Here is a 228130-nt window from a genome sequence, read left to right on the forward strand (position 1 = left end):
CCCCGAGGCCTTGTCGTCAAATTCCCGCCGTCGCCCGGAGGGCGGCCCCGCGGCGTCAGGTGCGTGCTCTCGGCGTGCCGGGCCCTGACCCGTGTACTGGACGTACTCGGGTCAGGGCCCGGTGCGTCGAGAGCGCGTGCCTGGCGTCGCGGGGTAGGCGGGAATTTGACGACAGGGCCTAGGCCAGGGCCCGCTCGCCCGCCTGGCGCATCGCGCCCACCGGGGCCGCCTTGCAGCCGGTCATCTGCTCGACCTGGAGGACAGCCTGGTGGACCAGCAGGTCGAGCCCGCTGACCACGGCGCCGCCGTACGCGGACCAGCGCGCCGCCAGCTCCGTGGGCCAGGGGTGGTACAGCACGTCGAACAGCGTCGTCGGCCGCTCCGGTACAGCCCCGGACAGCGCGTCCGTGGCCCCGGCCGGCGTCGTGGCGATCACCAGCGGAGCGCTCAGAGCCTGCTCGGCGTCCGCCCAGTCCGCCGTACGCACCTCGACATCCAGTCGCTCGCCCCACTGCCGCATCTCGGCGGCCCGGGCGTCGCTGCGCACGTACGCCACGACCTCACCGGTGCAGATGCGCGCGAGCGCGGCCAGCGCTGATGACGCGGTGGCCCCGGCGCCGAGGATCGCGGCGGACTCGACCTGCTCGATACCGCGCTCCCGCAGGGCCGCGACCATGCCGGGGATGTCGGTGTTGTCACCGACCCGCCGCCCGTCCTCGCCGAACACCAGCGTGTTGACCGCCTCAACCGACATCGCCGTCTCGCTGATCTCGTCCAGCAGCGGCATCACGGCCCGCTTGAGCGGCATCGTCAGCGACAGTCCCGCCCACTCCGACCCGAGCTTCTCCACGAACGCGGGCAGGGCCTCCTCGTCGACCTCGAAACGGTCGTAGGTCCAGTCGGTGAGCCCGAGTTCGGCGTAGGCGGCCCGGTGCAGCACGGGAGAGAGCGAGTGAGCGATCGGCGAACCGAGCACGGCGGCACGGTGCTTGCTGGTGGTGCGGCTCATTGCTCGTTCAGTTCCTTCAGGTACTTCTGGCGATTGCGGTTCTGCTCTTCGTTCGTCTCTGCGAACAGCGTCTTCTTCCCCACGGAGACGAAGTAGTACCAGCCACCCTTGGCGGGGTCGAGGGCTCCCTCGATCGCCTGGTCACCGGGGTTTCCGATGGGTCCGGGCGGCAGACCCTTGATCTTGTACGTGTTGTACGGGTCGTCGATCTGCCGCAGGGAGTCGACCGAGCCCGTCGCCAGCTTGGATTCGCCGCGCAGGTAGTTCACCGTCGAGTCGAAGTCGAGCAGACCGTAGGTCTCCTGGTTGGTCGGCTCCAGCCGGTTGTAGACGACGCGCGCGATCTTCCGGAAGTCCTTCTTGTTGTTGCCCTCGGCCTGGACCAGGCTCGCCACCGTGACCACCTGGAGCGGATTCTCCAGCTTGAGGCCCTTCGCCTTGCCCTCGAGGTCGAACTGCTCGTACTTCGCCTTCGCGAGGTCGACCATTTCCTTCAGGACGTCCTTGGGCTTCATCCCCTTGGCCACCGGATAGGTGGAGGGGTAGAGGAATCCTTCCAGCGGATCCTTGATGTCCTCGTTGTCGTTCGCCCACTCGGGAAGGCCGAGCTTCGACCACTCCTTCTCGGCGACGTCAGCGGTGGTGCCCTTCTTTATCCCGAGTTCCTTGTCGATCAGGACGTAGACCTGGGCGTTCCGGAGACCTTCCTGGACGGTGAAGTTGTTCTGGCTCTTGGGGTCGAGCATCAGGGCGAGCGCGCTCTTGGCGGACATCTCCTTCTTGAGGATGTAAACGCCCACCTGGATCTGCGGTTTCGAGGGATCCTCCGCCAGCGCGCTGGTGAACGCCTCCACGCTCGCGACGACCCCGGCGTCCTTCAACCGCTGCCCGATCACCGAGCCGAACTCGCCCTTGCCGACCGTGATCGTGACCGTCTCGTTCGTGCCGGATCCCTCGTAATCGGGAGCTTCGGCGAATCGGCTTTGGTAGAACTGGTACCCGAAATAGCTGACGCCCGCGAAGCCACCGCCGAGGACCACGACGACCACCAGGCAGGCGAGGCCGCTGCGGCGCTTCTTGCCACCCTTGCTCGACTTGCCCGACTTGCTTCCGCGCCCCTTGCGTTCGCTCCGGCCGCCGCGCCCCTCGGCTTCGTCGTCGTCATCGTCGCCACCCGCGAAGAACGCGAGCTCGCCCTGGTCGGGTCCGGGGTCCCAGTCGGTGCGCTCGGCGGTCTGCTGCTCCTCGCGCTCGGGCTCGGGTGCAGCCGGTGCCGTCGGCGCGGGTGCCGGTTCCGCGGCGCGACGGGACGGCGGCTCCGGCGGCGGATACGCGTCGGGCGTGCCGTAGAAGTCCTGCTGACCGCCGCCGTAGGCCGCCGCCTGCTGCTGCCCGTACGGGTCGGAGGGGTCGGGGGTGTACGCACCCTGCGCGTGCTGGGGCGAGCCGTTCGCCCAGCCGCCGTCGCCCTGGCCGTACTGCTGCTGGTCGTTGCCGTGGTACTGCTGCTGATGTCCGCCGGGATACTGCTGCTGCCCCGGGTCGCCGTACTCCTGCTGGTACTGCTGCTGGGCGTAGGCGTCCTGCTGGCCGTTGCCCCAACCGCCGTTGCCGTTACCGTCGGCGTACTGCTGGTACTGCTGCTGTTCGGGGTAGTGCTGCTGTGGCTGGCCGCCGTAGGGGGACTGCTGGCCCACCTGGGCCTGCTGCCCGCCCCATCCGCCGTCCCCGTACAACGGGTCGTCCGGATGCCACGGTTCGGAGCCTGGGCCCCGGCCATACTCAGTCATCGATCCCCTAGAGCCGCGAGGCGGCGGTCACGCGGGGCCTGTGGCTCGGTGTCGTCCCCGCCTCTTTTTGTGCGGTGGCTGTTCGAAGGCCACCGCATCGCGCGGAACGTTACCGTATCGCGATCAGATGACCACTTCGACGCCCTCGCCCGGAGCTTTGCCTGACATCCGTTCGGAATCCAACGCCTGTTGCAGGATGATCACCGCCGCTGCCTGGTCGATGACCGACCTGCCCTTCTTGGATTTCACACCCGAGGCACGCAGTCCTTGACCGGCCGTCACCGTGGTCATCCTCTCGTCGATGAGTCTGACCGGAACGGGCGCGATCATGCGGGCCAACTCCTGGGCGAAACCCCGTACCTTGACGGCCGCCGGACCCTCTCCGCCTTTCAGAGAGCGTGGCAGCCCGACGATTACCTCGATAGGTACGTATTCGTCGACCAGTTGTCTCAATCGCCGCTGGGCCGCCGGGACATCGCGTCCGGGAACCGTCTCGACCGGGGTGGCGAGGATCCCGTCGGGGTCGCAGGAGGCGACCCCGATACGGGCGTCCCCGACGTCGATCGCGAGGCGACGGCCGCGGCGCAGGGCCGGGCCGTCACCTTCGCTCGTGTGATCCGTGGTGCTCACTTGGCCGTCTCGGCGACCAGGCGCTCGACCGCGTCCACGGCCTCGCCGATGGCGGCCGGGTTCTGGCCGCCGCCCTGGGCGACGTCCGGCTTGCCGCCGCCACCGCCGCCGAGCGTCTTGGCGGCCGTCCGGACCAGGTCGCCGGCCTTCAGGCCCCGCTCGCGGGCGGCCTCGTTCGTGGCGATGACCGTGAGCGGCTTGCCGTTCGCCGTCGTGAACAGGGCGACCACGGCGGCCCGACCGCCCTGGATGCGTCCGCGCACGTCGAGCACCAGCTTGCGGAGGTCGTCGGCGGTCGTGCCGTCGGGGACCTGACCGGTCACCAGAGCAACTCCGCGAACGTCCTTGGCGGACTCGGCGAGACCGGCGGCGGCCTGGAGCACCTTCTCGGCGCGGAACTTCTCGATCTCCTTCTCGGCGTCCTTCAGCTTGCCGAGCATGGCGGAGACCTTCTCCGGGAGCTCCTCCGGACGGCCCTTGATCAGCTCCTGGAGCTGGGCGACGACCGTGTGCTCACGGGCGAGGAAGTTGTAGGCGTCGACGCCGACGAGGGCCTCGATACGGCGCACACCGGAGCCGATGGAGGACTCGCCGAGGAGTTTCACCAGGCCCAGCTGGGCGGTGTTGTGGACGTGCGTGCCGCCGCACAGCTCCTTGGAGAAGTCACCGATGGTCACGACGCGGACGCGGTCGCCGTACTTCTCGCCGAACTCGGCGATGGCGCCCTGCTTCTTGGCCTCGTCGATGCCCATGACCTCGGCGTGGACGTCGAGGTCGCGGGCGAGCACCTCGTTGATCTGCTGCTCGACATCGGTCATCACGGCCGTCGGGACGGCGGACGGGGAACCGAAGTCGAAGCGGAAGCGGCCGGGCTGGTTCTCGGAACCGGCCTGGGCGGCCGTCGGGCCGAGTGCGTCCCGCAGCGCCTGGTGGGTGAGGTGCGTGGCCGAGTGGGCGCGGGCGATGGCCTTGCGGCGCAGTACGTCGATGATGGCCTGGGCCTTGGCGCCGACGGTCACCTCGCCGACCTGGACGACGCCCTTGTGGACGTACACGCCCGGCACCGGCTTCTGGCAGTCGCGGATCTCGATGACGGCGCCGGAGTCGACCTTGATGCGGCCGGTGTCGCCGATCTGGCCGCCGCCCTCGGCGTAGAACGGGGTGCGGTCGAGGACGATCTCGACCTCGTCGCCCTCGGTGGCGGCGGGCGAGGAGACACCGTCGACGAGGATGCCGACGACGGTCGACTCGCCCTCGGTGCTGTCGTAGCCGATGAAGTCGGTCTCGCCGGAGTTGTCGGCGATCTCGCGGTAGGCGCCGAGGTCGGCGTGGCCGGTCTTCTTGGCCTTGGCGTCGGCCTTGGCGCGCTCCCGCTGCTCCTTCATCAGGCGGCGGAAGCCGTCCTCGTCCACGGAAAGGCCCTGCTCGGCGGCCATCTCCAGGGTGAGGTCGATGGGGAAGCCCCAGGTGTCGTGGAGCAGGAACGCCTTGTCACCGGCGAGGACCTTGCCGCCGGCGGCCTTGGTCTCGGTGACGGCGGTGTCGAGGATGTTGGTGCCGGCCTTCAGCGTCTTGAGGAAGGCGGCCTCCTCGGCGAGGGCGACCTTCTCGATGCGCTCGCGGTCGGTGATCAGCTCGGGGTACTGCTGGCCCATCATGCCGATGACGACGTCGATGAGGTCCTGGACGACCGGGCCGGTGGCGCCGAGGAGACGCATGTTGCGGATGGCGCGGCGCATGATGCGGCGCAGGACGTAGCCGCGGCCCTCGTTGCCGGGGGTGACGCCGTCACCGATGAGCATCACGGCGGTGCGGATGTGGTCGGTGACCACGCGCAGGGAGACGTCGGAGTCCTTGGCGTCGCCGTAGCGGACACCGGTCAGTTCGGTGGCCTTGTTGATGACGGCCATGGAGGTGTCGATCTCGTACATGTTCTGCACGCCCTGCAGAATCATGGCGAGACGCTCCAGGCCGAGGCCCGTGTCGATGTTCTTGCTGGGCAGCTCGCCGAGGATCTCGAAGTCCTCCTTGGAGGTGCCCTCGCCGCGCTCGTACTGCATGAAGACCAGGTTCCAGATCTCCACGTACCGCTCGTCGTTGACGGCGGGGCCGCCCTCGACACCGAACTCGGGGCCGCGGTCGTAGTTGATCTCGGAGCACGGGCCGCACGGGCCGGGGACGCCCATGGACCAGTAGTTGTCCTTCATGCCGAGGCGCTGGATGCGCTCCTTGGGCACGCCGATCTGCTCGTGCCAGATGCGCTCGGCCTCGTCGTCGTCCTTGTAGACGGTGATCCAGAGCTTCTCCGGCTCCAGGCCGTAACCGCCCTTGTCCTGGGGGCTGGTGAGCAGCTCCCAGGCGTGCTTGATGGCGCCTTCCTTGAAGTAGTCGCCGAAGGAGAAGTTGCCGCACATCTGGAAGAACGTGCCGTGCCGGGTGGTCTTGCCGACCTCTTCGATGTCCGGCGTGCGGACGCACTTCTGCACGCTGGTGGCGCGGGCGAAGGAGGGCTTGACCTCACCGAGGAAGTACGGCTTGAAGGGGACCATGCCCGCGTTGACCAGGAGCAGAGTCGGGTCGTCCGCGATGAGCGACGCCGAAGGGACAACGGTGTGACCGCGCTCCTCGAAGAAGCTCAACCAGCGGCGACGAATCTCGGCCGACTCCATCAGTGGTCCTCATTCCGGTTGTACGGGTACGACGGGTTCTCGCCGTACCTCGAATTCCTGCTGTACTTCGGGGTGTTGCTGTTCTCGATGGCGACGACGCGCCGGGGGGCCGGCAGCTCCGGGCGGTGATCGGGGTTGGCCTCGATGCCGAGTGCCTCACCGAGTTCGGCCTCCCGCTGGGCCATGTTGTCGCGGACGTCGAGCGCGAAGCCGACCGCCCGGTCCTTGAGCTTGTGGCCCGCCTCGATCGCCTTGTTCGCCGCCTGGGTGGCGAGGTGGTCGGGCGTGAGCTGCTTCAGCTTGCGGTTGACCTTGGTGGTCGCCCACACTCCGGCGGCGACACCGGTGGTGAACCAGAACGTACGGCGGAACATCGCTCGGTCAGTCCTTCTTTCCACGGGTGCTGCGCTTGCTCCGACGGGCCCCCGGGACCGTGCGGCCCACGATCACGGTACGCCGCCGGTCACCACCGGGTGCCTCGCCCTCGCGGCGGCCGCCGATGGCCCGGCGCACGCCGTAGCCGAAGGCGGCGACCTTGACGAGGGGGCCGCCGAAGGTGGAGGCGACGGTGGTGGAGAGCGCCGAGGCGTTCGACGTGACCTCCTGGACGTCGGACGCGATGGCGTCGACCCGGTCGATCTGGGTCTGCGCGGAGCGGACGGCGGTGGAGGCGTCGGCGAGCAGGGGGACGGCCTGGTCGGTCACGTCCGCGACGAGTTTGGTGGTCGCCTTGAGCGTCTGGGCCAGCCTCGCCAGCGCGACGGCGAGGAAGGAGACCAGGATCGCCCAGAAGACGGCCACCAGGATCCCGGCCACCTCTCCACCGGACACTGTGTGCCACCCGCTCCCTGAGACATGCCTGAACATCGAGAAGTCGTGTCCCGAGCCTATCGCGCCGGGGCGGTCACTCCGAACCGCATTAACGCCCACCGCAGAAGGCGAGAGCCCGCCGTCCCGCCCGCCGGAAGAGGCGGGAGGACGACGGGCTGACGCGTAATCCGTACTACGTCCGTCGATGGATCAACGGGCGTAGTACTCGACGACGAGCTGCTCGTCGCAGATGACCGGGACTTCCTTGCGGTTGGGCTCGCGGTCCAGGCGGAACGCCAGGGCCTTGAGGTTCACCTGGAGGTAGCGCGGGGTCTCACCGTCCGCGGCGAAGCCACCCTCGCGGGCGATCTCGAACAGCGGCTTCTGACGGCTGCGCTCACGGACCATGACGACGTCGTCCGGCTTGACGCGGAAGGACGGCTTGTCGACCTTCTGGCCGTTGACCTCGATGTGGCCGTGGACGACCATCTGGCGGGCCTGGTAGATCGTGCGGGCGATGCCCGAACGCAGGACCAGCGCGTCGAGACGGCGCTCGAGCTCGATGATCAGGGCCTCACCGGTCTTGCCCTGGACCTTGGAGGCACGCTCGTAGGCGCGGACGAGCTGGCGCTCGGACACGTCGTACTGCGCGCGCAGACGCTGCTTCTCCAGCAGACGGACCTTGTAGTCCGAGTTCTGCTTGCGGCCGCGGCCGTGCTCGCCCGGCGGGTAGGGACGGGCCTCGAAGTACTTGACGGCCTTCGGGGTCAGCGCGATGCCGAGGGCACGCGACTTCTTGACCTTGGGGCGGGACTGGTTCGCCACTGTTTTTCCTTTTCCTGTATTCGGCTGCCTCAGGGTTACGGGAGGTCGCATCCGCAGCCTGGGATTCCCGTCAGGTCCACGAGGGACTTCCGGGCAGCCGCTCCCTGGTCTGGGCACATACGTGCAGCACACGAACGGCCCACCGACCGGTCCCGGGAAGCCGGGTGGTGGTGGGCGGCCCGCGACACCTACGACGGTGCGCGACGCTCCTGGATCCGAGGATCCGGCTGGATGTCCCGCCTGAGGCGCCGACCGGAGCCGGACACGGGACGCAGCACTGAAGGGCAGTCTACAGGGGGTTCAGGACTGCTTCCGACCGAGGCGCTTCCTGGTCCACTCCACGGCGTCCGCGTACCGGGCCTCGGCGCCGTGCCGGGTCGGGGTGTAGTAGGCGCGGTCCTTCAGGTCGTCCGGCGCGTACTGCTGGGCGGCGATCCCCTCGGGCAGGTCGTGCGGGTACACGTACCCCTGGGCGTGGCCGAGCTTGGCCGCGCCCTTGTAGTGGCCGTCCCGCAGGTGGGGTGGCACCGGCCCGGCCAGCCCCTTGCGGACGTCCTCCAGGGCGGCGCCGATGGCGGTGGTCGCGGCGTTCGACTTGGGGGCGAGGGCCAGGGCGATGGTGGCGTGGCTGAGGGTGAGCGCCGCCTCCGGGAAGCCGATCATGGCGACGGCCTGGGCGGCGGCGACGGCTATCGGCAGGGCGTTCGGGTCGGCGAGGCCGATGTCCTCGCTGGCGGAGATCATCAGGCGGCGGGCGATGAAGCGGGGGTCCTCACCGGCCTCGATCATGCGGGCCAGGTAGTGCAGCGCGGCGTCGACGTCGGAGCCGCGGATGGACTTGATGAGGGCGCTGGCCACGTCGTAGTGCTGGTCGCCGTCGCGGTCGTACTTCACGGCGGCCCGGTCGACGGTCTCCTCCAGGGTCGTCAGGCCGATCTCCCGCTCCCCCTTGTCGAGGGCGGCGCCGGCCGCGGCCTCCAGGGCGGTCAGCGCGCGCCGGGCGTCGCCGCCGGCGATGCGCAGGAGGTGGGCCTCGGTGTCCTCGGGGAGGGTGACGGCGCCCTTGAGGCCGCGGTCGTCGGTGAGGGCCCGCTGGAGGAGGCCGCGCACGTCGTCGTCGGTGAGCGGTTCGAGGGTGAGGAGCAGGGAGCGGGACAGCAGGGGGGAGATCACCGAGAAGTACGGGTTCTCCGTGGTCGCGGCGATCAGGGTGACCCAGCGGTTCTCGACGGCCGGGAGCAGGGAGTCCTGCTGGGCCTTGCTGAAGCGGTGGATCTCGTCGAGGAAGAGGACGGTCTCCTTGCCGAAGCCGCCGGTGGCGCGGCGGGCGCCGTCGATGACCGCGCGGACCTCCTTGACGCCGGCGGTGATCGCGGACAGCTCCACGAAACGCTTGTTGGTGGCCTTGGAGACGACGTACGCGAGGGTCGTCTTGCCCGTGCCGGGCGGGCCCCAGAGGATCACCGAGGAGGGGCCGGCGGGTCCGCCGCCGGACTCGCCGACCAGTCTGCGCAGGGGCGAGCCGGGCTTCAGCAGGTGCTGCTGGCCCACGACCTCGTCGAGGGTGCGCGGACGCATCCGCACGGCCAGGGGGCTGGCGGCCGGGTCCTTCTCCTGGCGTTCTTCGGCGGCGGCGGTGAACAGATCGGGCTCCACACTTCCGGAGCCTACGTCAGAGGTCCGACACTCCCGGCCGCGACCGGGTCACGCCCAGAGGTTGGCGCCCCAGCGGGTCAGGATCAGCATGCCGATGACGCCGACGTGGGTGACCGGCAGGACCCAGGTGAACTCGCCGAGGAACCGCTTCAGCCAGCCGGGGGCGGGCAGGAAGTCGTGGCGGACGTTGAACGAGGTCACGTACCAGAACATGGTGATCGTCGCGACCCAGGCCAGCGAGCACCACAGGCACAGCGCGTTGATCCGGTACAGGGACTGGAACTGCAGCCAGGTGCAGAAGACGACGCCGAAGAGGGTGCCGCCGTTGAAGGTCAGCCAGTACCAGCGCGGGAAGCGGGCGCGGGCGAGCAGGCTCATGCCGACGCAGATGACGATGCCGTAGGCGACGAGGCCGAGCATCGGGTTGGGGAAGCCGAAGACGGACGCCTGCTTGCTCTCCATGACGCTGCCGCAGGAGACGATCGGGTTCAGACTGCACCCGGGGGTGAACGTCTCGCCCGCGACCTTGGCTTCGAGGATCTTGAACTTGTCGATCGTGATGACCCAGGCCGCGAGCAGTCCGGCCGCGCCGGTGAGCACCAGCAGGAACGCGAGGGCACGGCCGGCGCCCACCGTGCGCGGGGCGTCGTGGTGTTCGGGTTCTGTGGAGACGTCCCTGACTGTCGTCTTGCTCATCACGTCGTATCCGTAGCGTCGAAGGGGCCTCTGGGGCAGGGTCATTGTGCCCTACACCCTCGCGCGTCCACCGTTCGCTGGACGTAAATGTCGCCCCCGTCGCCCTGATCGGGCGACGGGGGCGGCACCGGCTTGACTCAGCCCAGGCGGGCTTCCAGCTCGGCCACGATCTCGTTCACGCCGATCGCGACCTGCTCGCCGGACTCCATGTCCTTGAGCTGCACGACACCTTCGGCGAGGTCCCGCTCCCCCGCGACGATCGCGTAGCGGGCGCCGCTGCGGTTGGCGTTCTTCATCGCGCCCTTGAGGCCCTTCCCGCCGTACGAGAAGTCGGCCGCGATGCCCACCTTGCGCAACTCGGTGACCTTGGCGAACAGGACCCGGCGGGCCTCCTCGCCGAGCGGGACGGCGAACACGCTGGTGGACGCGGGGAGTTCCAGCTCGACGCCCTCCGCCTCCAGGGCGAGGACCGTGCGGTCGACACCGAGGGCCCAGCCGACGGACGGCAGCGCGGGGCCGCCGATCATCTCGGACAGGCCGTCGTAGCGGCCGCCGCCGCCCACCGCCGACTGGGAGCCCAGTCCGTCGTGGACGAACTCGAAGGTCGTGCGGGTGTAGTAGTCCAGGCCGCGGACCAGCTTCGGGTCGTCCTCGAAGGAGACGCCCGCCGCCGTGATCAGCTCGCGCACCTCCTCGTGGTACGCCTTGCAGGCGTCGCAGAGGTAGTCGCGCAGCAGCGGGGCGTCACCGAGCTGCTTCTGGACCGACTCGCGCTTGTCGTCGAGGACGCGCAGCGGGTTGATCTCCGCCCGCCTCAGGGTGTCCTCGTCCAGGTCCAGGCCGCGCAGGAACTCCTGAAGCGCGGCCCGGTAGACGGGACGGCACTCCTTGTCACCCAGGCTGTTCAGCAGGATGCGGAAGTTCCTGAGGCCGAGCGAGCGGTACGCCTGGTCGGCCAGGATGATCAACTCGGCGTCCAGCGCGGGATCCTCGGCGCCGATGGCCTCGGCGCCGACCTGGGAGAAGTGGCGGTAGCGGCCCTTCTGGGGGCGTTCGTAGCGGTAGTACGAGCCCGAGTACCAGAGCTTGACCGGGAGGTTCCCCGCCTTGTGCAGGTTGGCCTCCAGGGCGGCCCGCAGCACGGAGGCGGTTCCCTCGGGGCGCAGGGCGAGCTTGGTGCCGCCCTTGGTCTCGAAGGCGTACATCTCCTTGGTCACGATGTCGGTGGACTCGCCGACACCGCGCGCGAACAGCTCCACGCTCTCGAAGCCGGGCGTCTCGATGTAGCCGTAGCCGGAGTTGCGCAGCGGCGCGGCGATGGCCTCGCGGACGGCCAGGTACTTGGCGCTGTCCGGGGGCAGCAGGTCGTACGTGCCCTTGGGGGCCTGGAAGGTACTCACGGAAGGTCTCTCGTCACATTCCTCGTCGGGGAGGGGTCGTCGGACCCATTCCCTGGCCGCCGGCCGCCACCTGCCGCAGATACGGGTTGGTGGCGCGCTCCTGGCCGATGGTCGTCTGGGGGCCGTGGCCGGACAGCACCACGGTCGAGTCGTCGAGCGGCAGGCACACGCGGGCCAGCGAGTCGAGCATCTCGGCCATGTCACCGCCGGGCAGGTCGGTGCGTCCGATGGAGCCGGCGAAGAGCAGATCCCCGGAGAAGAACACGGAGGGGATCTCCGTGGTCTCGGGCATCCGGAAGGTCACCGACCCCTTGGTATGGCCGGGCGCGTGCGCGACGGACAGCTCCAGACCGGCCAGCTCCAGCTTCGAGCCGTCGGTCAGCTCCTTGACGTCGCCGGGCTCGCCGATGGTCAGCTCGCCCATGAGCGGCATGCCGATGGAGCGGCCGAGCGCCTTCTCGGGGTCGCTCATCATGTACCGGTCCTCGGGGTGGATCCAGGCCGGTACGTCGTGCGCGCCGCACACCGGGACGACCGAGGCCACGTGGTCGAGGTGGCCGTGGGTGAGGACGACGGCGACGGGCTTGAGCCGATGCTTCTTCAGCGTCTCCTCGACTCCCTCGGTGGCCTGGTGGCCCGGGTCGATGATCACGCACTCCTCACCGGCGGCGGGGGCGACCAGGTAACAGTTGGTCCCCCAGGCCCCGGCGGGGAACCCGGCAATGAGCACGATCGTCCTTCTTGTGTCGTACGAGGGGTGTGTTGCTGTGGATCAGAGCCTACCGGCGCTGCCGTTTCCTCAGCGAACCCATATACGGTACGGGTCACACACAATCAGTCGGCTCAAGAGACGCACGACGCACCCGTCGACGTACGAGACGCATAGGGAGAGAACCCGGTGGTCAGCCAGGAGCAGCGGCGGCGTCAGCTCGCCCGGGAGAAGTTCTTGCGGCAGCAGCAGCGGCGTACCCAGGCGCGGCGCAAGGCGCATGTCCGCAACGCCGTGATCGCGTCGGTTCTGGGCGTGACCGTGGTGGGCAGCCTCGCGCTGTACACGACCGGGGTCCTGAAGGACGACGGCAAGAAGGAGAACGCGAGCTCGGAGGTGTCGCCCAGCCCCAAGCCGAGCAAGGCGCCGGATCCGTGCGAGAAGCCGGCAGCGGGCAAGGTGAAGCCGCTCACCTTCAAGAAGGAACCCGCGCTCACCATCGACAAGACCGCGACGTACACGATGGACCTGCAGACCACCTGCGGTGCCATCGGGATAACGATGGACGCGGCGAAGGCCCCGCACACCGTCAACTCGTTCGACTTCCTGGTGAACAAGGGCTACCTGGACCACACCAAGTGCCACCGTCTCACCACGCAGGGCATCTACGTGCTCCAGTGCGGTGACCCGAAGGGCACGGGCATGGGCGGCCCCGGCTACACGATCCCGGACGAGAACCTGAAGGACCCGCGCCTGAAGGGCAATACGTACCCGGCGGGCACGGTCGCCATGGCGAACCAGTTCAACGCTCAGACCGGTGAGGGCAAGAACAGCGGCGGCAGCCAGTTCTTCCTGGTGTTCCAGGACAGCCAGCTGCCGGCGAACTACACCCCGTTCGGCACGGTCTCCAAGGACGGCATGAAGGTCCTGAAGAAGATCGCCGACGCGGGTGAGAACACGGGCATGGGTGACGGGACGCCCAACGCGACCGTGGTGATCAACAAGGCGACTGTCAAGAAGTCCTGACCGCCAACAGCGAAATTTCGGTCGCGCGGGATGCGGACAGGCAACCCGCCGGTCGCCTATGTTGGCCGTGACGAAACTGTGGACGATGCCCGGGGGAGCCAAGGCCCCCCGCAGGCATCATGTGGAGGAGGCGCTGTGAGCAGCGACCCGTGGGGCCGCGTCGACGAGACGGGGACCGTGTACGTGCGTACGGCCGACGGCGAGCAGGTCGTCGGTTCCTGGCAGGCCGGCTCCCCTGAGGAGGCGCTGGCCTACTTCGAGCGCAAGTACGAGGGCCTGGTCGTCGAAATCGGCCTCCTCGAGAAGCGGGTGAAGACCACCGACCTGTCGGCGAAGGACGCCCAGGCCGCGATCGACCACATTCGCGAGCAGGTGGACGCGCATCACGCGGTCGGTGACCTGGACGCGCTCAAGGTGCGGCTGGACAAGCTCGTCGAGACCGTCGAGGCGCGCCGTGAGGAGCGCAAGCAGCAGCGGGCCAAGCAGTCCGACGAGGCCCGGCACGCCAAGGAGGCACTGGTCGCCGAGGCGGAGGAGCTGGCGCAGTCGGACCAGTGGCGGGCGGCCGGTGAGCGGCTGCGTGCCCTGGTGGACACCTGGAAGGGCCTGCCGAGGCTCGACCGGAAGTCCGACGACGAGCTCTGGCACCGCTTCTCGCACGCCCGCTCGGCGTTCTCCAAGCGCCGCAAGGCCCACTTCGCGCAGCTCGACGCGCAGCGCGAGGAGGCCCGCAAGACGAAGGAGAAGCTGGTCGCCGAGGCCGAGGCGCTGTCGAACTCGACGGACTGGGGTCCCACGGCCGCGCGCTACCGCGAGCTGATGGCCGACTGGAAGGCGGCGGGCCGCGCCCAGCGCGAGCACGAGGACGACCTGTGGAACCGCTTCCGCGGTGCTCAGGACGTCTTCTTCGCCGCCCGTAGCTCGGTGTTCGCCGAGCGTGACGCCGAGCAGGCCGAGAACCTCAAGCTCAAGGAGGAGCTGGCCGGCGAGGCGGAGAAGATCCTGCCCGTGACGGATCTGAAGGCGGCCCGCGCGGCCTTCCGCTCCCTCAACGAGCGGTGGGAGGCCATCGGTCATGTGCCGCGCGACGCTCGTCCGAAGGTGGAGGGCCGGATGCACGCGGTCGAGCGGGCCATCCAGGAGGCCGAGGAGGCGGAGTGGCGCCGGACGAACCCGGAGGCGCGCGCCCGCGCCGCCGGTCTGACGGGCCAGCTCCAGGCCGCCGTGGACAAGCTGAAGGGCCAGATCGAGCAGGCTCGCGCCCAGGGCAACAACGCCAAGGCCGACAAGCTGCAGCGTGAGCTGGAGGGCCGCCAGGCGCTGCTGGACCAGGCGCTGAAGGGTCTGCAGGAGTTCGGCGGCTGACGCCGCGTCCTCGAAGACGGCTGAGGGGCTCCCGTACGTTTCGTACGGGAGCCCCTCACTCGTTGGCGGTCCGAGCCGGGTCAGCCGGGCCTGCGTGCCGAGGTCACCCGGTAGACGTCGTAGACGCCCTCCACTCCCCTGACGGCCTTCAGGACGTGGCCCAGGTGCTTCGGGTCGCCCATCTCGAAGGTGAAGCGGGAGGTGGCGACGCGGTCCCGGGAGGTCTGCACGGCCGCCGACAGGATGTTGACGTGCTGGTCGGACAGGACGCGGGTGACGTCCGACAGCAGCCGGGAGCGGTCCAGGGCCTCGACCTGTATGGCGACGAGGAAGACCGAGGACTGCGTGGGAGCCCACTCCACGTCGAGGATGCGCTCGGGTTCACGGGACAGCGACTCGACATTGACGCAGTCGCTGCGGTGGACCGAGACGCCGCTGCCCCGGGTGACGAAGCCGATGATGGGGTCGCCGGGGACGGGTGTGCAGCAGCGGGCCAGTTTGACCCAGACGTCCTCGACGCCCTTGACGACGACACCGGGGTCGTTGCTGCCGCGCCGCTTGCGGCGGCTGCGGGTGGGCGGGACCGACTCGTCGATCTCCTCGGTGGCCGCCTCCTCGCCGCCGAGGGCCTGGACGAGCTTCTGCACCACGCTCTGCGCGGAGACATGACCCTCGCCGATGGCGGCGTACAGCGCGGAGATGTCCGGGTAGCGCATCTCGTGCGCGAGGGTGACCAGGGAGTCGCCGGTGAGGATGCGCTGGATCGGCAGGTTCTGCTTGCGCATGGCGCGGACGATGGCGTCCTTGCCCTGCTCGATGGCCTCGTCGCGCCGCTCCTTGGAGAACCAGGCGCGGATCTTGTTGCGGGCGCGGGGCGACTTCACGAAGCCGAGCCAGTCGCGGGAGGGGCCCGCGCCGGCCGCCTTGGAGGTGAAGACCTCCACCAGGTCGCCGTTGTCGAGGGTGGACTCCAGGGGGACCAGGCGTCCGTTTACCCGGGCGCCTATGGTGCGGTGGCCGACCTCGGTGTGGACGGCGTACGCGAAGTCGACGGGGGTGGCGCTGGCCGGCAGCGCTATGACGTCGCCCTTCGGCGTGAAGACGAAGACCTCGTTGCGGGACAGGTCGAAGCGCAGGGACTCCAGGAACTCGCCGGGGTCCTCGGTCTCCTTCTGCCAGTCCAGCAGCTGGCGCAGCCACGCCATGTCGTTGAGGTGGTCGTCCTTGCCGGAGGTCCGGGGGGCGTCCGTGCGCACCTTGGAGGCGCCGGCGACGGCCTCCTGCTTGTACTTCCAGTGCGCCGCGATGCCGTACTCGGCGCGGCGGTGCATGTCGAACGTACGGATCTGGAGTTCGACGGGCTTGCCGTTGGGTCCGATGACCGTCGTGTGCAGCGACTGGTACATGTTGAACTTGGGCATCGCGATGTAGTCCTTGAACCGCCCCGGAACCGGGTTCCAGCGGGCGTGGACGGTGCCCAGGGCCGCGTAGCAGTCGCGGACGGTGTCCACCAGGACGCGGATGCCGACCAGGTCGTAGATCTCCGCGAAGTCACGGCCGCGGACGATCATCTTCTGGTAGACGCTGTAGTAGTGCTTCGGGCGGCCGGTGACGGTCGCCTTGATGCGGGCCGCGCGCAGATCCTGCTGCACCTCGTCGGTCACTATGGCGAGGTACTCGTCGCGCTTGGGGGCCCGCTCGGCGACGAGGCGGACGATCTCGTCGTACATCTTGGGGTAGAGGATCGCGAAGGCGAGGTCCTCCAGCTCCCACTTGATGGTGTTCATGCCCAGGCGGTGGGCGAGCGGCGCGTAGATCTCCAGGGTCTCGCGCGCCTTCTTCTCCTGCTTCTCGCGCTTGAGGTAGCGCATGGTGCGCATGTTGTGCAGGCGGTCGGCGAGCTTGATGACCAGGACACGGGGGTCCTTGGCCATGGCGACGACCATCTTGCGGACGGTCTCGGCCTGGGCGGCCTCGCCGAACTTGACCTTGTCCAGCTTGGTGACGCCGTCGACGAGGAGGGCGACGGAGTCGCCGAAGTCGCGGCGGAGCTGGTCGAGGCCGTACTCGGTGTCCTCGACCGTGTCGTGCAGCAGGCCCGCCATCAAGGTGGCGGGATCCATGCCCAGCTCGGCGAGGATCGTGGTCACCGCGAGGGGGTGGGTGATGTAGGGGTCGCCGCTCTTGCGCTTCTGGCCGCGGTGCCAGCGCTCGGCGACCTGGTACGCCTTCTCGATCTGGCGGAGCGTGGACGTCTCGATCTTGGGGTCGTTGCTGCGCACGATCCGCAGCAGTGGTTCCAGGACCGGGTTGTACGGGTTGGAGCGCTGCACGCCGAGGCGGGCGAGCCGGGCGCGGACGCGGTTGGAGGAGCCGGAGCGGGCGGGCTGGCCGGGGGCGGCGGAGCGGGCCGGGGGCGCCGGGGTGGGCGCGGGGCGCTCGGGCGCCGGGGCGGGCCCGGTCCGGCCGGAGTCGGCGGCGGGCTTGGGGCGCGACGGCTCGGCGGCCTTGTCGGCGGGCGCGGACTGGGCGTGCTCGACGGAGCCCTGCGCGGGGTTCTTCGCCTGCGTCGCGTTCTGCGCGGGCTTGGCCGCGGGGCCCGAGGCGGACTCGGGCTTGGCGGCGGTCAGGTGCTGGGCCTCGTCTGGCAAGAGGGCTCCTCGTGCGCGATCCGGGTCCCCCGGTCAGGCTCCGGAGCACCCATGGTAGCCAAGCTGCGCCCCGGGATCGCCTGCAGGCCATGGTGAGGGCCGTCCACCTGTGGAACACGATGCGGAACGGGCGCCCCGGGGACGAATCCCGGGGCGCCCGTTCCGTGTGGTCGCGTGAACCGTGTCAGACGGTGATCAGCGCCTCCAGGGGCGCTCCGCCGAGCGCCGGCTCCAGTCGCTGCCGTCCGGCGAGGAACGCCAGTTCCATCAGCACCGCGACGCCCGCCACATCGGCGCCCGCGCGGCGGATGAGCTGGAGGGACGCCTCGGCGGTGCCGCCGGTGGCGAGGACGTCGTCGATGACCATGACACGGTCACCCGCGGCCAGGTCCTCGGCGTGCACCTCGATCTCGGCGGAGCCGTACTCCAGGTCGTACGCCTGGCTGAGCGTCGCTCCGGGGAGCTTGCCCGCCTTGCGGACGGGGATGAAGCCGACGCCGGCCCGGACGGCGGCGGGGGCGCCCAGGATGAAGCCGCGGGCCTCCAGGCCGACGATCTTCGTGGCGCCGTGCCGCACGGTGACCTCCGCCAGCGCGTCCGTCAGCGCGGTGAACGCCGCCGGGTCGGCCAGCAGCGGGGTGATGTCCTTGAACATCACGCCCGGCTCCGGGTAGTCCGCGACGTCACGGATCCGGCTGAGCAGCAGCTCCTTGATGTCGGTCACCGCCGCTTACCGCCCCGGCCCCGGCTGCGGGCCCCGGACTGGGTGCGCGGCCCGACCACGGCGGGGGTCGCGTCCTCGTGCTGGTCGCCGTGGGGACCGTCGGCGGCGAACTCCGCCGTCTGCTCGGCCTGGGCGCGCTTGGCGAGGACCCGCTTCTTCAGCGCCTTCATCTGCGGCTCGCGCTCCTTGAGGTCGGCGACGAGCGGCGTGGCGATGAAGATCGAGGAGTACGCGCCGGCCGCGAGGCCGACGAACAGCGACAGCGAGATGTCGTTGAGCATGCCCGCGCCGAGGACACCGCCGCCGATGAAGAGCAGACCGGCGACCGGGAGCAGCGCGACCACCGTGGTGTTGATGGACCGCACCAGGGTGCTGTTGATCGAGCGGTTGGCGATGTCGCTGTACGTCCAGCGGGTCTGCTTGGTGATGTCCTTCGTCTGCTCCTTGAGGCTGTCGAAGACGACGACCGTGTCGTAGAGCGAGTAACCGAGGATGGTCAGCAGACCGATCACCGTGCCCGGCGTCACCTCGAAGCCCACGAGGGCGTAGATGCCGACGGTGATGGTGATGTCATGGATCAGGGCGACGAACGCGGCGACGGCCATGCGCCACTCGAACGCGATCGCCAGGTAGATCACCACGAGGACCAGGAAGATGCCGAGGCCCTGCCAGGCCTTGTTGGCGATCTGGTCGCCCCAGCTGGGGCCGACCAGGTCGGCGCTGATCTTCTCCGGGTTGATCTTCAGGTCCTCGGCGATGTCCTTCTTGATCTGGTCGGCCTGGCCGGTCTCCACACCGGAGACCTGGATCCGCAGCGCGCCGGTGCCGAGTCCCTGCACGATCGCGTCGTGGCCGGACGCCTTCTCCGCGGCCTCCTCCGCCTGGGTGGAGGAGACGCTGGTCTTCGGGGTGGTGAAGACGGCGCCGCCCTGGAACTCGATGCCCATGTTCATGCCGCGCACCGCCAGGCCGACGATGGCCGTGATGGTGATCAGGATGGAGACCGCGTACCAGATCTTGCGGTTGCCGACGAAGTCGTAGCCGACCTCGCCGCGGTGGAGTCGTGCTCCGAGGTCACCGAGCTTCGACATCTCAGGCCTCCTTCGGGTCGGCGGGGGCGGGACGACGCGTACGGCGCAGCGGGGGCTGCACACCCAGGCTCTTCGGGTCGAGGCCGGACCAGCGGTGGCCGCCGGCGAAGAACTTCCTGCGGGCCAGCAGCGTCAGCAGCGGCTTGGTGAAGAAGAACACCACGACGACGTCGAGCAGGGTGGTCAGGCCGAGCGTGAACGCGAAGCCCTGGACCTTGCCGACGGTGACCACGAAGAGCACGGCGGCGGCGAGGAACGACACGAAGTCGGAGACCAGGATGGTGCGTCGGGCACGCGGCCAGGCGCGCTCGACGGCCGGGCGGAGCGAACGGCCCTCGCGGATCTCGTCCCGGACGCGTTCGAAGTACACGATGAACGAGTCCGCGGTGATGCCGATGGCGACGATCGCGCCGCACACGGCGGGCAGGTTCAGCGCGAAGCCGATGGCCGGGCCGAGCAGCGACATGATCACGTAGGTGAGCGCCGCGGAGACCAGCAGCGAGGCGATCGCGATGAGCGACAGACCGCGGTAGTACACGAGCAGGTAGATCACGACCAGGGCGAGACCGATGGCGCCGGCGATCAGGCCGGCCTGCAGCTGCTCACCGCCGAGCGCGGCGTCCACGGTCGTGACGCTGGACTCCTTGAAGGTCAGCGGGAGCGCGCCGTACGACAGCATGTTGGCGAGGTTCTGGGCCTCTTCCTGGGTGAAGCTGCCGGAGATCTCGGCCTTGCCGCCGGTGATCGGACCGTTCACCTCGGGGTGCGAGACCACCTCGTCGTCCAGGACGATCGCGAACTGGTTCTGCGGGGAGGGCTGGCCGGCGAGCTTGGTGGTGACGTCGAGGAACTTCTTGCCGCCCTTGGAGTCGAAGTCCATGACGACCTTCCACCCGCTGGCGTTCTGGGTGTCGAGGATCGCCTCGGCCTTGGTGATCTCCGTACCGTCGACGCCCACCGGTCCGAGCATGAGCTTGCTCCAGACCTTCGGGGCTTCCTCACCACAGGCGATGATGGGCTCGTTGTTCTTGCCCTTGCCGGCGGCGGCACGCTGCTTGGGGTCGCTGCAGTCCAGCTTCGCGAACGCCGCCTCCAGCGCCTGGGTGCCCTGGTCGGCGCTCGGGGTGGGGGTCGGCGATGCCTTGTCGGACGCCTTCGGGGAGCCAGAGCCGCTCGGGGACGGAGTCGGGTCGGCCTTCAGCGCGTCGGTGACGGCGCGGCCCTGCGAGGTCGCGGAGCCCGTGGGGCTGGGCGACTCGGGAGACGTCGCCTTGTCCGTGCCCTTGTCCGTGTTCTTGTCGCCGGACTTCGACGGGCTCGGTGAGGCGCTGCCGCTGGGGTCACCGCTCGGCGGGGTGCTCGGGACGGCGGCGGCGCCGCTGCCCTCGACCCGCAGGACGGGGCGGAAGTAGAGCTTCGCGGTGGTGCCGACCTGGTCCCGGGCTTCCTCGGAGTCCGTGCCCTTGGGAATGTTGACAATGATGTTCTCATTGCCCTGGGTCTGCACTTCCGCCTCGGAGACGCCCAGACCGTTGACACGGCGGTTCATGATCTCGACCGCGGTGTCCATGTTGGTCTTGTTGATCGCGTTGGGCTGGCCGGGCTCGTTGATCGCCGTCAGCGTGATGCTCGTACCACCGGCGAGGTCGATGCCGAGACGCGGCTTGGTGTGTCCGGAGGCGAACATTCCCCCAGTGAGCGCCACGATGGCGATCAGGATGAGGGCCAGCGCGCGCCCAGGCTTGCTCTGGGTGCTGGCGCTCCGGCCCTTCTTCGGTGCTGCCACCTTCTCGTACTCCCTCTCGGGCCGCCGTGCGCGGGGTCAGCGCGTGGGCGGCCATGACTGGTGTCGGGAATCCGGGCGAAAACGGCACGTGCCCGGGGCGCGGGCGATGATCGCCCGTGCTCCCGGGACGTGACTACTTCGCGCCGGACTCGCCGTCTGTCTTCTTCGGCTCTGCTTCGTCGGCCTTCGCATCGACGGCCTCGTCGGTCGCGTCGTCGGACACGTCCTTCTTGCCGAGGTCGATGGGCTTGTCGTCGGAAGCGGCGGAAGCGTCGTCGGAGGGCTCGTCGGTCTCGGTGAGGGAGGAGGCGTCGTCCGGGACGACGTCGGACTTCAGGTCGTGCTCGATGCCGTGGACGATGCGGTTGTACTCGTCGTCCGACAGAACGGCACCGATGGCGTTCTTCGCGAACAGCAGCTCGACGCCCGGCCCGGCGTCGAGGAGGACCGTGTCCTCGTTGACCTCCTTGACCGTCGCGTACATGCCCCCGATCGTGCGGACGCCGGAACCGGGCTGCATCTGGTTCCGCATGTCGACGGCCTGCTGCTGCTTCTTCTTGGCCGATCGGGTCATCAGGATCATGGCCCCGATGAGCACGATGAACGGGAGGAGGGTCACGAGACTCACGGGTCGGAACTTCCTTCACACGACCGCGATGGCGAGCGGCCTGATGGTTGGGGGTATGTGTGCTGCCGACAGGGGCGGCATCGGCGGAGTCTAAGCGAGTCCACCGTGATGGAACAACGCACAGCATGTCACCGTGGTTCCTCGCCGGGCGAGTACCGCGCCGTCACGAGAAGGTCACGCCCCGAACAGGTCCTGTTGTCCGTTTCCGCCGGTCGTGCCGCGTGGCGGGGTAAGGCCGAGGTGGGTCCACGCGGCGGGGGTGGCGACGCGTCCGCGGGGGGTTCGGGCGAGGAGTCCCTCGCGGACGAGGAAGGGTTCGGCGACCTCTTCGACGGTCTCGCGCTCCTCCCCGACGGCGACGGCGAGGGTGGACAGGCCGACCGGTCCGCCGCCGAAGAGCTTGAGCAGGGCTTCGAGGACGCCGCGGTCGAGGCGGTCGAGGCCACGGGCGTCCACCTCGTAGACGGCGAGGGCCGCGGCGGCGATGTCGCGGGTGATGATCCCGTCGGCCTTGACCTGTGCGTAGTCCCGGACGCGGCGCAGCAGGCGGTTGGCGATGCGGGGCGTTCCGCGGGAGCGGCCGGCGATCTCGGCGGCGCCGTCAGGGTTGATCTCCACGTCGAGCAGGTTCGCCGAGCGGTGGATGACGCGCTCCAGCTCGGCGGGCTCGTAGAACTCCATGTGCGCGGTGAAGCCGAAGCGGTCGCGCAGCGGCGGCGGCAGCAGTCCCGCTCGGGTGGTGGCGCCGACCAGGGTGAACGGGGGGAGTTCCAGCGGGATGGCGGTGGCGCCGGGGCCCTTGCCGACGATGACGTCGACGCGGAAGTCCTCCATCGCCATGTACAGCATCTCCTCGGCGGGCCGGGACATGCGGTGGATCTCGTCGAGGAAGAGGACCTCGCCCTCCTGGAGGGAGGAGAGGATCGCGGCCAGGTCGCCGGCGTGCTGGATGGCGGGGCCGGAGGTGATGCGGATGGGGGCGCCCATCTCGGCCGCGATGATCATGGAGAGGGTGGTCTTGCCGAGGCCGGGGGCGCCGGAGAGCAGGACGTGGTCGGCCGTCGCCCCGCGCGCGCGTGCGGCCCGCAGGACGAGGTCGAGTTGTTCGCGGACCTTCTCCTGGCCGATGAACTCGTCCAGGTCCTTGGGGCGCAGGGCCGCCTCGACGGCCTGGTCCTCACGGTCGGCGACAGAACCCACCAGCCGCTCGGGGGCGGTGTCGTCGGTCGTGTCGTCCCAGTTCATTGCGTGTGCCTCGCGGGTCGCGGTCGGATGGAGGGGAGGGGTGAGATGGGAGGTGGGGCCGTACTGATGGAGGGCGTCGACCACCTCGACAGGGTGATCAGCGGGCTCTGTTGAGGGTCTGGAGGGCGGCCTTCAACAACTGGCCCACCTGGGGCGTGCCTTCGGTGGCCTCGGCCTGGGGGCTCACGGCCGACACGGCCTCGTCGGCCTCGCGGGTGGCGTACCCGAGGCCGATCAGGGCGGCGTGCAACTGGTCGCGCCAGCCTTGAGTGACGGGGGCGCCGATCGCGGGGGCGCCGACGGGCTCGCCCAGGCGGTCCTTCAGCTCCAACAGCAGCTTCTGGGCGCCCTTCTTGCCGATGCCGGGGACGGCGATGAGCGCCTTCTCGTCGCCGGTCGCCACGGCTCGGCGCAGGGCGTCGGGGGTGTGCACGGCCAGCATCGCCTGGGCGAGGCGGGGTCCGACGCCGCTCGCGGTCTGGAGCAGTTCGAAGACCTGGCGCTCGTCGTCGTCGACGAAGCCGTAGAGCGTGAGGGAGTCCTCGCGGACGACGAGGGAGGTGGCGAGCTTGGTCGGCTGCCCCATGCGGAGCCCGGAGAGCGTGTTGGGCGTGCACTGGACCGCGATGCCGATCCCGCCGACCTCGACGACCGCGGAGTCCGGGGCGAGGGCGGCGACCGGGCCGCTGACGAAGGCGATCATGACGTACGGCCTTTCGATGCGTGTAGGGCCACGGCCTGCTGGAGGCGGTTCTGGGCGGGGGCCCGCCAGATGTGGCAGATGGCGAGGGCGAGGGCGTCGGCGGCGTCCGCCGGTTTCGGTGGTGCGTCGAGCCGGAGGAGACGGGTGACCATGGCTCCGACCTGGGCCTTGTCGGCACGGCCGCTGCCGGTGACGGCGGCCTTGACCTCGCTGGGGGTGTGCAGGGCGACCGGGATGCCGCGGCGGGCCGCGCACAGCATGGCGACGGCACTGGCCTGGGCGGTGCCCATGACCGTTCGGACGTTGTGCTGGCTGAACACCCGCTCCACGGCGACGCATTCGGGGCGGTGCTCGTCGAGCCACTGCTCGATGCCCTGCTCGATCGCGACGAGGCGGTGCCCCAACTCCGCGTCCGCGGGCGTCCGGACGACTCCGACGCCGAGCATGGTGAGCGGCCGACCCGCGACTCCCTCGACCACGCCCACGCCACACCGCGTGAGTCCGGGGTCCACCCCGAGTACGCGCACCGCGCCCCCTCCCACTCGATCGCCTGTTTGTGCAGGCTATCTGCTGCCACCGACAACGGCGGCGGGCCGGTGGGTGTGTCCCACCGGCCCGCCGGATCCGCTCGGTTCGCGGTAGCGCTACGCGTCGACCTTGGCCATCACGTCGTCGCTGACGTCGAAGTTGGCGAAGACGTTCTGGACGTCGTCGCTGTCCTCCAGGGCGTCGATCAGCTTGAAGATCTTCTTGGCGCCCTCCTCGTCCAGCTCGACCTGCATGGTCGGGACGAAGTTGGCCTCGGCGGAGTCGTAGTCGATCCCGGCCTCCTGGAGGGCGGTGCGGACGGCGACCAGGTCGGTGGCCTCGCTGAGCACCTCGAAGGACTCACCCAGGTCGTTGACCTCCTCGGCGCCCGCGTCGAGGACGGCACCGAGGACGTCGTCCTCGGTGAGCTCGCCCTTGGGGACGATGACGACGCCCTTGCGGTTGAAGAGGTACGACACGGAACCCGGGTCGGCCATGGAGCCGCCGTTGCGGGTCATGGCGACACGGACGTCGGAGGCGGCGCGGTTGCGGTTGTCGGTGAGGCACTCGATGAGCACCGCGACACCGTTCGGGCCGTAACCCTCGTACATGATCGTCTCGTAGTCGGCGCCACCGGCCTCGAGGCCACCGCCGCGCTTGATCGCGGAGTCGATGTTCTTGTTCGGGACCGACTGCTTCTTGGCCTTCTGGACGGCGTCGTAGAGCGTCGGGTTGCCCTCGAGGTCCACGCCGCCCATCCGGGCCGCGACTTCGATGTTCTTGATCAGCTTCGCGAAGAGCTTGCCGCGCTTGGCGTCGATCACGGCCTTCTTGTGCTTCGTCGTAGCCCATTTAGAGTGGCCGGACATCTGCCTGTCTCCTTCGCGTTACCCAACTCCGTACGAACCCCAGAGATCCTACAAGGATCCCGCCGCCCGGTTCGCGCGCACCATGTCGACAAAGAGGGCGTGCAGGCGGTGGTCGCCGGTCAGCTCGGGGTGGAAGGACGTGGCCAGCGCGTTGCCCTGGCGTACGGCGACGATGTGACCGTCGTGCTCGGCCAGCACTTCCGTCTGCGCGCCCACGGACTCCACCCAGGGGGCGCGGATGAAGACGCCCTCCACGGGATCGCCCTCGACGCCCGTCACGTCGACCGCCGCCTCGAAGGACTCGTTCTGACGTCCGAAGGCGTTGCGGCGCACGATCATGTCGATGCCGCCGATGGTCTCCTGGCCCGAGCGCGGGTCGAGGATCTTGTCGGCGAGCATGATCAGGCCGGCGCAGGTGCCGTACACGGGCAGTCCGGCGCGGACCCGCGCGCGCAGCGGCTCCATGAGGCCGAAGAGGACGGCCAGTTTGGAGATGGTGGTGGACTCGCCGCCGGGGATGACGAGGCCGTCCACCTCGGCGAGTTCCTCGGGGCGCCGCACCGGCCTGGCCACGGCGTCCGCCGCGGCCAGGGCGATGAGGTGCTCCCGTACGTCACCCTGGAGGGCCAGGACGCCTATGACGGGGGTGTTGCCCATGGGTGCTTACCAGCCCCGGTTCGCGTAGCGCTCGGCCTCGGGGAGGGTGTCGCAGTTGATGCCGACCATGGCCTCGCCCAGGTTGCGGGAGGCGTCCGCGATGATCTTCGGGTCGTCGTAGAAGGTGGTGGCCTTCACGATGGCGGCGGCGCGCTTGGCCGGGTCGCCCGACTTGAAGATGCCGGAGCCGACGAAGACGCCCTCGGCGCCCAGCTGGCGCATCAGCGCGGCGTCGGCGGGGGTCGCGACACCACCGGCGGAGAAGAGGACCACCGGGAGCTTGCCCAGCTCGGCGACCTCCTTGACCAGCTCGTAGGGGGCGCGCAGTTCCTTGGCGGCGGCGTACAGCTCGTTGTTGTCGAAGCCGCGCAGCTTGGCGATCTCGTTCTTGATCTGGCGCAGGTGGCGGACGGCCTCGACGACGTTGCCGGTGCCGGCCTCGCCCTTGGAGCGGATCATGGCCGCGCCCTCGGCGATACGGCGCAGGGCCTCACCGAGGTTGGTGGCGCCGCAGACGAAGGGGGTGGTGAAGGCCCACTTGTCGGAGTGGTTGACCTCGTCGGCCGGGGTGAGGACCTCGGACTCGTCGATGTAGTCGACGCCGAGGGACTGCAGGACCTGGGCCTCGACGAAGTGGCCGATGCGGGACTTGGCCATGACCGGGATGGAGACGGCGTCGATGATGCCCTCGATCATGTCCGGGTCGGACATACGGGCGACGCCGCCGTCCTTGCGGATGTCGGCCGGGACCCGCTCCAGGGCCATGACCGCGACCGCGCCCGCGTCCTCGGCGATCTTCGCCTGCTCCGGGGTGACGACGTCCATGATCACGCCGCCCTTGAGCTGCTCGGCCATGCCGCGCTTCACTCGGGCGGTGCCGGTCTCGGGGGTCTGGGCGGCGGAGTTGGGCAAGCTGGACACGGGTTCGACCTCGCTCGGTTGAAGAGGGTTTCTGCAATCACCGAGGAAACGGGAGGGGCGCAGGCCACGGCAAGGGCCAATGGGGAGGCGGTGGATCGTTTTTCCGCCGCGGGGCTCCGCCCGAGCGGCGTGAACACGTCGCGGTTTGGGCGAAGTGGAGGTGCGGCGGGGGTAACTGAGTGGCTGGAGTGGTCTGGAGTGGCTGGTTCGGTCACCGAACCGGCGCCATGTCGTCAGGTCGTCGGTCTGTCGGCCAGGGCGGCCGGGGGCTCGTCGTCCATCTCGAAGGCCAGGGGGAAGGGCGCGTGGCCGGCGAGGCGGAACCAGCGGACCTTGCGGTGGCGGCGCAGGGCTCGGGCCGCGCGTACGGCGTCGTTGTGGAAGCGCCGCGCCATGGGGACCCGGCGGACGGCCTGGGCCAGCTCGTTCGCGGCATCCTCACCGCCCGGGGCCTCCCGCACCGCCTCCACCTGCTGCGCCTCGCCGAACACGGCGCGCAGCGCCTGGCTCAGCTCGCTCTCGGCGACCTCGCGGTGCTCCTCCTCGGCCTGACGTGCCGCGTGCGCCGCCTCGTACAGCACGATGGAGGCGGCCGGGTCCAGGACCCCGGAGGTGGCCAGTTCCTGGGCGACCGAGGCGCGGCGCAGCAGCTGCGCGTCGAGCGCGGCACGGGCGGCGTCGATCCGCGCGTGCAGGCGGTCGAGGCGCCCCGCCGTCCAGCTCAGGTAGAGGCCGATCGCGAAGAGGACGACCGCGATCCAGATGAGTGTCGAAGTCACGGGCCGCAAGGCTACCGGTGCGCACCCGACCCACCGGACGCGCCCGCCCTGGGGCCCTCAGCGCACGCGCCGGACGCCCACCCCGGGGACTTCAACGCACGCGCCGGACGCGCCCAACCCCGGGCCCTCGACCCACCCACCCGGCCGGCCCGAGCCCGAACCGTCGACCCACCCACCCGGCCCGCCCGACCCCGAACCGTCGACGGGCCCATCGGACGCGCCCGGACCCGCGGGCCTCTGGCAGCGCCGGACGCGCCCTGACCCAGCCCTCCGGCGCACCCGGCCGGCGCGGCCGAGCCTGCCACGCGCCGCCGGGGGCCTCGTGGGACCGAGGCGGCACGGCGTTCACGGCACCGGGAGGCCCCCACGCAGCAGACGCGGCACGGTGGCCCGGCCCGCCTGTGGCCCGGCGTTCCGAGCATCGGCCCACCACACCCAGCGGGAGTGCCCGCCAGCCGCCGGGTCAGCATGGCGGCTCACCCAGCTCGCGCCACACCTCCTCGCGGTCGGCCCACTGCGTGCCACACCCCCTGGCGGCCGACCCACTTCGCGCCACAGCCCTCGGCCGTCCGGCTCCCTCGCGCCACAGACCCCGCTGCCCGACCCACCGAGCGCCAGAGCCCCCGCCGCCCGACCCACCGCGCGCAGCAACCCTGCCGCCCGCCCCGCCTCGCGGTCCCGGGCCACGGCCCCGCCTCGCGGCCCCGGGCCCGCCTCGCGGCCCCAGGCCCCGGGCCCCGGCCCCGGCTCAGCGCGCTCCGCGCTCCGGTGGATTCGCTCAGTCCCTGGCCAGCCCCAGGCGCGCGCGCAAGCCGATCCGCTCGTCCGCCGCCACCGAGGCCGCGCCCTCGGTGACCGTTTCGTAGACGCCGAGGATGTCCGCGCCGACCGTCGACCAGTCGAAGCGGCGCACGTGGGCGCTGCCGCGTTCGCGGAGCTCGGCGCGGCGGGCCGGGTCGGCGAGGAGGCGTACGGCCGCCGTGGCGAGCGCGTCGGCGTCCTCGTTGGCGAAGAGCTCGCCGGCGGCACCCTGGTCGAGGACCTGGGCGAAGGCGTCGAGGTCGGAGGCGAGGACCGGGGCGCCCGCCGACATGGCCTCGACGAGGATGATGCCGAAGCTCTCGCCGCCGGTGTTGGGAGCGACGTACACGTCGACGCTGCGCAGGAACCGCGCCTTGTCCTCGTCGCTGACCATGCCGAGGAACTCCACGCGCGAGCGCAGCTCCTCCGGCAGCGACGCCACGGCCTCCTCCTCGTCACCGCGCCCGGCGACCAGCAGCCGGGTCTGCGGGCGCTCGGCGAGGATCTTCGGCAGCGCTCTCATCAGGACGGGCAGGCCCTTGCGGGGCTCGTCGATCCGGCCGATGAAGCCCAGCGTGTCGCCCTGCCAGTCGGGCTCCGGCTTGGCCCGGGCGAAGAAGTCGACGTCGACGCCGTTCGGGATGACGACCGCGTCGCCGCCGAGGTGCTCCACGAGCGTACGGCGGGCGTACTCGCTGACCGCGATGCGTGCGCTGATCTTCTCCAGCGCGGGCTGGAGGATCGGGTACGCGGCGATCATCGCCCGCGACCGCGGGTTGGAGGTGTGGAACGTGGCGACGATCGGACCCTGGGCCGCCCAGCAGGCGAGCAGGCCGAGCGAGGGCGAGGCCGGCTCGTGGATGTGGATCACGTCGAACGTGCCCTCGTGCAGCCAGCGGCGCACCCGGGCCGCCGACAGGAACCCGAAGTTCAGCCGGGCCACCGAGCCGTTGTACGGCACCGGGACCGCGCGGCCCGCGGAGACCACGTAGGGCGGTAGGGGCGTGTCGTCGTCGGCGGGGGCCAGGACGGACACCTGGTGGCCGAGGCGGATGAGGTGGTCGGCCAGGTCGCGGATGTGGAACTGGACTCCCCCGGGCACGTCCCAGGAGTAGGGACAGACGATGCCGATCCTCACGGGCGTCCCTTCCCGGGGTCCTCGGAGGACTCCTTGGAGGTTCTCTCAGGATCCTTCGCGGGATCGAGGTCCGCGAGCCACAAGCGCTGGAGCATGTGCCAGTCCTCCGGGTGGTCGGCGATGCCGGTGGCGAAGGCATCGGCCAGCGCCTGTGTCATGACAGACGTCTTCTCGGCGCGGGTACCTGACTGGGGTACCTCGATCGGGGGGTGGACGCGTCCCCGCATGACGGGCGAGTCGTCGTACCAGAGCGTGACCGGCAGCAGCAGCGCGCCGGTCTGCTGGGCGAGCAGGGCCGGTCCCGCGGGCATCCGGGTCGGCTCGCCGAAGAAGTCGACCTCGACGCCGGAGGCGGACAGATCGCGGTCGGCGACCAGGCAGACCAGGCCGCCGTCGCGCAGCCGCCGGGCCAGCGTGCCGAAGGCGGAGCCGCCGTTGTGCGGCAGCACCTCCATGCCGAGGCCCTCGCGGTACGCGACGAAGCGGTCGTAGAGGGTCTCGGGCTTGAGACGTTCGGCGACCGTCGTGAACGGGGTCTTCAGCTCGGTGGTGACCCAGGCGCCGGCGAGGTCCCAGTTGGCGAGGTGGGGCAGGGCGAGGATGACGCCCTGCCCGGCGGCGAGGCCGTCGGTCAGGTGGTGCAGGTCCTTGGGGACGAAGCCGGTCCTTATCCGCTCCTCGCTCCAGGCGGGGAGCCGGAAGGACTCCATCCAGTAGCGCAGGTACGAGCGCATGCCCGCGCGGGACAGCTCCGCGAGCCGCTGGGGGCTCGCGCCCGGCACCACGCGCGCGTAGTTGGCCTCCAGACGGCGTACGAGCGGGCCGCGCCGCTTCCAGGTGGCGTCGGCGATCGTCGTGCCGAGGCGGACGGCGACGGGTTCGGGCAGCTTCTTCACGGTGCTCCAGCCGAGACCGTACAGACCGTCGGTGAGGCGCTCCCGCAGACCGCTCACGACGTCGCCTCGCTGTTGCGGGAGGTGTCCTCGGGGGCGGAGTCCGCCGCGGCGGCGGCCTCCGCCTCGGCGGACTCGCGGCGCACGGTGACCACGCGCTGGATCAGCGTGACGAGGCTGCCCACGGCGACGATCCACAGGGCGATCGGCAGCAGGACGTCGATGCCGGGCACGCCGAATGCGTGGAGCCCCGAGAGACCTGCGGCGACCAGCGAGATCACCAGGCGCTCGGCACGCTCCACGAGGCCGTTGACCGCCACCGGCAGACCGATCGACTCGCCGCGCGCCTTGGTGTACGACACCACCTGGCCGCTCGCCAGGCAGAAGATCGACACCGCGCACAGCACGTTGTCGTCGCCGCCGCCCGCGTACCACAGGGCGAAGCCGCCGAAGATCGCGCCGTCGGCGACGCGGTCGAGCGTGGAGTCGAGGAAGGCGCCCCAGCGGCTGGAACGCCCCATCTGGCGGGCCATGTTGCCGTCGACGAGGTCCGAGAACACGAACAACGTGATGACGACGGTGCCCCAGAAGAACTCGCCCCGGGGGTAGAAGACCAGCGCACCCGCGACCACTCCGGCGGTGCCGAGGAGCGTGACCGTGTCGGGGCTGACGCCCCTGCGGATCAGAAACGCGGCGAACGGTGTGAGGACACGCGTGAAGAATGCACGCGCGTACTTGTTCAGCATGGCCTTCCCGAGGGTCGGTGTCGCCGGGCGGCCCCTGCTGGCCGTCGGCTGGCCCATCGTAGCCAGGGGTGTCCGCGGGCGGCCGTCGGGCATCGGCCTGCCGTGTCCTGTCCTGAACGCACCGGTGGCGCGGCGGGGGCGCGGCCGACCGCGCCCCACCTGCGTGGGAGGAGGGATCACGTCCGTCGTATGGACGCACCGTGACGGGAGTGGAAAGCTCGAAGGACCGCGGGCGTCGCCGGAGCCGCCACCGCACGCGGCCCTCGCGTGTCCGCGCCCACAGTGACCTCACCGTGCACGGGAGGCAGGACCATGGGCGACAAGGCGAACGCACACCCTGGGGCCGCCGGCAGGGCTACGGCGGCCGACCACCCCGCGTCCGTACGGAATGTGGTGCTGGTCGGCCACTCCGGATCGGGCAAGACGACTCTGGTGGAGGCTCTCGCGCTGACCGCGGGAGCCGTGAACCGGGCGGGCCGTGTGGAGGACGGCGGCACCGTCTCCGACTACGACGAGATCGAGCACCGGCAGCAACGCTCGGTGCAGCTCTCCCTCGTCCCCGTGGAATGGGGCGGGTACAAGATCAACCTGCTGGACACCCCCGGATACGCCGACTTCGTCGGGGAACTCAGGGCCGGTCTGCGAGCGGCGGACGCGGCCCTCTTCGTCGTCTCGGCCTCCGACGGCGTCGACGGCTCGACCCGCATGGTGTGGGAGGAGTGCGCGGCGGTCGGCATGCCGCGGGCGATCGTGATCACGCATCTGGAGGCCGCGCGGGCGGACTTCGAGGAGATGACGCGGATCTGCGCGGAGACGTTCGGCGGGGACGACCCCGACGCCGTACTGCCGCTGTACCTGCCCCTGCACGGCCCGCAGGGCCCGGACGGGCACGCGCCCGTGACCGGGCTGATCGGCCTGCTGTCGCAGAAGCTGTTCGACTACGCGTCCGGGGAGCGCAAGGAGTCCGAGCCGGGCCCCGAGCAGCTGCCGGACATCGAGGAGGCACGCAACCGGCTGATCGAGGGGATCATCTCGGAGAGCGAGGACGAGACCCTCATGGACCGCTACCTGGGCGGCGAGGAGATCGACCTCAAGACGCTCATCGACGACCTGGAACGGGCCGTCGCCCGCGGTGTCTTCCACCCCGTGCTGGCCGCGGCACCCGCCGCCGAGGGCGCCCGGCAGGGCATCGGCACCGTCGAGCTGCTGGAACTGATCACCGGCGGCTTCCCCACCCCGCTGGAGCGGGAGGCCCCGTCGGTCACGACGCCGGACGGCGCGCCCCGGGACATCAAGGCGGCCTGCGATCCGGACGGCCCCCTGGTCGCCGAGGTCGTGAAGACGGCCAGCGACCCCTATGTGGGCCGTATCTCGCTGGTGCGGGTCTTCTCCGGGACGCTGCACCCCGACGAGACGGTGCACGTGTCGGGTCACGGGCTCGCCGACCGCGGACACGAGGACCACGACGTCGACGAGCGGATCGGCGCCCTCTCCGCGCCCTTCGGCAAACAGCAGCGGACCCTCACGCACTGCATCGCGGGCGACCTGGCGTGCGTGGCGAAGCTGAACCGCGCCGAGACCGGCGACACCCTGTCGTCGAAGGACGACCCGCTGCTCATGGAGCCGTGGGAGATGCCCGACCCGCTGCTGCCGCTCGCGATCCAGGCGCACAGCAAGGCCGACGAGGACAAGCTCTCCCAGGGCCTTTCCCGGCTTGTCGCCGAGGATCCGACGATGCGGCTCGAACAGAACCAGGACACCCATCAGGTGGTGCTCTGGTGCCTGGGCGAGGCGCACGCCGACGTGGCGCTGGAGCGGCTGCGCAGCCGGTACGGCGTCCAGGTCGACGTCGTCCCGCACAAGGTCTCGCTGCGGGAGACGTTCGCGGGCAGGTCGGCCGGGAGGGGCCGGCACGTCAAGCAGTCCGGCGGGCACGGGCAGTACGCGATCTGCGAGATCGACGTGGAGCCGCTGCCCGGCGGTTCGGGTATCGAGTTCGTGGACAAGGTCGTCGGCGGGGCGGTGCCCCGGCAGTTCATCCCGTCCGTCGAGAAGGGCGTACGGGCGCAGGCCGCCAAGGGGGTCGCGGCCGGCTATCCGCTGATCGACGTGCGGGTCACGCTGCGGGACGGCAAGGCGCACTCGGTGGACTCCTCCGACGCCGCCTTCCAGACAGCGGGCGCGCTGGCGCTGCGTGAGGCGGCCGCCGACGCGAAGATCCATCTGCTGGAGCCGGTGGCCGAGGTGTCGGTGCTGGTCGGCGACGAGTACGTGGGCCCCGTCATGAGCGACCTGTCGGGGCGGCGTGGGCGGGTCGTCGGCACGGAGCAGGCGGGCGGCGGACGCACCCTGGTGCGCGCCGAGGTCCCCGAGATCGAGATCGACCGGTACGCCGTCGATCTGCGCTCGCTCTCCCACGGCACCGCGCGTTTCGGCCGCCGCTACACCCGGCACGAGCCGATGCCGCCCCAGGTGGCCGAGCGGCTTCGCGCACGGGCCGAGGAGAACTGAGGGAGAACTGAGCGGAATCCGAGGGGGCGGGTTCGGCGGAAGGGACCACCGGGATGTCGGCGGGCGGCTGCGGCCGTCCGCCGGCACGTGCCGGGGGCCGCGGCCACCGGCGCGGGAGGGGACGGCCGGTGGGTTCCGTGAATGTCCGTTCTTCGCGCGGCGCGATGTCACCGGCTGCGGATACGCTGATCACCTGATCGACAAGTGTGGCTTGATCAGCTCCGGATCGGGTGATGACCTGATCAACAGGTGTGCGGAGCACGGAAGTCGGGAAGAGCCGCAGGAGCGAGTGTGCGGCGATGGGGGCGGCGGTGGCGGACGAATTCGATTTCACTCCCGGGGCGCAGGTGCCGCTGACGGGCACCGCGGGACAGACGGCGGCGACGTACGCCCTGGCGTCCGCGGCCTACCGGGACAACGAGGTCGGCGAGATCCTGAAGGCCAACAACGAGTGGCACAAGTCCTCGGTGAAACCGGGCCGCAAGTGGGCGACGATCTTCCGGCCGAACCTCGGGGAGGCGTTCTCCCTGGCGGTGCGGGACCGCATGGTCGGCGCGGGGCGCAAGCCGCTCATCCAGTCCTTCGGCATGGAGCCGCAGGTCGTCGTGGAGCACTGCCTCGCGGCGACCAACATCCGCCGGGAGCGCGACAACTGGCTCTCCGCGGTGATGGTCCTGTGCGGCCTGCTCTTCCTGCCCGGCCTGCTCCTGTGGCTGCTGGTCTTCCAGATCCGCACGACGATCTCCAAGCGCGACGACAAGCGGGCCGGTGCCCTCGGGACCACCCTGCTGTTCGCCGTGGGGGCCCTCGCCGTGCTCTTCCTGCTCCGGATGCCGTTCGACGGCTTCTGGGCCTGGTACGCGCGCGCGTGCGTCGTGCTGCCGGTGGTCGGCTGGTTCTGGGCCAAGCAGATCTGCGAGCGCACCGCTCAGGACCTGCGGGACCGCTGGGCCGGCCTGCTGTCCGGCGGCGGTATCGGCGCCAAGATCCCCGAGGCCGTGCCGGGCAGCCCCGGCGAGACCAAGGCGGAGCAGCTGCGCAAGGAGCTGGCCCGGCTCAGCGCCGAGCAGCGCTCCAACCTCGTCTTCTACGCCGGCCCCAAGGGCATCCTCGGCATGGGCACCCGGTGGGGCAGCTGGCAGCTCGCCGAGGACCTCGTGCCCGCCGAGGCCGGCAAGGAGATCCACCCGTTCCGCAGCTGGGACGTCATACGGGCCATCCACGACCAGCTGCGCATGCTGGAGCGCACGCCCCTCAACACCGGTGGTTTCACGCCCCCTTCCATCAAGCACTGGATCGTCAGCCCCATCGGTGAGGGCGCCGGCGCCGTGGCCCGGCCCGACAGCACCGACGTGGAGGCGTACCAGTACAAGACCCACGCCATACAGGAGATCTGCAACAAGCAGCACTTCGGCAGCGGCAACCGGCACTACCTGGGCGTCCAGTGGACGCTCTGGGACGGCCAGTTGATCATCACCATGCTGGTCACGGTCACCGTGCTGCACCAGACGCTCCGCATCGAGGTGACCGGGCACGCGCTCGGTCCGGTGCACGGCCTGTTCACCACCGGGCCGGCGGCCAAGGAGAAGGAAGTCCAGAAGTCGGTCAGGTTCTGGGAGACCCGCAAGGTGAAGCTCCCACTGGTCGACGCCGACGAGGTCGTACGGCTCACCGCGCGCGCCCCGCTGACCTGGTACCCGCCGCTGCTCAACTGGCTCGGCGGCTCCATCGGGCTGCCGGAGCCGTTCGGCCTGCGGCACGCCTGGGCGGACCAGCCGTGGCGGCACCGCTTCATGGCCGACGACGCGCTGCGCGCGGCGACGCCCGTGCTGCGGGTGGTGCACAACGCCGCGATCAAGGTACTGGCGGAGAACGGCGTGGACACCGAGAAGTTCGGCTCCCGCTCGGCGTTCCTCAGCGGGGCGGTGCAGGACCCTACGCCGCGGAAGGCGGACGTCTACGACGCGTGAGCGCTGCGCTGGCTTGGGCGGGCCTTACAGCTCGGGGGTGCGCGGTTCGTTGGCGGGTGCGGGTTCGTTGTGGTTTCTCGCGCAGTTCCCCGCGCCCCTGAAAAGCGGCCGGGGCTGCGCCCCGTGCTTTTCAGGGGAGGGCGGGCCGCAGGCCCGTCCCTCCAGGGGCGCGGGGAACTGCGCGAACAAGCCCCACGCACCCGCACCCGCCGACGAATCCGCGCCCCGACCCCCTAGGCGCCCCGGCTCACACGCTGGGCCACGCCTCCGCCAGCATCTTCCTCGTGTCGGCCAGCAGCTGTGGCAGCACCTTCGTGTGGCCGACCACCGGCATGAAGTTCGTGTCGCCGCCCCAGCGGGGCACGATGTGCTGGTGGAGGTGGGCCGCGATGCCCGCGCCGGCGACCGAGCCCTGGTTCATGCCGATGTTGAAGCCGTGCGCGCCGGAGGCGGTGCGCAGGGCGGTCATGGCCTGCTTGGTCAGCTCGGCCAGCTCGGCGGTCTCCGGGCCCGTGAGGTCCGTGTAGTCGGCGACGTGGCGGTAGGGCACGACCATGAGGTGGCCGCCGTTGTACGGGTAGAGGTTGAGCACCGCGTACACCTGCTCTCCGCGCCTGATGATCAGGCCGTCCTCATCCGATTTGGCCGGGATGGAGCAGAACGGGCAGCCGTCGTCGGCCCCCGGGCCGGTCGGCTTGTTCTCGCCCTGGATGTAGGCCATCCGGTGGGGCGTCCACAGGCGCTGGAACGCGTCCTGCGTTCCCACTCCGATCTGCTGTTCCGGCTCACTCGTCATGCAGTGCAGCATATGGCTTCGTCCGTACAGGACGTGCCGCCGGGGGCCGGGGCGGGACGGACGAAGGCCCCCGGGGAGCTGAACCCCGGGGGCCTCCTCTCACGCGCTCACACGGGAGGGCGGCTCACACCTGGACGCGGCGCTCCACCACGTCCACGAGCTTCGCCAGCGCCTCCTCGCGCGGGATGCCGTTCTCCTGCGAGCCGTCCCGGTAGCGGAACGACACGGTGCCCGCGTTCATGTCCTCGTCGCCCACGATGACCATGAACGGCACCTTCTGCTTCTGCGCGTTCCTGATCTTCTTCTGCATGCGGTCGGAGGACGCGTCGACCTCGACGCGCAGCCCCTTCTTCTTCGCCTCGGCGGCGAAGCCCTGCAGGTACTCGACGTGCGCGTCGCCGATCGGGATGCCGACCGCCTGGACGGGCGCCAGCCACGCCGGGAACGCGCCCGCGTAGTGCTCCAGGAGCACCGCGAAGAAGCGCTCGATGGAACCGAACAGCGCGCGGTGGATCATGACCGGGCGCTGCTTGGAGCCGTCCGGGCCGGTGTACTCCAGGTCGAAGCGCTCGGGCAGGTTGAAGTCGAGCTGGACCGTCGACATCTGCCAGGTGCGGCCGATGGCGTCACGGGCCTGCACGGAGATCTTCGGGCCGTAGAAGGCGGCGCCGCCCGGGTCCGGGACCAGCGGGAGGCCCTGCTTCTCGGCGACCTGGCGGAGCGTCTCGGTGGCCTCCTCCCACGCCTCGTCGGAGCCGACGAACTTCTCCGGGTCCTTGGTGGACAGCTCCAGGTAGAAGTCGGTGAGGCCGTAGTCCCGCAGCAGGTTCAGGACGAAGGTGAGCGTCTTGTCGAGCTCCTCCGCCATCTGCTCGCGGGTGCAGTAGATGTGCGCGTCGTCCTGGGTGAAGCCGCGGGCCCGGGTCAGCCCGTGCACGACACCGGACTTCTCGTACCGGTACACGGTCCCGAACTCGAAGAGGCGCAGCGGCAGTTCACGGTACGAGCGGCCGCGCGCGTCGAAGATCAGGTTGTGCATCGGGCAGTTCATGGGCTTGAGGTAGTAGTCCACGCCCTCGTCGAGCTGCATGGGCGGGTACATGCCGTCGGCGTACCAGTCCAGGTGGCCCGAGACCTCGAAGAGCTTCCCCTTCGTGGCGTGCGGGGTGTAGACGAACTCGTAGCCCTCCTCCTCGTGGCGGCGGCGCGAGTAGTCCTCCATGACCCGGCGGATGATGCCGCCCTTGGGGTGGAAGACGGCGAGGCCGGAGCCGATCTCGTCGGGGATGGAGAACAGGTCGAGTTCGTTGCCCAGCTTGCGGTGGTCGCGCTTCTCGGCCTCGGCGAGGAAGTCGAGGTGCGCCTTCAGCTCCTCCTTGGAGGGCCAGGCGGTGCCGTAGATGCGCTGGAGCATGGGGTTCTTCTCGCTGCCGCGCCAGTACGCGGCGGCGTTGCGCATCAGCTTGAACGCCGGGATGTTCCGGGTGGTGGGCAGGTGCGGACCGCGGCAGAGGTCCTTCCAGCACAGGTCACCGGTCTTGGCGTCGAGGTTGTCGTAGATCGTCAGCTCGCCGGAGCCGACCTCGACGTCGGCGCCGTCGTCCGAGGACGCCGAGCCCTTGAGGCCGATCAGTTCCAGCTTGTACGGCTCGTCGGCGAGCTCCTCACGGGCGGCCTCGTCGGTCACCACGCGGCGGGAGAAGCGCTGGCCGCGCTTCTGGATCTCCTGCATCTTCTTCTCGATGGCCTTGAGATCGTCGGGCGTGAACGGCTTCTCCACGTCGAAGTCGTAGTAGAACCCGTCCCGGACCGGCGGGCCGATACCGAGCTTGGCCTCCGGGAACAGCTCCTGGACGGCCTGGGCCATGACGTGCGCGGTGGAGTGGCGCAGGATGTTGAGACCGTCCTCGGAGGCGATGTCGACGCCCTCGACGGTCTCGCCGTCCTTCACCTCGTACGCGAGGTCCTTGAGCTCGCCGGCCACGCGGGCCGCGACGATGGCGCGCTCGCCGGCGAAGAGGTCGGCGGCCGTAGTGCCCGTCGTCACCACGCGCTCTTCCCGCTCGGAATCGCGTTGGATGATCACACGGACGTCTGACACCGGACTCTCCTGCCTGATGGGTGAGCGCGCACGCGTCCGCGTACGCAGACAGGAATCGTACCGAGCCGGGGGTGCCCTCTGCGAAACGGTTACGCCCCCGCCGGTCCCCGCAGGCCGACGGGGGACGCCGAAGGCCCGTGCAGGGCCGCCGCTCGCCTGGAGCGGGCCTCGTCCCGGTCACCGGCCCGTGAGGGCTCTCACTCGCCTCCGCACGCCTCCTCGAAGAAGGCCGTGATCTCCGCCGTCTCCTGGAGGGACTTCATCAGGCGGTCGCGCTCCGCCTCGTCGACCTCCACGGGGGCGACGCCGCCCGCGCCGGTGAGCCGCCGGAAGCCGCCCCGGCTCTCCAGCCGTCCGTGGACCCGTACGGGCAGGCCGACGAGATGGGCGTGCCCCGCGATCCGGTACGCCTCCTCGTCGAGGGTCATGCGGACGTGCGGGACCTCGGCCCCGGCGAGGACCCGCAGCCGTACGGTGCCCTCGCCGCGCGCGGCCGACCGGCGCATCCGCACCACGGCCCCGGTGAGGCGGACCGGGACGGAGGGTTCCTCGCGGAGGTAGCGGGCCCCGGCCTCCCGCAGCACGGGCAGGTCCCCGGGCGAGAACTCGACGGGTTCGGGAGGAGTCGCCCCGCCCTCGGGGACCCCGGCGGCGGGTGCCCACTCGACCGCGATCCGGGCGCCCTCCGTGCCGCGGACGAGGGCGACGAGCGCCTCGGTGAGCTCATGGCTCACTCCGGCCTCCACGGCACCGTCGAAGGCGTCCATGCCGCCGGTGGCCCGCTGGTAGTCGATGGCCTCGCGGGCGGCGTACAGGGCCTGCTGGAGGCGTACGGCGAGGGGGCGCCCGGTGGCGACGGGGACGAAGGCGGTGAGGCTGCGGCCGCCGGGCGCGGCGCCCACGAGGACCCCGTCGAGCAGGGCGGCGGCGGGCAGGCGGTGACGGGCGCCGTGGTAGCCGGCCCGCGCGCGGGTGGCGAGCGCCGCCGCGAGGAGCATCTGGCGGGCGGCGGCGCGGAGTTGGTCCTCGACGGCCCAGGAGGCGGTGCCCACGGGGCCGGTGGGCACATCCCGCCACCAGCGGATCTCGTCGCTGGGCACGGCGAGGCCGACCAGGACGTCACGCGCGGCCGGTGATCCGCTGCGGAAGAGGGCGGTCAGCGCCTCGCCGAGCAGGTCGTCGCTGTCGGGGAAGGCCCGGTTCTCCGGAACGAGCAGGCTCATCCCCCTGCCGCCGGGGCCGGGTGGGGTCCAGCGGCCGTAGCGTCCGGCGGCTCCGCCGCGCCGCTGCCAGCCGTGCCGGAGCAGCAGGGCGCCGAGTACGGCGGGGTCGACGCGGGCGGGGTCGGGCGGCTGGGCCCAGACGGGTTCCACGGGGTGGGGCCGTACCGGGCGTAGGGGCTGGTCGATGGGCCCGTGGGTCACGGTCTGCCTCCCGTTCCGACGCGCGTCATGATCTCGCAGAGCGCTCGGTCGTCGAAGATGCGCGAGGTCGGTATGCGCACGGTCGTGCGGCGCCGGCCGGTGATCGGGTGTCCGGCGAGGTTGATCCAGTAGCAGCAGTGCCGCAGGTCGAGGCGGTCGTGGCCGGCCCGCAGCCACCGCTCCTGCGACCTCGGGACGATCATCACGACGAGGATCTTGTGCACCGAGACGGGGGTGCGGGCGAGCTTCGCCAGGTGGTCGTTGTCGAGCGTGAAGGAGAAGGTGCGGCCCGGGGGGTTGGGGGCGACCTGGTAGGTGGCCTTGAGCTGCACCTTGATGGTGACCTCGTCGTCGACCGTGTGGCCGGGTGAGCCGTGGCTGACGTGCCAGTCGATGCCGTTGTCCGGAAAGGGCTGGGACAGCGAGCAGCCGGCCGCGGCGGCCACCGCGTGCAGATAACCCACCTGCAGTGTCTCCATGCAGGCGGTGGTGGCGAGGGAGCCGCGGTGTGACGCCGCGTGCTCGGGCAGCAGCCCGCCCCGCTCGGGCTGCGCTATGGCCATGACCAACAGCCTTCCCCTACAGGTCCTTCCTTCGTGCGAGCCCCTGAACTGCGCAGACCCGTACTTCTGTTGTCTCCTTCCGGCGTACGGCGCAAACAGCCCGGGTATCACCAAACGGGCAGAAGACGGGGCGTCAGCTGCTCTGGTGGAACGAGGAGTTGAGTACGCATGACGTGTTGGTACGAGGGGCCCTTGGCGGCGTTCGACACGGAGACCACGGGCGTGGACGTCGAGACCGACCGGATCGTGTCGGCCGCTGTCGTCGTCCAGGACGCGCCCGGCACCCGCCCCCGGGTGACGCGCTGGCTGGTGAATCCGGGGGTGCCGGTGCCGGCCGGGGCGACGGCGGTGCACGGGCTGACGGACGAGCGGTTGCAGCGCGAGGGGCGCTGGCCGTCACCGGTGATGGAGGAGATAGCCAGGTCACTGGCCGAGCAGGCGTCGCGCGGCCGCCCTCTGGTGGTGATGAACGCGCCGTTCGATCTGACGCTGCTGGACCGGGAGTTGAGGCGGCACCGCGCCTCAACGCTCGATCAGTGGTTCGAGACGACGCCGCTGCGGGTGCTCGACCCCAGGGTCCTGGACAAGCATCTGGACCGTTACCGCAAGGGCCGCCGCACCCTGACCGATCTGTGCGCGCACTACGAGGTCGTGCTGGACGGCGCGCATGACGCGGCGGCCGACGCGCAGGCGGCGATGGACGTCGTACGGGCCGTGGGGCACCGCTTCGCCACCAGGCTGGCCCGCCTCTCCCCCGCCGAGCTGCACACCTTGCAAGCGGTGTGGCACGCGGCGCAGGCGCGCGGTCTGCAGGCGTGGTTCGCGCGCAGCGGCTCGGAGGAGGCGGTGGACCCGGCGTGGCCCCTGCGTCCGGGGCTGGCCGCGGCGGCGTGAGCGGGAGGACGAGCGGCCGGCGGGGAACCCTCGCGAGCGGGGAAACGAAGAACCGGCCCGACTTCTGTCGGACCGGTTCTCTTCCGGGTGGGCGATACTGGGTTCGAACCAGTGACCTCTTCGGTGTGAACGAAGCGCTCTCCCACTGAGCTAATCGCCCGGGAACGCACTGAACAATACAGGTCCCGACGGCTCTGGTTCAAACCGCTTGTCCGCCGGCCGCGAGGTACGCGGCGAGCCCTCGGCGTCCCGCCCGCATCATCAGCGCGTGGTTGGCGCGGAACACGGGCCGGCCCGGCACGGCGAGCCGTCGCATCAGGGGCTTGGTGACGTCGACCTCCTGGTCGTAGCGGGCGAGGGTGCCGGTCTTGTCGGCGGTGACCGTCCAGCGGGCCCAGCCGTCGATGTCCCCGCTCATCTCGATCTCCAGGATCCCGGCGGCCGGATCCCGCCGTACCTCGCGCGCGGTGAGGACGAGGTCGTACGGCAGGACCGAGCGGATGCGGAGGGTGCCGCTGGTGTCGTCGACCGGGGTCACCTCGCGCACCTGGGCCCACCAGCGCGGATAGTCCTCGGCCCGCTGGAGCACGGCGTACACGGTGGCGGGCGGCGCGGGCAGGGTCCAGCGGCTGCGGAAGCGGTAGTGGCACCAGTCCATTCTCGGAGTGTGCCCGTCCGCGGGGCCTCGTACCGGTGCCGCGGTGGCCGGATCTGAGTACTGCCCTGAGTACGCGCACTCATGCCCGCGAGGCGTGACCCGGACCACACTCCGGAGCATGACGCATTTTCCGTCCCCTGCCGAGGAGTTGCGCCTCCTCGACACCGAGTTGCGGCAGCTCGACGCCCGCCGCGCCTTCCTGCTGACCCGCCGCGCATGGCTGGTCAACGCGCTGTCCGCCCAGGCTCTGGGGCCGTCCCACCCGTCCGCGCGTCCGCCGGCCCGGGGTCCCGAGGCGACGACGCCCGGTGTCCAGAATGTGCTGCTGCTCCTCGGCGGGGTCCTGCTGACCGTCGCGGCGATCGCGTTCACGTTGGTCAGCTGGGGACACATGGGGATCACCGGTCGGTCGCTGGTCCTCGGCGGGGTGACCCTCGCCGCCCTGGCCACGCCCGTGGCCCTCCTGCGGCGGGGGCTGCGCTCGACGGCGGAGGCGGTGGCCGGACTCGGCCTGGCTCTGACGGTGCTCGACGCGTACGCCCTGCACGAGGTCGTCTTCACGGCGACCGACGGCACGGGGTTCGCGGCGGCCGCGGCGGCGGTGCTGGCGGCGACCTGGACGGCGTACGGCCTGGCGGTGGGGGCGATGGCTCCGCCGGCCGCGCCGGCCGCCGACGGCTCGGGGGACCGCGCCTCGGCGGGGCCGGGGTCGGGGCGGGTGCGCATCGTCCTCCGTCTGCCGTTCCCCCTCGCCCTGGCCGCCGCGCAACTCCCGCTGCTGCTGTGGGTGCTGGCGCTGGGCGCGGGGGTGGAGACGGTCACGGCGGCGGTGCTGGTGACCGCCGGGGCCGACAGCGCGGTCGCGCTCAGGGCGCGGGTGACGCCGCTCCGGATCGTCGCGCTGGTGGGCGCGTTCGGCTGGGGTGCCTGGGGTGCACTGGCGGCCGGGTGGCTCTCGTGGGCCGCCGCGGGCCCGGGCGCCGCCGCCCGTGCGGCGGCGCTCCTCGGCCTCGCCGCCGCGGTCGCCCTGACCACCGCCCGGTTCGCCCCGAAGCCGGGCCCGGCCCTCGGTACCGCCCTGACCGGCGGCCTTCTCGTGGTCGCGGCGCTCGGCGGGGTCCTGCGGGCGGTACTGCCGGACGTGTGGACGGTCCCCGGCTACCTGCTGTGCGGTGTCGCCCTGTCGGCGGTGGTCCGGACCCGTGTCGCCGATCCGGTACGGCGCGGTCTCGTCCTGTCCTCGGCGGTGGTCCAGGCCCTCGCGGCGGTCACCGCCCTCCCGGCGGTCGCCGTCGCCCTGCTGGGCCCGGTCGGCTGGGTCGAGCGGATCTGGTCCGGAGCGCCGGCCGACGCCCGGACGGCGGTGACGGTGGGTGCGCCCTGGCCTCCGCTCACCGCGACGGTCCCCCTCGTCCTGGCCGTGGTCGCCGCGGCGGCGGCCCTGGCCGGACGTACGGCCGCCTCCTGGCGCACCCCCGCGCTGGTCGGTTCGCTCGTCCTGGGCTGGGCGGCGGCCCTGGTGTGCCCGGCGGTGCTGCAACTCCCCTACGCGGTGGGGCTGGTGGTCCAGGGAGCCGTGGCGGTGGCCGGGCTGGTGGCGGCGGCTGCCCGCGTACGGCCGCCGGCCGGCCATGGTCTCCGGGCTCCGCTGCCGCTCACGGCCGCGCTGCTGGCCCTCCTCACCTCGGTGAACCTGGCGCTGACGGCGCTCGCGACCGAGGCCGCGACGCTGACCGTGCTCGCCGGCTGCGCCCTCCTGTTCGGCCTCGCCGCCTGGCGCACGGACCTCGGTCCGCTCACCGCGCCCGCCGCGCTCGTCCATGGCACCGCGCTGACCTGCGCGATCGGGGCGTCGGCCGGATGGGAGCCGCAGCACACCGCCTTGCTGGTCCTGGCGGTGCCGACCGTCGCGGCCCTGCTCGCGGCGCGCCTCGGCGCCTCCTCCCCGGTGACCGTCCCGGTCGAGGCGACCGGCGCCGCGGCGGGCCTCCTGGCCGTCGCCCTCTCCGCCACCGACGCGCCCATGCTCGCCCTGACCCTGGCGCTCTGCGGCGTCATCGCGGCGGGCACCGCCGTACGACCGGAGCGGCGCGACGTCGGATACGCGGCCGCCGCGCTTCTGGTGCTGGCCGGTTGGGTGCGGCTGGCGGCCTGGGAGGTCGGGTCCCCGGAGGCGTACACACTCCCGGTGACCGTCCCCGCGCTCGCCGTCGGCCTGCTGCGACGCCGTCGTGACCCGGCGGCCTCGTCCTGGACGGCGTACGGTCCGGGCCTCGCCGCCACGCTCCTGCCGAGCCTCGCGGCGGCCTGGGGCGACGCGCACTGGCTGCGCCCCCTGCTGCTCGGCACCGCGGCGCTGGCCCTCACCCTCGTCGGCGCCCGCCACCGCCTCCAGGCCCCTCTCCTGCTCGGCGGTGCCACCCTCACCCTGGTGACCCTGCACGAACTGGCCCCCTACATATCCCAGGTGGTCGACGCCCTCCCCCGCTGGGCGCCCCCGGCCCTGGCCGGCCTGGTGCTGCTGGCGGCGGGCGCCACGTACGAGCAGCGCCTGCGCGACGCACGACGCGTCCGGGACGTCCTCGGGAAGATGACCTGACGTCCCCGTGGTTGCCCGCGCCCCTGCCTCCAGGGGCGCGGGGAACCGCGCGCCCAGCCACAGCGGGCCCGCAGTTCCCCGTCTTCGAGGCGCCCCCGTAACCCCCCGGCCCCTCAGCGGCGCGTCACGGCATCTTGTCGCCGACGAGCGCGAGGTTCTGAATGGCCGCCAGGCCGTACAGCGCGGTCGCGTTGGTGGACACCCACGCGGCCTCGCTGCCTGGGACGAGGCCGGTCGGCCCTTCGACCTTCTTCGTGGACCAGTCGGTGGACTCCTTGTAGTCCCAGGTGTCGGCGCTGTTGTAGAACTGCCGCCACGCGCGGGCGGCGAGCTTGTCGTCGCCCAACTGCACGGCCGCGTAGGCGTCCTGCCGCGAGTGCCCCTGGAAGAGGAGCAGTGTCCCGAAGTTCGAGCCGTAACGGGCGGCCTGCTCGGCCTTCGTGGCGTTGAAGTAGCGGCAGTAGTCCAGCCACGCCTCCTTGAACTTCGGCATGTCGACCTGGTCGATGAGTTCGGCGCACATCTCGACCAGGCCGAACATCGCCGACAGGTGCGAGACGTTGACGGCGGGCTTGTCGGCGACGGCGAACTTCCCGGTGTCGAGGTCGTACAGGCCGTTGCCCTGGACGAAGCCGTTGGGCTGGGCGGCGATGGTCTCCATCGTCGACAGGACGCGTGCCTTGGCCTTCTCCCACTTCGGCCCGCGCCGCTCCCACTCGGTCAGCCACGCGGAGACCAGACCCGACCAGTCCGTGCCGAAGCCGATCGACAGGGCGTTGCGGTCGGGGGTGTACGGCTCGGTGCGGATCTTGCGGATGGGGTCGAGGACGAGGAACGTCTCGTCGGAGTCGACGTTGGCGTGCATGAGGTCGCCGACGCGTTCGTCGGCGGTGAGGAAGTAGTAGTAACGGCGGTAGGTGGTGTTGGCGATGCGCTGCTGCTTGGCGCTGTCGGCGTAGTGCTGGACGCCGTGGCGGGTGCCGAGACCGGCCCATTTGCCGAGGTGGTAGACGTCGACCTCGCCGGTGTGGCGGGTCATGGCCTCGGCGAAGCGGAAGATGTCGGCGCGGCCGGAGCGCATGTACGCGAACCAGAGCCACAGATCGGGCGAGAGCTCGGAGTTGTCCCAGGCGTAGCCGCCGACGTCGTAGCACCACTGGTGGCGGCTCGGGTCGTAGCTGTGCATGATGTCGCCGTAGTCCCAGAAGCCGTACCAACGGCGCATCTCCACCTGGTCCTTGTAGTAGGTGAAGAGGAAGTCGAGGTGGTCCTCGATCCTCGCCTTGGCGGCGGTGGAGCGGTCCGGCTGCGAGAACAGCTTGCCGAAGACACCGGCCTTGACGAGCTGCTTGGGCGGTGCGGCGAGCTGCGCGGGCGTGCGGACGGCCTCGACCTGCCTGGCCATGTCGTCGGCGGCGGGGGTCGACTCATGGGCCCAGAAGAGGAGTTCGCTGGTGCGGGCGATGCCGTAGGGGGTGCCGAAGCCGGGCTCGTAGTCCTCGTAGGTGATGTTGAGGCCCTCGAGCTGTTCGGGGTAGGTGTCCTGGCCCATGCCGTCGTGGTAGAAGCGCAGGTCCATGGGCTGTGCCTCGGGCGACCAGAGCCACATGGTGACCTCGGCCTCGTCGGTGTGGGCGTCCCGGATGTCGAGCTGCGCCGGGAACTTCTCCCAGAAGTCCCTGAGGCCGACGGCGAGCCCGCCGCTCGCCCCGCCGACGTACCCGAAGCCGCTGGCCCGCCGGCCGCCGCCCGCCGGGATCCAGCCGTGGCCCTTCTTCGTCCGCTTGCGGACCGAGAAGCCGTCGGCGGAGAGCTGGGAGAGGGTGTAGTCGCCCCATTCGGGGATGTACTGCAGGCGGGTGGTGACCCGCTGGTCCCAGGTGGAGGGGTCCGGCAGTTTCTTGCCCTCGAACTGGGCGGTGCGCACAGCCGCCCCGGGGTCGCGGCGCAGTCCGGTGACGCCCTTGACGGCCTCGCGGAGCAGACCGGTGCCCTCGCCGCCGATGCGGATGTGCCGGTCGTACACGGCGTCGCGCATCGGGACCTTGAAGCGGACGCCGATGCCGCGGACGAAGTCGCCGCTCGCCTTCCCGGGCTCCTGGGTGCCGTCGAAGGTGATGGTGTGGATCATGCGGAACGATTCGGCGCCCGCGTAGAAGTAGAGCCGGATCGAGAAGGGGAGCCAGCTGCGGCTGCCCTTGCGGTGCTTGCCGTCGATGCGGACCACGGCGCGGACGGGGCCCTCCTGCTCGACCCGGACCTCGTCGATGACGCTCTCGAAGCGCTCGTACTTGACCGTGCCCTGGTCGCCGTCCTCGATCTCGGGCTGGCGCAGCAGGACGAGACGGCCGGTGCGGGCGACCTCGGTGGAGCCGCGCAGCACCGACTTGACGAGGGTGGAGCCGCTCTTGCCGATCCTGACGGTGATGACACCGGTCGACACGTCGACGGTGCCGCCGCGCTGGTCGACGGTGACCTTCTTCGCCGGCGCGGCGGGGGTGCCCACGGTCAGGGTGAGCTTGCCGGGGCCGGGGCCCGCGCCGACCGCGTGGGCGGTCCACTTCAGGGAGCCGTCGGGCCAGTAGCCGATGGGCCAGGACTGGACCGGGATCTCCTTGCCGTCCTCGTCCTTCAAGGAGAACGACTGTTCCTTGTCGTACGCGCCCTTCGGCCAGGGCACACCCACCGTGGAGCCGGGCGCGGCGCCGAGGCCGCCGTCCTCCAGCCAGTCCAGGGTGACCGGGTCCGCCTCCGCGGCCTGGGCTCCCGGTGCCGCCTGGGCGGCGGTACTCCCTAGCGCCCAGCTGAACTGTGCGGCGGCTCCGGCGACGGCGGCCGCCTTGAGCAGGGACCTGCGGTCGATGGGGGACATGGCCTTTCCTTTCCGTACGGGACGTCGTGCGTGCGGGATGGTCAGGGGCATGACAGAGAGAGGTACGACGCTCGGGGCGCCGACCTTGTGCGGGGCACCGCCTCCGGTCAGCGACGGCGCCGGTACCGCTCCTCCACGGCGACGGCCGCGGCGGCGACGGCCCCGAGGACCGGGAGCGCCAGCGGCGCGGCGAACCAGGCGGAGCAGGCCACCACGGCCAGTCCGCCGACGACGAGGAAGGACCCGGCGGGGTCGAGCACCGTCCGGCGCCCGGCCGCGCCGAGCAGGGCCCGCCAGTCGGCGCCGGGCTCCCAGAGCGCCGCCGCGCGCAGCATCGCGACGACGGCGCCGATCAGCGCGAGGACGCCGACGGCGCCGACCAGCGGCCCGCCCGGGATACCGGCGCGGACGGCCTGGACGTCCACCCACACCGCCGCGAGTGCCGCCCAGCCGGCGAGCCCGACGAGCCATCCGCCGTGCAGCGCCGCCCGGAAGTCGGCCACGAACTCGCGCAGCCCGCCGCCCACATGGGCGCTGCGGCGACGGAGATGCCGGGAACCGGCCGCGAACGCGGCGGGGTACGTCACCAGCGGCAGCGAGGCCACCGCGATCCACACACCGGTGAGCAGACACTCGGCGAACAGCGCGAACCGTTCGGCGAGCGGGGACTCCCCACGGGGGGCGGCGGCGGTCTTCGCCCGGGCCTGGGCCATGATCAGCTCACCTCAGCCCTTCAGGCCGGATGTGGCCATGCCGTCGATGAGGTAGCGCTGGAAGGCGAGGAAGAAGGCGAGCACGGGCAGCAGGGCCACGAGCGACATCGCGATCATGCCGCCGTAGTTGGCCACGGCGTCCTGGTCCACGAACATCTTCAGGCCCAGCGAGACGGTGTACTTCTCGGGCTCGTTCAGATAGATCAGCGGGCCCATGAAGTCGTTCCAGGCGTTGATGAAGGTGAAGATCGCACTCGTGATGAGCGCGGGCCGGGACAGCGGCAGCACGATCGACCAGTAGATCCGGAAGTGCCCGCAGCCGTCGAGACGGGCCGCCTCGTCGAGCTCCCTGGGCAGGTTCCGCATGAACTGCACCATCAGGAAGACGAAGAACGCCTCCGTGGCCAGGTACTTCGGCAGCAGCAGCGGGGTGTAGGTGTTGATCATCTCCATGTTGCGGAACAGCACGTACTGCGGGATCAGCAGCACGTGGTACGGCAGCAGAAGGGTGCCGATCATCAGCGTGAACAGCAGGTTCCGGCCCGCGAACCTGATCTTCGCGAAGGCGTACGCCGTGAGCGAGCAGGACACCAGGATCCCGATCACCGAGCCCACGGCGAGCGTCAGGGAGTTGAGGAAGAACGTGGAGATGGGGATGTCGGCGATGCCGTCGGAGAGCCGGGTGTAGTTGGAGATGATCGGGTCGCTCGGGAACAGGTCGAGGCTGCCGACGATGTCGTCACTGTTCTTGAACGAGCCCCCCACGACCCAGATGACGGGGTAGAGGATCACAGCGAGGATCAGCAGGGAGCCGATGTGCCAGGCGAGGGAGCCGGGCAGCCTGCGCCTCAGGGCGCTCCCCCTCGCGGTCGGGGCCGGGGTGATCTCGGTGGCCTGTGCGCTCATCAGGCACCCTCCTCGTAGTGCACCCAGCGCTTCTGGGACCAGAACAGCACGGCCGTCACCAGGGCTACCGCGACGAGCAGCACCCAGGCCATGGCGGAGGCCAGGCCCATCCGGCTGTTCTCGAAGCCCTGGACGTACAGATAACAGGTGTAGACCATCGAACCGTCGGCCGGACCGCAGGCACTGCCGCCGGCGCCGCCGCCGACGATGTACGCCGAGCTGAAGATCTGGAAGGAGTGGATCGTCTCCAGCAGGACGTTGAAGAACAGGACCGGGGAGATCATCGGCAGGGTGATGTTCCAGAACCGCCGGAACGTCCCCGCCCCGTCGACCTCGGCCGCCTCGTACAGCTCGCGCGGGACCTGCTTGAGACCGGCGAGGAAGATCACCATGGGGGCGCCGAACTGCCAGACGGTGAGCGCCACGAGGCTGTAGATGATCAGGTCCGGGTCACCGGTCCAGCCGCCGACGTCGATCCCGAACAGCCTCTGCGTACGGTCGACGACCGCGTCGTCGGAGAAGATCGCCTTCCACACGATCGCGATGGAGACGCTCGCGCCGATCAGCGACGGCGCGTAGAAGGCGGCCCGGTAGAAGGCCTGTCCGCGCCGCTTCTGGGCGAGCAGCAGCGCCACGCCGAGGGCGGCGGCCAGCTTGATGGGCGTACCGACGGCGACGTACCAGAGCGTCACCTTCACCGAGTTCTGCCAGCGCGGATCGGCGAACATCTCGGAGAAGTTGTCGAGGCCGATCCACCGGGGCGCGTCGAAGAGGTTGTAGTCGGTGAAGGCGAAGTAGAGCGAGGCGGCCATGGGGCCCGCTGTCAGCAGCAGGAACCCGGCAATCCACGGGGACATGAAGAGATAGCCGGCCAGGGTCTCCCGGCGGCCCCGCCGCTTGAGTGCGGCGGGGCGCGGAGACTTGGCCGGACGGTGCCGCGGCTCGGAGTCCTCGGTCAGGTCCTCCATCGCAGGGGCGTGTGTCACGGCGGTTCCCATCAGCTGCCGAGAGCCGTCTTCGACTCGGTGAAGAACTGCTTGACGGCGTCGTCGACCGACCGCTTGCCCAGGGCGAGTTCCTCGGCGATGCGCATGAACCCGGCCTCGCAGATGTCCGCGCCGTTGGGATGCGGGGTGATGGGCTCCAGCACGCCGGCTTCGACGAGGGACTCCTCGTACTCCGCGATGGCCTTGTTCACCGGGTCGGTCGGCTTGAACGCGTCGTACTGGGCCTGCGTGGCCGGGACACCGCGGTCGTAGCCCATGATCTCGGCGACCTCGGGCTCGTGCACCATGAAGTTGATGAACTGCGCGACTTCCTTGGGGTGCCGGGTGCGCTTGGAGGCGCTGAGCATGAGCGAGCCGAGGTACTGACCGGTCTTCTTGCCGTCGGTGGTCGGGATGGGGGCCAGACCGTACTCGCTCTTGCCCTCGGAGGTGTAGCGGACGGTGAAGTTGTCCCAGGTGAACTCACCTGCGGCGAGTTCCGCGGCGACCGCCGACTTGGGCTTGGTCTGGGCGACCTTCTTGGGGTCCGCGTAGATGCCCTCCTTGATGCCCTTCTCCGCCTTCGTCCACCACTCCTTCAGGTCCGCCTCGGTGAAGCCGAGTCCGTCCTCGGTGAAGAACGCCTTGCCGTTCTGGCGCAGGTAGAGGTCGTAGAGGTACATCACGCCGTACATGCCGCTGTCGCCGGCCCGTCCCGCCTTGTCGCGGATCTTCTTCATCGCCGCGTCGAAGTCGTCCCAGGTCCAGCCCTGTTCCGGCTTCACGCCGGACTTGGTGTAGACGGGCTTGTCGATCACCAGCGCCATCGAGTTGGACCCGACCGGGATCCCGAGCAGCTTTCCGTCGATCTCGCCGAACTTCTCCAGGCCCGCCCTGAAGCCGTCGAGCGAGAGGTTGCCCGCCTCGACCTGTGCGTTGAGATCGAGCAGCACATTTTTCGCATCGTATTTCCGCAGAAATCCGATGGCATTCTGGAAGACGTCCGGCGGATTTCCACCCGACGCCTGGGTGTTGAACTTCTTCCAGAAGTCGGGATACACCTGGAAGTCCGTCTTCACCTTGATCTTGGGGTACTTCTTCTCGAAAAGCGCGATGGTCTTCTTGATGCGCTCCGCCCGGTCCTCGGCACCCCACCAGGCGTAACGGATCGTCACCGTCCCGTCCCCGGAACCGCTGCCGCCGCCGCAGGCCGTGGCCGTGGCCCCGAGCCCCGCGACGGCCAGTGAGGCTCCTGCCGCCTTGAGGATAGTCCGCCTCTCAACGTTCTTGTCCTGGTGCATGGTTGAGCCTCCCCGCGACGATGCCATCGCCTCATGAATCGTTTCAAGTAAGCGCTTGCTGGCACAAGGTACGGAGACCCTCAGGAGACGTCAATGATTCGGACAGGAATTGATGGAAAGCGGAGGGGGCGCCGGGGCGGGTCGCGGTGCGCTCCCGGTGACCGATCGTCAAGTGAACTCGCAGGTGGGCGACTTGCGGTCGCCCCCTCGAACGCCGGACAGGCCGTCGGCCGCGTTCACGGGAAGACCGAAAGGAGTCAGAGGCCGCCGTGTTGAGAGGCGCGGACCCGGGACGGGTCGGCTGAGCGATCTGACGGAGGGTGAGGGGGGGTGGCGAGCGGCTGCCGCGGGGGATGAGAGATGCCGGGGGCTGGAACTGGCCAGACACCGACGGCGTCGGTCGGCGCTGGGGCCGGAGAGGGGCCACTTGCCGTCGTGCGCTCGGCACCGGGCAGCCACCGGCTGTCGTGCGCTCGGCACCTGGAGGCCACCCGCCGACGTGCGCTTGAAACCCGGGAGGCCGCCTGCCGCGCGGCCGCCTGCGGAGGCGGTCGGGAGGCATATGACGGGCTGACGAACGCCCCCTCTGGCGGGCGCCTACCCCCACCCAGTCGCTCGGCAGCCGTGTCCCGTCTTCGAGTCGCTCGGCAGCCGTGTCCCGTCTTCGAGTCGCTCGGCAGCCGTGTCCCGTCTTCGAGTCGCTCGGCAGCCGTGCCCCGTCTTCGAGTCGCTCGGCAGCCGTGTCCGGCCTTCGCCCCCGTTCCGCCGGCGCCGTGACGCTCGGCTCTCGGGGAGGGGTGCCGGGCCCCGAGCCCGGCACGTTCCCCCCCTCCCCCCAGAGGGCGCCGCCGAGCCCCCGCGTCCTGCCCGCACATGCGAAACGGCCTGGTCCACGGATTCCGTGGACCAGGCCGTTTCGGCTGGTGGGCGATACTGGGTTCGAACCAGTGACCTCTTCGGTGTGAACGAAGCGCTCTCCCACTGAGCTAATCGCCCGGGCGCAGGAAGAACATTACCCCATGTCAGGGGGTGCCTCGGACACAGTGCGGATGTCGGGCGGCCGGCCGTCCCGCGCTACTGGTTCTTGATGTTCCAGGGCATCTCGAAGCCGAACTTCCAGAGGTAGATCCCCGCCAGGACGCCCACGATCACCAGGCCGATCGTCGTCAGGATCAGGTTCCGGCGCCGGACCCGGGGGTCGAGGGCACGCTGGGTCGCCTCGGTGACCTTCCGCTTGGTCCAGCGGAGCACCAGCTGCGCCCACACGAACTCGGTCGCCCAGATCGCCATGCCACCGAAGATCACGACCCAGCCCGGGCCTGGCAGGGGGAGCATGATCACGCCGGCCACGACCACCGCGAGGCCGATGATGAAGACGGCGACCTGCCAGCTCAGGTGCAGCATCCGGCGCGCCTTGACGAATTCCGGCGCGCGAGACCCCAGCGGCGTTTCCTTGTTCGCCACATCGGCCTCGCTGTTCGCTACGTCCGTCTCACTGTTCGTTCCGTCGGCCGCCACCGCGACCTCCCCCGTTCCGTTACTCCCCGTGTCCATACGGCCAAACCCTACCGGAGAGAAACCGGTCACCGGAATGGTCGAACCGACTGAAGTCGGCCTCGGCCGGATGAGCTACCAAAAGCGACGCAAAACTCCCAGAGGGGTTTACAACGGCACCGTAGGTGGCATGTCGATTTCGCCGACGTGCGAATCCCCGAGCGCACACTGAGCGAAAGGCCTTGGCGCTTATGAACACCACGGTCAGCTGCGAGCTGCACCTGCGCCTCGTTGTGTCGAGCGAGTCCTCACTGCCTGTTCCCGCGGGACTGCGGTATGACACGGCCGATCCCTACGCCGTGCACGCCACCTTCCACACCGGAGCCGAGGAAACGGTCGAATGGGTGTTCGCCCGCGACCTCCTCGCCGAGGGCCTTCACCGGCCCACCGGCACCGGCGACGTCCGTGTCTGGCCGTCGCGCAGTCATGGTCAGGGCGTCGTCTGCATCGCCCTGAGCTCGCCGGAGGGCGAGGCACTGCTGGAAGCCCCGGCGCGGGCTCTGGAGTCCTTCCTGAAGCGCACAGACGCCGCCGTGCCACCCGGCACGGAACATCGGCACTTCGACCTCGATCAGGAGCTGTCGCACATCCTGGCGGAGAGCTAGACCGAGACCCCACAGAGCCGCCCGGCGCCGTCCACTCGGGGAGACGGCTCGGGCCATGACAACCGCATACGGCTCAGGCCGACCGATCGACGCCGTCGCAGCGGGGTTCCGCGCGGCGGCGTCCGTGTGCGCTCAGTGACGGAGGGCCGCCGGCCCGGCCGCCGAACGGATCACGGCCGGCCACTCGGGCACCGACCACTCGGGCATCGGCCTACTTGGGCACCGGCACCCCCTCTGACCACGTCCCCTGTGGTTTTCCGGCCTCTGGGCCGGTCCGTCCGGTCTGCGGAGCCGTTACCATCGGCCAGCATCGGCGGGCGGCTGCCCGCCCCTCGCAGGCCAGGGAGCGAAACGTGTTGATCACCCACGACACCCGGTGTGCCCTCGACACGGTGGTGGATCTGGTGAACACCGCACCGGAGAACGACACGGCGACGGACGGGCTCACGGATGTCGCGTCGCTCGGCGACTTCGTGCGGAACCACAAGGTCAGCGATGTCGGCGCGCTGTCGGAGTTCGATCTCGCCGCCGTGCGGAAGGTGCGCGGCAGGTTCGCCGAGGTCTTCTCGGCGCCGGACCCCGGCTCCGCCGCCACGGTCATCAACGACCTCGTCGCCGCGGCCGGCACCACGCCCCGGCTCACCAACCACGACGGCTACGACTGGCATGTGCACTACTTCGCACCCGGTGCTTCCGTGGCCGACCATCTGGCCGCCGACTGCGGCATGGCCCTCGCCTTCTTCGTCGTCGCCGGGGAGCAGGAGCGGCTGCGTCGCTGCGAGGCGCCGGACTGCCGGCGAGCCTTCGTCGATCTCTCCCGCAACCGTTCGCGCCGCTACTGCGACAGCCGCACCTGCGGGAACCGCCTGCATGTGGCCGCCTACCGGGCACGCCGCAAGGAAGCGGCCGGCTGAGAGGAACCGGCGGGCCGAGAGGAAGCGGCGGGCCGAGAGGGAGGCCGCGCCGTCCGGACCCGGCCCGTGAGCGCCGGGCCGGTGGGAGGCACCGGGGGCTGACGGAGCCCTCGACGGGTGACGTCAGGGGCTCCGTTTACGGCTCAGAGCATCAGCAGGTCGTGCAGTGACGCCATGAGCAGCAGGCAGCCGATCACCGCAAGGAAGATCATCAGCGGTGGCTGGGAGAGCGCGAAGAGACAACCTCGCCGCTCCTCGGGCGGGGCGGTGGTGTCGCTCTGTTCTGTATCCAGCATCTCGCCGCGATGATGACGCAGCGAGGTCCCTCCGCGCGATCAACCGACCTCGAATGACGGAGAGTTCGCCAATATCCACAATGTCCCGAGCGATCGTGATCACTTCGGCGCCGCCGGTCGACCTACTGTGTCGTTTCAGTCCGTTCGGCCCATTCGGCTCATTCGATCCACGCGGGACATGGAGTCATATGCCGTGCTTCTTCAGGATCGCCTCGATGTCGCTGAAGTCGTCCGCGGCGGACGCGCCGGGGCTCTTCGGCCGGGACCCTGTCGTGGGGCGGCCCGCCGGGCGGGCCGTGCCGCCCAGTGAGGGCGCGGAGGCGGCCGGGGCTATCGCCTCCGTACGGGACGCCTCGGCCGCCTTGCGGTCCTTGCCGGTGCCGGCCCGGCGCCGCTCCACGGCGCGTGTGGTCATGAAGAGGAACCAGGCGACGCCCAGCACTCCGAAGCCCGCCCAGGCGGTCGGGCTGAACGCGGTGTCCGCCAGCCACTCCACGACTCCGGTCATCACCAGACCGAGGGGCACGAGCGCGTAGGCGGCGATGCGTGTCGCCCTGAGGAACCGCTTCCGGTACGCCGTGATCGCGGCGAGGCCCAGGCCGGCCGCTGAGACGGCGGCGCAAACTGTCTCGGCAATCATCCGGTCCTCCAAGGCGCAGCGCGGCCGGGCGGTCCGTCCGTCCTTTCCATCCTGCACCGCCCCACGCCCGATATGCCATGGTCCGGGGAGACCTCAGGGACATCTCCGGGTCGTCTCGGGGTCGGCGGCCGGTGCGGAACCGGCCGATTGGGCCGGGGCGGTCCCCGGCTGGAAGACTGAGCCCATGAGCGACTCCTCCCCCGTACCGCCCGCCGTCGTCCTGGACGTCTGGTGCGAACTCCAGTGTCCGGACTGTCACAAGGCTCTCGACGACATCCGGGCGCTGCGGGCCCGCTACGGCGACCGGCTCGACATCCGGCTGCGGCACTTCCCGCTGGAGAAGCACAAGCACGCGTTCGCTGCCGCGCAGGCCGCCGAGGAGGCCGCGGAGCAGGGGCAGGCGTGGCCGTACGTCGAGGCCGTGCTGGGCCGGGTGGAGCGGCTGGACCGCGACGGGGAGCCGTTCCTGGTGGAGGCGGCCCGTGAACTGGGCCTGGACGCCGAGGAGTTCGACACCGCGCTGATCGACGGCCGGCACATCCTGATCGTGGACGCCGACCAGGCCGAGGGCAAGGCGATCGGCGTGACCGGCACCCCGACGTACGTCATCGGCGGTGAGCGCCTCGACGGCGGCAAGAGCCAGGAAGGGCTCCGCGAACGCGTCGAGGAGATCGCCGACCGACTCCTGGCCGAGGGCGCCTGACAACACGGCACGGCCCCACCGGCGGCACGGCCCCACCGGCGACGCGCCCCCCGCCCCGTGGAGGCCGAGGCCATGCCGCCCCGCACGCGCCTTCGGCAGAGGCGGACGTCCCTGCCGTCGCCGCGCGCCTGGCTCGGTCCCATCGACGACCCGGCCCCGGCCGACGCCCATGCCCCCTGCCTGGCTCACGCACGAGCGATGGGGTCGGCCTTCATGCCACCGCCCGTGTGCCCGCAGCCTGCGTCGCGCTCCCCCAAGCGGGCCCGCCGTGCCGCCGCTCCTGCCCGCCGGCCGGAGCCCCACCCCCTCGGGCGGTGTTCAGAGCAGCGGCTTGGAGAGGTGGTAGGCGGTCGTCTCGTAGCCCAGTGACTCGTAGAGGCGTTCGGCAGGGGTGTTGCCCGCGAAGACGTTGAGCACGAGAGTCGTCCTGCCGGCGGCCAGGGCCTGGGCCTCGGCGAGCAGCATGAGGGTGCGGCCGTGTCCCCTGCCCCGGTGCGCTGGGGCCGCCTCGACGTCGTACACCCAGGCCGCGTCCTCGGGCAGCCACAGCCAGAGGGTGCCGACCCTCGTGCCCTCGTGCTCCAGCACGCTGCACACGTTGTTCGGGGAGGCCGGTCCGTGCGGCAGGCACCGCTCGTAGTCCTCGCCGGCCCGCGCGTACGCCTCCTCCTCGGGGACCCCGCGGGCGACCAGGTCCTGGGCGTAGCCGTCGAGCCCGGCCTCCTTCCAGGGGCCGAACTCGGCCTCGGTCATGGGGCGGGCCCGGCTGCCCTCGGGCAGTTGCGGCGGGGTGCCGAGCGGCTTGCGCATGTTGCGGTTGCGCAGGACGTAGCCGAGCGTCTCCGCCAGCCGCAGCGCGGGCTCCGCGCCGGCCGGGACGGATGCCTCGATCCGTCGGCAGCCCCAACCGCGGGCCACCTCCTCGGCGGCCAGCGCGGCCACCGTGGCCCGGCCACGCCGACGGTCCGGTTCCTCGATCCGCAGGTCCAGGATCTGGGCGGCCGAGGACGCGGGACCGGGGCGGGTGCCCAGGTGTATCTCTCCGACAGGGCGGCTGTTCACGCACACCTGGTAGCGGCGCGAACGGGACCCGTCGGCTGCGTACTGGAGCGGCTCGATGGGCCGCAGGGTGGTGGTCATCACGGGTGTTCTACCCGTCTCACCGCCCCCCTGTCCGCCGAATATCGCCGCCGTTCACGGATCGAGGTCGTTCCCGGACCGCTCGTCGAAGATCCGCATGGCCTTGGCCGCGACCGGGCCGGACGCGCCGGGCAGTTCGCGGCCGTCCACGCGGTGCACGGCCTGTACGTCCCGCAGGCTCGACGTCAGGAAGACCTCGTCGGCGCTCTCCAGGACGTCCATCGGCAGGTCGGTCTCGCGGGCGCCGGTCCATTCCACGACGAGGGCGCGGGTGATGCCCGCGAGACAGCCGGAGGCGACCGGCGGAGTGTGGATCTCGCCGTCGAGGACGACGAAGACGTTGGAGCCGGTGCCCTCGCAGAGCCGCCCGACGGTGTTGGCGAACAGGGCCTCACTCGCGCCCTGTTCGTGGGCGCGGGCCAGCGCGACGACGTTCTCCGCGTACGAGGTGGTCTTCAGGCCGGTGAGGGCGCCGCGCTCGTTGCGGGTCCAGGGGACGGTGATCACGGCGGTGGAGTCGGCGCGCCGGGAGGTCTCGCCGAGGGCGACGACGAGGGTGGGGCCGAGGTCGCCGCGGTCGGAGCCGAGCGGGGACACACCTCCGGTGTAGGTGATGCGCAGCCGGCCCAGCGGCATCGGGTTGGCGTCGAGGACGGCGGAGCAGGCGCGGCGCACCTCGTCGTGGTCGGGCTCGGGCAGCCCGAGGCCGCGCGCCGAGCGGGTGAGCCGGTCGAGATGGCGGGTGAGGGCGAACGGCCGCCCGTCGACCGTCTTGACGGTCTCGAAGATGCCGTCGCCCACGGTGAGCCCGTGGTCGAGGACGGAGACACGGGCGGAGTCGATGTCCTGCAGCCCGCCGTCGAGCCAGATCTTCACGTAAGGGTCCTCCCACTCGCCTCGTACGTTCCCGACGCTACCGCGAGCAGTCGGGCGGCCTTCAGCTCGGTCTCCCGCCACTCCGCCTCGGGGTCCGACCCCCAGGTGATGCCCGCACCGGTGCCGAACCGCAGCCGGCCCGCCGGCCGGTCGATCCAGAAGGTGCGGATGCCTACCGCCAGCTCTCCGGTGCCCCGGTCGGCGTCGACCCAGCCGATGCCCCCGCAGTACGGGCCGCGGGGCGCCGTCTCCAGGGCGTCGATGATCCGCAGGGCGCTGGACTTCGGGGCCCCCGTGACGGAGCCCGGCGGGAACGCCGCGGCGAGCAGCTCCGGCCAGCCGGCGTCCGCACCCAGTTCACCCCGCACGGTCGAGACGAGGTGGACGAGCCCGGGGTGCTTCTCCACGACGCACAGGTCCGGCACGGTCACGGAGCCGGTGGCGCAGACGCGGCCGATGTCGTTGCGGACCAGGTCGACGATCATCACGTTCTCGGCGTAGTCCTTCTCCAGGAGGTCGGCCTCCGTCCGCCCGGTCCCCTTGATCGGGCCGGACTCTACGGTCCGGCCGTCGACCCGCAGGAACAGCTCGGGGGACGCGGTGGCTATCTCCACGCCGTGACCAGCCAGGCGAATCGTTCCGGCAAACGGTGCCGGGTTGCCGCGGGCCAGCAGCGCGGTCAGCGCGTCGACGTCGGCGTCCGGCGCGACGGGCGCGGACAGCACCCGGCAGAGGTTCGCCTGGTACACCTCGCCGGCCGCGATGTGCTCCCGGATGCGGCGTACGCCCGCCGTGTACGCCTCGCGGTCGAGCGACGACGTCCAGTCGTCGACGGCCGGACCGCGCCACTGCCCCGGCACCGGCGACGGGACCGGCTCGTGCCGTACGTCACTGAAGCGGGCGCACACCACACCGCCCTCGAAATCGGCGTTCACCGCCCAGAAACCGGACGAGTCCAGGGCGGCGGGATCGCTGGTCACATCGGCGAGACCGGTGGCGACAAGGTTGCCGAAGCGGGCGAGAGGAGGCAGGTCGGACACGCAGTCGAGTCTAGGACGGGCGCCCCGCGGGCGGCCCCGGCCGGGTGGCGGAGTGGACGCACCGCAGCACGCTGCACAAACGCGTTTTTGTACTGGCCCGGGAATCCGCTAGAGTTCAACTCGTCGCCGGGACGCGAGAGCGGACCGAAACGACAAGCGGACGTAGCTCAGTTGGTAGAGCGCAACCTTGCCAAGGTTGAGGTCGCGAGTTCGAGCCTCGTCGTCCGCTCGAAGGAACAAGGGGATCTTCCCGACCCCCTCACTCCTGGTGGAGTGGCCGAGAGGCGAGGCAACGGCCTGCAAAGCCGTCTACACGGGTTCAAATCCCGTCTCCACCTCCAAGGACGATTAGCTCAGCGGGAGAGCGCTTCCCTGACACGGAAGAGGTCACTGGTTCAATCCCAGTATCGTCCACTGGATCTTCGACAGATCGTCGAAGGTCTGACCCGCGCGATTAGCTCAGCGGGAGAGCGCTTCCCTGACACGGAAGAGGTCACTGGTTCAATCCCAGTATCGCGCACGCGGTAACTCCGTGATCTTCGGATCACATCCCGAGGACGATTAGCTCAGCGGGAGAGCGCTTCCCTGACACGGAAGAGGTCACTGGTTCAATCCCAGTATCGTCCACACCTCGAAGCCCCCGGCCGTCTCTGCGGCCGGGGGCTTCGGCGTGGGTGGGTTCAGCTGGAGAACAGCATGTGACCGAAGCCCCGGTTGTGGTGGCCATGGTGTCCCCCGTGGTGGCCGCCGTGAGGGGCGCCCCAGGCGGGAGCGGAGTGGTGACCACCGGCCGGGTACTGCGGGGCGGCCGGGGGCGGCGGGACGGCGGGGCCGCCCCACTGGGACTCCAGGCGGGTCAGCGCCTCCAGCTCGCCGTAGTCGAGAAAGATCCCGCGGCAGCCACTGCACTGCTCGATCTGGACACCGTTGCGGTTGTACGTGTGCATCGGCGCATGGCACTTCGGACACTGCATGTGCATGGTTCGGCTCAACTCCTCGCCGTTGGTGCTGCTTCGCGTTACGCCAGGACAGACACTGCCCGGCGGTGGTCGGTTGCACCCTACTTCGGGAAATCGTTCGCCAACTCAGGCGGGACGGCACTCATTCGGTCACATGCGTCGATAACGGCCCCTTGCACGTCGTCCAGCGGGCGGCCCGCCGCCGTGGACTTGGCGACGGCCAGCGCGGCCGTCTGCACGGTGAGTGCGCGGGCCGGTACGTCGAGTACGGGCCACGGGTCGGCGTCGACGTCGGCGGGGACAGCGGGGCCGCCGGCCCGCTGGTAGGCGGTCAGGAAACGTGTCCAGACGTCGGGTGCGAGGAGACCGCAGGCGTACCAGGTCGCCGGGCGGGCGAGGTCCCAGGCGGGGACGCCGACGCCGACGTCGTCGACGTCTATCAGGCGCCAAGGGCCGTTGCCCGCCGGGTGGCGGACCAGCTGCCCGAGGTGCAGGTCGCCGTGGCACAGCGTGGTCGAGTCCGGCATGGGGGCCTCGGCCCTGGCCCAGGCGGGGAGGGTTCGCCACGCGCGGAGGACGGAGGGGGTGGCGGGGTGGTCCGGCGCGGTGCCCGTGAGACGGGCAACGGCCCGGGCCGCCTTCGCGGGTCCGTGCATGGGCGGAAGGCCCGGGGGTGCCGGGCGTCCGTGGAGGTGGGCGAGGAGGGTGGCGGCCTCCTCCCACGGGGCGTCCTCGGGGGCCTCGGGATCGACCGGGGTGCCGTACGGCCAGAACGTGACCAGGCGGCCGTGGAGGGAGGACGGGCCGGGGTGGAGGGGGGCCAGGAGGAGGTCGGGGTGGGCGCCGGCGACGGCCAGGCGGAGGGCGAGGTGGGCGGGGTCGGTGTCGGGGGCGTGCGCCTTGGCGACCGTGTCCGCGTGGCGGACGACCGTGCCGTCCTCCCGTTCCGCGAGGACCGTGTCGGGGTGGGAGCAGGGGGCGGCCTGCGGGTGGGCCCTACTGCGCACCTTCGCCCTGAGGGCGGGCAGGACATCGGCGGTGGTCATGGGCTCCCCCTGCGGAAGGTACGGCACGCTGGCGGTGAGCCTACGCAGTCGGACGAGGACGGGACGACTGTCGGCCGCAGGGCGGCCCACGGGAGGGGCGGTCGTCCGCAGCCGGCATGGACGCGGGGACGGACGAGACGACGGGCGGGTGTCGGCGGTGCGAGGGGAGCGCCGCCGGGGCGGACGGACGTCGGGCACAGACGGCTGCTGGGGCGGACGGCGGGCGCGGGTGCCGTGGGGTTCGCGGGCAAAGGACAACGCCCGCGCAGCTCCCCAGCTGCGCGGGCGTTTATTTGCCGTCCGCCGCACCCCCGTCCCCACGGGGTTTCATGGATGGATGTCCCCACCCGGACCGCTCTTCCGGGCCTGGAGTCGCCGGTCAGCGCCCCAGCATCACACCCACGGACGACGCCTGTGTGACCACTGCCTCCCAGCCGCCGAAGGCGTACACGAGCAGGGCCGCCAGGGGGAGGACCATCGCGGTCGCCACCAAGGGGTGGCGGCGGCCCGCCCCGCGCTCGGCGGTGAACACCCTGCGCTCTCGCGTGCGGAGCGCCGTCCGCGGTGCCGTGTGGGCCATGGTCCCTCCTCCTGACCGATCTTGTCTGTGGTACTTGTCGTTGGCAGCGGCGGGTGCCTGACCTCGGGGGACGAGTGCTGCACCCGCCGCTTGACCTCAAATCTAGGCGCGCGGCGCGGACGGGTCGTCATGCCCTCGTACCGATTGGCGGGCCTCCCGGAGGATGAGCGATGGGCTGAGGAGTACTCCCCAGGGTGGAGACGAGGGCCTAGGTCTCGGGGTCTTCCCGGAGGGGACGACCGGAAGATGCGTGGAGTGTCCCTTCTGTCGGGGCTCGGCGCGCTGCCGGCGGGACCATCGGCGGAAGAGGGTGACTTCGCTCACTTCGGCGCCGTCGCGGCGTACCGTCAACGCCGTCCGCTGGCCGGTCCCGCCGACGATCACTCCGCGGTCGCGTGTCATGTCCGCGACTTCCCCATCGCTCTTCACACGGCCTTCCTCGGGTTCATCAATCCCCGTGGTCCTCGCGGCGGTTGAGATCACCACGAGCCCAACACGCGCCCGAACTCGTGTTCCCTGACCGTCTTTCATCTCACGGGAGCGCGGCCGACAATCGATCGGGGCGCGAGGGCGCGGCCTCTGCGCACGCCCGGCCGTGGAAACGTAAGCTGTGGCTCGTCAGACGGAACGGGCAGCGGGGATGAACATGGCGATGATGCGCCTGAGGCGCGAGGACCCGCGCGTCGTCGGCTCGTTCAGGATCCACAGACGGCTGGGCGCGGGCGGGATGGGCGTTGTCTACCTCGGCTCGGACCGGCGTGGACAGCGAGTCGCGTTGAAGGTGATCCGACCGGACCTGGCGGAGGATCAGGAGTTCCGGTCGCGGTTCGCGCGTGAGGTGTCGGCCGCGCGGCGGATCCGGGGCGGGTGCACGGCCCGGCTGGTCGCCGCCGATCTGGAGGCGGAGCGGCCCTGGTTCGCCACCCAGTACGTACCGGGCCCCTCGCTGCACGACAAGGTCAACGAGGAGGGCCCGCTCTCGGCCGCCGAGGTGGCCGCGGTCGGCGCCGCACTCTCCGAGGGGCTGGTGGCCGTGCACGAGGCCGGTGTCGTCCACCGTGACCTCAAGCCGTCCAACATCCTGCTGTCCCCGAAGGGGCCGCGGATCATCGACTTCGGCATCGCGTGGGCGACCGGCGCCTCCACACTGACCCACGTCGGTACGGCCGTGGGGTCGCCCGGGTTCCTCGCACCCGAGCAGGTGCGCGGTGCCGCGGTCACCCCGGCCACCGACGTCTTCTCCCTCGGCGCCACGCTCGCCTACGCGGCGACCTCCGACTCCCCCTTCGGGCACGGCAGTTCGGAGGTCATGCTCTACCGGGTCGTGCACGAGGAGCCGCAGCTGCGCGGGGTGCCCGACGCGCTGGCCCCGCTCGTCCGGGCGTGCCTGGCGAAGGATCCGGAGGAGCGGCCCAGCACCCTGCAACTGTCGTTGCGGCTCAAGGAGATCGCGGCTCGTGAGGCGCAGGGACTGGTGGACGTCCGGCCGCCCGCGCCGCGCACCGACCCGGACCGGCCCTCGGGCCGGCTCGCCGAGCAGTACGTCGAGCAGCGCACGCTGCGGCAGCCGCCGGAGACCCGGGCGGCGCAGCAAGGGAAGTCGGGTGCGCCGGGGACGCCGCCGCCCCGCACGGGGGGCGGCTCCCGTACCGGCGGTGGTCCACGTACCGGCGGTGGCTCCCGGCCCGGCGGGCGGTCGGTGCCGGGCCGCGGCACCACCGGCTCCGGCAAGCGGCCCGCGCCCCGCAGTGGCGCCGGGCGCCCGGGCCCCCGTACGAACGGAACGGGACGGAGGCCCGCCAATCCGCGGCTGCTGCGTCAGCGGCTCGTCGTGTTCGTGGTGGTGACCCTGCTGGCGGCGCTCGGCATCGCCGCGGCCCAGGGATGTCAGGGTCCGGCGCGCGGACTCGGCGTGGACGGGGTGCGGCACGAGCGGACGGTGCTGGAGCCGGACGGCGACTGACGGCCGGGGAGAGTCAGGGGGCGGACGAACAGAGTTCGGACGGACCGCCGGGTTCGGACGGGACACGGTTCGGACCGCCGCCGCTTCACTCGCTGCGCGTGCTGCCGCACCACGGCTCGCCCGTGCGCTACGCCTGCGGTCGTCCTGTCGCCACCGCGTAGAAGGCCACTGCCGCCGCCGCGCCCACGTTCAGGGAGTCGACGCCGTGGGCCATCGGGATGCGGACCCATTCGTCGGCGGCCATCAACGCCTTGGTGGAGAGGCCGTCCCCCTCGGCGCCGAGCATCAGGGCGACGCGGTCCATCCTGTGCGGGGCGGCCTCGTCGAGGGACTTCGCCTTCTCGTCCGGGGTGAGGGCGAGGAGGGTGAAACCGGCGTCGCGTACCGCGTCGAGTCCCTTGGGCCAGACCTCCAGGCGGGCGTACGGCACGGAGAAGACGGCGCCCATGGAGACCTTGACGCTGCGGCGGTACAGCGGGTCGGCACAGTCAGGGGAGAGCAGGACCGCGTCCATGCCGAGGGCGGCGGCCGACCGGAAGATCGCGCCGATGTTGGTGTGGTCGTTGACCGACTCCATGATCACCACCCGGCGGGCGGTGCCCAGCAGGTCGACCGCCGTCGGCAGTGGCTTGCGCTGCATGGAGGCGAGGGCGCCGCGGTGCACGTGGTACCCGGTGACCTGTTCGGCGAGCTCCGGGCTGACCGCGTAGACGGGGGCCGGGAGCTCGTCGATGACATCGCGCATGACGTCGACCCACTTGGCGGAGAGCAGCATCGAGCGCATCTCGTAGCCGGCGTCCTTGGCCCGGCGGATGACCTTCTCCCCCTCGGCGATGAACAGGCCCTCGGCGGGTTCGCGTCTGCGGCGCAGTTCGACGTCGGTCAGGCCCGTGTAGTCACGCAGGCGCGGGTCGGCGGGGTCCTCGACGGTGATGAGTTCGGCCACAGGGTGATACTGCCTTGTCCTGGGTGCGGTGCCAACGGCTTGGTACGGGTGGGTTACCCGCGGTTACTTGACGGGGTTCGGGCCCACGGTCACGACCTCGCCGATGACGATGACCGCCGGCGGCTTGATCTCCTCGGCGACGACCGTCTCGGCGACCGTCGCGAGGGTGGCGTCGACCCGGCGCTGGGCGGCCGTGGTGCCTTCCTGGACCAGGGCGACGGGGGTCTCGGGAGACTTGCCGTGCGCGATGAGCGTCTCGGCGACCTTGCCGATCGTGCCGACGCCCATGAGGATCACCAGCGTGCCGGTGAGCCTGGCCAGGGCGGGCCAGTCGACCAGGGAGCGCTCGTCGTCGGGGGCGATGTGCCCGCTGACCACGGTGAACTCATGGGCCACACCCCGGTGGGTGACGGGGATTCCGGCGGCGCCCGGGACCGAGATCGAGCTGGAGATGCCGGGCACGACCGTGCAGGGGATGCCCGCCTCGGCCAGCGCCTGGACCTCCTCCATGCCGCGGCCGTAGACGAAGGGGTCGCCGCCCTTGAGGCGCACGACCGACTTCCCCTGCCGGGCGTGCTCGATCAGGGCGTCGTTGATGGCCTCCTGGGCCATGAACCGGCCGTACGGCAGCTTCGCCGCGTCGATCACCTCGACGCTCTGCGGCAGTTCCGCGAGCAGGTCGCGCGGGCCGAGGTGGTCGGTGATGACCACGTCGGCCTCGGCGAGGAGACGACGGCCCCGCACGGTGATCAGGTCCGGGTCGCCGGGCCCGCCGCCGACGAGGGCGACTCCGGGGGTACGGGTGCGATGGTGCGGGGCGACCAGGGTTCCGTCGCGCAGGCCCTCGACCACGGCGTCGCGGATCGCGGCGGTGTGGCGGGGGTCGCGGCCCCTGGCATCGCTGGTGAGGACGGCGATCGTGACGCCCTCGCTGGTCCCGGTGGCCGGGGTCCAGGCGGTGGCCGCGTCGGCGTCGTCGGAGCGGACGCACCACACACGGTGCCGGTCCGCCTCGGCCGAGGCCCGGACGTTCGCCTCGGTGTCGCTGGTGGCGATGAGGGCGTACCAGGCGTCGGCGAGGTCGCCCTCGGTGTAGGACCGCTTCTCCCAGGTCAGTTCGCCGGCGTCGGCCATGGCCTCCACCGAGGGGGTGGCCGTCGGGGAGACGAGGAGGATGTCGGCGCCTGCCGCGATCAGGGCGGGCAGTCGGCGCTGGGCCACCTGGCCGCCGCCGAGGACGACGACCTTGCGGCCGGTGAGGCGGAGGCCCACGGGGTAGGCGGGGTGTTCGGCCATGAGGGTGCGGCTCCTCTGGTGGCTGCGGTGCGAGACGGAGCCCCTGCGGCTTTGGAGCGGCCCCTGACGTGCGGATTTTAAGGCGCGGGCGAGGGTGCGGCGGGGGCGGGGTGGGATTTGTCTCCCTACCCCCGCCCCTTTTCCGTACGGCCTCGGCGGGGGCGTGCGGGCGCCCGGCGCCCGCTCCCCCTCTACTTCTCGGTGGCCCACCTCTCGGTGGCCCGGCGGCTACTTCTCGGTGACGCCCGCCGAGTCGAAGGTCGCCACCTCGTGCATCGCTCTCGCCGCGCTCTGCACGACCGGCAGGGCCAGGAGGGCGCCGGTGCCCTCGCCGAGGCGGAGGTCGAGGTCGACCAGGGGTCGGAGGCCGAGCTTCTTCAGCGCCGCCACATGGCCGGGCTCGGCGCTGCGGTGGCCCGCGATGCACGCGGCGAGGACCTCGGGGGCGATGGCGCGGGCGACCAGGGCGGCGGCGCCGGCGCTGACGCCGTCGAGGATCACCGGCGTACGGAGGGAGGCGCCGCCGAGGAGGAGGCCGACGATCGCGGCGTGTTCGAAGCCGCCGATCGCGGCCAGCACGCCGATGGGGTCGGCCGGGTCCGGCTGGTGGAGCTCGATGGCGCGGCGGACGACCTCGGTCTTGCGGGCGAGGGTCTCGTCGTTGATGCCCGTGCCTCGGCCGGTGACCTCGGCCGGGTCGGCGCCCGTGAACACCGAGATCAGAGCGGCGGACGCCGTGGTGTTGGCGATGCCCATCTCCCCCGTCAGCAGGGCCTTGTTCCCGGCGGCGACCAGATCGCGGGCCGTCTCGATGCCGACCTCGATGGCCTTCTTGGCCTCCTCGCGGGTCATCGCCGCACCGGTGGTCATGTCGGACGTACCGGCGCGCACCTTGCGCGGCAGCAGACCGGGGGTCGCGGGCAGGTCGCTCGCCACACCCACGTCCACGACGCAGACCTCGGCGCCCACCTGGTTGGCGAAGGCGTTGCAGACCGCTCCCCCGCCGAGGAAGTTGGCGACCATCTGGCCGGTGACCTCCTGCGGCCAGGGGGTGACGCCTTGGGCGTGGACACCGTGGTCCCCGGCGAAGATCGCGACCGCCGCGGGCTCCGGGATCGGCGGCGGGCACTGGCGGGACAGACCCGACAGCTGGGCCGAGATGATCTCCAGCATGCCGAGCGCGCCGGCCGGCTTGGTCATGCGCTTCTGCCGCTCCCACGCCTCGCCGAGCGCCTTGGCGTCCAGCGGGCGGATCCCGGCGACGGTCTCGGCGAGCAGGTCGTGCGGCTCGGCGCCGGGCAGGGCACGGCGGCCGTACGTCTCCTCGTGGACGACCCAGGACAGGGGGCGGCGCTTGGCCCAGCCCGCCTGCATCAGCTCGGGCTCCTCCGGGAACTCGTCGACGTACCCGACGCACAGGTACGCCACGACCTCCAGGTGCTCGGGCAGGCCGAGGGCGCGGACCATCTCGCGCTCGTCGAAGAAGCTGACCCAGCCGACGCCGAGGCCCTCGGCGCGGGCCGCGAGCCACAGGTTCTCGACGGCGAGGGCCGAGGAGTACGGGGCCATCTGCGGCTGGGTGTGACGGCCCAGGGTGTGCCGGCCGCCGCGCGTCGGGTCGGCGGTGACCACGATGTTCACCGGGGTGTCGAGGATGGCCTCGATCTTCAGTTCCTTGAACTGCTTGGCCCGGCCCTTGGGCAGCGACTTGGCGTACGCCTCGCGCTGGCGCTGAGCCAGTTCGTGCATGGTCCGGCGGGTCTCGGCGGAGCGGATGACGACGAAGTCCCACGGCTGGGAGTGGCCGACGGAGGGTGCCGTGTGGGCGGCCTCCAGGACGCGCAGCAGCACGTCGTGCGGGATGGGGTCGCCTCGGAAGCCGTTGCGGATGTCGCGGCGCTCGCGCATGACCTTGAGGACAGCCTCGCGCTCGGCGTCGTCGTAGGGCGGCGCGGCCGGGCCGGCGGGCTGCGCCGCCTCTGCCTCTTCGGACGCCTCGTCCACCGCGGCCACGCTCTCGTCGGCTGCTTCCACTGCCTCGGCCTCCTCGCCGTCCTCCTGGTCGGCGGCCCTGGTGTCCAGGTCCTCCGCGTTCTGGACGACGTCGGTCCGCTCCTCGGTCGCGGCGGCGACCGGCTGCGGTACGACGATCGTCTCGGCCTCGGAGTCGCGTGGGGCGGGGACCATGGCGACGGGTTCCGCCACCGGCTCCTGCTCCGGTGCCTCGTCGGCGGTCTCCCCGGGCGCCGCCGCGGTGGCGGGCGCCGACCGGTCGTCGGCGGGCAGCGGCGGTACGACCATGCCCTGGGGCGGGGTCGGGGCCAGGTGGGGGGTGGTCGGCACCGAGCCCTCCACCGGCACGAACTCGCCCACCGGCTGCTCGGTCCCCGGCGCCTGGACCCCGTCCGCGAACGGGACGTCGGCGGGGGACCCTGCCGGGGGCTGGAGGACGGCGCCCTGGGGCGCGTGGATCTGGGAGCCGACGACGGCCACGGGGGTTTCGGCGCCTACGGGCTCGACGGCGACCGGATCGGCCGACGGGGCCGGCTCGGCCGGCTGTGCGGGGGCCTGGGTGCCGGCCGGGTCGGGCGCCTGCGCGGCGGCCTCGTCGGCGGGCGCCTCCGCTGCGGCGACGGCCTCGATCGGGGCGGCCTCGGCGGGGGCGGCCTCGTGGGGCTGGTCCGCTTCCTGCGCTTCCCCTGCGTCCACGGTCGCGTCCGCGGCGGCCTGGGCCTCGGTCTCCGACGGCTGGGCGGCGGGCTCCGGGACCTGGTCCGCCTGCTCGGCGGCGTCCTCCGCGACGGGGGCGCCGGGCTCGGCGGCCTGGGGGCCCTGTACGGGGGGCTGCGGCTGTGCGGGCTCCGATGCCGGTGCCTCTGCGGTGGCCTGCTCAGGGGCGGTCTGCTCATCGGTGGCCGCCTGCGGCCCGGGCTGCGCCGGCTCAGCAGCCGAGGGCTCGGCGGCGGGCTGGGCCTCGGCCGCGGGGGCATCGGCCGACTGTGCCGCCTGGGGCTCCTGGGACGCCTGGGGTTCCCCTGCCGTGGCGTCCGCCGACTGCGGCTCCGCCGACTGCTGGGGGTCCTGGGCGTTCGCCGCGTCCGACGGCTGGGGCGCGTCCTCGGCCGGCGGGGTATCGCCCTCGGCCTGATCGGCCGGTGCGTCAGCCACGGGCGGCTCGCCCTCGGCCGCGGGGGCGACCGTCTCGTCCACCGGAACGGCGGGCGTCGGCTGCTCCTCGGCGGTGCCCGACTCCGTCTGCTGGTCGGAGGTGGCGGCGGCCTGCTCGGGGGTGGCGCCGGCCGCGGCCTCCGCCGCCGTGGTCCCGGCCTCGGCCGGCGGCTGGGCGGGAGCGTCGGCGGGTCGGGCCGCGTCCTCGGGCTGCTGCGGGACCGGGGAGACGTCCTGGGCGTCGGCGGGTACCTGGGCCTCGATCGGCTCCGGACCCTGCGCGGCCGGCGGGAACGGAGTGGCGTCCGGGACCTGGGTCTCCCGGGCGACGAGGGCGTCGAGGGCCGACGCGGTGGGAGCGCCGGCGGCGGACGGCTCGGCCGCGCCCGGGGCGACGGTCGCGGCCTCCTCCGGTGCCTGCGCCTGGGGCGCCGACCCCGCGGGCTCGGGGTTCTGAGGGGTCTCGCCGCTGGGGGCGGACTCCACGATCGGCTGGGCGTCGGCGGGAGCGGGGGCGGCGTCCGCGACCCTGCCCGGCTCGGCGTCTGCGTCGGCGGGGGCGGCCGTCTCCGCCTCGGCGGCGGGGGCCTCCTCCGCGACGGGCTGAGCCTCGGCGACGGGCTGGGGTGCGGACACATCGGCGCCCGGCTCGATCTCAGCGACCATCTGGTCCCCGGCGACAGGCTGAGCCTCACCCACCGGCTGAGCCTCACCGACCGGCTGAGCCTCACCGACCATCTGGTCCTCGGCGACCATCTGGTCCTCGGCGACCGCCTGGCCCTCAGCGACCGGCTGAGCCTCGCCGGGCTCGGCGACCGGCTCGGCCGTCTCGTGGGCGCCCGCCTCGGCCGTCTCAGGGGCGGCGGGCGCCTCCACCGGCTGCGCGGCGGGGGCCGGGGCGACGGCCTCCGTGACCAGCACCTGACCGGTGGCGAACTGGGCGACCGCGGCTTCCTGGGCCTGGGCGTAGGCGGCGTCCTGGGCGTCATGGAGGGCTTCGGCGTCCTGCTCCGCCTCCGTGACCTGCGCGGACTCCATCACCGGTGCTGTCTCGGCGACGACGGCCACGGCCTGCGCCTCCTGCGGAACGACCGTTTCTGCAGCCTGGCCCTGGGCGGCGGCCGCGGGCTGTGCCGTCATGGCCGGGGACACGGGGGTGCCCCACGGTGTCACCCCCTGCGGGGGCACATCGAGGTACTCGGGTCCGGTGGTGGGCGGACCGGAGGGGCGCACGGCGCCGGGCGGGGCGGGGGCTCCGGCGGGACCGCGGTCGGCGAGGGAGCGGACCGGGCTGGCGGAGGCGTCCGGGGTGGGCGGACCGAGGTGCAGCGGCCGGCGGGCCACCGGCGGCTGCGGGACCGGGGTGGCGACGGGGTGTCGTACGGCTCCGAGGTCGATCGAGCCGCTGTCCCGGCCGGACGTCTCGTGCGGGCCGGGCTCGTGGACGACCTGGACGACGGGTTCGGGGGCGGGCGGGGGCACTTCGTTGCCCCATGCGCCCTGGGCACCCGGCAGCAGCAGCTCGTCGTCCTCGACGGGGGTCTCGGAGAGGTAGGTGTACGCACCCGGCGCGGCGACGCCCGGCTGTTCCACCATGCCTGCGCTCTCCGGCTGCCCCTCGGCCGGGACCTGGCCGGTGTCGGTCATGCGTACCCCTCGCCCATCGGTTAGTGCCTCCATGCCAGCTGGCCCGGAACGGCGCACCGACCGTTCCACATGTGGAGAACGAGCGTGCGTGCCCAGCGGCACGTGACGACCCGCCTGCATGTCGACAAAGCCATTCGGTGTAACCGTTCAACGGCCATTGTCGCGGTCGTCCCGCCGTCGCGACAGCTTGATCGGCGACGGTCCGCTGTGGACTGCGCCACGTTGCGCGCCCTCCGGTTCCGCCGTACCACACACGCCCTCAAAACGGGCGCGCTTTCCGGACATTGACCGACGAAGTATCGGGTGCCGGAGTGCGGTACGACAGTCGGCCAGCCTACCGCGCCGGTACGACAACCGGATCACTGGGAACGATCGGGCAAAGTCCCGCTGAGCAGGAACGCGACGCTCCGCTCGCGCTCCGTCCAGGCCCTCGTGTCGAGTTCGACGGACTGGACGAACTCGCACCGGACGTCGTACCCGTGCTCGGTCAGGTCGCGTCCGACACGCTCGGCGGCGGGGCGGGTGAGGGCGTGCGTGACGATGCACCGAGGGCGCCGGTCGGCGACGGCGGAGACCACCGCCGCTCCCCCGCCGCCGACGCGTACGACGTCGGGTTCGGGGAGGTTCTCCAGGATGTGCGGGGCGTTGCCGTGGACCACCTGGAGCTGCACGCCGAAGCGGCGGGCGGCGAGGGTCGTCCGGCCGCACGCCTCGGGGTCGCGGTCGACGGCGATGACGGCGGCGCCGCAGCGGGCCGCCTCGGTGGCGAAGGCTCCGCTGCCGCAGCCGATGTCCCAGACGAGGTCGCCCACGCGCGGCCCGAGGCGGGCGAGTTGGGCCGAGCGCAGCAGTTCGCCCTCCCCCTCGCCCAGGGCGCCGCCGTAGACATGGGCGGGCAGGGACCAGCCGCGGGGGCCCGCGCCGGGGTCGCGGCCGGCGATCCAGCCGCCGTCCTCGGTGGCACCCGTGGGGCCGATGACGATGACGAGGTTGGGGTCGCGCCAGGTGTGGTCGGCGGCCTTGTCGGAGGTGACGACGGTGACGCGTTCGCGTTCGGTGCCGAGTTCCTCGCAGATCACGAAGGTGCGGTGCACCCCTTCGAGGAGCAGGCCGAGTTCGGCGGGTCCGGCGCCGGGAGAGGTGAGGACGGCGACCTTGGTGTGGGCGCGGCACACGTTCACGGCGCGGCGGAGCGTACGGCGGTGCGCGACGACCACCTGTGCGTCGTCCCAGGGCATTCCGGCGCGGGCGAAGGCGGCGGCCACGGAGGAGACACCGGGGACGACCTCGACCTCCAGGCCGTATTCGGGGGCCCTGAGCGTGCGGACCACTCCGAAGAAGCCGGGGTCGCCGTCGGCGAGGACCACGGCGGTGCCGCGGTGGGCTGCGATGCGGCGGGCGGCGAGGGCGACGCTGCCGAGCCGGATGCGTTCGGCGGCCGGCGGCACTTCGGGCAGGGCCAGATGGTGGGCGGCGCCGGCGACGAGTGTGGCGGCGGCGAGGGCGGAGCGCGCCGCGGCGGTCAGGGGGGAGCCGTCCCAGCCGATCACCGTGACCCGGTCGGCCATCGTCGTCAGTCTCCAGAGGGTTTTCGCAGCTCGTCAGGGAAGCCCGCACGGGGTCCCGTGAGCGTACCCGGTGACGGGGCGGGGTCCGGCGGCCGGGCTGCGGCCGTAAGCGCCCGCGGGTTGTTCAGTTCCAGTCCGAGTACGCGCCGAAACCGCCGCTGTCGGCCAGTTCCTCGCTGACGCCCTCGATGTCCTCCGGGAGGAGGCTCCAGACGATGTAGTCGGTGCGGACCTCGGTCCAGCCGTCCTCGGGGGTGCGGGCGCGCGCTATGCAGGCGTTGCGCAGGACGCCCTCGCTGATACAGCCGATCTTCTGCGCGACCTGCTGGGAGGCGGTGTTGTCGGCGGCGGTGCGCAGCTCGATCCGTTCGAACTTCTGCTCGCGGAACAGCCATTGGGCGGTGGCGAGGGCCGCTTCGGAGGCGTAGCCCTCGCCGCGTGCCCAGGGGGCGACGACGTACGACAGTTCGGTGGACCGGACGTGCCAGTCGGTCCTGGTCAGCTGGATGACGCCGACGAGGCGCTGGGTGAGGAACTCGGTGACGGCGAGATCGAGGCCGCGGCCGGAGGTGCGTTCGGCGGGCGCGTACTCGGTGATCCAGGTGCGGGCGCCGGCCTCGGTGAAGGGCTGCTGGACGTCGGTCCAGGCCATCACCTGCTCGTCGTTCATCATCTCGGTGAGCGCCTGGACGTCGTCCTCGTCGAACGGGCGCAGGACCAACCGCTCCGTGCTGATGGAGATGTCGGGAAAGGTGCTCGTCATGCGCCGCTCCGTAACCTTCGAAAACCTTGGGGGCTGCTGAACTGCCCAGCATGCAGCATGAAAGCACTCAATCGCACCACGGGGCCCACTCCCTGTGAGGGAGCGGACCCCATGCGTGGCGATACGCCGTATACGTGCCGCCGATTCGTCGGGACGGCTCAGAAGGACGGGAGGGCCGACCCGTTGCTCCACTTGTCCTCGATGAACTTCTTCACCTCGGGGGAAGTGAGGAGCTTGGCGAGCTTCTTGACCCGCGGGTCGTCCTCGTTGCCCTCCTTCACGGCGAGGAAGTTGCCGTTCGGGTTGTCCTTGGCGGGCTCCACGGCGAGGGCGTCGTCGGCGGGCGACAGGTCGGCCTCCAGGGCGTAGTTGCCGTTGATGACGGCCGCGTCGACGTCCTCCAGGGAGCGCGGGGTCTGGGCCGCCTCCAGCTCCTTGAACTTCAGCTTCTTCGGGTTGTCGGCGATGTCGGCGGGGGTCGCCGCGTTGTCCGCGCCGTCCTTGAGCGTGATGATCCCGGCGGCGTCGAGGAGCTTGAGGGCGCGTGCCTCGTTGACCGTGTCGTTGGGGACGGCGATGGTGGCGCCCGTCTTCAGGTCGTCCTTGCTCCTGACCTTGTCGGAGTAGAGGCCGAGCGGCTCCAGGTGCACGGTGACGACGGGCACGATGTGGGTGCCCTGCTTCTTGTTGAAGTCGTCGAGGTAGGGCTGGTTCTGGAAGTAGTTGGCGTCCACGGAGCCGTCCTCGGTGGCCGTGTTCGGCAGGACGTAGTCGGTGAACTCCTTGACCTCCAGCTCCAGGCCGGCCTTCTTCGCCAGGTTCTCCTTGACGAAGGTGAGGATCTGGGCGTGCGGGGTGGGGCTGGCGGCGACGACCAGCGGGCCGCTGGTGTCGGAGGCGGTGTCGGCCTCGCCGGAGCCGCAGGCGGTGAGCCCGAAGGTGAGGGCTCCGGCGGCGAGGACGGCGGTGGTGAACTTGGCGGTGTTACGCACGAAAAGTGCCTTTCCTTTTGGGTGGAGCTGTCCCGTCGTGGGTGGGACGGGACGTCTGCGGGTGCCGGGCGAGCTGCGCGGAGGTCAGACCTTGGTGACCTCGGGGGCGGGGGTTCCGGCCTTCAGCAGCCGGAGCCTCGGGGCGGCTCCCGAGCGGCCGCCGCGGCGGTGCAGGGCGCGGGCCGCGTAGTCGCCGGCGAACTGGATGACGGAGATGACGACCGCGAGGACGGCCACGGTGATCCACATCAGTTCGGTCTCGAAGCGCTGGTAGCCGTACCGGATGGCGATGTCGCCGAGGCCGCCGGCGCCGACGGTGCCGGCCATCGCGGAGTAGCCGATGAGGGCGACGACCGTGGTGGTCGCGGAGGAGATCAGCGAGGGCAGAGCCTCCGGCACGAGGACCTTGCGGACCACGGTCCAGGTGTTGCCGCCCATCGCCTGCACGGCTTCGACGAGCCCGTGGTCCACTTCGCGGACGGCCGTCTCGACCAGGCGCGCGAAGAACGGGATGGCGCCGATGGCGAGCGGCACGATCGCGGCCTCCCGGCCGATGGTCGAGCCGGTGATCCAGCGGGTGAAGCCCATCAGCGCGACCATCAGGATGATGAAGGGCATCGAGCGGGCGATGTTCACGATCTGCCCGATGACCTTGTTGGCGAGCACGTTCTGCAGGAGGCCGCCGCGCTCGGTGAGGACGAGCAGCAGGCCGAGCGGTAGTCCGCCGACGACCGCGATCAGCGTGGACCAGCCGACCATGTAGAGGGTGTCCCCACACGCCTGCTCCAGCAGGGGCCGCATCTCGGTCCAGTTCACTTGGCGCCTTCCTTCACGAGAACGGACTCCTGGCCCGCGCGGCCGAGCACGTCGATCTGGAGGCCCTGCTCGCGCAGGAACCCGATGGGGACGACGTTGTCCTCGTAGCGGCCGGGCAGTTCGATGCGCATCCGGCCGATCTGGAGGCCGCCGACGGTGTCGATGGCGGCGCCGAGGATCGAGATGTCGATGTTGTAGGTGCGGGACAGCTGGGAGATGACCGGCTGGGTGGCCGCCTCGCCCTGGAAGGTGACGTCGAGGACGGTGCGGTCGTCGCCGGACGCCTCGCCGGTGACCGGGAAGAGCGCGGAGGCCAGCTCGGAGCCGGGGGTCGCGAGGAGTTCGCTGACGGTGCCGGACTCGACGACGCGGCCCTTCTCCATGAGGGCGGCCGAGTCGCAGATCGACTTCACGACGTCCATCTCGTGCGTGATCAGCAGGACGGTCAGGCCGAGCTGCCGGTTGAGGTCGCGCAGCAGCGTCAGGATCGAGCGGGTCGTCTCCGGGTCGAGGGCGCTGGTGGCCTCGTCGGAGAGGAGCACCTTCGGGTCGCCGGCCAGGGCGCGGGCGATGCCGACGCGTTGCTTCTGGCCGCCGGAGAGCTGGGCCGGGTAGGACCTGGCCTTGTCGGCGAGGCCGACGAGGTCGAGCAGTTCCAGGGCCTTGCGGGAGCGCTCCTTGCCGGAGGTGCCGAGGATCTCCAGCGGCAGTTCGACGTTGTCCTGGACGGTGCGGGTGGACAGCAGGTTGAAGTGCTGGAAGACCATGCCGATACGGCTGCGCGCCCGGCGCAGCTCCCGGCCGGCGCGGGGGCCCCGGCCCGCGAGGGCGGTGAGGTCCTGGCCCGCGACCGTGACGGTGCCGGAGGTGGGTCGTTCGAGGAGGTTGAGGCAGCGGATCAGCGAGGACTTGCCGGCGCCGGACTGGCCGATCACGCCGTACACCTCGCCCTCGCGTACGTGCAGATCGACGCCGTCGAGGGCGGTGACCTCGCGGCCACGGCCGCGATAGACCTTGGTGAGGCCCGATGTGGTGATCACTGGGTTTCCATCACTGTCGAGTACGCGGGCGTGGATGTGCCCGGGTACGGGAGACAAGGGTGTGCGCGGGGCATGAAGGTCACGTACGGCGTGCGGCGTACGGACGTGCCACAGGTGCTCGCTTCGGGGCGCGAGCTCAAGGGGTTGTGCGGGGGCCCTCTAGAAGGCGCACATTCGACACGTACAACGAGCACCGGGCGTCATGGTCGCCTCGGTCGCACAGCTGCGGCAGCTCGTCGTGGTCATGAGATCAGTAAATCAGACGTATAGCGGGGGTGAGAGACGGCTGTCCGTATTACGGACAGCTAGGGTCTGCGGAGCAGCAGGTCAAGCGCGTGCTGTCCATCCTTTGGGCACCGTTGACTGTGGTGAAGGCCACGGCGTCCGGCAGGGGCGCTCGTTGGTCCGGGGCCGGGCGCGGCGGGTGTTTTTCGCCGTAATAGGGTCGCGGCATGCTTGTTGCCCTGACGGTGGCGACCGCCGTCGCCGCGCTTCTGCTCGCCGCGTGGTGCGGCTGGGCCGCGTACCGGGACCAGCCGACCAAGGACTGGCACTTCATCGGGATGGCCGTGGTGACGGTGCTGACCCTGGTGCAGCTGGTGGTCGGGATCGTGCTGCTGGCGCGCGGTGAGAAGCCCGAGCAGGGCACGACGATCTTCGTCTCCTATCTGCTCGGGTCCTTCGCCTGCATTCCGGTGGCGGGGTTCATGTCCCTGGCGGAGCGCACCCGGTGGGGCAGCGTGACCGTCGCGGCCGGCGGTGTGGTGCTCGCGGTGCTGCAGGTACGGCTCTACGACATCTGGGGAGGCTGAGGTGACGGCCACGGACGACAAGCCGCGGGAGAAGAAGCGGACCCGTCTCATCGGCGGGCCCGGGATGCTGCTCGTCTGGCTCTACGGCGTGATGGTCGTCGGAGCCGTGTCACGGTCCGCCGTCCAGATCTCCACCGAGTTCGAGCACGCGCCGCTCGCCTACTCGCTCTCCGCGGTCGCGGGTGTCGTGTACGGGTTCATCACGTACTCGCTGGTGCGGGGCGGGGAGTTCGCCCGGAAGGCGGCACGGGTGTGCTGCGCGGTCGAGCTGGCGGGCGTACTGATCGTGGGGACCTGGACGCTGGTCGAGCCGTCGGCGTTCCCGGACAAGACGGTGTGGTCGGACTACGGGATCGGCTACCTGTTCATTCCGGTGATCCTGCCGGTCACCGCGATGTACTGGCTGCGCAAGAGCGCGCGGCGGGGAACAGCCGCCTGACATGCGTCAGGCGGCTCCACCGGGGGCCCGTCAGGCCGTGGTCGCGTACGCCTGGGCCGGCTTCTCCAGGATCACCATCGGTACGCCGTCGCGTCCCTGGCTGGTGCCGACCGCCTCGTAGCCCACGCGGCGGTAGAGCCGGAGGTTGCCCTCGCTGCGATGGCCCGCGCTGAGGCGGAACTTGGTGGCGCCGCGCTCCTCGGCGAGGGCCGACTCGGCGGCACGGAGCAGTCGGGCGCCGATGCCGTGGCCCTGGAGGCGGGGGTGGACGCAGAGTTTGCCGATGGCGGCGGCGCCGTCCTCGTCGAGGGCGCCGCGCACGGAGCCGACCACCTCTTCACCCAGGCGGGCCACGAACACACAGTCCGAGGCGACCTCCTCGCGGACCGAGTCGAGGGTCTGGACGAGCGGATCGATGCGGTAGTTGCCGTACAGCGCCGCCTCGCTCTGGAAGCACAGGTACTGCAGCCTGAAGATCTGCTCGGCGTCCTGCTCGGTCGCCACCGAGATGGTCACGCTCATGCCCATGTGTGCACGCCTCCCGCTCACCTGCTCACCTGTTGTCCCTCACTCCTATCCCCGCGGTTCGCGTGCCGCAACCTCCGCCGACAGCAATCGCCGAAGACATCCCAGGCATCTGGAACGTTCCGGACCGAGGCTGCCCTGTGAGATACCCAACTCGCCCGCGATCTCGCGGTAGGTGAGGTCCCGGGGCGACAGCAGGGCCGCGAGCAGCCGGGGGCAGCGGCCGGGGAGCCGGCGGACGGCGGCGTACAGGGCCCGGCGGCGGGCCGCGGTGAGCGCCTGCTGTTCCGGGCCGGGGGCGTGGACGTCCACGGGCTCCGCCGCATAGGGCTGTTCGGCTCGGGCCGTCCGGCGGCTGAGGCGGGCCTCGAAGCGGACGGCGCTGCGCAGCCAGCTCTCGGGGTCGGTGGGCGGGCCGTCGGCGTCGAGCCGTTCCAGCAGACGCAACCAGACCGCCTGCTCCAGGTCCCCCGCTTCGGCGCCGGCCGCGTACGCCTCGGCCGACACCTCCGCGACGAGCAGGGGGCGGAGGGTGGTGAGCATGTCGGGTGTCATATGCGCCGGGACGCCGCCGCCCCGCCGCGGGGTTGCCGGGGCGGCGGGGCTGTCACCCCATTCGGGGGCTGCGCCGCCTCCCTTGACGCGGCCGGGTCGGGAGGGGGCGTGGGGGCGCGGGTCAGTCGCCCACGAAGTCCGCGTGCGCCAGCAGGCCCGTGTCCGTGTTGTCGGTGAAGATGCCGTCGATGCCGGTGTCGAAGTACACCTTGAACGCGCCGAAGGCGTCGCCGTAGGCGTTGGGGTCGGTGCCCTTGCGGAAGTCGGCGGGCAGGAAGCTGTTCTCGTTGCGCATCGTGTAGGGGTGCAGGATCAGGCCCTCGGCGTGCGCGTCCGCGACGAGGGTGGTCGGCGTGGTGAGCCTGCCGCCGGAGTCGCGAGGGATGATCAGGTCGAGGGTGGGGCCGATGCCGTTGGCGTAGGAGGCGATCCACGCCAGGCCCTCCGGCTTCACCAGGTCGGCGACGGTGCGCGGGTCACCGGCCTCGACGAAGTCCCAGGGGCGGGTGGCCGCGCCGGACAGCAGGACGACGAGGGGGCTGTCCACCAGCCGGTTGAGGCGCTGGATGCTGCTCGGCTCGAACGACTGGAGGAAGACCGGCGAGTTCTTCCGGTGCCGGTCGTACTTGCGCAGCAGCTTGGCGAGCGGCTCCTCCAGGCCGAGGCCCAGCTTGCGGAAGTAGGTGGGGTGCTTGGTCTCGACGTGGAGCCAGATCCGACGGCCGCGCTTCCTGCCCTCCTTCTCGGCCCAGCGCAGGACCTCCTCGAAGGTGGGGACCTCCCAGCGGCCGTCGTAGAGCGTGTTCTCCTGCCGGGTGCCGGGGATGCGCTCCTTGGCGCGCAGGGTCTTCAGCTCGGCGAGGGTGAAGTCCTCGGTGAACCAGCCGGTGTAGGAGACGCCGTCGACGACCTTCGTGGTCCTCCGGTCGGCGAACTCGGTGTGGGACGCCACGTCGGTGGTGCCGGTGATGTCGTTCTCGTGACGGCACACCAGGTGGCCGTCCTTGGTGGGCACGAGGTCCTGCTCGATGACGTGCGCGCCCATGTCGAGGGCCAGCTGGTACGAGCCCAGCGTGTGCTCCGGGCGGTAGCCGCTGGCACCCCGGTGCGCGATGATCGTCGGCACCGGAAGGCTCCGGTAGCCGCCGTGCGACGACGCGCCGGCCGTCTTCGTCTCGTCCGCTCTCGCCGTGGCCGGCAGCCCGAGGACGGCTCCGCCCGCGCCGAGCACCGCCGCCCCGAGCAGCGCACGCCTGCCCGTCGCGCGCCCCTGCTCGTTCGGGTCCTGCGACTGACGCGACTCCTGCGTCCCCATGTCGGCTCCTCCCACCGCTGTGCCCTGCACCTGTCAAACCGGGTTGATCGTAGGTGCCGTGAGGTGACCGTCGGGAGACCTGGGACCGAACACACGGGTGACGCCTCGTGTCGTACGAGTGGCGGAATTTGACGGAGCGTCGGACTCGCGGCGCGATGTCCGTCACATGGTCCGTGGCGGTGGGTACCCGCCATCCGGGCGATACCGCAGGTAAAGGTATGTCAACAGTGCGTATCCACCCGGTGAACCCGGTGTGCGCGAGCCACCTACGCGGGAGTATCGTCCTCACCTGCACAGACTTGTTCCGGAACGCTTGACATGGGAGGGCCCGTTGTCCCGCTTCGTGCTCATCAAGGCAGTGCTCGGACCGATCATGCGCCTGATGTTCCGCCCTCGGGTGGAGGGTGCGGAGCACATTCCGGGGGACGGCCCGGTGATCCTGGCCGGCAATCATCTGACCTTCATCGACTCGATGATCCTGCCGCTGGTCTGCGACCGGCAGGTCTGCTTCATCGGCAAGGACGAGTACGTCACCGGCAAGGGCCTCAAGGGGCGGCTGATGGCGTGGTTCTTCACCGGCGTCGGCATGATCCCCGTGGACCGCGACGGTGGACGCGGCGGCGTCGCGGCCCTGATGACCGGACGGCGCATCCTCGACGAGGGCAAGGTGTTCGGCATCTACCCCGAGGGCACGAGGTCGCCCGACGGGCGCCTGTACCGGGGGCGTACGGGTATCGCCCGGCTGACCCTGATGACCGGCGCGCCGGTCGTGCCGTTCGCGATGATCGGCACGGACAAGATCCAGCCGGGGGGCGCGGGCCTGCCCCGGCCGCACCGGGTGACCGTGCGGTTCGGTGAGGCGATGGAGTTCTCCCGGTACGAGGGCATGGACCGTGACCGGTATGTGCTCCGGGCGGTGACCGACTCGGTGATGACCGAGGTCATGCGGCTGTCCGGACAGGAGTACGTGGACATGTACGCCTCGAAGGCGAAGGAAGCGGCGTAACAAGCCGGGCCCGGTGCCCTGACGGGCGTTAGGGTCCCGGTGTGCGTTGAACTCCCGGGCGGCGGCCCTGTGCCGCCGCAGACGGTGTGGGGCGGCTCCCCTGCGGGGCCGCCCCTGAGGCATGTCCGTCGTCACACCACCGGAGATCCGCACCATGACCGCGCAGCAGCCGCTCTCCTACGACGCGTTCGTCCGGCTCGCCACCGCCGATCCGGCCGTCGTCGGCCTCGTCCTCAAGGGCTCCCGGGCCCATGACGGCATGGCCACCGAGCATTCCGACCACGACCTGTACGTCGTCCTCGCCGACGGGGCGACGTCCGCTCTCACCGCGTTCGCCGGCCACCGCACCCCCGAGCTGGATGTCGTCGTCCTCCCTCTCGACGCGTTCCGGGCAGCCGGCATGCCCGGTTTCGAGCGCTACGCCCTGGCCCGTGCCCGGATCGTGCTCGACCGCCTCGACGGGGGCATCGCCCGCATCCTCGCCGCCAAGGCCAGGCTGGACGCCGACGAGGCGTTCCGGGCGTCCGGCGACTGGCTCGACGCCTACGCCAACTCCCTCTACCGCTCCGTCAAGAACCACCGGGACGGCCAGGCGCTCGCCGCGCGCCTCGACGCCGCCGACAGTGTGCGGTTCCTGCTCGAACTGCTTTTCGCTCTCGACCGCCGCCCCCGCCCGTACAACAAGTACCTGGAGTGGGAACTCGTCCGGCACCCGCTGCCGGGCTGGGACACGGCCACGTTGCTCGACGCCGTGGGCCGTATCGCGGCGAACGGCGCCGTGGCCCCGCAACGGCGGCTGTTCGCCCGTGTCGAGGCGGCGGCACGGGAAGCGGGGCTCGGCGACGTACTGGACGCGTGGGGCGAGGACCTTCACCTGATGCGGCCCTGACGGGGGCGCGGAAAGGCTCGCCGGGGGCGTGAGCCCGAGGCCGGCTCTCTCCGCGCGTGAACTGAACGGGGGCGTGCGTGCATCGCGTGAGTCGGGGCGTCGCCGGGCCCGCCGCTCATGGCCCCGGCGACGCCCCGGCTGCCCCGGCCGTCATGCCTGTCCCGGCCGTCCCGGCGGGAGCTACGCCTTGCTGTCGAGCCGCTGGCCGCGCAGCATGAACCAGGCCGCGACCGCCGTCGCCAGCAGGACCGCCGCTCCGACGCCTGCCGCGAGCGTGAGGCCGTCGACGAAGGACTCGCGGGCCGAGGCGAGCAGGGCCCGCGCCGTGTCCGAGGGGAGGCCGGAGGCCGCCTCCACCGCTCCGCCCAGGGACTCGTGTGCCCCGGCCGGGGTGCCCGCCGGTGCGGCGAAGCCCCGGTAGACGCCGGTCACGATCGAGCCGAGCAGGGCGATACCGAGGGCCGCGCCGAGTTCGTACGCCGTCTCGGAGACCGCGGAGGCCGCTCCGGCCTGCTCCTTGGGCACCGAGGAGAGGATGACGTCGGCGGTCACCGTGAAGGAGAAGCCCGCGCCGACGCCGACGACCAGGAGGGCGGCTCCCAGGAGCGGATAGCCGGTCGACTCGTCGACGACCGTCAGGACGCCCAGGGCCAGGCCGATCGCCGCCAGGCCACCGGTGACGACGGCCCGTACCGAGAAGCGCCGGGCGGCGCGGCCCGCGACCAGGCCGGCCACCACCGCGCCCACGGCGGCGGGGAGTTCGGCGAGGCCTGCCTCGAAGGGCCGCCTGCCCTGGACGAGTTGCAGGTACTGGGAGAGGAAGAAGACGAGCCCGGACAGGCCGAACACGGTCAGCAGGTCGGCGAGGACGGCGCCCGAGAACCCGCGGTCACGGAACAGCCGCATGTCCAGCAGCGGCTGCGGCAGGGCCAGTTGGCGGCGTACGAAGAAGAACAGGGCGGCGACACCGAGCAGGCCCGCGGCGAGCGCGTTGCCGTCGGCGCCGTGGCTCGCGGTCTCCTTGACGGCGTAGACCACGCCGATCATGCCGACGAGGGACAGGCCCACGCTGAGCAGGTCCCATGGGCCGGGGTTCGGGTGGCGGGACTCAGGGAGCAGCTTGCTGCCCACGACGACGAGCACGATCATCACGGGCAGGTTGATCAGGAAGACGGAGCCCCACCAGAAGTGCTCCAGCAGGAAACCGCCGACGACCGGGCCGACCGCCGTGCCGGCGGAGGCCGTGGCCCCCCAGATGCCGATCGCCAGGCTGCGTTCGCGCGGGTCGTGGAAGAGGTTGCGGATCAGGGCGAGGGTGGCGGGCATCAGGGTCGCGCCCGCGACACCGAGCAGCGCCCGCGCGACGATCATCATCTCGGGCGTCGTCGCGTAGGCGTTCAGCACGGATATCGCGCCGAACGCGGTGGCGCCGATCAGCAGCAGCTTCTTGCGGCCGATCCGGTCGCCGAGACTGCCGGCCGAGACCAGCAGGCCCGCGATGACGAACGAGTAGACGTCGCCGATCCACAGCAACTGGGTGCCCGAGGGCTTGAGGTCCTCGCTGATGTTAGGGGTCGCGAGGCCGAGGACGGTCGCGTCGACGGCCACCAGCAGCACGGCGAGCACGAGGACGCAGAGCGCGAGCCAACGGCCCGGCCGCTTCACCGCCTCGGTCGTGGACGCCGGCTGCAGGGTGCTGGTCATGATTCCTCTCTCCGTAGCGCGCCGCCGAGCAACAGCTCGACGATCATGTGGGTGAAGTCCTTGCCGGCGACCCGGCCCTCGGAGACCGCCCAGGCGCCGGAGGCCAGCAGGCCGTACAGCGCCTCGGTGAGCCAGGCCGGGGTCAGGTCGATGCGGAACTCGCCGGCCGCCTGGCCGCGTCGGAAGAGGGCGGCGATCCGGTCGTCGATCCTGGCCCAGCCCTCGTTCTGCCCCTCCCCCTCGAACAGCTGGTTCTCCGTGTAGAGGAAGGCGAGCAGGCCCGCGGCCGGTTCGATCGCGCGCACCAGGCGCCGTACGGCGTCGCGCGCCGGGCCGTCGTCCAGGCGGGCCGCGTCCAGCGCGGTCTCGCACTCCGCGATGCCGAGCGCCTCCAGCGCGAGGACGAGTGCGTCCCGCCCCGCGAAGTGGCGGTGCAGCGTGGCCCGGCTGATCCCGGCGGCCTTGGCGACCTCGTCCATGGTCGCGGTGGATTTACGGGTCAGCAGGGCCGCGGCACTGCGCAGCACGTGGTCACGGTCGACAGCCATGAGACAACCATAAACCATCTGAGACATTCATGTCTCATGAGGGGCATGGGCGTCTCATGACTCACATGCCTTCACTGAAGCGCCCCGGTGGTCAGTGCCAGGGCAGGCCGCCGCGCTTCTCCCAGTAGGTGCGCGGCTCCTCGGCGAGCGTCGCGAGCCGGGTCAGCTGCTCGGCGTCCAGGTCCACGACCGCCGCGTGCAGGTTGGAGGCGAGCTGCTGGGTGGTGGCGGCGCCGGAGAGGACGACGCCCGCCCACGGCTGGCGGAGGATCAGCGCCAGGGCCACCGCGTCGCAGCCGAGGGACGTCTGCGCGGCCACGGCCCTGAGGGCCTCCGGCGCGTGCGGCTCGGCGAGCCTGCCGTTGGCCATACCCTCCTTGACGATCACGGTGAGCCCGGCGTCGTGCGCCTCGGCGAGGGCGGGGGCGGCGGAGGTCTCCAGCGCGTTGTACGTCGACTGGACGGTACGGAAGAGGGGCTCGCCGTCGACCGTGACGGCGAGGGCGGCCCGGATGGCGTCGGCCTGGGCCGGGCCGCTCGTGGAGAAGCCGATCGTGACGCCCTGGGCGGCCGCCTCCGCCAGCCTGGCGTGGAGTTCCTTGTCGGTGAGGGCCGGGCTGTCCGGGGTCACCGAGTGGATCTGGTAGAGGTCGAGCCGGTCGCCGAGCAGTTCGGCGGTCTCGGCGCGCTGCCGCTCGTACGTCCCGACGCCGTGGTCCTTGATCTCGTGGTGCTCGGCGTCGGTGGTCCAGTCGGCGGTGTAGGTGTAACCCCACTTGCTGCCCACGACGATGTCGTCGACGTCGGGGCGGGTCCTCAGCCAGTCCGCGAGGAACTCCTCGGAGCGGCCGTAGGAGCGGGCCGCGTCGAAGTAGCGGACGCCCTGGGCGTAGGCGGCGTCGAGGAGTTCATGGGTCCGGGCGCGCAGCGTCTCGACGCCTCGGTCGGGTCCGAGGTCTCGGTCCCGGCCGAGGTTGATGTAGCCGGGGCGGCCGACGGCGGCGAGGCCGAGTCCGATGTGGCAGGTGGGGGTGGTCGCTGAGGCCAGTCGGGCGAAGGGCATCGCGGGCTCCGTTCGGTCGGCTCCTTGCGGCTTCCGACCAACGTAACCCGCGATGACCTTGGTTGTGCGGGGCGGGTGGACCGGTGTCGGCGTCAGCCCTTCTTCGCCGTCGCCCAGGCGTGCTGGACGGCCAGGTTCTCCTTGACCTCCGCCAGCTGGACGGCCACCGCGGAGGGGGCCGTGCCGCCGCGGCCGCTGCGGGAGGCGAGGGCACCGGGGACGTTGAGGACCGTGCGGACCTCGGGGGTGAGGTGGGCGGAGATCTTGGCGAACTGTTCGTCCGTCAGTTCGTCGAGCTCCTTGCCCTCGGACTCGGCGATTTTGACGCACTCGCCGGCGACCTCGTGGGCGACGCGGAACGGCACGCCCTGCTTGACCAGCCATTCGGCGATGTCGGTGGCGAGGGAGAAGCCGGCGGGTGCCAGTTCCTCCATGCGCTCGCGGTGGACGGTGAGGGTGGCCATCATCCCGGTGAAGGCGGGCAGGAGGACCTCCAGCTGGTCGATGGAGTCGAAGACCGGCTCCTTGTCCTCCTGGAGGTCGCGGTTGTAGGCGAGCGGGAGGGCCTTCAGGGTCGCCATGAGACCGGTCAGGTTGCCGATGAGGCGGCCGGACTTGCCCCGGGCCAGCTCGGCGATGTCCGGGTTCTTCTTCTGCGGCATGATCGACGAGCCGGTGGAGAACGCGTCGTGGAGCGTCACGAAGGAGAACTCCTTCGTGTTCCAGATGATGACCTCCTCGGCGATCCGGGAGAGGTTCACCCCGATCATCGCGGTGATGAAGGCGAACTCGGCGACGAAGTCCCGGGAGGCCGTGCCGTCGATGGAGTTGCCCGAGCTGCCGTACTCGAAGCCGAGGTCCTTCGCGACCGCCTCCGGGTCGAGGCCGAGGGAGGAGCCCGCGAGAGCGCCGGAACCGTACGGGGAGACCGCCGTGCGCTCGTCCCACTGACGCAGCCGCTCGGCGTCCCGGGACAGCGACTGGACGTGCGCGAGGACGTGGTGGGCGAACAGCACCGGCTGGGCGTGCTGGAGGTGGGTGCGGCCGGGCATCGCCACGTCCGGGTGGGCCTCGGCAAGGCCGACCAGCGCGTCCTGGAGCTCGGCGATCAGGCCGCCGATGACACGGGCGTGGTCGCGCAGGTACATGCGGAACAGGGTGGCGACCTGGTCGTTGCGGGAGCGGCCGGCGCGCAGCTTGCCGCCGAGGTCGGGACCGAGACGCTCCAGCAGCCCCCGCTCCAGGGCGGTGTGCACGTCCTCGTCGGCGATGGTGCCGACGAACGAGCCGTCCGCGACGTCCGCTTCGAGCCGGTCGAGGCCGGCCAGCATGGCGGTCAGTTCGTCGTCGTCGAGCAGGCCCGCCTTGTGAAGCACGCGCGCGTGGGCGCGGGAGCCCGCGATGTCGTAGGGCGCCAGCCGCCAGTCGAAGTGGACGGACGCGGACAGCTTCGCCAGGGCCTCGGCGGGACCGTCGGCGAAACGGCCGCCCCAGAGCCGAACGTCACCGCTGTTGCTGCTCACTTGCGCTGCTCCTAGAGAGGTGTGGATCTTCCACGTGCGTCCGCCGCGACCGTCGGCGACCGACCCTTGCCGTGCATGATTATGCAGAACTCTGCATGAATCGTCAATGTGAGAGAAGTTCAAGAGAAAAGCAAGAAGCCTTGAACACTCGAAACCGCTTTCCCGTACCTCTCCTCGAACGCAGGCGCCGCGTTAGTTCACACCGACCACATCAGACCCGAGTGAGGCATCCGCATGTCCAGGGCTCTTCCGAAGTACAACAAGCGTCGCGTAGGGATCATCGGCGGCGCCGCCGCGGTCGTGCTCTCCGGAGCGGTCATCGCGGGTTCCGCTCTCGCCGGTGAGGGTGCCGACAACGGCGGGCAGGACGCCGCCGCGTCCCCCGGCACCATCGCGTGCCCGGCGGTCGAGGGCAGCCTGCCGGCGATCCCCGCGTCCGCCAAGGCCGAGGTCGACCGCAACCTCGCCCTGCTGCAGACCCAGATCCAGGAGGCCAACAAGCGCCTCGTCGACACGGTCGGCCAGGGTGGTCCGAACTTCGTCCAGAACGCCATCCTCGGCCCGCTGGAGGACAAGCGCGTCGCCGCGCTGAACCGCATCGAGACCGCCATCGGCCGCGCCGCCGCCAAGCCCGAGGGCCTGGAGAAGCTCGCCCCCTGCCAGCTCAACCAGGGCGGCGCCGCGGGCGCCGGTGACCAGGCGGGCGCGGGAGCCGGTGCCGGTGCGGACGCCGGGGCCGGAGCGGGCGACGCCGGTGCCGAGAACAACGCGGGCGCCCCGGGCACCATCTCCTGCCCGGCCGTCGAGGGCAGCCTCCCGGCGATCCCCGCCTCCGCCCAGGCCGAGGTCGACCGCAACCTCGCCCTCCTCGACACCCAGATCCAGGAAGCCAACAAGCGCCTCGTCGACACCGTCGGCCAGGGTGGCCCCAACTTCGTCAACAACGCCATCCTCGGCCCCCTGGAGGACAAGCGCGTCGCCGCGCTGAACCGCATCGAGACCGCCATCGGCCGCGCCGCCGCCAAGCCCGAGGGCCTGGAGAAGCTCGCCCCCTGCCAGCTCAACCAGGGCGGCGCCGCGGGCGCCGGTGACCAGGCGGGCGCGGGAGCCGGTGCCGGTGCGGACGCCGGGGCCGGAGCGGGAGAGGACGCGGGCAACGCGGGCAACGCCGGTGCCGAGAACAACGCGGGCGCCCCGGGCACCATCTCCTGCCCGGCCGTCGAGGGCAGCCTCCCGGCGATCCCCGCGTCCGCCCAGGCCGAGGTCGACCGCAACCTCGCCCTCCTCGACACCCAGATCCAGGAAGCCAACAAGCGCCTCGTCGACACCGTCGGCCAGGGTGGCCCCAACTTCGTCAACAACGCCATCCTCGGCCCCCTGGAGGACAAGCGCGTCGCCGCGCTGAACCGCATCGAGACCGCCATCGGCCGCGCCGCCGCCAAGCCCGAGGGCCTGGAGAAGCTCGCCCCCTGCCAGCTCAACCAGTAGTCCTCCGGCCCCGCCGGAGCGGCCTGGGAAGACCGGCTTCGATTTCCGGGTGGATCCCCGTGAGGGTGATCCACCCGGAATTCGTCTTTCCTCGGACAGGCGAACCACATCCGCCGAGAATCATGAGTCATGGGAAAGACCTACGAGCGCATCGACGGCCGCCTGCGTACGTTCATAGAGGCGCAGCCCCTCTTCTTCACCGCGACCGCGCCCCTGTCGGCCGACGGCACGGTCAACCTCTCCCCCAAGGGCCTCAAGGGCTCGTTCGTCGTCCTCGACGAACTGACCGTGGCCTATCTGGACTTCGCCGGGTCCAACGCGGAGACCATCGCGCATCTGCGGGAGAACGGCCGGATCACCCTCATGTGGTGCGCCTTCCAGGGGCCGCCCACCATCGTGCGCGTCCACGGCAGGGGCGAGGCCGTCTTCCGTGACGACCCGCGCTTCCCGGAGCTCCTGGCCCGCTTCCCCGACATCGACCCCGCCCAGCACGGTCTGCGCGCCGTCATCGTCGTGACGGCCGAACTCGTCCGTGACAGCTGCGGCTACGCGGTGCCCTTCATGGCGTACGAGGAGGACCGTGATCTGCACGGCCGCCGCTTCGCCCGTGAGGACGACGACTCGCTCACCGCGTACTTCCGCTCCAAGGAGCACATCGAGACCAGTCTGGACGGGCTGCCCGGACTGCCGCTGCCCCTGCCGCCGTCCGCCGGCTGAAGCGGAACAGCCCGTTCACCAAGCGGTTTCCCCACCGGGTTGAACACACGGCACTCCCTGCACGTACGTGTGGGCCAAGGGTCCAGCCCACCACGGAGGAACCGTGTCCACGATCGCCGGAGGTCGCGCCGCGCGACGCCAGACGATGCGCCGCATCCGACCTCGCCGCTCCCCCGCCGTCCCGTTGCTCATCGCCTTCTGGGCGGGCGCGGCCGCGGTGGTGTGGCTGTGGTGGGACAACACGCCCTCCATCGCGGACCAGGGCAGCCAGATGGTCAACGCCGGCCGGATCACGGGCCTGCTCGGCGGGTACCTGATGGCGCTCGTGGTCCTCCAGATGGCGCGGGTGCCCGCGCTGGAACGCCGGGTCGGCTCGGACCGGGTGGCGCGCTGGCACGCGATGACCGGCCGGTACACGCTCTGCCTGGTCGTGGCGCACGTCGTCCTCACGATGTACGGGTACGCCCTCCAGGCCGGACTGACCCACACCGCGATCCTCCAGCAGACCATCGACTCCATCAACCAGCTGCCGGACATGGGCAAGGCCGCCATCGGCACCGGTCTGCTGGTGTTCATCGGGCTGATCTCGATCGGCCCGGTCCGCAAGCGGATCCCGTACGACCTCTGGTACCACACCCACCTGCTGACGTACGCGGCGACGTTCCTGACGTTCTGGCACCAGATCACCACCGGCAACGAGTTCGCCGCCACCCCCGAGGCGAAGACGGCCTGGTACGCGCTGTACGGGTCGGTGACCGCGCTGGTCGTCTGGTACCGGATCATCACCCCGATCCGGCTGAACATGAGGCACCGGCTGCGCGTCGAGGCCGTGATCGAGGAGTCACCCGGCATCGTCTCGGTGCTGATGAGCGGGCGCAAGCTGCACCGGATGGGCGCGGAGGCGGGGCAGTTCTTCCGCTGGCGGTTCCTGGCCCCCGGTATGCGGTTCAGCTCGCACCCGTACTCGCTGTCGGCGGCGCCCCGCCCCAACATGCTGCGCATCACCGTCAAGGCGATCGGCGACCACAGCTCCGCCCTGCGCGACCTGGAGCCCGGCACCCGGGTGTGGGCCGAGGGCCCGTACGGGGCGCTCACGGCCGCCAAGCGCAGCCGCGGCAAGGTGCTGCTGGTGGCGGGCGGGGTGGGCATCACGCCGATGCGGGCCCTGTTCGAGACGCTGCCCGGCGCGGCCGGTGACCTGACCCTGCTCTACCGGGCCAACAGCACCCAGGACCTGGCGCTGTGGGACGAGCTCGCGCAGATCGCGGAGGAGCGCGGGGCCCGGCTGATGTACGCGGTGAACAGCCCGGACGGCGAGCGCCCCGACATCTCGGCGGACTCCCTGCGCCGGAAGATCCCGGACATCGAGGTCCACGACGTCTTCCTGTGCGGTCCGCCCGGGTTCGCCCAGGGCGTGTACGAGGCGCTGCGCGGCGCGGGTGTCCCCACCCGCCGTATCCACCACGAGTCGTTCGAGATGTGAGCGGCGGGCCTTCGGGCCGTCGTGCGCTCACCCCGGGGCCGTCCCCCACCGACCCCTGCCCATGGGACCCCACGGGGATCCCCTTACGAGACTTCACACTTCAGGAGCTGAAGGAGCGATGAAGAAGAGCCACCCCATCCGGCGGACCCTGCTCGCCACCGCCGCCACCGTGTCCGGCATCGTGCTGCTGCTGTCGCTGAAGCCCGCCTCGGACCCGGCCGGATCGGTTCAGGCCGGAGCGGCCGGGGGCGCTCCGTCGGCCCAGGGCGGGGTGGTGGCGGGGGCCCAGACGCTCACGGGTACCGCCGTCCAGACCGACTACGGGCCGGTCCAGGTCCGCATCACCGTCGACGGCGGCAAGATCACCCAGGCCGACGCCGTCCAGAAGCCCAGCGGCGGGCGCTCCACGCAGATCAGCAACGACGCCATCCCCAAGCTCAACCAGGCGGCCGTCGCCGCGGGCAGCGCCGAGATCGACGCGGTGTCCGGCGCCACCTACACCAGCGCCGGCTACAAGCAGTCCCTCCAGTCCGCCCTCGACCAGGCCGGCAGCGGGCAGGGCGCGGGCGGGCAGGGTGGAGGCGCGCAGACGGTCACGGGTACCGCCGTGCAGACCGACTACGGGCCGGTCCAGGTCCGTATCACCGTCGACGGCGGCAAGATCACCCAGGCCGATGCCGTCCAGAAGCCCAGCGGCGGCCGGTCCACCCAGATCAGCGGCACCGCGATCCCGAAGCTCAACCAGGCGGCCGTCGCCGCCGGTTCCGCCGACATCGACGCCGTCTCCGGCGCCACCTACACCAGCGACGGTTACAAGAAGTCCCTCCAGTCCGCCCTCGACCAGGCCGGCAAGGCGCAGGGCGCGGGCGGCGAAGGCGCGGGCGGCGGCGCCGGGGCGGGCGGTTCGCAGGACGCGGGCGGCGGCGCGGCGGGCTCCGGGGCCGGGAAGGCCACGGGCACGCAGGTGCTCACGGGATCGGCCGTCCAGACGGACTACGGGCCGGTCCAGGTCCGCATCACCGTCACCGACGGCAGGATCACCGCGGCCGAGGCGCTGCGGCAGCCCACCGGCGGCCGCTCCACCCAGATCAGCGGCAACGCGATCCCCCAGCTCAACAAGAACGCCGTCGCGGCAGGGAGCGCCGACATCGATGCTGTCTCAGGTGCCACGTACACCAGCGAGGGGTACAAGCAGTCCGTGCAGTCCGCGCTCGACCAGGCGGGCTGATCCGGTGGCCGAACCCGCCGGGGCCGCCGCGCCCGTCCAGCTGCGGCACGCCGAGGAGGTCATGGGCACCGTCTTCTCCTTCGACATCCGGGGAGGCGAGCCGGCGGCGATCAGAGCCGCGCTCGACGAGGCGGTGGCCGGACTGCACACGGTGAACGAGGTGTTCAGCACCTACCGCGAGCAGAGCCAGATCTCCCGGCTCGCCCGGGGCGAGACCACCATCGAGGAGTGCGACCCGGAGGTCGCCGAGGTGCTCGGCCTGTGCGCCGAGGCGGAGCGCGTGAGCAACGGCTGGTTCAGCGCGACCTACGAGGGCCGCTTCGACCCGACCGGCCTGGTGAAGGGCTGGGCGACCGAACGGGCGGCCCTGCGGCTGGTCGAGGCGGGCGCGGCCGGGGTGAGCGTCAACGGCGGCGGCGACGTCCAGCTGTGCGGTGTGCCCGGCCCCGACCGGCCCTGGCGGGTGGGCGTGGCCGATCCGCTGCGGCCGGGCGGGCTGGCCGCGGTCGTCACGGCGGCCGGCGCGGACCGGCTGGCCGTCGCCACCTCGGGCACGGCCGAGCGGGGCTCCCATATCGTCGACCCGCGCACCAGGAAGTCCGCGGTCACCGACCTGGTGTCGGTGACGGTGGTCGCTCCCCGGCTGACCTGGGCGGACTGCTGGGCCACGGCGGCGTTCGCGATGGGGTCGCGGGAGGGTCTGGCCTGGCTGGAGTCCCTGCCGGAGGTGGAGGCCCTGCTGATCACGGCGGGCGACGAGGTGCGGTGCACGGGAGGGCTGGCCTCCCGACTGGGGTGAGCGGGGACGGCACAGGCACGAGGAACCACGCGCCCGACCACGTCCCCCTCGCGGCCGGTGCGCCCGCGCGTCCGCCCCTCAGTGGCCGTTCTGCGCCAGCCGCAGCAAGTGGTCCGCGAGCGCCTGCCCGCCCACCGGATCACGGCTGATCAGCAGCAGTGTGTCGTCGCCGGCGATCGTGCCGAGCACATCGTGCAGTTCCGCCTGGTCGATGGCGGAGGCCAGGAACTGGGCCGCGCCGGGCGGCGTCCGGAGCACGACCAGGTTGGCGGACGCCTCGGCGGAGATCAGCAGCTCGGCGGAGAGCCGCCGCATCCGCTCCTCCTTCGCCGACTCGCCGAGCGGCGCCCGGGGCGTACGGAACCCGCCCTCGCTCGGCACCGCGTAGATGAGGTCGCCGTCGGTGTTGCGGATCTTCACCGCGTTCAGCTCGTCCAGGTCCCTGGAGAGCGTCGCCTGGGTGACGCTCAGCCCGTCGTCGGACAGCAGTTTCGCCAGCTGGCTCTGCGAGCGCACCGGTTGCCGGTTGAGGATGTCCACGATCCGCCGGTGGCGTGCGGTACGGGTCTGCGGCACCGCGGGGCCCGCCTGGTCGTGCTCCTGCGCCTGGCTCATCGTCGTCCCCATCCCCGGTTCATCCGTCCCCCTTGGCCACGTCCAGGACACCGGGCAGGGCCCGGAGGAAGGCGTCCACCTCGGCGTCGCCGATGTTCAGCGCCGGCATGAGCCGTACGACATCGGGGGCGGGCGCGTTCACCAGGAGACCGGCGTCCTGAGCCGCCTGCTGCGCCTGGGGCGCGAGCGGCTCGGTGAGCACGATACCCAGCAGGAGGCCCGCGCCACGGACGCGGTCGATCAACGGGTGGCCGAGGGCCTCGATTCCCTCCCGCAGCCGCTCGCTCTGCCGCTTGACGTTCTCCAGCAGGCCCTCGGCCCGGATGGTCTCCAGGACGGCGAGCCCGGCGGCGCACGCGACGGGGTTGCCGCCGAAGGTGGTGCCGTGCTGCCCCGGCTGGAGGAACTCCGCGGCCCGGCCGAAGGCGACGGTCGCGCCCAGCGGGAGGCCGCCGCCGAGGCCCTTGGCGAGGGTGACGACGTCCGGCAGGACGCCTTCGTGGGCCTGGTACTCGAACCAGTGCCCGGTCCGGCCGATGCCGGTCTGCACCTCGTCGAGGACCAGCAGCGACCCGGTGGCGGCGGTGATCGCGCGGGCCGCCTTCAAATAGCCGGGGGGCGGGACGACGACGCCGTTCTCCCCCTGGATCGGCTCGATGACGACGAGTGCGGTCTCCTCGGTGACCGCGGCGGCCAGGGCCTGCGCGTCGCCGTAGGGGACGTGGGTGACGTCGCCGGGCAGCGGGTGGAAGCCGGTCTGCTTGCCGGGCTGGCCGGTGAGGGCGAGGGCGCCCATGGTCCGGCCGTGGAAGCCGCCCTCTGTGGCGACCATGTGGGTGCGTCCGGTGAGCCGGCCGATCTTGAAGGCGCCCTCGTTGGCCTCGGCGCCGGAGTTGCAGAAGAAGACCTTGCCGTCCCGGCCGAAGGCCTCCAGGAGCCGTTCGGCGAGCGCGACGGGCGGCTCGGCGACGAACAGGTTGGAGACATGGCCGAGGGAGGCGATCTGCTTGCTGACGGCCTCGACGACCGCGGGGTGGGCGTGCCCGAGGGCGTTGACCGCGATACCGCCGACGAAGTCCAGGTACTCCCTGCCCTCGGCGTCCCACAGCCTGCTGCCCTCACCGCGGACAACGGGCAGTCTCGGGGTGCCGTAGTTGTTCATGAGCGAGCCCTGCCACCGCTGGGTCAGCTCTGCGTTGCTCGCGGTCCCGGTCATTCGGCGTCCCCCTCGGTCACGGCGTCGGGCACGACCATCGTGCCGATGCCCTCGTCGGTGAAGATCTCCAGCAGGATCGAGTGCTGGACCCGGCCGTCGATGACGCGGGCGGTGTTGACGCCGTTACGCACGGCGTGCAGGCAGCCCTCCATCTTCGGCACCATGCCGGAGGACAGCTCCGGCAGGAGCTTCTCCAGCTGGGAGGCGGTGAGGCGGCTGATCACCTCGTCGCTGTTCGGCCAGTCCTCGTAGAGGCCCTCGACGTCGGTGAGGACCATGAGGGTCTCGGCACCCAGCGCGGCAGCGAGTGCCGCAGCCGCCGTATCAGCATTGACGTTGTAGACATGTCCGTCGTCCTCGCTCCGGGCGATCGACGAGACGACCGGGATGCGGCCGTCGGCGAGCAGGGCCTCGATCGCGCCCGTGTCGATGTCGGTGATCTCGCCCACCCGCCCGATGTCGACGAGTTCCCCGTCGATCTCCGGCTGGTGCTTGATGGCGGTGATGGTGTGCGCGTCCTCGCCGGTCAGACCGACGGCGAGTGGTCCGTGCTGGTTGAGCAGGCCGACCAGTTCGCGCTGCACCTGTCCGGCGAGCACCATGCGGACGACGTCCATGGCGTCCTCGGTGGTGACGCGCAGTCCGGCCTTGAACTCGCTGACGATGCCGTGCTTGTCGAGGGCGGCGCTGATCTGCGGGCCGCCGCCGTGCACGACGACGACGTTGAGGCCGGCGTGCCGCAGGAAGACGACGTCCTGGGCGAAGGCGGCCTTCAGCTCCTCGTCGATCATGGCGTTGCCGCCGAACTTGATGACGACCGTCTTGCCGTTGTGGCGGGTCAGCCAGGGCAGCGCCTCGATGAGGATCTGGGCCTTGGGGAGGGCGGTGTGTTTCCGCGTGGTGCTCATGAGGAGTAGGCGCTGTTCTCGTGGACGTAGTCGGCGGTGAGGTCGTTGGTCCAGACGGTGGCGGTCTCGGACCCGGCGGCGAGGTCGGCGACGATGTGCACCTCGCGGTAGCGCATGTCGACCTTGTCGCGGTCCTCTCCGACGCCGCCGTTCTTGCAGACCCAGACGCCGTTGATGGCGACGTTCAGCCGGTCCGGCTCGAACGCGGCCTTCGTGGTGCCGATCGCGGACAGCACGCGGCCCCAGTTGGGGTCCTCGCCGTGGATGGCGCACTTGAGGAGGTTGTTGCGGGCGATGGAGCGGCCCACCTCGACGGCGTCGTCCTCGGTCGCGGCGTTGATCACCTCGACCTTGATGTCCTTGCTGGCGCCCTCGGCGTCCCGGATGAGCTGCTGTCCGAGGTCGTCGCAGACGGTGCGCACGGCCTCGGCGAACTCCGCGTACTCCGGGGTGATCCCCGAGGCGCCGGAGGCGAGGAGCAGCACGGTGTCGTTGGTGGACATGCAGCCGTCGGAGTCGACCCGGTCGAAGGTGACCTTCGTGGCCGCCCGGAGGGCCCGGTCGAGGGTCTGGGTGTCGACGTCGGCGTCGGTGGTGAGGACGACGAGCATGGTGGCGAGGCCGGGGGCGAGCATGCCCGCGCCCTTGGCCATGCCGCCGACGGTCCAGCCCTCGCCCTGGGCGACGGACGTCTTGTGCACGGTGTCGGTGGTCTTGATGGCGATGGCGGCCTTCTCGCCGCCGTGCTCGGAGAGCTGGGCGGCGGCCGTGTCGACACCGGGGAGCAGCTTGTCCATGGGGAGCAGGACGCCGATCAGGCCGGTGGAGGCGACGGCGACCTCGGCGGCGTTCAGCCCGAGGACGTCGGCCACCTTCTCGGCGGTGGCGTGCGTGTCCTGGAAGCCCTTGGGGCCCGTACAGGCGTTGGCGCCGCCCGAGTTGAGGACGACGGCGGAGACCTGGCCGCCCTTCAGCACCTGCTCGGACCAGAGGACCGGCGCTGCCTTGACCCGGTTGGAGGTGAAGACGCCCGCGGCGGCGAGGCGGGGCCCGTTGTTGACCACGAGGGCCAGGTCCGGGTTGCCGTTCTCCTTGATCCCGGCGGCGATCCCGGCCGCCGTGAATCCCTGTGCTGCCGTCACGCTCACGGCGCCACTCCGATCGTCGTCAGCCCGGTGGACTCGGGGAGCCCGAGGGCGATGTTCATGCTCTGGACGGCACCGCCCGCGGTGCCCTTGGTGAGGTTGTCGATGGCGCTGATCGCGATGATGCGGCCCGCCGCCTCGTCGTACGCGACCTGCACCTGAACAGCGTTGGAACCGTGGACGGACGCCGTGGCGGGCCACTGCCCCTCCGGGAGGAGGTGGACGAAGGGCTCGTCGGCGAGGGCCTTCTCGTACGCGGCGCGCACGGACTCGGCGGTGACGCCCTCCCTGGCCTTGGCGCTGCACGTGGCGAGGATGCCGCGGGACATGGGCGCGAGGGTCGGGGTGAAGGACACGGAGACCTGCTCGCCGGCGACCCCGCCGAGGTTCTGGATCATCTCGGGGGTGTGCCGGTGGCCGCCGCCGACGCCGTACGGGCTCATCGAGCCCATGACCTCGCTGCCGAGCAGGTGCGTCTTGGGGGCCTTGCCCGCGCCGGACGTCCCGGACGCGGCGACGATCACGGCCTCGTTCTCGGCGATGCCCGCCGCGTACGCGGGGAAGAGGGCCAGGGTGGCGGCCGTGGGGTAGCAACCGGGCACCGCGATGCGCTTGGACCCCTCCAGCGCGGCGCGGGCGCCCGGCAGTTCGGGGAGGCCGTAGGGCCAGGTACCGGCGTGCGGGGAGCCGTAGAACTTCTCCCAGTCGGCCGCGTCCTTCAGCCGGAAGTCGGCGCCCATGTCGATCACGAGCACATCCGGACCGAGCTGCTCGGCGACGGCGGCGGACTGCCCGTGCGGCAGGGCGAGGAACACGACGTCGTGTCCGGCGAGGACCTCGGCCGTGGTCTCCTCAAGGACCCGGTCGGCCAGCGGCAGCAGGTGCGGCTGGAGGGCGCCGAGGCGCTGGCCCGCGTTCGAGTTGCCGGTCAGAGCGCCGATCTCGACCTCGGGGTGCGCGAGCAGCAGGCGCAGCACCTCACCGCCCGCATAACCGCTCGCTCCCGCCACCGCTGCACGTACCGCCATGGATAACCCTCCTCCTGGATGGCATGACTATACGTTTCCATGCACTTTTATGCAATCGATGATCGCGGGACGTCGGTCGCGCCGCCACGAGTGAGGGAACGAGGCGGCCGCGGCCCGACCGGGGCCTCCTTATAGGGCCGCCTTATAAGGCACATCGAGATTGAGTCTTGGACGCACGGCCCGGCTCGCTGCTGCAATCGGCCGTATGACGAAGCAGCCACCGCCTCGCCCCTCCCTCGGCGGCGGCATCCGGGCCGAGGATCTGCCTCCCGCCCGGCGATGACCGACGGCGTGCGGGCCGTGTCGCCGCCGCGTACCCCGACTACTCGTGATGGAGCAGGAATCCGCCATGCCCCTACCCCTCCATGCCCAGACGCGGCCCGTCCCCGAGGCAGCGGTGCTGGAAGGGCTGCCGCCGGTCCGCGAGGTGAGCGCCGCGGAAGTGGCCGCCGGGATGTCCGACGGCCCCCGGCTGGTCGTCCTCGACGACGATCCCACTGGCACCCAGACGGTCGCCGACGTGCCCGTCCTGACGTCGTGGGCGGTGGACGACCTGCGCTGGGCGCTGCGTCAGGACAGCCCCGTCTTCTTCGTCCTCACCAACACCCGCAGCCTGTCCCCCGAGGACGCCGCCGCCCGCAACCGCGAGGTCGTCCGCGCCCTGCACACCGCTGCGGCGGCCGAGGGCACCGGCTACGTCCTGGCCAGCCGCGGCGACTCGACGCTGCGCGGCCACTTCCCGCTGGAGACCGACGTCCTCGCCGAGGAACTGACCGAGCTGGACGGCAGAGCTCCGGACGGCGTCGTGCTGGTCCCCGCCTACATCGAGGCGGGACGGCTGACCGTCGGCTCCCGTCACTGGATGCGGACCGCCGAGGGACTGCTGCCGGTCGGCATGAGCGAGTTCGCCCGCGATGCCACCTTCGGCTACCGCAGTTCCTCGCTGCCCGAGTGGGTGGAGGAGAAGACGGGCGGACGCGTCCCCGCGGACGAGGTCCTGCGCGTCACCCTCGACGACCTGCGCGGCGGCGGCCCATCGCACACGGCGCGGCTGCTGTCCTCGCTGCGCGGCGGACGGGTGGCCGTGGTCGACGCGGTGCGCGACGACGATCTGCGGGTGCTCGCCCTGGCCCTGGCACAGGCTGAGGACAGTGGCACTCGGCTGCTGTACCGGGTCGGGCCGTCCTTCGTCAGGGCCCGGGCCGGACAGGCGGCGCGGGCCCCGCTCACCCCGGCCGAACTGCGCCCGCTGCGCGGCGACGCACCGCACGGTCTCATCGTCGTGGGCTCTCATGTCGCGCTGACGACACGGCAGTTGGACCGGCTGCGAGAGCGGGGCGGGATCGCCGAGTACGAGCTGGACGTGGCCCTGCTGCTCGACGAGGAGCGGCGTGAGGCCCACATCGCCGAGGTCGCGGCCGCGGCCGCCGGGGCGCTTGACTCGACCGACGCCGTGATCCGCACCTCTCGTGTGCTCGTGACGGGTGCCGACGCGGACGACAGTCTGGCGATCTCCCGCCGGGTCTCCGCCGCGCTCGTTCAGGCCGTGCGCCAGGTCAACGCCGCCCGGCGGCCCGCTTTCGTCGTCGCCAAGGGCGGCATCACCTCCAGCGACATCGCCACCCATGGCCTCCGGATCCGACGTGCCTGGGCCCGGGGCACGCTGCTGCCGGGCATCGTCTCGCTGTGGGAGCCCGTGGACGGCCCAGCCGCCGGCATCCCCTACGTCGTCTTCGCCGGGAACGTCGGGGGCGCCGACGCCCTGGCCGACGCCCTCGACCTGCTCAGGAGTGCCTGATGCTGTTGCGTGGAACCGATGCTTTGAAGGAGGCCGCGTCCGCCGGTCAGGCCCTGCCCGGGTTCGTCGCCTACAACCTGGAGACCGTCCAGGGCATAACGGCCGCCGCCGAGGCCGCCGGACGGCCGGTCGTCATCCAGGCGGGCTCCAGTCCCTTCAAGCACGCCGGCCGCGAGGCCCTGATACGGCTGGCGCTGGACGCCGCCGCACGCTCCACGGCCCCTCTCGGAGTGCACCTCGACCACAGCCGGGACCTGGACGAGATCACGGCCTGCCTGGAGGCGGGCTACACCTCCGTCATGGTCGACGGCTCCCACCTGCCCTTCACGGAGAACATCGCGCTGACGCGGGAGGCCGTCCGCCGAGCCCGCGACCACGGCGCCTGGGTGGAGGCCGAACTCGGTGCCCTCCCCGGCGACGAGGACGTCTCCACCGACGCCGTCGCGCACACCGCGGCGATGACCGACCCTCGGCAGGCGGCCGAGTTCGTGGCCGCGACAGGCGTGGACGCGCTCGCCGTCGCCGTCGGCAACGTGCACGGCTTCACCCGGCATCCGGTCCGCCTGGACCTGGAGCGGCTGGCCGCGATCCACGAGGCCGTGACCGTTCCCCTCGTCCTGCACGGCGCCAGCGGTCTGCCCGTCGAGGAACTGCACGGCGCCCTCGCCCGGGGTGTGGCCAAGGTGAACGTCAACGCCGAACTGCGCCGCGCCTACCTGGAGGCCACTCGCACGGCCCTCCCGTCCGCGCTGCCCGGCTCCGACGTGGTCCTGCTGTGGGCGGCCGGCCGCGACGCGGTCCGGGACGCCGCCCTGGAAGTCATCGGCCGCCTCAGCCCTCACACCAAGAGGACGAACGCGTGAACTGAACTCGGCCCCACCGCCCCCCAAGTCGCACCACACCGACGGACGCAAGGCCGTCGTATGCCCCGGCCGTGCGCGTCGGCGCACGGTTCGCACCCCCCGCCCCGCGCTCTCGTGCCCTTCTGGGCATGCGGGCCGACACCCCCGCACCCTGCTGGAGCCACCATGTCCACCACTGCCTCGATCGCCGTACTGCACACCAGCCTGCTGTTCGTCGACGCCGATTCGGTCATCAACGAGTACCTCTCGGAACTCGCGCCGGACGCCACGGTCCTGCACTTCGTCGACAGCGACGTGCTCGCTGCCGTGGTGCGCGACGGTGAGGTCTCACCTGCCAGCACTCAACGCGTGGTGCACCTGGCCCAGGCCGCGGAGACCGCGGGCGCCGACGTCATCTTCTCCGCCTGCTCCTCGGTCGGTCCGGCGATCGACGTGGCCCGACGCCTGGTCTCCGTCCCGATCGTCAAGATCGACGACGCGATGACCGCGTCAGCGGTCGAGAGCGCGGGCACCGTCGGAGTCCTGGCGACGGTCCCCACGACGCTGCCGCCGACCCGTGCCCTCGTCGAGGAGAAGGCCCGGACGGCCGGTCGCGACATCACCGTCCAGGAGCGGCTCTGCGAGGGCGCTTTCTCGGTGCTGATGTCCGGTGACCGCGACCGCCACGACGCGATGGTGCTGGACGGGGCGCGGGCGCTGGCCGAGGAGGTCGACGTGATCGTGCTGGCCCAGGCATCCATGGCACGGCTGGTTCCCGTGATCGCCGAAGCCGTCGGCAAGCCCGTGCTCTCCAGCCCGCGCAGCGGAACGGAGAACGTGGTGCGGGTGCTGAACGAGCAGACGGCTGAAGCCGCCCCTGCCACTGAGAGGGCCTTGGAGACCACGGGATGGCAGGGAGGCTGCGGGGCGAGGTGATGAAACCACTGACCGCGGCCGTCCCCGGCCGGAACCCAGGAGCCGACATGCCGAGGTTCGCAGCGAACCTGTCCATGATGTACAACGAGCACGATTTCCTCGACCGCTTCGCCGCGGCCTCGGCCGATGGCTTCCAGGGGGTCGAGTACCTCTTCCCCTATACGTATGACGCCGCCCGGCTGCGCCGCCGGCTCGACGACCACGGCCTGCTGCAGGTGCTCTTCAACGCACCTGCGGGAGCGTGGGGGTCCGGAGAGCGCGGGACGGCGGCACTGCCCGGACGTGAGGCGGAGGTGCGTTCCGGGGTGGGCCGGGCGCTGGAGTACGCGGGAGTGCTGGGCTGCTCTCGGGTGCACCTGATGGCCGGGCTGGTCCGACCGGACGCGACACCTGCCGAACGAGCCAAGTACCGCGACACCTACCTGACCAACCTGGCCTGGGCCGCGGAACGGGCCGCTGCGGCGGGCGTCGACATCCTGATCGAGCCGATCAACGGCCGAGACATGCCCGGATACTTCCTCAGCACCCAGGCCGAGGCCCACGCCGTGGTGCGGGAGGTGGGAGCCGCCAATCTCAAGGTGCAGCTCGACCTCTACCACTGCCAGATCGTCGAGGGCGACCTCACCACGACGCTGCGCCGCGACCTGCCGACCGGCCGGGTCGGTCATCTGCAGATCGCGGGCGTGCCCGACCGGGGTGAGCCCGACCGGGGTGAGTTCAACCTCCGCCACCTGTTCGACGTGGTCGACGGGTTGGGCTTCGGCGGGTGGATCGGCTGCGAGTACCGCCCCCGCGCCGGCACTAGCGAAGGTCTTGGCTGGCTCGACGACTACCGCGACCGAGCACGAAGCGCACGAGGATGAGCGGTACGACCTCGCCCCTGACCTGGTCACCCTCGCCAAGGGCGTCACCTCCGGCTACACCCCGCCCAGCGGCGTCCTGGTTCAGCCGCGCGTCCGGCCGGTGTTCCACCGCTACGGCGAGCAGGCGCCGGTCTTCCAGCACCGTGCCACCTACGCCGGACACGCCACCGCCTGCGCCCTGGCCCAACGCGACATCGTCATCCTCGAAGAGGAGAACCTCGCGCCCCGCCCGCGGAGTTCAACGTACTGCTCACCGACTCGACGTACTGCTCGCCGAGGAGCTGACCCGACTGCACTTGCGCGAGGCGGTCACCGCCACGCGGGGCACCTCGCTGCTCGGCGGCGTCGCCCCCGCCGGCCACCTCGGCGCCGAGACGAGCACCGACGAGTTCATCGAGCACGGGTTCGTCACCCGCCCGCCGCGTGGCGACACCGTCCAGATCAGCCCGCCCGTCCTCACCACCGGCGACGAACTCCGCCGGCTCGCCGCCGCCATCGGCACCGTCATCCACCAGCGTCACGCGGACGCCGACTCCGCGCCGGCGCGCCCCGTTCTGAAGGAGACCTCCCGTGTCTGACACCGCCGTGCCCCCCGCCATCGCGCTCGGCACCGACGCCACGCCCGTGCGCAACCCCTACACCGGCGAGGTCATCGCCTCGGTGCCCACCACCGACGCGAGCGCCGTCGACGGCATCCTGCGGCAGGCCAGGTGCGGGCGCCGCACCGCGGCCTCCCTGTCCCGCGCCACCAGAGCCGCGATCCTGGAACGCGCCGCCCACCTGATCCAGCGGCGCGCCGAGTCCTTCGCCCAGCTCATCGTCAGCGAGGCCGGCAAGACCATCGTCCAGGCCCGCAAGGAAGCCGCCCGCGCCGTCAACACCCTGACCCTGTCCGCAGCCGAGGCACGACGCAACGCCGGCGAGGTCATCCCCTTCGACTCCCACGAGGGCTCGGAGAAACGGCAGGGCTGGTTCACCCGCGAACCGCTGGGCATCATCGCCGCCATCACCCCCTTCAACGACCCCCTCAACCTCGTCGCCCACAAACTCGGCCCCGCCATCGCCGGCGGCAACGCCATCATCCTCAAACCCTCCGCGCTGACCCCGCTGTCCGCGCTGCGCCTGGTCGACACCCTCATCGAGGCCGGCCTGCCCGAAGAGATCGTCACCGTCGCCCACGGCGACGCCGACCTCGGCGCCGCGATCGTGGCCGCCCCCGACGTGCGCATGGTGTCCTTCACCGGAGGCTTCGCCACCGGCGAGGCCATCTCCCGCACCGCCGGCCTGAAGAAGCTCGCCATGGACCTGGGCGGCAACGCCCCGGTCATCGTCATGGACGACGCCGACCTCGACGAGGCCGTCGCCTCCTGCGTCTCCGGCGCCTTCTGGGCCGCCGGCCAGAACTGCATCGGCACCCAGCGCATCCTCATCGCCGGCGAGGTCTACAAGCGCTTCCGCGACACCTTCGTCGCCCGCACCAAGCTGCTGCGCACCGGCGACCCCCGCGACGAACACACCGACGTCGGCCCCATGATCACCCCGGACGCGGCGGCCGCCATCCGTGCCAAGGTCGACGCGGCGGTGGCCCAGGGCGCGGTCCTGCTGTGCGGCAACACCGTCACCGGCGCCCTGTACACACCGGCCGTCCTGGAAGACGTCCCCCCGACCTGCTCGATCTGGCACGAAGAGGTGTTCGCCCCGGTCGTCGTGCTCCAGCCGTTCACCTCCTTCGAGGACGCCGTCGAGCAGGCCAACGCCCTCGACTACAGCCTCCACGCCGGCATCTTCACCTCCCGCCTGGACCGCGCCCTGACCGCGGCCCGGCTGCTGGAAGCCGGCGGAGTCATGATCAACGACTCCTCCGACTACCGCCTCGACGCCATGCCGTTCGGCGGGTTCAAATACGGCAGCATGGGCCGCGAAGGCGTGCGCTTCGCCTTCGAGGAGATGACCCAGCCCAAGGTCGTCTGCATCAACCACATAACCGACGTGGTGTGATGACCGCCTTCCGCGCCGAGCGCGCCTGTCCGCAGCATCAGCCTCACGAATCCAGCCGGAACGATCGCTTGAGGTTCTGACAGCAGAAGGGTGCCTCCCACCCGCGGTGATCTGGACTGTCCAGATCAAGAGGATCGCGAGGAAGAGGCACCCGACGGGCAGGCTGTTCGTCGCACCGAGCACGATCGCGCGGGCCGGCTGGACCAGCGCCGTGCCCCGGTCCCGCCAGCCCGGCCCGGTGCCGGCGGCACAAATCTGACCGGCCACGCGGGCGTGATCCCGCTGCGGACGGTCGCCGACCGCGTCGGCCTGGCCACTGCGCTGGATGTGGTGTTGCCGAGGAGGCCCAAGCATCTCCAGTACCACTGGCGGGCGGCATTCGGCTGACCGGTCCCGGACGCACATCGCGCCGTGCTCTGGCGGCGATCACCGCCCCGTCGCGGGCCCGGATCGAGCGCCCCGCGCCGCGATACGCCGCGGGGTGTGGACGCTGCTCGCCCTGCGACCCGGCGGCTTCCCCCTGGATGTCGGTGTGCGGCCGCGAACCGGCCATCTGGTACGTCTCTCGACCTGGACGCGGCCATCGTCACCCGCACCCGCCGCAAGGAAGGCGCAGCGGGCGCCTCAAGGGCCTTTCGGTCAGATGCCGTTGGTGCGTGGGCGGCCCATACCCCTGAGTGAGTCGCCATGCCGCTCCCGGTACCGCCCAACGGCCGCTGTGGTCGAAGTGTTGGAGATGATCGAGCAGGCCATCGCGCTGCTGCCAGAAGGTGTGGACGGCCGCGCTGCGGCAGGACGGCAAGGTCCACGAGGTCAAGGGGCCGGCGGCGACATGTTTACCTACCAGGTCGCCGAGTCGACCGGCCTGCGCGACCTGACCGGCCGGCCGACGGGGATGCGGCTGATCGTGCGCCGGCTCAAGCCCTCACAGCGGCTGCGCCCCGGGCTTTCCGAGGTCGCCGGCGCCGGGCAGGGTGTGGTTCCTGGACGCCCTCTCCCGTGATCAGGCCGAGGTCGAGGACCGAGAAAAGGATCAAACCGGTCGGCCTCGGGCTGCTGCCCTCGACGTCCTTGCCCGGCAGCAAGCCCACCAGCCCCGGACCCGCACCGCACTACCTCGGGCCCGGGGCACCCGACGCCACCGCAGCGCTACGCGACGGCCAAGGTCAGCTCGTGCCCGAGATACGGATCGGTCTCGACATTGCTGCCCGGCGCGGAACCCGGTGGTGGAGCTAAGGCTTCACACCGCTCTTCGCACCACGGCGGTGGCGACGTGGCGGGCGGGGACGGCGGACCCGGCGGGGCCGCTGGTGGAGGCCCGGGGTGGCCCGTGTTCTTTGGCCGGCTTCGCTCTTCCATGGTCGACCGCGGATATGGTCGAACGCTTCTCGAGCCTGCTCGGATGCGGTTCTGCTGCTGGTGGTGCGCACCGTTGCCCTCACCGTGCTGCGCGCGCCCGGCAGGACCGTTCCGTCGAGCCCACCCCCCACGTCCGCTACCGCCTGCGCGAGGTGCCGGAGAACTGGCGGTGCGCTTCGCCACCCACCGTCTGCGGGCCGCGGGCGCACGGACGGCCCCTTCGGTCCGGGCCTCTCCGTGCGCCCGCCTGCTTTGCACGCGGCGACGCCGATCGTGCCTGCGGCATCGGAGTTACGACACGGTCAGGTAGATCTTGCGCACGGTTTCGATCGTCTTCCAGACACCGACGTAGCCCGGCTTCATGACGAAGCTGTCGCCTGCCTTGTAGATCACCGGCTCACCGCCTTCCGGCGTGAGTTCGACGACGCCGGAAAGGATGTGGCAGAACTCGAAGGTCTCACCCTTGATCGAGCGCGTCTCGCCGGGCGTGGCTTCCCAGACGCCCGTGTTGATCGTTCCCTCACGAGCGGTGTCCTGGGCCCAGGTCTTGTACGTCGGGTCGCCGGAGATCAGGCGTTCCGGCAGCGGGCCGGACTCGCTGGGAGCGAAGGAGGGATCGGTGTCGATGGTCTTCAGGAGCGACATGCTTTTTCCTCTGTTGGTCGGGAACAACGCGAATCGAGAACGGGCACACCAAGCGTCACCGGGGCGAGTTCGCCCAGGCCTATCGCGCGTTCGGGGCCTGGGCCTGACGGCTGCCCTCCACGGTCACGGAGCGCAGCCGGTCGGCGAGCCTCCCGGCGGGCGACAGACACTGCTGCCGAGCAGGGGCCCCGCACGCTCGGCGGCGGGGACCTCCTTGACCTCCGGTGCTGCCCGGGCCGGCCTGTCGGCCGGTCAGCGGATGCGGTCCAGCGTCTTGTAGTAGGCGCCCGCGAAGGGCAGGAACCAGGCGGTGCCGTTGTAGAGGGGGATGCGGGGCGGGGCGATGTCGCGGACGGGGCTGACCTCGGGGTGGCCGTCCATCACCTCGGCCATGACGTGCCCCATGTGGGTGGCCATCTGGACGCCGTGGCCGGCGTATCCCATGGAGTAGTAGACGCCGTCGTCGGTCTGCCCGGCGTGCACGATGCGGTCCATGGCGAAGCCGACAGAGCCGCCCCACACGTATTCGATCTTGGTGCGGGAGAGCTGGGGGAAGATCTCGCACATCTCACGGAACAGGATCTGTCCGCTCTTCTTGTCCGAGGTGGGGTCGGACGGCGCGAAGCGGGCGCGGCCACCGAACAGCAGCCGGTTGTCCGGGGTGAGCCGGAAGTAGTGGCAGACCTTGTTGGAGTCGACGATGAGGCGGGCCTTGGGGATGATGTCGCGGGCGAGCTGCTCGCCGAGCGGCTCGGTGACGATGATGAAGCTGCCCACGCAGACCTGCTGGCGGCGCAGCCAGGGGAAGTTCTTGTCGGTGTAGGCGTCGGTGGCCATCATGACCTGCCCGGCACGGATGACACCGCGCTCGGTGCTGACCTCGAACCGGCCGGCGGCGGTGCGCCGCACGCCGATGGCCGCGTTGCGCTCGTGGATCTCGACGCCGGTGCGCTCGCACGCCTCGGCCATACCGCGCACGAAGCGGCCGACGTGCAGGGCGGCGCTGAACGGGTCGAGCAGGCCGCCGTGGTAGGCGTCCGAGCCGATCTCGGAACGCAGCTCGGCCTTGCCGATCAGAGTCGTCTCGTGTCCGAAGTACTTCGCCAGGTCGCGCTGCTGGGCCTTCTTGCTCTCGAAGTGCGAGGGGCGGGACGCGACGCCCAGCCGTCCGACGCGACGGAACTGGCAGTCGATGGACTCCTCGTTCACGAGCCGCTCGACGGTGTCCACGGCCTCACCGTAGGAGTTGTAGATCTCGCGGGCCCGTTCGAGGCCGTACCGGCGGATGGCCTGGCCCACACCGATGGTGAAGCCGAGGTTGGCCATGCCGCCGTTGCGGGCGGAGGCACCGGAGCCGATCTGGCCCTTCTCCACGAGGGTGACACGGGCGCCCTTGCGGGCGGAGTGCAGGGCGGTGGACAGACCCGTCAGGCCGGCGCCGACGACCACCAGGTCGGTGTCATCGGTCAGCGGCTTGCCGGACCGGTCGGGAAACGCCCCTGCGGTTTCTATCCAGTAGGGAATCGTCTTCATTTCGGGTCCTTAGCGGGGAAGTTTTCACGGGGTGCGGCCGAGCACCACCAGGAGCGCGGCCGACGGAGCTGCGGTCGCTGATCTGCGGGGGCGCACCTGGATCAGCGGTAGGTTGCGGACGCGGGCAAGGAGGCCGGTCCCGCCCGCGGTTGGCGCGACATCAGGTCGACGATCAGGCCGCCGCGGGCCACAGCCCCCGCGGGCCGCCGATGCGGCGCCTGCCGTCGGCGTCGTCGACGTACGGCCCCTCCCCTCGCCGGACGACGAGGGAGTCCTCGCCCTCGGGGCCGAACGAGCCGTTGGCGGTCATACGGCAGCCTCGCCTGTGGGATCGGCGACGCCTGCCGTGTTCTCGACCGAGAGCAGGGAGCCCTGCTTTCCGGAGCCGATCCAGCGCACCAAGGCCACCAGGCCGAGGGCGAGGACCGCGAAGGCGGTGAGCAGCGCGCTGACCGCGGTCACACTGGGGTCGATCTCGAAGGTGAGGGAGTTGTAGACCTGCACCGGCAGGGTGACGGTGTCGACGGAGGAGAGGAACTGGGAGATGTAGAACTCGTCGAAGCTGGTGATGAAGGAGAAGATCGCCGCCGCGATCATCCCCGGCGCGGCCAGCGGGAAGGTGATCCGCCGGGCGATGGTGAGGCGGCCGGCGCCCATGCTGGCTGCGGCGTCCTCCAGTCGTTCGTCGATGCCGCGCAGGGTCGCGATCAGGATCAGCACCGCGATCGGCGCGGCCAGCACCGTGTGCCCCAGCGCGATGGCGATCGGACTGCCCAGCATCGCGGCCGGCTCGAAGAACAGGAAGAGGCCCAGTGCGGTGACGATCTGCGGGATGACCAGCGGCCCGAGGACCAGGGCGAACACCGCCGAGCGCAGCGGCAGTTCACTGCGGACCAGAGCGGTCGCCGCGGTCACAGCGATGATCAGTGAGAACACGGTGCTCATAGCGGCGACCAGGGCGCTCAGGGAGAGCGCGGCCGGCCACTTGCTGCCGTCGGCGAACAGGGCCTTGTACCAATTCAGCGTCCACGCCTGGGGCGGGAACGACGCGACGGCGTTGTCGCTGAAGGAGGTGACGAGGATGACCACGATCGGCAGCGCCAGGAACAGGAGGATCACGGTCGAGATGGCCGTCAGGGCGATGCGCCCGGCCAGGCTGCTGCGCAGTTCCATCATGACGCACTCCTCTTCCTACGGCTGGCGCCCAGGGAGCTGACGGCCTTGAACAGCAGCAGTCCGGCCAGGGTCAGGGCCAGCAGGATGACGCCCTGCGCGGCCGCCCCGTTCCACTGGTTCTCCTTGGTGACCTGCTGGTTGATGAGCGTGGCGATCATCGTCTGGTTGGGTCCGCCCATCAGGGCCGGGGTGATGTAGTAGCCCAGCGAGAGGATGAAGCTCAGCAGCCCCGCACTGGCCAGGCCGGGGGCGACCAGGGGCAGATACACGCGGCGGAAGATCGTCACGCGGTGCGCGCCCATGCTCGCGGCCGCCGCGAGGAGGCGGCGGTCCACGCCCCGCATCACGCCGTACAGCAGCAGCACCGTGTAGGGGAGCATCATCGACGTGGTGCCGATGACGACGCCGAGCTCGTTGTAGAGCAGCTGGAACGGCGCGCCGGGGATCGACATGGCGGTCAGGGTCTCGTTCACCAGGCCCTTGTCGCCGAGCATGATGATCCAGCCGTAGGTACGCACCAGGGCACTGATGAAATGCGGCACGACCACGACCAGCATGGCGAGGCCCGCCAGGACGGGCTTGAGCCGGGTGATCGCCTGGGCCAGGACGAACCCGAACACCAGGCTCAGCACCGCGGTCTCGGCGGAGATCCGCAAGGTGGTGAACAGCACCGACAGGTTCACGCCGGTCAGGGCGTCGGCGTACCAGTGCAGGGTGAACGATCCGTCCGCGTCCTTCAGGCTCAACAGCAGGGTGCTGAAGATCGGGTAGACGAACAGCACCAGCAGATACACGACGACCGGCAGGGCGTACAGGATCCCGACCCGCGTCCGGCGCGAAGCAAGCAGCTTCCGCGGGCGGGCGGGGGCCCCCGCGGCGAGGGTGGCAGCCATGGCTCACCCTGCCTTTTCTTCGGGGAAGAGGTTGACGTCCTCGGGGTCGGCGGTGATCCCGACCCGCTCACCGGCGACGGGGCCGCGGCCGGCCGGGACCTCCAGGCGCACCAGCGGTCCCTGACCGCCGTCGATGCGCACGCCGGCGCGGACCAGGGTGCCGACGTAGGTGGCGGTCTCGACCGTGCCGGTACAGAACCCGTCGTCGGCGGCACTGGCCCGCAGCCGGCCCGGCTGCACGGCGACCTTCACCTGAGCGCCCGTCGCCAGGTCGTGGCGGCGTGCTTTGATCAGGCCGCCACTGCCGTCGAGGCGGACCAGGGTGTGTGCGCCGTCGTGCTTCTCGATGCGGCCGGGCAGGAAGTTGGCCGCGCCGAGGAAGTCCGCGACGAACGGCGTCCTCGGCCGCTCGAACAGCTCGCGCGGGGTGTCGAACTGCTCGATCAGACCGTTGCGCATCACCGCGATACGGTCCGACATGACCAGCGCCTCTTCCTGATCGTGCGTCACATATATGACAGTCAGGCCGAGTTCCTGCTGAATCGACTTGATCTCGATCTGGAGCTGGTCACGCAGCTTCTTGTCCAGCGCGCCCAGCGGCTCGTCCATGAGGATCACCGGCGGCCGGTAGACCAGCGCCCGGCACAACGCCACACGCTGCTGCTGACCACCGGACAGCTCACGCGGCTTACGCCCGGCGAACCGCGACAGGCCCGTGATCTCCAGCGTCTCCCCCACCCGGCGGCGGATCTCGTCCTTGCCCACCCCGCGCAGCGTGAGCGGGAAAGCGACGTTCTCCTGCACGGTCATGTGCGGGAAGAGCAGGTACTGCTGGAAGACGAAGCCCAGCCCCCGCTTCTGCGGCGCAAGCCGCGTCACATCCCGGCCGCCCACGGTGATGGTCCCGGAGTCCGGCTCGCAGAAACCGGCGATCATCATCAACGTCGTGGTCTTGCCCGATCCGGAGGAGCCGAGGAAGGTGACGAACTCCCCCGCCGCGATCTCCATCGACGCCTCGTCCACGGCGACGACATCGCCGTAGGTCTTGCGCACAGCCACCACCGACAGCGCCTTGCCGGTCGCCGTGGCCGGCTTGGCGCCGGCCACCTTCACCGATGGTGCGGCGACACCGAATTCAGCCACGAGCCCACTCCAACCAGCGCTTGGTGACGGCCGACTCGTTCTTCAGCCACCAGTCGATGTCCGCGTCGAAGCCCTTGTCGTAGTACTTCGGCGCACCGGCGAGCGCGTTGCGCTCGTCCTCGGTGAGCTTGGCGTAGGCCAGCGGCGAGGAGGGGTTAGACGGGAACGCCTTCGCCAGAGCGGCCTGGCTCTCCGCCCGCAGCGAGAAGTCCATCAGCTCGTAGGCGGCGTCCACGTTCGCCGCGCCCTTGGCGATGGCGTAGCCCGAGAACTGGCGGCGCATTCCGTTGAGCTGACGCTCCACCGGCACACCCTGCTTCTGCAGATCGGCGATCCGGCCGTCCCACACCGTGGACATCGTCACCTCCTGGCGGCTCAGCAGCACACCGGGCACCGGGCCGCTGTCCCAGAACTTCTTGATGTCGCCCCGCAGCCGGGTCAGCACCTTGAACGCGCGGTCCACGTCGAGCGGGTAGAGCTTGTCCAACGGGACGCCGTCGGCCAGCAGCGCGAACTCCAGCTCCGGCAGGTCGCCGTCGGGGCTGCACATCGCGCGGCCGCCCTTGAACCCCTTGGTGTCGAAGAAGTCCGCCCACGACTCGGGCCTGCGACCGCCGAAGCTGTCCGTGCGATACGCGATGCACTGGCCGTAGAAGCTGTGGCCGACCGCGTACTCGGTGATCTGGGCCTCGGGGATCTTCGCGCTCTTCACGCTCTTGATCCGGTCCAGGTCCAGCGACTCCAGGGCGTCCTCGGCCGCGTACTTGGCGAACGACATCATCGAGTCGTTGATGAGGTCGCACTGCGGGCGGCCCTGCTTGATCTGGGCGAGCAGCGGGGCGTTGTCCAGGTTGAGCACCTTGACCTGGATGCCGGTCTCCCGCGTGAACGGCGTGTAGATCGCCTTCTGCAGGGCCGCTCCGTAGGAACCGCCGCTGTCGCGGACGACCACCGTCCTGCCCTTGCCACCGCTGCCGGCGACGGTCCGGCTGGTACCGGTGCCGCAAGCGCTGAGAGTGGTCGCGGCGGCGACGCCCGCCGTAACCCCGCCTATGCCTCGCAGGAACAGTCTGCGGTCTATTCGGGCATCTTTCATGGTGTGCCTCCTGGTGGTGCCAGCCGCGAGAAGGGGAGCGGCTGGGGACGTGGGAAAGAGCGGCAGCCGGGTCCGGGGCGGCTATCCACCTCGTCGGAATCGACGCCTGGCCGGGGCGGAGGGTGTCGGGCCGTGTGGCCGTGTCGGTGTCCCACGGACGGCCATGGCGGCCCGTTTCTTGCCGCGGGCGGCGGTGAGGCCGTGCGTGCCGCAGGGGATCAGCCGCAGGCCCAGGTCGTTGACTGGGCTCGCCGCTGCCGGCCGGGGCGATGACGCGGCGGAGGACATCGCCCCGGCCCGGTACTGCCAGTTCTACGCGGTCGTCGCCGACGTGGACGGCGGGTCCTTCGGGGCTGTCGGTGCGGGACGGCCGGCGTCGTGCGTCAGATGCCCAGCATCTGGTTGAGCTCGTCCAAGGACTTGACGGTCACGTAGTCGTAGCCGTGGGTGACCGGGTCGCAGCCGCGGTCCAGGAGGACGAGGTTGCGGAAGCCCATGTCGTGCATCGGCAGCAGGTCGTAGCGGGTGTGCGAGGAGACGTGCACGAAGTCCTCGGGGGACGCGTCGAGCTGGTCGAGCATGTACTCGAACGCGGCGTAGCGGGGCTTGTAGCAGCCGGCCTGCTCCGCGGTGAAGACCGCGTGGAAGTCCGCGCCGAGCCGTGGCACGCTCTCGGCGAGGAAGGAGTTGTCGGCGTTGCTGAGGATCACCAGCTTGTAGTGCTCGCCCATCTTCTTCAGCGGTTCCGGCACATCGGCGCGCGGGCCCCAGCTGCGGACACCGTCGCCGAGCCGCTTGCCGGCGTCCGGGGCGGCCTTGATGCCCCACTTGCGGCAGACGCCCTCGAAGGCGTCCTGCAGAGTCTGCTCGTAGGGCTTGTACTCGCCGCAGACCGAGTCGTAGCGGTAGCCGCGGAACTCCTTGACGAACTGGTCCCAGTGCTCGGCCGGGATCTGGTCGCCGACGAGCTCACGCGTGATGGGGTTCATCGGCCACTCGATCAACGTGCCGTAGCAGTCGAACGAGACGTACTTCGGGCGCCACTGGAACGAGGGAATGGGCATGGGAGTGCTCACTTTCCTACTTGGGGGAACTGGTTGCCGACGACACCGCTTTCGGGCATGCCCATGACAGGGGTGTCGGGATGAGGGGTGATGACGTCGGTGTTCGCCGGGTATCAGGCGGCGCCGACTCCTGCCGGAGCGAGGAAGTCGACGGGGTGCTCCGTGGTGCCGTCGAGCGCCAGGTCGGCGGCGATCTCTCCCATCGCGGGCGAGAACTTGAAGCCGCTGCCGGAGAACCCGGCCATGACGATGATGTCGTCCTCGCCGGGGAGATGGCCGACGAGCGGGTTTCCGGACTTGGTGTAGCCCTCCATGTAGGCCGACATCCTGATCGGGTCGGGGTTCAGGTCGGGCATGAGTTCACCGATGAGCTCGCGGAAGACGCCGAGTTCCTCGGGGCGGACCGTACGCTCGAGCCGTTCGGGCTCGGGCACGGGCGCATGGTATTTGAAGGAGAGACCGAGCTTGACGGAGATGCCGTCGGGCGACGGAATTCCGAAGCAGTCGTGGGGTGTGGCGCGCACGAAGGAAGGGGCACCGCCCGCGAACCAGTCGTGGCGGGTGGGCAGGTGCCAGGAGCAGACCACCCGGCGGACGTCGATGGCCTGGGGGAGGTCCGGGAGCAGGGTGTTGATCCACGGGCCCACGGTCACCACGGCGGCGTCCACGTGGTCCGTGCCCTGGTCGGTGACCACCCGCACCCCGCCGCCGGCCTCGGGGACGACCTCGCGCACCGTGGTGTAGCGGTGGAGCCGGGCGCCCAGTTGCTCGGCACGGGTGGCGGCCGCCTGGATGGACGCCTCGGGTCTGATGACGGCGCCCAACCGGTCGAGGACGGCGATGTGTCCGTCCGGGAGCCGGTGCTGGGGGTAGCGGCGGGCGAGTTCCTCCCGGTCCAGTACCTCGTGGTCCAGCCCCTGGGCGGCGCTGGTGGAGAGGAGGAGTTGCATGGCCGGTGAGGCGGTCTCTCCCATCACGAGGCTGCCGCTGCGGCGTAGCAGTGACCGGCCCGTCTCCGCCTGGAGCTGCTCCCACATCCGGTTTGCCAGCCGCAGCAGCGGCACGTACCCGGGCTCGCCGAGGTGGGCGGCCCGGTAGATGCGGCTCTCGCCCCCGGCCGCGCCGCGGTCGTGACCCGGTGCGTACCTGTCGTAGCCGATGACCTCGGCTCCGCGGGCGGCCAGTCGCCACACGACCTGGCTGCCCATGCTGCCGGCGCCGATCACGGCGACGCGCTTCGGGATGCTCATGAAATCGCTCCTTTCTTCCGGTTTGGGCCCGCTGGAATGGCGTTCACTGTCAGCCATGGAACCCCGCAGGTCAACCCATACTTCGCTGTGCCTTGCGGCAGGTGAAACGACTCAGAGGAGGTCGATCAGCCGGTCGGTGAACTCGGCGGTGGTCGCCGTTCCGCCCAGATCAGGGGTGCGGACATCGGTCTTGGCCAGGACTGACGCGATCGCGTCCGTGATGTCCCTGGCCGCGGCGGGATGGCCGAGGTGGTCGAGCATCATGGCCGCGGACCAGATCGCGCCCAGCGGGTTGGCGATGCCCTGGCCCGCGATGTCGGGTGCGGAGCCGTGCACCGGCTCGAACATCGAGGGGAAGTCCCGCTCGGGGTTGAGGTTGGCCGCCGGGGCGATGCCGATGGATCCGGCGACGGCGGCCGCGAGGTCGCTGAGGATGTCGCCGAAGAGGTTGGAGGCGACGACGACGTCGAAACGGGCCGGCTCCAGGACGAACTTGGCCGCGAGCGCGTCGATGTGCTCCTGGTCCCAGGCGACCTGCGGGAACGCGGCGGCCCGCTCGGTGACGAGCTGGTCCCAGAACGGCATGGTGTGGACGATGCCGTTCGACTTGGTCGCGGAGGTGAGGCGGCCGCCGCGCCGGGAGGCGAGCGTGAAGGCGTAGTCCAGCAGGCGTGAGACGCCGGCCCGGGTGAACACGGCCTCCTGCACGGCGATCTCGTCCGGGAAGCCCCTGTGGAGCCGGCCGCCGACCTCGCTGTACTCGCCCTCCGTGTTCTCGCGTACGACGACGACGTCGACCTCGCCCGGCCGGGCTCCGCGCACCGGACTGTCGATGCCTTCGAAGACCCGGATGGGCCGGAGGTTGACGTACTGGCGGAAGCTGCGCCGGATAGGGATCAGCAGCCCCCACAGCGACACATGGTCGGGCACCCCCGGGTATCCCACCGCGCCCAGCAGGATCGCGTCCGCCTCGCGCAGCCGGTCGATCCCGTCGTCGGGCATCATGGCGCCCTCTCGCAGGTACCGCTCGCAGGACCAGTCGTACGACGTGTAGGACAGGCTGAAGCCGTGGCGGCGGCCGACGACATCGAGCACCTGCTGTGCCGGGGGCAGTACCTCGGTGCCGATGCCGTCGCCCGGGATCAGGGCGATGCGGTGGTTCGTTGTCATGCCGACGATTGCAGCAGGGCGGTCCGCAGGGCGTCCAAGACGCAAAGCGGATTTCCCTTATAAGCCGTACCTATCAGCTGTCGGCGGCCGAGGTCGCCGCCGCGACGAACGCCGAGGCCGCAGGCGACAGGATGCCGCGGCGGGCGACGAGGGCGATGTCCAAGGTGCTCTCCGGCTCGATGTCCAGGACGCGGGCGCCCAGCCCCCTGGCGAGGTCCCGCCAGGCGTCCGTGACCACCGCGAGCCCGACCCCGGCCAGTACCAGGGGCATCAGCGACACCCGGTGCTCGGTCTCGACCGCGACGGTGAACTCGATGCCCTCCTCTCCCAGCGCGTCGACGTACGCACGCATCCCGGTACCCGACTGCCCGACGATCAGTCGCTGTCCCGCGAGCTCCCGGTACTCGACCGCCGTCCGTCCGGCGAACGGGCCGTCCGCCGGCACCACCAGCACGAATCGCTGCCGCCCGAGAGAATGGGAGACGACCTCCTTGTCGGAAAGAGGACCGGCGGACGCCAGGAGCCCCAGCTCCACCGCGCCCGTGCGCACCATGTCGATCACATCCCGCGACGTGAACGCCGCATTGATCGCCACCGAAACGCCGGGATAACGGCGACTGAAGGCACGCACCAGACTCGTCAGCGGCTCCACCGCCTGCGACGGCATCGCTGCCACGTCCAGGCGCCCCTCACGCAGCTCGTGCACCGCCGCGACACTCGCCCGCGCCGTCTCCAGACTCCGCACGGCCTCCCGGGCCGGCTCGATCAGGGCCCTTCCCGCCTCCGTCAGCACAGCCCTGCGGCCGATGCGATGGAACAGCTCGGAGCCCAGATCACGTTCCAGCGCGCGCACGGCCTGCGACAGCGACGGCTGGGACACGTACAGGGCCGACGCCGCACGGTTGAACCCCCCACGGTCGACGATCGCGAGGAAGTACTCCAGCTGCCGAATGTCCATACGCACCCTCTGACCTGGAAGAAATCGACCGACGACTCGATCGGTCCCGACCATGGTGGGTGAAGGATCGCCTGGTGCCGTCACCGCCGGGGACCGCACCCGTCACGCTCCATACCGCACCGTCCGGATCACCGCGGTCCGTGGTGCGCATTCTCCTTCACCCGCGTCGGATGAGGGCCGGCCACGACAGACTGCGCGCATGCAACTTCCCGCCGAGACCGTCACCGCCACCGCGCTGATCGAGGTCGTCAGGATCTCCGCGCTTCCGGCGAGGAGGGACGACCCCTATCCCGGCCGTGTGGTCGCGCACTGGGCCGGGGACGAGGTCGCCGACGCCCTGGCGCTGATCGATGAACTGTCGGGGGGCGAACAGCACCGGTGCGGGTTCTCGCCCGGGTGGAGCGTCCGGGCCTACGGGGACGCCCTCGACACGGCCCTGTTCGAAGCCGCGTTCTGCTTCACATGCCAGGAGGTCCGAATGCACGGACCGGCCGTGCCACCCCCGCTGGCCAGGCAGTTCTTCGATCCGGCGGCCCCACCGGCCCGAGCCCTGCTGGCCCGCTTCCGCGCGGTGTCCGCGCAGGCGGAGAGCTGAGGGCCGGCACCGATGTCAGTGCCGTGACGACCGCCCGCATCGCGCCCTCCTGAGGAACGGGCCCGCGCTGAAGGTCCACGACCTGGCCGGGCTGGTGTGCTCCCGCTCGGTCACGGGACCTGGCCCGCCTACGACGACGTGACCGGCACGCCGGCCCGCTGGAGCGAAGCGGCGTCCTGAGCACGGGACCCGGCCGTCTCCGCGTCACGGCAGGCCGACGACGGCGTCCCCCCAGGTCACGGCAGGGCGAGAACCCTGTCGATCAAGGCCCGCATCTCCTCGTCGAACAGGATCGTCCGGTAGTCCCCGTGGGGCGCCAGCCGGCGGTCGGAGTCCCGCACCCGGCGGAGCAGCGCCCGCGTCCCCGTGGTGACCGTGCCGATGTCGACGAGGGCCCGCAGCGCGTCGACGAAGTAGCCGTAGGAGTCGTCGCCGTCGGCGAGGGGCTGGAGGTACTCCCCCAGCACCGACACGCTCGGCTCCGGCTCGCCCGTGATCGGCGCGAGTGCGATCGCGGACCGCAGCCGCATCCATCCGTCGCCGCTCTCCATGAGCTGCCGTACCCGGTCGGCGTAGGGCGCGGCGTCCGGGCCGAAACGAACGAGGAGGCTCACGGGACGGTGGACGGCCTCCTCTTCCGTCTGCACGGCGTCCCCGATGAGCCGCAGCGCCGTCGCGTGGTCACCGGCGACGACCGAGGCGGCCCAGGCCACCTTCTGGTGGTTGCCGGGGTAGTCGAGGACGGTGGCCCGGCGTATCGCGGGTGCGGCGGACGCGGCGGCCGGACCCATGGCCAGCAGCGCGTCGATCGCGCTCAGCGAGTACCGGGCGTCGTCCAGCAGGGCCGTCACCTCCGGCAGCGCGGGCGCCGACGCCTCACCCCACGCGGTGAGGACGCCGAGCAGGCAGCCGGTCAGCCCGCCGCCCTTGCCGTCCTTCCGGAGCACGTCGCGTATGCCCGGCAGCAGGGTCTCCGCGTGCGCCGCCAGCGGGGTCAGGACGTCCTCGACCTCCGGCAGGCGCGGGTCGCCCGAGCAGTAGGAGCGCGAGTACTGCCCCTCGTAGGGGGCGTACAGCCGCTCGACCAGGCCCGGCAGGGCTCGCGGGTCGCCGATGCGGGTCAGCGCCCAGCGGGCGTGGTCGCCGACGGTACCCTCCAGGAAGTCGTGCTCGTCCTCCCCCGTGTCGTCGAGGAGGGCGGCGAGTTCGTCGGCGTAGGGGGCGGCGAGGGGGCCCAGCACGGCGAGGAGGTGGACGGCCCGGTAGCGGACGCTGTCGTCCGGGTCGGCGAGCAGCGCGCCGGCGTACGGCAGCAACTCCCGCGCCACCGACGGGCGGCGGACCAGCAGGCGCCACGCCTCGTCGAGCCCGACGCGGCACAGCGGGGCGTCGCCGTTCCGGCGGCCCGCCTCGATCAGGTCGAGGACGAAGCCCAGCAGCGTCGGGGGTTCGGGGGCGAAGAGGCCGACCGTCCACGAGACGACGTCCTCGCGGGTGAAGGCGGCTTCCACGTCGGGGATGTACCAGGCCGCCTCGAACAGCGGTCGCACCGCCGGGTCGGTGAAGATCTCCATCAGCAGTTCGCGCTCCCGGAGCGGCACCCCGGGGTCGATCGCGGCCCAGGCGTGCACCGCCGCGACCCGCAGAACGGGGTCGTCCCCCCGCAGCACGTCGGTCAGCACCGCCCGTACGCGGTCCACCGCCTCCGGGCCGGCGGACCCGGCGGCAGTCCCGAGTTCCAGCAGGAGGGCCGGCCGCACCGTCGGGTCCGTCTCGGCCCGCCAGCGGTCCAGCAGCGGGTCGACGTCCTGGGCGAGGGGCAGGGCCTCCCGGCGCACCCGCGGGTCGGGGTCCGCCAGCAGCGCCCGGAACAGGGGCCGCTGCCGCGCCCATGCCTCGCGCCACTCCTCGTCCACCGGCCCCGGCAACACCTCGTCCACCGGCCCCGGCGCCCCCTCCTCCACCGGGTCCGGCCGGGCTTCGGCGGCCGCCCGGGCGAGGCTCACCAGGAGCTCGACGAGCGTCAGCCGGGCACCGCACGCCGGATCACCGGCCAGGGCGGCGATGTAGGGCAGGGCGGCGGTACTGACGGCGGGGAGGCGTCCGGTGCCGAGGGCGAGGCAGTCGTACAGCGGGTAGCAGTCCTCCTCGGTCGCCGCCTCACCCTTGATCGCGATGGCCCGGAGAGCCTTGCGTATCCCCGCCGAGGGCCTGTGTTCGAGCACCGGCTCCAGCCGCTCCCACGGCACCTCGTCCAGCGCCTCCAGCGCGAAATCCGCCACGCACGCCCCCCGTTACCCCGTCTCCATCGGTCCCCCGGGCGGCCATCCTGCCATCGAGAACGGCCACCGCCGAACGGATTTTCGACCACCGGATCAGCGGGCGAGGCGTTGTCAGACCCTCCTGCCACACTGCGGCGCATGGCTCTCACAGATCTCACCCTTGACACCTGGCGCTCCTTCGCGCCGGCCACCGCGCAGCAGGTCGCCCAGGACGCCGCCGACCAGGTGGGAGGCAGGGTGGTGAGGGTCGAGCGCGTCGAGCATCTCGGAGCTCCACAGCACCGCGCGCTGATCGAGCGGGACGGGCAGGAGTTCGCCCTGATACCGGGCGGCCGGGTGACGCTCGGCTTCGACGCCGCCGTCTGGCGGCCGACACCCGAGCAGTCGGCGGACTACGCCCGGAGCGCGGCCCAGGGGTACGGGTACGACGCCGACCTGCGGGGGCATCTCGCCCAGGTGCTCAGCCCGCGCCGTGACGTCGTGCTGGACACCGTGCTCATGGCGGTGGAAGGCGAGCACCTGACCGAACCGCCCGCCGGGACGCCGGCCGTCCTGGCGGCGCGCGGTCTGCGCATGCCCACGTCCGACGAGTGGGAGCACGCCTGCGGCGCCGGCGCCCGCACCCTGTTCCGCTGGGGCGACGACTGCCCCCTCGACCGTGTCCCGTACGACGACCCCACCGGCCCGCAGCACACGCCGAACGCCTTCGGCCTGCGCATCGCGTACGACACCTACACCACCGAGCTGACGAGCGACCCGTCGGTGGTGCGCGGCGGCGACGGCGGCGAGTCCGTGTGCGGCGGCTACGGTGCTCTGCTCGGCTGGCTGCCCCTGGCCACGGCGAGCGTCAACCCCGCGATGGCGGAGTTCGTGTACGGGGACGACGGCGAGTGCTTCTACGAGGACTTCACCGTACGGCCGGTGCTCGCGCTCTGAGGGCGGCCGCCACCGGGCCGGTGTCCCTAGGTGTCCCGGGGCTTCCCTGGGCGTCCCTAGGACTGTTCGGCCGCGCGCTCCGCGTTCCGCTTCTTGATGCGGGCGCCTTCCTTGCGCACCTCGGCCTGTGTGGCGCGCTCCCGCTGGAGCCACTCGGGGCTCTCGTCCTTCAGGGCCTCGATCTGCTCGGTGGTGAGGGGCTCGGTGACTCCGCCACGGGCCAGTCCCGCGATGGAGACGCCCAGCTTGGCGGCCACGACCGGGCGGGGGTGCGGGCCGTTGCGGCGCAGCTCCTGCAGCCAGGCCGGCGGGTCTGCCTGGAGCGCGTTCAGTTCGGCGCGCGAGACGACGCCCTCCCGGAACTCGGCGGGGGTGGCTTCGAGGTACACACCCAGCTTCTTCGCCGCGGTGGCGGGCTTCATGGTCTGGGGTGCGGTCTGGTGCGACGTCATGGTGTCCAGGGTATCGAGCATGTGCGCTACCGCTGACCACGCCCAGGAGAGGGACGGGGGTGGGCGGCGGTGACGGCGCCGCCCGATAGCCTGGTCGTGTGACAGGCTCGGAAGCATCGCCCTCGTTCCGGCTCGCGTACGTCCCGGGAGTGACGCCCACGAAGTGGGTGCGGATCTGGAACGAGCGGTTGCCCGACATCCCCCTCACCCTCGTCCAGGTCTCCGCCGCCGAGGCGCTCGGCGCGCTGCGGGGCGGCGAGGCGGACGCGGGCTTCGTCCGGCTGCCGGTGGACGGGACCGACCTCAGCGCGATCCCGCTCTACGCCGAGACCACAGTGGTCGTGGTCCCGAAGGACCATGTCGTCGCGGCCGTCGACGAGGTGTCCACCGAGGACCTCGCCGACGAGATCGTGCTGCACCCCCTCGACGACACCCTCGACTGGGAGCGCCCGCCGGGGCAGCCGGCGTTCGAGCGTCCCGCCACCACGGCGGACGCGATCGAGCTGGTGGCGGCCGGGATCGGACTCCTCGTCGTCCCCCAGTCGCTGGCCCGCCTCCACCACCGCAAGGACCTCACCTACCGCACGGTCACCGACGCCCCCGAGTCGCGGGTCGCCCTGTCCTGGCCGCAGGACGCGACCACGGACATGGTCGAGGACTTCATCGGCATCGTCCGGGGCCGCACGGTCAACAGTTCCCGGGGCCGCCCCAAGCCCTCGGAGGAGAAGCAGCAGGCAAAGCCGAAGCGCCAGCCCGCCGGCGGCACGCGCCGCCAGCCCACTACCGGAAAGCCAGCCGCCCGCAACCCCCGATCCGGCTCCGGCGGCACCAGAAACGCCAAGAGCGGCGGCAGGCCGGGAAAGCCCCGTCGCCGCTCATGAACGAGGGGCCACGGCCCCCTGCACCGGGCCGCGGGCCCGAAAAGGGGCGCGGTGAACTGCGCGGTCATCCCCCACTCGCCCGCAGTCGGCCCTCAACCCGGCGGCCGCCTTACCTCACCGCTTCTTGATCCGCAGGAACGTCACCGAGTTCGCCGGAAACGTAGAGCGGAACTCCCCCGCCACCCCGGCTCCGCCGGCTTGTCGTCGGTGAAACTGCCCCACTCCTGGCCGTCGAGCAGCAGCGTGACCTCGCGGCCCGGCACCTTGACCTCGATGTCGTACGCGCGGCCCGTATCGATCGTCCCCGGCTTGGAGATCAGCGACGACTTGCCGCCGTCGACGGCCTGCTCCACCGCGCTGGTCTTGAAGGCGTTGCCCCAGGAGGCGTACTCGCGTCATCGGGACCGGAGTTGGACACGACCTTGATGTCGGGGCTGTTCGAAGTGTCAGGCGATGATCAGCACATCGAACGGCAAGATAGGGAGGTGGTCCGAGGGCGTCAATGGGGCGTGCGGCCACCGTTGGGACGCAAGGGAGGCCCGGAATGGGTGAGTTCCGGCCGGTGCCGGACGCGCTCGGCTATCTGTCGGGAAGCTGGCAGGTCACCCGCTCGGTGCGGGACCTCGCGAGCGACGCGACGGGCGAGTTCTCCGGGACGACGACTTTCGGCCCGCTGCCCGACGGCGGCCTCCTCCACCGGGAGGCCGGGATCTTCGTCTGGCAGGGCGTCCCCCGCCCCGCCGAACGCACCCTGCGCTTCCTGCCGGGCCCGGCCCCCGGCACGGCCGACGTCCGCTTCGCCGACGGCCGCCCCTTCCACGACCTGGACCTGACCTCGGGCCACTGGCGCACGGACCACCCCTGCGCCGCCGACCTCTACCGGGGCGAGTTCGAGGTGTACGACGAGGACCACTGGCGCACGACCTGGAGTGTCGGCGGCCCCGCGAAGCACCTCCTCCTCATCACGCACTACACCCGGGACCCCGCACCGCACACGGGCCCGGCAGCCCGGGAGGCCGGCATGACGCACCGGGCCCCGACCCGAGTACGTCCAGGCCCGGCACGCCGAGAGCACGCACCTGACGCCGCGGGGCCGCCCTCCGGGCGACGGCGGGAATTTGACGACAGGGCCTAGGCGGCGCCCAGCCGCAGGTTCCAGCGGCCCGGCGCGCCCGCCACGGTGAGCGTCGACAAGGGACGGACGTCCATGTGCCAGTACGTCGAGGGCGGCGCCTTGAGCGCGTAGACCAGGGCGGCGCGGAGCACGGAGGGCTCGGCCACGGCGACGATACGGCCGCCGTCGTCCTTGGGCCGGGTGTCGAGCCAGTCCCCTATCCGGGCGATGAAGGCCATGAGGGACTCGCCGCCGTGCGGGGTGCAGCGCGGGTCGGCGAGCCAGGCGTCCACCGCCGAGGGCTCCCTCGCCATGGCCTCGCCGAGGGTGAAGCCGCGCCAGCGGCCCATGTCGCAGTCGCGCAGCGCGGGCTGGGCCAGCGGCGCGTACCCGAGGGCGTCGCCGGTGGCCCGGCTGCGGGGCGTCGGCGAGCAGTAGCGCAGCTCGGCCGCCGCCAACGGCACCAGTTGGTGGGCGGCGCGCTGCACCTCGTCCCAGCCGGCCTGGTCCAGCGGCCGGTCGTCCTCGAAACGCTCAGCGAGCAGCGAGGAGCAGCGCGCCGCGGCGACGAACGTGACCCGAAGATGCATGCGGCGATCGTGGTGGCCGAAACTGAGCAGGTCAAGAGGTGTTACCCAGAGGTTACGAGAGGCCCGCGGGCCCTCGTGCCGCACGCTCGAAGACGAGTGCCATCCACCGGTCCGGGTCGGTGAGCGGCTGGAAGCCGAGCTGCTCGTAGACACCGTGCGCGTCCTGGGTGGCGAGCAGGACGCGGCGCAGCCCGAGCGGTTCCGGACGGGCGCGCACGGCTCCCACGAGCGCCTTGCCGATCCCCTCGCCGCGCAGCGCCGGATCCACGTACACGTCGCAGAGCCAGGCGAACGTCGCCCCCTCGGTCACCACCCGCGCGTACGCCACCTGCTCACCCGTAGCCGCCTCGTAGACGCCGAAGTTGAGCGACCCGGCGATCGCGCGTTCCTGCTTCTCGCGGGGCCGGCCGAGGGCCCGGTACACGTCGGCGGACAGCCAGCGGTGGACGCGCCCGACGTCGAGACGGGCCGGGTCGGTGGACACCTCGTAGCCCTCGGGCAGGGTGAATGCGCCGTTCCTGGCTGGACGTTCGCAGGTCACAGGCCCGCTGTCGAACCGTTTACCGCCGCCCGCAGCCGCCGTACGCCCTCGACGATCTCCCCCGCCCCGCTGACCCCGGCGAAACTCAACCGCAGGTGCGCTGCGGGAGGTTCGGCGCTGAAGTAGGGGCGGCCGGGGGTGACGGCGACACCCGCGCGGAGGGCGGCGGCGACCAGCGCGGCCTCTCCCCCGGAGCCGAACGCCCGGTCCCCGCCCGTGCTTCCGGCGCCGTCGGGCAGGCGGAGCCACAGGTGGTAGCCGCCGGAGGGGATGTGGGGCAGGGCGAACTCGGGCAGACGCAGTCGCAGCGCGGAGGTCATCGCGTCCCGGCGGTTCTTCAACTCCCGGGACACCGCGCGCAGATGGCGGGGCCAGGCGGGCGAGCCGACGAGTTCCAGGGCGGCCTCCTGGAGGGGGCGCGGCACGAAGAAGGTGTCGACGACCTGGATGGCGCGCAGCCGTTCCAGGACAGGTCCGCGGGCGGCCAGCGCGCCCACCCGGAAGCTGGGCGAGGTCGCCTTGGTCAGTGAGGACACATGGACGACGACGCCGTCCGGGTCGTCGGCGGCCAGCGGCGGCGGCAGCGGCCCCGCGTCCTCGTGCGCGAGCCGGCGCACGAAGTCGTCCTCGATCACGAAGGCGCCCGCCTCGCGTGCGATCCGCAGCACCTCGCCGCGGCGCTCGGCGGACAGGGCGGCCCCGGTGGGGTTCTGGAAGAGCGGCTGGCAGACGAAGACCCGCGCGCCGGACGCCTTGAACGCGTCGGCGAGGAGCGCGGGCCGCACCCCGTCCGGGTCCACCGGCACCGGGACGGGCCGCAGACCGGCGGCGCGGGCGATGGCCAGCATCCCGGGGTATGTGGGCGACTCGACCAGCACGGGGGCGCCGGGCGACGCCAGCGCCCGCAGGGCCGTCGTCAGCGCGGACTGGCCGCCCGCCGCCACGATCACCTCGGCGGCCGTGATCGCCCCGCCGATGCTCCGCGCGAACCACTCGCGCAGCTCCGGGACGCCCTCGACGGGGGGCCGCGCCCAGACGCCGGGGCGCCGTCCGGCCCTCGACAGGGCGGCGCCCATGGCCTGTTCCGGTTGCAGCGCGGGGTGCAGATAGCCGCCGTTGAACTCGATCACGCCGGGCGGCGGGGAGGCGAGCGAGACCAGGACGCCCGACGCGTCGACCGTGCGCGGTGTCGGCTCGGCGGTGCCGTCGGCGCTCAGCGCGACCTCCTGCCAGGAGGTGTCGCCCACGGCCGCCGTCCCCGTGTCGCGGGGCCGCGCCCGGAACGCGCCGGCGCCGGGGCGGGTCACCACCAGGCCCTCGGCGGCCAGTTGGGCCAGGGCCCGCGAGACGGTGACCGGGCTGACCCGGAAGCGGTCCACAAGGGCCCGACTCGACGGCAGCTTTCCTCCCGGTGAGTAGCGGTCCAGCTCCTTCCTGAGCTGTTCCGCCAGTTCCGCGACACTGCTACGCTCGTGCATGAGAGCACAGAGTAGCGCTATCGACCAGAGGACAGTAGCGGTCGGCACCGGCCCAGCCGGGCCCCGGCGTTCCGGAAGCGGTGGCGGCACCCTTCAGGCGGCCCTCGGTGTGGTCGCCTTCTCCCTCACCTTCCCGGCCACCGCCTGGGGCCTGGAGGGCTTCGGCCCCTGGTCCCTCGTCGCCGTGCGCAGTGTCCTCGCGGCCGTCATCGCGGGCGGCTGTCTGCTGGCCCTGCGGGTGCCGCTGCCCGGCCGCCGACACTGGGCGGGGCTGGCCGTGGTCGCCGCCGGGGTGGTCGTCGGCTTCCCGCTCCTCACCACGCTCGCCCTGGAGACCTCGACCACCGCGCACGCCGCCGTGGTCGTCGGGCTGCTCCCGCTGACCACCGCCCTGCTCTCGGCGCTGCGCATGGGCTCGCGGCCCTCCCGCACCTTCTGGTGCGCGGCGCTCGCCGGGGCCGCCGCCGTCCTCGCGTTCACGGTGACGCAGAGCGGCGGCGCCCTCGGGACCGCCGACCTCTACCTCTTCGCCGCGCTCCTGGTGTGCGCGGCCGGCTACACCGAAGGCGGCAGGCTGGCCCGGGTGATGCCCGGCTGGCAGGTCATCGGCTGGGCCCTGGTGCTCTGCCTGCCGCTCGGCGTGCCGGGGGCGCTGCTGGCCCTGTCGTACGAGCCGGTCCACTTGACGGCGCACAGCGTGACGGGGCTGCTGTGGGTGGCCGCCGGGTCCCAGTTCCTCGGTCTGGTCGTCTGGTACCGGGGCATGGCGGCCATCGGCATACCCAGGGCCAGCCAGTTGCAGCTGGCCCAGCCCCTGCTCACACTGGTGTGGTCGGTGCTGCTGCTGGGCGAGCACCTGACCGTGGCCGCCCCGCTGACGGCCGCGGCGGTGCTCGTGTGCATCGCCGTCACCCAACGGGCGCGGGGCTGACCTCCGGACCCGATCCGGTCGAGCCCGCCCGCCGTAGACTCAGGCCACGGACCGATGCTCCCGCGCCTGGTGAGGAGGCCCAGAGATGCGTGCAACCGTGGGCGACCAGCTTGTCCAGCACGGCAGGGTGGTCGGGCAACACGACAAGGTCGGCGAGATCGTCGAAGTCATGGGCCAGGAGGGGAACCCCCCGTACCGCGTCCGTTTCGAGGACGGGCACGAGGGTGTGTGCTCGCCCGGCCCGGACACGGAGATCCGGCACAGGGAAGCGCGGCAGTAGACCGCCGGAGCAGAGCCGGCGGTGGTCAGCGCGGTGGCTCCGCGGGCCGCTCGTAGTGGTCGGCGACCACGCGCGCCATCGCCCCGCTCCTGTCCTCGGTCACCTCCTTGGCCGAGAAGAACACGTGCCCGCGCACCTCCGGGACGTCACGGGCCAGTGACAGGTGCCGGGACAGCTCGGCGGGGTCCTGCCAGGCCGCGGGCTGCGCCGGGTCGCCGGCCTTGTAGAGGGCCTCCCCGATGTAGAGGCGCGTTCCGGTGCCGCGAGCGGTCTGCGCCCACCAGGCCAGCAGCTTGGCGTAGTCGGCGGCGGCGAAGCCGATGTTCCAGTACAGCTGGGGGACGATGTAGTCGATCCAGTTCCTCCGGACCCACTTACGGGTGTCGGCGTACAGGTCGTCGTACGTCTGGACACCGGCGCGGGTGTCCGAGCCGCGCGTGTCGGTGGCGGCGTTGCGCCACACCCCGAAGGGGCTGATGCCGAACCGGGTGCCGGGCCGGACCGCCTTGATCTGCGCCGCCATCTCCTTCACCAGCTTGTCGATGTTGTCGCGCCGCCAGTCGGCCCGGTTGGGGAAGTTCCCGCCGTGGGTGTCGTACGCCGCGTCGTCGTCGAAGACCTGCCCGGCGACCGGGTACGGGTAGAAGTAGTCGTCGAAGTGGACCGCGTCGACCGGATACTTCCGTACGGCGTCGAGCATGGCCTTCTGGACGAAGGCGCGCACGGCGGGGATGCCCGGGTTGTAGTAGAGCTTGCCGCCGTAGGGGACGACCCAGCCGGGGTTCTCGCGGGCCGGGTGCCCGGCCGCCAGACGGCTCGGGTCGGTGTGGTTGGCGACCCGGTACGGGTTGAACCAGGCGTGCAGCTCCAGCCCCCGGGCGTGGGCCTCCTCGACCGCCGTGCCCAGCGGGTCCCAGCCGGGGTCCCTGCCCTGGGTGCCGGACAGGTACTGCGACCACGGCTCGTACGGGGAGGGCCAGAGCGCGTCGGCCGTGGGGCGCACCTGGAGGATCACCGTGTTGAGGCGGCGCTCCACGGCGGTGTCGAGGTGGGCGAGCAGCTCGGCGCGCTGCTCGGCGGCGGTGAGGCCGGCCTTCGAGGGCCAGTCCCGGTTGACGACCGTGGCCAGCCACATACCGCGCAGCTCACCGGAGTGCCGCCTGCGGCGGGCGGGTTCCTGACCGGCGATGGCGGTGCCCGCCGCCACTCCGCCCGCCGCCACGAGCGTCGTCACCGCGGTCGTCCAGAACGCCCGTCGTGACATCCGCGGCTTCCGATGCATCCTCGTACCTCCAGGTACCGCTTCGTGCCCGCCTCGTCGCGGACCGTTCGCGAGCCAGCCTTCCATGTGGTACCCGCGATACTGATCGGTAGCGGCCGGAGGTAACGTGCAGGTTTGGCGCAGGCCCGTACCCGGGGTATCTGCCAGCCACGTAGACCAGTGAAAGGGACGATGTGACGGACTTCCCAACGGGAGATCTCGCGCGAGTCGGAGTCGTGGGCTGCGGCCAGATGGGAGCGGGCATCGCCGAGGTGTGCGCCCGCGCCGGTCTGGACGTCAAGGTCGCCGAGACCACCGGCGAAGCCCTGGAGATCGGCCGTACCCGGCTGTTCAACTCCCTGTCCAAGGCGGCCGAGCGCGGCAAGATCAGCGCGGAGGAGCGGGACGCCACCCAGGCACGCCTGAGCTTCACCACGGACCTCGGGGAGTTCGCCGACCGCGATCTCGTCATCGAGGCGGTCGTGGAGAACGAGCAGGTGAAGACCGAGATCTTCCAGGTGCTCGACCAGGTGCTGACCCGCCCCGACGCCATCCTCGCGTCGAACACCTCCTCCATCCCGCTGGTGAAGCTCGCGGTCGCCACCTCGCGTCCGGACCAGGTCATCGGCATCCACTTCTTCAACCCGGCCCCGGTGCAGAAGCTCGTCGAGCTGATCCCGGCCCTCACCACCTCCGAGGGCACGCTCAGCCGGGCGCAGCTGTTCGCCGAGAAGGTGCTGGGCAAGCACGCGGTCCGCGCGCAGGACCGCTCGGGCTTCGTGGTCAACGCGCTGCTCGTGCCCTATCTGCTCTCCGCCATCCGCATGTTCGAGTCGGGCATCGCCGGCCGCGAGGACATCGACAACGGCATGGAGCTGGGCTGCGCCCACCCGATGGGCCCGCTGAAGCTGTCCGACCTGATCGGCCTGGACACGATCGTCTCCATCGCCAATTCGATGTACGAGGAGTACAAGGAGCCGCTGTACGCCGCTCCCCCGCTGCTCCAGCGCATGGTCGACGCGGGCCGCCTCGGCCGCAAGACGGGCTCGGGGTTCTACACCTACGACTGATCCCCGCTTCACCGCTACGGACCGTGAGACACGGTTCCTCGTACGGGCCCGGCACCGGGAAGGTGCCGGGCCCGTCGCATTCACACACCGTGTGCGCGGCGGACACGCATATGCCGCTCGCACACGCTCCCCACGCGCCCACCAGGCGAGTTGACTTGCCGTGCGCATGCAAGGGATGTGACGACTACCGAGACGATTACAGAAAGGAGCGGACTCGTGGCCATCGACCCCGAGCATCCCGTGGCCCACGGTGAACTCGCAGAGTTACGCCGCCGCCTGGACGTGGCGCACGCACGCGTCGAGGGAGGGCTGACGCTGCTGAGTCACCGTGCAGAACAGACCGCCAAGGAGCTGGACGACCTGAGCACACGGGTCGTCACCCTGGAGCACTCCCGCTGGCCGCTGCCCGCGGTCGCGGCCCTCACCGCCGTGGGAGCCCTGGTGGTGGCCATCTGGCAGGCCGTGGGCCGCTGACCGGTACGGGCGGGACGCCCGACGGGATCAGCGCCCCGCGTCCTGTCCGAGCCTCAGGTGGTGCAGGAGCAGCAGTGCGGCCGCCATGTTGGCGGCCGGGACCTCGCCGCGGGCGACCATGTCGGGCACGAGCTTGAGGGGAACCCATTCCCTGCGGTCCGACTCGAAGTCGTCCACCGGGTGACCGACATACGCGCCCTCGTCGGCCCAGTAGATGTGGTGCCGGGCGTCGGTGAGCCCGTTGGAGGGCTCGACGCTCATCAGGTGGCGCAGCGGTCCCGGCCGCCATCCGGTCTCCTCCTCCAGTTCCCGGGCGGCCGCGTCGGCGATGCCCTCGCCGTCCTCGACGACGCCGGCCGCCAGCTCCCACCCCCAGCTGTCGGTGATGAAGCGGTGCCGCCACAGGAGCAGCACCTCATTGGCCTCGTTGACCACGGTGGCCACGGCGACGGGCCGCAGCCGTATCAGGAAGTGATCGAGATGCCGCCCGTCCGGTAACGCGACGTCCGCCAGATTGACGCTGAACCAGCGGTTCGAATACACAGTTTGTTCGCTCTGTTTCGTCCACTGCACGGTTCTGCCACCTTCCGCCGAGTAAGTGGCAATATCGCAGCAGGAGCGTGGCGACAGCAGGCGCACAGGCGGTGCACGGTCCGGCGGGGAGCGCGCTGTCAGAGCGGTACGCGCAAGGCCCCGTCGATGAGTTCGGCGGCCTCGGCGGTCCCCGCGCAGCCGTTTCGCACCAGGTGCTCGCGTACCGCCCGCAGTCTGTCGCGCAGGCGCATGGACTCCACACCGCGCGCCCGTTCGGCCATTTCCACGGCGGTCCGCACCGCCTTGTCGGCGTTGCCCTGCCGTAGTTCGATCTGGCTGAGCATGGCGAGCCGGTGCACCCGGCCCCGGTCGTGCGCCGGGGTGTCGACGGCAGCCGCCGCGTGCTCCGCCGCGGCCGTCAGATCGCCGAGGCTGAGCAGTGCCTCCGCCACCTGCACATTGACCAGGCCGGGTTGGACATAGCCGGTCTCGTCGGGTTCGTGGCCGCGCCGGATGCGCTCGGCGGCCTGTTCCGCCCGCCTGATGCAGGACAGCGCGCTCGTGCCGTCGCCGAGGTGCGCGTACGCCTTGGCCTGCATCGCGTAGAGGTCCGCGGCGAGGGCCGGGGTGATGTGCTTGCCTGCGGCGCGCAGCGCGGCCTCGGCGAAGGCGACGGCCTGGCGGTACTCCCGCATGAACAGCGACTGGTTGACGAGCAGCGCGATCACATACGCGCCGAGCCCCCGGTCCCCGCTGGCCTTGGCTAGCCGCAGCGCCTGGTGGAAGTAGCGCTGGGCGAGCCCGTGCGCGTCGGAGTCGTACGCGCAGATGCCGGCGATGGCGACCAGTCCGCCGGTGGCCCGGTGGAGCTGGCGTCCGGTGGCGTCGGTGTAGCTGCCGCGCAGCAGGGGCGCCGCCTCGGCGTTGAGGAATCCGACGATGCGGGCCCGGGTCGCGACGCCGCCCGCCTTGCGGTACAGCTGCTCGTAGTGCGAACGGGCCGCGCGGAGCATCTCGATGTCGGCCATGCTGACCTGATGCCGTCCGCCGCGGGACACGTCGACGTCCTCCGGCGGGTTCTCCCACTCCCACACGGGCATCACGGCGGGTGTCCCGGTGACGGCGGGGGCGCCGAGGACATGGGGGCGCTGTTGTTCGTCGGAGCGCCACAGGGCGGTGGCGCGCTCCACGAACCCGGAGAGGCCGGCGCCGTGCTGGGAGGTCGCCTCGCCCGGTACGCCGAGACCGATGTCGTCGAGGGTGACCGGCCGGTGCAGTCGCCCGGCGAGCACCTCGCAGATCAGGTCGGGCACCTGGCCGCGCGGGCGCTGCCCCTTCAACCACCGGGCCACGGCGGTGTGTTCGTATCTCAGCGCCAGACCGCGTGCCCGCCCTGCCTGGTTGACGTGCGCGGCGAGTCCGGCGTGCGAGATACCGGCTTCGTCGAGGATCGCGTCGAGCAGGGTGTTGGGCTGCATGGAGGCCCTCCGGTGGCTCGGTGCCGGCGAGGGGCAGCGTAGCGCCTCCCTCTTCACACGGGGTGTGAAGGGAATGCCCGGATTCGGGCTGTGCGCGCGCTGTCGCGGAGAGTTTCGGACCGCTTGACTGGAATGCCTCGCAAGAGGCCGACTGGGCCACCGGCTCCCCCTCGTACAGCGCGGTGGCCCTGTCGGGACGGGCGGGCGCTCGGGCCCGGACGAGGGGCATCGGACGCCCAAAGGTTCGGTGGTGTCGGCGGCTACGGCCCGGGGACGACGGGCGGGGTCTCGGCGGCGGGGCCATGGGGGCCGAGGGCGCGGTTCCCGGCGCCGGTGCACGCGGCGGCGGCCCTGATGAGCCGGTCGTTGCGGATGATCAGTATGGCGATGTCGTCCTTGGGCCGTCCCCCGGTGTGGCGCAGGAGCTGGCTGAAGACGGCGCGCAGGACGGAGTGGGGCGAGATGGGGCGGCCCCGCACGGCCTCGGCGAGGGCGGCCGGCAGCGGGAAGAAGCGGCCGTGGCCGTCCCTGGCGTCCTCGACCCCGTCGGTGTGGAGGAACAGGGCCTCTCCGGGGAGGAGCCGGCCGCAGGGGGTGGCCGGCAGTTCCGCCGGCAGCGGGAACACGCCCAGCGGGGGCAGCGGGTCGGCGCGAGCCATCGGTTCCGCCCGGCCGGTGCTGAGCAGATACGGCCAGGGGTGCCCGCAGTTGAGGGCGTGGACCTCGCCGTCCGGGGCGATCTCCAGCAGGAGCACGGTCACGAACTCCTCGGTGTCCTCGGTCCGTGCGCGGCTGCGCAGATGCCGGGCGAGGGCGCGGTCGAGGCGGGTGAGGACGCCGGCGAGTTCGGCCTCGTCGTGGACGGCCTCGCGGAAGCTGCCGAGTACGGCGGCGACGGTGCCGATGGCGGAGAGGCCGTGGCCGCGCACATCACCCATCACGACCCGTACGCCGTGTTCGGTGGCGATCACCTCGTAGAGGTCGCCGCCGACGCTCGTGCCCCGGTCGGCGGAGAGCTGGGCGGCGGCGGTGGCCAGTCCGTCGATCCGGGCGGGCAGCGGCCGCAGCAGGACGCTCTGCGCGGCACCGGCGACCCGGCGCGCCTGGCGCACCTCCCGCAGCAGCACCTGTCTGACCTGCAGCACCAGCCCGGCGCCGACCGCGAAGAACACGGCACTGCTGGCGAGCCGGGCCCCGAGCCCGTTGTTCTGCGCCATCGGGCAGGCCCATTTGTAGGTGATCGCTGTCGCGCCCCACGCCGCGGGCAGTCCCAGTGCCAGCGCCCGTCGGACAGACCGCCGGTCGGACGGGCGGCGCCTTCGGACCCATGCCCGAGGAGGTGCCCCAGTCCTGATTCGAATCATGCCGTTGGCCCCCCATCAGGCCCTGACAGCGGTACGGCCCAGAGAGGCCGGTCCGATTCTGTCGACCGGATGCCCCGTTAGGACCAGATCGCCCGGAGTTCTCACTCGAATGAGTGAGAAGAGAGAAGGGGGCGGGGGCCGGGCCCCGGCACCGGCACCGGCACCGGGGCGAAGCCCCGAAAGGGGCGCGGGGAACTGCGCGACCAGCCACGGACAACCCGCAGCCGCCGTGAACCCGCAGCTCCCCGCCCCTTCAGCGCACTCAGCGCCCTCGGCGCACTCGGCGCACTCGGCGCCCTAGCTCCGCAGAACCGCCCCCGTACGCTCGCCCGCGAGGGCGACCGCCGCGTCGCGGGCCGCGGACGCCTCGTCCACGGTCAGCGTCCGGTCCCCGGCCCGGAAGCGGAGCGCGTACGCCAGGGACTTGCGCCCCTCGCCGAGCTGCTCCGCGTTCTCGTAGACGTCGAACAGGCGGATGCCCTCCAGCAGTTCACCGGCGCCCTCGCGCAGCGCGGCCTCGACCTCGGCGTGCGGCACGAACTCGTCGACGACCAGCGCGACGTCCTGCGTGGCGACCGGGAACGAGGAGATGCTCGGCGCCTGCGGGGTGTCGTCCCCGACCCGCTCCAGCACATCCAGGTCCAGCTCGGCCGCGCAGGTACGCGCGGGCAGCCCCAGCGCCTTCACGACGCGCGGGTGCAGTTCACCGGCGTGGCCCACGACCCGCTCGGCGCCGTCGACGACGACCACGAACTCGGCGCAGCGGCCCGGGTGCCAGGGCCCGTACTGGCCCTTGCGGACGATCAGCTCCGCGCCGGCCTCACGGGCGACGGTGCGCCCGGCCTCGACCGCGTCGGCCCAGTCGGCCGGACGGCCCTTGCCCCACCAGCCGGCCTGCTCGCGGGCCCCGGCGAGGACGACGGCGACATGGCGCGGCTGCTCGGGCAGCGCGGCGTTCAGCGTCGCGATCTCCTCGGCGGTGGGCCGGCGGTCGACCGGCAGCGCGACGGCGACGCCCTGCTCGGCGCGCGGCTGGAAGACCAGCCCCGTCTCGAAGAGGGCCAGGTCGTGCGAGCCCCGGCCGTCGTTGCGCCGCAGCGCGCCGAGCAGGCCCGGGAGCAGCGACGTGCGGAGCGCGGGCTCCTCGTCGCTCAGCGGGTTGGTGAGCCGGACGACGCGGCGGGCCGGGTCGTCGGCGTCCAGCCCGAGCTGGTCGAAGACCTGCTCGCTGATGAACGGGTAGTTCGGCGCCTCGACGTACCCGGCGCCGGCGAGCACCCGGCCGACCCGGCGGTGCAGCCGCTGCCGGTGGGTGAGGCCGCGGCCCGACGGGGGCTTGGGCAGCGTGGAGGGCAGGTTCTCGTAGCCCTCCAGGCGGATGACCTCCTCCGCCAGGTCGTTGATGTCGGCGAGGTCGGGCCGCCACGACGGCACGGTGACGATCAGCTCGTCCTGACCGTAGACGTCGCAGCCGACCTCCTGGAGGCGGCGTACGACGGTCTCGCGGCCGTAGACGACACCCGCGACCTTGTCGGGGTGGTCCGCCGGCACCGCGATGGTGTGCGGCGCGGACGGGGCGATGACCTCGGTGACGCCCGCGTCGGCCGTGCCGCCCGCGAGGAGCACCAGCAGGTCGACGGTGCGCTGGGCGGCGGCGGACGCGGCCAGCGGGTCGACGCCGCGCTCGAAGCGGCGCGACGCCTCCGACGACAGCTTGTGCCGACGGGCGGTGCGCGCGATGGAGACCTGGTCGAAGTGGGCGGCCTCGATGACGACCTCGGTGGAGGCGTTCTCCAGATCGTCGTGGTCGGCGATCTCCGTGTCGGCGCCGCCCATGACGCCCGCCAGGCCGATGGGGCCGCGGTCGTCGGTGATGACGAGGTCCTCGGCGTGCAGCTTCCGGGTGACGCCGTCGAGGGTGACGATCTTCTCGCCCTCTGCGGCGCGGCGCACGCCGATGGTGCCCTGGACCAGGCTGCGGTCGTAGGCGTGCAGCGGCTGGCCGAGCTCCATCATCACGTAGTTGGTGATGTCGACGGCGAGGGAGATCGGGCGCATGCCGACCTTCTGGAGCCGGCGCTTGAGCCAGATCGGGGAGCGCGCCTCGGGGTCGAGCCCGGTGACGGTGCGGGCCGTGAAGCGGTCGCAGCCGAGCGGGTCGGAGACCTGGACGGGGTGGCCGAAGGCGTTCGGGCCGGGCACGTCGAGGAGCGCGGGGTCGCGCAGCGGCAGGCCGTAGGCGATGGCGGTCTCGCGGGCGACGCCGCGGATCGACAGGCAGTCGCCGCGGTTGGCGGTGACGGCGATGTCGAGGACCTCGTCGACCAGCTCCAGCAGTTCGATCGCGTCCTTGCCGACCTCGGTCTCCGGCGGCAGCACGATGATGCCCTTGGTGCCGTCGTCGCCCATGCCCAGCTCGTCGCTGGAGCAGATCATGCCGTGGGAGTTCCGGCCGTAGGTCTTGCGGGCGGAGATCGCGAAGCCGCCGGGCAGCACGGCGCCCGGGAGGACCACGACGACCTTGTCGCCGACGGCGAAGTTGCGGGCGCCGCAGACGATCTCCTGCGGCTCGCCGGTGCCGTTGGCGGTACCGACGTCGACGGTGCAGAAGCGGATCGGCTTCTTGAACTCCGTCAGCTCCTCGATGGTCAGCACCTGGCCCACGACGAGGGGGCCCTTGAGGTCGGCTCCGAGCTGCTCGACGGTCTCGACCTCCAGGCCGGCCGACACGAGCTTGGCCTGGACGTCACGGCCGGTTTCGGTCGCCGGCAGGTCGACGTACTCCCGCAGCCAGGAAAGCGGGACCCGCATCAGATCTCCATCCCGAACGGCCGGGTGAACCGGACGTCACCCTCGACCATGTCTCGCATGTCTTCGACGTTGTGGCGGAACATCAGCATCCGTTCGATGCCGAACCCGAAGGCGAAGCCGCTGTACTTCTCCGGGTCGACACCGCAGGCGGTGAGCACCTTGGGGTTGACCATGCCGCAGCCGCCGAGCTCGATCCAGCCCTCGCTGGAGCAGGTGCGGCAGGGCCGGTCGGGGTTGCCGACGGACTCGCCGCGGCAGACGTAGCACACCATGTCCATCTCGGCGGACGGCTCGGTGAAGGGGAAGAAGTTGGGCCGCAGCCGGGTCTTCATGCCCTCGCCGAACAGCGACTGGACCATGTGGTCGAGCGTGCCCTTGAGATCGGCCATGGTCAGGCCCTCGTCGACGGCGAGCAGCTCCACCTGGTGGAAGACCGGGGTGTGCGTGGCGTCCAGCTCGTCGGTGCGGTACACCCGGCCGGGGCAGATCACGTACACCGGCAGCTCGCGCTCCAGCAGGGAACGGATCTGGACGGGCGAGGTGTGGGTGCGCAGGACGACACCGGACTCGGTGCCGCCCTGGGGGCCCTCGACGAAGAAGGTGTCGGCCTCGCCGCGGGCCGGGTGGTCCGGGCCGATGTTGAGCGCGTCGAAGTTGAACCACTCGGCCTCGACCTGGGGGCCCTCGGCGACCTCGTAGCCCATGGCCACGAAGACGTCCTCGATGCGCTCCGAGAGCGTGGTGAGGGGGTGGCGGGCGCCGGCCGGTACGCGGTCGTAGGGCAGCGTGACGTCCACGGCCTCCTCGACCAGGACGCGGGCGTCGCGCTCGGCCTCCAGTTCGGCCTGGCGGGCGGCGAGGCCCTTGTTCACGGCGCCGCGGGCCTGGCCTACGAGCTTGCCGGCGGCGGCCTTGGCGTGCGGCGGCAGGGCGCCGATCTCGCGGTTGGCGAGCGCCAGCGGGGAGGTGCCGCCGGTGTGGGCGACCTTGGCCTCCTGGAGCGCGTCGAGGGAGTCCGCGGCGGCGAAGGCGGCGAGCGCCTCGTCCCGCATGCGCTCGATCTCTTCCGGTTTCAACGCCTCGACCTCTACAGGGTCGTACGACTTATTCGGTGCCGACATCTCTTCCCGTGCTTCCGGTTGGCTGGCTGAAGGTCCCCGTCACACCGACTCGTGGACGAATCGTCTCCGCTAGTGGGACGCAAAGGTGCCAAAGGCCGAGTCTAACGGGGTTGAGGTGTGCGAACGCGCCCGCGGGGCGGCTAGGCCAGATAGGCCGGGGCCCCCACGGGCAACGTAAATCGGAACTCGGCGCCGCCGCTCGGGGCGCGTCCGACGGTGATGGTGCCGCCGTGGGCTTCGACGATGCCCTTGACGATGTAGAGCCCGAGGCCGGTGCCACCGCGCTTGCTGCCCCGCCAGAAGCGGGTGAAGACGCGGTTCATGGACTCCTCCGGGATACCGGTGCCCTCGTCGCTCACCGTGACCGACGTACCGGTGTCCTCGCCCTCGCGGGGGGACGCCGTGGGCGTGACGTCAATCGTGACGGTTCCCTCGCCGTGCCGCACGGCATTTTCGAGCAGGTTGCTGAGCACCTGGTCGATCTTGTCGGGGTCGGCCCACAGGTCGGGCAGCGGCTGCTCGATCCGGAGCAGGAACCGGTCGGCGGGCTGCCCCGCGGCGACGTACGCCTGGATGTGCCTGCCGACGGCCGCGCCTATGTCGACGGGCTGCCTGCGCACCTCGAGCCGCCCGGAGTCGATGCGGGAGATGTCGAGCAGCTCGGCGATCAGCCGGGTGACCCGGTTGGCGTCGGCGTCGACGGTCTCCAGCATCAGCTTCTTCTGGTCGTCGGTGAAGCGCTCCCACTTGGCGAGGAGCGTCGCGGTGAACCCCTTGACCGAGGTGAGCGGCGAGCGCAGTTCGTGGGCGACCGTGGCGATCAGCTCGGCGTGGCTGCGCTCGGTGCGGCGCCGGGCCTCGGTGTCGCGGAGGGAGACGACGACACGGCGGACGGGCCCGGTGGGTTCGGTGCGGATGTAGCGGGCGGATACGAGGACTTCGCGGGCGCCGGGCAGCAGCAGGTTCCGCTCGGGCTGGCCGACGCGGATGGCGAGGCCCCCGTACGGGTCGGTGAGCTGCCACCAGCGGCGGCCTTCGAGGTCCTCCAGCGGCAGTGCCCGTTCCAGGGGCAGTCCGAGGGCGTCGGCCGCGGGGACGGCCGTGATCCGGGCGGCGGCGGCGTTGAAGCAGATCACCCGGCCCTGTTCGTCGGCGACGACGAGTCCGTCGGGGAGGTCGTCGGGGTCGATGCCGAGTCCGGCGACCGTCTCGGCGTGCGGCGTCGTGGGTGTGGCGCGCACGTCGCGTCCCCCCAGTGTGCTGCTCGTGCCGACCCTCATCCCCGTACCCCACCTCTTCCGTTGTGCAGTGGGCCCCCGAGCCCGTCACCCTACTAGCTGGGAGTGACGGTGCGGCACCCTCCGAAGGCGCGCTGTGCACGGGCGGACGCGTAGAGACATACGGCGGCGGCGGTCGCGAGGTTCAGGCTCTCCGCCTTTCCGTGGATGGGGACGCGTACGACGGCGTCGGCGAGCGCCCGGGTCTCCTCCGGGAGGCCCCACGCCTCGTTGCCGAAGACCCAGGCGGTGGGCCCGCCCATGGTGCCCTTGTCCAGTTCGTCGTCGAGGTCGTCCTGCCCGGCGCCGTCCGCGGCGAGGACGCGTACGCCGGCGTCCTTGAGCCCCGCGACGGCCTGCTCGACGGGCACGCCGACGGCGACGGGCAGGTGGAACAGCGAGCCGACGGAGGCGCGGACGGCCTTGGGGTTGTAGAGGTCGACGGACGCGTCGGTGAGGACGACCGCCTCGGCGCCGGCGGCGTCCGCGCACCGCAGGACGGTGCCGGCGTTGCCGGGGTCACGGACGTGGGCGAGAACGGCGACGAGCTGGGGGCGGGCGGCGAGGACCTCCTCGAAGGGCGTGTCGAGGAAGCGGCAGATCCCGACGAGGCCCTGCGGGGTGACCGTGGTGGAGATGTCGGCGATGACGGTCTCGTCGGCGAGGTGCACGCGGGCGCCCGCGGCGCGGGCCTCGCCCACGATGTCGGCGTAGCGCTCCGCGGCGTCGACCGTGGCGAACAGTTCGACGAGGGTGGGCGTGCCGTCGGCCGGCGCGCGGTGCGCCGCCGCCTCCCGCACCGCCTGGGGGCCCTCGGCGAGGAACAGGCGGTCCTTGCCCCGGAAGTTCCGCCTGGCGAGCCGCCGAGCGGCGGCGACCCGGGCGGAACGGGGGGAGATCAACTCGGGGGCGGCGGACATGGATCACCTTCGGGTGGGGCGGGGGTGGTGGAGGGGGCGCCTTTGAACTCGGGGGTACGGGTTCGTCGGCGGCTGCGGATGGTTCGTGGTCTCGCGCAGTTCCCCGCGCCCCTGAAAAGCGACCGGGGCTACGCCCCGTGCTTTTCCTGGGGAGGGCGGGCCGCAGGCCCGTCCCCCCAGGGGCGCGGGGAACTGCGCGAGAAACCACAACGAACCCGCAGCCGCCGACGAACCGCGCACCCCCGAACTGGCAGGCGCAACAAACACCCGGACCCGCAAGCCTCGAAAGGCCCACGGGTCCGGGGTTCACATCGACATCCGGCTCAAGGCCAGCGCAGCGTCACGCGGCCTTCGGCGCGTTGACGTCCGCCGGCAGCGCCTTCTGCGCGACCTCGACCAGCGCGGCGAACGCGGTGGCGTCGTTGACGGCCAGCTCGGCGAGGATCTTGCGGTCGACCTCGATGTTCGCGGCCTTCAGACCCTGGATGAGGCGGTTGTACGTCATGCCGTTCTGGCGGGCCGCAGCGTTGATGCGCTGGATCCACAGCTGACGGAAGTCGCCCTTGCGCTTCTTGCGGTCGTTGTAGTTGTAGACCAGCGAGTGGGTGACCTGCTCCTTGGCCTTGCGGTAAAGGCGCGAACGCTGACCGCGGTAGCCGGAGGCCTGCTCGAGGATCGCCCGGCGCTTCTTGTGGGCGTTGACTGCCCGCTTGACGCGTGCCACTTTTTAACTCCTTGTAGCGGGGCCGTGGTTGTCCTCACACGGCCCGGAATTCGATGGGGTCCCGGTCCTGACGTACGGCGCTGGGTGATCGACGGACGATCAGCGCCGCTTCGTCACTTGCCGAGAAGCTTCTTGATCTTCGCGGCGTCGCCCGGGGCCATCTCGGCGTTGCCGGTGAGGCGACGCGTCACGCGGGACGACTTGTGCTCGAGCAGGTGGCGCTTGCCGGCGCGCTCACGGAGCACCTTGCCGGAGCCGGTGACCTTGAAGCGCTTGCTGGCACCGCTGTGCGACTTGTTCTTCGGCATAGCGCCGTTCTCTCCTCGTCAGTGGCGCTCCGGTGCCCGGTCGTTAAACCGGGCACGACGGAACGTCATTTCTATCGGTTGACACCCCGGACTCGCGTCCAGGGCTTTCCCCCGGACTCTCGTCCCGGGGACTTACGCCTCGGCGGGCTCCTCGGCAGGCGCCTCGACCTCGACGGGCTCGGCGTCGGCGGCGTTCTGCGACTTGCCGGGGTTGGCCTTCGCTTCCGCCTTCCGCGCTTCCTGAGCCTGACGGGCCTCGGCCATCGCCTCGGTCTTCTTCTTGTGCGGACCGAGAACCATGATCATGTTGCGGCCGTCCTGCTTCGGGTTCGACTCGACGAACCCGAGGTCCTGGACGTCCTCCGCGAGACGCTGCAGCAGTCGGTAGCCCAGCTCGGGCCGGGACTGCTCGCGACCACGGAACATGATCGTGATCTTGACCTTGTCGCCCTGCTTGAGGAACCGGACGACGTGACCCTTCTTGGTGTCATAGTCGTGCGGGTCGATCTTCGGCCGGAGCTTCATCTCCTTGATGACCGTGTGCGCCTGGTTCTTGCGCGCCTCACGGGCCTTCATGGCCGACTCGTACTTGAACTTCCCGTAGTCCATGAGCTTGCAGACCGGCGGACGCGCGTTCGCGGCCACCTCGACCAGGTCGAGGTCGTACTCCTGCGCAAGCTCCAGGGCCTTGGCAAGCGGGACAATCCCGACCTGCTCGCCGCTGGGACCGACAAGTCGCACCTCGGGAACGCGAATCCGGTCGTTGATGCGGGGCTCGGCGCTGATGGATCCTCCTCGGTAGCACCCCACGACGGTCTGGCGGACCGCCGCGTCATGTCTGGTTGACATAAGAACCAACCATCGGGACCCATGAAAAATGCCCCGGACGGTACACAGGCGGGGCTCCAATGACTGCCGGAGCACCGCCGCGGTGGCCGCGGGGCGCGATTCGGACGACTCCACCGTCCGTACGGAACGGTGGGGGCCGCCTGACCGGTGACCTGCCGTCCCGGAGGATGGTCAGGTGGGAGTTCGGAGCCTCCACTTGCGGGCCGGGCACACAAGTGTCCAGCCGGTCGTAGACATAACCATAGCGGGTTCAAACCTGGGGTGCCAATCGGGGCGCAGCGGACTCCCGCAGGTGGGAGCGTGCGCGCCGGGGCCTATCGTGTGGGGCATGAGTGACACCCCTCCTGAGTCCCCCGAGTCCCCCGACTTCGACTCGATGACCCGTGACATCGCCGAGGTCCCCGCGGTCGAGGTGATCGTGACGGTCGCCGTCAATCTGATGAGCGCCGCCGCGGTGAAGCTGGGCCTGACCGAGGAGGGCGACAAGTACAAGGACCTGGACGAGGCCCGGAAGCTGGTGCACGCCCTCGCCGGTCTGCTCGACGCGTCCACGACGGAGATCAGCTCCTTCCACGCGGCGCCGCTGCGCGACGGTCTGAAGTCGCTGCAGCTGGCGTTCCGCGAGGCATCGGTCGTCCCGGACGACCCGGGCCAGGGCCCGGGCGAGAAGTACACCGGCCCGATCTACGGCTGAACCCGACCCTTCACGTACAGGGGCTCGCCCGGAGGCGTGGTTCCGGCCGGCAGGAGTGCCAGGTCGAGGCCGCGCACCAGGCGGGCCCTGAGTGTTTCGTCGGCGGCGAGCCGCGAGGCGACCGCTCGGGCGGCGTCGGCGGGGACGGCGGCGGGGTCGAGGACCAGGGCGAGGGTGCCGTCGGCCTGTCCCGGCCCGAGGTGGGCGCGGAGCACGGCGGGCTCGGCGGCCACGGCGGCGCGCACCGCGTCGACCACCGCGGGGTCGGCGAGCGGATCCGCCGTCGTCCGTCCCTCGGCGAGCGCGAGCAGTGCGGGCCCCGTCAGCTCGAACGGCACGGGTCCCGCGAGGTCCAGGACGAGCGTGTCGGCCTTCTCGTGCGCCGCGGCCTGGAGGGCCTGGTGCGTCGGTACGGCGACGGGGCGGGCGGCGGGGTCCCAGCGGGCGAGGGAGTCGGTGGAGGTGAAGGCGGGCAGGGCGGTGCGGCTGCCGGCCTTCAGGGTGGGCACGGCCATGTCGCTGGTCTTCTCGCGGCGCAGCCCGTTCTCGTCCTCCTCGACCTCACCGAGCACGGCGACGACGGGGACGAGCAGCCGGGCGCCCTTGAGTGCTTCGAGGACGGGGCCCACCGCGGTCCGGTCCTCGGCCCAGGCGGCGAGCGCGGCGCTCAGCCGGGGGTCGGCCGAGCCGTCGTCGTCGGAGTAGCCGGGGTCGGGAATGTTCTTGTTCGCCACGGTCGTCGACCCTATCGGTGCACGTCTCCCGGGCGTTCGCCGGGCCGGAAGCGCGGCGGTCGCCTCGGGGGTACGGCCGTATCGTCGACGGCGTCGTCGTCTGGATCGGAGGCCCGGTGGAATCTGTGGTGGCGCCGGAGGCGGACCACGACGCACTGCTCGCGCAGGCCCTGGCGGACGTGCCGGTCGAGGACGGGGCGGCGTTCTCGGTGGCCGTACTCGCTGCGGAGTTCGGGCGGAGCGCGGTGTACGGGGCCGGGCGGTTCGAGACCGCGAGCATCGTGAAGGTGGACATTCTGGCCGCGCTGCTGCTCCAGGCGCAGGACGCGGGCCGTGGACTCACCGCCCAGGAGGATGCGTACGCCGCCACGATGATCCGCGACAGCGACAACACGGCCGCGACGGCGCTGTGGCGGAGCATCGGCCGGGCGGCGGGGCTGGACGCGGCGAACGAGCGGTTCGGTCTGACGGACACGGTGGGCGGCGAGGACCCGTACTGGGGCTTGACCCGCACCACGGCCGCCGACCAGCTCGTCCTGCTGCGGCAGGTGTTCGGGGACGACGACGAGTCGCAGCTGAGCGCGGCCTCTCGGGCGTATGCGCGCCGGCTGATGGGGCGGGTCGCGGCGGGCCAGGACTGGGGGGTGTCGGCTGCCGTACGGGACGGCTCCGCCGGCTCCTCGGGCTCGGGGTTCGCGCTGAAGAACGGGTGGCTGCCGCGTACGGCCACGGGGCTGTGGGTGATCAACAGCGTCGGCCGGGTCACGGTGGAGGGGCGGGACCGCCTGGTCGCGGTGGTGTCGCACGGCAACACGACGAAGGAGAAGGGCATCGCGCTGGTCGAGGCGGCGGCCAGGGCGGGGGTGTCGGTGTTCGTCAGATGAGGAACTCGTCCGGCCGCCGTCGGTCGCCGCGCCAGATGACGACCGCGATGGCGAGCAGGACGACACCGAGGCCGCCGGCGGCCGGTGCCGCCCAGCCGGAGGCGGTGTCCTCCTCCTTCACCGGGTCGGGGCCGGGGCCGAAGTACTCGCGGCCGTACGCCGCGGACGTGAGGTCGTCGGGCTTGAGCCTCCCGCCCTCCCTGATGGCGGCGGCCGGGTCCACGAAGCCGAAGCCCCGGGAGTCGTCGCGGCCGCCGACGGGGGCGTCGCGGGCGGTGTCCTCCAGGAGCCGTTTCACCTGGGCCGGTGTCAGGCCGGGGTGGGCCGCCTTGACGAGGGCGGCGGCGCCGGAGACGAAGGCGGCGGCGGCGCTGGTGCCCCAGCCCTCGTAGTACTTGCGGTCGGGGTCGGCGATGACGACGTCGACGCCGGGCGCGCTGACGGTGGCGTACCAGCGGCGGGTGGAGAACGGGGCGCGGTTGCCGTCCTCGTCGACGGCGGTCACGGCGATCACGCCCGGGTAGGCGGCCGGGTAGGAGACGTGGTCGCCCTTCTTGCCGCCGTTGCCGGCGGAGGCGACGATCACGGAGCCCTTCTTCAGGGCGTACTGGACGGCGGCGTCCTCGGAGGGCTCGGGGTGGGCGGACTCCGAGTCGTCGCCGAGGGAGAGGTTGATGACGTCGGCGCCCTGGTCGGCGGCCCAGCGGATGCCTTCGGCGAGGGCGTTGCCGCGGGTGCTGCGGGCCTTGGTGCGCGCGGAGTCACCGTCTTCGAGGATGACGCGGACGGGCAGGATCCGCGCCTCGGGGGCGATGCCGAGGACGCCGTCGCCGTTGTTCACGCCGTGGCCGTGACCGGCGATGATGCCGGCCATGGCGGTACCGTGCCGGGCCCAGGAGCGGTCGCCCCGCGACGCCCCGAAGCCGACCAGGTCCCTGGTCGGGAGGACGTTCCCGACGAGGTCGGGGTGTTCGTCGTCGACGCCCGTGTCGAGTACGGCGACGGTGATGCCCTCTCCCTTGGTCGTACGCCACGCCTCCTCGGTGTGCATCGCGTCGAGCGCCCACTGCTGGTCCCGGATGCCGTCGGCGTGGGCGGCGGTGGAGGGCAGGAGGGCCAGGGAGAAGGCGAGGGGCACGGCCAGGAGGGCGGTGCGCCAGGGGCGGCGGGGCCCGGCCGGTACGGGTACGGACGCGACGGGCTGGGCGGGCGCGGGGTCCTCCGGCGTGGCGACGGTCGCGGCCGGCGCCGGGTCGTCGATGGCTCCGGTGGCGGCGACGCCGCCGTCCTCGACGGTGCGCCCGGTCTGCTCGGCGGTCATGAAGGCTGCTCCGTGGCGGACGCGGCCGTTCTGCGGAGGCCGCGTTCGATGCGGTCGGCGAGGCCCTGCGCCTCGTGGCCGAGGCCGGCCTGGGCGGGGGCGGTGGTGGCGTCGGACCGCATCGCGTCGTCGGCGGGCTGCGGTTCGGTGACGGTGCGGCCGTCGGCGAAGCCGGAGACCGCGTAGACGACGACGGGGACGTCGGTGAGGACGGAGATGGTCCAGGAGGCCCGCTGGCCGTCGCCGAAGCCGGCGGCGACGGTGTCCTCGGCCGCGTACGGGCGCGGCATCAGGTCGGTGCGCCGGTCGAGGCCGTCCCGCGCGAAGCGGGCCTTGAGGGTGGCCATGCCGGTGGCGTCGGCCTTGGTGAACATCAGGCCGACGGTGGTGACGTTGCTGCGGGTCGCGTCGGTGTAGGTGGCGCGCAGCAGCCGCAGGCAGCCGACGGGGGCGAGGGCCTCGCGCAGCAGCGGGTCGAAGGCGTCGGCGCAGCCGCTGTCGGGGGCGACGGCGACCCGCGTCCAGGTGCGGTCGGTGCCTCCGGGGCCGGCGCCCTCGCCCCGCACGGTCGGCGGGAACAGTTCGTCGACGGGTACGCCGTGCCAGAGGGCGCCGGCCGCGGCGAAGCCGACGCGGGCGCCGTCCGGGCCGGTGTCGCCGGTGAGCCAACTGCCCGCCGCGGCGCCGCCGATCAGTCCGACGCCGAGCACCACGCACACGGCCACGGCCGCGGCGCGGGCGCCGGTGGGGCGCGGCCTGCGCCGTACGTCGTCCGGCTCGGACGAGGTCCACGACGAGGTGTCGGGCTCGGCGAAGGTCACGAACGGGCGCCCGGAGGTGCCGCTCAGCGCCTCGTCGATGGCGTCGGCGGACCGCCGGGAGGAGGCAGCCGGCGGTTGCCACGCCCCCGGACGGCCGGAATCCGCTGTCCTAGACCGCTGGGCGGCCTCGCCCCTGCCTTGCTCCGACGAAGGCCCGCGGAAGTCCTCCCCCGCGCGGGACAGGGAGTCACCGGGCCCCGTGGACACGCTCCCGCGCACCGTATGGGCGGACGGCGCCCCGTCGGGCCGCGGCGGAACACCACCGGAGGACTGCCCGGAGAGAGGGGACGCGGCACCGCCGGAAGCCTGTGCGGCGCGGCGGGGAGACGTACCGGCCGACGGCGGGCCGGCGGGCCGGGACGGAGAGCCACCGGGCTGCTGTCCCGTGGGGCCGGGCGGGAAGCCGCCGGGGTGCTGTCCCGTGGGCCCGGACGGGGAGCCGCCCGCGGGGTGAGCGGACGACGTGCCGACGGAGTTGCCCGGGCGGCGGGGCGGTGTGCCGCCCGGGTGCTGTCCCGTGGGGCGGGGTGGCGCCGCGTCCGAGGGGCGGGGCGTCGGGGTCGTGGGTTTCGCCATGTGCCCGGCCGGGCGGGGGGCGGAGGCGGGCGGGATGTCGGGGAAGCGGGCCGAGGCCGCGGGGGGCGGTGGGGTCGCTCCGCTCGTCGCGGCGGTCCTGCGGAAGTCCGAGAAGCGCGGGTGTTCGGCACGGCGCCGCGCGGGGCCGCCGTCCGGCGCGGAGCCCGGCGAGGGCTGCCGGCCGGGCAGGGGGCCGGAGCCCTGCGTACGTGAGGGCGTCGCGCCGCCCCGTTCTCCTGAACTCCGGTGCTCCCGGGTCGTCTTCGCGGAGTCGGAGCCGTGCGGGGGCCGGTGTCCGCCGCCCGTGTTCCCCCGCTGGTCGTCCCGGGGCGCGCCCTGTGCCGCGGAGGGCGCCGAGGACGGGCGGGGCGGAGCGGTGGGCCGTGCCGGGACCCCCGTCATGGGCGGTCGCTGCGGGCGCCGGGGCACGGCCGGCGCCTCCCCGGTCGACGGCGCCCATTCCGGCCGCGGCGGCGGGGCCGCGGAGGAACCGCGCGAGGGCCTCGTCCCTGACGCGCTCCCGCGCGGGGGCGGAGGTACAGGGGCGTTCTGGACGGGCGGGCGTCCCCCGTTCGCAGGTGCGTCGGAGTCGCTGTCGCGCGTGGGGCGTGCGCCGGGACGGCTTTCGAAGAAAGAGCGTGCGCCCGGCGCGCCACCGGTGGGTGGGCGTGTGCCGGAGGCGCCCTCGCCAATCGGGCGTCCGCCTCGCGGGATGTCGGCGGTGGGGGCGGAGTCGCGGCTGGACGGCGGCGTGTCGGTGGGGGGCACTGTGCTCTGGGGTGGGGTGTGCGGCGGCGCGGGGACGGACGGCGGTGTCGAGGGGCGCTTCGGTGGGCGTGGGGGGATGGAGGCGCGACGCGCTTCCGTACTCATGCACCCCCCGTTTCCTCGTGCCCGGGCCGACCCGGAACCGTCCGGGTCCCGGTCACCCGTGGGGGGCGACCGGCACGCATGCGACGGGACCGCTCCCTGGGCATGCGCCGCACCACGGGCCGACCGCACCCGTGGTCACACCACACGCAAGCCATACCCGTGGCAGCGGATCGGCATCCCCGTCGAGGTCGTCCCCTGCGTTCGCGTCACTCTACGGGTTGCCCGGGGTCGAGCGGGAACCAGTCGGCGGCACCGGGGCTTTAGCCCGGAACGTCCCCCTACCCTGCGGTAATCATGTCTGGCAGGCTTCGTTCATGACTGCGCGCGCCGCCGACCGGGCCCGCTACGACCGGGCCACCGCTCATCTCGACGCACCTCTGGCGATCGTCGACCTCGACGCCTTCGACGCGAACGCCGACGACCTCGTCCGCAGGGCCGGCGGCAAGCCGATCCGCGTCGCGAGCAAGTCCGTTCGCTGCCGGGCGCTGCTGGAGAGGGTCCTGGCCCGTGAGGGCTTCCAGGGCATCATGTCGTTCACCCTCGCCGAGTCCCTGTGGCTGGCCCGTTCCGGGTTCGACGACATCCTGCTCGCCTATCCCTCCGCCGACCAGGACGCCTTCGCGGAACTGGCGGGCGACCCCAAGCTCGCCGCCGCCGTCACGGTGATGGTCGACGACCCCGCCCACCTTCAGTTGATCGAGAACTCGCGGCGCGGCGGCACCGAAGTCGTGCGGGTCTGCCTGGAGTTGGACACCTCCCTGAAGCTCCTGGGCGGACGGGTGCGGATAGGGGCGCGGCGTTCGCCGCTGCACTCCCCCGAGCAGGTCGCCGAGGTGGCGCGGGCCGTGGCCGAGCGGCCGGGGTTCAAGCTGGTCGGGATCATGGCGTACGAAGGTCATATCGCCGGTGTGGGCGACTCGGTCGCCGGGCGGCCCTTCCGTTCGCGTGCGATACGGCTGATGCAGGCCACCGCGAAGAAGGAGCTGGCCGCCCGCCGGGCCGAGGTCGTCCGTGCCGTACGGCGGGTGGCACCGGACCTGGAGTTCGTCAACGGCGGCGGCACGGGCAGCGTGCAGCACACGGCGGCGGAGGACGCGGTCACCGAGATCGGCGCGGGGTCCGGGCTGTACGTGCCCCGGCTCTTCGACAACTACACGTCGTTCAGCGGGCGTCCGGCCGCGCTGTTCGCCATGCCCGTCGTCCGGCGCCCCGGGGTCGGCGTCGTCACCGTGCTCGGCGGCGGGTACCCGGCCTCCGGTGCCGCGGGGCCGGACCGGCTGCCGGTGCCGTATCTGCCGGAGGGGCTGAAGTACGACCCGCAGGAGGGGCCGGGCGAGGTGCAGACCCCGCTGCTCGGCGCCCCCGCGGACGATCTGCTGCTCGGCGACAAGGTGTGGTTCCGGCACGCCAAGGCCGGGGAGCTGTGCGAGCGGTTCGAGGTGCTGCACCTGGTGGAGGGCGACGAGGTGACGGCGACGGTCCCGACGTACCGGGGCGAGGGCCACACCTTCCTGTAGGACCCGGTGGTGCGCCCGGGCCCGCGATGTCATCACGGGCCCAGGCTGCTGCCCACTCCCCCGCCGCTCTTCTCGTCGCCGACCGCCCGGATGCCCCGGACGATCCGGTCGATGTCGCCGACCGGCGGGCCGTCGTCGCCCGCGTCCACGGCGATCCGGACGAGGACCGGCGCCTCGGAGCCGACGCTGGACGGGAAGACGAGGGACTGGACGTATCCGCCGGGTCCGGCGTCGGTGGTGACCCGCCAGCGCACGAAGTACCCGGCGCGCCCCGCGACGGCGACCGAGCCGGAGGCGACGACCTCGTGGCCGGTGATGCCGTCGTACGGGCGCCGGTCCAGGTCGTCGCGGTCGTACGCGTCGTTCGCGGCGTCCTCGATGTCGTTCTCGGCGAGGACCTTGGGGGACGTCTCGTCGCTCTGGGTGACGGTGCGCGAGTAGACCCAGCCGCTGCGGCAGAGGCCGTCGTCGCCGGGGCAGTCGTAGGTGCCGTCGGTGACGAGGACGGCGTCCTCGTCGGCGTCCGCGCCGTCGGTCCAGCCGTCGAGGACGGGGAAGGTGATGCCGTTGAGGTCGTCCACGACGACGGACGCGGTAGCGCCGGCCCCGGAGGGGGACGGCGAGGCGGCGGTCGGGGACGGGCTCTCCGCGCCGCCCGACGACGGGGCGGTGGGGGCCGTTCGTGTCTCCTGGCCCCCGTCGCCGTCGTCGCCCAGGACGAGGATGCCGCCGGTGACCGCGCCGGCCACCAGCACGGCCCCCGTCACGGCCAGCGCGACCGCCTTGGTGCGCCCGGGGCCCTTGGGCGGCCCGGGCCGGACCGGCGGCGGGACGGGCTGCTCCGGCTGGCGCCGGTGGTCGGTCCACGCGGACCCGTCCCACCAGCGTTCGGTGAGCGGGTAGGACGGGTCGCGGTACCAGCCGGGCGGCGGCGAACTGCTCATCCCGGCACTTTAATCACACCGGGCGCGATGGGTGTTCCCGGCGCGGGGTTCCTGAGGGCCTACAACGGGGTGACGTAGGCGCCCGAGATGCCACCGTCGACCAGGAAGTCGGTGGCGTTCACGAAGGACGAGTCGTCGCTTGCGAGGAAGGCCACCGCGGCGGCGATCTCCTCGGCCTCCGCGAACCTGCCGAGCGGGATGTGCACGAGACGGCGCGCGGCCCGCTCCGGGTCCTTGGCGAACAGCTCCTGCAGCAGCGGGGTGTTGACCGGGCCGGGGCACAGGGCGTTGACGCGGATGCCCTCCCGGGCGAACTGCACGCCCAGCTCGCGGGACATCGCCAGCACACCGCCCTTGGAGGCCGTGTAGGAGATCTGGGAGGTCGCCGCGCCCATCCGGGCCACGAAGGAGGCCGTGTTGATGATGGAGCCCCTGCCCTGGCGCCGCATGTAGGGGATGGCCGCCTTGCAGCACAGGTACACGGACGTCAGGTTGACCTCCTGGACCCGCTTCCACGCCTCCAGGCCGGTCTCCAGGATGGAGTCGTCGTCGGGCGGGGAGATCCCCGCGTTGTTGAACGCGATGTCGACGCTGCCGTAGGTGTCGTACGCGGTCTTGAACAGCGCCTCCACCTGCTCGGCGTCGGTGACGTCGACCTTCACGAAGATCCCGCCGACCTCCTCGGCGGCGGCCTTGCCGCGCGCCTCGTCGACGTCGCCGCAGACGACGTGGGCGCCCTCGGAGGCGAGGCGGCGGGCGGTGGCGAGGCCGATGCCGCTGCCGGCGCCGGTGATGACGGCGGTGCGGCCGACGAGTCGGCGGCAGATGGTGTCCTGGGGCTGGGTCACTGTGCGGGGCCCTCCGTGCTGATGAAGACGTTCTTGGTTTCGGTGAAGGCGGTCAGGGCGTCCGGGCCGAGCTCGCGGCCGATGCCGGACTGCTTGAAGCCGCCGAAGGGCGTCCAGTAGCGGACGCTGGAGTGGGAGTTGACGGACAGGTTGCCCGCGCGGACGGCCTGGGAGACGCGCAGGGCGCGGCCGACGTCCCGGGTCCAGATGGAGCCGGACAGGCCGTACGGGGTGTCGTTGGCGAGGCGGATCGCGTCGGCCTCGTCGTCGAAGGGGAGGACGACGGCGACCGGGCCGAAGACCTCCTCGGCGGCCACGCGCGCGTGCGGTTCGACACCGGTGAGGACGGTCGGCGGGAACCAGAAGCCGGGGCCCTCGGGCGCCTTGCCGCGGATGCCGGGGGCGTCCGGGTCGACGTAGGAGCGGACGCGGTCGAGTTGGACGGCGGAGATCAGCGGGCCCATCTGGGTGGTCTCGTCGGCCGGGTCGCCGACGCGGACCGACTCGATGCCGGGGGCGAGGAGGTCGAGGAAGCGGTCGTGGACGGAGCGTTGGACGAGGATGCGGGTGCGGGCGCAGCAGTCCTGGCCGGAGTTGTCGAGGAACGACATGGGGGCGGCGGCCGCCGCGGCTTCGAGGTCGGAGTCGGCGAAGACGATGTTGGGGCTCTTGCCGCCGAGTTCGAGGGTGACGCGCTTGAGGAGCGCCGAGCCCTTGGCCAGTACCTGTTTGCCGACGGTCGTGGAGCCGGTGAAGACGATCTTCGCGACGCCGGGGTGCTCGACGAGGGCGTTGCCCGTGACGGCGCCGTGTCCGGGCAGCACCTGGAAGAGGCCCTCGGGAAGTCCCGCCTCGCGCGCCAGCTCCGCGAGGCGCAGGGCGGTGAGCGGGGTGGTCTCGGCGGGCTTGAGGAGTACCGCGTTGCCGGCGGCGAGCGCGGGGGCGAGGCCCCATGCCGCGATGGGCATCGGGAAGTTCCAGGGGGCGATCACGCCGACCACGCCGAGGGGTTCGAGGATGGTGACGTCGAGGCCGCCGGGGACCGGGATCTGACGGCCGGTGAGCCGTTCGACGCCGCCGGCCGCGTAGTCGAGCAGGTCCCGGACGTTGCCGGCCTCCCAGCGGGCGTTGCCGAGGGTGTGCCCGGCCTCGCGGACCTCCAGGAGGGCCAGCTCCTCCAGGTGCTCGTCCACGGTGACGGCGAACCGGCGCAGCAGCCGGGCGCGGTCGGCGGGGGCCAGCGCGGCCCAGGCCCGCTGGGCCCTGGTCGCCAGGGAGACGGCCGCGTCGACGTCCGCCGGGGTGGCGGCGGGGACGGTGGCGACGACCTCTTCGGTGGCGGGGTTCAGAACCTGGAGCTGCTGCTCGTACTGCGGGGGCTGTCCGGACACGTGAGGGCCTTTCCGCGGGGCGTGGTTCACAGGCGTTCGAAGGAGCGGCGCAGCTCCCAGTCGGTGACGGCGGCGTCGAAGGCGGCCAGTTCGACCCGCGCCATGTTGAGGTAGTGGGCGACGACCTCGTCGCCGAAGGCTGCCTGGGCGATGGGGCTGTTGCCCCACAGCTCGGCGGCCTCGCGCAGGGTGGTCGGCACATGGGCGTAGTCGCCGGTGTAGGCGTTGCCCTCGCACACGTCCGGCAGTTCCAGCTTCTGTTCGATGCCGTACAGCCCGGCCGCTACGAGTCCGGCGACGGCGAGGTGCGGGTTGACGTCGCCGCCGGGGAGCCGGTTCTCGAACCGCATGGAGCGGCCGTGGCCGACGACCCGCAGGGCGCAGGTCCGGTTGTCGTGGCCCCAGGCGACGGCGGTGGGGGCGAAGGAGCCCGGCTGGAACCGCTTGTAGGAGTTGATGTTGGGCGCGTAGAGCAGCGAGAAGTCGCGGAGCGCGGCGAGCTGCCCGGCGAGGAAGTACCGCATGACCTGGGACATCCCCTGGCCGTCGGCCATCACGTTGGTGCCGTCGGCGTCCGCGAGGGACAGGTGGATGTGGCAGGAGTTGCCCTCGCGCTCGTTGTACTTGGCCATGAAGGTGAGGGAGACGCCCTCCTGGGAGGCGATCTCCTTGGCGCCGGTCTTGTAGACGGCGTGCTGGTCGCAGGTGACCAGGGCGTCGTCGTACTTGAAGGCGATCTCGTGCTGGCCGGGGTTGCACTCGCCCTTGGCGGACTCGACGGTCAGCCCGGCTGCCGCCATCTCGTTGCGGATCCTCCTGAGGAGGGGCTCGATACGGCCGGTGCCGAGGACCGAGTAGTCGATGTTGTACTGGTTGGCCGGGGTGAGGCCCTTGTACCCGGCGTCCCACGCCTGTTCGTAGGTGTCCTTGAAGACGATGAACTCGAGCTCCGTGCCGACCTTGGCGGTGTAGCCCAGTTCGGCGAGGCGCTCGAGCTGGCGGCGGAGGATCTGGCGGGGGGCGGCGACGACGGGTGAGCCGTCGTTCCAGGCGAGGTCGGCGATCAGCATGGCCGTGCCCTCGTTCCAGGGCACCCGGCGCAGGGTGGACAGGTCCGGGTGCATGGCGAAGTCGCCGTAGCCCCGGTCCCAGGAGGACATGGCGTAGCCGTCGACGGTGTTCATCTCGGTGTCGACGGCGAGGAGGTAGTTGCAGCCCTCGGTGCCGTGGGAGAGGACCTCGTCGAGGAAGAAGCGGGCGGCGAACCGCTTGCCCTGGAGTCGCCCTTGCATGTCGGGGAAGGCCAGGACGACAGTGTCGATCTCGCCGCCGGCGACGAGGGCGTGCAGTTCCTCGACGGAGAGCGGGGGTGTGCGGTCTGCCACGGGGATGCCTCCTTGGGCTTTCTTCGGTCGCTGCGCACTTCTGCTCGTACTGCTTCGTACCGCGCGCTTCATCCGCCGGACCGGGAGTCATAAGGTATTGCCGAGAACCATTGCTTGGGAAGGGGGCACGGCCATATGTCGGTGGAACCTGACGGCGGGCCGGAGGACCGGCTGACCCCGGTGCTGCGGCCGGTGCGGGCGGGCAACGGCTTCGAGGAGGCGCTGGAGCAGATCCTCCAGGTCGTCCGGCTGGGCCTGGTGCCCGGCGGGGAGCGGCTGCCCGCGGAGCGCGAGCTGGCGGAACGGCTCGGCATCAGCCGGGTGACGCTGCGCGAGGTGCTGAAGGTCCTCCAGGACCAGGGTCTGGTGGAGGCGCGGCGCGGGCGGTACGGCGGAACGTTCGTGCTGCCGCGCGCCGACGCGGGCGGCGAGGACGAGCTGCGCCGCCGGATCGCCGAGGTCGACATCGAGGACGTGCTGCGGTTCCGGGAGGTGCTGGAGGTGGGCGCGGCGGGCCTGTGCGCGGCACACGGCCTGGACGACGAGCAGGCGGCCCGGCTGCGGGAGGCGCTGTCGCGCACGCACGAGGCGCCACTGGCCGAGTACCGGCGCCAGGACACCCTGTTCCACCTCACCCTGGCGGAGCTGTGCGGTTCCCCCTCGCTCACCGCCCAGTACGCGGCCGTACGGGCTTCCGTCAACGATCTCCTCGACTGCATCCCGCTGCTCGTGCGCAATCTGGAGCACTCACAGCGCCAGCATGTCGCGCTCGTCGACGCGGTACTCGACGGAGATGCGGACGGAGCCCGCGAGATCATGCGGGAGCACTGCTCGGGCACGGCGGCGCTGCTGCGGGGGTTCCTGACGTGAGGGCGGCGGTGCGGACTACGGTGACGGCCGTACGGTCGCGGTGGACCTTGCCGTCACCGGCCCTGTAAAGGTATGAACGTGCTCCATTGAGCACCAGGGAGTACGAGGGAGCGCGCGTGACCAGGCCGCTGATCGGTGTGAGTACGTATCTGGAGTCGGGGGCGCGCTGGGGCGTGTGGGAGATGGAGGCGGCGCTGCTGCCGGTCGGGTACCCCCGGCTCGTGCAGGCGGCGGGCGGACTCGCCGCGATGCTCCCGCCGGACGACCCGGCGCACGCGGCGGCCACCGTGGCGCGCCTCGACGCCCTGGTGATCGCGGGCGGCCCGGACGTCGACCCCGCCCACTACGGTGCCGAGCGCTCGCCGCGCACCGGGCCCCCCGCGCCGGCGCGGGACGCCTGGGAGCTGGCGCTGATCCGTGCGGCGCTGGAGGCGGGGACGCCGCTGCTCGGCATCTGCCGGGGGATGCAGCTGCTGAACGTGGCGCTCGGCGGCACGCTCGTCCAGCACATCGACGGGCATGTGGCCGAGGTGGGGGTCTTCGGCCGTCACTCGGTCAAGCCGGTGCCGGGGACCCGTTACGCGGAGATCGCGCCCGAGGAGGCCGACGTGCCGACGTACCACCACCAGGCGGTGGACCGCCTCGGGCCGGGCCTCGTGGCGTCCGCCTTCGCCACGGACGACGGCACGGTGGAGGCGATCGAACTACCCGCCCCCGCATGGGTCCTGGGCGTCCAGTGGCACCCCGAGATGGGCGAGGACCTGGGAGTGATGCGAGCGCTCGTAGGAGCGGCCTCCTGACGGCGAGCGGCCTCTTCACGGCGAGCGGCCGCCGAGGGGGTGGGGCGCCGAGGGGCCGGGGCGCCGGAGGGGCCGGGGCGCCGGAGGGGCCGGGCGCCTGAGGGGCTGGATGTCCCAGGGCGAAGCCCGGGGCGTCCAGGGGCGCGGGGAACTCCTCGCGCCCCTGAAATGCCGGGCTGCGCCCCGGCATTTCAGCCGTCAGTCGGCGGCCGCCGGGCCGCCGCGGGTCAGACCCAACAGGTCCCGCGCCGGGCCCGCCGGCCGGTGTCCCGTCGGCCAGACCGCTCGCAGCGCGCGACGCAGGCGGACCCCGTCGACGGGGATCCGGACGAGCCGGCGGGCGGACAGCTCCTCCCCCAGTGCCAGCTCGCTGAGCACGGCCGGCCCGGCCCCGCTGAGCGCGGACGACTTGACGGCCGTGGTCGAGGACAGCTCGATCAGCGGCCGGGCGAGCCCACCCAGCGCCGACTCCAGCACCTGCCGCGTCCCGGACCCCTTCTCCCGCAGGATCAGCGGCGTCGACGCCAGCTCCGCCGCGTCCAGCGGCCGGCGCCGACGCGCCCACGGATGCCCCGGCGCCGTCACGACGATCAGATGGTCGTGCGCTATCACGACCGCGTCGAGCCCGGCCGGCACCGTCGGCCCCTCCACGAACCCCAGGTCCGCCTCGTCGGCCAGCAACCGCTCCGCGACGATCGTGGAGTTCCCCGCGAGCAGGGACACCGCCGTGTCCGGACGCTCGGCGCGCAGGGCGATCAGCCATCCCGGCAGCAGATACTCCGCGATGGTCATGCTCGCGGCGACCCGGAGCCGCGAATCCCGGCGGTCCCGCAGGGCCTGCGCGCCCACGTCGAAGGCCTCGGCCGCCTCCACGATCCGCCGGGCCCAGTCCGTGACCAGTGCCCCCGCGTCGGTGAGCCGGGAGCCGCGCGGCGAGCGGTCGACCAGGGCCACGCCGAGCTGCCGCTCCATCGACCGGATCCGGCTGCTCGCGGCGGGCTGGGTGATCCCCAGCTCGCGCGCCGCCCGCCCGAGCGAGCCCAGCCGTGCGACGGCCAGCAGCAGTTCGAGGGCCCCCAGATCCGGCACCCGATGGGCCAGCCCGCCCCGCGGCTCCTCCAGCTCACTCATAACGCCAGCTTATGTCCCCATACACACGGACTCCCTGGTGGCCCCGGCAGGGCGGCGAGACGCTCGCCTCATGGTCACCCCAGTCCGCCGCGTCCTTCCGTCCCCGCCGGCCACCCCGGCTCGCCCCACGGACGCCCCCTCCTCCACCACCGGCCCCGCAGGCCCACCCCTCACCGCCACCGGCCCCACCGCCACCGACCCCGCCTCCTCCGCGCCCCGCTCCCCCGCCGTCCGGGCCGACCCCCTCCGCCACCTCGGCCCCCAGTGGTACGCCCCGGTCATGGGCACCGCGATCGTCGCCACCGCGGGTGCCGGGCTCCCCGGCGATCCGCCGGGCGTACGGACGGTCTGCGCGGCGGTCTGGGCCCTCGCGCTGCTCGCCCTCGTCGCCGTGCTCGGCGCCCGCGCCCTGCACCGGCGCCGTCACGCCGACCAGGTCCGGGCCCATCTGCTCGACCCCGACGTGGCCCCCTTCTACGGCTGCCTCTCCATGGCCCTGCTCGCCGTGGGCGGCGGCGCCCTGGTCGTCGGCCGGGACTGGATCGGCGTACGGGCGGCCGTCGCGCTGGACGCCGTGCTCTTCGGGACCGGCACGCTCGTCGGGGTCGGCGCGGCGGTCGTCGTGCCGTATCTCCTGATCGTCCGGCACCGGGTGGAGCCCGGCCGGGTCACCCCCGTGCTGCTGCTCCCCCTCGTCGCGCCGATGGTGTCCGCAGCGCTCGGCCCGCTGCTCGTCCCCCACCTGCCGCCCGGTCAGCCCCGGCAGACCCTGCTCGCCGGCTGTCTCGCGCTGTTCGGGCTGAGCCTGCTGGCCACGCTGCTCGTGCTGCCGCCGGTCGTCGCACGGCTGGTCACGGCTGGTCCGTTGCCGCTCACCCCGACCCCGAGTCTGTTCCTGGTGCTGGGGCCGCTCGGCCAGTCGACCACCGCGGCCGGCCATCTCGCCGACGCGGCGCCCACCGCCCTGTCGGCGCCGACGCCGTACGCGCCCGCCCTCGCGGTCCTGTACGGGGTGCCGGTGATGGGCTTCGCGCTGCTCTGGCTCGCCCTGGCCGGGGCGCTGGCCGTGCGGGCGCGGCGCCGGGGCATGGCGTTCTCGATGGCGTGGTGGGCGTTCACCTTCCCCGTGGGCACGTGTGTGACGGGCGCGGAGGGCCTGGCCCGGCACACGGGGCTCGTCGCCTTCGACGTCCTCGCCGTCACGCTGTACGGGCTGCTGCTGGCGGCCTGGGCGACGGCCGCCGTCGGCACCGTGCGGGGGCTGGTCAGCGGAGAGCTGCTCGCAGGGCCGCGCCGAGCACCCGCGGAGCCTCGGCCAGCGACGGCCCGTACCAGGTGAGATGGCGGCCGCTCAGCAGCGCGCAGGGCAGTCCGGGGAACGCCTCTGGGCCGTCGTCGGCGGTGAAGCGGTACGGCTCGTCGGGGAGGACCACGACATCGGGGGCGGCGGCGCGCAGCTCCTCGACGGGCACCTTCGGATAGCGCTCGGGATGTCCGTCGTACAGGTGGTCCACGCCGAGCCGGGCGAGGACGTCACCGGCGAAGGTGTCCCGGCCGAGCACCATCCAGGGCCGTCGCCAGATGGGCACCACCGCGGTCGTCCGGCGGCCGGGGTCCGGCAGCCGGTCCCATGCCGACTCGGCCGCGTCGAGCCAGCCGGGACGGGACCGGGCGCCGCAGGCGGACAGGACGCGGTCCAGTTCGGTGAAGGCCCCGGGGACGTCCCGCACCTCGGTGACGAGGACCTCGGCGCCCGCCTCCCGCAGGGCGGTCAGGTCGACGGCGCGGTTCTCCTCCTCGTTGGCGACGACCAGGTCGGGGGTGAGCCGCAGGATCGCCTCGATCCTCGGGTTCTTGGTGCCTCCGATCCGTACGACGTCGAGATCACCCGGGTGGTCGCACCAGTCGGTCGCGCCGACCAGCGCGCCGGGGAGCGTGACCGCGACGGCCTCGGTCAGGGACGGGACGAGGGAGACGACACGCCGCACGGCGTCACGTCCCCCGCCGGTGCCGGTCCTCGAGGGCCTCGATGTGGTCGGCGACGGCCACCACGACGACCCGGGTGTCGGGGACGGTGGCCCGCCAGCGGTGCCGTACGCCACCGGACATGTACAACGTGTCGCCGCGTCCCAGCCGGTGGGCGCGGCCCTCGGCCTCGACCTCGACGGCGCCCTCGACGACGTACATCAGCTCGTCGTTGCGGTGCTGGACCTCGCGGCCCTCGTCGTGGTCGCCGGTGAACTCCATCGCGTGCAACTGGTGGTGCCCACGCACCAGGGAGCGCGAGCGGGAGACGGGGGGCGTGAGGGAGTCGTCCTCGGCGCGTACGACATCAACGCTGCACGCCGGGTCGGCCGCGGCGAGCAGCTCGACGGCCGTGGTGCCGAGGGCGTCGGCGATGCGCTCCAGGGAGGGCTTGCTGGGGCGGGCCCGCTCGTTCTCGACCTGGCTGAGGAAGGGAACCGACAGGCCGCTGCGTTCGGCCACGGCCGAGAGCGTGAGCTCCAGTGCCCGGCGCCGCCGCCGGACGGCCGCGCCCACCCGCAGGGGCTGCTCTTTGTGGTCGCCCATAGCTCCGGCTCCCTCCTTCGCTCGTCGCTCTTGTCCGGGGTCTTCGTTCGAAGGCCGGATCGAGGGCGCCTACGGCTCCGAGTACGGATGGTCGACGGCCCGGCACTCATCCGGTGCGGTTCTCCTGATGAGTTCTCTGCACCCTACGCATGTTCGGCAAACCGTTTCACGCGCCCGTCACAACCCCGTAAACCCGGCGGGGTGCCATGCTCACAGTTCACGCCAGTGCGGGAGGCCCTCCGAGCGCCCCGCCGGGCGCCCGGCGTGATCCCTTCGGCACACCCGGTCACCGGTCCGGGTGGTTCGTCGGACCGCGGTGGACGCTGGTTCGCGCCCGAGTGCCGCTATCGGCCGGGGAGTTGGGGCCCGGCCCGGCGGCGCACCGTGCAGCGGTTGTCCGGATCTTTCCCGTACGCCAGTACGTGACCGCCCCACCCGTTCGGCACGGGTGCGGGGCGATCACGTCCGGTGGCCATCGGCTACGGGTCCCGGCGACCGGGGCGAGCCTGTCGGCGATCCCCGGCTTCTTCTTCAGCCAGGTCCTGACGCCCTCCTCCTGGCGCCCCCTGCCGGGGTCCTCGACGGCGCCCTCCAGGGCGGTGAGCTGCGCCTCGGTGAGCTTGAAGTCCTTGAGCCTTCTTCGCTTACGCGCGGTCCAACTGGGCCGGGATCATGGAGGTGTTGGACTTGACCAGCCGGTACTCGCCCTTGACCCGGAGCGCGGCGGGACCGGCCGGCCCGGGCCGGTCCGCCCGGGCCGGTCCGCGGACTCGACCGGCGCTGCTCCGGGGCCGCGCCTGCCCTGGCCGCCCGTGCGAAACGAACCCGGCTGGCACTGGCAGTGGTCCGCTTCACAGACGGTTCACCGCTGGTCAGAGGTGGTCACGGAACGCGTTCACCCCCTCCCGCGTACGGGCCACGGCGGCTGCGCCAGGGGCCCGCTGTCGGCGGGGTACGGCATGATGCGGGACGTGACTGGACGCCTGATGCTTCTCGACACCGCCTCCCTCTACTTCCGCGCCTATTTCGGTGTGCCGGAGTCCGTGAAGGCCCCGGACGGCACCCCGGTGAACGCGGTGCGCGGGCTGCTGGACTTCATCGACCGCCTGGTGAAGGACCACCGGCCGACGGACCTGGTGGCGTGCATGGACGCGGACTGGCGGCCCCGGTGGCGGGTCGACCTGATCCCCTCCTACAAGGCGCACCGCGTGGCCGAGGAGCACGAGGCGGGGCCGGACGAGGAGGAGGTGCCGGACACCCTGTCGCCGCAGGTGCCGGTGATCGAGGAGGTGCTGGACGCGCTGGGCATCGCGCGCGTCGGCGTCGCCGGGTACGAGGCGGACGACGTGATCGGCACGTTCACGGCCCTCGCGAAGGACCCGGTGGACATCGTCACCGGCGACCGCGACCTGTACCAGCTGGTCGACGACGAGCGCGGCATCCGCGTGCTGTACCCGCTCAAGGGTGTGGGCACCCTCCAGCTCACCGACGAGGCGGTGCTGCGCGAGAAGTATGGGGTGGTCGGCCGGGGGTACGCGGATCTGGCGCTGCTGCGCGGCGATCCGAGCGACGGTCTGCCGGGCGTGCCCGGCATCGGTGAGAAGACCGCCGCGAAGTTGCTCGCGCAGTTCGGCGACCTGGCCGGGATCATGGCCGCGGTCGACGATCCGGCGGCCGGGCTCACGCCGGCGCAGCGCAAGCGGCTCGACGGGGCGCGGGCGTACGTGGCGGTCGCGCCCCAGGTGGTGCGGGTGGCCTCGGACGTACCGCTGCCGGACGTCGACACCGTCCTGCCGAAGGCGCCACGGGACCCGGCGGCACTGGAGGCCCTGGCCGCCCGCTGGGGCCTCGGAGGGTCCTTGCAGCGACTCCTCACGACGCTGCGGGGGTAAGGGCCGCGCTGGGTGCGGGGGGGGCGGGGTGCGGGGTGCGGGTACGGGCCTCGCCGGGGCCCGTCTGGCAGGGCGCGGGGCGTATGGGTGGGGCGTACGCCGGGGGGTGGGGCGACACTTCGGTGGTGGGGGTTCTGAGGCGCGACTCACATCATGAAGGTGTCGTTCATTGATCGAGCATGGGGTGAATTCCGGGGGGAGATGATAACTTAGGTAAGCCTTACTAGGTCTTCGGGAGGCCGTCATGGCAGAGCGTCCGGTACGCAGGAGCCCCAAGCCCCACTCCGCGCGAGTCGTCCGCACCGAGCGGCTCACCCCGCACATGCAGCGCGTCGTGCTGGGCGGCGACGGCCTCGCCGAGTTCGCCACGCGCGGCAGCACCGACCATTACGTGAAGCTCCTGTTCGGCCCCGAGGGCGTGACGTACCCGGAGCCGTTCGACCTGGAGCGGATCCGCGCGGAGATGCCGCGGGACCAGTGGCCCGTGACCCGGACGTACACCGTGCGCGCGTGGGACGCCGAACTGCGCGAGCTGACCGTCGACTTCGTACTCCACGGCGACGAGGGTCTGGCCGGCCCCTGGGCGACCCGCGCCCAGCCGGGCGAAACCGTCCGACTGCTGGGGCCGGGCGGCGCGTACGCGCCCAACCCCGAGGCCGACTGGCATCTGCTCGTCGGGGACGAGAGTGCCCTGCCCGCGATCGGCGCCTCCCTGGAGGCCCTTCCCGACGGTGCCCGCGCCTACGCGTTCGTCGAGGTCGCCGGCCCCGAGGAGGAGCAGAAGATCGACTCCGACGTGGACGTGGTCTGGCTGCACCGCGGCGACCGCCCCGTCGGCTCGTTGCTCGTCGAGGCCGTACGCGCGCTGGAGTTCCCCGAGGGCCGGCTGCACGCCTTCGTGCACGGCGAGGCGGGCTTCGTGAAGGAGCTGCGTCGACTGCTCCGCGTCGAACGCCAGATCCCGCGCGAGGACCTGTCCGTCTCGGGCTACTGGCGGCTCGGCCACGACGAGGACGGCTGGCAGGCCACGAAGAAGGAGTGGAACGCACGGGTGGAGGCCGAACAGGACGGCGCGACGGCTTCGGCCTGAGCCGGAGGCGACCGGCGGGGGCGACCGGCGGGCGCGAGCGGTGGGCGCGAGCGCCGTGGCGAGGTCCGTGGCGTGCGCCGTCGCGACCACCGTCGCGACCACCGGGGCGACCACTGGGGCGACCGCCGGGGCGACCGCCTTGGTGATCACCCACGTGATCGCCGAGTCCGCGCGCGTGTGCGCCCGTACCGCAGCTCTCACGGCGGCGCTTGACGACCGCGCCGCCCGGCCGCCCCGGGGCCGACGCGTGAAGACTGCGACCGAGGACGGCCGGGTTCAGGCGTCGGTCGCCGCGTCGACCAACTGAGCAAGGGCGTCCGCGAGTTCCTCCAGGACGGGGCCGGCGGGGCCGCCCGGCTCGGTCATGTAGACGTCCCGGCGGATCTCGATCATCAGGGCGGTCACCCGTGGGTCCAACCCGTAGTGGTCCAGCGGCACGTAGGCGCCCCCGAACGGGCTGTTGACGCCCGTCCCGCCGAACCCCGCGAACGCCTCCTCGGCGAGGGCGAGAAGCTCGGGCGGGGTGTGGAAGGGGTCGCTCCCCAGGCAGATCGGCGGGCGGGGACCGTCACCGTGGAGCTCGTAAGGGAGGCGCTCGCTCGGGTACGAGTGGACGTCGACCACCACGGCCCGCCCGGCGGCCTCCAGGCGCTGTGCGACGGCGTCGGTCATCGCGGCGGCGTACGGCACGAAGTAGGTGTCCACGAGGACCTGTCCGTCGTGGCCGTCCGGGCGGAGGGCCTCCCGATGCGTGGTCCGCGTGTAGACGGCACCCATGCCCACGGCAAGCATCTCCTCCCGCTCGTCCGGAAACCGCTCGGGGTCGACGACCAGCCGCGAGAGCCGGTTGACGAACCTCCAGGGCGTCGACTCCGCCCGGGCGGCGGCACGTTCGGCGATCCGGTCCGTGTGCGCGTCGGTGATGTGGTCGAGCTCCCGCTCCAGCGCGGCGTCGTCGAGGAGGATCCCCTCCCGCACGGCCGCCGGTATCACCCGTGAACCGTGCGGCACGTGCAGGAGCACCGGGGACTCCGGCGCGCCCGGCAGGAGTAGACGGGCGGGCGACGCGTCGTTCATCAACGGCTCCTGGGTGGCGGGTGGTGCACGGAGCCGCTCAGCCTAGAGCGGCCGGGCCACGCGCACCCGGCTCCCCGCAGCCCGTACCCCGCACCCGGCACCCGGCACCCGGCACCCGGCACCCGGCACCCGGCACCCGGCACCCAACGTCCCCCGTCCCGCGCCCGCCTCCCCACCCTCCGGACCTCCTCCCCCTCCGGACCACCTCCCCCGGCGGCGATCACGACCCCCGTGAGGATTTGGGCGTCCTCCGGACACGGTCGCGTGACACGAACGACACAGGGCTCCCCTAGCTTCTGTCCCCTCATTTCTGTCACCCGACAGGAATTCGCGTCGCCGCCGCGCGAACGCTCGTGCCGCTTGTTGCGAAAGCAGGTTGCCGCCATGACGAGCACCTCCCCCGCCCACCTCCTCCCCGACCCGCCGCGCTCCCCCGAAGACACCTCCCTGACCGCGTTCGGCTACCGCCAGGAACTGCACCGCAGTCTGGGCCGGTACGCCTCCTTCGCGGCCGGATTCTCCTTCATCTCCGTCCTGACGACCGTCTTCCAGTTCTTCGCCTTCGGGTTCGCGTTCGGCGGTCCGGCCTTCTTCTGGACCTGGCCCGCCGTACTGCTCGGCCAGTTCCTGGTCGCCGCCTGCTTCGCGGAGCTGGCGGCGCGCTATCCGATCTCGGGCGCCATCTACCAGTGGTCCTCACGACTGTCGAACGCCACCTTCGGCTGGTTCGCCGGCTGGATCATGGTGATCGGACAGATCGTGGTGGTCGCGGCGGCAGCGCTCGCCCTGCAGATGGTGATGCCCGCGATCTGGTCCGGCTTCCAGATCGTCGGCGGCGACCCGGCGCCGACCAGCGCCACCGGAGCGGCGAACGCGGCCGTGCTCGGCGTGATCCTGCTGGCGCTCACCACGTTGGTGAACGTCCTGGACAACCGTGTGCTGTCCCTGGTGAACCGGGTCGGTGTGACCGCGGAGATCATCGGGGCGATCCTGATCGTCGTCCTCCTCCTGACACACGCCGAACGCTCCCCCGGTATCACCTTCCACGCAGCGGAGGGCGGCACGGGTCTGCTGGGGGCGCTGCTGGTGGGTTCGTTCATGGCGGCGTACGTGATGATCGGGTTCGACAGCGCGGGCGAGATGAGTGAGGAGACCCACCACCCGCGGCGCACGGCGCCGCGGACGATCCTCACCGCGCTCGGCGCGGCGGGACTGCTCGGCGGTCTCATCGTCCTCGGCGGACTGCTCGCCGCGCCCAGCCTCACCGACGGCCGGCTCGCCGTGGACGGCCTGAGTTACGTCCTGACGAGCAGCCTGGGCGACGGTGTGGGCCGGTTGCTGCTCGCGGATGTGGTGGTGGCGATCGCGGTGGCCACGCTGGCGATCCAGACGTCGGCCTGCCGCATGCTGTTCTCCATGGCCCGCGACGGCCAACTCCCCTTCTCCGCACGGCTCGCCCGGGTCAACCCGCGCACGGGCATGCCGAGCGCGCCGGCCGCCGTCGTGGGCGTCCTGGCCGCGGCCCTGCTGCTCCTCAACTTCGTCTCGCCGGACGCGTTCCTTGCCATCGGCACAACCTGCATCGTGATGCTGTACCTGGCGTACGCGATGGTCACCGGTCCACTGCTCGTCCGGCGCCTCAAGGGCACGTTCCCCACCGGGGGCACGGACGAGACCGGCAGGCCCCTGTTCTCCCTCGGCCGCTGGGGCATCCCCGTCACCGCCCTGGCCCTCGCCTACGGCCTCTTCATGACCGTCAACCTGGCCTGGCCCCGAGCGGAGGTGTACGACCCCTCGGGCAGCGGCTGGTGGTTCCAATGGTTCACCGTGCTGTTCCTGCTGGTCACGGTGGGGGTGGGGGTGGTGTATCGAGCGATGCGCAACCCGCGTCCGCGCCAGGTCGACGGCCTCGCGAACGACTGAACGGAGCAGTCCGGTCCGCCTTTCACGCACCCGCACGGCGACCAACCACGATCAACACCGGACATCGCCAGTCCCTCCGAACACCACCCGTGACAATTTTTCGGTCAAATGCGCCCCTTGTTTGCCGCTGTACGCTCGCCGTACGCTCTTCAACGGAAATCGGCGTCGCGCGCACGCTGAGATTTGCAGCCAGAAGTGGGAACTTCTTGCGGAGGCTCGGGCTATGACATCAAGTGGCGTTGAGAGCGCGACGGTAACCCCGGACATGCTCGCCTGGAAGGGAACGGCGCACGAGGCACTGGAACGGCTGTCAGGCACCCGCGGAATTCAGGAAATGCTGCACCTCGCGCATGACTTTTGGTGCGGTTCGGACTGTGCACGCGACACGACATGCACCTTCCTTCATTACCCGCGAAACGGGGTGGACACCACCGCTCCGCAGACCACCCGGTCGCGCTACAACAAGCAGACCGCACACCTGTACGGCGTGATGGGAGAGGGAGGCTACGCCGGACCCATACCCCAATACCACGAGGTGAACGTCTGGCCACTCCTGGACGAGGTGCTGGAGCGGTGGGACACAGCCGGAGAGCTGCGGGGCAGGATTCCGGCGCACTACACCGACTGGACGAAGAAGCATGACGCCGAGGCCGCCGACACGGTGTCCCGCGCATGCCGTGACACCGTCCAGTGGATGGCTTGCTGGTGCGGCGAGGACTATGACGCGGACCCGCTGGGTCTGCACTACATAGCCTTCGCCACCATCATCGACGACATCTGCATCCCCCCGCTCGACCTGGTCAGGGGCCGCTTCCGCATGTACGGCAGGTCAGTGGGCGACCTGATGCGGGAGATGGACGCGGCCGGCTGGGGGCGCGACGGCGTGCACGCGCTGCTGTCGCTGGTCCGGCAGGCCATCGTCCAGTACGCGGAGAAGATGGACTTCCGTCCGGGCGAGGCACACGTCGGGCTCCACGAAGCACTGAACAACTCTCCGAACATGTGGGACGGTGTCATATTCCGGGGGAATACCGGAAATGCATATGGCACCGCCATCATGGTGGTCCGGAACAGCGGGAGCGGCGCGGTCACCTTCCCGTGGCTCATGGACAGCGCCATCTGCGACTGTCTCTCCATGGATCTGAGCAAGTCCGCGCTCGGTGTCTACTCGGTGGACAATCACCAGCCGACTTCGAATGACCGCCGGTCGGAGTCGAGGAAGGCGAGCTACCGGTCGATCTACCTGGATCTCATCGACGACCTGGTCTTCACAGGGGCACCGGAATCCCTCGTTCACTTCGGCCGCAGTGGATTCCTCTTCGTACAGCTGCAGGACCGTTACCAGGAGCGGCGGCGGGGGCAACGATTCCCGCTCGCCCCGCCCATGCTGCGGGAACTCACCCGGCTCTTCGGCGAGAAACCGACGGACGAATGGCTCGACGAGGCGTTCGCCGCCGCGAATCGCATGCGCCTCACGGAGTCGTCCGGTGTCGGCGACCCGCAGGACGTGGAGCGTCTCCACCATCTCCACCCGAGCGTACGGCAGGAGTCGGCGCAGGCCGCGAGGCTGCCCGCCTGACCACCGGCGGCGGGTCCGTCGCAGGCGACGCGGTGGGGCCCGGTGGCTCAGAACGGTTCGACCGGGCCCCACCGGGCCGCTCGTATGCTTGACGGTGATGAGACGCCGTGCCCCGTCCCCGCCTTCACCCCTGCCGCAGCGCGACGGGGTGGATCCGGTGCGGGTGCGCTTGCCCGTCGGCGATTCGTGGGCGACGGTGCGCGACCACCTCGTGGCACGGCTCGCGGCCGGACCCGGGGTGATCGACGGCATGCTCGACGCGGGACTGATCGTCGATGCCGCCGGGCACCCGGTGCGCCGCGACAGGGAGTACGTGCCGGGCATGTTCGTGTGGTTCCACCGGGAGCTGCCCGCCGAGGAGCGGGTGCCGTTCGAGGTGGACGTGCTGTACCGCGACGAGCACGTGGTGGTGGCCGACAAGCCTCATTTCCTGGCCACCACCCCGCGCGGCAGCCATGTGGCCGAGACCGCCCTGGCCCGGCTGCGGCGGCGGCTCGGCGTTCCGACGCTCACCGCCGCGCACCGGCTGGACCGCCTGACCGCCGGGGTGGTGCTCTTCACCGTGCGCCCCGAGGAACGCGGCGCCTACCAGTCGCTGTTCCGGGACAGACGGGTGGCGAAGGAGTACGAGGCGGTGGCGCCGTACGTCCCGGGGCTGGCGCTGCCCCGGACCGTGCGCAGCCGGATCGTCAAGGAGCGCGGGGTCCTCACCGCCCGTGAGGTCGAGGGCGAGCCGAATGCCGTCAGCCGGATCGAACTGCTGGAGCATCGCGAGGGGCTCGCCCGGTACCGGTTGACGCCGCGTACCGGACAGACGCACCAACTGCGGGTGCACATGAACGCCCTGGGGCTGCCGATTCTCGGCGATCCCCTCTATCCGGTGGTGACCGGCCCCGTGCCGGCCGGTGACTTCCGGCGTCCGCTCCAACTTCTGGCACGGAGCCTTGAGTTCACCGACCCGGTCACGGGGCGCGAGCACCGGTTCGTCAGCCCGCGGCCTCTGCGGGCCTGGTCGTCGTACGACGCGTGGGCGGAGTAGGCGCGTACGACGGCGAGGTCAGCCGATCCGCCACCAGCGCAGGACGCGCCGGAACAGGCCGGGTCGGCGGGCCGGGCCGGGGGTGGTCGTGGGCTCGGCAGGGGCGGTGGGTTCCGTGGCGGCGGGCTGGGGCTGTGGTGCGGCGGTCCGCGCGCCCGGACGCTGCGTCGGCAACGACTTGGCGGCTGGGCGCAGGATGACGTCCTGAGGGGGCTTCGGTGCGAACCGTACCGGCAGCTCCACCAGATGCCGGTTGGAGATGGACTCGTGCCAGCGCAGTTCGTGCTCCTCGCAGGCGAGCTGGATGTCCGGAACCCGCGTCAGCAGTGCGTCGACGCCCACGTCGGCGATGGCACGGCCGATGTCCTGGCCGGGGCATTCGTGGGGGCCGCCGCTGAAGGCCAGGTGGGCGCGGTTGCCCTGCATGTTGGCCTTGAGGTCGGGACGGACGCGCGGGTCGACGTTGCCCGGCGCGATGCCGAGGAGGAGCCCGTCGCCCTTGCGGATGCGCTGGCCACCCAACTCGGTGTCCTGCTTGGCGAAGTAGGCGAAGACGGTGCTGAACGGCGGCTCGTCCCACAGGGACTGCTCGACCGCCTCGGGCACGGTCATCTGACCGCCCTTGAGCTGGGCGCGGAAGCCCGGGTCGGTGAGGACCAGGCGCAGCACGTTGGCGAGGAGGTTGGTGGTGGCCTCGTAGGCGGCGAGGAGCACCACGCGCAGGTGTTCCCTGACCTCCTCGTCGGTGAGCGCGGCCGGGTGAGTGATGAGGTGACTGGTGAAGTCCTCCTCGGGCTGGGCCCGTCGGCGGACGGCGAGCCGGCCGAGGACGTCCATGACGTAGGCGTGGCTGGTGAGCGCGGTCTCGCTGCCCTTGAGGCAGTCGCGGGCGGCCTGCACGAGCTTGTCGCCGTATTCCTCGGGCATGCCGAGGATCTCGCACAGCACCGCCATGGGCAGGTGTTCCGCGAACTGGCTGACGAGATCGACCTTGCCGTCCTCGCAGAACTTGTTGACGAGGTGCTGGGTGGCGCGGTTGATGTAGCGGCGGATACCCCGGGGGTCGATGGTCGACATGGCGCCGGTGACCGCCCCGCGCAGCCGCTGGTGCTCTTCGCCCTCGGCATGGGCGCAGATGGGCTGCCAGGCGAAGTGCGGCATGAGGGGATGGTCCGGCCTGATCTCGCCCTCGCGCATGGGCCGCCACAGCCGGTTGTCCTTGCAGTACTGCGAGGGAGTGCTCACCATGTGCATGTTCTCGCTGTGGCCGAGCACCACCCAGATCGGCACGTCGTCGTGGAGGAGCGCGGGCGCCACCGTGCCGTGCTCGGCGCGCAGTTTCTCGTACACGGCTCCCAGGTCCTCCGCCTCCGGGCCGTAGAGCCGGCGCAGTCCGCCGGGACCCAGGCCGTGGGCGGGGCAGCCGGGGGGCGGCCCGAGTTCGGGGTCGTCCGTACCGGTCGGGGAGTGTGCTTCAGGCGTCACGATGATCGCTCCGAATTGAAGGGGATCCGAGTCTGGGGAGTTTCTGGGGCGACCGGGAGGGGACACCGCGCGGGACGACACGGCTCCCGGTCCGGGGACGCGTACGGGGTCTACGCCGAGGCACCCGTCGCCGTCAGGGAGTGCAGGAACCGCATGAGGGTCATCAGGACGTCCCGGCTGGAGGCCCGGCGCCGTGCGTCGCAGCGGATGATGGGGATCTCCACGGCCAGGTCGAGTGCCTGGCGCAGCTCCTCGATGGGGTAACGGGGAGCGTCCGGGAAGTCGTTGACGGCGACGACGAAGGGGACACCGCGTTCCTCAAGGCGGCCCATGACGTCGAAGCTGACCTCCAGGCGGCGGGTGTCGACCAGGACGACCGCGCCGAGAGCACCCTCGAACAGGCCGTTCCACAGGAACCAGAAGCGCTCCTGGCCGGGGGTGCCGAACAGGTAGAGCACCAGCTGGTCCGTGATGCTGATGCGGCCGAAGTCCATGGCCACGGTGGTGGCGGTCTTGGACTTGGAGCCGTAGTTGTCGTCGACCCCGATGCCGGCCTGGGTCATGGTCTCCTCGGTCGTCAGCGGCCTGATCTCGCTGACGGAGCCCACCATCGTCGTCTTGCCGACACCGAAACCGCCCACGATCACGATCTTCGCCGCGGCCTGCGCGGTGTGTGGCAGGTGGTCCTCGGTCCGTGGACCCGTGATGGTGTCAGAGCTTTTGAAGTCCATGCATCACCGCTTCGAGGAGGGAACGGTCGGCCCGCGCCTGCCGGACGACGGGTGCGCGCGCCTGAACCAGTTCAGCCGTCAGCAGCTCGGTGAGCAGGACGGTCACCACGCTGATCGGCAATTTGAGATAGGCCGAGATCTCGGCCACGGACAGGGGGGCCTGACAGATCCGGAGCAGCGCTGACTGCTCCGGCGCGGCGGACGGCGGTGGATCGGCGCGCGCCACGATTAACGTGACGAGGTCGATCGGCGCTCGTTCGCCGTCCTCTCCGGTGAGGATGTAGAGCCGCTCGGGCGGGCGGTCACCCTCGCTTCCCGTGGGCGCTTCCACGGGAGGCGGTGGGGGCGGCTGCGGTGTGGGATGGCGGCGCTGGCGTTGCGGAGGCGTCATACGGTCTGCCCGTTCCGCCGGGGCGGACTGGTGAGATGGGCGCCGATCCGGTCGACCAGGTCGCGCATGCGGTTGCTCATCAGACCGGGTTCGGCGATCTCATTGGCGAGCACGGCCAGGTAGGCGTTGGAGCCGGCGGCCATGAGGTAGAAGTAGCCGCCGTTGATCTCGATGATGACCATGCGCATCTCGCCGTCGCTCTGCGGGATCTCGCCGGCCACGGCCCCGGCCAGGCTCTGCAGTCCGGCGCAGGCGGCGGCGACACGGTCGGCGGCGTCGGGATCACCGCCGTGGCGGGCGATCCGCAGGCCGTCGGCGGAGAGCACGACGATCTGCTGGATGCCCGGTACGCCGTCGGCCAGATCCTTGAGCATCCAGTCGAAATTGGCTCGCTGCTGGATCACTTGAGGTCCCCCTCGTCGTCGGCCTCGTTACGGGCCGGCTCGGTGTTCGCGGTGGAAGCGGTGAACCCTGGGTCAGCCGGGTCGTCCGGATTCCTGGAGAAGGCGCTTGGGTCCGGGTCGCGCTTGAGCCCTGCCATGAACGCCTCGACCCACATGCCGGGTGGCGGCAGTTCCTTCTTCGGTTCGGGCTCGGGTTCCCAGACGGGCGCGGCGGCCATGGCGGCCTCGGCGGCGGCCTCGGCCGCGGCGGCCTCGGCGTAGCGCTGACTCAGTGGGATTGTCATGCGGCTGCGGCGCTGCGGGAGGCCGTTGGCCGTCCACTCGGTGACGACGGGTACGTCGTCGTCCATGCCCTGGCCCATCTCCTCCGCGGAACTCGGGATTCGCGGTCCGGTGGTCGGGCGGCGACGCTTGGGCTTGCGGTTGGGACCCTCGACGCCGCCGGTATCCATGGTCGGTACGGCGGCCGCGCCGATGCCGTGGGCGAGTCCCGGGGCGGGCTCGTCGGTGAGCATGTCACGGGGGACGACCACGACGGCGCGAACGCCGCCGTACGCGGACTGCCGTAGTGAGATCTGCATGTTGTACATCGTGGAGAGACGGCCGACGACGGCGAGGCCGAGACGTGGGCTGCTGCCGAGTTCCTGCAGGTCGATGCCCTGCTGGGCCTTCGCCAGCATGTCCTCCACCTTGGCCCGCGCCTCCTCGCTGAGGCTGATGCCGCCGTCCTCGATCTCGATGGCGACACCGGTCTGCACCTCGACCGCGGTGACGTGCACCTTGGTGTGCGGTGGGGAGTAGCGGGTCGCGTTGTCGAGGAGTTCGGCGCAGGCGTGGATGACGGGTTCGACGGAGACGCCGTTGACGTTGACCTTGGCGATGGAGTGCAGCTCGATGCGGCGGTACTCCAGGATGCGGGACATCGCGCCGCGCAGACAGCTGTACAGCGGGACCGGCTTGGGCCAGACACGGCCCGGACGGCTGCCGCCGAGGACGGCGATGGAGTCGGCGAGGCGGCCGATCAGCGCGGTGCCGTGGTCGATGCGCAGCAGGTCGTCGAAGACCTCGGGGTTGCGCCCGTGGTCCTCCTCCATCTCCCGGAGTTCCTTGTTCTGCTGGTGGACGATCGCCTGCACGCGGCGGGCGATGTTGACGAAGGAGCGCTGCGAGGAGTCCCGCATCGCTTCCTCGCGGTCCACGATGTCGAGCACCGCGCGCAGCAAGTCTCGCTGGGACTTGGGAAGTTCGCGCCACTCGGCGTCACCGTCGATGACGTGACGAATCACCTCTGAGGGGGATTCTCCACCGCGCAGCCGGTACAGCACGGCGGGCAGGATCTCCTTGCCCAGCCGGGTGAACTCCTGGTCGTGGGCGGCGATCCGCTGCTCCAGGGAGAGCGTCCGCCGTTCCTGTTCGGCACGCAGTTCACGCAGGGAGCGGCGGGTGCCGCGTACGGCGGCGACCGCGACCGCGATCAGCAGCAGCGTCGCGACGGCTCCGGACAAGCCGACGGCGAGCCGGACGGGCCCCGTCACCAGGGAGACGGTGACCCCGGTCGCCGCGGCCATCAGTATCGCCGGCAGCAGTAGTACGCGCCCGTGGGGGAGGTCACGGCCACCGGGAGGCGATTGAACACTCACCATGTATGCCCTCTAACGACAAATCGGCTGGAGGTCGGGGGACTTGCTGGGACTTCTGGGACTTGCTGGGGGTTCATCCGGGAATCAAACTGGATCTTCGGTATTTTTTGGAACAAGCGCACGAATACACATCAACTCGGTGCGCTGCGGGCGAGCTTAGTCCGACCGGATCATCGCTGTGTCATATTCAGCAACCGTCTGAAATCACCCTCGCGACTGGAGTACGCTCTGGTCGTTTACACGCTCAGGCGCGACTCGAACGCACAGTGTGACGAGGAACGTGTGTGCGAAGGCACTGGAAGGCTCACGCCCGGCAGGCTCAGGCCCGGAGAGTCACGCCCACAAGGTTCAGGTGCCGACGATCGTCAGGCGCCGACGATACGGAGGGCGGCGTCCGCCGTCGCCTCGGCGAACGCGGGCACCCGGCGGTCCGGGTCCGAGCGGTGCACGAGGATGACCCCCTCGATCAGCCCGAACACGAGGTCGGTCCGCAGCTCCAGCTCACTCTTGGCGAGCGCCCCACCCACGGCCGTCGCCGCGATCAACTGGCGGTAGGCGTCCTTGAGTTCGGCCCGTACGGCATGGAAGCCGGCGAAGCGCTCGGCGCGGACCTCGGGCAGGAGGTACAACCCACCGAGGTTGTACGGGCCGCCGCAGAGCAGCTCCACGTCCGCGCGGCACAGCTCCCACAGCCGCCCCTCGGCCGGACCGGCGTCCCGGGCGAGCAGTTCACGGGCGTACGCCAGGGACGGTGTCACCGTCGACTCCAGGAGCGCGGCGAGCAACTCCTCCTTGCCGGAGACGTAGTGGTACATGGACGCCTGACGCATCCCGGCCCGCTCGGCCACCGCCCGCGTTGTCGTGGCGGCGTAGCCGCGCGTGGTGAACAACTCGGCCGCCGCCGCGAGGAGTTCGTCGCGCGGCGACAGCCCGCTCTCCGGCCGCTGCGCGGCCCTGGGCCTGCCGACCCGCCGCCCGCCCGTACCGCCGCCCGCGCTTCCCATGCGTTCGATCCTCGCACACGCACCGCGACACCCCCTCGGGCGCCGACGACGCCCCGGTCACCCACGCCGCGCATCCGTTCCCCGTACACACGCCAGGTGCGTCGCCCATCCCCGGACACACGCCCCCCGCATGGGCCGTCACCGGCACACACCGCACGAGCACCGTGAGGTGTCGGTAACCACCCCGCAACGCCCGGGACACGGCGCCGACCCGACCCCCGCCTAATTTCTGTCGCACGACAGAAACAAGCGCCGCACCCGGAGGTCCGCCATGGCGACAGCGACCACGTACGGAGCACGCGATCATGCCCGCGCCCAGGAGGGCACCCGTGCCGAGGCGATGCCGGTGGTCCCGGCGAGCGACTGGCCCGCACCGCCCGACGACGTCGGCCCCCTGGTGTGGGCCGAGACGGTCGCGGGCGGCAACTACACGCACAAGGTGCTGGCCCGCGGCACGGAACTGCGTCTGACGGACCCGCACGGCGACGCCTGCGCCCACGTCCTGCTGTACGCCGCCGACCGCCCGTGGGAGCGGCTGAACGTCGCCGACACGGTCAAGGTCCAGTGGAACGCCTACCTCGGCGAGGGCGTCCTGCTCCTGTCCGACCAGGGCCGTGTCCTCGCCTCCCTGGTCGCCGACACCTCCGGCCGGCACGACGCGCTGTGCGGCACCTCCACCCTCGCGCGCAACACCGCCCGCTACGGCGACGGCAGCCCGCAGTCCCCCTCCCCCGCCGGACGCGAACTGTTCAAGCTCGCCGCCGCGAAGAACGGCCTCGGCCCCCGCGACCTGCCGCCCTCCCTCTCGTTCTTCCAGGGCGTCGAGGTACGCGACGACGGCACCCTCGACTTCACCGGCTCCGCCGGCCCCGGCGCCGGCGTCACCCTGCGCACCGAGCAGGACGTGACCGTGCTCATCGCCAACGTCCCGCATCCGGCCGATCCGCGCACCGAGTACGTGAGCACCGCTCTGGAGGTGCTCGCCTGGCGGGCCCGGGCGACCGAGCCGGACGACCCGTTGTGGAACGCCACCCCGGAGGGCCGGCGGGCCTTCCTCAACACCGCCGAGTTCCGCACCGCGAGGGGGATCGCATGACGACCGTGGTCGTTCCGGCCCGCGCCGCCTGGTCCGCCGTCGTGCCGGCCGGCGAGACTCTCACCATCACCGACCTGCACGGCAACCAGGCCGTCGACTTCCTCGTGTACGACGCCCATGACACGGCCGTCCGCTACAGCGCCCCCGACACCATCCATGCGCAGGGCGGCATCTTCCTCACCACCGGCAGCGTGCTGATGTCCAACGAGCACACCCCGCTGATGACGGTGGTCGCCGACGACGTCGGTCGCCACGACACCGTGGGCGGCGCCTGCTCGAAGGAGTCGAACACCCTGAGGTACGGGCACCACACCTGGTCGCAGCACGCGTGCGTGGACAACTTCCTCGCGGAGGGCGCGAAGCACGGCCTCGGCAAACGCGACCTCGTGTCGAACATCAACTGGTACATGAACGTGCCGGTCGAGAAGGACGGCACCCTCGGCATCGTCGACGGCATCTCCGCGCCGGGACTGTCCCTGACCCTGCGCGCCGAGCGCGACGTGCTCGTCCTGGTCTCCAACTGCCCCCAGATCAACAACCCCTGCAACGGCTTCGAGCCGACGGCCGTCGAGATGACCCTCGGCCCACCCTCCCCCGAAGCCACCGCCGCCCCGCCCACGGAAGGCACCGCCACCCCGCCCCCGGACTCCACCGCCCCCGAACCCACCCCGGGAAGGGGCCCGGCATGACCTTCGACACCCTGCTGATCGCCAACCGGGGCGAGATCGCCGTGCGAGTCATCCGTACCGCCCGCGAACTGGGGCTGCGCACGGTCGCCGTGTACTCCGACGCCGACCGCGCCGCGCCCCACGTCCGCCTCGCCGACACGGCGGTACGGCTCGGCCCGGCGCCGGCGCAGCAGTCGTACCTCGACGCCGACCTGGTACTGAGAGCGGGCAAGGACGCGGGCGCGGGCGCCGTCCACCCCGGCTACGGCTTCCTCTCCGAGGACGCCGCCTTCGCCCGCCGCTGCGCGGACGCCGGGATCGTGTTCGTGGGACCCACCCCCGATCAGCTGGAGCTGTTCGGGGCGAAGCACACCGCGCGGGCCGCCGCCGAGGCCGCGGGCGTCCCGCTGCTGCCCGGCACCGGGCTGCTCGCCTCCCTCGACGAGGCCCTCGACCGCGCCGAGGCGATCGGCTACCCGGTGATGCTGAAGGCCACCGGCGGCGGGGGCGGCATCGGTATGTCGGCCTGCCGCTCCGCCGCCGAACTGTCGCAGGCGTGGGAGCGGGTGCAGCGGGTCGCCGCCGCCTCCTTCTCCTCCGCCGGCGTCTTCCTCGAACGCCTCGTCGAGCACGCCCGCCATGTCGAGGTGCAGGTGTTCGGAGACGGCGAGGGCCGTGTCGTCACCTTCGGCGACCGCGACTGCTCCCTCCAGCGCCGCAACCAGAAGGTCGTCGAGGAGGCCCCGGCCCCCGGTCTGCCCGCCGCCGTCCGCGAACGGCTCACCGCCTCGGCGCGCGACCTGTGCGCGAGCGTCCGCTACCGCTCCGCCGGAACCGTCGAGTTCGTGTACGACCCGGAACGCGGGGAGGCCTACTTCCTGGAGGTCAACACCCGCCTCCAGGTGGAACACCCGGTCACCGAGGAGATCTACGGCGTCGACCTCGTCGCCTGGATGCTGCGCCTGGCGCGCGGCGAGGCGGACGCCGTCCAGGAGCCGGGCGCACCCCGCGGTCACGCCGTCGAGGCGCGGATCTACGCCGAGGACCCCTCCCGCGGGCACCGGCCGAGCGCGGGCCTGCTGACCCGGGTGGAGTTCCCTGGCGGCGTCCGCGTGGACGGCTGGGTGGAGACCGGCACCGAGGTGACCACGTCGTACGACCCGATGCTCGCCAAGGTCGTCGCCCACGGCCCCGACCGCGCCCACGCCCTGCGCCGGCTCGACGAGGCGCTGTCCCGGACCCGGATCGACGGCATCGAGACCAACCTGGGCCTGCTCAGGGCCGCGCTGCGGGACCCGGACCTGCGGCGGGCCACCCACTCCACGGCCACGCTCGCGACCGTGAGCGACCCGACGCCCCGTATCGAGGTGATCTCCGGCGGCACCCTCACCACGGTGCAGGACTGGCCCGGCCGCACCGGCTACTGGCAGGTCGGCGTACCGCCCTGCGGGCCCATGGACGACCTGTCCTTCCGCCTGGGCAACACGGCGCTCGGCAACCCCGAGGGCGCTCCGGGCCTCGAATGCACCTTGCGGGGGCCGTCGTTGCGCTTCACCCACGCCACCACGGTGTGTGTGACGGGCGCTCCGGCCCCGGTGACCGTGGACGGCTCACCCGTCCCGCAGTGGGAGCCGGTGACGGTGCCCGCCGGAGCCGTCCTCGCGGTCGGCGCCCCCACCGAACACGGGCTGCGCACCTACGTGCTGTTCGCCGGGGGCCTCGACGTGCCGGCGTTCCTCGGCAGCGCGGCGACCTTCACCCTCGGTCGCTTCGGCGGCCACGGCGGCCGGGAGCTGCGGACGGGCGACGTGCTGCACGGCGGAGGGGTCGTCGAGGGCCGCCCCGTACCGGCCGGGGCCCGCCCGGCGTTCGGCTCGGTCTGGCAGGTGGCCGCTCTCGAAGGCCCGCACGCGGCACCGGAGTTCTTCACCGAGGAGGACATCCACGAGTTCTACGCCGCCGACTGGGAGGTCCACTTCAACTCGGCCCGCACCGGTGTGCGGCTGGTCGGTCCGAAGCCCCGCTGGGCGCGGACGGACGGCGGCGAGGCGGGTCTGCACCCGTCCAACATCCACGACACCCCGTACTCCGTCGGCGCCGTCGACTACACCGGCGACATGCCGGTGCTGCTCGGCCCCGACGGCCCCTCGCTGGGCGGTTTCGTCTGCCCGGCGACGGTGATCTCCGCGGAACGCTGGAAGCTGGGCCAGCTCCGCCCGGGCGACACGGTCCGCTTCCTGCCCGCCGCCGACGACGCCTCGCCCCGCCCCGCGATCGTCGACGGCGGCGTACTGGCCCGGGACGGCGAGGTGACGTACCGCCGCAGCGGTGACGACAACCTGCTGGTCGAGTTCGGCCCCATGCAGCTGGACCTGGGCCTGCGGATGCGGGTACACGCCCTGATGGAGGCGGTTGCCGAGGCGGGCCTCGACGGCGTCGGTGACCTCACCCCCGGCATCCGCTCCCTCCAGATCCGCACGGACCCCGCGCGGCTGCCCGCACCCCGACTCCTCGCCGCCGTACGGGAGATCGTCTCCTCGCTGCCCCCGGCGGACGAGCTGGTCGTCCCCTCCCGCACGGTCCACCTCCCGCTGTCCTGGGACGATCCCGCGACCCGCGAGGCCATCGCCCGCTACATGGCCGGGGTCCGTGACGACGCTCCCTGGTGCCCGTGGAACATCGAGTTCATCCGCCGCGTCAACGGCCTGGAGTCGGTGGCGGACGTGTACGACACGGTGTTCGCCGCCGAATACCTGGTGCTGGGCCTGGGCGACGTGTATCTGGGCGCGCCGGTGGCGACCCCGCTCGACCCCCGCCACCGTCTGGTGACGACGAAGTACAACCCGGCGCGCACCTGGACCGCCGAGAACTCGGTGGGGATCGGCGGCGCGTACCTGTGCGTCTACGGCATGGAGGGCCCCGGCGGCTACCAGTTCGTGGGCCGCACGACGCAGGTGTGGTCCGCGTGGCAGCAGCGCGGCGCCTTCGAGACGGGCTCCCCCTGGCTGCTGCGCTTCTTCGACCGCGTGAAGTGGTATCCGGTCGACGCGGACGAACTCCTCGAGCTGCGGGCCGACATCGTCTCCGGCCGCTTCGTCCCGCGGATCGAGGAGGGCGTGTTCTCCCTCGCCGAGTACGAGCGGTTCCTGGCCGACCACGCCGACTCCATAGCCGAGTTCAGGTCCCGGCAGCAGTCGGCCTTCGCCGCGGAGCGAGCCGCCTGGGAGGCCGCCGGCGAGTTCGCCCGGGCGGAGGCCGCGACCGCCGCGCCGGCACCTCCGGCGGAGATCGACGTCCCGGAGGGCGGCCGGGTGATCGAGGCGGAGTTCGCCGCGTCGGTGTGGCAGCTCCACGTCCGGCCCGGCGACCGGGTGACCACCGGCCGGCCACTGCTGACCCTGGAGGCCATGAAGATGGAGTCCCGCGTCCACTCCCCGGTGAACGGCGTGGTCCACGAGACACTGACCGCCCCGGGCGCCCAGGTCCAGGCGGGCACCCCCCTCCTGGTCCTGACCCCCGACACCGCCTGACCCGGCCCCGCCCCCGCACACCACCCCGCCCCCCGTGACCGTGCACCACCCGACCGGCCTCGCCCCGTACACCACCCCGCCCCCGTGACCGTGCACCGCCCGACCCGTCTCGCCCCGCACACCACCCGACCCGCCTCCGCCCCGCACGCCGACGGATCGTCCCAGCCCAGGAGCACAGATGCCGCACCCGTCACCGACCCTGACCCGGGTCCGCCTCGCCTACGCGCGGATCGACGCCGTGAACCGCCCCGAGGTGTGGATCGACCTGCGGCCCCGCCCGGAGGTCGAGGCGGAGGCGAGGGCCGTGGACGCCCGTCTCGCCGCGGGTGAGCGCCTGCCCCTCGCCGGCCGCCTCCTCGCCGTCAAGGGCAACATCGACGTCCACGGCCTGCCCACGACCGCCGGTTGCCCGGCCTACGCGTACACACCGGACGCTGACGCGCCGGTGGTCGCCCGCCTCCGCGAGGCCGGCGCGATCGTGCTGGGCACCACCAACCTCGACCAGTTCGCCACCGGCCTCGTCGGCACCCGTTCCCCTTACGGCGCCGTCCGCAACGCCCACGACCCGTCCAGGATCAGCGGCGGTTCCAGCTCCGGTTCTGCCGTGGCCGTGGCCCTCGGCATCGTCGACCTCGCCCTCGGCACGGACACGGCGGGCTCCGGCCGCGTCCCCGCCGCCCTCAACGGCATCGTCGGCCTGAAGCCCACCCGGGGCCTGGTCCCCACCGCCGGCGTGGTCCCGGCCTGCGCCTCCATCGACTGTGTGACGGTGTTCGCCCGCACCCTCCCGGAGGCCGAGCAGGCCCTGGCCCACATGTCCTCGCCGCCGCCCCGCACTCTCCCGGCACTCCCCCAGCGCACCCCGGGGCCCTGGCGGGTCGCCGTCCCGGCCCGCGAGCAGCTCGGCGAACTGGACGAGGGCTGGGCCCAGGCGTACGAGGCGGCGGTGGCGCGCCTGTGCGCCGCGGGGGCGGAGATCCGCGCCCTCGATCTCACCCCGTTCACCGAGGCGGCCGCCATGCTGTACCAGGGCGCGTTCGTGGCGGAGCGCTACACGGCAGTCGGCGGTTTCGTCGACAAAGCGCTCGCCGATGGTGTGGAGTCCCTCGATCCCACCGTGGCCGGCATCATCAACCGTGCCCGTGACGTCCCGGCCCACCAGCTCTTCGCCGACCAGGAACGGCTGGCCGTCCTGCGCGCCCACGCCCTCGCGGAACTGGCCGACGCGGACGCCCTGTTGCTGCCGACGGTCCCTGGCCACCCGACCCTCGCCGACATCGCCGCGGACCCGCTGGGCGCCAACGCCCGTCTGGGGCGCTTCACCAACTCCACGAACCTGTTCGACCTGGCGGCCGTCGCCGTCCCGGCGGGCGAAGTGAACGGCCTGCCCTTCGGTGTGATGCTGATCGGCCCGGCGTTCACGGACGAGCGTCTGGCCCGGATCGCCGCGCTCCTCCAGCCGGAGACCCGGCTGGCGGTGGTCGGCGCCCACCTCTCGGGCCAGCCGCTGAACCCCCAGCTCCTCGCCCTGGGCGCCCGCCTGGAGCGGACGACGACCACCGCCCCGGTCTTTCGTCTCCACGCCCTGCGCACGACCCCGCCGAAGCCGGGCCTGGTCCATGTCGGCGAGGGCGGCGCCCCCATCGAGACGGAGATCTGGCGCCTCCCGGCAGAGGGCCTCGGCCGCCTCCTGTCGGCACTCCCCCACCCGATGGCCCTGGGCAGCGTGCAGTTGGCCGACGGCACGAGAACCCCCGGCTTCCTCTGCGAGCCGACAGCCCTGCACGACGCCGAGGACATCACCCCGTACGGCGGCTGGAGGTCCTACCTGACACGCGGGGAACCCTAGGTCGCGTCCGCAAAGGGTCACCTGGAGCGCCTCACGCCCCCCGGAGCAGCCAGGGGCGCGGGGATCTACGCGACCATGCACCCAGCCCCCGCACCCGCCGAACCACCCGCACCCCACCCCCGCCAGGCGTCCCCGCCATCCCTCAGAGGGCGTCACCCCACGGAGGAGTAGGCCACAACCCCTCTCAGCAACCCGTCGACCGCCTTGCGCGCGCTCTTCCCCACGGTCGACCCCGGAGGGGAGGCCGCGGAGATCTGCCCCAGCACGTCGATCACCTGCTTGCACCACCGCACGAAGTCACCGGCCGGCATGTCCGCCTCGCGCAGCACCTCGTCGAGCCCCTTCCCGGAGGCCCACATGTACGCGGCCCAGGCGAAGCCGAGGTCCGGCTCACGCTGTCCGACGCCCTCGCTCTGGGTGATCCGGAACTCCTCCTCCAGCGCGTCCAGCCGCCCCCAGATCCGCACCATCTCGCCGAGCGCGGCCTTGGCGGCTCCGGAGGGCAGCTTCGGCGCCATCGCGTCGTCCCCGACCCGGGCCTCGTAGACCAGCGCGGAGGCACAGGCGGCGAGTTCAGCGGGGCCGAGCCCCTCCCACACGCTCGCCCGGAGGCACTCGCTGGCCAGCAGATCCAGCTCGCCGTAGAGCCGGGCGAGCCGCTTGCCGTGCTCGGTGACCTCGTTGCCCCGCAGATAGTCCAGCTCGGTCAGGAGCGCGACGATGCGGTCGAAGGTGCGCGCGATCGTGTTGGTGCGGCCCTCGATACGGCGCTCCAGCTGCGAGGTGTCCCGCTTGAGCCGGTAGTAGCGCTCGGCCCAGCGGGCGTGGTCCTCACGGTCGTTGCACCCGTGGCACGGGTGGGCGCGCAGCTCTGCGCGCAGCCGGGCGATCTCACGGTCGTCGGCGGCGGCGGACCGCCGCTTGCGGTGCCGGTCGGGCACCAGGTGCCCGGCCTTCGTGCGCAGCGCGGACGCCAGATCCCGGCGGGACTGCGGTGAGCGGGGGTTGAAGGACTTGGGGATCCGCATCCGCTCCAGCGCCTCGACCGGCACCGGGAAGTCCATGGACGCCAGCCGCTTGACCTGCCGCTCGGCGGTGAGCACCAGCGGGCGGGGCCCGTCGTGGTACTCGAAACCCCGGTGGCCGTTGGACCGCCCGGCGGGCAGGCCCGGGTCCAGCACCAGCGCGAGACCGGCGTACTTGCCGGTCGGGACATGGATGACGTCGCCCGGCTTGAGCCTCTCCAGGGCCACGGCAGCCTCGGCGCGCCGCTGGGCCGCGCCCTGCTTGGCCAACTCGGTCTCGCGGTCCTTCAGCTCGCGCCGGAGGCGGGCGTACTCCTCGAAGTCCCCGAGGTGGCAGGTCATGGACTCCTTGTAGCCCGCGAGCCCTTCCTCGTTGCGCTGCACCTGCCGGGAGATGCCGACGACGGACTTGTCGGCCTGGAACTGCGCGAAGGACGTCTCCAGCAGCTCCCGCGAGCGGTGCCGGCCGAACTGCTCGACCAGGTTGACCGCCATGTTGTACGACGGCTTGAAGCTGGAGCGCAGCGGATAGGTGCGGGTGCCCGCGAGGCCGGCCAGGTGGTCGGGGTTCATACCGCGCTGCCAGAGCACGACGGCGTGGCCCTCGACGTCGATGCCGCGGCGGCCGGCGCGGCCGGTCAACTGGGTGTACTCGCCGGGGGTGATGTCGGCGTGCTGCTCGCCGTTCCACTTGACGAGCTTCTCCAGCACCACCGAGCGGGCGGGCATGTTGATGCCGAGGGCGAGGGTCTCGGTGGCGAACACGGCCTTGACCAGGCCGCGTACGAAGAGTTCCTCGACGACTTCCTTGAACGTCGGCAGCATGCCCGCGTGGTGGGCCGCTATGCCGCGCTCCAGGCCCTCCAGCCACTCGTAGTAGCCGAGGACGTGCAGGTCCTCGGAGGGGATGGACGCCGTGCGCTCCTCGACGAGGGCGCGTACCCGCAGGCGTGCGTCGTCGTCGTTGAGGCGCAGGCCCGCGTGCAGGCACTGCTGGACGGCGGCCTCGCAGGCGGCACGGCTGAAGATGAAGGTGATGGCCGGCAACAGGCCCTCGGAGTCGAGCCGTTCGATGACTTCCGGCCGGCTCGGGATCCAGATCCGGGAGCGCTGGCGGCGCTCGCGCTCACGGTCGGCCTCGCGCATGGCACGGCCCCGTCTGCGGTCCTGGAAGGAGGGGCGGCTGGCCTCCAGGCGGGCCATGCGTGTGAGGTCGGGGTTGACGGCCTTCTTGTGGCCCTCGCCCTCCTCGAAGAGGTCGTACATCCGCCGGCCGGCGAGCACGTGCTGGAACAGCGGCACGGGCCGGTGCTCGGAGACGATCACCTCGGTGTCGCCGCGCACGGTGTCCAGCCAGTCGCCGAACTCCTCGGCGTTCGAGACGGTCGCCGAGAGGGAGACGAGGGTGACCGACTCGGGGAGGTGGATGATCACCTCTTCCCACACGGCGCCGCGGAAGCGGTCGGAGAGGTAGTGCACCTCGTCCATGACCACGTAGCCGAGGCCGCGGAGGGTCTGGGAGCCCGCGTACAGCATGTTCCGCAGGACTTCGGTGGTCATCACGACCACCGGGGCGTCGGAGTTGACGCTGTTGTCGCCGGTGAGGAGTCCGACCTGGTCGGCGCCGTAGCGGCGGCACAGGTCGGCGTACTTCTGGTTCGACAGGGCCTTGATGGGTGTCGTGTAGAAGCACTTCTTGCCCTGTTTCAGGGCGAGGTGGACGGCGAACTCGCCGACGATCGTCTTGCCCGAGCCGGTGGGGGCGGCCACCAGGACGCCCTTGCCCGCCTCGAGCGCCTGGCAGGCCTCGATCTGGAAGGGGTCGAGACCGAAGTCGTACATCTCGCGGAAGGAGGCGAGCGCGGTGGCCTGCTCGGCAGCGCGCCTACGTGCTGCCGCATACCGCTCGGCCGGTGAGAGATCCTCTGTCATCGTGCTTTCGAGCGTACCGGGCCCCACTGACAACGGGACGATCATTATCCGGATGACGGCCCGCGCACGGGAGCGGCCGGGTGCGCCTCGTGGGCGCCCCGGCCGCTCCCGGCCCTGCGATGCCTGGTGCGTGACGGTTCGTGTACGTCACGTCACGGACGCGCGGGTGGGTCAGGTGACGTCGTCGTAGCCGTTGATCCGGTCGCGTTCCGTCTCGGGGGACGGGGACGGGGACGGCAGCGCCTTGCTGACCGACACGGCCTCGACCTCTCCGATGTCCTCGGGGGTGAGATCCAGCTCGGACGCCTCGTCGTCGGCCGGCTTCATGGCCTCGACGCGGGCCCGGCGCTTGTCGTTGACCAGTGCGATGGCCGACGCGGCGAAGTACAGGATCCAGATGGGACCGGCCAGCGCCAGCATGGAGATGGGGTCGGTGCTGGGGGTGGCGATCGCCGCGAACAGGGTGATGCCGAGGATCATGCCCCGCCACCAGCCGGCCATCTTCTTGCCCGAGAGCACCCCGCCGAAGTTCAGCATCACCAGCAGCAGCGGCAGCTCGAAGGAGAGGCCGAAGACGACGATCATCCGCATGATCAGATTCAGCAGATCGTCGAGGGGGAGCTGGTTGTCGCTGCCGATGATGGAGAACTCCAGCATCACCGAGGCCATCTTGGGCAGCGACCAGTACGCGAAGTAGGCACCCATGACGAACAGCGGGAAGCCCGCCGCCACGAAACCGAGGCCGTACTTCTTCTCGTTCCGGTGCAGACCCGGAGCGACGAACGCCCAGAGCTGGTACAGCCACACCGGGGCGGCGAGCACCACGCCCGATGACAGGGAGACCGTCAGGGCGAGGGTGAACGGGCTCAGCAGACCGTTCTGCACGATGCGCGCGCACTGCGTTTCATTGGTGTTCTTCGCCAGTTCGGCGAAGGAGTATTCGCATCCCACCGCGCGGAGGATGGGATCTGTGAAGAACTGGATGATGTCCTTGTAGAAGAGGGCTGCGACGACGGTCGCCACGACGATCGCCAGCAGGCTCTTCACCAGACGGTTTCGCAGCTCGCGCAAGTGCTCCGCGAGGGGCATCCGCCCCTCGGGATCCTTCTCCGTCTTGCGGGCAGACTTGAGCAACCCACGTCCTCATCTCGTGCGGCAGGCCGGAAGCGTCGTCCGGCCCTGCGTCAGCGCTTGGTCGTGTCCGTCGGCTCGGCGACCGGGCGGGAGCTGGTCACGTCACCGGGCGCGGCCTGGATGGTGCGCTGAGCCGGGGCGTCGCCTGCGTGCGGAGGCGCGGCGGAGGTGGTGGTGTCCTCATGGCCTTCGCTCTTCATGGCCTTGGCCTCGCTCTTGAGGATGCGGGCGGACTTGCCGAGCGAGCGCGCCATGTCGGGGAGCTTCTTCGCGCCGAAGAGCAGGATGATGACGACGAGGATCAGAATGATCTCGGTGGGGCCGAGCCTACCCATAGCTGTCTACCTTCTTCACCGAGGCGGCGGGTGGGGGCTGTCCGACCGGTCGGACAAGTGTCCGAACGATCGTACTGGCAGCGATCGTAACGCTCAGGGGTGAATCGGAGGCAATCCCTGTGCGTATTCCCGATTCGCGCGACCAGGGCCTCGTTCACCGGGCCGCGACAGGCAGCGTACCTGCCGAAGGTATGAAGGTGACAGGGCGAAGTGGCGCAAACCGCACAGGCTCGCGTCTCACAGTGGACACGCCCTTACCTCACAGCAGACCCGCCGGTCCCCCACGGCTCGTCCACGACACGGGCAGACCGCTCACAGCGCCGCCCGCGGCACGGGCGGACGACTCACAGCGCGGACCCACGGGCACGGGCGGACGACTCACAGCGCGGACCCACGGCACGGGGCGGACGGCTCACAGCGCGTCCACGGAGCGGGCCGCGCTCGCCGCCGCCCGCTCCAGGTCCTCCGCCGCCCGGTTGATCCGTCGCGCCGACTCGGCGACCTGGCGGCCCAGCCGCTGGGCCTCGACGAAGACCCGGACGGCGAGCACCCCCAGCACGGCGAGCCCCACGAACCCCACAGCGACAGCGAACATCGGCCAGAACATAGCGACGACCCTAGCCCGGCGAATGCAGCCGCAGCGTCCGCACGCCGCCCCCGGTCAACAGCTCGACGATGCGCTCCCCGGCCGGCTTGCGGACGGCGACCCCGCACTCGGGGCAGGTGAAGGAGTAGAACGTGGTCTTGCTGCTGGCACCGATGGCCAGGCGCAGCGCGTTCGCGCCGAGTTCGACATTGGCCCGGCAGTCGGGGCACCCGGCCCGGAACACCACGTCGACGACCCGTTTCATGCCCGCGAAGGCGATCGCCGCGGACATCTCCTGCACGCCGTGAACACCCTGCGCGCCCTGCACACCAGACACAACACCAGACACAACCGGCCCGCCGTTCACAGCCCTTGCTCCTGCCTGTCGTACTGCCGCTCCTGCACTACCCGGCGCGCACCGAGCGGGGCGTCGAGCCCGTCGTACGCCGACGCGGCCTCGTCGTAGGCCGACGTGACCCCGTCGTAGGCCGCCAGGGCCTCACGGGCCGCCCGGCGGGCGCTGTCGGCCAGGTCCTGGGGCGAGACGATCCTGCCGTCCGGCCCGAGCCGCAGCGCGAGCCGCCGCAGCGAGGCGGGGTCCGGGGTGCGCAGGGTGATGCGCAGCCCGCCGTCGGGCAGTTCCTCGGCGCTGTCGTGGGGGTAGTACTCGGCGACCCACCGCCCGCCGGGGCCGACCTCGACGACGACCTCCGGGTCCTCCGCGGCGGGCTGCACCAGCGCCTCGGACAGGTCCCGCAGCTCGATCTCGGGCGGCGCGGACGGCTCGTCGAGGATCTTGATCTCGGCGACCCGGTCGAGCCGGAACGTACGGCGCGCCTCCGAGCGGCGGCACCACGCCTCGACATAGGTGTGACCGACGCTGACCAGGCGAATCGGGTCGATCTCCCGTTCGGTGACCTCGTCGCGGGCCGGCGAGTAGTAGCGGATCCACAGCCGGCGGCGCTCCGAGATCGCCCGGTCGACGTCGGCGAAGACACCGCCCTCCGACTCGAAGGTCACCGACAGCCGGGAGCTGGCCCCGGCCGCCTCGCCCGCGGCCGTCTCCACCTTGGCGGTGGCCCGCAGCAGCGCCTGCCGGTCGCTCTCGCGCAGCCCGGGCAGCGTGGCGACCGCGCGGGCGGCCACGAGCAGCGCGGTGGCCTCGTCGGCGGCCAGCCGCAGCGGCTCGGCGGCCTCCGCCCCGAGCGCGGCCGGGTTGTGCCACCAGATCCGCTCACCGTCGGTGTCGATGTCGAGCAGGTCACCGCCGCGGAAGCTGGTCCCGCACATGGGCAGCACATCGAGGTCCGACACCAGCTCGTCCTCGGTGATCCCGAAGGCGCGGGCCACGTCCTCGATCCGCGCGCCGGGACGCTCGCGCAGATACGTGACCAGGGAGAGCATCCGCCGGGTCTGGTCGATGGCGTTCGCCGGCCGGGCCGGTTTTCCCACCACTTTCTTACGTCCCCTCAGCCTTTGGCCACGGCACGCAGCCGGTCCACCACGTCGGCCCGCAGCTCGGCCGGCTCCAGGACCACCACGTCGGGCCCGAACTCGACCAGCCAGGCATCCAGACCGTGCCCGTACGGAATCTCCAACTCGTCCCAGCCGTCACCGAGTTCCCGCACGGCGGTGGCCTTCGCCCGCAGCGGGTAGCCGGCACCGGCGCGCAGCCGGATCAGCGCGGAGCGGTCGGCGGTCTCCCCCGCCCAGCTCGCGACCGTCTCCCGCACCGTGACGACGTCCGGGACCTCGGCGGTGAAGGCGCCGCCCCGGTTGCGCACCTTGCCGGTGATCCGCGACAGCCGGAAGACCCGCTCGGCGCCCCGGTCCCGGTCGAAACCGGCGAGGTACCAGTGCCCGCGCCAGCACTCCAGCGCCCACGGCTCCACATGGCGGGGCTCGGGGCGGGCGGCGGTGGCCTTGCGGTACTCGAACACCACCGGGCGACGGTCCCGGCAGGCCAGCATCAGCGGCTCGAAGGCGGCCTCGTGCACCGGGATGCGCGGCTCCAGCGCGCCGTGCGCCTCGTACGGGTCGACGTCCTCCGGCAGGCCGGCCGCGCGCAGCTTCTGCAGGGCGCCGCTGGCGGCTCCGGCGAGCCGGGCCTGCTGCCACACCTTGGCGGCGAGTCCGAGGGCGGCGGCCTCCTCGGCGTCGAGGGTGATGGGCGGCAGGCTGTTGCTGTCCCGGCGGGCCTGGTAGCCGACCTCGCCGTCCAGGTTCTCCACCGTCTCGATGACCAGGCCGAGTTCGCGCAGATCGTCCTTGTCGCGCTCGAACATGCGGTTGAAGGAGTCGTCGGACCCGGCTTCCAGGTATGCCTCGATGGACTCCCGCAGCTCGCGCTTGCTGAGCGGCCGGCGCGTCCCCAGCAGACACAGCGCCAGGTTCATCAACCGCTCGGCCTTGGCAATGGCCATCGACGCCCTTCCCTATGGGTGCTTCTGCGGCACGACCGTACCGCTACCGAGCGTCGCGGCAAAAGCCGAGGGCCCATGCCCGTACAGGCATGGACCCCAGGTGGTCGGCTCCGGTCACAGGACCGGGCCGCTCCGGTCGTACGGTGATCAGACCCCGAGCAGGTCGACCACGAAGATCAGCGTCTCGCCGGGCTTGATCGCCGGGGTCGGGCTCTGGTTGCCGTAGGCGAGGTGCGCCGGGATGGTCAGCTGACGGCGGCCACCGACCTTCATGCCCTGCACGCCCTGGTCCCAGCCCTTGATGACGCGGCCGGCACCGAGCGGGAAGCTGAACGGCGTACCGCGGTTCCAGCTGGCGTCGAACTCCTCGCCGGTGCTGAAGGCCACGCCCACGTAGTGCACGGTGACCTTCTGGCCCGCCTGCGCGACCGGGCCCTCGCCCTCCCAGATGTCCTTGATCTCAAGGTCCTTCGGGGGCTCGCCACCGGGGAAGTCGATCTCGGGCTTCTCAATGCTCACGTCTTCAGGCTCCTGCTCTTGTACGAAAAGACAACGCGGGACAGTCTCGCATCCCGCGCACTCACATCTTCGCGAGAATGTCCACGGTGAAGACCATCGTGGAGTCCTTCTTGATGTCGCTGCCACTCGGCGGCGTGTCGCCGTAACCCAGCTTCGGCGGAATCACGATCAGCAGGCGGCTGCCCACCTTCTTGCCCGCCATGCCCTGCTGCCAGCCCTTGACGACCTGCTGCATCCCGAACGAGCTCAGCGCGTCCCGGCTGTACGAGGAGTCGAACTCCTTGCCGGTGTCCCAGATGACGCCCTTGTACTGCACGAGCAGGCTGTCGTCGGCGGCGACCTCCGGGCCGTCGCCCTCGATGATGTACGTCGCGGACAGACCGGTCGGCGGGTCCACCTTCGGGATGTCGATCGTGGGGGCCTTGCCGTCGGTGTTCGTGCTCACCTTCGGCAGCTTCGCGTCGGTCTGCGGGACGTTCTTGCCCTTGGCGGAGCTCTTGGCGTTGAACGTGTTCTGGATGTCCACGACGAAGACCAGCGTGTCGTCGCCCTTGATGCCCGCCTGGGCGTTCCCCTGCGTGCCGTAGCCCCAGGTCGGCGGTACGGCCATCTGGACCCGGCTGCCCGCCTTCTTGCCGGTCAGCCCATAGCGCCAGCCGTCGATGATGCCCTGCGGGGTCAGCTGGATCACCAGCGGCGTCTTGCGGTCGTAGGAGTTGTCGAAGACCTTGGCCGTCTTCCAGATCTGCCCCAGGTAGTTCGCCTGGATGTAGTCGCCCTCGGCGACCGTCCGGCCGGTGCCCGCGATCACCGTCTTCACCGCCAGGTTCTTCGACGGCTCCCCGCTGCCCTTCGCGACGGTCGGCTTCTCGTCGAACTTGACCCCCGCCGTGATCGCCGGCAGCGGACCGTCCACGATCTTCGGCGGCTTCTTCGCCGCGCTCGCCGACGCGGAGGGGCTGCTGCTGGCCTTGGCCGAGTCGGACTTGTCGTCGCCACAGGCGGCGAGCGTGGCCAGTCCAGCGGGGACAGCGATGAGGAGTGAGCGTCGGCGCACGATGAGGGCCTCGTATCGGTCGATCTTGTCGGATGCGTGCGCGCAACTCTACGGCGTGAGAAGGGCGCCGTACGGCAAACGTACGGCGCCCCGCGTTGCGTTCCGACTCAGCCGCCTCCCGCCCCGGCGAATTGGGCGGCGGGAGACGCGCCCGGAACTTTACGGCTCACATTCCCGCGATCAGCTTCTCCACCCGGTCGTCCACCGAACGGAACGGGTCCTTGCACAACACCGTGCGCTGTGCCTGGTCGTTGAGCTTCAGATGCACCCAGTCGACCGTGAAATCCCTGCGCTGTTCCTGCGCCCGCCGGATGAAGTCACCGCGCAGCCGCGCCCGAGTCGTCTGCGGCGGCACCGACTTGCCCTCGAAGATCTTCAAGTCATTGCAGATCCGGGCGGCTTGGCCTTTCCTCTCCAGGAGGTAGTACAACCCACGACGACGGTGAATGTCGTGATACGCGAGGTCTATCTGCGCGACCCGCGGATGCGACATGGTCATGTTGTGCTTGGCCCGGTACCGCTCGATGAGCTTGTACTTCATCACCCAGTCGATCTCGGTACCGATCCGGTCCAGGTCCTCGGCCTCGATCGCGTCCAGCGTGCGACCCCACAGCTCCAGGACCTGCTCCACGGTGCCCGTACGGATACCGCGCCGCTCGCAGAAGTCCACGGCCTTCTCGAAGTACTCGCGCTGCACCTCCAGCGCCGACGCCTCCCGGCCGCTGGCCAGCCGCACCTTGCGGCGGCCCGTGATGTCATGACTGACCTCGCGGATCGCCCGGATCGGGTTCTCCAGCGTCAGGTCCCGCATCACCGTGCCGGCCTCGATCATGCGCAGCACCAGGTCGGTGGCACCGACCTTCAGCAGCATGGTCGTCTCGGACATGTTCGAGTCGCCCACGATCACATGGAGCCGGCGGTACCGCTCCGCGTCCGCGTGCGGCTCGTCACGCGTGTTGATGATCGGCCGGGAACGCGTCGTCGCCGAGCTGACGCCCTCCCAGATGTGCTCCGCCCGCTGGCTCACGCAGTACACGGCACCGCGCGGAGTCTGCAGCACCTTGCCCGCGCCACACAGCAACTGCCGCGTGACCAGGAACGGAATCAGGATGTCCGCGAGCCGGGAGAACTCCCCGTGCCGCGCCACCAGATAGTTCTCATGGCAACCGTACGAGTTGCCCGCCGAGTCGGTGTTGTTCTTGAAGAGGTAGACGTCGCCCGCGATTCCCTCCTCGTGCAGGCGGCGTTCGGCGTCGACCAGCAGTCCTTCCAGAATGCGCTCGCCGGCCTTGTCGTGAGTGACCAGCTCGGTCACGTTGTCACATTCGGGTGTCGCGTATTCCGGATGCGAGCCCACGTCGAGATAGAGGCGGGCACCGTTCCGCAGAAACACATTGCTGCTGCGGCCCCATGACACGACACGGCGGAAGAGGTACCGCGCCACCTCGTCAGGAGACAGACGGCGCTGTCCCCTGAACGTGCACGTGACGCCGTACTCGTTCTCCAGCCCGAAAATGCGGCGGTCCATGACTGAACATTACGCCCGATCCACCGACCTGAAACGGGGTTCGACAGCACGGTTTGGATCATTTTCCGATGAGAGCGCTACCACCCCTCCCCCGGAAGGAACAGCCAGAACCCGTCCCGTCGCCAGCAGAACCAGCAGCGACACGGCCCCCGCGGCACCCGGCACCACGAAGCCCCACAGCGTCCCGCCCCACTCCACGACCGGTCCCGCCACCGCCGTACCCGCCGACTGGCCCACGGTGAACGTCGTCACGATCCACGAGAACGCCTCCGTCACCGTCCCCCGCGGCGCGTGCCGGTCCACCAGCACGAACCCGCAGGCGATCGCCGGCGCCAGGAACACACCCGCGAGCGCCGTCAGCCCCGTCATCCCGACCGGACCCGGAGTCAGCGTCAGCGGCACGTAGCAGACCGCCAGCAGCCCCACCAGCACCCGCAGCCGCCGCTCCGGCGGCCCGCTCCACCGCCGCGCCCCGTACGCCGTACCGCCGACGAGCGCGCCCAGCCCCACCCCGGCCATCAGCCAGCCGTACACCGCGTCCCCGCCGTGACCGTCCGCGTACGACACCGCCGCGACGGTGATCGAACCCAGCGCCATGCCCACGAACAGGAACGCGCCCAGCAGCACCAGCATCCCCGGCGAACGCAGCGCGCCCAGCCAGTGCGCCTCCCGCGGCGCCGACCGCCAGGCCCGCGACGGCGGCGAGACCACCACCCACAGCGCGCCGAGCACCCCGATGACACTGAGCACGACCAGCGCCGCCGCGGCGGACCACAGCGACACACACAGCGTCACCAGCAGCGGCCCCACCGTGAACATGATCTCCTGGGCCACCGCGTCCATCGCGTACGCCGTGTGCACCTGCTCCTCCCGCCGCAGGACCGACGACCACAGGGCCCGCAGCCCGCCCTCCAGCGGAGGCGTGAACAACCCCGCGACCGCCATCGCGAGATACGCCACCGGCAACGGATCCAGGCCCGAGAGGGCGAAGACGGTCATCCCGAGCGCCGACACCACCGCCGCGGGCAGCTGCACCCGCGGCTGCCCGCGCAGATCCACCAGCCGCCCCAGCAACGGCTGCCCCACCGCGTTCGCCACCCCGTACACGGCGGCCAGCGCTCCCGCCAGGCTGTACGTCCCGCCCTCCGCCCGCACGAACAGCACGATGGCGATCGCGGCCGTCGCGTTCGGCAACCGCCCCACCAGCGTGCCCGCCAGCAGACGCGCGGCATGCCGCGCCCTGAGGATCTCCAGGTATCCGGCAGCCATGTTCCGCCCCTCGTTCGACACTCGTCGGCTCGTCGGCTCCCGCCCGTCCGGATGGAGCCGACGGAGGAAGTGTTACGTATAACGTCCTCCGCCATACGTACCATGAGCGCTGACCACGAGTCCATACACACCCGCCCCACGAAGGAGCACGCTCACGGTGGCACGAGGTAGTACACGGCCCACGAGCCGTGACGTCGCCCAGGCCGCCGGAGTCTCCCAGGCCGCCGTCTCCCTCGTCCTCGGCGACAAATGGCGCGGACGCGTCTCCGAGACCACCGCCGAACGCGTACGCGAAGCCGCCCGCGAACTCGGCTACCGCCCCAACCTCGCCGCCCGCAACCTCCGCCTCGGCCGCACCCGCACCGTCCTCCTCGTCGTCCCCGCCCTCACCACCGAGTTCTTCGGCGGCGTCTACACCGGAGCCGCCAGAATCGCCGCCCAGCACGGCTTCGGCGTCGTCCTCTACCCCTCCCCCGAAGGCGTCGGCCCCGCCCGCGACCCCTTCGCCTCCGCCCAGGCCGCCCTCGACGGCGTCATCGCCTCCTCCATGGCCGCCGACGCCCTCAGCGCCATCCGCGGCGACCAGCTGCCCCTGGTGATGCTGGACAGCGACCCCCGAGGCAGCCACGGAGCCGCCACCGTCAACCTCGACATCCGCGACGGAGCCCGACAGGTCGCCGACCACCTGCTCGCCCTCGGCCACCGCCACTTCCTGCACCTCGCCGCCGACGTCCCCTCCTGGACCTTCGAGGTACGCGCACAGGAACTCACGGCACGCGTCGCCGCCGTCGCCGGCACCACCCTGCGCACCGCCGCCGCACCCATCTCCATCGAGGGCGCCCTCGCCGCCACCGAAGCCGCGCTGACCGGACCCGGACCCCGGCCCACCGCACTCGTCTGCGACGACGACAAACTCGCCGCCGGCGCGTACAAGGCGCTACGGCGCCTCGGCCTCAGGATCCCCGAGGACATCTCCGTCACCGGGGTCGACGACCTCGGCCTCGCCACCGCCCTCGACCCCGAACTCACCACCGTCCGCCTCGACGCGGAGACCTTCGGAGAACGCGGCATGGCGGCCCTCCTGGCCGTCCTGGAGGGCCGCACACCCGAGGAGGGGGACATTCCCGTCGAGCTCGTCGTACGGGGCTCCACGGCACCAGCACGGACCTGAGGGCGCCCTCCGTGACGAGCGGCCCCCTCCAACGCCGTGCGCCCCGGCCAGGGTGGGCCGGGGCGCACTACGGGCGGGCTACCGCTGAACTCCTGACCTACTCCTCCTCGGAGCTCTCGGCCTCCGTGGACGCGCCGTCCGTCTCCAGCAGACGGCCCAGCTGACGACCGACGATGCGCTTGAACTTGCGCTGCTGCGGACGCGTACGGTCGAGGACCGCCACCTCCAGCCGCTCGGCGGGGATCTCCCGCTGCGTGCCGTTGGTGTCCCGGGACAGCGCCTGGACCGCCAGCTTCAACGCCTCCGCCAGCGACATACCGTCCTGGTGACGCTGATCCAGATAGCTGCTGATCTGCTCCGCGTTACCCCCCACCGCGACCGAACCGTGCTCGTCGACGATCGAGCCGTCGTGCGGCAGCCGGTAGATCTGGTCGCCCTCGGGCGTCTCCCCCACCTCGGCCACGACCAGCTCCACCTCGTACGGCTTCTCGGCCGCCGAGGAGAAGATCGTGCCCAGCGTCTGGGCGTAGACGTTCGCGAGACCGCGAGCGGTCACATCGTCACGGTCATAGGTGTAACCCCGCAGATCCGCGTAGCGCACACCACCGATCCGCAGGTTCTCGTACTCGTTGTACTTGCCGGCGGCCGCGAAACCGATCCGGTCATAGATCTCGCTGAACTTGTGCAGCGCACGGGACGGGTTCTCGCCGACGAACACGATGCCGTCGGCATACTGCAGCACGACCAGGCTGCGACCACGGGCGATGCCCTTGCGGGCGTACTCCGCCCGATCGGCCATGGCCTGCTGGGGTGAGACATAGAACGGCGTCGACACCGGTTATCCGTCCCTTTCTGTCGAAGTCACTGGATCACCTTGATAAGAGGGCCGTCCGCGCCGGACCGGCTAGAGCAGCGCGGCCCGCGGACCGTCGGGCTGCTCCAGACGCCGCTCCAGGATCGAGCGGGCGATCCCGGAGGACTCCTCGTCGGTCAGCCGACGGAAGCCGTCCTCGGTGATCACGGTGACGATCGGGTAGATCCGGCGGGCGACATCGGGACCACCGGTCGCCGAGTCGTCGTCAGCCGCGTCGTACAGAGCCTGCACCACGAGCGTCGTGGCCTGCTCCTCGGTCAGGTCCTCGCGGAAGAGCTTCTTCATGGCACCGCGCGCGAAGATCGAACCCGATCCCGTGGCCGCGTAACCGCTCTCCTCGGAACGACCGCCCGTCACGTCGTAGGAGAAGATGCGGCCCTTCGCACGGTCCACGTCGTAGCCCGCGAAGAGCGGCACCACGGCCAGACCCTGCATGGCCATGCCGAGGTTGGAACGGATCATGGTCGACAGACGGTTCGCCTTGCCCTCCAGCGAGAGCTGCGCCCCCTCGACCTTCTCGAAGTGCTCCAGCTCCAGCTGGAACAGCTTGACCATCTCCACGGCCAGACCGGCCGTACCGGCGATTCCCACCGCCGAGTACTCGTCCGCGGGGAACACCTTCTCGATGTCCCGCTGCGCGATCATGTTCCCCATCGTGGCCCGTCGGTCACCGGCGAGCACCACACCGCCGGGGAACGTCACGGCCACGATCGTCGTGCCGTGCGGGGCCTCGATCACGCCCTGGGTCGGCGGCAGCTGCCGCTTGCCGGGCAGCAGCTCCGGCTGGTGCTCCGACAGGAAGTCCATGAAGGAGGACGACCCAGGCGTCAGGAAGGCAGCTGGTAGACGCCCGGTGCTACGAGTGTTGGCTTCCACGAGGATCCTTCCAAGTAGGCGGCAGCCCGACGAACAGCGTCGGGATCATCTCCCAACTTGCCGATGGCCGAATTGCAGTTGAAGCACAGTACGCCTCGGACCTTACCCGTCTTGTGGCAGTGATCCACATGAACGGCCGGGGCTTTCAAACAGATCACGCAGAGCCCCATCTGGGATGCGATCATCTCGTCACGTTCGGCTTCGGTGAGGCCGTAGTTGCGCTTCAGGTGACCTGCGCGCCCCTTGGCGGCCCGGCATGCCTTGCAACGTGTCGAGAGGCCATCGGATGCCGTTGCGTCTCGATGCCACTCACTGTGCGGCTTGACCTGGCCGCAGCACCGACAGAACTTGTGCCCCTCAGGCGTCTCCACGGGCCGACTTGTTACTGGCGAAGGCTGCCCGCGGCTTGGACTCCTTGCACCGCGGGCAACACTTCGCACTGTCTTCACTTGCCAATGTGAGCGGCCCCCATAGCCTTCGATTAGAAGGCTACTGGCCGCCTTTCTGAACGAAGCTTCGAACGAAGTCCTCGGCATTCTCCTCGAGGACGTCATCGATCTCGTCCAGAACCGAGTCCACGTCGTCGCTCAGCTTCTCCTGCCGTTCCTTGAGGTCGTCCGAAGCCTGCGCCTCGGGAGCCTCCTCGACCTCTTCGGTGGAACGGGTGGCCTTCTGCTGTCCGCCGCCGGTGTCCTTGGTCGCCATAACCCTCACCCCGCTCAGTTCGCCCGACATGGTCGGCAGGTCGGCTTTCCTGCCGATCGGTCATGATCAGACCCTACAAGCCCGGTCTGACATTGGCCCCGTTGTTTCCACAACGTCCGGGAACCACCTCGATGATTCCCGGACTGCGGTGTTTCCACCCTGCCCGGCCGATCACGATTGATGCCCGATTCAGTTGCCGGAGAGGACCCTGACCAGGTCTTCCGCCGTGCGGCAGCGGTCCAGGAGCTCCTTGACGTGATTTCGCGTTCCGCGAAGGGGTTCGAGGGTTGGAACCCGCTGGAGCGAGTCCCGGCCCGGAAGATCGAAGATCACGGAGTCCCAGGAGGCGGCCGCGACGTCGTCGGCGTACTGCTCCAGGCAGCGGCCGCGGAAGTACGCGCGGGTGTCCTCCGGCGGCTTCGTACGGGCCCGCTCGACCTCCGTCTCGTCCAGGAGCCGCTTCATCTTGCCGCGGGCCACCAGACGGTTGTAGAGGCCCTTCTCGGCCCGTACGTCGGCGTACTGGAGGTCGACCAGATGGAGTCGCGCGGCGTCCCAGTCGAGGCCGTCACGGCGGCGGTAGCCCTCCATGAGTTCCCGCTTGGCGACCCAGTCGAGCTCGCCGGAGAGGCTCATGGGGTCGTGCTCCAGGCGGTTGAGCGTGTCCTCCCAGCGGCTGAGGACGTCCTTGGTCTGGTCGTCGGCGTCCGCGCCGAACCGCTCCTCGATGTACTTGCGCGACAGCTCGTAGTACTCCATCTGGAGTTGCACGGCGGTCAGCGTGCGTCCGCTGCGGAGCGTGATGAGGCGCTGCAGGGACGGGTCGTGGGAGACCTGGTGGAGGGTGCGTACGGGCTGGTCGACGGCCAGGTCCACGGCGATGAAGCCGTCCTCGATCATGGAGAGGACGAGGGCGGTGGTGCCCAGCTTCAGGTAGGTGGAGATCTCCGAGAGGTTCGCGTCGCCGATGATCACGTGGAGGCGGCGGTACTTCTCGGCGTCCGCGTGCGGCTCGTCGCGGGTGTTGATGATGGGGCGCTTGAGGGTCGTCTCCAGGCCCACCTCGACCTCGAAGTAGTCCGCCCGCTGGCTGAGCTGGAAGCCGTGCTCGTGGCCGTCCTGGCCGATGCCGACGCGTCCGGCGCCGGCGAAGACCTGGCGGGAGACGAAGAAGGGCGTGAGGTGGCGCACGATGTCCGAGAAGGGGGTCTCCCGCTTCATCAGGTAGTTCTCGTGCGTGCCGTAGGAGGCGCCCTTGTTGTCGGTGTTGTTCTTGTAGAGGTGGATCGGCTGGGCGCCGGGGAGCTGGGCCGCCCGTTCGGCGGCTTCGGCCATGATCCGTTCGCCGGCCTTGTCCCAGAGGACGGCGTCCCGGGGGTTGGTGACCTCGGGGGCGCTGTATTCGGGGTGTGCGTGGTCGACGTAGAGGCGCGCGCCATTGGTGAGGATGACGTTGGCCAGGCCGATGTCCTCGTCGGTGAGCTGGCTGGAGTCGGCGGCCTCGCGGGCGAGGTCGAAGCCTCGCGCGTCCCTCAGCGGGTTCTCCTCCTCGAAGTCCCAGCGGGCCCGGCGGGCCCGGTGCATCGCCGCGGCGTAGGCGTTGACGATCTGGGACGAGGTGAGCATGGCATTGGCGTTGGGGTGACCGGGGACGGAGATCCCGTACTCCGTCTCGATGCCCATTACTCGCCGTACGGTCATGCGGCCCTCCTTGCCCGGCGGCGTCCTCGGTCGGGGACGCTGCTCAAGTACCGCTGGCGCTCCGGTGCGTGTGCGGTGCCCGTCCCCGCACTGCGCGACTCGGCGGTACGAACGAGCCTAGAACGGCTTCGCGCTGGTGGGGAGATCATTTGCGTCATTGACTGCTCCAGCCGTGACCCGAAAAACAGTCGGCTGCGGGTACCCACTGAGGGCACCCGCAGCCGCCCTGTCTTTTACAGGTACTGTCCGGTGTTCGCCACCGTGTCGATGGAGCGTCCGGTGTCGGCACCCTGCTTTCCGGTGATCAGGGTACGGATGTAGACGATCCGTTCGCCCTTCTTTCCGGAGATTCGGGCCCAGTCGTCCGGGTTGGTGGTGTTGGGCAGGTCCTCGTTCTCCTTGAACTCGTCCACGCATGCCTGGAGGAGGTGGGAGACGCGGAGGCCCTTCTGGTTCTTTTCGAGGAAGTCCTTGATCGCCATCTTCTTGGCGCGGCCGACGATGTTCTCGATCATGGCGCCGCTGTTGAAGTCCTTGAAGTAGAGGACTTCCTTGTCTCCGTTGGCGTAGGTGACTTCCAGGAAGCGGTTCTCCTCGGATTCGGCGTACATGTGTTCCACTGCCGTCTGGATCATGCTCTGGACGGTGGTGGCCTTGCTGCCGCCGTGCTCGCCGAGGTCGTCGGAGTGCAGCGGGAGGCGCTCGGTGAGGTACTTGCCGAAGATGTCCTTGGCGGCCTCGGCGTCGGGACGCTCGATCTTGATCTTCACGTCGAGTCGGCCGGGGCGCAGGATGGCGGGGTCGATCATGTCCTCGCGGTTGGAGGCGCCGATGACGACCACGTTCTGGAGGCCCTCCACGCCGTCGATCTCGGCGAGCAGCTGGGGGACGATGGTGTTCTCCACGTCCGAGCTGACACCGGATCCGCGGGTGCGGAAGAGGGATTCCATTTCGTCGAAGAAGACGATGACGGGGGTGCCCTCGCTGGCCTTCTCCCTGGCTCGCTGGAAGACGAGGCGGATCTGCCGCTCGGTCTCGCCGACGTACTTGTTGAGGAGCTCGGGTCCCTTGATGTTGAGGAAGAAGCTCTTGCCGGCGGCCTGGCCGGTCACTTCCGCGACCTTCTTGGCGAGGGAGTTCGCCACGGCCTTGGCGATGAGCGTCTTGCCGCATCCGGGGGGCCCGTAGAGGAGGACGCCCTTGGGCGGCCTCAGCTCGTGCTCCTTGAAGAGGTCGGGGTAGAGGTACGGGAGCTCGACCGCGTCGCGGATGGCCTCGATCTGGCCGCCGAGGCCACCGATCTGCTCGTAGCCGATGTCCGGGACCTCTTCGAGGACGAGTTCCTCGACCTCGCTCTTGGGGACGATCTCGTAGACGTAGCCGGAGCGGGGTTCGAGCAGCAGGGCGTCGCCGGGGCGGATGGTGACGTCCAGCAGCGGCTCGGCGAGCCGTACCACCCGTTCCTCGTCGGTGTGCCCGAGCACCAGGGCGCGCTCGCCGTCCTCGAGGATCTCCTTGAGGGTGACGATGTCCCCGACGCGCTCGAACTCCATGGCTTCGACCACGTTGAGCGCTTCGTTGAGCATGACTTCCTGGCCGCGCCTGAGCTCTTCCAGGTCCACGCTGGGGCTGACGTTCACGCGGAGCTTTCGGCCTCCGGTGAAGATGTCGGCCGTGCCGTCCTCGTTCGCCGTGAGGAAGACACCGAAGCCGGCCGGGGGCTGTGCGAGCCGGTCGACTTCTTCCTTGAGGGCCACGATCTGGTCGCGGGCCTCACGGAGCGTGTTGGCGAGCCGCTCGTTCTGCGCGGACACGCCGGCCAGGTTGGTCTGCAGCTCGACGATCCGCTCTTCGAGAATCCTCGTGTGTCGCGGAGAGTCGGCGAGCTTGCGTCGCAGGACGGCGATCTCCTGCTCAAGGTAGGCAATCTGCCCGGCCGGGTCGTCGGACCCTCGTCCCGGGCGGATGCCGCGGTTCATGTCGTCGTCGTGGGCTGCCACGGTCCTCACCTCCTCCAAGGGGAGCTGGACGCTTCCAGACCCTACCTGGGTGGGTGTCGATTGAAACCCCTAGATCACAAAGACGGTCGGGGTGTGTCCGATCTTCACCCTTGCGCTCTCCCTCACGCCAGGGGAATACCCACGGAACATGATTGGAAAGCCGGTCCGGGTAGGGTCGAAGTGTTCAACACCCGTCAGGGCCTGCATGGTTCCCGACCGGCGCGACGAGAGGAATGGCAGGAGAGATGACCGTGCGGCAGGAGTCCGGGACCGTGGGCGAGGCGCTCGAGGTCTGGATCGACCAGGACCTGTGCACCGGTGACGGTATTTGCGCGCAGTACGCGCCCGAGGTGTTCGAGCTGGACATCGACGGGCTGGCGTATGTGAAGAGCGTGGACGACGAGTTGCTGCAGGCCCCTGGGGCGACGACGCCGGTTCCGCTGCCGTTGCTGGCGGATGTGGTGGACTCGGCGAAGGAGTGTCCGGGTGAGTGCATCCACGTGCGTCGGGTTTCGGACAGCGTCGAGGTGTACGGCCCGGACGCGGAGTGACAGGGCGGCCACTCCACGTCATGCCGTGTCTGCTTTCTCACACGGGGTTTCCCGGGTGATCTCGTCCGGTTGGGCGGGGTGTCACACGCTTTGGCTGCCTGCGGGGGCCGAGCGTACGAACGCCCCGTCGCGCCAGTGCCATTCGATGTCGTCGGTGACGTCGGGGCAGCAATTGGGCACCTGGCGCGAGGAGTAGCCGTGCAGGGTGGCCGTGACGGCTCCGTCACGGACGGCGAAGTCGGAGACGGTGTTGCGGTCCTTGGGCGCCACGAGGGTGGCGACGACCCGGGGTCGTGCGGCGTCGGTGGAGCGGGTGAGGACGTAGACGGCGTCGGGTGGGGTGCCCATGGTGGCGTCGCAGTGGACGACGGCCACGGTCTCGGGTCGGCCGTCCCCGTCGAGGTCTCCGGATGCCTGCTTCTTGGTGACGACGCCGACGGGTCCGCAGTCGAGGGGCAGCTCGACGTCGGCGGGGTCGGGGGCGGCGACCACGGCCGGGGCTCTGCGGGGCTCCGGGCCGGGCTGGGCGGCTCTCGCCGCGTCGGGTTGGAGCGCCGACGACAGGGCCACGACTCCGGCGAGGGCGGTGGCCGTGGCGAGCCAGTGGATCGGGCGGGTGTGCGCGTGCGCCAGTTCCGGGACCGCGGGTTGCTGCACTAGGAGCGTCTCCTGAGAGGGCTGTGGCGGTTGGTGACCCGCATGGTGCCACACGTCACAGCGGGGCGGAACGGCGGGGTGCGGGGTTCGCTGGGCTTTCTGGTGGCGCGTCAACGCGAGAGCGCCGTGGCCGAGTTCCCGGGCGCTGCGGGGAACTCGGCCACGTCAAGGGTGGGTTCGCTGCGGGGTCAGCGGGCGGTGCCGCCGTCGGCGTTGGGGCCGGCGTAGTCCTCGCCGTAGGCGCCCTTGGCGGGGCGGCGGCGGCGCATGGGGGGCTCGACGCCGTCGGCGAGGCGGCGGGCGGTGAGCAGGAAGCCGGTGTGGCCGATCATGCGGTGGTCCGGGCGGACGGCGAGGCCCTCGATGTGCCAGTTGCGGATCATCGTCTCCCAGGCGGTCGGCTCGTTGAAGCAGCCGATCTCGCGGATGGACTCGACGGTCCGGGCGAGCTGGGTGGTGGTGGCGACGTAGCAGCAGAGGATGCCGCCGGGGACGAGTGCCTTGGAGACGGCCTCCAGGCATTCCCAGGGGGCGAGCATGTCGAGGATGACGCGGTCGACGTCGGTGTCGGACAGGTTGTCCTGGAGGTCGCCGACGGTGAGCTGCCAGGCGGGGTGGGGGCCGCCGAAGTAGCGCTCCACGTTCGCTTGCGCGATCTCGGCGAAGTCCGCGCGGCGCTCGTAGGAGTGGAGCATGCCCTGGTCGCCGATGGCGCGCAGCAGGAAGCTGCTGAGCGAGCCGGAGCCGACGCCGGCCTCCACGACGCGGGCGCCGGGGAAGATGTCGGCGAAGGCGAGGATCTGCCCCGCGTCCTTGGGGTAGACCACGGCGGCGCCGCGGGGCATGGACAGGACGTAGTCGGGGAGCAGGGGGCGCAGCGCCAGGTAGGCGACGTTCCCCGTGGTGCGGACAACACTGCCCTCGGGCGCACCGATCAGCTCGTCGTGGGGGAAGGAACCCTTGTGGGTGTGGAAGTTCTTTCCCTCTTCGAGCGTGAACGTGTAGTGGCGTCCCTTGGGGTCGGTGAGCTGGACCTGGTCCCCGACCTTGAAGGGCCCGCGACGGCGGGCGGCACCGGTCGGTTCGGACATGTGACCAGCCTACCGGTCCCGGCGGGGGCCGCGGACCACGGCTGGGCGCGACGGGTGGGGGCTGTCGGGGGTCAGGAGGGCCTGGCCATGGCCTTGACGAAGGCGCGTTCCACGTCGGCCGCGGAGAGGACGCCGTAGATCTCCCCGGTCTCCTCGACGACGAGGTACTCGGTGGCGGGGGTGGCGCGGAGGGCGTCGAGGAGTTCTTCTCCGGCGAGTTCGGCGGAGACGCGCATGCCGTCGGTGAGGTCCTGGGCGAGGCCGCTGACGGCGACCCAGGGACGGCGGTGTTCGGGGACGCCGACGATGGCGGCCTCACGGACGAGGGAGAGGGGTTCGCCGTCGGCGTCGACGACGACGAGGGCGCGGGCGCCGGCGTCGTTGGCGCGGCGGAGGGCTTCGGAGAGGGGGGTGTCGGCCTGGACGGGGACGGCGCGGCGGGTGAGGGCGCGGGCGCGCAGTTCGGGGAGGTGTTCGCGCAGGCGGGCCATGCGGAGGCTGTTGCCGGCGCCGGTCCAGATGATGGCGGCGAGGATGGCGGCGAGCAGGGCGTCGAGGACGGTGTCCATGCCGACGCTGTCGGTGGCGTCCGCGCCGAGGAGGCCGGACTGGGTGAGCCAGGGCAGTCCGATGAGGACGGACAGGGCGAGGGCGCGGCCGACCCAGGCGGCTGCGACGGTGCCGGTCATGGGTTTGCCGGTGATCTTCCAGACGACGGCGCGGAGCATGCGGCCGCCGTCGAGGGGCAGGCCCGGGAGGAGGTTGAAGGCGGCGACGATGAGGTTGGAGATCATCAGGCCGGCCAGCAGGACGCCGGGGACGGTGCCGGGTTCCACGGCGAGGAGGGCGAGGTAGAAGACGCCGGCCAGGAGCAGGGAGAGGAGGGGGCCGACGAAGGCGAGGACGAATTCGCGGCCGGGGGTCTCGGACTCCTTCTCGATCTCGGAGACGCCGCCGAAGAACTGGAGCTGGATGCGGCGTACGGGGAGTTTGAAGCGGAGGGCGGCGATGGTGTGGGCGAGTTCGTGGACGAGGACGGAGGCGTAGAAGGCGACCGCGAAGAAGAGGGAGACGAGGTAGCGGAGGGCGCCGAGTTCGGGCAGGACGCGGTCGAGTTGGCCGCCGAAGACCCAGGTGATGAGGGCGGCGACGAGGAACCAGCTGGGCGCCACGTACACGGGTACGCCGAAGGGCCGCCCCATGAGGATGCCGCCACCGGGCTCCTTGGGCCGCTCGGGAGGCTTGGGGCCGCCCGCGTGGGCATGGGGACGAGCGGTGCCGGCGGTGTCCTCGGCCCCGGCGGCGGACTCCTTGCGGAGCGACGCGGGGTCGCCCGGAGGCCGGGAGCCGGCGGGCCGCCGGGGGTCGTCGGCGGGGTGAGCGCCGGCGGGCCGCCGGGGGTCATCGGCGGGGTGAACGTCGGCGGGCCGCCGGGGGTCATCGGCGGGTTGCGCGTCCTCCGGGCGGTCGGCGGCCTCGACGGGTTCGGCGCCCTCGGGGCGGTCGGCATCCCCTCGGCGGTCGGCGCCCTCGACGGGGGCAGCGCCTCCCAGGCGGTCGGCGGCCTCGACAGGGGCGGCACCCTCAGGGCGGTCGGCATCCCCTCGACGGTCGGCGCCCTCGACGGGGGCCGCGCCTCCCAGGCGGTCGGCGGCCTCGACAGGGGCGGCACCCTCAGGGCGGTCGGCATCCCCAGAGCGGCTGGAGAACCCGGAGGGGTCGGCGCCCTCGGCGGAGTCGGCGTCACCTGAGCGGTCCGCGTCCGCTGAGCGGCTGGGGGACCCGAGGCCGTCGGTGGGCGCAGGCCGGTCGGAATCCTCCGGCGCGGCCGGCTGCCCGGGGGCTTCGTCGGTCTTCGGCGGCCCGGTGGGGTGTTCGTCGGTCTTCGGCGGCCCGGTGGGGTGTTCCGGGGTCTCCGAGGGCCGCGGGTCTCGACGGGGGGCGGGGGTGCCCTCGGTGGGGGTGGGGTCGGCGGTGTGGGTCACGTTGTCGTCCGTGTGTTCGGTCGCCTCGTCGTTGCCGGACCGCGGCTGCCCGCTCCCGCCGCTCGTCTCCACGATGTCCCCTCGTTCGAAGCGTCTTCCGCGCCCGTGTCCAGGGCCGGAAGGGTCTGTGGTCGATGCTATGCGGTCGCCGTCCTGGGTTCCGCCCCGGCACCCCCTCAGTTTTCCCCGCGTCGCAGCAGGCACACGGGCCTCTCGGCGGGACGGGGGCGGCCCGGGCGTGCGGCCCGGTGGGCGTCCGTCGCCGGCGGCCCCGTGGCGGTCACTGTCAGTGGTGGGCCGTATGGTCTGTCGTCATGGAAACCAGCACCGACGGCACCGGCGCCGACACCGCCCCCTCCGGCGCGGCGGACGGCACCGGCGAAGAGGGCGCGCGCCCCGCGCGGGAGGCGGCGCCCCCCGCCTCGTTGTCGCCCTCGCGGGCCAGTGACTTCATGCAGTGTCCGCTGCTGTACCGGTTCCGGGTGATCGACCGGCTGCCGGAGAAGCCGAGCGAGGCGGCGACACGGGGCACGCTGGTGCACGCGGTGCTGGAGCGGCTCTTCGACGCGCCGGCGGCGGAGCGTACGGCGCCAAGGGCCAAGTCGCTGGTGCCGGCGCAGTGGGACCGGCTGCGGGAGTCGCGGCCGGAGGTCGTGGAGCTGTTCGCGGACGACCCGGAGGGCGAGCGGCTCGCGGGGTGGCTGGCGGAGGCCGAGCGGCTGGTGGAGCGCTGGTTCACGCTGGAGGACCCGACCCGGTTGGAGCCGGTCGAGCGGGAGTTGTTCGTCGAGACGGAGTTGGACTCGGGGCTCAGGCTGCGCGGGATCATCGACCGGGTGGACGTGGCGCCGACGGGCGAGGTGCGGATCGTCGACTACAAGACGGGGAAGGCGCCGCGGCCCGAGTACGCGGAGGGCGCGTTGTTCCAGATGAAGTTCTACGCGCTGGTGGTGTGGCGGCTGAAGCGGGTGGTGCCGCGCCGGCTGCAACTGGTGTACCTGGGCAGTGGTGACGTGCTGACGTACGACCCGGTGATGGCGGATCTGGAGCGGGTGGAGCGCAAGCTGCTCGCGCTGTGGGAGGCGATCCGGCTGGCGACGGAGACCGGCGAGTGGCGGCCCCGGCCGACGAAGCTGTGCGGCTGGTGCGACCACCAGGCGGTGTGTCCGGAATTCGGGGGTACTCCCCCGCCCTATCCCTTGCAGGTGAGGTCGGCGGAGTCTCCCGCTGAGGCGCAGGGCAGAATGGGCCCGGACTAGCGAAGGAGACTTTCGTGGCCATCCGCGTCCTACTGGTCGACGACCAGCCGCTGCTGCGTACCGGCTTCCGGATGATTCTGGAGGCGGAGCAGGATCTCGCGGTCGTCGGGGAGGCCGGAGACGGCCTGCAGGCGCTCGACCAGGTGCGGGCGTTGCAGCCCGATGTGGTTCTGATGGACATTCGCATGCCCCGGATGGACGGGGTGGAGGCGACCCGTCAGATCACCGGTCCCGGGCGGGACGGTCCGGCGAAGGTGCTGGTGCTGACCACGTTCGATCTGGACGAGTACGTGGTGGAGGCGTTGCGGGCGGGGGCCAGCGGGTTCCTGTTGAAGGACGCGCCCGCCCATGAGCTGGTGCAGGCGATCCGGGTGGTCGCGGGCGGTGAGGCGATGCTGGCGCCGAGCATCACGCGTCGGCTCCTCGACAAGTACGCGGAGCATCTGCCGTCGGGGGACGAGCCGGTGCCGGACACGCTGCACACGCTGACGGACCGTGAGGTCGAGGTGCTGAAGCTGGTGGCGCGGGGTCTGTCGAACGCGGAGATCGCCGCCGATCTGTTCGTCAGCGAGACCACGGTCAAGACGCATGTGGGGCATGTGCTCACGAAGTTGGGGCTGCGGGACCGGGTGCAGGCGGCGGTGTACGCGTACGAGAGCGGGCTGGTGCGTCCCGGGGCCCAGTAGCCCGCGCCGGGTCAACGACGCGCCGAGGGCGCCCTCTTCCTCGTGAAGAGGGCGCCCTCGGGTGTTCGCGAGGTCGTTCGGGGTCGCTCGGCGGGGCCGGCCGTCAGCCCTTGCTGATCTCCCAGAAGCGGAACACGGTGGACGCGTCGAGGCAGTACTCGAGGCCGTAGACGTTGTCGCGGATGACGGCGTACTGCTTGGCCTGCCAGATCGGGAGGAGGGGGACCTCTTCGGCCACGATGTTCTGCAGCTCGGCGTACTCCTGCTCGGTGGCGGAGCGGTCGCTCTCGGCGGCGGTGCTCGGCAGCAGCTGACCGGTGATGGTCTTGTTGGTGTAGTTGTTGTCGAGGACGTTGCCCTTGCCGAAGAAGGGGCTGGTGAAGTTGTCGGGGTCCGGGTAGTCCGGGACCCAGCCCTTGACGTAGACGCCGTACTTGCCGGCGGCTATGTCCTTCTCGTACTGGGCGAACGCGACGGACTTGACCTTGGCGTCGAACAGACCGCTGTCGTTGAGCTGCTTGGCGATGGCCTCCAGCTCCTGGTCGGTGGAGGGGCCGTAGCGGGACGGCGTGGACCAGAGGGTGAGTTCGACCTTGTCGGTGATCCCGTCGGCGCGCAGGGCGGCCTGGGCCTTGGCCTTTGACGGGCGGGCGCCGTAGGTGTCGAAGAAGGCGGTGTTGTGGCCGGTGATGCCCGCCGGGATGATCGAGTAGAGCGGGGTGGCGGTGCCCTGGTAGACCTCGCCCACGAGGGCCTCGCGGTCGAGGAGGTGGGCGATGGCGCGGCGCACGCCGATCTTGCCGGTGACCGGGTCGTTCATGTTGAAGACCAGGTGCTGGACCTCGGCTCCGGTGCCGTCGACGAGTTCGACGCCGCTGGCGGTGGAGGTGTCGGTCTCGATGTCGGAGATGGCTCCGGCGCTGAGTCCGCGGAAGGCGACGTCGACCTCGCCCTCCAGAAGGGCCTTCTTCAGGGCGTCCTGCTTGCCGTGGAAGAACTTGAGGGTGATGCCCTCGTTCTCGACGTCGGCGGGGCCCTTGTAGTTGTCGTTGACGGAGAAGACGGCCTCGTCCTCGCCGAAGGACTCCAGCTTGTAGGGGCCGGAGCCGACCGCTTCGCCGTCCTTGCGGAGGCCGTCGGCGTCGTAGGAGCTCTCGTCGACGATGGCACCGGCCCCGGAGGCGATCTTGCTGGGGAAGGTGGCGTCGGCGTACTTGAGGTTGAAGCGGACGGTGGTGTCGTTCGGCGTCTCGACGTTGTCGAGCATGGGGAACATGATCGCCGGGCCGGCCTCGTCGTTGATCTTCAGCATGCGGTCGAAGGAGAACTTGACGTCCTTCGCGGTGAGGGCCTCACCGTTGCTGAACTTCAGGCCCTTCTTCAGGGTGCACTCGTAGACCGTGGTCTGGGAGCCGGCGAAGGAGCATTCCTCGGCGAGGTCCGGCTCGGGTTCCGTGGCGCCGTTGGGGAAGCTCAGCAGCGACTGGAAGACGTTGTTGAAGAGCAGCCAGGAACCCGGGTCGTAGCCGGAGGCGGGGTCGGTGGCCAGGACGTCGTCGGACATCCCCACCACCACGTTGGAGGCGGAGTCCCCGGTTCCCCCGGATTCGGATCCGCAGCCGGTCAGCAGGCCGGCGGCCAGCCCTGTCGCGATGGTCAGGACGGGCCACTGGGTGCGCATGTTCACGTGTGAGTGCCTTGTGTCGTCGGGTGTCTGGACGCGCCGGTGCTCCCCCGGGTTCCGGCGCGCGGGGTCAGGAACGGAAGGTCAGTCGCCGATGCCGCGGCCGAGCTGCCACAGCTGGAGTGTGGAGGCGGAGTTGAGCGCGTACTCGGCGCCGGTGACGTCGTCTCGGGCCGCGACGTACTGGTTGCCCTGCCACAGCGGGATGATCGGCACGTCGTCGGCGACGATGTCCTGGATGCCGGTGAGGCTGTCGGAGGCCGTGAGCCGGTCGGCCTGGCGGCGGGACTCGGGGATCAGCTTGCTGCGGATCTCGCTGTTGTCGTACGGCGAGTTGAGGAAGTTGTCCTTGTCGAGGAAGGGCGCCAGGTAGTTGTCGGCGTCCGGGAAGTCCGGGAACCAGCCCATGCCGTAGACGGCGTACTCGCCTTCCTGTTCGGCCGGGCGGAAAGTGGACCAGGGCGCGCCCTTGATGGTGACGTCGAACAGGCCGCTGTCGTCGAGTTGCTTCTTCAGGACCTCGAACTCGGTCTTCGTGGCGGCGCCGTAGTGGTCGGTGGTGTAGTGCAGGGTCAGCTTGACCGGGGTGGTGATGCCGGCCTGCTCCAGGGTCGAGGTGGCCTTGGAGACGCTGGGGTCGCCGTACTTGTTGAAGAACGAGTTGGAGTGGCCGGTGATGCCCGCCGGGACGATGGAGAAGAGGGGCTCGGACTGGCTGCCGTAGACCTTGGAGACGAGTGCGCCGCGGTCGATGATCTGGGCCATGGCGCGGCGGACGGCGGTGCTCTTGACCGGGGACGCCTCGGTGTTGAAGGCGAGGTAGCGGATCTCCAGGCCGGGTGACTCGACGAGGTCGATCTCCTTGTCGTCGGACGTGGAGTACTTGTCGATCTGCGCCGGTGTCATGGTCCGGGTCATCAGGTCGATGTCGCCGTCCTCCAGGGCGCTGCCCATGGCGTCGGGGTCGGCGAAGGAACGCAGTTCGATCTGGTCGTTCTTCGGGTCCAAGTGGCCCCGGTAGTGGGGGTTCTTGCTGAAGACGGCCTTGACGAGTTCGTTGTTCTCGACCTCGGCGTCCAGGGTGTAGGGGCCGGAGCCGTCGACCTTGAAGCCCTCGCGGAGCTTGTCCTTGTCGTAGTCGGCGGGGTTGACGATGCCGGCGACGGGGGTGGACAGCTTGTACGGGAGCGTGGCGTCGGGGCCGTTGAGGTGGAAGATGACCTGCTTGTCGCCCTTGGTCTCGACGAGGTCGATGGTGGACAGCAGGGCGAAGACACCGCTGTCGGCCTTGATGGAGCGGGCGCGGTCGATGGAGAACTTGACGTCCTCGGCGGTGATGGGGCTGCCGTCGGCGAACTTCAGGCCGTCGCGGAGGGTGCAGACGTAGCGCTCGCTGCCGGTGTCGGTGAAGCCGCAGCTGGAGGCGGCCTCGGGCTCCGGTTCGCCGTCGCCGCTGGGCTGGACGAGGAGGGTCTGGACGGTCTGGCGGAGGATGTTCCAGGTGCCGACGTCGTAGGCGTAGGCCGGGTCGATCGGGGCCGGGGCCTCCTTCGAGGCGGTGAACCGGTCGGTGGTGCCGACGACGATCGCGTCGCCGTCGCTGCTCGCGCCGTCGGTGGCGCCGCAGGCGGCGATCACCGGGGCGAGCAGGCCGAGGACGGCCGGCAGCACCAGGGTCTTGCGGTTCATGCTCGAGTTTCTCCAGAGCTCAATTCCGGGACGGGTGCCTGCGGGGTGGTGCGGGCGCGTCTCGGGCGGTACGGCGATGTTTCCGCGTCGAGATTAGCCCGCCCCGTGTAAGGCGCCCGCGCGCACCGGAGTTGAGTTGCCCTCACGCTGTGGAACCGGGTGCGGACGCACGGATGAGCGCACCGGTGGAATGTTTGGTGCACCCTGCACCAATCAGGACACTTGGATGCGCCGAACGCCCCTGTAAGCGGGGTTTGGACGGGCCGGGCCCGGCCGTGGAGGCCGGGCCCGAGTGGTCAACGTCACAGGGTGAAGGGGCTTCCCGGTGGCGGGAATTCGGTTTTTCCGGGCTGAATTCCGGCCGCCGATGAGAAGTGAATGATCTTGGCTTTTTATTGCGCTTTCAATCGTTCACGCTGGGTGCACGAGCGCGCCCATTTCCGTCGTCAGCCCGACATCAGACCGTGCAGGAATGGCAGGTCGACCTCTTCCAGCGAGGTGACGACGGTGCGCCGGGCGGCGGGGGTGATGGGGGCCACGGAGGGCACGGCGACCACATGGCAGCCCGCCGCCTCGGCCGCCGCGACCCCGGTCGCGGTGTCCTCGATGACGGCGCACCGGACCGGGTCGGCGCCCAGCCCCGCGGCGGCCAGCAGGTACGGGTCGGGGAACGGCTTGGTGCGTTCCACCTCGTCGCCGGCGACGGTCAGGGCGAAGTGCTGGGGGCCCAGGGAGGTCAGGACGCGGTCGATGATGCGGCGGTGGGAGGCGGAGACCAGGGCGGTGGGGACGTCGTGCGCGGCGAGTTCGGCGAGGAGTCTCGCCGCGCCCGGCATCAGCGGCAGGGCCCGTCCGATCCGTGCCTCGAAGCCGTCGTTGAGGAGGACGGACAGTTCGGCGAGGGTGATGTCGGCGCCGGTGGCCTCGATGAGGAAGCCCGCGCTGCGGCTCATGGGGCCGCCGACCACGACATGGCGCCAGGACTCGTCGAGGGTGTGGCCGAGGGACCGGAAGACCTCGACCTCCACGTCCCACCAGAAGCCCTCGGTGTCCACCAGGGTTCCGTCCATGTCGAGGAGCACGGCCTGCAGCGCGGAGCCTTCGGCCGTCCGGGTTCCTAGCGCGGGGATCGTCGTGGTCATCCGGCGCACCTCCTTGTGGGACGAGCAGGCCGGTTCCCGGGTGGGGAACCGGCCTGCGGTGGACCGACCATTGTACGACGCCGCGCGGCGAAGCGCCCTTGGCCCGGGCCGGCCGGGGGCGCAGCGCTGCTCGGTGCCCTGGCCGTATGGGCCTATCGGGCGTTGAAGTACTTCGCCTCCGGGTGGTGGATCACGATCGCGTCGGTGGACTGCTCGGGGTGGAGCTGGAACTCCTCGGAGAGCTGGACGCCGATGCGCTCGGGCTCCAGCAGCTCGGCGATCTTGGCGCGGTCCTCCAGGTCGGGGCAGGCGCCGTAGCCCAGGGAGAAGCGGGCGCCCCGGTACTTGAGGTCGAACATGTCCTCGATGGCGGCGGGGTCCTCCCCGCCGAAGCCCAGCTCGGCGCGGACCCGGGCGTGCCAGTACTCGGCGAGCGCCTCGGCCAACTGCACGGACAGGCCGTGGAGTTCGAGGTAGTCGCGATAGGCGTTGGCCTCGAAGAGCTTGGCGGTCTCCTCGCCGATGCGGGAGCCGACGGTGACGACCTGGAGGCCGACGACATCGGTCTCGCCGGACTCCTCCGGGCGGAAGAAGTCGGCGAGGCACAGGCGGCGGCCGCGGCGCTGGCGGGGGAAGGAGAAGCGGGTGCGTTCGTTGCCGGCGTCGTCGAGGATGATGAGGTCGTCGTCCTTGGAGACGCAGGGGAAGTAGCCGTGGACGACGGCCGCTTCGAGGAGGTTCTCGGTCTGGAGGCGGTCCAGCAGACCGCGCAGCCGGGGCCGGCCCTCGGTCTCGACGAGCTCCTCGTAGCTGGGGCCGTCGCCGGTGCGGGCCTGCTTGAGTCCCCACTGGCCCTTGAACAGGGCGCCCTCGTCGAGCCAGGTGGCGTACTCCTTGAGCTGGATGCCCTTGCTGACCCGGGTGCCCCAGAACGGCGGGGTGGGCACCGGGTTGTCGGTGGCGACGTCGGAGCGGACGTGGCCCTCCTCGGGGCGCTCCTCGACGACCGCGGCGGTGGCGCGGACCCGGCGCTGCTTCAGTTCGGGCAGCTTGGCACCCGGCACACCGCGCTTGACGCCGATGAGGGCGTCCATCAGGCGCAGGCCCTCGAAGGCGTCGCGGGCGTAGCGGACCTCGCCCTCGTAGATCTCGTGGAGGTCATGTTCGACGTAGGCGCGGGTGAGGGCGGCGCCGCCGAGGATGACGGGGTAGTCGGCGGCGAGGCCGCGCTGGTTCAGCTCCTCCAGGTTCTCCTTCATGATCACCGTGGACTTGACCAGGAGCCCGGACATGCCGATGACGTCGGCGCGGTGCTCCTCGGCGGCGTCGAGGATCGCGGAGACCGGCTGCTTGATGCCGAGGTTGACGACGTTGTAGCCGTTGTTGGACAGGATGATGTCGACGAGGTTCTTGCCGATGTCGTGGACGTCGCCGCGGACGGTGGCGAGGACGATGGTGCCCTTGCCCTCGGCGTCCGACTTCTCCATGTGGGGTTCGAGGTGGGCGACGGCGGCCTTCATGACCTCGGCGGACTGGAGGACGAACGGCAGCTGCATCTGGCCGGAGCCGAAGAGTTCGCCGACGACCTTCATGCCGTCGAGGAGGGTGTCGTTGACGATGTCGAGGGCCGCACGGGTCTGGAGCGCCTCGTCGAGGTCGGCCTCCAGGCCGTTGCGTTCGCCGTCGATGATGCGGCGCTTGAGGCGCTCCTCCAGCGGCAGGGCGGCCAGTTCCTCGGCCTTGCCCGCCTTCAGGGACTTCGCGGTGGCGCCCTCGAAGAGCTCCATGAGCTTCTGGAGGGGGTCGTAGCCCTCGCGGCGGCGGTCGTAGATGAGGTCGAGGGCGGTGGTGACCTGTTCCTCGTCGAAGCGGGCGATGGGCAGGATCTTGCTGGCGTGCACGATCGCCGAGTCGAGTCCGGCCTTGACGCACTCGTCGAGGAAGACCGAGTTGAGGAGGATGCGGGCGGCCGGGTTGAGGCCGAAGGAAATGTTGGACAGACCGAGGGTGGTCTGGACGTCCGGGTGGCGGCGCTTGAGTTCGCGGATGGCCTCGATGGTGGCGATGCCGTCCTTGCGGGACTCCTCCTGACCGGTGCAGATGGTGAAGGTCAGGGTGTCGATGAGGATGTCCGACTCGTGGATGCCCCAGTTGCCGGTCAGGTCGTCGATGAGCCGTTCGGCGATCTCGACCTTCTTCTCAGGGGTGCGGGCCTGGCCCTCCTCGTCGATGGTGAGGGCGATCAGGGCGGCGCCGTGCTCCTGGGCGAGCCGGGTGACCTTCGCGAAGCGCGACTCGGGGCCGTCGCCGTCCTCGTAGTTGACGGAGTTGATGACCGCGCGGCCGCCGAGCTTCTCCAGGCCCGCCTGGATGACGTCGACCTCGGTGGAGTCGAGGACGATGGGCAGGGTGGAGGCGGTGGCGAAGCGGCCGGCGAGTTCGGCCATGTCGGCGACGCCGTCGCGGCCCACGTAGTCGACGCACAGGTCGAGCATGTGGGCGCCCTCGCGGATCTGGTCGCGGGCCATCTCCACGCAGTCGTCCCAGCGGCCCTCCAGCATGGCCTCGCGGAACTTCTTCGAGCCGTTGGCGTTGGTGCGCTCGCCGATGGCCAGGTACGAGGTGTCCTGGCGGAACGGGACGGTCTGGTAGAGGGAGGCGGCGCCCGGCTCGGGGCGGGGCCGGCGCTCGGGCGGGGTGAGGTCGCGGACGCGTTCGACGACCTGGCGCAGGTGCTCGGGGGTGGTGCCGCAGCAGCCGCCGATGAGGGAGAGGCCGTACTCGCGGACGAAGTTCTCCTGGGCGGTGGCCAGTTCGGGAGCGGTCAGCGGGTAGTGGGCGCCGTCCTTGGTGAGCACGGGCAGGCCGGCGTTGGGCATGCAGGAGAGCCGGACGCGGGAGTGGCGTGAGAGATAGCGCAGGTGCTCGCTCATCTCGGCGGGGCCGGTGGCGCAGTTCAGGCCGATCATGTCGATGCCCAGCGGCTCCAGCGCGGTCAGCGCGGCGCCGATCTCGGAGCCGAGGAGCATGGTGCCGGTGGTCTCGACGGTGACCGACACGATCAGCGGGACCTCGTAGCCGGCGGTGGCCATGGCGCGGCGGGCGGCGAGAACGGACGCCTTGGTCTGCAGCAGGTCCTGGGTGGTCTCCACCAGCAGGGCGTCGGCGCCGCCCGCGAGGAGGCCCTCGGCGTTCTGCTGGTAGGCGTCGCGGATGGCGGTGAAGGTGGTGTGGCCGAGGGTGGGCAGCTTGGTGCCGGGGCCGATGGAGCCGAGGACCCAGCGCTGCCGGCCGTCGCGGGCGGCGAACTCGTCGGCGGTCTCGCGGGCGATGCGGGCGCCGGCCTCGGACAGCTCGGCGACCCGCTCGGGGATGTCGTACTCGCCGAGGGCGGTGAGGTTCGCGCCGAACGTGTTGGTCTCGACGCAGTCGACGCCCGCCTCGAAATACGCGGAGTGCACCGAACGGACGATGTCGGGGCGGGTCACGTTCAGGACTTCGTTGCAGCCCTCCAGCTGCTGGAAGTCGTCCAGCGTGGGGTCCTGGGCCTGGAGCATCGTGCCCATCGCGCCGTCGGCGACCACGACACGGGTGGCGAGGGCCTCGCGGAGGGCGTCGGAACGGGCCCGGCCTGCGGCGGCGGACGAAGGGGACGGATTCGGCGACGAGGCCATGAAGGTGCTCCCTGGAGTGCGACGGCTGTCGGCTTTGCGTCTTCCCGTGGAAGGCGCACGCCGTCAGGGTAGCCCGGAGCGCCCGGCGGGGTCAGGGGCGTCCACGGGGCGGACCGGCGTGGCGTGAGCGTTCGAGTGCGGTTTACTCCCTCGACGGACGAACGACGGACGGGCGACGGACGAACGGCGGACGGGCGAGGGGCGAACGGCGGACGGGCGACGGACGAACGACGGACGGGCGACGGACGACCGGCGGACGCCGCTCGGGCACCGGCCGTCCACGGGACGCGCACCGGACGGACACCGGACCGGCACCCGACGGACACCGGACCGGCACCGGAAGGGCGCCGCTGGGGCCTGTTCGGCCGAAAAGGTGTTGACGGCCATTAGCGAGAGGTCGGCAACGACCGGTAGTGTTCGACATTGCCGAACGTTGGAAGTTCATGTGCGGGCGGCGGTCGAAGGGGACGGAGGCAGGACGGCGATGGCACGGAACATCCAGTCGCTCGAACGGGCGGCCGCGATGCTGCGATTGCTCGCGGGCGGCGAGCGACGACTCGGCCTGTCGGACATCGCCTCGTCGCTGGGCCTCGCCAAAGGCACCGCCCACGGCATACTGCGCACCCTCCAGCAGGAGGGCTTCGTCGAGCAGGACGACGCCTCCGGGCGGTACCAGCTGGGCGCCGAGCTGCTGCGCCTGGGGACCACCTACCTCGACGTCCACGAACTGCGGGCGCGGGCGCTGGTGTGGACGGACGACCTGGCCCGCTCCAGCGGCGAGAGCGTCCACCTGGGGGTGCTGCACCAGCAGGGCGTACTGATCGTGCACCACGTCTTCCGGCCCGACGACAGCCGGCAGGTGCTGGAGATAGGGGCCATGCAGCCGCTGCACTCCACAGCCCTCGGCAAGGTCCTCGCCGCCTACGACCCGGTGGCGCACAGCGAGGTCCTGGAGACCGACCGCAAGTCGTTCACCGAGCGGACCGTGTGCGAACTGGACGCCTTCGAGGGCGTCCTCGACCTCACCCGCGCCCGCGGGTACGCGTCGGACGTCGAGGAGACCTGGGAAGGCGTCGCCTCGATCGCGGCCCCCATCCACGACCGCCGGCGCATGCCCGTCGGCGCGGTCGGCATCACGGGCGCCGTGGAGCGGCTGCGCCGGGACGGGGAGCTGCGTCCCGAGCTGATCGCGGCGGTGCGGGACTGCGCCCGCGCCGTCTCGCGGGACCTGGGCGCCGCCCGCTTCTGACCCGCCGCCGGGCGGCCGTGCGCGTGGCGCCGCCTGCCGTGCGGCCACCGCCGATCCTCCGAGGGCCGGGACACCGAGCGTGTCCCGGCCCTCGCCGTGCGCGGTCGCTTGAGCCCCGGCGTGCGCGCGTATAGCAGCCGACGCAAGATCGATAAGCCAGTTCGATCGATAACGATCGGGTTTTCGATAACGGGACCCTTGACGAGCCACTCACGCCACAGCAAGACTCCCGTCCATCGGTCGGCATTGTCGAACACCTACCGGCAATACGCGCTAGAGTGTGACAACGCCAAGGGCCGGGTACAGCTCTCACCCCCGAGGGCGCGGACCCCCGGAATGGGACCCGGGGTCCGCCTTCCCCTGGACGAAGGACAAAGGAGTCGCGGGTGTCCAGCTCCGACATCTTCATCGGCGAGACCATCGGTACCGCCATACTCATCCTGCTCGGCGGTGGCGTCTGCGCCGCCGTCACGCTGAAGGCCTCCAAGGCCCGTAACGCCGGTTGGCTCGCCATCACCTTCGGGTGGGGTTTTGCCGTTCTGACGGCCGTCTACACCTCCGCGCCCCTCTCCGGCGCCCATCTGAACCCGGCCGTGACCCTCGCGCTCGCGCTGAAGGACGACGGCATCGAGTGGAGCCAGGTCCCCACCTACTGGGGCGGGCAGCTGCTCGGCGCGATGATCGGCGCCGCGCTGGTGTGGGTCGCCTACTACGGCCAGTTCCACGCCCACCTCACCGACAAGGAGATCGTCGGCGGTCCGGGCGCGGAGACCACCAGCGCGAAGGCCGTCGAGGCCCGTGAGACCGGCGCCGGCCCCGTGCTCGGCATCTTCTCCACCGGCCCCGAGATCCGCAACGCGGTGCAGAACGTCGCCACCGAGGTCATCGGCACCATCGTGCTGGTCCTCGCGGTCCTCACCCAGGGCCTCAACGACAGCGGCAAGGGCCTCGGCACCCTCGGCGCCCTGATCACCTCGCTCGTCGTCGTCTCGATCGGCCTGTCCCTCGGCGGTCCGACCGGTTACGCGATCAACCCGGCCCGTGACCTCGGTCCGCGTATCGTGCACGCCCTTCTGCCCCTGCCCAACAAGGGCGGCTCCGACTGGAGCTACGCCTGGGTCCCGGTGATCGGTCCGCTGATCGGCGCCGCCATCGCCGCGGGCATCTACAACGTCGCGTTCGCCTAAGAGCACGCCTACGAGCGACGAGCCGCGGGTGTCACCCGACTCCCGGCACGCGCCGTACGTACCGCCCTTCGACCAGTTGACTTTCAGGAGCACACCGTGACCGACGCCCACACCGCCGGCCCGTTCATCGCCGCCATCGACCAGGGCACCACCTCCAGCCGCTGCATCGTCTTCGACCGGGACGGCCGTATCGTCTCCGTCGACCAGAAGGAGCACGAGCAGATCTTCCCGAAGCCGGGCTGGGTCGAGCACGACGCCAACGAGATCTGGACCAACGTCCAGGAAGTCGTCGCCGGGGCCATCCAGAAGGCCGGCATCACCCGTGACGACATCAAGGCCATCGGCATCACCAACCAGCGCGAGACCACGCTGCTCTGGGACAAGAACACCGGTGAACCCGTCCACAACGCCATCGTCTGGCAGGACACCCGCACCGACGCCCTGTGCAAGGAGCTCGGCCGCAATGTCGGGCAGGACCGTTTCCGCCGTGAGACCGGCCTGCCGCTGGCCTCCTACTTCGCCGGTCCGAAGGCCCGCTGGCTGCTGGACAACGTCGAGGGCCTGCGCGAGCGCGCCGAGGCCGGCGACATCCTCTTCGGCACCATGGACACCTGGGTCATCTGGAACCTGACCGGCGGTGTCAACGGCGGCAAGCACTACACCGACGTCACCAACGCCTCCCGCACCATGCTGATGAACCTCCACACCCTGGAGTGGGACGCGAAGATCGCCGAGTCCATCGGTGTGCCCCTGGCGATGCTCCCGGAGATCCGCTCCTCCGCCGAGGTCTACGGCGAGATCAGCGGCGGCAAGCTGGGCGACCTGCTCGGTGGCATCCCGGTCGCCTCGGCGCTCGGCGACCAGCAGGCGGCCCTGTTCGGCCAGACCTGTTTCTCCGAGGGCGAGGCCAAGTCCACCTACGGCACCGGCACGTTCATGCTGATGAACACCGGCGAGAAGATCATCAACTCGTACTCGGGCCTGCTGACCACGGTCGGCTACCGCATCGGCGACCAGGCCCCGGTGTACGCGCTGGAGGGCTCGATCGCCGTCACCGGTTCGCTGGTGCAGTGGATGCGCGACCAGATGGGGCTCATCTCCACGGCCGCCGAGATCGAGACGCTCGCGCTCTCCGTCGAGGACAACGGCGGCGCGTACTTCGTACCGGCCTTCTCCGGTCTCTTCGCCCCGTACTGGCGCTCCGACGCCCGCGGTGTGATCGCCGGCCTCACCCGGTACGTCACCAAGGCGCACCTCGCGCGCGCCGTCCTGGAGGCCACCGCCTGGCAGACCCGTGAGATCACGGACGCCATGACCAAGGACTCGGGGGTCGAGCTCGCGGCCCTCAAGGTCGACGGCGGCATGACCTCCAACAACCTGCTGATGCAGACCCTCTCGGACTTCCTGGACGCCCCCGTGGTCCGTCCGATGGTCGCCGAGACGACCTGCCTCGGCGCCGCCTACGCCGCCGGTCTCGCCGTCGGCTTCTGGACCAGCACCGACGACCTGCGCGCCAACTGGCGCCGGGCCGCCGAGTGGACCCCCCGTATGGACGCGGAGACCCGCGACCGTGAGTACAAGAGCTGGCTCAAGGCCGTCGAGCGGACCATGGGCTGGCTCGAGGACGAGAGCTGAGCCGGACCCGCGAAGGCTCCGGTACCGGCTCTGATGAGGAGTAAGAACCCGACATGACCAGTCAGTCCACCCTGCAAGCCCTGCCAGCCCTGGGGACGCGCCCGGCGTCCGGCTCGAACCCGAGCCGAGCCGAGACCCGGGAGCAGCTCTCCAAGGCGTCGTACGACCTCCTCGTGATCGGCGGCGGCATCCTGGGCATCTCCACCGCCTGGCACGCCGCGCAGTCCGGGCTCAGGGTGGCGCTGGTCGACGCCGGTGACTTCGCCGGCGCCACCTCCTCCGCCTCCTCCAAGCTGCTCCACGGCGGTCTGCGCTATCTGCAGACCGGCGCGGTGAAGCTGGTGGCGGAGAACCACTTCGAGCGCCGTGCGGTCTCCCGCCAGGTGGCCCCCCACCTGGCGAACCCGCTCACGTTCTACCTCCCCGTGTACAAGGGCGGGCCGCACGGCGCGGCGAAGCTCGGGGCGGGCGTCTTCGCCTACTCCGCGCTGTCGGCGTTCGGTGACGGCGTCGGGCACCTGCTGTCGCCGGCGAAGGCCGCGCAGGACGTGCCCGAGCTGCGCACCGAGAACCTGAAGGCCGTGGCCGTGTACGGCGACGGTCAGATGAACGACTCCCGGATGGCGCTGATGACGGTCCGCGCGGCCGTCGAGTCCGGCGCGGTGGTGCTGAACCACGCCGAGGTCACCGGGCTGCGCTTCACCAAGGGCCGGGTGACCGGCGCCGAGCTGCGCGACCGGCTCTCCGGCGACGAGTTCGGTGTGAGCGCCCGGCTGGTGCTGAACGCGACCGGCCCGTGGGTGGACCACCTGCGCCGGATGGAGGACCCGAACGCGGCCCCGTCGATCCGGCTGTCCAAGGGCGCGCACCTGGTGCTGAAGCGGACCTCCCCGTGGAAGGCCGCGCTCGCCACCCCGATCGACAAGTACCGCATCACGTTCGCCCTGCCGTGGGAGGACATGCTCCTGCTGGGCACCACGGACGAGATGTACGAGGGCGACCCGGCGGACGTCGCCGTCAACGACAAGGACATAGCCCAGATCCTGGACGAGGCCGCGTTCTCCGTCCGGGACCAGCAGCTCGACCGTGATCTGATCACGTACGCCTTCGCGGGTCTGCGGGTGCTGCCGGGCGGCCCCGGCGACACCGCCAAGGCGAAGCGGGAGACGGTCGTCACCGAGGGCCGGGGCGGCATGCTGTCCATCGCGGGCGGCAAGTGGACGACGTTCCGGCACATCGGCCGCACCATCATGAAGAAGCTGGAGACCCTGCCGGGCCACCCGCTGGGCGAGGACTTCGAGCCGGTCGCCACGCTGCCGCGGAAGCTGCCGCTGCCGGGCATCGCCAACCCGCGGGCGGTCGCGCACCGGCTGCTCACCGACCGCCCGGCGCCGGGCCCCCGCATGGGCGCCGACACCGCGCGGCACCTGGCCACGCACTACGGTTCGCTGGCCTTCGACATCGCCCGTCTCGCCAACGACAACCCGGAGCTGGCCGAGCGGGTCCACCCCGACGCGCCGGAGATCTGGGCGCAGGTCGTGTACGCCCGTGACACCGAGTGGGCGGAGACCGCCGACGACGTGCTGCGCCGCCGTACGACGCTGACGATCCGGGGTCTGGCGACGGACGAGGTCCGCGCGAAGGTCCAGGACCTGCTCGACAAGAAGTAGACCCGCCTGCCGGACCGGCCTCCTCCCCTGACCGCGGCCGGACCGGCCGGGAAACGGCCCCTTCCGCTCCGGGGCCGGACCACGAGGGGGCGGTCCCACCACATCGGTGGGGCCGCCCCTTCGGTGTGGGCGGGGCCGCCTCGTCGGTGCGCGCCGGTCGTATCCGCATCCCCGCCCCGCCCGCGTCCCCACCCCGTACCTCCCGCACACCGGGCCGCGTGATCACCCCAGGGGCCGGACACCGGGGGCGGGGCGGGCGTCGGCGCCGTCCCGGGAACGTCTCCCTGACGCGGGGCCATAATGGTCTGAGACATCGGATGTCTGAGCGGACTGGGAACCACCGAGAGGGGCGGGCGCCATGGCAGTCACCGACGAGGCGATCGAGAAGATCAAGGACATGATCGTCTCCGGGGCGCTGCGCCCGGGCGACCGGCTGCCGAAGGAGAGCGAGCTCGCCGCCGATCTGGGACTGTCCCGCAACTCCCTGCGCGAGGCGGTGCGCGCCCTGTCCCTCATCCGCATCCTGGACGTACGGCAGGGCGACGGCACGTATGTGACGAGCCTCGACCCCCAGCTCCTGCTGGAGGCGCTGAGCTTCGTCGTCGACTTCCACCGCGACGACACGGTCCTGGAGTTCCTCGCCGTGCGCCGCATCCTGGAGCCGGCCGCCACGGCGATGGCGGCCCTGCTCATCAGCGAGCAGCAACTGGACGCGCTGGGGGCCCAGTTGGACAAGTTGGGCGACGATCCGTCGGTGGAGGAACTGGTCGCAGGCGACCTGGAGTTCCACAAGGGCATCGTGCGGAGCTCCGGGAACTCCGTCCTCTGCTCCCTGCTGGACGGCCTGTCGGGCCCCACCACCCGGGCCCGCGTCTGGCGCGGCCTCACCCAGGAGGACGCCGTCAGCCGCACCCTCCACGAACACCGCGCCATCCTCGCCGCCCTCCGCGACCGCGACGCCGAGGCCGCCCGCTCCTGGGCGACGGTCCACATCGCGAGCGTCGAGCAGTGGCTGCGGTCGTCGCTGTGAGGCGTTGATCACTCGCGCCCGGCGGGCGGCGCGTGTTGTGGCCGCGCGAACGGGGCATTGATCCGTTCACTCCCCCGTGCAAGGGGGCTGCGAAGGCCCCCTGGGCACGCCGTAAGGTTGGGGCGTACGCGAGGGCACGTCGGAAGGAGGCGCTGGGTGATCGAGCTGGAGGGGGTTCCCGAGCTGATCGACCCAGTCATGGTGGCCGCGTTCGAAGGCTGGAACGACGCCGGCGACGCCGCCTCCACCGCGGTCGCGCACCTTGACCGCGAGTGGAAGGGCGAGGTGTTCGCGGCGCTGGACGCCGAGGACTACTACGACTTCCAGGTGAACCGGCCCACGGTGTGGCTGGACGGCGGCGTACGCAAGATCACTTGGCCGACGACAAGGTTGTCGGTGGTGCGGGTCGGCGGCGAGAAGCCCCGCGACCTCGTGCTGGTGAGGGGTATCGAGCCGTCGATGCGCTGGCGCTCGTTCTGCAACGAGCTGCTGGGCTTCGCCCATGAGCTGGGAGTGGAGCTGGTGGTGATCCTGGGCGCGCTGCTCGGCGACACCCCGCACACACGTCCGGTCCCGGTCAGCGGGGTCACGTCGGACCCGGATCTCGCCCGGCGGATGGATCTGGAGGAGACCAAGTACGAGGGCCCCACGGGCATCGTCGGCATCCTCCAGGAGGCGTGCACGCACGCCGGGGTCCCGGCGGTGTCGCTGTGGGCCGCGGTGCCGCACTACGTGTCGCAGCCGCCCAACCCGAAGGCGACGCTGGCCCTCCTCAACCGTCTGGAGGACCTGATCGACGTGCGCATCCCGCTCGGCGAGCTGCCCGAGGACGCGCGCGCCTGGCAGGTCGGCGTGGACCAGCTGGCCGCCGAGGACAGCGAGGTCGCGGAGTACGTGCAGACGCTGGAGGAGGCCCGGGACACCGCGGAGCTGCCCGAGGCGTCGGGTGAGGCGATCGCCCGGGAGTTCGAGCGGTATCTGCGGCGCCGCGACGGCGGCCCCACCGGTTCGACCGGCGGACACGCCACGGCCGACGGGGGCGACGGCGGGCCCGGCACGTGGAACCCGAAGGACAACCCCGGTGGCCGTACGCGACCGCCCAAGTCCCAGCGGCCGGGCAGCGAGGACGACGAGTCGTCGGAGGACTGATCCCCCGGCCCACGAGAGGCCGTCACCGCGCTCCCCGCACCCTGGAAGAGGGCACGGGGAGCGCGGGGTACGGAGGACCTCGACGGGCTCGGCGGCCTGTCGGCCGCCCGGTCAGCGCTCCACCGCGACGACCGTGTACGTCGTGTCCGGCGTCGGTGTCGTGGTGAAGCGGGCGTTGGGCAGGTACAGGCGGTTCTTGTACGCGGCGACGGTCGTCGGCACATCGAAGTCCGGGTCCGTGAGACGGCCCTCGAAGGTGCCGGAGCGGCCGTCGGCGGCGAGCTTGAACACGTCGATCGCGTTCTGACGGTTCTGTACGACGTACAGCCGCCGTCCGAGGAGCAGCAGGCCGTCGCCGTTGGTGAGGGGCGCGGAGTCGCCGAGGTCGACGAGCCGGGTGACGCCGGTCTTCGGGTCGACCCGGTGCAGGCCCCCGGCGCCGGACTGCACCACGAGCAGTGCCTTGCCGTCGGGGGTGCGGGTGATGCCGTTGGCGTTGACCACCTCGCCGGGCGTCTGCCTCCAGTCGCCGCGCAGGGTGACCGTCACGACGTCGTCCGGGTCCGGCAGCTCGCCGTGGCGGCCGAGCGGCAGCGCGTGCAGCGCCGGCTGGAACGAGTCGGTGAACCAGGCCGCCCGCGGGGTCAGGAACACATCGTTGGCGAAGGTGGGCGTCCTCGCGGTGAGCGGGTACGACGCGAGGATCGCGCCGGTGCGCGCGTCCACCACGCGGGCGCCCTGGGTGCGTCCGGCGACGAACAGCCGTCCCCGTCCGTCGAGTTCGAGGCCGACGGAGGGGGTGCCCGGCCCGGCGGAGATGATCCGGCCCTGCCCGGTGCGCAGGTCGGCGCGGTAGAGGGAGCCGTCTCCGAGGGAGCCGAGGTAGGCGTAGGGGCCGCCGCCGATGGTGATGCCCTCGGGGCGGAAGCCGTTGGGGAGGGGGATGACGTCCGGCCAGGTCCTCCCGGCCGTCACGGCGGTCCCGTTGGCCGTCACGGCTGTCCCGTTGGCCGTCGCGGCTGTCCCGGTGTTGGTCGCGGCCCCGGCGACCGAGGCCCCTACGAGCAGGGCGCCCGCGGTGGCGGCCGATGACGTGAGCAGTCCGCGCCTGCTCAGCAGGGGTTCGGAGGAGGGGGTGGAGGAGTGCGGGGGGTGCGGGGGTGCCACTGTGCGTCCCTTCCACGAAGGGACCGGCAGCTGGCCGGTCCGGCGTGACTGACGTCTGTCACCCCATCACATGCCGACCGCCCCCGCAGCCTTCGAGAACCGACCGACAGGGCCTCGACAGCTCCATGACAGCGCCCTCGACACCACCGAGCGGCGCCGAGGCGTGCACCTCCTCGCGCGCCGAGGGGCGCCCCCTCCGTCCGGAGAGGGCGCCCCAGTACGGCGAAACCGGCGTCCCGCCGTGACATCTGCGACGGCGGATCACTTCTGTGCCGTCTGTGCAGAGTCGTTACTTCACAGGGCCACGCCGAGGAGGGCGTCCACGGCGCGTGAGACGACACCGGGTGCCCCCTCGTCCGTGCCGCCCCGCTCCTGCTGCAGTTCGGCCCAGCGGTCGACCGCGGCGAGCGCGGACGGGGCGTCGAGGTCGTCGGCGAGGGCCTCGCGGATCTCCTCGACGAGCGCCTCGGCGGGCGGCCCGTCGGGCCGGGACACGGCGGCACGCCATCGGCCCAGCCGGGCGACGGCGTCCTCGAGGACCTGCTCGGTCCACTCCCAGTCGGACCGGTAGTGGTGGGCGAGGAGCGCGAGCCGTATGGCCGCCGGGTCGACCCCGTCCCGGCGCAGCCGGGACACGAAGACGAGGTTGCCCTTGGACTTCGACATCTTCTCGCCGTGCAGCGCGACCATCCCGGCGTGGACGTACGCCTTGGCCATCGGGAACTCGCCGGTCAGCACCTGGGCGTGGGAGGCGCCCATCTCGTGGTGCGGGAAGGCGAGGTCGGAGCCGCCGCCCTGCACGTCGAAGCCCATGCCGAGGTGGTCCAGGGCGATGGCGACGCACTCGATGTGCCAGCCGGGCCTGCCCCGTCCGAGGGAACCGCCGTCCCAGCTGGGCTCGCCCTCGCGGGCGGCCATCCACAGCATCGGGTCGAGGGGGTTCTTCTTGCCGGGCCGGTCCGGGTCGCCGCCGCGCTCGGCGGACAGCAGCCGCATCGCGGCGGCGTCGAGGCCGGAGACCTTGCCGAAGTCGGGGTCGGACTCGACGGAGAAGTAGATGTCGCCCTCGAGTTCGTACGCGGCGCCCGCGTCGCGGAGCCGCTCGACCAGCGGGACGATGCCCGGGATGGCCTCGACGGCGCCGATGTACTCCCGCGGAGGCAGCATCCGCAGGGCGGTCATGTCCTCGCGGAAGAGGGCGGTCTCCTTCTCGGCGAGGGCCGCCCAGTCGATGCCGTCGCGCTCGGCCCGCTCCAGCAGGGGATCGTCGACGTCGGTGACGTTCTGGACGTAGTGAACCTGCCGCTTGGTGTCGAGCCACACGCGCTGAACCAGGTCGAACGCGTTGTAGGTCGCCGCGTGACCCATGTGGGTCGCGTCGTACGGGGTGATACCGCAGACGTAGATACGGGCGACGGGACCGGGGTCAAGGGTGACCAGACCGCCGGTCGCGGTGTCGTGGATCCTCAGGTCGCGGCCCTTGCCGGGCAGGACGGGGACCTCAGAAGCGGGCCAGGCATACATGCCACGAGCCTAACCCGATCTCTCCGGGGTTAAGCCGGGGGCGGCCGACGGCTCGGGAGCCGGCCGCGGCCGCGCCGCCTTCACACCGGCTGCCTCACACCGGCCGCCTCACACCGGCTCCCTCACACCGGCGGCCACGGGATCGCGGGCCACTCCCCGCTCGGTTCCGGGTGGCGGCCGGTCCTCAGGAGGGCGGCGACCCGCTCCCTCGTGGCGTCCAGCTCGGCCGCGGTGATCAGGGCCGACAGCCTCGCCGCCAGTGCCCCGCCGTCGGCCAGCGCGTCCCGCAACCGTTTCAGCACGTCGACGGCCTCGTCCGTCAGGGGCTCCCCCGCCCACCCCCACAGCAGGGTCCGCAGCTTGTTCTCGACGTTGAAGGTCACGCCGTGGTCGATGCCGTAGAGCCGGCCCTCGGCGGCCGGGAGGAGATGGCCGCCCTTGCGGTCGGCGTTGTTGATGACGGCGTCGAGGACGGCGAGCCGCCGCAGCCGCCGGTCGTCGGCGTGGACGAGGAGGGCGGTCTCACCGTCGCCGACCTCCGCGAACCCGACCGCCTTCCAGCCCTCCCCCGCCTCCACACCGTCCACCAGGGCGAGCAGCTCCGACCCGGGCACCCCCTCGATCCACAGCTGGCACATGCCCCGCCCGTACGGCCCGTCCCGCAGCACCGTGGGCGGCACGAGCCCCCACCCGGTCGCCTCGGACACCTCGTACGCGGCGACCTCGCGCTGTGCGAGCGTCCCGTCGGGGAAGTCCCACAGCGGGCGCTCGCCGGCGACGGGCTTGTAGACGCAGGCGGCCTCGCGTCCCCCGTACGAGACCGAGCAGTACAGGACCGCGTTGGACGCCTCGCGCACCTGGCCGCGCACGGTCAGCTCGCCCTCGGCCAGCAACTCGGTCAGCGGCTCGGCGGCCGGGGCCCGCCCGTCGGAGGTCACGCCCCGCGGCGGTATCCGTTCTGGCGCGGACATACGTGTCCCTCCGGGTCGAGCGGCAGACTGCACAGCGGGCACGGCGGGCGTCCCGCGTTGACGACGTCGAGGGCGCGCTTGGCGAAGGCCCTGGCCTGCGCGCCGGTGAGGCGGACGCGCAGCATCGGCGGGCCGTTCTCCTCGTCCTGGAGCAGCCGCTCCTCGGCCTCGGCGAGGTCTTCCTCGGAGTCGGCGTCCAGCTCGACGAGGGCCTGCGCCTCGACGATCATGCGCTCCTCGTCGCCGTCCCAGGCCAGCGCCATGGTGCCGACGCGGAACTCCTCCTCGATGGGGGTCTCCAGCGGTGCCGTGTCCGAGACCTCGGTGGGGGCGACGGCGGGGACCGCGGCACTGCCGCCGCTGCGCCGGACGACCTCGTCGAGCAGTTCGTCCATGCGCTCGGCGAGCGCGGCGACCTGGGTCTTCTCCAGGGACACGCTGGTGACCCGCTGCCCTGACGAGGCCTGCAGGAAGAAGGTCCGGCGCCCGGGCAGCCCGACCGTACCGGCCACGAAGCGGTCCGGGGGGTCGTAGAGGAACACCTGACGGGACACGTCCTGTCTCCATTGGAATCGACGTCGGGACCGGTCGCTCCGGCTGCTGACGGGTTCAGCGCTGTCGCGACCGCTTCACCCTACTGCGGTTGACGATCACGGTGCTCCCGCGCCGCCCCCTACGGCGGCGTCACCGCTCGGGGGTTCCTCCCGCGGCGCCAGGGACGCGAAGTCCCCGGTGTCGCCGAGGCGGACGAGAAACGGCCGCAGTCGTGTGTAACGGATCGCGGTGATGGAACACGGTTCGACAGAAATCCGCTGGAAGAGGTCCAGATGAAGTCCGAGTGCGTCCGCGACGAGCGACTTGATGATGTCGCCGTGCGAGCACATCAGGTACACGGCGTCCTCTCCGTGGTCGCGCTCCACGCGCGCGTTCCACTCCCGTACCGCCTCCGCCGCCCGGTGCTGCATCTCCCGCATGGACTCCCCGCCGGGGAACTGGGCGGCCGTCGGATGCGCCTGGACGACCTGCATCAGCGGCTCGTCGGCGAGTTCGGCGAGCTTGCGGCCGGACCAGTCGCCGTAGTGGCACTCGCCGATGCGGTCGTCGGTGTGCGGGCTCAGCTCGGGCCGGGCGTCCAGGAGCGGGCGCATCGTCTCCTGACAGCGCTGGAGGGGGCTGGTGACGACCTCGGAGATCGGCAGCCCGGCGAGACGGCCGGGCAGTGCCGCGGCCTGCGCGGTGCCGCGCTCGTCGAGGGCGACGCCGGGCGTCCACCCGGCGAGCACCCCATCGGTGTTGGCGGTGGACCGGCCGTGCCGGACAAGGATCAACGTGGGCATGCGGCCCAGCCTAGACGCCCCTCCGGCGGCTCCACCGTCGAGAAAGGAACTCCCCGTGATCGTCGACTGCGCCGTCTATCGCGACGGCCACCGCACCGAGGGTCCCGACGACCTCTCCGACGCCCTGGCCGCGGCGCGCGCCTCGGGCGGTTTCGTGTGGATCGGTCTGCACGAGCCGACGGAGAAGGAGTTCGCCCTCGTCACCGAGGAGTTCGCGCTGCATCCGCTGGCCGTCGAGGACGCCCTGAAGGCCCACCAGCGGCCCAAGTTGGAGGTGTACGAGGACTCGCTGTTCATGGTGCTCAAGCCGGTCGTGTACGAGCCGGCCGGGGACACGGTGAGCACGGACGAGATCATGGTGTTCCTGGGTGACGGCTTCGTGGTGACCGTCCGCCATGGCGAGGGCTCGCCGCTGAACGTCGTACGGCGCCGTCTGGAGCAGGAGCCGGAGCTGCTGGGCGAGGGGCCCACGTCCGTGCTGTACGCGATCACGGACGCCACGGTCGACCACTATCTGGAGGTGGCCACCGAGCTCCAGACGGACCTGGAGGAGCTGGAGGCAGAGGTCTTCTCCCCGGACGTCGGCGGCTCGCGGAACACGGCGTCGCGCATCTACACCTTCAAGCGCCAGGTGCTGGAGTTCCGCCGGGCCACCGGCCCGCTCGCCGCGCCCGTCACCCGGCTCTCCGGCCAGGGCGGGAGCAGCGCCGCGGTGCCCTTCGTGAACGAGCAGGCCCGGCCCTTCTTCCGCGACGTCGGTGACCACCTGACCCGTGTGAACGAGTCCGTCGAGGGCCTGGACCGGCTGGTGTCGGACATCCTCTCGGCGCATCTCGCGCAGACGGGCGTCCGGCAGAACGACGACATGCGGAAGATCTCCGCCTGGGCGGCCATGGCGGCGATCCCCACGATGGTCGCGGGGATCTACGGCATGAACTTCGAGCACATGCCCGAACTGCGCTGGGAGTGGTCGTATCCGACGCTGATCGCGGTGACGGCCGTGCTGGAGGTGCTGGTGTTCCGTCTGTTCAAGCGGCGCGGCTGGCTGTGACCCGGCTGCCGCCGTGCCCACGGCGGCGCCCGGGCTCAGGCGAACTCGGGCGCCGCGGTCGCCGGTCCGCCGAGCGCGTCGCGGCGTTCCGGCATCTCCAGGGTGACCATGCGGCGCCAGCCGAGGACCCGTTCGTAGGCGTACACCGCGTGGATGCCCGCCGCGAGCAGCGCGGACTTGGCCCTGGGCCAGCCGAGGACGCGCCCCATGTGGGCCATCACGGCGAGGCTGACGTCCCGGTAGACGGCGATCTCGGCGAGGGCGCACTCGCGCAGCGTCCGCTGGATGAGGCGGCCGTGTCCGGCGGCGGCGAAGCGCAGGAGTTCCTCGTGGGTGTACGCGAGGTGGTTGTCCTCGTCGTCGGAGATCATCCGGACGGCCCTGCCGATCTCCGGGTGGTCGGCGAAGTGCTTGCGGAGCATCACCATCTGCTCGGAGGCGCGCTGTTCGGTGACGCGGCTGTGGGACAGGTAGACGATGATGTCCCGCACCGTGAGGGGCTGGTCGGCCTTGAGTTTCTCGTGGGCGAGACCGATGCCGTGGCGCTCCAGGAGCATCGTGTAGTCGGTCTCCGGCGGGACCGGCGCGGGTTCGAGGCCGCGCTTCTTCATGAGGGCGTTGAAGATCCGTCCGTGCTTGTCCTCGTCCGCGCCGTGGCGGGTGATCCGGGGGGCGAGCGCGCGCTCGCTCTCCGGGACGAGCGCGGCGATGCGCGCGTTCTCCCAGCCGCCCTGCGACTCCCCGCTGGCGGCGATGGAGCAGAACAGCCGGAACGACTCGTCGTCGTCGATGATCTCCTGGAACAGGCTCTTGGCCGAAAGCATCTGAGGCACCTCTCTGCAGGACCCTGAAGATCGAGTCAAATGGGGTACCAGGAGCCGGGCAACAGCTGTGTCGGACAAATCCGCCAAACGAAGGACGACAGGGCGGCGAGGACGCGTAACCAAGGGGCCGCTGCCGCGTTGTCCCCCGTGACGGCCGTGGCGGGGAGGACCCCCGAGCCCCCACCACGGCCGTGGTGCTTCTCCTGGGTCGGCGTGGGCGCCGACCGCTCCCGTCAGGCGAGTCCGGCCCGCTCCAGGGCCTCGGTGCCGGCCCGCAGCGAGGCGATCCGCTCGTCCAGCGTGAAGCCCGCGGGGGCCAGGGTGAGGGTGGTGACACCGGCCTCCGCGTACGCCTTCATCCGGTCGGCGACGCGCTCCACGGAGCCGAGCAGCGTCGTCTGGTCGATCAGCTCGTGCGGGACGGCGGCAGCGGCGCCGGCCTTGTCGCCGCCCAGGTACTTGTCCTGGATCTCGGCGGCCTCCTTCTCGTAGCCCATGCGCTGGGCGAGCTGGTTGTAGAAGTTCTGCTTGCGGCTGCCCATGCCGCCGACGTACAGCGCGGTGTACGGGCGGAAGGTGTCGGCGAGCGTCGCGACGTCCTTGTCGTCGCCGACGGCGATCGGCAGCGTCGGGCACACGTCGAAGCCGTCGAGGGTCCTGCCCGCCTTCTCGCGGCCGGCGCGCAGGTACTTGACGGCCGTGTCCTCCAGGTGCGCGGCGGACGGGAAGATCAGCAGCGCGCCGTCGGCGATCTCGCCGGTCTGCTCCAGGTTCTTCGGGCCGATCGCCGCGATGTACAGCGGGATGTGCTCGCGGGTGGGGTGCACGGTGAGCTTGAGCGGCTTGCCGGGCCCGCCGGGCAGCGGCAGGGTCCAGTGCTCGCCCTCGTGCGACAGACGCTCGCGGGTCATCGCCTTTCGGATGATCTCGACGTACTCGCGGGTGCGGGCGAGCGGCTTGTCGAACTTCACGCCGTACCAGCCCTCGGAGACCTGCGGCCCGGAGACCCCGAGGCCGAGGCGGAACCGGCCGCCGGAGAGCGAGTCCAGGGTCGCGGCGGTCATCGCGGTCATCGCCGGCTGGCGGGCGGGGATCTGGAAGATGGCCGAGCCCACGTCGATGCGTTCGGTCTTGGCGGCGACCCAGCTCAGCACGGTGGCGGCGTCCGAGCCGTACGCCTCCGCCGCCCAGCACACCGCGTAGCCGAGGCGGTCGGCCTCCTGGGCCACGGCCAGGTTGTCCCCGTCCATCCCGGCGCCCCAGTAGCCGAGGTTGATCCCGAGCTTCATGTAGACCCGCCTTCCCCTTACCGATCAGTAACGTCCTTGTGGCGCCGACCCTACCGGGGGGATGCGGCAGTGGGGCGGGTGTGGGTGGGTCGGCGGGCGGGTCCCTGGGGAAATCGGTCGTCCACAGGCCCCCACACGGCGAAC

198 protein-coding genes, 7 tRNA genes and 3 pseudogenes are annotated in these 228130 nt (G+C 71.4%); 65 read left to right on the forward strand and 143 right to left on the reverse strand.

What is annotated here, in order from left to right; translation table 11 throughout:
* Positions 1 to 178: 178 nt before the first annotated feature.
* The 11 genes from ACZ4Z2_RS17040 to ACZ4Z2_RS17090 form a co-directional block, all read right to left on the reverse strand.
* A complete protein-coding gene (locus ACZ4Z2_RS17040; protein WP_468076723.1) occupies positions 179 to 1009 on the reverse strand; it encodes a shikimate dehydrogenase in 831 nt (276 codons plus the stop codon).
* Positions 1006 to 2799 (reverse strand): endolytic transglycosylase MltG, encoded by a 1794-nt coding sequence (gene mltG, locus ACZ4Z2_RS17045; RefSeq protein WP_468076725.1) that lies wholly within the window; start codon positions 2797 to 2799, stop codon positions 1006 to 1008. Before mltG ends, ACZ4Z2_RS17040 begins: the two co-directional genes overlap by 4 nt.
* Before the next feature lie 123 nt (positions 2800 to 2922).
* Positions 2923 to 3429 (reverse strand): Holliday junction resolvase RuvX, encoded by a 507-nt coding sequence (ruvX, locus tag ACZ4Z2_RS17050; protein ID WP_468076727.1) that lies wholly within the window; start codon positions 3427 to 3429, stop codon positions 2923 to 2925.
* Entirely contained in the window at positions 3426 to 6098 is a 2673-nt protein-coding gene (gene alaS, locus ACZ4Z2_RS17055) for an alanine--tRNA ligase (protein ID WP_468076729.1), read from the reverse strand. The genes ruvX and alaS overlap by 4 nt, the downstream gene beginning before the upstream one ends.
* On the reverse strand, positions 6098 to 6472 hold the full coding sequence (locus tag ACZ4Z2_RS17060; RefSeq protein ID WP_468076731.1) for a hypothetical protein: 375 nt from the start codon (positions 6470 to 6472) through the stop codon (positions 6098 to 6100). Before ACZ4Z2_RS17060 ends, alaS begins: the two co-directional genes overlap by 1 nt.
* 7 nt (positions 6473 to 6479) lie before the next feature.
* Positions 6480 to 6929: a DUF948 domain-containing protein gene (locus tag ACZ4Z2_RS17065; RefSeq protein WP_468076733.1), complete on the reverse strand. Its 450-nt coding sequence runs from the start codon at positions 6927 to 6929 to the stop codon at positions 6480 to 6482.
* A 189-nt stretch (positions 6930 to 7118) separates the two neighbouring features.
* On the reverse strand, positions 7119 to 7733 hold the full coding sequence (gene rpsD, locus ACZ4Z2_RS17070) for a 30S ribosomal protein S4 (RefSeq protein ID WP_055537226.1): 615 nt from the start codon (positions 7731 to 7733) through the stop codon (positions 7119 to 7121).
* Positions 7734 to 8033: 300 nt separating this feature from the next.
* Positions 8034 to 9389: a replication-associated recombination protein A gene (locus ACZ4Z2_RS17075; protein ID WP_468076735.1), complete on the reverse strand. Its 1356-nt coding sequence runs from the start codon at positions 9387 to 9389 to the stop codon at positions 8034 to 8036.
* 48 nt (positions 9390 to 9437) lie between these two features.
* On the reverse strand, positions 9438 to 10085 hold the full coding sequence (locus ACZ4Z2_RS17080; RefSeq protein ID WP_468076737.1) for a vitamin K epoxide reductase family protein: 648 nt from the start codon (positions 10083 to 10085) through the stop codon (positions 9438 to 9440).
* 137 nt (positions 10086 to 10222) lie between these two features.
* Positions 10223 to 11485, reverse strand: coding sequence for a histidine--tRNA ligase (gene hisS / locus ACZ4Z2_RS17085; protein ID WP_468076739.1), 1263 nt, complete (start codon positions 11483 to 11485; stop codon positions 10223 to 10225).
* Between the two features lie 13 nt (positions 11486 to 11498).
* A complete protein-coding gene (locus ACZ4Z2_RS17090) occupies positions 11499 to 12215 on the reverse strand; it encodes an MBL fold metallo-hydrolase (RefSeq protein WP_468076741.1) in 717 nt (238 codons plus the stop codon).
* Positions 12216 to 12383: 168 nt separating this feature from the next.
* Between ACZ4Z2_RS17090 and ACZ4Z2_RS17095 the strand changes: the two genes are divergently transcribed.
* Both ACZ4Z2_RS17095 and ACZ4Z2_RS17100 read left to right on the forward strand, forming a co-directional pair.
* A complete protein-coding gene (locus ACZ4Z2_RS17095) occupies positions 12384 to 13220 on the forward strand; it encodes a peptidylprolyl isomerase (RefSeq protein WP_468076742.1) in 837 nt (278 codons plus the stop codon).
* Between the two features lie 135 nt (positions 13221 to 13355).
* Complete coding sequence (locus ACZ4Z2_RS17100) at positions 13356 to 14585, forward strand: DUF349 domain-containing protein (RefSeq protein ID WP_468076744.1); 1230 nt, start codon at positions 13356 to 13358, stop codon at positions 14583 to 14585.
* An 80-nt stretch (positions 14586 to 14665) separates the two neighbouring features.
* On the opposite strand, the gene ACZ4Z2_RS17105 is transcribed toward ACZ4Z2_RS17100, so the two are convergent.
* The 15 genes from ACZ4Z2_RS17105 to pgsA all read right to left on the reverse strand — a co-directional run bounded on the left by ACZ4Z2_RS17105 (position 14666) and on the right by pgsA (position 30802).
* Positions 14666 to 17236: a RelA/SpoT family protein gene (locus ACZ4Z2_RS17105; RefSeq protein ID WP_468076746.1), complete on the reverse strand. Its 2571-nt coding sequence runs from the start codon at positions 17234 to 17236 to the stop codon at positions 14666 to 14668.
* Between the two features lie 184 nt (positions 17237 to 17420).
* On the reverse strand, positions 17421 to 17960 hold the full coding sequence (locus ACZ4Z2_RS17110) for an adenine phosphoribosyltransferase (RefSeq protein WP_468076748.1): 540 nt from the start codon (positions 17958 to 17960) through the stop codon (positions 17421 to 17423).
* A complete protein-coding gene (gene secF / locus ACZ4Z2_RS17115; RefSeq protein ID WP_468076750.1) occupies positions 17957 to 19051 on the reverse strand; it encodes a protein translocase subunit SecF in 1095 nt (364 codons plus the stop codon). The genes ACZ4Z2_RS17110 and secF overlap by 4 nt, the downstream gene beginning before the upstream one ends.
* Position 19052: 1 nt before the next feature.
* Positions 19053 to 20837, reverse strand: a complete 1785-nt coding sequence (secD, locus tag ACZ4Z2_RS17120; protein WP_468076752.1) for a protein translocase subunit SecD — start codon at positions 20835 to 20837, stop codon at positions 19053 to 19055.
* A gap of 133 nt (positions 20838 to 20970) precedes the next feature.
* Entirely contained in the window at positions 20971 to 21465 is a 495-nt protein-coding gene (yajC, locus tag ACZ4Z2_RS17125; RefSeq protein WP_468076754.1) for a preprotein translocase subunit YajC, read from the reverse strand.
* Between the two features lie 174 nt (positions 21466 to 21639).
* Positions 21640 to 22710 (reverse strand): Holliday junction branch migration DNA helicase RuvB, encoded by a 1071-nt coding sequence (ruvB, locus tag ACZ4Z2_RS17130; protein ID WP_468076756.1) that lies wholly within the window; start codon positions 22708 to 22710, stop codon positions 21640 to 21642.
* Between the two features lie 97 nt (positions 22711 to 22807).
* Entirely contained in the window at positions 22808 to 23413 is a 606-nt protein-coding gene (gene ruvA, locus ACZ4Z2_RS17135; protein ID WP_468076758.1) for a Holliday junction branch migration protein RuvA, read from the reverse strand.
* A complete protein-coding gene (gene ruvC, locus ACZ4Z2_RS17140; RefSeq protein ID WP_230219194.1) occupies positions 23410 to 23940 on the reverse strand; it encodes a crossover junction endodeoxyribonuclease RuvC in 531 nt (176 codons plus the stop codon). The genes ruvA and ruvC overlap by 4 nt, the downstream gene beginning before the upstream one ends.
* Before the next feature lie 117 nt (positions 23941 to 24057).
* Positions 24058 to 24810 (reverse strand): YebC/PmpR family DNA-binding transcriptional regulator, encoded by a 753-nt coding sequence (locus ACZ4Z2_RS17145; protein ID WP_468076760.1) that lies wholly within the window; start codon positions 24808 to 24810, stop codon positions 24058 to 24060.
* Positions 24811 to 24858: 48 nt separating this feature from the next.
* Entirely contained in the window at positions 24859 to 25467 is a 609-nt protein-coding gene (pdxT, locus tag ACZ4Z2_RS17150) for a pyridoxal 5'-phosphate synthase glutaminase subunit PdxT (RefSeq protein WP_468076761.1), read from the reverse strand.
* Positions 25468 to 25473: 6 nt separating this feature from the next.
* On the reverse strand, positions 25474 to 26379 hold the full coding sequence (gene pdxS, locus ACZ4Z2_RS17155) for a pyridoxal 5'-phosphate synthase lyase subunit PdxS (protein WP_468077098.1): 906 nt from the start codon (positions 26377 to 26379) through the stop codon (positions 25474 to 25476).
* Positions 26380 to 26621: 242 nt separating this feature from the next.
* Positions 26622 to 27167, reverse strand: a complete 546-nt coding sequence (locus ACZ4Z2_RS17160; RefSeq protein ID WP_468076763.1) for a LemA family protein — start codon at positions 27165 to 27167, stop codon at positions 26622 to 26624.
* A gap of 778 nt (positions 27168 to 27945) precedes the next feature.
* Positions 27946 to 29106, reverse strand: coding sequence for a glycosyltransferase family 4 protein (locus ACZ4Z2_RS17165; RefSeq protein WP_468076765.1), 1161 nt, complete (start codon positions 29104 to 29106; stop codon positions 27946 to 27948).
* Positions 29103 to 30059, reverse strand: a complete 957-nt coding sequence (locus ACZ4Z2_RS17170; RefSeq protein ID WP_468076767.1) for a phosphatidylinositol mannoside acyltransferase — start codon at positions 30057 to 30059, stop codon at positions 29103 to 29105. The genes ACZ4Z2_RS17165 and ACZ4Z2_RS17170 overlap by 4 nt, the downstream gene beginning before the upstream one ends.
* Complete coding sequence (pgsA, locus tag ACZ4Z2_RS17175; RefSeq protein ID WP_468076769.1) at positions 30056 to 30802, reverse strand: phosphatidylinositol phosphate synthase; 747 nt, start codon at positions 30800 to 30802, stop codon at positions 30056 to 30058. Before pgsA ends, ACZ4Z2_RS17170 begins: the two co-directional genes overlap by 4 nt.
* 255 nt (positions 30803 to 31057) lie before the next feature.
* On the opposite strand from pgsA, the gene ACZ4Z2_RS17180 reads away from it, so the two are divergent.
* Positions 31058 to 33256 carry an elongation factor G-like protein EF-G2 gene (locus ACZ4Z2_RS17180; protein WP_468076771.1) on the forward strand — a complete coding sequence of 733 codons (2199 nt, stop codon included), beginning with the start codon at positions 31058 to 31060 and terminating at the stop codon, positions 33254 to 33256.
* A gap of 299 nt (positions 33257 to 33555) precedes the next feature.
* Positions 33556 to 35226 carry a hypothetical protein gene (locus ACZ4Z2_RS17185; protein WP_468076772.1) on the forward strand — a complete coding sequence of 557 codons (1671 nt, stop codon included), beginning with the start codon at positions 33556 to 33558 and terminating at the stop codon, positions 35224 to 35226.
* 247 nt (positions 35227 to 35473) lie between these two features.
* Here the strand turns inward: ACZ4Z2_RS17185 and ACZ4Z2_RS17190 are convergent, their stop codons facing one another.
* From ACZ4Z2_RS17190 to ACZ4Z2_RS17205, 4 genes are all read right to left on the reverse strand, one after another.
* Positions 35474 to 36034 carry an HIT family protein gene (locus tag ACZ4Z2_RS17190; protein ID WP_468076774.1) on the reverse strand — a complete coding sequence of 187 codons (561 nt, stop codon included), beginning with the start codon at positions 36032 to 36034 and terminating at the stop codon, positions 35474 to 35476.
* A gap of 112 nt (positions 36035 to 36146) precedes the next feature.
* Positions 36147 to 38123, reverse strand: coding sequence for a threonine--tRNA ligase (gene thrS, locus ACZ4Z2_RS17195; RefSeq protein WP_468076776.1), 1977 nt, complete (start codon positions 38121 to 38123; stop codon positions 36147 to 36149).
* Between the two features lie 197 nt (positions 38124 to 38320).
* Positions 38321 to 39547: a hypothetical protein gene (locus tag ACZ4Z2_RS17200; RefSeq protein ID WP_468076778.1), complete on the reverse strand. Its 1227-nt coding sequence runs from the start codon at positions 39545 to 39547 to the stop codon at positions 38321 to 38323.
* On the reverse strand, positions 39544 to 40110 hold the full coding sequence (locus ACZ4Z2_RS17205) for a DUF4365 domain-containing protein (protein ID WP_468076780.1): 567 nt from the start codon (positions 40108 to 40110) through the stop codon (positions 39544 to 39546). Before ACZ4Z2_RS17205 ends, ACZ4Z2_RS17200 begins: the two co-directional genes overlap by 4 nt.
* Positions 40111 to 40278: 168 nt before the next feature.
* On the opposite strand from ACZ4Z2_RS17205, the gene ACZ4Z2_RS17210 reads away from it, so the two are divergent.
* On the forward strand, positions 40279 to 41004 hold the full coding sequence (locus ACZ4Z2_RS17210) for an exonuclease domain-containing protein (protein WP_468076782.1): 726 nt from the start codon (positions 40279 to 40281) through the stop codon (positions 41002 to 41004).
* Between the two features lie 88 nt (positions 41005 to 41092).
* Here the strand turns inward: ACZ4Z2_RS17210 and ACZ4Z2_RS17215 are convergent.
* Positions 41093 to 41164 (reverse strand) — tRNA-Val (locus tag ACZ4Z2_RS17215).
* Positions 41165 to 41203: 39 nt separating this feature from the next.
* The gene (locus tag ACZ4Z2_RS17220; RefSeq protein ID WP_468076784.1) at positions 41204 to 41662 is read right to left on the reverse strand and encodes an SRPBCC family protein; all 459 of its coding nucleotides are present in this window, start codon (positions 41660 to 41662) and stop codon (positions 41204 to 41206) included.
* Positions 41663 to 41780: 118 nt separating this feature from the next.
* Here ACZ4Z2_RS17220 and ACZ4Z2_RS17225 point away from each other — a divergent pair, with 118 nt between their 5' ends.
* Positions 41781 to 44261 (forward strand): SCO7613 C-terminal domain-containing membrane protein, encoded by a 2481-nt coding sequence (locus ACZ4Z2_RS17225; RefSeq protein ID WP_468076786.1) that lies wholly within the window; start codon positions 41781 to 41783, stop codon positions 44259 to 44261.
* A gap of 124 nt (positions 44262 to 44385) precedes the next feature.
* On the opposite strand, the gene ACZ4Z2_RS17230 is transcribed toward ACZ4Z2_RS17225, so the two are convergent.
* The 7 genes from ACZ4Z2_RS17230 to ACZ4Z2_RS17260 all read right to left on the reverse strand — a co-directional run bounded on the left by ACZ4Z2_RS17230 (position 44386) and on the right by ACZ4Z2_RS17260 (position 52593).
* Positions 44386 to 47133 carry an exo-rhamnogalacturonan lyase family protein gene (locus ACZ4Z2_RS17230; RefSeq protein ID WP_468076788.1) on the reverse strand — a complete coding sequence of 916 codons (2748 nt, stop codon included), beginning with the start codon at positions 47131 to 47133 and terminating at the stop codon, positions 44386 to 44388.
* 107 nt (positions 47134 to 47240) lie between these two features.
* Entirely contained in the window at positions 47241 to 47846 is a 606-nt protein-coding gene (locus ACZ4Z2_RS17235) for a hypothetical protein (protein ID WP_468076789.1), read from the reverse strand.
* A gap of 12 nt (positions 47847 to 47858) precedes the next feature.
* Positions 47859 to 48752, reverse strand: a complete 894-nt coding sequence (locus ACZ4Z2_RS17240) for a carbohydrate ABC transporter permease (protein ID WP_468076791.1) — start codon at positions 48750 to 48752, stop codon at positions 47859 to 47861.
* Positions 48752 to 49750, reverse strand: coding sequence for a carbohydrate ABC transporter permease (locus tag ACZ4Z2_RS17245; protein WP_468076793.1), 999 nt, complete (start codon positions 49748 to 49750; stop codon positions 48752 to 48754). The genes ACZ4Z2_RS17240 and ACZ4Z2_RS17245 overlap by 1 nt, the downstream gene beginning before the upstream one ends.
* A complete protein-coding gene (locus ACZ4Z2_RS17250) occupies positions 49750 to 51039 on the reverse strand; it encodes an ABC transporter substrate-binding protein (RefSeq protein ID WP_468076795.1) in 1290 nt (429 codons plus the stop codon). The genes ACZ4Z2_RS17245 and ACZ4Z2_RS17250 overlap by 1 nt, the downstream gene beginning before the upstream one ends.
* 921 nt (positions 51040 to 51960) lie before the next feature.
* A tRNA-Val gene (locus ACZ4Z2_RS17255) sits at positions 51961 to 52035 on the reverse strand.
* Between the two features lie 78 nt (positions 52036 to 52113).
* Positions 52114 to 52593, reverse strand: coding sequence for a TIGR02611 family protein (locus tag ACZ4Z2_RS17260; protein ID WP_468076797.1), 480 nt, complete (start codon positions 52591 to 52593; stop codon positions 52114 to 52116).
* A 191-nt stretch (positions 52594 to 52784) separates the two neighbouring features.
* Between ACZ4Z2_RS17260 and ACZ4Z2_RS17265 the strand changes: the two genes are divergently transcribed.
* Both ACZ4Z2_RS17265 and ACZ4Z2_RS17270 read left to right on the forward strand, forming a co-directional pair.
* Positions 52785 to 53198 carry an SsgA family sporulation/cell division regulator gene (locus tag ACZ4Z2_RS17265; protein ID WP_004002642.1) on the forward strand — a complete coding sequence of 138 codons (414 nt, stop codon included), beginning with the start codon at positions 52785 to 52787 and terminating at the stop codon, positions 53196 to 53198.
* A gap of 353 nt (positions 53199 to 53551) precedes the next feature.
* Positions 53552 to 54112, forward strand: coding sequence for a CGNR zinc finger domain-containing protein (locus tag ACZ4Z2_RS17270; protein ID WP_468076799.1), 561 nt, complete (start codon positions 53552 to 53554; stop codon positions 54110 to 54112).
* A gap of 143 nt (positions 54113 to 54255) precedes the next feature.
* On the opposite strand, the gene ACZ4Z2_RS17275 is transcribed toward ACZ4Z2_RS17270, so the two are convergent.
* Both ACZ4Z2_RS17275 and ACZ4Z2_RS17280 read right to left on the reverse strand, forming a co-directional pair.
* Positions 54256 to 54408: a hypothetical protein gene (locus ACZ4Z2_RS17275; protein WP_468076801.1), complete on the reverse strand. Its 153-nt coding sequence runs from the start codon at positions 54406 to 54408 to the stop codon at positions 54256 to 54258.
* A gap of 184 nt (positions 54409 to 54592) precedes the next feature.
* Entirely contained in the window at positions 54593 to 55048 is a 456-nt protein-coding gene (locus ACZ4Z2_RS17280) for a hypothetical protein (protein WP_468076803.1), read from the reverse strand.
* 184 nt (positions 55049 to 55232) lie between these two features.
* On the opposite strand from ACZ4Z2_RS17280, the gene ACZ4Z2_RS17285 reads away from it, so the two are divergent.
* A complete protein-coding gene (locus ACZ4Z2_RS17285) occupies positions 55233 to 55751 on the forward strand; it encodes a DsbA family protein (RefSeq protein WP_468076805.1) in 519 nt (172 codons plus the stop codon).
* 318 nt (positions 55752 to 56069) lie between these two features.
* On the opposite strand, the gene ACZ4Z2_RS17290 is transcribed toward ACZ4Z2_RS17285, so the two are convergent.
* Genes ACZ4Z2_RS17290 through ACZ4Z2_RS17300 form a run of 3 tightly spaced genes read right to left on the reverse strand, consistent with a single transcriptional unit; the run spans position 56070 to position 58807 of the window.
* Entirely contained in the window at positions 56070 to 56891 is an 822-nt protein-coding gene (locus tag ACZ4Z2_RS17290) for a GNAT family N-acetyltransferase (RefSeq protein WP_468076806.1), read from the reverse strand.
* 54 nt (positions 56892 to 56945) lie between these two features.
* Positions 56946 to 57767: an aminotransferase class IV gene (locus ACZ4Z2_RS17295; protein ID WP_468076808.1), complete on the reverse strand. Its 822-nt coding sequence runs from the start codon at positions 57765 to 57767 to the stop codon at positions 56946 to 56948.
* Positions 57764 to 58807, reverse strand: a complete 1044-nt coding sequence (locus ACZ4Z2_RS17300) for a chorismate-binding protein (protein ID WP_468076810.1) — start codon at positions 58805 to 58807, stop codon at positions 57764 to 57766. Before ACZ4Z2_RS17300 ends, ACZ4Z2_RS17295 begins: the two co-directional genes overlap by 4 nt.
* 156 nt (positions 58808 to 58963) lie before the next feature.
* Here ACZ4Z2_RS17300 and ACZ4Z2_RS17305 point away from each other — a divergent pair.
* From ACZ4Z2_RS17305 to ACZ4Z2_RS17325, 5 genes are all read left to right on the forward strand, one after another.
* Positions 58964 to 59036, forward strand: a tRNA-Gly gene (locus ACZ4Z2_RS17305).
* Positions 59037 to 59074: 38 nt separating this feature from the next.
* Positions 59075 to 59148 (forward strand) — tRNA-Cys (locus tag ACZ4Z2_RS17310).
* Between the two features lies 1 nt (position 59149).
* Positions 59150 to 59221, forward strand: a tRNA-Val gene (locus ACZ4Z2_RS17315).
* Between the two features lie 34 nt (positions 59222 to 59255).
* Positions 59256 to 59327: transfer RNA gene (locus tag ACZ4Z2_RS17320), tRNA-Val, on the forward strand.
* Positions 59328 to 59362: 35 nt separating this feature from the next.
* Positions 59363 to 59434, forward strand: a tRNA-Val gene (locus tag ACZ4Z2_RS17325).
* A gap of 53 nt (positions 59435 to 59487) precedes the next feature.
* On the opposite strand, the gene ACZ4Z2_RS17330 is transcribed toward ACZ4Z2_RS17325, so the two are convergent.
* The 3 genes from ACZ4Z2_RS17330 to ACZ4Z2_RS17340 all read right to left on the reverse strand — a co-directional run bounded on the left by ACZ4Z2_RS17330 (position 59488) and on the right by ACZ4Z2_RS17340 (position 61392).
* Positions 59488 to 59781, reverse strand: coding sequence for a TFIIB-type zinc ribbon-containing protein (locus tag ACZ4Z2_RS17330; protein ID WP_468077100.1), 294 nt, complete (start codon positions 59779 to 59781; stop codon positions 59488 to 59490).
* An 86-nt stretch (positions 59782 to 59867) separates the two neighbouring features.
* Positions 59868 to 60812: a phosphotransferase family protein gene (locus tag ACZ4Z2_RS17335; protein ID WP_468076812.1), complete on the reverse strand. Its 945-nt coding sequence runs from the start codon at positions 60810 to 60812 to the stop codon at positions 59868 to 59870.
* Between the two features lie 379 nt (positions 60813 to 61191).
* Positions 61192 to 61392 (reverse strand): hypothetical protein, encoded by a 201-nt coding sequence (locus tag ACZ4Z2_RS17340; protein WP_055716924.1) that lies wholly within the window; start codon positions 61390 to 61392, stop codon positions 61192 to 61194.
* Between the two features lie 640 nt (positions 61393 to 62032).
* On the opposite strand from ACZ4Z2_RS17340, the gene ACZ4Z2_RS17345 reads away from it, so the two are divergent.
* Positions 62033 to 63355, forward strand: coding sequence for a serine/threonine-protein kinase (locus ACZ4Z2_RS17345; RefSeq protein ID WP_468077102.1), 1323 nt, complete (start codon positions 62033 to 62035; stop codon positions 63353 to 63355).
* A 127-nt stretch (positions 63356 to 63482) separates the two neighbouring features.
* Here the strand turns inward: ACZ4Z2_RS17345 and ACZ4Z2_RS17350 are convergent, their stop codons facing one another.
* The 8 genes from ACZ4Z2_RS17350 to ACZ4Z2_RS17385 form a co-directional block, all read right to left on the reverse strand.
* A complete protein-coding gene (locus tag ACZ4Z2_RS17350) occupies positions 63483 to 64301 on the reverse strand; it encodes a TrmH family RNA methyltransferase (RefSeq protein ID WP_468076814.1) in 819 nt (272 codons plus the stop codon).
* Between the two features lie 63 nt (positions 64302 to 64364).
* Positions 64365 to 65597, reverse strand: coding sequence for a uroporphyrinogen-III C-methyltransferase (gene cobA, locus ACZ4Z2_RS17355; protein WP_468076816.1), 1233 nt, complete (start codon positions 65595 to 65597; stop codon positions 64365 to 64367).
* Between the two features lie 228 nt (positions 65598 to 65825).
* The gene (cobT, locus tag ACZ4Z2_RS17360; RefSeq protein ID WP_468076818.1) at positions 65826 to 70412 is read right to left on the reverse strand and encodes a nicotinate-nucleotide--dimethylbenzimidazole phosphoribosyltransferase; all 4587 of its coding nucleotides are present in this window, start codon (positions 70410 to 70412) and stop codon (positions 65826 to 65828) included.
* A gap of 359 nt (positions 70413 to 70771) precedes the next feature.
* Positions 70772 to 71980 carry a precorrin-6y C5,15-methyltransferase (decarboxylating) subunit CbiE gene (cbiE, locus tag ACZ4Z2_RS17365; RefSeq protein ID WP_468076820.1) on the reverse strand — a complete coding sequence of 403 codons (1209 nt, stop codon included), beginning with the start codon at positions 71978 to 71980 and terminating at the stop codon, positions 70772 to 70774.
* A gap of 124 nt (positions 71981 to 72104) precedes the next feature.
* Positions 72105 to 72743 carry a GNAT family N-acetyltransferase gene (locus ACZ4Z2_RS17370; RefSeq protein ID WP_468076822.1) on the reverse strand — a complete coding sequence of 213 codons (639 nt, stop codon included), beginning with the start codon at positions 72741 to 72743 and terminating at the stop codon, positions 72105 to 72107.
* 158 nt (positions 72744 to 72901) lie between these two features.
* On the reverse strand, positions 72902 to 73735 hold the full coding sequence (locus ACZ4Z2_RS17375; RefSeq protein WP_468076823.1) for a MetQ/NlpA family ABC transporter substrate-binding protein: 834 nt from the start codon (positions 73733 to 73735) through the stop codon (positions 72902 to 72904).
* Positions 73736 to 73819: 84 nt separating this feature from the next.
* Complete coding sequence (locus tag ACZ4Z2_RS17380; RefSeq protein ID WP_468076825.1) at positions 73820 to 74551, reverse strand: methionine ABC transporter permease; 732 nt, start codon at positions 74549 to 74551, stop codon at positions 73820 to 73822.
* Positions 74548 to 75591, reverse strand: a complete 1044-nt coding sequence (locus ACZ4Z2_RS17385; protein WP_468076827.1) for a methionine ABC transporter ATP-binding protein — start codon at positions 75589 to 75591, stop codon at positions 74548 to 74550. The genes ACZ4Z2_RS17380 and ACZ4Z2_RS17385 overlap by 4 nt, the downstream gene beginning before the upstream one ends.
* Before the next feature lie 452 nt (positions 75592 to 76043).
* On the opposite strand from ACZ4Z2_RS17385, the gene ACZ4Z2_RS17390 reads away from it, so the two are divergent.
* Positions 76044 to 76403, forward strand: a complete 360-nt coding sequence (locus ACZ4Z2_RS17390) for a hypothetical protein (protein ID WP_468076829.1) — start codon at positions 76044 to 76046, stop codon at positions 76401 to 76403.
* 1 nt (position 76404) lies between these two features.
* A complete protein-coding gene (locus ACZ4Z2_RS17395) occupies positions 76405 to 76842 on the forward strand; it encodes a hypothetical protein (RefSeq protein ID WP_468076831.1) in 438 nt (145 codons plus the stop codon).
* Between the two features lie 30 nt (positions 76843 to 76872).
* Here the strand turns inward: ACZ4Z2_RS17395 and ACZ4Z2_RS17400 are convergent, their stop codons facing one another.
* The 3 genes from ACZ4Z2_RS17400 to ACZ4Z2_RS17410 all read right to left on the reverse strand — a co-directional run bounded on the left by ACZ4Z2_RS17400 (position 76873) and on the right by ACZ4Z2_RS17410 (position 79237).
* Complete coding sequence (locus tag ACZ4Z2_RS17400; RefSeq protein ID WP_468076833.1) at positions 76873 to 77370, reverse strand: GNAT family N-acetyltransferase; 498 nt, start codon at positions 77368 to 77370, stop codon at positions 76873 to 76875.
* Positions 77371 to 77415: 45 nt separating this feature from the next.
* Entirely contained in the window at positions 77416 to 77922 is a 507-nt protein-coding gene (locus tag ACZ4Z2_RS17405) for an RNA polymerase sigma factor (RefSeq protein WP_468076835.1), read from the reverse strand.
* Positions 77923 to 78043: 121 nt separating this feature from the next.
* Positions 78044 to 79237: a glycerophosphodiester phosphodiesterase gene (locus ACZ4Z2_RS17410; protein WP_468076836.1), complete on the reverse strand. Its 1194-nt coding sequence runs from the start codon at positions 79235 to 79237 to the stop codon at positions 78044 to 78046.
* A 331-nt stretch (positions 79238 to 79568) separates the two neighbouring features.
* Between ACZ4Z2_RS17410 and ACZ4Z2_RS17415 the strand changes: the two genes are divergently transcribed.
* Positions 79569 to 80243 (forward strand): lysophospholipid acyltransferase family protein, encoded by a 675-nt coding sequence (locus tag ACZ4Z2_RS17415; RefSeq protein WP_055518690.1) that lies wholly within the window; start codon positions 79569 to 79571, stop codon positions 80241 to 80243.
* Between the two features lie 154 nt (positions 80244 to 80397).
* Positions 80398 to 81132 carry a hypothetical protein gene (locus ACZ4Z2_RS17420; protein ID WP_468076838.1) on the forward strand — a complete coding sequence of 245 codons (735 nt, stop codon included), beginning with the start codon at positions 80398 to 80400 and terminating at the stop codon, positions 81130 to 81132.
* 180 nt (positions 81133 to 81312) lie between these two features.
* On the opposite strand, the gene ACZ4Z2_RS17425 is transcribed toward ACZ4Z2_RS17420, so the two are convergent.
* The 4 genes from ACZ4Z2_RS17425 to argH form a co-directional block, all read right to left on the reverse strand.
* Complete coding sequence (locus ACZ4Z2_RS17425) at positions 81313 to 82836, reverse strand: MFS transporter (protein ID WP_468076840.1); 1524 nt, start codon at positions 82834 to 82836, stop codon at positions 81313 to 81315.
* Entirely contained in the window at positions 82833 to 83384 is a 552-nt protein-coding gene (locus ACZ4Z2_RS17430) for a TetR/AcrR family transcriptional regulator (protein ID WP_468076842.1), read from the reverse strand. Before ACZ4Z2_RS17430 ends, ACZ4Z2_RS17425 begins: the two co-directional genes overlap by 4 nt.
* Before the next feature lie 91 nt (positions 83385 to 83475).
* Positions 83476 to 84447 carry an aldo/keto reductase gene (locus tag ACZ4Z2_RS17435; RefSeq protein WP_468076844.1) on the reverse strand — a complete coding sequence of 324 codons (972 nt, stop codon included), beginning with the start codon at positions 84445 to 84447 and terminating at the stop codon, positions 83476 to 83478.
* A gap of 92 nt (positions 84448 to 84539) precedes the next feature.
* The gene (gene argH, locus ACZ4Z2_RS17440) at positions 84540 to 85970 is read right to left on the reverse strand and encodes an argininosuccinate lyase (protein ID WP_468076846.1); all 1431 of its coding nucleotides are present in this window, start codon (positions 85968 to 85970) and stop codon (positions 84540 to 84542) included.
* 234 nt (positions 85971 to 86204) lie between these two features.
* Here argH and ACZ4Z2_RS17445 point away from each other — a divergent pair.
* The 5 genes and pseudogenes from ACZ4Z2_RS17445 to ACZ4Z2_RS17465 form a co-directional block, all read left to right on the forward strand.
* Positions 86205 to 87038, forward strand: a pseudogene (locus tag ACZ4Z2_RS17445) (hypothetical protein); the annotation flags it as partial.
* Between the two features lie 549 nt (positions 87039 to 87587).
* Positions 87588 to 88175 (forward strand): pyridoxamine 5'-phosphate oxidase family protein, encoded by a 588-nt coding sequence (locus tag ACZ4Z2_RS17450; protein WP_468076848.1) that lies wholly within the window; start codon positions 87588 to 87590, stop codon positions 88173 to 88175.
* Between the two features lie 145 nt (positions 88176 to 88320).
* Positions 88321 to 89658 (forward strand): ferredoxin reductase family protein, encoded by a 1338-nt coding sequence (locus tag ACZ4Z2_RS17455; RefSeq protein WP_468077104.1) that lies wholly within the window; start codon positions 88321 to 88323, stop codon positions 89656 to 89658.
* Between the two features lie 118 nt (positions 89659 to 89776).
* Positions 89777 to 90886 carry an FMN-binding protein gene (locus tag ACZ4Z2_RS17460; protein WP_468076850.1) on the forward strand — a complete coding sequence of 370 codons (1110 nt, stop codon included), beginning with the start codon at positions 89777 to 89779 and terminating at the stop codon, positions 90884 to 90886.
* Positions 90887 to 90890: 4 nt separating this feature from the next.
* A complete protein-coding gene (locus ACZ4Z2_RS17465) occupies positions 90891 to 91685 on the forward strand; it encodes an FAD:protein FMN transferase (RefSeq protein WP_468076852.1) in 795 nt (264 codons plus the stop codon).
* A 78-nt stretch (positions 91686 to 91763) separates the two neighbouring features.
* On the opposite strand, the gene ACZ4Z2_RS17470 is transcribed toward ACZ4Z2_RS17465, so the two are convergent.
* Genes ACZ4Z2_RS17470 through argC form a run of 5 tightly spaced genes read right to left on the reverse strand, consistent with a single transcriptional unit; the run spans position 91764 to position 96597 of the window.
* Positions 91764 to 92300 carry an arginine repressor gene (locus ACZ4Z2_RS17470; protein WP_055536664.1) on the reverse strand — a complete coding sequence of 179 codons (537 nt, stop codon included), beginning with the start codon at positions 92298 to 92300 and terminating at the stop codon, positions 91764 to 91766.
* 19 nt (positions 92301 to 92319) lie between these two features.
* The gene (locus tag ACZ4Z2_RS17475) at positions 92320 to 93516 is read right to left on the reverse strand and encodes an acetylornithine transaminase (RefSeq protein ID WP_468076854.1); all 1197 of its coding nucleotides are present in this window, start codon (positions 93514 to 93516) and stop codon (positions 92320 to 92322) included.
* Positions 93513 to 94424, reverse strand: a complete 912-nt coding sequence (argB, locus tag ACZ4Z2_RS17480) for an acetylglutamate kinase (RefSeq protein ID WP_055536662.1) — start codon at positions 94422 to 94424, stop codon at positions 93513 to 93515. The genes ACZ4Z2_RS17475 and argB overlap by 4 nt, the downstream gene beginning before the upstream one ends.
* Positions 94421 to 95572 (reverse strand): bifunctional glutamate N-acetyltransferase/amino-acid acetyltransferase ArgJ, encoded by a 1152-nt coding sequence (argJ, locus tag ACZ4Z2_RS17485; RefSeq protein ID WP_468076857.1) that lies wholly within the window; start codon positions 95570 to 95572, stop codon positions 94421 to 94423. Before argJ ends, argB begins: the two co-directional genes overlap by 4 nt.
* Complete coding sequence (argC, locus tag ACZ4Z2_RS17490; protein ID WP_468076859.1) at positions 95569 to 96597, reverse strand: N-acetyl-gamma-glutamyl-phosphate reductase; 1029 nt, start codon at positions 96595 to 96597, stop codon at positions 95569 to 95571. The genes argJ and argC overlap by 4 nt, the downstream gene beginning before the upstream one ends.
* A 349-nt stretch (positions 96598 to 96946) precedes the next feature.
* On the opposite strand from argC, the gene ACZ4Z2_RS17495 reads away from it, so the two are divergent.
* From ACZ4Z2_RS17495 to ACZ4Z2_RS17525, 7 genes are all read left to right on the forward strand, one after another.
* A complete protein-coding gene (locus ACZ4Z2_RS17495; RefSeq protein ID WP_468076861.1) occupies positions 96947 to 98395 on the forward strand; it encodes a four-carbon acid sugar kinase family protein in 1449 nt (482 codons plus the stop codon).
* The gene (locus tag ACZ4Z2_RS17500; protein ID WP_468076863.1) at positions 98395 to 99258 is read left to right on the forward strand and encodes a class II fructose-bisphosphate aldolase; all 864 of its coding nucleotides are present in this window, start codon (positions 98395 to 98397) and stop codon (positions 99256 to 99258) included. Before ACZ4Z2_RS17495 ends, ACZ4Z2_RS17500 begins: the two co-directional genes overlap by 1 nt.
* 165 nt (positions 99259 to 99423) lie before the next feature.
* Entirely contained in the window at positions 99424 to 100173 is a 750-nt protein-coding gene (locus tag ACZ4Z2_RS17505) for an aspartate/glutamate racemase family protein (RefSeq protein ID WP_468076865.1), read from the forward strand.
* 47 nt (positions 100174 to 100220) lie between these two features.
* Positions 100221 to 101036, forward strand: a complete 816-nt coding sequence (otnI, locus tag ACZ4Z2_RS17510; protein WP_468076866.1) for a 2-oxo-tetronate isomerase — start codon at positions 100221 to 100223, stop codon at positions 101034 to 101036.
* A gap of 296 nt (positions 101037 to 101332) precedes the next feature.
* Positions 101333 to 101614 (forward strand): hypothetical protein, encoded by a 282-nt coding sequence (locus ACZ4Z2_RS17515; RefSeq protein ID WP_468076868.1) that lies wholly within the window; start codon positions 101333 to 101335, stop codon positions 101612 to 101614.
* Positions 101607 to 103034 carry an aldehyde dehydrogenase family protein gene (locus ACZ4Z2_RS17520; protein WP_468076870.1) on the forward strand — a complete coding sequence of 476 codons (1428 nt, stop codon included), beginning with the start codon at positions 101607 to 101609 and terminating at the stop codon, positions 103032 to 103034. The genes ACZ4Z2_RS17515 and ACZ4Z2_RS17520 overlap by 8 nt, the downstream gene beginning before the upstream one ends.
* Before the next feature lie 736 nt (positions 103035 to 103770).
* Positions 103771 to 104037, forward strand: a complete 267-nt coding sequence (locus ACZ4Z2_RS17525; protein WP_468076872.1) for a hypothetical protein — start codon at positions 103771 to 103773, stop codon at positions 104035 to 104037.
* Positions 104038 to 104684: 647 nt separating this feature from the next.
* On the opposite strand, the gene ACZ4Z2_RS17530 is transcribed toward ACZ4Z2_RS17525, so the two are convergent.
* The 11 genes from ACZ4Z2_RS17530 to ACZ4Z2_RS17580 all read right to left on the reverse strand — a co-directional run bounded on the left by ACZ4Z2_RS17530 (position 104685) and on the right by ACZ4Z2_RS17580 (position 115321).
* Entirely contained in the window at positions 104685 to 105038 is a 354-nt protein-coding gene (locus ACZ4Z2_RS17530; protein ID WP_161369012.1) for a cupin domain-containing protein, read from the reverse strand.
* Positions 105039 to 105290: 252 nt separating this feature from the next.
* Complete coding sequence (locus ACZ4Z2_RS17535) at positions 105291 to 106571, reverse strand: NAD(P)/FAD-dependent oxidoreductase (protein WP_468076874.1); 1281 nt, start codon at positions 106569 to 106571, stop codon at positions 105291 to 105293.
* Positions 106572 to 106743: 172 nt separating this feature from the next.
* On the reverse strand, positions 106744 to 106881 hold the full coding sequence (locus tag ACZ4Z2_RS17540; RefSeq protein WP_468076876.1) for a hypothetical protein: 138 nt from the start codon (positions 106879 to 106881) through the stop codon (positions 106744 to 106746).
* Positions 106878 to 107747, reverse strand: coding sequence for an ABC transporter permease (locus tag ACZ4Z2_RS17545; RefSeq protein WP_468076878.1), 870 nt, complete (start codon positions 107745 to 107747; stop codon positions 106878 to 106880). The genes ACZ4Z2_RS17540 and ACZ4Z2_RS17545 overlap by 4 nt, the downstream gene beginning before the upstream one ends.
* A complete protein-coding gene (locus tag ACZ4Z2_RS17550) occupies positions 107744 to 108640 on the reverse strand; it encodes an ABC transporter permease (protein ID WP_468076880.1) in 897 nt (298 codons plus the stop codon). Before ACZ4Z2_RS17550 ends, ACZ4Z2_RS17545 begins: the two co-directional genes overlap by 4 nt.
* A gap of 3 nt (positions 108641 to 108643) precedes the next feature.
* Positions 108644 to 109783 carry an ABC transporter ATP-binding protein gene (locus ACZ4Z2_RS17555; RefSeq protein WP_468076882.1) on the reverse strand — a complete coding sequence of 380 codons (1140 nt, stop codon included), beginning with the start codon at positions 109781 to 109783 and terminating at the stop codon, positions 108644 to 108646.
* Entirely contained in the window at positions 109776 to 110879 is a 1104-nt protein-coding gene (locus tag ACZ4Z2_RS17560) for an ABC transporter substrate-binding protein (protein WP_468076884.1), read from the reverse strand. The genes ACZ4Z2_RS17555 and ACZ4Z2_RS17560 overlap by 8 nt, the downstream gene beginning before the upstream one ends.
* A 383-nt stretch (positions 110880 to 111262) precedes the next feature.
* Positions 111263 to 111943, reverse strand: a complete 681-nt coding sequence (locus ACZ4Z2_RS17565) for a haloacid dehalogenase type II (RefSeq protein WP_468076886.1) — start codon at positions 111941 to 111943, stop codon at positions 111263 to 111265.
* A gap of 113 nt (positions 111944 to 112056) precedes the next feature.
* The gene (gene solA / locus ACZ4Z2_RS17570; protein ID WP_468076888.1) at positions 112057 to 113193 is read right to left on the reverse strand and encodes an N-methyl-L-tryptophan oxidase; all 1137 of its coding nucleotides are present in this window, start codon (positions 113191 to 113193) and stop codon (positions 112057 to 112059) included.
* A gap of 111 nt (positions 113194 to 113304) precedes the next feature.
* Positions 113305 to 114363, reverse strand: a complete 1059-nt coding sequence (locus tag ACZ4Z2_RS17575) for a tartrate dehydrogenase (protein WP_468076890.1) — start codon at positions 114361 to 114363, stop codon at positions 113305 to 113307.
* Positions 114364 to 114436: 73 nt separating this feature from the next.
* Positions 114437 to 115321: a LysR family transcriptional regulator gene (locus tag ACZ4Z2_RS17580; protein WP_468076892.1), complete on the reverse strand. Its 885-nt coding sequence runs from the start codon at positions 115319 to 115321 to the stop codon at positions 114437 to 114439.
* A 199-nt stretch (positions 115322 to 115520) separates the two neighbouring features.
* On the opposite strand from ACZ4Z2_RS17580, the gene ACZ4Z2_RS17585 reads away from it, so the two are divergent.
* Positions 115521 to 115916, forward strand: a complete 396-nt coding sequence (locus ACZ4Z2_RS17585) for a hypothetical protein (protein WP_468076894.1) — start codon at positions 115521 to 115523, stop codon at positions 115914 to 115916.
* Positions 115917 to 116152: 236 nt separating this feature from the next.
* On the opposite strand, the gene ACZ4Z2_RS17590 is transcribed toward ACZ4Z2_RS17585, so the two are convergent.
* Positions 116153 to 118198: a hypothetical protein gene (locus ACZ4Z2_RS17590; RefSeq protein ID WP_468076896.1), complete on the reverse strand. Its 2046-nt coding sequence runs from the start codon at positions 118196 to 118198 to the stop codon at positions 116153 to 116155.
* 138 nt (positions 118199 to 118336) lie between these two features.
* Here ACZ4Z2_RS17590 and ACZ4Z2_RS17595 point away from each other — a divergent pair, with 138 nt between their 5' ends.
* The gene (locus tag ACZ4Z2_RS17595; RefSeq protein WP_468076898.1) at positions 118337 to 119134 is read left to right on the forward strand and encodes a hypothetical protein; all 798 of its coding nucleotides are present in this window, start codon (positions 118337 to 118339) and stop codon (positions 119132 to 119134) included.
* Positions 119135 to 119190: 56 nt separating this feature from the next.
* On the opposite strand, the gene ACZ4Z2_RS17600 is transcribed toward ACZ4Z2_RS17595, so the two are convergent.
* Entirely contained in the window at positions 119191 to 119586 is a 396-nt protein-coding gene (locus ACZ4Z2_RS17600; protein WP_468076900.1) for a DUF5997 family protein, read from the reverse strand.
* 98 nt (positions 119587 to 119684) lie between these two features.
* On the opposite strand from ACZ4Z2_RS17600, the gene ACZ4Z2_RS17605 reads away from it, so the two are divergent.
* On the forward strand, positions 119685 to 120467 hold the full coding sequence (locus tag ACZ4Z2_RS17605; protein WP_468076902.1) for a LysR family transcriptional regulator substrate-binding protein: 783 nt from the start codon (positions 119685 to 119687) through the stop codon (positions 120465 to 120467).
* 140 nt (positions 120468 to 120607) lie between these two features.
* On the opposite strand, the gene ACZ4Z2_RS17610 is transcribed toward ACZ4Z2_RS17605, so the two are convergent.
* The gene (locus ACZ4Z2_RS17610) at positions 120608 to 120820 is read right to left on the reverse strand and encodes a hypothetical protein (protein ID WP_468076904.1); all 213 of its coding nucleotides are present in this window, start codon (positions 120818 to 120820) and stop codon (positions 120608 to 120610) included.
* 191 nt (positions 120821 to 121011) lie between these two features.
* Here ACZ4Z2_RS17610 and ACZ4Z2_RS17615 point away from each other — a divergent pair.
* A pseudogene (locus ACZ4Z2_RS17615) lies at positions 121012 to 121449 on the forward strand (DUF6314 family protein); the annotation flags it as partial.
* 149 nt (positions 121450 to 121598) lie between these two features.
* Here ACZ4Z2_RS17615 and ACZ4Z2_RS17620 read toward each other — a convergent pair.
* The 3 genes from ACZ4Z2_RS17620 to ACZ4Z2_RS17630 are packed head-to-tail and all read right to left on the reverse strand — an operon-like array spanning position 121599 to position 124190.
* On the reverse strand, positions 121599 to 122171 hold the full coding sequence (locus ACZ4Z2_RS17620; protein WP_468076906.1) for a histidine phosphatase family protein: 573 nt from the start codon (positions 122169 to 122171) through the stop codon (positions 121599 to 121601).
* Positions 122172 to 122223: 52 nt separating this feature from the next.
* On the reverse strand, positions 122224 to 122712 hold the full coding sequence (locus ACZ4Z2_RS17625; RefSeq protein WP_468076908.1) for a GNAT family N-acetyltransferase: 489 nt from the start codon (positions 122710 to 122712) through the stop codon (positions 122224 to 122226).
* Positions 122709 to 124190, reverse strand: coding sequence for an aminotransferase-like domain-containing protein (locus ACZ4Z2_RS17630; protein WP_468076910.1), 1482 nt, complete (start codon positions 124188 to 124190; stop codon positions 122709 to 122711). Before ACZ4Z2_RS17630 ends, ACZ4Z2_RS17625 begins: the two co-directional genes overlap by 4 nt.
* On the opposite strand from ACZ4Z2_RS17630, the gene ACZ4Z2_RS17635 reads away from it, so the two are divergent.
* On the forward strand, positions 124189 to 125121 hold the full coding sequence (locus ACZ4Z2_RS17635) for a DMT family transporter (protein ID WP_468076912.1): 933 nt from the start codon (positions 124189 to 124191) through the stop codon (positions 125119 to 125121). The genes ACZ4Z2_RS17630 and ACZ4Z2_RS17635 overlap by 2 nt on opposite strands.
* An 85-nt stretch (positions 125122 to 125206) precedes the next feature.
* Positions 125207 to 125401 carry a DUF1918 domain-containing protein gene (locus ACZ4Z2_RS17640; protein ID WP_055517021.1) on the forward strand — a complete coding sequence of 65 codons (195 nt, stop codon included), beginning with the start codon at positions 125207 to 125209 and terminating at the stop codon, positions 125399 to 125401.
* A gap of 25 nt (positions 125402 to 125426) precedes the next feature.
* On the opposite strand, the gene ACZ4Z2_RS17645 is transcribed toward ACZ4Z2_RS17640, so the two are convergent.
* Positions 125427 to 126683, reverse strand: a complete 1257-nt coding sequence (locus tag ACZ4Z2_RS17645) for a glycoside hydrolase family 10-like protein (RefSeq protein ID WP_468076914.1) — start codon at positions 126681 to 126683, stop codon at positions 125427 to 125429.
* A gap of 173 nt (positions 126684 to 126856) precedes the next feature.
* On the opposite strand from ACZ4Z2_RS17645, the gene ACZ4Z2_RS17650 reads away from it, so the two are divergent.
* Together ACZ4Z2_RS17650 and ACZ4Z2_RS17655 are read left to right on the forward strand one after the other, a co-directional pair.
* On the forward strand, positions 126857 to 127732 hold the full coding sequence (locus tag ACZ4Z2_RS17650; protein WP_468076916.1) for a 3-hydroxybutyryl-CoA dehydrogenase: 876 nt from the start codon (positions 126857 to 126859) through the stop codon (positions 127730 to 127732).
* Between the two features lie 216 nt (positions 127733 to 127948).
* Positions 127949 to 128206: a hypothetical protein gene (locus tag ACZ4Z2_RS17655; protein ID WP_468076918.1), complete on the forward strand. Its 258-nt coding sequence runs from the start codon at positions 127949 to 127951 to the stop codon at positions 128204 to 128206.
* A gap of 27 nt (positions 128207 to 128233) precedes the next feature.
* On the opposite strand, the gene ACZ4Z2_RS17660 is transcribed toward ACZ4Z2_RS17655, so the two are convergent.
* The 10 genes from ACZ4Z2_RS17660 to infC form a co-directional block, all read right to left on the reverse strand.
* Positions 128234 to 128779: an NUDIX hydrolase gene (locus ACZ4Z2_RS17660; protein ID WP_468076920.1), complete on the reverse strand. Its 546-nt coding sequence runs from the start codon at positions 128777 to 128779 to the stop codon at positions 128234 to 128236.
* 98 nt (positions 128780 to 128877) lie between these two features.
* Complete coding sequence (locus tag ACZ4Z2_RS17665) at positions 128878 to 130218, reverse strand: transcriptional regulator (RefSeq protein ID WP_468076922.1); 1341 nt, start codon at positions 130216 to 130218, stop codon at positions 128878 to 128880.
* Positions 130219 to 130478: 260 nt separating this feature from the next.
* Positions 130479 to 131435, reverse strand: a complete 957-nt coding sequence (locus ACZ4Z2_RS17670) for a PP2C family protein-serine/threonine phosphatase (RefSeq protein ID WP_468076924.1) — start codon at positions 131433 to 131435, stop codon at positions 130479 to 130481.
* Between the two features lie 444 nt (positions 131436 to 131879).
* Positions 131880 to 134393: a phenylalanine--tRNA ligase subunit beta gene (pheT, locus tag ACZ4Z2_RS17675; RefSeq protein ID WP_468076926.1), complete on the reverse strand. Its 2514-nt coding sequence runs from the start codon at positions 134391 to 134393 to the stop codon at positions 131880 to 131882.
* Positions 134393 to 135514, reverse strand: coding sequence for a phenylalanine--tRNA ligase subunit alpha (gene pheS / locus ACZ4Z2_RS17680; RefSeq protein ID WP_468076928.1), 1122 nt, complete (start codon positions 135512 to 135514; stop codon positions 134393 to 134395). Before pheS ends, pheT begins: the two co-directional genes overlap by 1 nt.
* Positions 135515 to 135654: 140 nt before the next feature.
* Positions 135655 to 136794, reverse strand: a complete 1140-nt coding sequence (locus ACZ4Z2_RS17685; RefSeq protein WP_468076930.1) for a sensor histidine kinase — start codon at positions 136792 to 136794, stop codon at positions 135655 to 135657.
* Positions 136795 to 136847: 53 nt separating this feature from the next.
* On the reverse strand, positions 136848 to 137711 hold the full coding sequence (locus ACZ4Z2_RS17690; RefSeq protein ID WP_468076932.1) for a TrmH family RNA methyltransferase: 864 nt from the start codon (positions 137709 to 137711) through the stop codon (positions 136848 to 136850).
* Between the two features lie 340 nt (positions 137712 to 138051).
* Complete coding sequence (rplT, locus tag ACZ4Z2_RS17695) at positions 138052 to 138435, reverse strand: 50S ribosomal protein L20 (protein WP_184896197.1); 384 nt, start codon at positions 138433 to 138435, stop codon at positions 138052 to 138054.
* A gap of 113 nt (positions 138436 to 138548) precedes the next feature.
* On the reverse strand, positions 138549 to 138743 hold the full coding sequence (rpmI, locus tag ACZ4Z2_RS17700; protein ID WP_004933563.1) for a 50S ribosomal protein L35: 195 nt from the start codon (positions 138741 to 138743) through the stop codon (positions 138549 to 138551).
* Between the two features lie 132 nt (positions 138744 to 138875).
* Complete coding sequence (infC, locus tag ACZ4Z2_RS17705) at positions 138876 to 139592, reverse strand: translation initiation factor IF-3 (RefSeq protein ID WP_468076934.1); 717 nt, start codon at positions 139590 to 139592, stop codon at positions 138876 to 138878.
* Positions 139593 to 139920: 328 nt separating this feature from the next.
* On the opposite strand from infC, the gene ACZ4Z2_RS17710 reads away from it, so the two are divergent.
* Positions 139921 to 140286: a DUF1844 domain-containing protein gene (locus tag ACZ4Z2_RS17710; protein ID WP_055521885.1), complete on the forward strand. Its 366-nt coding sequence runs from the start codon at positions 139921 to 139923 to the stop codon at positions 140284 to 140286.
* Here the strand turns inward: ACZ4Z2_RS17710 and ACZ4Z2_RS17715 are convergent.
* A complete protein-coding gene (locus ACZ4Z2_RS17715) occupies positions 140277 to 141020 on the reverse strand; it encodes an SseB family protein (RefSeq protein ID WP_468076936.1) in 744 nt (247 codons plus the stop codon). The genes ACZ4Z2_RS17710 and ACZ4Z2_RS17715 overlap by 10 nt on opposite strands.
* A gap of 116 nt (positions 141021 to 141136) precedes the next feature.
* Here ACZ4Z2_RS17715 and ACZ4Z2_RS17720 point away from each other — a divergent pair, with 116 nt between their 5' ends.
* Positions 141137 to 141904, forward strand: coding sequence for a serine hydrolase (locus ACZ4Z2_RS17720; protein WP_468076938.1), 768 nt, complete (start codon positions 141137 to 141139; stop codon positions 141902 to 141904).
* Here the strand turns inward: ACZ4Z2_RS17720 and mycP are convergent.
* Positions 141897 to 143225, reverse strand: coding sequence for a type VII secretion-associated serine protease mycosin (gene mycP / locus ACZ4Z2_RS17725; protein ID WP_468076940.1), 1329 nt, complete (start codon positions 143223 to 143225; stop codon positions 141897 to 141899). The genes ACZ4Z2_RS17720 and mycP overlap by 8 nt on opposite strands.
* Complete coding sequence (locus ACZ4Z2_RS17730) at positions 143222 to 144046, reverse strand: hypothetical protein (RefSeq protein WP_468076942.1); 825 nt, start codon at positions 144044 to 144046, stop codon at positions 143222 to 143224. Before ACZ4Z2_RS17730 ends, mycP begins: the two co-directional genes overlap by 4 nt.
* Positions 144047 to 145809: 1763 nt before the next feature.
* Here ACZ4Z2_RS17730 and ACZ4Z2_RS17735 point away from each other — a divergent pair.
* Positions 145810 to 147012, forward strand: coding sequence for an amino acid deaminase/aldolase (locus ACZ4Z2_RS17735; RefSeq protein ID WP_468076943.1), 1203 nt, complete (start codon positions 145810 to 145812; stop codon positions 147010 to 147012).
* 32 nt (positions 147013 to 147044) lie between these two features.
* On the opposite strand, the gene ACZ4Z2_RS17740 is transcribed toward ACZ4Z2_RS17735, so the two are convergent.
* Genes ACZ4Z2_RS17740 through ACZ4Z2_RS17755 form a run of 4 tightly spaced genes read right to left on the reverse strand, consistent with a single transcriptional unit; the run spans position 147045 to position 151580 of the window.
* Positions 147045 to 147956, reverse strand: a complete 912-nt coding sequence (locus ACZ4Z2_RS17740; RefSeq protein ID WP_468076945.1) for a DUF2510 domain-containing protein — start codon at positions 147954 to 147956, stop codon at positions 147045 to 147047.
* 59 nt (positions 147957 to 148015) lie between these two features.
* Positions 148016 to 148804 carry a 3-oxoacyl-ACP reductase gene (locus tag ACZ4Z2_RS17745; RefSeq protein WP_468076947.1) on the reverse strand — a complete coding sequence of 263 codons (789 nt, stop codon included), beginning with the start codon at positions 148802 to 148804 and terminating at the stop codon, positions 148016 to 148018.
* The gene (locus ACZ4Z2_RS17750) at positions 148801 to 150195 is read right to left on the reverse strand and encodes an aldehyde dehydrogenase family protein (protein ID WP_468076948.1); all 1395 of its coding nucleotides are present in this window, start codon (positions 150193 to 150195) and stop codon (positions 148801 to 148803) included. The genes ACZ4Z2_RS17745 and ACZ4Z2_RS17750 overlap by 4 nt, the downstream gene beginning before the upstream one ends.
* A gap of 26 nt (positions 150196 to 150221) precedes the next feature.
* Positions 150222 to 151580: a glutamine synthetase family protein gene (locus ACZ4Z2_RS17755; RefSeq protein WP_468076950.1), complete on the reverse strand. Its 1359-nt coding sequence runs from the start codon at positions 151578 to 151580 to the stop codon at positions 150222 to 150224.
* Positions 151581 to 151715: 135 nt separating this feature from the next.
* Here ACZ4Z2_RS17755 and ACZ4Z2_RS17760 point away from each other — a divergent pair, with 135 nt between their 5' ends.
* Positions 151716 to 152450 (forward strand): FadR/GntR family transcriptional regulator, encoded by a 735-nt coding sequence (locus ACZ4Z2_RS17760; protein ID WP_468076952.1) that lies wholly within the window; start codon positions 151716 to 151718, stop codon positions 152448 to 152450.
* 116 nt (positions 152451 to 152566) lie between these two features.
* Complete coding sequence (locus ACZ4Z2_RS17765) at positions 152567 to 153250, forward strand: gamma-glutamyl-gamma-aminobutyrate hydrolase family protein (RefSeq protein ID WP_468076954.1); 684 nt, start codon at positions 152567 to 152569, stop codon at positions 153248 to 153250.
* Between the two features lie 198 nt (positions 153251 to 153448).
* On the opposite strand, the gene ACZ4Z2_RS17770 is transcribed toward ACZ4Z2_RS17765, so the two are convergent.
* Positions 153449 to 154381 carry a LysR family transcriptional regulator gene (locus ACZ4Z2_RS17770; RefSeq protein WP_468076956.1) on the reverse strand — a complete coding sequence of 311 codons (933 nt, stop codon included), beginning with the start codon at positions 154379 to 154381 and terminating at the stop codon, positions 153449 to 153451.
* A 70-nt stretch (positions 154382 to 154451) separates the two neighbouring features.
* Here ACZ4Z2_RS17770 and ACZ4Z2_RS17775 point away from each other — a divergent pair, with 70 nt between their 5' ends.
* Positions 154452 to 155720, forward strand: a complete 1269-nt coding sequence (locus ACZ4Z2_RS17775) for a TDT family transporter (protein WP_468076958.1) — start codon at positions 154452 to 154454, stop codon at positions 155718 to 155720.
* Here ACZ4Z2_RS17775 and ACZ4Z2_RS17780 read toward each other — a convergent pair.
* Positions 155647 to 156369: a helical backbone metal receptor gene (locus tag ACZ4Z2_RS17780; protein ID WP_468076960.1), complete on the reverse strand. Its 723-nt coding sequence runs from the start codon at positions 156367 to 156369 to the stop codon at positions 155647 to 155649. The genes ACZ4Z2_RS17775 and ACZ4Z2_RS17780 overlap by 74 nt on opposite strands.
* Before the next feature lie 4 nt (positions 156370 to 156373).
* Complete coding sequence (locus ACZ4Z2_RS17785; RefSeq protein WP_468076962.1) at positions 156374 to 156952, reverse strand: helix-turn-helix domain-containing protein; 579 nt, start codon at positions 156950 to 156952, stop codon at positions 156374 to 156376.
* 962 nt (positions 156953 to 157914) lie between these two features.
* Here ACZ4Z2_RS17785 and ACZ4Z2_RS17790 point away from each other — a divergent pair.
* Positions 157915 to 158844 carry a 5'-3' exonuclease gene (locus ACZ4Z2_RS17790; protein WP_468077106.1) on the forward strand — a complete coding sequence of 310 codons (930 nt, stop codon included), beginning with the start codon at positions 157915 to 157917 and terminating at the stop codon, positions 158842 to 158844.
* Between the two features lie 244 nt (positions 158845 to 159088).
* Complete coding sequence (locus ACZ4Z2_RS17795; protein WP_468076964.1) at positions 159089 to 159934, forward strand: siderophore-interacting protein; 846 nt, start codon at positions 159089 to 159091, stop codon at positions 159932 to 159934.
* 276 nt (positions 159935 to 160210) lie between these two features.
* Here the strand turns inward: ACZ4Z2_RS17795 and ACZ4Z2_RS17800 are convergent, their stop codons facing one another.
* Positions 160211 to 161011 (reverse strand): N-formylglutamate amidohydrolase, encoded by an 801-nt coding sequence (locus tag ACZ4Z2_RS17800; protein ID WP_468076966.1) that lies wholly within the window; start codon positions 161009 to 161011, stop codon positions 160211 to 160213.
* 384 nt (positions 161012 to 161395) lie between these two features.
* Between ACZ4Z2_RS17800 and ACZ4Z2_RS17805 the strand changes: the two genes are divergently transcribed.
* The 3 genes from ACZ4Z2_RS17805 to ACZ4Z2_RS17815 all read left to right on the forward strand — a co-directional run bounded on the left by ACZ4Z2_RS17805 (position 161396) and on the right by ACZ4Z2_RS17815 (position 165552).
* Complete coding sequence (locus tag ACZ4Z2_RS17805; protein ID WP_468076968.1) at positions 161396 to 162934, forward strand: amino acid permease; 1539 nt, start codon at positions 161396 to 161398, stop codon at positions 162932 to 162934.
* Positions 162935 to 163355: 421 nt separating this feature from the next.
* On the forward strand, positions 163356 to 164513 hold the full coding sequence (locus ACZ4Z2_RS17810; protein WP_468076970.1) for a hypothetical protein: 1158 nt from the start codon (positions 163356 to 163358) through the stop codon (positions 164511 to 164513).
* Between the two features lie 97 nt (positions 164514 to 164610).
* Positions 164611 to 165552, forward strand: coding sequence for an RluA family pseudouridine synthase (locus ACZ4Z2_RS17815; RefSeq protein WP_468076972.1), 942 nt, complete (start codon positions 164611 to 164613; stop codon positions 165550 to 165552).
* An 18-nt stretch (positions 165553 to 165570) separates the two neighbouring features.
* Here ACZ4Z2_RS17815 and ACZ4Z2_RS17820 read toward each other — a convergent pair whose 3' ends face one another.
* The 6 genes from ACZ4Z2_RS17820 to ACZ4Z2_RS17845 all read right to left on the reverse strand — a co-directional run bounded on the left by ACZ4Z2_RS17820 (position 165571) and on the right by ACZ4Z2_RS17845 (position 171207).
* Positions 165571 to 167037: a cytochrome P450 gene (locus ACZ4Z2_RS17820; RefSeq protein ID WP_468076974.1), complete on the reverse strand. Its 1467-nt coding sequence runs from the start codon at positions 167035 to 167037 to the stop codon at positions 165571 to 165573.
* A gap of 110 nt (positions 167038 to 167147) precedes the next feature.
* Positions 167148 to 167768, reverse strand: a complete 621-nt coding sequence (locus ACZ4Z2_RS17825; protein ID WP_468076976.1) for a GTP-binding protein — start codon at positions 167766 to 167768, stop codon at positions 167148 to 167150.
* Positions 167749 to 168159, reverse strand: a complete 411-nt coding sequence (locus tag ACZ4Z2_RS17830) for a DUF742 domain-containing protein (RefSeq protein WP_468076977.1) — start codon at positions 168157 to 168159, stop codon at positions 167749 to 167751. Before ACZ4Z2_RS17830 ends, ACZ4Z2_RS17825 begins: the two co-directional genes overlap by 20 nt.
* Complete coding sequence (locus tag ACZ4Z2_RS17835) at positions 168156 to 168563, reverse strand: roadblock/LC7 domain-containing protein (RefSeq protein ID WP_468076979.1); 408 nt, start codon at positions 168561 to 168563, stop codon at positions 168156 to 168158. The genes ACZ4Z2_RS17830 and ACZ4Z2_RS17835 overlap by 4 nt, the downstream gene beginning before the upstream one ends.
* Positions 168560 to 170206: a sensor histidine kinase gene (locus ACZ4Z2_RS17840; RefSeq protein WP_468076981.1), complete on the reverse strand. Its 1647-nt coding sequence runs from the start codon at positions 170204 to 170206 to the stop codon at positions 168560 to 168562. Before ACZ4Z2_RS17840 ends, ACZ4Z2_RS17835 begins: the two co-directional genes overlap by 4 nt.
* Positions 170207 to 170568: 362 nt before the next feature.
* Positions 170569 to 171207 carry a TetR/AcrR family transcriptional regulator gene (locus tag ACZ4Z2_RS17845; RefSeq protein ID WP_468076983.1) on the reverse strand — a complete coding sequence of 213 codons (639 nt, stop codon included), beginning with the start codon at positions 171205 to 171207 and terminating at the stop codon, positions 170569 to 170571.
* A gap of 271 nt (positions 171208 to 171478) precedes the next feature.
* Here ACZ4Z2_RS17845 and ACZ4Z2_RS17850 point away from each other — a divergent pair, with 271 nt between their 5' ends.
* The 4 genes from ACZ4Z2_RS17850 to atzF all read left to right on the forward strand — a co-directional run bounded on the left by ACZ4Z2_RS17850 (position 171479) and on the right by atzF (position 178350).
* Complete coding sequence (locus ACZ4Z2_RS17850; RefSeq protein WP_468076985.1) at positions 171479 to 172303, forward strand: urea amidolyase associated protein UAAP1; 825 nt, start codon at positions 171479 to 171481, stop codon at positions 172301 to 172303.
* Positions 172300 to 172992: an urea amidolyase associated protein UAAP2 gene (locus ACZ4Z2_RS17855; protein ID WP_468076987.1), complete on the forward strand. Its 693-nt coding sequence runs from the start codon at positions 172300 to 172302 to the stop codon at positions 172990 to 172992. The genes ACZ4Z2_RS17850 and ACZ4Z2_RS17855 overlap by 4 nt, the downstream gene beginning before the upstream one ends.
* A complete protein-coding gene (locus ACZ4Z2_RS17860) occupies positions 172989 to 176501 on the forward strand; it encodes a 5-oxoprolinase/urea amidolyase family protein (RefSeq protein ID WP_468076989.1) in 3513 nt (1170 codons plus the stop codon). Before ACZ4Z2_RS17855 ends, ACZ4Z2_RS17860 begins: the two co-directional genes overlap by 4 nt.
* 178 nt (positions 176502 to 176679) lie before the next feature.
* Positions 176680 to 178350 (forward strand): allophanate hydrolase, encoded by a 1671-nt coding sequence (gene atzF, locus ACZ4Z2_RS17865; protein ID WP_468076991.1) that lies wholly within the window; start codon positions 176680 to 176682, stop codon positions 178348 to 178350.
* A gap of 152 nt (positions 178351 to 178502) precedes the next feature.
* On the opposite strand, the gene ACZ4Z2_RS17870 is transcribed toward atzF, so the two are convergent.
* From ACZ4Z2_RS17870 to ACZ4Z2_RS17920, 11 genes are all read right to left on the reverse strand, one after another.
* The gene (locus ACZ4Z2_RS17870; RefSeq protein WP_468076993.1) at positions 178503 to 181352 is read right to left on the reverse strand and encodes a DEAD/DEAH box helicase; all 2850 of its coding nucleotides are present in this window, start codon (positions 181350 to 181352) and stop codon (positions 178503 to 178505) included.
* Positions 181353 to 181478: 126 nt separating this feature from the next.
* Positions 181479 to 182441 carry a twin-arginine translocase subunit TatC gene (gene tatC / locus ACZ4Z2_RS17875; protein WP_468076995.1) on the reverse strand — a complete coding sequence of 321 codons (963 nt, stop codon included), beginning with the start codon at positions 182439 to 182441 and terminating at the stop codon, positions 181479 to 181481.
* Between the two features lie 50 nt (positions 182442 to 182491).
* On the reverse strand, positions 182492 to 182776 hold the full coding sequence (gene tatA / locus ACZ4Z2_RS17880; RefSeq protein WP_468076997.1) for a Sec-independent protein translocase subunit TatA: 285 nt from the start codon (positions 182774 to 182776) through the stop codon (positions 182492 to 182494).
* A gap of 412 nt (positions 182777 to 183188) precedes the next feature.
* A complete protein-coding gene (locus ACZ4Z2_RS17885; RefSeq protein WP_468076999.1) occupies positions 183189 to 183383 on the reverse strand; it encodes a hypothetical protein in 195 nt (64 codons plus the stop codon).
* 10 nt (positions 183384 to 183393) lie between these two features.
* Entirely contained in the window at positions 183394 to 183654 is a 261-nt protein-coding gene (locus ACZ4Z2_RS17890; protein WP_468077108.1) for a hypothetical protein, read from the reverse strand.
* A gap of 71 nt (positions 183655 to 183725) precedes the next feature.
* The gene (locus ACZ4Z2_RS17895) at positions 183726 to 184817 is read right to left on the reverse strand and encodes a helix-turn-helix transcriptional regulator (RefSeq protein ID WP_468077000.1); all 1092 of its coding nucleotides are present in this window, start codon (positions 184815 to 184817) and stop codon (positions 183726 to 183728) included.
* Positions 184818 to 184831: 14 nt separating this feature from the next.
* Positions 184832 to 185785 (reverse strand): helix-turn-helix transcriptional regulator, encoded by a 954-nt coding sequence (locus tag ACZ4Z2_RS17900; RefSeq protein ID WP_468077002.1) that lies wholly within the window; start codon positions 185783 to 185785, stop codon positions 184832 to 184834.
* Positions 185786 to 185932: 147 nt separating this feature from the next.
* The gene (locus ACZ4Z2_RS17905) at positions 185933 to 186304 is read right to left on the reverse strand and encodes an FKBP-type peptidyl-prolyl cis-trans isomerase (protein WP_468077004.1); all 372 of its coding nucleotides are present in this window, start codon (positions 186302 to 186304) and stop codon (positions 185933 to 185935) included.
* Positions 186305 to 186365: 61 nt separating this feature from the next.
* On the reverse strand, positions 186366 to 187361 hold the full coding sequence (locus tag ACZ4Z2_RS17910) for an FKBP-type peptidyl-prolyl cis-trans isomerase (RefSeq protein ID WP_468077006.1): 996 nt from the start codon (positions 187359 to 187361) through the stop codon (positions 186366 to 186368).
* A gap of 166 nt (positions 187362 to 187527) precedes the next feature.
* A complete protein-coding gene (gene pafA / locus ACZ4Z2_RS17915; protein ID WP_055517796.1) occupies positions 187528 to 188889 on the reverse strand; it encodes a Pup--protein ligase in 1362 nt (453 codons plus the stop codon).
* Between the two features lie 9 nt (positions 188890 to 188898).
* Positions 188899 to 190158, reverse strand: a complete 1260-nt coding sequence (locus ACZ4Z2_RS17920; RefSeq protein ID WP_468077008.1) for an MFS transporter — start codon at positions 190156 to 190158, stop codon at positions 188899 to 188901.
* Positions 190159 to 190315: 157 nt separating this feature from the next.
* Between ACZ4Z2_RS17920 and ACZ4Z2_RS17925 the strand changes: the two genes are divergently transcribed.
* On the forward strand, positions 190316 to 191329 hold the full coding sequence (locus ACZ4Z2_RS17925) for a LacI family DNA-binding transcriptional regulator (protein ID WP_468077010.1): 1014 nt from the start codon (positions 190316 to 190318) through the stop codon (positions 191327 to 191329).
* Positions 191330 to 191426: 97 nt separating this feature from the next.
* On the opposite strand, the gene prcA is transcribed toward ACZ4Z2_RS17925, so the two are convergent.
* The 6 genes and pseudogenes from prcA to arc form a co-directional block, all read right to left on the reverse strand.
* Positions 191427 to 192164: a proteasome subunit alpha gene (gene prcA / locus ACZ4Z2_RS17930; RefSeq protein WP_355391559.1), complete on the reverse strand. Its 738-nt coding sequence runs from the start codon at positions 192162 to 192164 to the stop codon at positions 191427 to 191429.
* 69 nt (positions 192165 to 192233) lie between these two features.
* Positions 192234 to 193079, reverse strand: coding sequence for a proteasome subunit beta (prcB, locus tag ACZ4Z2_RS17935; protein WP_468077013.1), 846 nt, complete (start codon positions 193077 to 193079; stop codon positions 192234 to 192236).
* A pseudogene (locus tag ACZ4Z2_RS17940) lies at positions 193031 to 193535 on the reverse strand (endonuclease VII domain-containing protein). Before ACZ4Z2_RS17940 ends, prcB begins: the two are co-directional and overlap by 49 nt.
* A gap of 33 nt (positions 193536 to 193568) precedes the next feature.
* Complete coding sequence (locus ACZ4Z2_RS17945; RefSeq protein ID WP_468077014.1) at positions 193569 to 193784, reverse strand: ubiquitin-like protein Pup; 216 nt, start codon at positions 193782 to 193784, stop codon at positions 193569 to 193571.
* A 189-nt stretch (positions 193785 to 193973) separates the two neighbouring features.
* Positions 193974 to 195485: a depupylase/deamidase Dop gene (gene dop, locus ACZ4Z2_RS17950; protein ID WP_468077016.1), complete on the reverse strand. Its 1512-nt coding sequence runs from the start codon at positions 195483 to 195485 to the stop codon at positions 193974 to 193976.
* A gap of 233 nt (positions 195486 to 195718) precedes the next feature.
* Positions 195719 to 197485, reverse strand: coding sequence for a proteasome ATPase (arc, locus tag ACZ4Z2_RS17955; protein ID WP_055716078.1), 1767 nt, complete (start codon positions 197483 to 197485; stop codon positions 195719 to 195721).
* Between the two features lie 245 nt (positions 197486 to 197730).
* Between arc and ACZ4Z2_RS17960 the strand changes: the two genes are divergently transcribed.
* Positions 197731 to 198036 (forward strand): ferredoxin, encoded by a 306-nt coding sequence (locus ACZ4Z2_RS17960; protein WP_468077019.1) that lies wholly within the window; start codon positions 197731 to 197733, stop codon positions 198034 to 198036.
* A gap of 81 nt (positions 198037 to 198117) precedes the next feature.
* Here the strand turns inward: ACZ4Z2_RS17960 and ACZ4Z2_RS17965 are convergent, their stop codons facing one another.
* The 3 genes from ACZ4Z2_RS17965 to ACZ4Z2_RS17975 all read right to left on the reverse strand — a co-directional run bounded on the left by ACZ4Z2_RS17965 (position 198118) and on the right by ACZ4Z2_RS17975 (position 201427).
* Positions 198118 to 198693, reverse strand: coding sequence for a hypothetical protein (locus ACZ4Z2_RS17965; protein ID WP_468077021.1), 576 nt, complete (start codon positions 198691 to 198693; stop codon positions 198118 to 198120).
* Positions 198694 to 198881: 188 nt separating this feature from the next.
* Positions 198882 to 199784, reverse strand: coding sequence for a tRNA (adenine-N1)-methyltransferase (locus tag ACZ4Z2_RS17970; RefSeq protein WP_149823246.1), 903 nt, complete (start codon positions 199782 to 199784; stop codon positions 198882 to 198884).
* A gap of 71 nt (positions 199785 to 199855) precedes the next feature.
* Positions 199856 to 201427 (reverse strand): site-2 protease family protein, encoded by a 1572-nt coding sequence (locus ACZ4Z2_RS17975; RefSeq protein ID WP_468077110.1) that lies wholly within the window; start codon positions 201425 to 201427, stop codon positions 199856 to 199858.
* A gap of 656 nt (positions 201428 to 202083) precedes the next feature.
* Between ACZ4Z2_RS17975 and ACZ4Z2_RS17980 the strand changes: the two genes are divergently transcribed.
* Together ACZ4Z2_RS17980 and ACZ4Z2_RS17985 are read left to right on the forward strand one after the other, a co-directional pair.
* Complete coding sequence (locus tag ACZ4Z2_RS17980) at positions 202084 to 203028, forward strand: RecB family exonuclease (RefSeq protein ID WP_468077023.1); 945 nt, start codon at positions 202084 to 202086, stop codon at positions 203026 to 203028.
* A gap of 14 nt (positions 203029 to 203042) precedes the next feature.
* Positions 203043 to 203714: a response regulator gene (locus ACZ4Z2_RS17985; RefSeq protein WP_055523022.1), complete on the forward strand. Its 672-nt coding sequence runs from the start codon at positions 203043 to 203045 to the stop codon at positions 203712 to 203714.
* A 103-nt stretch (positions 203715 to 203817) separates the two neighbouring features.
* Here the strand turns inward: ACZ4Z2_RS17985 and ACZ4Z2_RS17990 are convergent, their stop codons facing one another.
* The 4 genes from ACZ4Z2_RS17990 to metH form a co-directional block, all read right to left on the reverse strand.
* Entirely contained in the window at positions 203818 to 205401 is a 1584-nt protein-coding gene (locus ACZ4Z2_RS17990; protein ID WP_468077025.1) for an ABC transporter substrate-binding protein, read from the reverse strand.
* 81 nt (positions 205402 to 205482) lie between these two features.
* Complete coding sequence (locus ACZ4Z2_RS17995) at positions 205483 to 207087, reverse strand: ABC transporter substrate-binding protein (protein ID WP_468077027.1); 1605 nt, start codon at positions 207085 to 207087, stop codon at positions 205483 to 205485.
* 446 nt (positions 207088 to 207533) lie between these two features.
* Complete coding sequence (locus ACZ4Z2_RS18000; protein WP_468077029.1) at positions 207534 to 208229, reverse strand: HAD family hydrolase; 696 nt, start codon at positions 208227 to 208229, stop codon at positions 207534 to 207536.
* Between the two features lie 152 nt (positions 208230 to 208381).
* Positions 208382 to 211903 carry a methionine synthase gene (gene metH / locus ACZ4Z2_RS18005; protein ID WP_468077031.1) on the reverse strand — a complete coding sequence of 1174 codons (3522 nt, stop codon included), beginning with the start codon at positions 211901 to 211903 and terminating at the stop codon, positions 208382 to 208384.
* Between the two features lie 484 nt (positions 211904 to 212387).
* On the opposite strand from metH, the gene ACZ4Z2_RS18010 reads away from it, so the two are divergent.
* The 6 genes from ACZ4Z2_RS18010 (at position 212388) to ACZ4Z2_RS18035 (ending at position 219823) form a co-directional block, all read left to right on the forward strand.
* Entirely contained in the window at positions 212388 to 213152 is a 765-nt protein-coding gene (locus tag ACZ4Z2_RS18010; protein ID WP_468077033.1) for an IclR family transcriptional regulator, read from the forward strand.
* Positions 213153 to 213538: 386 nt separating this feature from the next.
* Positions 213539 to 214339, forward strand: coding sequence for an MIP/aquaporin family protein (locus ACZ4Z2_RS18015; RefSeq protein WP_468077035.1), 801 nt, complete (start codon positions 213539 to 213541; stop codon positions 214337 to 214339).
* 96 nt (positions 214340 to 214435) lie between these two features.
* Positions 214436 to 215974, forward strand: coding sequence for a glycerol kinase GlpK (gene glpK / locus ACZ4Z2_RS18020; RefSeq protein WP_468077037.1), 1539 nt, complete (start codon positions 214436 to 214438; stop codon positions 215972 to 215974).
* Positions 215975 to 216027: 53 nt separating this feature from the next.
* The gene (locus tag ACZ4Z2_RS18025) at positions 216028 to 217644 is read left to right on the forward strand and encodes a glycerol-3-phosphate dehydrogenase/oxidase (RefSeq protein WP_468077039.1); all 1617 of its coding nucleotides are present in this window, start codon (positions 216028 to 216030) and stop codon (positions 217642 to 217644) included.
* A 358-nt stretch (positions 217645 to 218002) separates the two neighbouring features.
* Positions 218003 to 218674: a FadR/GntR family transcriptional regulator gene (locus ACZ4Z2_RS18030; protein WP_468077041.1), complete on the forward strand. Its 672-nt coding sequence runs from the start codon at positions 218003 to 218005 to the stop codon at positions 218672 to 218674.
* 156 nt (positions 218675 to 218830) lie between these two features.
* Positions 218831 to 219823: a PAC2 family protein gene (locus ACZ4Z2_RS18035; protein ID WP_468077043.1), complete on the forward strand. Its 993-nt coding sequence runs from the start codon at positions 218831 to 218833 to the stop codon at positions 219821 to 219823.
* Between the two features lie 111 nt (positions 219824 to 219934).
* On the opposite strand, the gene ACZ4Z2_RS18040 is transcribed toward ACZ4Z2_RS18035, so the two are convergent.
* The 5 genes from ACZ4Z2_RS18040 to ACZ4Z2_RS18060 all read right to left on the reverse strand — a co-directional run bounded on the left by ACZ4Z2_RS18040 (position 219935) and on the right by ACZ4Z2_RS18060 (position 224822).
* Positions 219935 to 220990, reverse strand: coding sequence for an SMP-30/gluconolactonase/LRE family protein (locus ACZ4Z2_RS18040; protein WP_468077045.1), 1056 nt, complete (start codon positions 220988 to 220990; stop codon positions 219935 to 219937).
* 294 nt (positions 220991 to 221284) lie between these two features.
* Positions 221285 to 222514 carry a cysteine--1-D-myo-inosityl 2-amino-2-deoxy-alpha-D-glucopyranoside ligase gene (gene mshC, locus ACZ4Z2_RS18045; protein WP_468077047.1) on the reverse strand — a complete coding sequence of 410 codons (1230 nt, stop codon included), beginning with the start codon at positions 222512 to 222514 and terminating at the stop codon, positions 221285 to 221287.
* A gap of 122 nt (positions 222515 to 222636) precedes the next feature.
* A complete protein-coding gene (locus ACZ4Z2_RS18050; RefSeq protein ID WP_468077049.1) occupies positions 222637 to 223485 on the reverse strand; it encodes an SCO1664 family protein in 849 nt (282 codons plus the stop codon).
* Entirely contained in the window at positions 223449 to 224039 is a 591-nt protein-coding gene (locus ACZ4Z2_RS18055; RefSeq protein WP_468077051.1) for a DUF3090 domain-containing protein, read from the reverse strand. The genes ACZ4Z2_RS18050 and ACZ4Z2_RS18055 overlap by 37 nt, the downstream gene beginning before the upstream one ends.
* Positions 224040 to 224135: 96 nt before the next feature.
* Positions 224136 to 224822: a histidine phosphatase family protein gene (locus ACZ4Z2_RS18060; RefSeq protein WP_468077053.1), complete on the reverse strand. Its 687-nt coding sequence runs from the start codon at positions 224820 to 224822 to the stop codon at positions 224136 to 224138.
* 55 nt (positions 224823 to 224877) lie between these two features.
* On the opposite strand from ACZ4Z2_RS18060, the gene corA reads away from it, so the two are divergent.
* Positions 224878 to 225873 (forward strand): magnesium/cobalt transporter CorA, encoded by a 996-nt coding sequence (gene corA / locus ACZ4Z2_RS18065; protein ID WP_468077055.1) that lies wholly within the window; start codon positions 224878 to 224880, stop codon positions 225871 to 225873.
* Between the two features lie 35 nt (positions 225874 to 225908).
* Here corA and ACZ4Z2_RS18070 read toward each other — a convergent pair whose 3' ends face one another.
* Entirely contained in the window at positions 225909 to 226697 is a 789-nt protein-coding gene (locus ACZ4Z2_RS18070; RefSeq protein WP_468077057.1) for a ferritin-like domain-containing protein, read from the reverse strand.
* Between the two features lie 233 nt (positions 226698 to 226930).
* Positions 226931 to 227986 carry an LLM class F420-dependent oxidoreductase gene (locus tag ACZ4Z2_RS18075; protein ID WP_468077059.1) on the reverse strand — a complete coding sequence of 352 codons (1056 nt, stop codon included), beginning with the start codon at positions 227984 to 227986 and terminating at the stop codon, positions 226931 to 226933.
* Positions 227987 to 228130 lie beyond the last annotated feature (144 nt).

It is taken from the genome of Streptomyces sp. NPDC030183, assembly GCF_055573455.1.

Bases quoted from the DNA above. Each gene is read 5' to 3' on its own strand.
- ACZ4Z2_RS17670 (WP_468076924.1), bottom strand. From the start codon at position 131,435: ATGGCGCAGAACAACGGGCTCGGGGCCCGGCTCGCCAGCAGTGCCGTG.
- ACZ4Z2_RS17995 (WP_468077027.1), bottom strand. From the start codon at position 207,087: ATGAACCGCAAGACCCTGGTGCTGCCGGCCGTCCTCGGCCTGCTCGCC.
- ACZ4Z2_RS17740 (WP_468076945.1), bottom strand. From the start codon at position 147,956: ATGAGCAGTTCGCCGCCGCCCGGCTGGTACCGCGACCCGTCCTACCCG.
- ACZ4Z2_RS17685 (WP_468076930.1), bottom strand. From the start codon at position 136,794: ATGAGGGTCGGCACGAGCAGCACACTGGGGGGACGCGACGTGCGCGCC.
- ACZ4Z2_RS17205 (WP_468076780.1), bottom strand. From the start codon at position 40,110: ATGGCCATAGCGCAGCCCGAGCGGGGCGGGCTGCTGCCCGAGCACGCG.
- ACZ4Z2_RS17430 (WP_468076842.1), bottom strand. From the start codon at position 83,384: ATGGCTGTCGACCGTGACCACGTGCTGCGCAGTGCCGCGGCCCTGCTG.
- ACZ4Z2_RS17855 (WP_468076987.1), top strand. From the start codon at position 172,300: ATGACGACCGTGGTCGTTCCGGCCCGCGCCGCCTGGTCCGCCGTCGTG.
- ACZ4Z2_RS17580 (WP_468076892.1), bottom strand. From the start codon at position 115,321: ATGGACATTCGGCAGCTGGAGTACTTCCTCGCGATCGTCGACCGTGGG.
- ACZ4Z2_RS17345 (WP_468077102.1), top strand. From the start codon at position 62,033: ATGAACATGGCGATGATGCGCCTGAGGCGCGAGGACCCGCGCGTCGTC.
- ACZ4Z2_RS17225 (WP_468076786.1), top strand. From the start codon at position 41,781: ATGACGCATTTTCCGTCCCCTGCCGAGGAGTTGCGCCTCCTCGACACC.
- argB (WP_055536662.1), bottom strand. From the start codon at position 94,424: ATGAGCACCACGCGGAAACACACCGCCCTCCCCAAGGCCCAGATCCTC.
- tatA (WP_468076997.1), bottom strand. From the start codon at position 182,776: ATGGGTAGGCTCGGCCCCACCGAGATCATTCTGATCCTCGTCGTCATC.
- otnI (WP_468076866.1), top strand. From the start codon at position 100,221: ATGCCGAGGTTCGCAGCGAACCTGTCCATGATGTACAACGAGCACGAT.
- ACZ4Z2_RS17230 (WP_468076788.1), bottom strand. From the start codon at position 47,133: ATGTCCCCCATCGACCGCAGGTCCCTGCTCAAGGCGGCCGCCGTCGCC.
- infC (WP_468076934.1), bottom strand. From the start codon at position 139,592: ATGTCAACCAGACATGACGCGGCGGTCCGCCAGACCGTCGTGGGGTGC.
- argC (WP_468076859.1), bottom strand. From the start codon at position 96,597: ATGGCGGTACGTGCAGCGGTGGCGGGAGCGAGCGGTTATGCGGGCGGT.
- ACZ4Z2_RS17800 (WP_468076966.1), bottom strand. From the start codon at position 161,011: ATGAACGACGCGTCGCCCGCCCGTCTACTCCTGCCGGGCGCGCCGGAG.
- cbiE (WP_468076820.1), bottom strand. From the start codon at position 71,980: ATGGCCGACCGGGTCACGGTGATCGGCTGGGACGGCTCCCCCCTGACC.
- ACZ4Z2_RS17460 (WP_468076850.1), top strand. From the start codon at position 89,777: ATGAAGAAGAGCCACCCCATCCGGCGGACCCTGCTCGCCACCGCCGCC.
- ACZ4Z2_RS17885 (WP_468076999.1), bottom strand. From the start codon at position 183,383: ATGTTCTGGCCGATGTTCGCTGTCGCTGTGGGGTTCGTGGGGCTCGCC.
- dop (WP_468077016.1), bottom strand. From the start codon at position 195,485: ATGACCGTACGGCGAGTAATGGGCATCGAGACGGAGTACGGGATCTCC.
- ACZ4Z2_RS17635 (WP_468076912.1), top strand. From the start codon at position 124,189: ATGAGAGCACAGAGTAGCGCTATCGACCAGAGGACAGTAGCGGTCGGC.
- ACZ4Z2_RS17535 (WP_468076874.1), bottom strand. From the start codon at position 106,571: ATGAAGACGATTCCCTACTGGATAGAAACCGCAGGGGCGTTTCCCGAC.
- ACZ4Z2_RS17220 (WP_468076784.1), bottom strand. From the start codon at position 41,662: ATGGACTGGTGCCACTACCGCTTCCGCAGCCGCTGGACCCTGCCCGCG.
- ACZ4Z2_RS17505 (WP_468076865.1), top strand. From the start codon at position 99,424: ATGTCCACCACTGCCTCGATCGCCGTACTGCACACCAGCCTGCTGTTC.
- ACZ4Z2_RS17620 (WP_468076906.1), bottom strand. From the start codon at position 122,171: ATGCATCTTCGGGTCACGTTCGTCGCCGCGGCGCGCTGCTCCTCGCTG.
- ACZ4Z2_RS17890 (WP_468077108.1), bottom strand. From the start codon at position 183,654: ATGTCCGCGGCGATCGCCTTCGCGGGCATGAAACGGGTCGTCGACGTG.
- ACZ4Z2_RS18025 (WP_468077039.1), top strand. From the start codon at position 216,028: ATGACCAGTCAGTCCACCCTGCAAGCCCTGCCAGCCCTGGGGACGCGC.
- ACZ4Z2_RS17410 (WP_468076836.1), bottom strand. From the start codon at position 79,237: ATGGGGACGCAGGAGTCGCGTCAGTCGCAGGACCCGAACGAGCAGGGG.
- ACZ4Z2_RS17640 (WP_055517021.1), top strand. From the start codon at position 125,207: ATGCGTGCAACCGTGGGCGACCAGCTTGTCCAGCACGGCAGGGTGGTC.
- ACZ4Z2_RS17585 (WP_468076894.1), top strand. From the start codon at position 115,521: ATGCAACTTCCCGCCGAGACCGTCACCGCCACCGCGCTGATCGAGGTC.
- ACZ4Z2_RS17500 (WP_468076863.1), top strand. From the start codon at position 98,395: ATGCTGTTGCGTGGAACCGATGCTTTGAAGGAGGCCGCGTCCGCCGGT.
- ACZ4Z2_RS17390 (WP_468076829.1), top strand. From the start codon at position 76,044: ATGCTTGTTGCCCTGACGGTGGCGACCGCCGTCGCCGCGCTTCTGCTC.
- ACZ4Z2_RS18000 (WP_468077029.1), bottom strand. From the start codon at position 208,229: ATGACCACGACGATCCCCGCGCTAGGAACCCGGACGGCCGAAGGCTCC.
- cobT (WP_468076818.1), bottom strand. From the start codon at position 70,412: ATGACCGACACCGGCCAGGTCCCGGCCGAGGGGCAGCCGGAGAGCGCA.
- ACZ4Z2_RS17400 (WP_468076833.1), bottom strand. From the start codon at position 77,370: ATGGGCATGAGCGTGACCATCTCGGTGGCGACCGAGCAGGACGCCGAG.
- ACZ4Z2_RS17815 (WP_468076972.1), top strand. From the start codon at position 164,611: ATGAGACGCCGTGCCCCGTCCCCGCCTTCACCCCTGCCGCAGCGCGAC.
- ACZ4Z2_RS17825 (WP_468076976.1), bottom strand. From the start codon at position 167,768: ATGGACTTCAAAAGCTCTGACACCATCACGGGTCCACGGACCGAGGAC.
- cobA (WP_468076816.1), bottom strand. From the start codon at position 65,597: ATGGCCGAACACCCCGCCTACCCCGTGGGCCTCCGCCTCACCGGCCGC.
- ACZ4Z2_RS17190 (WP_468076774.1), bottom strand. From the start codon at position 36,034: ATGCTGCACTGCATGACGAGTGAGCCGGAACAGCAGATCGGAGTGGGA.
- pgsA (WP_468076769.1), bottom strand. From the start codon at position 30,802: ATGGGCCAGCCGACGGCCAGCAGGGGCCGCCCGGCGACACCGACCCTC.
- ACZ4Z2_RS17455 (WP_468077104.1), top strand. From the start codon at position 88,321: ATGCGCCGCATCCGACCTCGCCGCTCCCCCGCCGTCCCGTTGCTCATC.
- ACZ4Z2_RS17060 (WP_468076731.1), bottom strand. From the start codon at position 6,472: ATGTTCCGCCGTACGTTCTGGTTCACCACCGGTGTCGCCGCCGGAGTG.
- ACZ4Z2_RS17760 (WP_468076952.1), top strand. From the start codon at position 151,716: ATGTCGGTGGAACCTGACGGCGGGCCGGAGGACCGGCTGACCCCGGTG.
- ACZ4Z2_RS17475 (WP_468076854.1), bottom strand. From the start codon at position 93,516: ATGACCGGGACCGCGAGCAACGCAGAGCTGACCCAGCGGTGGCAGGGC.
- ACZ4Z2_RS17735 (WP_468076943.1), top strand. From the start codon at position 145,810: ATGACTGCGCGCGCCGCCGACCGGGCCCGCTACGACCGGGCCACCGCT.
- ACZ4Z2_RS17900 (WP_468077002.1), bottom strand. From the start codon at position 185,785: ATGGCCATTGCCAAGGCCGAGCGGTTGATGAACCTGGCGCTGTGTCTG.
- ACZ4Z2_RS17425 (WP_468076840.1), bottom strand. From the start codon at position 82,836: ATGACCAGCACCCTGCAGCCGGCGTCCACGACCGAGGCGGTGAAGCGG.
- ACZ4Z2_RS17040 (WP_468076723.1), bottom strand. From the start codon at position 1,009: ATGAGCCGCACCACCAGCAAGCACCGTGCCGCCGTGCTCGGTTCGCCG.
- ACZ4Z2_RS18030 (WP_468077041.1), top strand. From the start codon at position 218,003: ATGGCAGTCACCGACGAGGCGATCGAGAAGATCAAGGACATGATCGTC.
- pheS (WP_468076928.1), bottom strand. From the start codon at position 135,514: ATGTCGGCACCGAATAAGTCGTACGACCCTGTAGAGGTCGAGGCGTTG.
- ACZ4Z2_RS18010 (WP_468077033.1), top strand. From the start codon at position 212,388: ATGGCACGGAACATCCAGTCGCTCGAACGGGCGGCCGCGATGCTGCGA.
- ACZ4Z2_RS17870 (WP_468076993.1), bottom strand. From the start codon at position 181,352: ATGATCGTCCCGTTGTCAGTGGGGCCCGGTACGCTCGAAAGCACGATG.
- ACZ4Z2_RS17630 (WP_468076910.1), bottom strand. From the start codon at position 124,190: ATGCACGAGCGTAGCAGTGTCGCGGAACTGGCGGAACAGCTCAGGAAG.
- pafA (WP_055517796.1), bottom strand. From the start codon at position 188,889: ATGGACCGCCGCATTTTCGGGCTGGAGAACGAGTACGGCGTCACGTGC.
- pheT (WP_468076926.1), bottom strand. From the start codon at position 134,393: ATGCGGGTCCCGCTTTCCTGGCTGCGGGAGTACGTCGACCTGCCGGCG.
- ACZ4Z2_RS17335 (WP_468076812.1), bottom strand. From the start codon at position 60,812: ATGACCACCGCCGATGTCCTGCCCGCCCTCAGGGCGAAGGTGCGCAGT.
- mltG (WP_468076725.1), bottom strand. From the start codon at position 2,799: ATGACTGAGTATGGCCGGGGCCCAGGCTCCGAACCGTGGCATCCGGAC.
- ACZ4Z2_RS17920 (WP_468077008.1), bottom strand. From the start codon at position 190,158: ATGGCTGCCGGATACCTGGAGATCCTCAGGGCGCGGCATGCCGCGCGT.
- ruvB (WP_468076756.1), bottom strand. From the start codon at position 22,710: ATGAACTGGGACGACACGACCGACGACACCGCCCCCGAGCGGCTGGTG.
- ACZ4Z2_RS17280 (WP_468076803.1), bottom strand. From the start codon at position 55,048: ATGATTGCCGAGACAGTTTGCGCCGCCGTCTCAGCGGCCGGCCTGGGC.
- ACZ4Z2_RS17145 (WP_468076760.1), bottom strand. From the start codon at position 24,810: ATGTCCGGCCACTCTAAATGGGCTACGACGAAGCACAAGAAGGCCGTG.
- ACZ4Z2_RS17860 (WP_468076989.1), top strand. From the start codon at position 172,989: ATGACCTTCGACACCCTGCTGATCGCCAACCGGGGCGAGATCGCCGTG.
- ACZ4Z2_RS17450 (WP_468076848.1), top strand. From the start codon at position 87,588: ATGGGAAAGACCTACGAGCGCATCGACGGCCGCCTGCGTACGTTCATA.
- ACZ4Z2_RS17790 (WP_468077106.1), top strand. From the start codon at position 157,915: ATGCGGGACGTGACTGGACGCCTGATGCTTCTCGACACCGCCTCCCTC.
- ACZ4Z2_RS17710 (WP_055521885.1), top strand. From the start codon at position 139,921: ATGAGTGACACCCCTCCTGAGTCCCCCGAGTCCCCCGACTTCGACTCG.
- ACZ4Z2_RS17545 (WP_468076878.1), bottom strand. From the start codon at position 107,747: ATGATGGAACTGCGCAGCAGCCTGGCCGGGCGCATCGCCCTGACGGCC.
- ACZ4Z2_RS17260 (WP_468076797.1), bottom strand. From the start codon at position 52,593: ATGGACACGGGGAGTAACGGAACGGGGGAGGTCGCGGTGGCGGCCGAC.
- ACZ4Z2_RS17830 (WP_468076977.1), bottom strand. From the start codon at position 168,159: ATGACGCCTCCGCAACGCCAGCGCCGCCATCCCACACCGCAGCCGCCC.
- secF (WP_468076750.1), bottom strand. From the start codon at position 19,051: ATGTCGAAGCTCGGTGACCTCGGAGCACGACTCCACCGCGGCGAGGTC.
- ACZ4Z2_RS17185 (WP_468076772.1), top strand. From the start codon at position 33,556: ATGGGGGCGGCGGTGGCGGACGAATTCGATTTCACTCCCGGGGCGCAG.
- ACZ4Z2_RS17330 (WP_468077100.1), bottom strand. From the start codon at position 59,781: ATGCAGTGTCCGAAGTGCCATGCGCCGATGCACACGTACAACCGCAAC.
- ACZ4Z2_RS17180 (WP_468076771.1), top strand. From the start codon at position 31,058: ATGGGCGACAAGGCGAACGCACACCCTGGGGCCGCCGGCAGGGCTACG.
- ACZ4Z2_RS17840 (WP_468076981.1), bottom strand. From the start codon at position 170,206: ATGGTGAGTGTTCAATCGCCTCCCGGTGGCCGTGACCTCCCCCACGGG.
- metH (WP_468077031.1), bottom strand. From the start codon at position 211,903: ATGGCCTCGTCGCCGAATCCGTCCCCTTCGTCCGCCGCCGCAGGCCGG.
- ACZ4Z2_RS18050 (WP_468077049.1), bottom strand. From the start codon at position 223,485: ATGTCCGCGCCAGAACGGATACCGCCGCGGGGCGTGACCTCCGACGGG.
- ACZ4Z2_RS17805 (WP_468076968.1), top strand. From the start codon at position 161,396: ATGACGAGCACCTCCCCCGCCCACCTCCTCCCCGACCCGCCGCGCTCC.
- ACZ4Z2_RS17370 (WP_468076822.1), bottom strand. From the start codon at position 72,743: ATGACGAGCACCTTTCCCGACATCTCCATCAGCACGGAGCGGTTGGTC.
- ACZ4Z2_RS17285 (WP_468076805.1), top strand. From the start codon at position 55,233: ATGAGCGACTCCTCCCCCGTACCGCCCGCCGTCGTCCTGGACGTCTGG.
- ACZ4Z2_RS17495 (WP_468076861.1), top strand. From the start codon at position 96,947: ATGCCCCTACCCCTCCATGCCCAGACGCGGCCCGTCCCCGAGGCAGCG.
- ACZ4Z2_RS17770 (WP_468076956.1), bottom strand. From the start codon at position 154,381: ATGAGTGAGCTGGAGGAGCCGCGGGGCGGGCTGGCCCATCGGGTGCCG.
- mycP (WP_468076940.1), bottom strand. From the start codon at position 143,225: ATGACCGCCGAGCAGACCGGGCGCACCGTCGAGGACGGCGGCGTCGCC.
- ACZ4Z2_RS18060 (WP_468077053.1), bottom strand. From the start codon at position 224,822: ATGCCCACGTTGATCCTTGTCCGGCACGGCCGGTCCACCGCCAACACC.
- ACZ4Z2_RS17850 (WP_468076985.1), top strand. From the start codon at position 171,479: ATGGCGACAGCGACCACGTACGGAGCACGCGATCATGCCCGCGCCCAG.
- ruvA (WP_468076758.1), bottom strand. From the start codon at position 23,413: ATGATCGCCTTCGTCAGCGGCCCGGTCGCCGCCCTCGCCCCGGACTCC.
- ACZ4Z2_RS17690 (WP_468076932.1), bottom strand. From the start codon at position 137,711: ATGTCCGCCGCCCCCGAGTTGATCTCCCCCCGTTCCGCCCGGGTCGCC.
- solA (WP_468076888.1), bottom strand. From the start codon at position 113,193: ATGAGCATCCCGAAGCGCGTCGCCGTGATCGGCGCCGGCAGCATGGGC.
- ACZ4Z2_RS17550 (WP_468076880.1), bottom strand. From the start codon at position 108,640: ATGGCTGCCACCCTCGCCGCGGGGGCCCCCGCCCGCCCGCGGAAGCTG.
- ACZ4Z2_RS17980 (WP_468077023.1), top strand. From the start codon at position 202,084: ATGGAAACCAGCACCGACGGCACCGGCGCCGACACCGCCCCCTCCGGC.
- ACZ4Z2_RS17575 (WP_468076890.1), bottom strand. From the start codon at position 114,363: ATGACAACGAACCACCGCATCGCCCTGATCCCGGGCGACGGCATCGGC.
- ACZ4Z2_RS17970 (WP_149823246.1), bottom strand. From the start codon at position 199,784: ATGTCCGAACCGACCGGTGCCGCCCGCCGTCGCGGGCCCTTCAAGGTC.
- ACZ4Z2_RS17340 (WP_055716924.1), bottom strand. From the start codon at position 61,392: ATGGCCCACACGGCACCGCGGACGGCGCTCCGCACGCGAGAGCGCAGG.
- ACZ4Z2_RS17210 (WP_468076782.1), top strand. From the start codon at position 40,279: ATGACGTGTTGGTACGAGGGGCCCTTGGCGGCGTTCGACACGGAGACC.
- ACZ4Z2_RS17845 (WP_468076983.1), bottom strand. From the start codon at position 171,207: ATGGGAAGCGCGGGCGGCGGTACGGGCGGGCGGCGGGTCGGCAGGCCC.
- ACZ4Z2_RS17530 (WP_161369012.1), bottom strand. From the start codon at position 105,038: ATGTCGCTCCTGAAGACCATCGACACCGATCCCTCCTTCGCTCCCAGC.
- ACZ4Z2_RS17595 (WP_468076898.1), top strand. From the start codon at position 118,337: ATGGCTCTCACAGATCTCACCCTTGACACCTGGCGCTCCTTCGCGCCG.
- ACZ4Z2_RS17265 (WP_004002642.1), top strand. From the start codon at position 52,785: ATGAACACCACGGTCAGCTGCGAGCTGCACCTGCGCCTCGTTGTGTCG.
- ACZ4Z2_RS17540 (WP_468076876.1), bottom strand. From the start codon at position 106,881: ATGACCGCCAACGGCTCGTTCGGCCCCGAGGGCGAGGACTCCCTCGTC.
- rpmI (WP_004933563.1), bottom strand. From the start codon at position 138,743: ATGCCGAAGAACAAGTCGCACAGCGGTGCCAGCAAGCGCTTCAAGGTC.
- ACZ4Z2_RS17785 (WP_468076962.1), bottom strand. From the start codon at position 156,952: ATGGGCGACCACAAAGAGCAGCCCCTGCGGGTGGGCGCGGCCGTCCGG.
- ACZ4Z2_RS18075 (WP_468077059.1), bottom strand. From the start codon at position 227,986: ATGAAGCTCGGGATCAACCTCGGCTACTGGGGCGCCGGGATGGACGGG.
- ACZ4Z2_RS17435 (WP_468076844.1), bottom strand. From the start codon at position 84,447: ATGCCCTTCGCCCGACTGGCCTCAGCGACCACCCCCACCTGCCACATC.
- ACZ4Z2_RS17645 (WP_468076914.1), bottom strand. From the start codon at position 126,683: ATGCATCGGAAGCCGCGGATGTCACGACGGGCGTTCTGGACGACCGCG.
- ACZ4Z2_RS17560 (WP_468076884.1), bottom strand. From the start codon at position 110,879: ATGAAAGATGCCCGAATAGACCGCAGACTGTTCCTGCGAGGCATAGGC.
- ACZ4Z2_RS17235 (WP_468076789.1), bottom strand. From the start codon at position 47,846: ATGGCCCAGGCCCGGGCGAAGACCGCCGCCGCCCCCCGTGGGGAGTCC.
- ACZ4Z2_RS17080 (WP_468076737.1), bottom strand. From the start codon at position 10,085: ATGAGCAAGACGACAGTCAGGGACGTCTCCACAGAACCCGAACACCAC.
- ACZ4Z2_RS17250 (WP_468076795.1), bottom strand. From the start codon at position 51,039: ATGCACCAGGACAAGAACGTTGAGAGGCGGACTATCCTCAAGGCGGCA.
- ACZ4Z2_RS17240 (WP_468076791.1), bottom strand. From the start codon at position 48,752: ATGAGCGCACAGGCCACCGAGATCACCCCGGCCCCGACCGCGAGGGGG.
- ACZ4Z2_RS18070 (WP_468077057.1), bottom strand. From the start codon at position 226,697: ATGCTTTCGGCCAAGAGCCTGTTCCAGGAGATCATCGACGACGACGAG.
- pdxT (WP_468076761.1), bottom strand. From the start codon at position 25,467: ATGGGCAACACCCCCGTCATAGGCGTCCTGGCCCTCCAGGGTGACGTA.
- alaS (WP_468076729.1), bottom strand. From the start codon at position 6,098: ATGGAGTCGGCCGAGATTCGTCGCCGCTGGTTGAGCTTCTTCGAGGAG.
- ACZ4Z2_RS17470 (WP_055536664.1), bottom strand. From the start codon at position 92,300: ATGAGCCAGGCGCAGGAGCACGACCAGGCGGGCCCCGCGGTGCCGCAG.
- ACZ4Z2_RS17245 (WP_468076793.1), bottom strand. From the start codon at position 49,750: ATGGGAACCGCCGTGACACACGCCCCTGCGATGGAGGACCTGACCGAG.
- ACZ4Z2_RS17945 (WP_468077014.1), bottom strand. From the start codon at position 193,784: ATGGCGACCAAGGACACCGGCGGCGGACAGCAGAAGGCCACCCGTTCC.
- ACZ4Z2_RS17665 (WP_468076922.1), bottom strand. From the start codon at position 130,218: ATGCAGCCCAACACCCTGCTCGACGCGATCCTCGACGAAGCCGGTATC.
- ACZ4Z2_RS17565 (WP_468076886.1), bottom strand. From the start codon at position 111,943: ATGCCCATTCCCTCGTTCCAGTGGCGCCCGAAGTACGTCTCGTTCGAC.
- ACZ4Z2_RS17600 (WP_468076900.1), bottom strand. From the start codon at position 119,586: ATGACGTCGCACCAGACCGCACCCCAGACCATGAAGCCCGCCACCGCG.
- atzF (WP_468076991.1), top strand. From the start codon at position 176,680: ATGCCGCACCCGTCACCGACCCTGACCCGGGTCCGCCTCGCCTACGCG.
- ACZ4Z2_RS17525 (WP_468076872.1), top strand. From the start codon at position 103,771: ATGATCGAGCAGGCCATCGCGCTGCTGCCAGAAGGTGTGGACGGCCGC.
- ACZ4Z2_RS17960 (WP_468077019.1), top strand. From the start codon at position 197,731: ATGACCGTGCGGCAGGAGTCCGGGACCGTGGGCGAGGCGCTCGAGGTC.
- mshC (WP_468077047.1), bottom strand. From the start codon at position 222,514: ATGTATGCCTGGCCCGCTTCTGAGGTCCCCGTCCTGCCCGGCAAGGGC.
- ACZ4Z2_RS17420 (WP_468076838.1), top strand. From the start codon at position 80,398: ATGACCGCGCAGCAGCCGCTCTCCTACGACGCGTTCGTCCGGCTCGCC.
- ACZ4Z2_RS17275 (WP_468076801.1), bottom strand. From the start codon at position 54,408: ATGCTGGATACAGAACAGAGCGACACCACCGCCCCGCCCGAGGAGCGG.
- ACZ4Z2_RS17405 (WP_468076835.1), bottom strand. From the start codon at position 77,922: ATGACACCCGACATGCTCACCACCCTCCGCCCCCTGCTCGTCGCGGAG.
- ACZ4Z2_RS17290 (WP_468076806.1), bottom strand. From the start codon at position 56,891: ATGACCACCACCCTGCGGCCCATCGAGCCGCTCCAGTACGCAGCCGAC.
- ACZ4Z2_RS17775 (WP_468076958.1), top strand. From the start codon at position 154,452: ATGGTCACCCCAGTCCGCCGCGTCCTTCCGTCCCCGCCGGCCACCCCG.
- ACZ4Z2_RS17795 (WP_468076964.1), top strand. From the start codon at position 159,089: ATGGCAGAGCGTCCGGTACGCAGGAGCCCCAAGCCCCACTCCGCGCGA.